The sequence below is a fragment of the Roseovarius sp. genome (assembly GCF_030373445.1).
GTDB lineage: Bacteria > Pseudomonadota > Alphaproteobacteria > Rhodobacterales > Rhodobacteraceae > Roseovarius.
The window spans coordinates 390,570-584,900 of record NZ_JAUCYU010000002.1; the positions used below are offsets into that span (position 1 = coordinate 390,570).

Below are 194,331 nucleotides of genomic sequence, written 5' to 3' on the forward strand. Positions count from 1 at the left end.
TCCGGGGGAGGTGATCCGCTTCGTGTTCCTGAGCACGCATTATCGGAAGCCGATGGATTGGACGGAGGCGAAGGCGAAGGAAGCGGAAGCGACCTTGCGGAAGTGGTACAAGCAGGCGGATACGGCACTAGATAACGAAGAGGCCTACATTGGTGTCATAAATGCGCTTGCCGATGATCTGAACACGCCCAAGGCAATGAGCGAATTGCACCAGCTTTCCCACGCCGATGATGCACCGACGCTGCGTGCGAGCCTCAGGATGCTCGGGCTGATGGGGGAGAGCGCGCCGGATTGGACCGCTGCGCCACAGGTCGACCTTTCGGAGTGGGAAGCGCGGTTGAGCGAGGAGCGGACCGCTGCAATGGACAGCAAGGATTTTTCCGAGGTCGACAGGCTCAAGGCGGCGATAATCGACGCTGGTATAGAAGTGCGGATGAGCAAGGCAGGTGTGGAACTTGTGCCTGCCTCCAACTTCGACCCCGCCAAGCTGGAGGCCCTGAAATGAGCCGGTCAGCCCCCAATCGCCATCCCGTCCCGGGCTTGACCCGGGACCTCTGTGCCACCGCGAGGCCCCGGCTCGGGGGCCGGGGCGGGGAGGTGTGTCGATGACCCGCGAGCGTCTCTACCTCTACGACACCACGCTGCGGGACGGGCAGCAGACGCAGGGGGTGCAGTTCTCCACCCCCGAGAAGCAGGCCATTGCCGAAACGCTCGACAAGCTGGGGCTCGATTATATCGAGGGGGGCTGGCCCGGGGCCAACCCGACCGACAGCGCGTTTTTCGATGCCGCGCCGGAGACGCGGGCCACGATGACCGCCTTCGGCATGACCAAGCGGGCGGGCAGGAGTGCGGAGAATGACGACGTTCTCGCCGCGGTGCTGAACGCGGGGACGAAGGCGGTTTGTCTCGTCGGCAAGACCCATGATTTCCATGTCGAGACGGCGCTGGGCGTGACGCTGGCGGAGAATACCGAGAATATCGCCCGGTCGGTCGAGCATATCGTGAAGCAGGGCCGCGAGGCGCTGTTCGATGCGGAACATTTCTTCGACGGGTACAAGGCGAACCCGGACTATGCGCTGGAGGCGCTGAAGGCGGCGTTCGAGGCGGGCGCGCGGTGGATCGTGCTGTGCGACACCAATGGCGGCACGTTGCCCACGGAGATTTTCACCATCACCAGCGCGGTGATCGCCGCCGGGATTCCCGGCGAGCGGCTGGGCATTCACACCCATAACGACACCGAGAACGCGGTGGCGGGCAGCCTGGCCGCCGTCGATGCCGGGGCGCGGCAGATTCAAGGGACGCTCAACGGGCTGGGGGAGCGGTGCGGGAATGCCAACCTGACTTCGCTTATTCCCACGCTGCTTTTGAAGCAGCCCTATGCCTCGCTTTACGAGACGGGGATTACCCACGAGGCGCTGACGACGCTGACCATGGCGAGCCGGCAGCTGGACGAGATCCTCAACCGGGTGCCGATGAAGCAGTCGGCCTACGTGGGGGCCTCGGCCTTTGCGCACAAGGCGGGGCTGCATGCCTCGGCCATCCTGAAGGATCCCACGACCTACGAGCATATCGACCCGGCGGCGGTGGGCAATGCCCGTGTCATCCCGATGTCGAACCAGGCCGGGCAGTCGAACCTGCGCCGCAGGCTGGCCGAGGCGGGGCTGGAGGTGGAGCCGGGTGACCCGGCGCTGGCGCGCATCCTCGACGAGATCAAGGAGCGGGAGGATCGCGGGTACACCTATGACAGCGCGCAGGCGAGTTTCGAGCTGCTGGCGCGGCGGGAGTTGGGGCGGCTGCCCGAGTTCTTCGAGGTGAAGCGCTACAAGGTCACGGTGGAGCGGCGGAAGAACAAGTATGACCAGATGGTCTCGCTCTCCGAGGCGGTGGTGGTGGTGAAGATCGACGGGGAGAAGACGCTGTCGGTCTCTGAATCGATGGACGAGCTGGGCTCGGATCGTGGGCCGGTGAACGCGCTTGCCAAGGCGCTGGCCAAGGACCTGGGCAAGTACCAGTCGGCGATCGACGACATGCGGCTGGTGGACTTCAAGGTGCGGATCACGCAAGGGGGCACCGAGGCCGTGACGCGGGTGATCATCGACAGCGAGGACGGCACGGGCCGGCGCTGGTCGACCGTGGGGGTGAGCCCGAACATAGTGGATGCCTCTTTCGAGGCGCTGCTGGACGCGATCGCGTGGAAACTGCTGCGCGATGCATGAGGACGTCATCGCCTGTGCCGACCTGGTGCGCCGGGGTGATCCGGACCGTTTCCGGGCGGTGATGGCCGCGCCGGTGGCGGCGCGGGAGAGGCTTTTTCCGGTCTATGCCTTCAATCTCGAGGTGTCGCGCGCGCCGTGGGTGACGGAGGAGCCGATGGTCGCCGAGATGCGCCTTCAGTGGTGGCGCGATGCGCTGGGCGAGATCAGGGAAGGCGGGCCGGTCCGGCGGCACGAGGTGGCGACCCCGCTGAGCGGGGTGGTGGACGCCGAGGGGGCCGAGCTGCTCGACCAGTTGGTCGCGGCGCGGCGGTGGGATGTCTACCGCGAGCCCTTCGAGGACATGGCGCATTTCCGGGAGTATATCGGCAAGACGTCGTCGAACCTGCTGCTGGCGGCGGCGCGGTCGCTGGCGGATGTGCCGGAGGACACAGTGCAGGACACGGTGCGCGAGGCGGGCTATGCGCTGGGGCTGGCCAACTGGCTGCGGGCGGTGCCGGCGCTGGAAAAGGCGGGGCGGATCCCGCTGGTGGAGGGCACGCACCAGGCGATCAGGGCGCTGGCGGAGGAAGGGCTCGACCACCTGGCGAGCGCGCGGGCGGCGCGGCGGACCGTGCCCGGGCCCGCCCGGCCGGCGATGCTGGTGGTTTGGGAGGCGGGGCCGGTGCTGAAGGCGGCGAGGGACAGGCCCGGGCGGGTTGGCGACGGCACGCTCGATACGGCGCCCTTCCGCAGCCGACTGACGCTGATGGCGCGGGCGGCGACGGGGCTTTGGTAACGGCCGGTCAGCCCTCCTTGTGGCTGGTCCAGCCTTGCGGGCGAATCACGAAGCGGCGGGTCTGAGCCATGGCGAAGCGGTCGTCGCCCTCGGCGGTGGCGTAGCGGGTGACGTCGATCAGCCCGTCCTCGATTTCCAGCAGGTTGAAATCATTGTCCTGACCGCGCAGCCGGGTCGAGAGGCCGGTGCCGGCATGGACCTGCAGTACCGCGTTGCGCCCCGGTTTCTCGGCAAAGGGGTCGGCGCGCCAGCTGTGCAGGTGGCCCGAGAGGACGACATCGGCGTTGAGGCGGGCCAGTTCCTCCATCGCCGCGTCGGCGCCGCGCATGCGCTTCTTCTTCTCGCCCGGCAGGTGTTCGAGCGGGTGATGCGCCACGACGATGCGGGTGCGGCGGCCGCGGGTGTTGCCGAAGGCGTTGCGGACGCGGTCGAGGGCGTGGGGCGTGAACCAGCCGCTCTGATGCGCCATCGGGTTGACGGTGTTGACGCCCAGCACGATCATCTCGCCATCGTGGAACTCGGGCTCGAGATCGGGGGAGATCCACTTGCGGTATTGCCGCCAGGGCCAGAGCAGGCGCAGGAACAGGTTGTGCAGGGGCACGTCGTGATTGCCCGGCACCGCCAGCACGGGCGCCTCGAGCCGGTCGATGAAGTCGCGCGCGGCGCGGAACTGGGCGGGGCGGGCGCGCTGGGTCAGGTCGCCGGAGATTGCCGCGAGGTCGGGCGACAGGTCGTTCACCGCCTCGACAAGCGGGTCGAGCAGTTCGGGGCGGTCGCGCCCGAAATGCAGGTCGGACAGGTGAGCGATGCGCCTCACCGGGTGTCGCTCTGCCGGGCCAGGGGGGCCACGACCTTCAGCTCGTTCTCGATGACCTGCAGGTCATAGGGGGCCTTCATCCGGTCGCGTTCGCCGTCGCAGGCGATGTCGTGCTTGCGCTCGTTGTTGATGATCCGGATGCGGTCGGCGGCGATGAAGTCGAACTCCTTCTCGCGCTCGGCGAGGCCAAGGGCCAGCATCAGCGCGTTGCGGAGCATGCCCCAGCGGTTGGTGTCGGGCGCGATGAACAGGGCGAGACGGCCCTCGGCGATGTCCTTCTGGCCCTGCAGGCCGATCTGGTTGAGCTGGAAGGCGTTGTTGACCGCGAAGATCAGGGGCGTGCGGCGGTCGAGCACGTGGTCGCCCGCCTCGATGCGCACGCGGAGGGGGCGGCGCAGCGTCACGAGCGTCAGCAGGACGGACCAGTAGGCGGCGATGCGGCGGCGGCCCCAGCGGCGGTAGACATCCTCGCGCGTCTTGAGGATGGCCGGGTAAGCGCCGAGGCTGGCGTTGTTGAGGAAGACGCGGTCGTTGATCCGGGCGATGCGGACGGGCCGGGCCGCGCCGTCGCAGAGCAGGTCGATGGCGGCGGGGATTTCCGTGGGAATGTCGAGCGACCGGGCGAAGTAGTTGAACGTGCCCAGCGGCAGGATGCCCATTGTGACCCCGGAGCCGCGGAGCACGCTGGCGACACCCGAAACGGTGCCGTCACCGCCGGCGGCAACGATCATGTCGAAGCCGTCCTCGACGGCCTTGCGCGTGGCGGGCAGAAGCTCGGACCCGCTGTCCAGGATGCGCAGTTCGGCGTTGGGGGCCCGATTGCTTAACGACGTGCGAATCTGCGCCGGTATATCCTGGGTATCCCGCCGGCCCGATTTGCCGTTCATGATGACGCAAATCCGCCCCAGCTCGGTCGGCGTAGGCTCGATTGATTGCATTTTCATTCTGTCCCCGCGCGTTGCGCACACGTTACGGGGCCAAAACGCGGTGGAGGCGCGCGAGTTCCCGGACTTCACGAAAAGCTGATGCCCGATCGGGGCGGTCAGCGGACGCGCTTGCGGGAGGCCAGCGCCTTGCGGAGCCAGCTTGCGGGGCGCCTGGAGAGATAGGGGAAGGCGTCGTCGGGCGCGATGGCCTTGCGGTGCAGGAATTCTGCGAGCGCGACCGCGCGCGAGGCCTGTGACATGTACCCCGCCCAACCGGCCTGTTCGGCCGCTTCCAGCTGGATCACGCCATACCCCGCGATGATGGCATGCAGGTCGGTTGCCAGCTCGTGGGCGGGTGCGCCGCCCGGCAGGTCGTCGACCACCGGAGCCAACCTTGCGTGGATAAGCTCATGTGCGAGGGTGTTGATGAACATGACCGGTCGACGCATCAGCTTGGGGTTGTAGGTGATCAGCGGTGTCTCGGCGTCATCCCAGTATTGACCGGCGGTGTCGCTCATCCGGGTGTAGTCGTGCAGCAACTCGTCGGGCAGGTCGGGCAGCGGCTCCAGCGCGACGGGCTGCGTGGTTCCGAGCTGGCGTTTCATGTCCTCGAACACCAGCAGCGCGGTTTCGTGGTCATGCCCGCCCGGGGCGTGAAAGTACTCTCTCGTCGGACGAATGAGCTCGGCCATGGCCCACCAGGCGGGCCGCTCGCTTTCGACCCAGTCGAAATTGTCGATGATCCAGTCGTTCAGGTCCTCGCTGATCAGGGGCGTCTTCCCGAACAGGCGCATCTTAGGCCTCTTTCGGTCGCAGCATCAGCCAGATCAGGGCGCCGCCCGCCAGGGTGAGGCAGGGGATCATCGCGAGGTTGACCGAGGCCCAGCCGGCCTCGGGCGTGCCGCCGGAGCAGTTCATCAGCCCGCCGGAGGACAGCGAGGCCAGCGTCACGCCGCCGAAGACGATCAGGTCGTTGAGGCCCTGCATACGCCCGCGTTCATGGGGTTCATGCGAGGCGGCGAGCATGGTCGTCGCGCCGATGAAGCCGAAATTCCAGCCGAGCCCGAGGAGGATGAGGGCCACGAAGAAGTTCTCGAGCGCGACGCCCTGCAGCGCCACGGCGCCCGCCCCGGCCAGGATCAGCAGGCCCAGGCCCATGATCCTTTCCGCCCCGAACCGCGCGATCAGGTGGCCGGTGAAGAAGGACGGCGCGAACATCGCCAGCACGTGGCCGGTGACGACATCGGCGGCGTTGCCGGTCTCGAACCCACAGCCCACCACGGCGAGCGGCGTCGAGGTCATCACCAGGTTCATCAGCGCGTAGGAGACGGTGGCGCAGATCACCGCGACGGCGATGCGCGGCGTGGTCAGCAGCTCGATCCGCGATCGGCCGCGGGGGGCGTCGTCGCCCGGCACGGGGGGCTTCGGGATGTCGAGGAAGAGGAACAGCAGCACGCCCACGAGGTTGACGCCGATCACCGCGAGGTAGGTGCCGAGGAAGGGGATCACCATCGACTCGGCCGTCAGCTTCACCAGTTGCGGGCCGATGACCGCGCTGAGCAGCCCGCCGGCCAGCACGTAGGAAATGGCGCGCGGGCGGAAGGCGTCGCTGGCCGTGTCGGCGGCGGCGAAGCGGTAGAAGCCCTGTGCCGACATGTAGATGCCGGTGAAGAGGCTTCCCAGCAGGTAGACCGGGAAAGAGCCGAGATAGAGCCCGTAGGCGCCGATGGCCGCGCCGGTCGCCCCGCCGGCCGTGCCGATCACGAAGCCTGCCCGCCGGCCCCAGCGCTGCATCGCCCAGCTGAGCGGCGTGGCCGAGAGCATGGAGCCCAGCACGATAAGCGAGATGGGCAGGGTGGCAAAGCAGATATTGCTGGCCAGCGACTGCCCGGCGAGGCCGCCGACCACGAATATCATCGGCATCTGCGAGCCCAGCACCGCCTGTGCCAGCACCAGGACGGCGACGTTGCGCTTGGCGCGGGTATCGGAGTGGGGAAGGACAGCGTCGGTCATGCCGTTCTGCTAGCCCCGTTCCCGGCGGGCTGCAAGTGGGCGTCAGCGCACAGTCGGACCTGCGTCGATCAAGTGGGCGAAGCTGCCCGAGACCCGGCCCCGGCGCAGGCCCATGTCGGGCAGGGCCGTGCCCTCGGCATCGGTGGCGCGGAAGAGCGGGTCGCCGGTTTCGCGCAAGGTCGTGGCATAGTGGAATTCGTGGCCGGCGAGCGGGCCGGTGAAGGGGCCGCCGAGGGGGCTGAGGTGGCGGTAGCCGAGGTGAAGGCGGCGGTGCTCGAAGGAGGTTTCCACACCCAGCAGCCCGGCCATGGCGTGGCGTGTGCCATCGGCATCGACCAGCCCGTCGCCCAGCACCATGTAGCCGCCGCATTCTCCATAGATGTCGGTGGTTTGCGCCGCGTTTCGCAGGCTTTGCAGGAAGCGGGTGGCCGAGGCGATCCGGCCCGCGTGCAGCTCGGGGTAGCCGCCGGGCAGGAAGACGAAGCCGGCCTTGGGAACCGGATCGTCGACGAGGGGGGAAAAGACCCGGAGTTCGGCGCCCTTGGCGCGCCAGTCGGCCAGCATGTGGGGATAGGCGAAGGCGAAGGCCTCGTCCTGCGCCACGGCGATGACCTGTGCGGGGGGGGCGAGGGTGGGGGGCTGTGCGGCCTCGGGCAATGGGGCGGCGATGTCGAGCAGCGTGGCGCGGTCGAGCGTGGGTGCCAGCGCGTCGGCCGCGCGGTCGAGGAAGACGTCGAGATCGGGGCGTTCGCCGGCCTGCACGAGCCCGAGATGGCGGGAGGGCTGGGTGAGCGTGCCGTCGCGTCCCAGGGCCGCCAGCACCGGCAGGCCGAGGGGGGCCAGCGCGCGGCGCAGCATCGCCTCGTGCCGGGCGCTGCCGACGCGGTTGAGGATGACGCCGGCCACCTGCACGGCCGGGTCGAACCGGGCGAACCCGGCCACCAGCGGCGCCACGGAGCCCGCCATGCGGCCCGCATCGACCACCAGCACCACCGGCAGGTGGAGTTGCCTTGCAAGGTCGGCCACCGCGCCGCGCCCGTCGGGGGGTGCGCCGTCGAAGAGGCCCATCGCCCCCTCGATCAGCAGGAGCCCGTCGCCCGCCGCCAGCCCCTTCAGGCGGTCCGGCGCCATTGCCCAGGCATCGAGGTTCAGGCAGGGCTGGCCGCAGGCGGCCTCGTGGAACTTCGGGTCGATGTAGTCCGGGCCCGATTTCGCCCCGCGCACCGCCACCCCCTCACGCGCCAGGAGCCGCAGCAGGGCCAGCGTGACAGTGGTCTTGCCCGCGCCCGAGGACGGCGCCGCGAGGATCAGGCTCTTTTGCACGTCAGCCCCTTCATCTTGCCGAAAATATTCCGGGGGAGGCGTTGAAATTCCAAGGGAATTTCAACGTTGGGGGCAGTGCCCCCTGACCGCTGTCCGCCCTTCAAGACGCCTCGGCGGGGCGTCCGCGGCCCAGCGGGTCGAGGTTGCGCGGACGCTCGCCCGCCAGCATGCCCTGCCAGTCAAGCACCTGCCGCATCAGCACCGAGCGGCCGACGCAGAGGATGGCGGGCGGCTCCAGCGTGCTGGCGGCGATGTCCCTGGCCATGCCGCCCAGCGTGGTTTCCAGCACCTTCTGGTCGCCGGTGGTGGCGGCGCAGACCACGGCGCAGGGTTCGCTGGCCGGGCGGCCGGCATCCATCAGCGCGCCGGTGATCTGTTCGACATGCTTCATGCCCATGTAGATCACGATCACCTGGCTGCCCTCGGCGATGGCTTTCCAGTTGAGCGAGGAGGGGGTCATGCCGGACTGGTCATGGCCGGTGACGAAGGTCACCGACTGGTTCACGTCGCGGTGGGTGACGGGGATGCCGGCATAGGCCAGGCCGCCGATCCCGGCGCTGATGCCGGGGATGATGCGGATGGGCACGCCATGCTGCACAAGGGTTTGCGCCTCTTCCCCGCCGCGGCCGAAGACGAACGGGTCACCGCCCTTAAGCCGGAGGACGCGCTTGCCTTCGGAGGCGAGGTCGACCAGCCGGAGGGAGATGTCGCGCTGGACCGCCGAGGGTTTGCCGCCGCGTTTGCCGGCGTAGATATGCTCGGCCTGCGGGGCCCAGTCGAGGATGCGGGGCTCGACCAGCGCGTCGTAGATCACCACGTCGGCCTGCCGCAGGGCGTTGACCGCGTGCAGTGTCAGGAGCCCCGGGTCGCCGGGGCCGGCGCCGCAGAGCCAGACCCAGCCGGGTTCGAGCGTGGGCCAGGGGCCGCCGGGAAGGGGGAGCGAGTCGGTCATGGTCCTTGTATGCCCCGAGTTGGGCCGTCGGGAAAGGGTGGGAGCGACCTGTGGCGGGGTCGTAGGCGACATGCGAATTGCCGATTGGCCTCGATTTGCCGCTTGCCTATAGTCCGGCCCGAGATGGGCGGACGAGATGAGAATTCCCTGCGCGGTTCGACCGCCGGAGGCGCCGCCGCCGGGGCGGCGGGCCGGGGTATGAAGCTGTTGCTGCTGGCCGGCACCGGGGAGGCGCAGGCAGTGGCCAGGGCGCTCGCGGAAAAGGGCATTCCGGCCGTGGCATCGCTGGCCGGGGCGACGAGGGCGCCGAAGCCCACGGGTTTGCCGACGCGGATCGGCGGGTTCGGCGGGGACGAGGGGTTCGCGCGGTATCTCGAGGCCGAGGGGATCACCGCCGTGGTGGATGCGACGCATCCCTACGCGCATCGGATATCGATCCGGACCGCGAAGGTTTGCAAAGAAAAATCAATACCTTACGTTCAAATCCTCAGGCGGGGATGGGTGCCGGAGGCGGGCGATCTCTGGACGGAGGTTGCCTGCGAGGAGGATGTCGCGGCGCTGGTGCCCGAAGGGGCGGTGGTGTTCCTGGCGACGGGGCGGCAGACGCTGGACAGGTTTTCCAACTTGGGCCATGCGGAGTTGATCTGTCGCCAGATCGACCCGCCGGACCGGCCATTTCCATTCGTTAACGGAAGGTTCCTGGTGGGGCGTCCGCCGTTCTCGGTGGAGGAGGAGCGGGAATTGTTTCAAAGGCTCGGTGTCGACTGGCTGGTTGTCAAGAATGCGGGCGGGGCGGCGGCGATGGCGAAGCTGGTGGCGGCGCGGGAGTTGGGGGTGCGGGTGGCGATGATCGTACGGCCGCCGCAGCCCGATGCGCTTAAGGTGGCGAGCGTTGCGGAGGCGCTGGCATGGGTGGACGGGCTGTGACCGGGCGGATCATCGAGACACTGGCGGACGTCGAGGAGGGGGCGGATTACCTCGAACGTGTCTGCCCGCGGTTGGCGGAGGCGCGGCGGTTGACCGGGCCGCTGCCGCTGCGGCGCAAGCCGGAGGGGTTTGCCGAGCTGCTGAGCGCCATCGTCAGCCAGCAGGTGAGCACTGCCTCGGCCGCGGCCATCTGGGGGCGGATGAAGGCGGCCGGGCTGACCGGGCCGCGCAAGATCATGTGGGCGAGCGACGACGATTTGCGGGCGGTCGGGTTGAGCCGGCAGAAGATCCGCTATGCAAGGGCGCTGGCGGAGGCGCGGATCGATTTCAAAGGGTTGCGGGAGAGGCCCGATGCGGAGGTCGTGGCCAGGCTGACGGAGGTGCCGGGGATCGGCGTGTGGACCGCGGAGATCTACGCGATGTTCAGCCTTGGCCGGGCGGACGTGTTCGCGCCGGGAGACCTTGCCCTGCAGGAGGCGGCGCGGGTGCTGTACGCGTTGCCGCAGCGGCCGAGGGACCGGGAATTCAGGGCGATGGCCGAGGCGTGGCGGCCGTGGAGATCGGTTGCGGCGCGGCTTTTGTGGGCCTACTACCGTGTGGACAAACAGAGGGAAGGGATCAGATGACGCGCGTATTGAAGGCGGGCCGCATGGAGCCGCAATCCGGTGAGACACGGTCGATCGTGGTGTTCCTGCACGGCTATGGCGCGAACGGCGCCGACCTGCTGGTGCTGGGCGAGCATCTGCCCGATACGCTGTTCGTGGCGCCGGATGCGCCGGAAGTGATCCCGATGATGCCGACGGGGCTGCAATGGTTCCCGATCCCGTGGATCGACGGCTCGTCCGAGGAGGAGGCCGAGCGCGGGCTGATGGCGGCGGCGGAGGACCTGAACGCCTTTCTCGATGCGCTGATGGTGGACGAGGATGTTCTGCCGGAACAGGTGGTCCTGTTCGGGTTTTCGCAAGGCACGATGATGGCGCTGCACGTGGCGCCGCGGCGCGAGGATGCGGTCGCCGGTGTCGTGGCCTTCTCGGGGCGGCTGTTGTCGCCGGACCTGCTGAAGGATGACGCGGTGAGCCGGCCGCCGGTGCTTCTGGTGCATGGGGACCAGGACGACGTGGTGCCGCCCCAATCGCTGCCGGAAGCGGCGGAGGCGCTTCAGGCGGCGGGGTGGAAGGATGTTTACGCCCACGTGATGAAGGGCACCGCGCACGGGATCGCGCCCGACGGGCTTTCGGTGGCGCTGGCTTTCATGCGGGACAAGCTGGGTCTTTAAGGGCCGGTTAATTCCGGGGCTTCGGATCGGTTCACGGGCTGCCAGCGTTAGCATGCGTAAATGGCTGGATTTGCTGGAATTCCGACGTCGGTATTACGTCGGTATCTTGTCGGTATCGCGTCAGTGCGGGCGCCATCGCCCGGAAAGGTTACGCAGGCCGAACTCGGGGGAATGCCCGGAAAACCGGCAAACGGGCTGACGGGGTCCGCCATGCGTTCCGGATAGGCGAAGACTTGCCGGTACGGGCACGGCGCGTGGCGCGAAATTGCTTGCGACAGGGCATGGCGGCACGGCAGGGCTGGACCGGGGGCGCCGAAGACTAGATGTAATTGCAACGTGCAACCATGAGGCCCCAAGTGCTTTCTTTCACCAAGACATCCCGCCACGCCGCCGTGATCGCGGTGGCCGCAGTTTTCGCTCCTGCCGCCGCGCAGGCCTATGTCGGACCGGGGGCCGGGCTGACGGCCATCGGCACGATGATCGCGCTTTTCGCCGGTATCGCGCTCGCGATCGTCGGGTTCGTCTGGTACCCGCTGAAGCGGATGATGAAGAACCGGTCGAAACCGGCGGAGCCTGCGGAGCCCTCTGCGGAGCGTAGCAAGTGATCGTTGCAGCGCTGCTGCTCGGGCTTGCCGCCTTCATTGCCGTACTGCGTATCCTGAGGGCCGAGAGGGTGGCCCGGCGCGTGGCGTCGACCGCGCAGACCGCGTTGCGGGTGATGAGCGATCCCGACAAGTCGGATGACGAGAAGGAGCGCGAGGTGCGGCGCGCCTCGGTGACGCTTCTTGGCCTGTTCCTTGCGATTGCCGGGATCGGCGTGGCTGCGCTTGGCGCGACGGCGGCGGTGGTCTGGGGCGGGGCGCAGGCCGGGCTCTATTCCCTCGACGCGGCGATTGCGGTGGCCTCGAGCTGGCCCTTCCTGATCGGTTCGACCGTCGGAGCGGTGGTGCTTTGGCTGGCGCTTGACCGGCTGGGGCGGAACAAGCCCGCGCCGGAGGCCGGCAAGGCGGACAAGGACATGTCGGACAGGGACGAGGTGCCTTATGGCCCGATGGAGCAGGCGCTGCACAATTTCGCCTTCGCCTCGCCCGCGCGGCAGAAGCGGCTGGGGGCGCTGGAGACGCGGCTTTACCGCGGCCGGATCGACCCGGCACGGGCGCATCGCCCGGTCTTCGTGACCTCGCTGCCCCGGGCGGGGACGACGATCATGCTGAACGCGCTGGCCGGGCTGCCGGAGTTTGCCTCGGCCACCTACCGGCACATGCCGTTCACGCTGTCGCCGCTTCTGTGGAGCCGGATCGGGCCGGTCTTCCAGCAGAGCGCCGCGACCGCCGAGCGGGCCCATGGCGACGGGCTGGAAGTGTCGGGAGACAGCCCCGAGGCGTTCGAGGAAATGCTGTGGATGGCGTTCTTTCCCCGCCATTACCGGGAGGACCGGATCCTGACCTGGGATGCGGGCGAGCTGGAGCCGGAGTTTGCCGAGTATTTCCGCACGCACATGGCCAAGGTGGTGGCGACGAAGCCGGGGGCGCGGCGGTACCTGTCGAAGAACAACGCCAATATCGCGCGGCTGCCGCTGATCGAGTCGATCTGCCCGGATGCGGCGGTGCTGATCCCGGTACGCGATCCGCGGGCGCATGTGGCCTCGCTCATGCGGCAGCATGCAAGGTTCCTAGACCTGCATGCGCGCGAGCCGTTCGGGCGGCGCTACATGGAAGGGGTCGGGCATTTCGAGTTCGGCGCGGCGCTTCGGCCGATCGCGTTCCGCGAGGGCGCGCCGGGGCCGCAGGCGGCGACGGGGCCGGATTTCTGGCTGCGCTACTGGATCGACGCCTACGAGCACGTGCTGGCGACGGCGGGCCGTGGGGCGGTGTTCCTTGACCATGACGCGTTCTGTGCCGCCCCGCAGGCGCACCTGCCACAGCTGGCGCGGGCGATCGGGGCGGAAGACCCTGCCGAGTTGGCCGCGCTGGCGCCGATGTTTCGCGCGCCGCGCCCGGCGCCTGTGCTGGACGGCGCCGATCCGCAACTCCTGGCGCGGGCCGACGCGCTTCATGACACGCTTTGCCGCCGGGCCCTCGGGGCCGAGGCGGCACCCATTGCAAAGGAAGCCACCGCATGAGCAAGCGGCCATTTTCGGAACGGGCAGCCCCGGTTGTCTTCGCGGCGTCTATTGCCGCGCTGGGGGTGCTTTACGGCACCGTCTCGTCGTGGTGGGGCTGGTTCCCGGCGCCGCAGATCGGGCTGGCGCACCGGACCTACCTGGATCTCAAGAACAACTGGCGCAACGACATCGGGCTGGAGCCGACACGGCATATCGTGGCGCCCGACGACAGCGGCGAGACGCCGGACCCGGAGCGCGGCTTCGTGGCGCATCAGCCAGACCGGGCGGAGGGCGGCTATACGCTGGTGGCGGGGCTGAACACCGACCCGGAGGGCACGTTCCACGTGGTACGGCTCTACGATGCCGAGGGCGAGGAGGTGCATCACTGGCCCGTCGCCTATGGCGAGATCGACAGCCAGAACAAGCCGCAGAACACCATGCTGCACGGGATGGAGGTATTCGAGGACGGTTCGATCGCGGTGACGTTCGATTCAGGCCAGGTGCTGGCGCGGCTGGATACCTGTGGCGAACCGATCTGGAGCAACATCGCCTCGTTCCACCATTCGCTGACGCGGGACGGGGAGGGGCACCTGCTGTCATGGCGCGAGGAGCTGATTTCCTGGGTGGACGAGGAGAGCGGCGAGGAGGTCAAGACGCTGGATTTGCGCGAGACCATCGTGCTGGGCAACGACAAGGCGCAGCAGGGCTATCTCGACATCCGCACGGTCACGCCGGAGAACCCGGACCAGGAACTGCGCTACCAGGACGACCCGTTCCACCCCAACGACGCCGAGCCGCTTCTGGCGGAGATGGCCGATGCCTTTCCGATGTTCGAGGCGGGCGACGTGCTGATCAGCCTGCGGGAGTTGAACCTCGTTGCGGTGGTCGACCCGGACACGGGCGAGATGAAATGGTGGCAGCACGGGCCGTGGTTCAAGCAGCACGATCCGGATTTCCAGCCCGACGGCACGATCACGGTGTTCGACAACGGCACCGGCACGATGCGCTCGCGGATCATGCGGGTCGATCCGAAGACCGACGAGGTGACCGAGGTATTCGCAGGGAGCGAGGAGGTGCCGTTCTACACCTGGCGGCGCGGCAAGCACCAGGTGCTGCCGAACGGCAACCTGCTTTTGACCGAAGCCGAGCACGGGCGGCTGCTGGAGGTCGATCCGGACGGCAATCTGGTCTGGGAGCGGCACATGAAATGGGATGACGAGAGCAACGTCATCGTCACCGAGGCGCGCCACGTGCCGGAGGATTTCTTCACCGACGGCGTGCCGAGCTGCGCGGCCGAGGTGGCCGAGGCGGGGACCACGGAGCAGGGGTAGAGTTCCGGCGCCTGGAATGGCCGGGAAGCGCTGCGTGACCGGGCCGGCTGGCGCGGGTGATGAGGGGCGTCCGGGGTCCTGGGCGGGGTTGCCGCTGTTGGCGGGTGCTTCGCTTTCTTCGAAGAAAGCGGGCCGGGGTGGATGTCATTGGGGTTCGGGTATGCACCACTGAACCGGGGGAATCTTCGTGATTTTGGCGTATGCGTTATGATCCGCTTTCATCGAAGAAAGCGGCTCGGAATATTGGAATATTCCGTGAGTCGCGTTGGTGGCCGCGCTTCATTGGGGCTCAGGGTGATCCGAGACGAGTTTCCGGGCGTGTGGCCCGTGGCCGGCGCTTCGCTTTCTTCGAAGAAGGCGGGCCGGAAAATTGGAATTTTCCGGGCGGTGACCGAGGGGCCGTTTTCCATTGAGAGCTCGTGGAAGGCCAATGTCGGTGGGTTGTCGCGGCCTTTGGCGGAATATTGCAAAATTCCGGCCGCGTCCCGGGACGGTGGCGTGATGGAGCGGGCCGGGAGCGGGGACCCCTCAGGCGGACCGATCGGGCCGGCCTGCGGAAGACTTACCTTGGCACCAGCGTCGTCACGCCCACGGCGGCGGCGCGGGCGAGGGCGGGGTCGAGGGACATCGGGATGTATTCCCCGCGCCGCCAGAGCTGGGCGAGGTCGTCGTAGTGGCGGCTGAGGAAGTGGCCCGACTGGCCGGTCGAGATGATGAAGACGCTGCTGTCGGGGTCGGCGAAGTCGTAGACGCCGCGGAAACCTGCACCGTGGACGTTCTCGTAGGGGTCCGGCCCCTCGCCGCTGGTGCGGCCGCGCAGGAGGGTGTTGTCGCCGCCCGAGGTGGATTGGCGGATGTTCACGAAATAGCGCAGCAGCGGCACGTCGCCCAGCACCTGGTGGTCATGCGTCGCCTGGTGCGCATCGCCCCAGCGGAGGCTTTCGAGCGCCGTGCCGTAGCGCTCGCCGATCCAGACCAGCGCGTCGTCGAGCGCGAGGCGGGCGATGTCGGTGCAGGTTTCCGTCTGCGTCGACTGGCGGATGTCGCACCAGGCCGAGGCGCCCTCGATGTCGCGGTAGACCCGCTCGATGAAGACCGGGTCGGGGTGGGTGAACTCGGTCGAGAGGGGGCCGAGGTCGTCCTGGATCAGGCGGGTCATCAGGGCGCGCAGCCAGGCCGCGTAGATCAGCGGTTCGGGCAGGTGCTCGTTCATCTCGCCGTTCCAGTTCGACAGGAGGTCGAGCGCCCGCTGGCGCTGGCGTTCGGGGGTGCCGTCGGGCGCGGCCTCGCCGGTGAACCACAGGTTGCGGCCGATCAGGGGCAGGAGCGAGCGGGCGGTGAAGCTGACGGTGTCGAGCTGCGCCTCGATGAAGCTGTCTCGGGTATGCACCTCGCGCGATTGCATCAGCCGCTGCCAGCGGTGGATGCGCTGCGTGTCGCCCCACTTGAAGCTGACATGGGAGGGGAAGGGCCGGTTGACGGTTTTGTTGTTGGTATTGCCGAGCACGCCGCCCACCGGTGCCACGAATTCGGGGTTGGCGGAATAGGGGGTCATGGCGGGCCAGCGGTTCTCGGCGATCCAGCCACGCGAGGGCATGCGGCCCCGTGTCTCGTGCCCGGCATCGCGGCGGGGCATGGCGCCGATCATCTTCATGGCGATGGTCTCGTCATCCGCCAGCATCAGGTTCTGGGAGGGGGCGACGTAGAAGCGCCCGGCCTCGAGCGCGTCGTCGACATTCTGCGACTGCATGAGCCGCATCGCCGCCGTCATGGTGGTGTCGGCGCCCGAGAGCGCCGTCCAGGCGACGGAGGCGACGTGCCCCGGCGGCGTGACCTCGGCCAGGTCGTAATGGGTGCCGGGCATGACCGGGCCGTTATCCGTCCACCTGAGCGTCAGGGTGATAGGGTCGAGATCCTTGATCTCGATGATGGTGCTTTCGGTGCGGAACGGCTTGTAGCCGTTCGGCGTCAGGTATTCGCCCGGGTTCTCGGGGTTGAGGCGTTCGATGTAGACGTCCTGGTCGTCCATGTAGGAGGAGGTGACGCCCCAGCCGAGCTTTTCGCTGCGGCCGGTCAACACCACCGGCACGCCGGGGATGGTGCCGCCGATCACGCCGCCGGTCGACAGCTCGATCCGGGCGAGGTACCAGATCGAGGGCGCGGTGAAGCCCAGGTGCGGGTCGTTGGCCAGAAGCGTGCCGCCCGAGGCCGAGCGGGACGGTGCCGCCGCCCAGGCGTTCGAGGCGCCGGCGAAGGCGCGGTGGTTGAAGGGCGAGAGGCGGTTCCTGGTGATATCCGACTTGGCGTAGCGCGGGGCGTGGTCCTTCAGGGCCGGGAAGAGCGCGGCGTAGTCGGGCAGGGCGGCGATGCCGCTGCCCGGGGCGAGCGGCATGATATCCTTCATCCGGTCGTCGTCGTTCAGGGCCATGGAGGTGCGGGCGATGAGCACCTCTTCCTCGAGATGGGCGGAGAGCTGCACCGAGAGGAGCTTCACGATGGCGATCGAATCGGCGGGCTGCCACGGGGCGATGGGGAAATCGAAGAGGAACATCTCGGGCGCGCCGCGGCCGCGGGCATCCTGGTTGATCTCGTTCAGGCGGGCGTTGACGCCACGGGAATAGGCGCGCAGGGCTTCCTGTGTCCAGGCGTCCTGGACGTTCACCGAATCCCGGGCCTGGCCGTAGAGGTCGAAGCGGCGCAGCACCTTGTCGACATCCACGGTCTGGGTGCCGAACACTTCCGAGAGCCGCCCCTGCACCGTGCGGCGCAGCATCACCATCTGCCACAGCCTGTCCTGCGCATGGGCGTAGCCCAGCCCGTAGAAGGTATCGAGGTCGGTGCCGCCGAAGACATGGGGCACGTTGGAATGGTCGCGCACGATCTCGACCTGCGAGGACAGGCCGTCGACCGCCAGGGTCTTGTCATACTCGGGCAGGGAGCGGGACAGCAGGAAATAGACGACCGTGATCGCCAGCACGGCCAGCACGACCATCGCCCCGGCGATCCGAAAAAGCCATTTGAAGACCTGCGCCATCCTGCCCGGTTTCTCCTTGCATCTCGGGTCGGGATAGTCAGAAATTCGGGGCGAGACAATGGGAGGCGACGAGACGATGACAAAACTGGCATTCCTGGGCCTTGGCGTGATGGGCTACCCGATGGCGGGGCATCTGCAGGCGGCGGGCCACGAGGTCTGTGTCTACAACCGCACCACGTCGAAGGCGGAGAAATGGGTGGACCAGCATGGCGGCACCCATGCGCCCACGCCGCGGGAGGCCGCGGAAGGCGCGGATTTCGTCATGTCCTGCGTGGGCAATGACGATGACCTGCGCAGCGTGTGCCTGGGCGAGGACGGGGCGTTTGCCGGCATGAAGGCGGGCGCGACCTTCGTCGATCACACGACGGTGTCGGCCAAGGTGACGGAAGAATTGTACGCCGCCGCGAACGAGGCGGGGCTCGGCTATGTCGACGCGCCGATTTCGGGCGGGCAGGCGGGGGCCGAGAATGGCCAGCTTTCGATCATGTGCGGCGGGGACGAAGATGTCTATGCCGCCGCCGAGCAGGTGATGAACACCTATGCCAAGCTCTGCCGCCGAATCGGCGGCTCGGGCGCCGGCCAGATGACCAAGATGGCCAACCAGATCGCCATTGCCGGGCTGGTGCAGGGGTTGTCGGAGGCGCTGCATTTCGCCGAGAAGGCAGGGCTCGACGGTCGCTCGGTGGTCGAGGTGATCAGCCAGGGTGCGGCCGGATCGTGGCAGATGGCGAACCGCTACGAGACCATGCTGGACGACAAGTTCGAGCATGGTTTCGCCGTCGACTGGATGCGCAAGGACCTTGGTATCTGCCTTGATACCGCCAACGAGAACGGCGCCTCGCTGCCGGTGACGGCGCTGGTGGACCAGTATTACAAGGACGTCCAGAAGATGGGCGGCGGCCGGTGGGACACGTCGAGCCTGTTCAAGCGGCTGCGCAAGCTGGGGTGAGGCTGGGGTGACCGAGCGGAATTTTTGAAAGTTCCGGCCCGGAAAATTGGAATTTTCCGGGCCGTTTTCTTAGAAGAAAACGGGGTCGGCGAGGTCTGCTTTGCCGAGGAGATGGGCAGGGCGACATCGCTTTGCGCCGCCTGGCAGTTCAGGGCAACCGCCGACCGAGGGGGCGTTGTACAGACCGGCCTTTCGTCAGAATTGCGGCATCCGGGCAAGGCAACTCTTTGCGAGCGTTCGGACTTTTTGCCAGTCTTCCGAGTGCCGAAGCGCATCTGATGTCCAGACATGCGCGTTGTCAGTGGCGCTCATCATTGCGAACAAATCGTCGAGTTTGCGAAGCTGTTCGAACAGGGCGGCGTGATCCGGTTCGAGACCGTCGACCGCCCTGTACATGTCATCGAATTCGAGTGCGAGCTCGTCAGGACCGACGCCGCATTGGTCGGGATCGATGTTAAAGAGATAGGCGACTTGAGTTTCGAACGGGCTTGCCAGGATGAGCAAGGTGTCCTTCAGCATGGAAAGCCGTTTGTCCATGACGCCCTTTTCCTGTCCTGCCGGCCCGACGCCAGATCGGCCGCGACGTCACCGTACCGGGTAATCTGCCCAGGAGACCACCCTCTATCGCTTCACGTTTGACCTTGTGCCGAACCGCCACTAGCCTCGATCCTGTCGCTTCCGAACAGGAGACCCCATGCTCGACCGCCCCGTCGGCACGCCCGTTGCCCGCATCGAGAACTTGCGGGTCGAGTTCCAGACGCGTGATGGACCGGTCACCGGTGTCGAGGACGTGTCGTTCGAGGTATTCCCCGGCGAGACGGTCTGCGTGGTGGGCGAATCCGGCTCGGGCAAGTCGGTGTCGTCGCTGTCGCTGATGCGGCTGGTGGAGTTCGGGGGCGGCGAGATTGCCGGGGGCCGGCTGATCTTCGACGAGGGCAAGGGGCACGAGATCGACCTGGCCAGGACGCCGCAGAACCTGATGCGGACGATCCGGGGCAACCAGATCGGGATGATCTTCCAGGAGCCGATGACGGCGCTGAACCCGGTCTTCACCATCGGGCGGCAGTTGACCGAGGGTCTGCGGCTGCACCGGAAGATGGACCGGAAGGCCGCGAAGGCGCGGGCGCTGGAGCTGTTGCGGGAGGTTCGGATACCGGAGCCGGAGCGGCGGCTGGGACAGTATCCGCACGAGCTGTCGGGCGGCATGCGGCAGCGGGTGGTGATTGCCATGGCGCTGGCCTGTGAGCCGCGCCTTCTGATCGCCGACGAGCCGACGACGGCACTGGACGTGACGATCCAGGCGGAGATCCTTGCGCTGATGAACCGGCTGAAGCGGGAGACCGGGACGGCGGTGATGTTCATCACCCATGATATGGCCGTGGTGGCGCAGATGGCCGACCGGGTGGTGGTGATGTTCCGGGGGCACAAGGTCGAGGAAGGCACGGTGGAGGAGATCTTCGCCGACCCGCAGCATGATTACACCAAGGCATTGCTGGCCGCCGTGCCGCGGCTGGGCGAGATGCGGGGGAAGGCGGCGCCGGAGCCGATGAAGCTTTTGGGAGTCGAGGGGCAGAAGATCGCGCCGATCCCCGGGACGGACGAGCGGCTGTTGTCGGTAAAGGGCCTTGTCACCCGGTTTGCCGTGCGCGGCGGGTTGTTGCGGCGGACCCTGGCGGAGGTGCACGCGGTCGAGGACGTGTCGTTCGAGCTGGACCGGGGCAAGACCCTGTCGCTGGTGGGCGAGTCGGGCTGCGGGAAGTCGACCGCGGGCCGGTCGATCCTGCGGCTGATCGAGCCGGAACGGGGGGACATCACGCTCGACGGCACCGATATCATGGCGCTGGGGCCGGGCGACCTGCGCAAGGCACGGATGGACATGCAGATGGTGTTCCAGGATCCGTTCGCGAGCCTCAATCCGCAGATGAAGCTGGCCGACCAGGTCGCCGAGCCGATGAAGAATTTCGGCATCGGCAGCGGGTCGGACCGGGGCGACCGGGTGGCGATGCTGTTCGACCGGGTGGAACTGCCGCGGAGTTTCCTGCGGCGTTACCCGCACGAGTTGTCGGGCGGGCAGAGGCAGCGGGTGGCGATCGCGCGGGCGCTGGCGCTTAACCCCAAGCTGATCGTGGCCGACGAAGCGGTGAGCGCGCTCGACGTGAGCGTTCAGGCGCAGGTGCTGAACCTGATGATGGAATTGCAGGCGGAGCTTGGCCTGTCCTTCCTGTTCATCAGCCATGACATGGCAGTGGTGGAACGGGTGAGCCATGACGTGGGCGTGATGTACCTGGGCCGGATCGTCGAGCGGGGGCCGCGCGCGGCGGTGTTCGAGAATCCGCAGCATGCCTATACCAAGGCGCTGCTGAAGGCCGTGCCCGTGGCCGACCCGGCACGGCGCCACAAGGAAGATGACTTGCAGTTCAAGCCGATCCCGTCACCGATCCACGAGGTGGGGTACGAGCCGGGCCCGTCTGTCTACGAAGAGGTGGAGCCGGGGCATGTCGTGCTGGTTTCCGACAGCGGCTATTGAGGAAAAAGGAGCAAGAACGATGCCTGTGAAGAACCGGTTTGCAGAGATGCATGACGAGATCACCGCGTGGCGGCGGGATATGCACGAACACCCCGAGATCCTGTTCGAGACTCACCGGACCAGTGCGCTGGTGGCGGAGAAGCTGGAGGCGTTCGGCTGTGACGAGGTGGTCACCGGGCTGGGCCGGACCGGCGTCGTGGGGATCATCAAGGGGCAGAAGGCCGACAGCGGCAAGGTGATCGGGCTTCGGGCCGACATGGATGCGCTGCCGATCCACGAGCAGACGGGGGTCGAGTATGCCTCGAAAACACCCGGCGCGATGCATGCCTGCGGGCATGACGGGCATACGGCGATGTTGCTTGGCGCAGCGAAGTACCTGGCCGAGACGCGGAATTTCAACGGCACCGTGGCGGTGATCTTCCAGCCGGCAGAGGAAGGCGGCGGCGGCGGCAAGGAGATGTGCGACGATGGCATGATGGAGCGGTTCGGCATCCAGGAGGTGTACGGGATGCATAACTGGCCCGGCGTGCCGATGGGGCAGTTCGCGATCCGGCCCGGCGCCTTTTTCGCGGCGACCGACAAGATCGAGATCCTGGTCGAGGGCAAGGGCGGACATGCCGCCAAGCCACACGAGACGGTCGACCCCTCGGTGATGGCGGCGCATCTGCTGACGGCGGTGCAGTCGATTGCCAGCCGGAACGCGGACCCCACGGAGCAGCTGGTGGTGTCGGTCACGTCGATGGAGACCTCGTCGCATACGTTCAACGTGATCCCCTCGTCGGTGAAGATGATCGGGACGGTCCGGACGCTGAGCGCGGAGATGCGGGACCTGGCCGAAGAGCGGCTGCAGCAGCTTTGCGAGAGTTTCGGGCCCGCGTTTGGCGGGAAGATCACGCTGACCTACGAGCGGAACTACCCGGTGATGGTGAACCATCCCGACCAGACGGAATTCGCGGCCGAGGTGGCGCGATCGGTCAGTGGGCAGTGCGAGGACGCGCCGCTGGTGATGGGGGGCGAGGATTTCGCCTTCATGCTGGAGGCGCGGCCGGGGGCGTATATCCTTGTGGGCAACGGGGATACGGCGGCGGTGCATCACCCGGAGTACAATTTCAACGACGAGGCGATTCCCGCCGGGTGCAGCTGGTGGGCCGGGGTGGCCGAGCAGCGGATGCCTTTGTGATGCGGGTGTAGGAGTGGGGGCTCTGCCCCCACGCCCCCGGGAGTATTTGTGCCAAGAAGAAGCAGCGGGACGGTGACCTGTCTGCACGGCTTTGGTGGTGAGGGCAGGAGTGGGGGCCAGCCCGTCGCCATTGGGCTTGAACCAATGGCGCTCCAAAGGCGACCCCCCGGGATATTGTTGGCCAGAAGAAGCGGGGGGTCAGGATTCCGACCAGAGCTGGTCGTAGACGGCGGCGATGGCTGTGGATTCCTGTTCGATGCTGTAGTGGGTTTCGGCGGCCGTGCGGGCGGCGGTGGACATCTGCGCGTGGCGATCGGGATTGGCGAGGAGGTTGGCGAGGGTTTCGGCGGCGGTCTCGGGGTCGGTGATGAGGCCGCAGGTGCCCTGGCCCGAGAAGCTGCGGTAGTAGCCCTGGTCGGTGGCGACGAAGGGGGTGCCGGAGGCCATGCCTTCGAGGGGCGCCATGCCGTAGCCTTCGTAGCGGGGGAGCTGGACGACCGCCGAGAGGGCGCGCATGAGCGGGGGCAGGTCGTCGGGGGGGATCTCGCCGGGGAAGAGGATGCGATCGGAGAGGCCGGCGGCGGCGATGCGTTGTTCGAGGCCGGCGAGGAAGGCGGCGTCGGACTTGGCGGCGCGGCCGATGACGAGGGCGGTGAGGCCGGGGTGGTGTGGCAGTAGCTCGATCATGGCGTCGACGAAGCGGTCGGTGCCTTTCTCGGGGCGGATGCGGCCGATGGTGGCAATACCGGCGGCGCCAGGGTGGCCGGTGGCGGCCCAGGCAGTGGCGCGGTCGGGGGCCGGGGTGAAGCGGGCGGTGTCGACGCCGTGGGGGACGGTGGCGCGGACATGGGGGACGAAACTGGCCGCCTTCTCGGTGGTGGCGATCACCGCGTCCATGCGCGAGATGAGCCAGCGGGGGAAGGCCGAGTGGCGGCGGATGGCGGCGGAGGTGAAGACGATTTTCACCGGCAGGCGGAGCACGTCGCGGGCCCAGAGAGCGGCGCGCATTTCCGGGTTGCGGCGGACATGCCAGATGGTGAATGGGCGGTTTTCCGGTTTGGTCTTCGAGAGGCGGAGGGCCTCGCGGCGGGTGACCGGTGTGGGGCAGCCCGGCAGGGGGTGGCCGGCGAGGAGCATGTCGAACCGCGTGGCCTGCTGGCGGATGACGCCCGCGGCGGTGGCGGAGACGCCGGTGAAGTTGGGGTTGAAATTGGTGACGATGAGCTCGGGCAAGGGAGGCGCCTTGGTTGGGGTGGCGCCTGACTAGCGCAGGGCGAGGGCCTTGCAAAGGGTTTCGGCGAAGGCGTCGAGTTCGTCGGTCTGGGCGGCGGCGAAGGTTCGGGCAGCGGTGCGCATGGTATCGAGTGCGGCGGGGTCGGTGAAGAGCCTGTCGAGCGCGGTGGCGAGGGTGTCGGCGTCTTCGACTTCGCGGGCGGCGCCAGAGGCGCCGAGCTCGGGGTAGATGGTGGCGAAGTTGGCGTAGAGCGGGCCGTGGAGGATGGCGGAGCCCGCATGGGCGGGCTCAAAGGGGTTGTGGCCGCCGACGGGGGTAAAGGAGCCGCAGAGGCAGGTGATGGGCGAGAGGGCGTACCAGAGGCCGGTCTCGCCCAGGGTGTCGGCGAGGTAGACCTGGGTCGTGTCGGTGAGAAGGTCGGTCTTGCTGCGGCGGGCTTGGGTGAGGCCGGCGTCGGTGACCTGTTTGGCGATGGTGTCGGCGCGCTCGGGGTGGCGGGGGACGAGGATGAGCAGGGCGTCGGGGTGGGTTTCCAGGAGGGATCGGTGGGCGGAGAGCATGATCTCGTCTTCGCCGGGATGGGTGGAACTGGCGAGCCATAGGGGGCGGTTGGCGATCGTGTCGCGCAGCCCGGCGAGGGTGGCGGCGTCGTAGGGGGCGGGGCCGGCGAGGGATTTGAGGTTCTGGCCGGCTTCCGCCTGGGTGAGGCCGAGGTCGTGGAGGTGATCGGCGGTGCGCTGGTCCTGGCAGTGGATCATCTGGAAATGGTTCATCAGGTAGCGGGCGGTTTGCGGGAAGCGCTTCCAGTTGCGGGCCGAGCCGTCGGAGATGCGGGCGTTGATGAGGGCCAGCGGGATGCCGGCATCGTGGGTGCGGGAGAGCATCTGGGGCCAGAGCTCGCTTTCGACGAAGATCGCGGCGTCGGGGTGCCAGTTGCGGAGGAACCGGCGCAGCGGGCGGGAGGCGTCGAGGGGGGCGAACTGGTGCTGGGTGCGGGGCGGCAGGCGCTTGGCCACGACCTGGGCCGAGGTGGCGGTGCCGGAGGTGAGCAGGAAGGAGGCGTCGGGCAGGGCCTGGCCGAGGTGCTCGATCAGGCGCAGGACCGAGAGGCTTTCGCCGACGGAGGCCGCGTGGAACCAGACGAGGCGGCCCTTGGGGCGGGCGGCGGTGGCGCGGCCGCGGCGTTCCTTCTGGCGGGCGGGGGAGATGCCCTGGGCGGCGAGCTTGGCCGCGACGCGGCGATAGGCCAGCGGGGCCACCAGGTTGGCGGCGACGCGGTAGAGCCAGACGGGCAGGGGCGCACCCTGCATCAGCCGCCGGTGTGGCTCATGTGGCGGGACATCTTGCCGTCGACCGCTTGGCGCGAATAGTCGAAATCGTGGCCCTTGGGCTTATGCGCGATGGCATTGCGGATGGCCTGTTCGAGCGGCGCGTCGTCGGACGGGTTGTTGCGGAGCGGCGCGCGCAGGTCGGCCATGTCTTCCTGGCCGAGGCACATGTAGAGCTCGCCCGTGCAGGTGAGGCGGACGCGGTTGCAGCTTTCGCAGAAATTATGGGTGAGCGGCGTGATGAAGCCGATCTTCTGGCCGGTTTCTTCCAATTGCACGTAGCGGGCGGGGCCGCCGGTGCGTTCGGAGAGGTCGGTGAGGGTGTATTCCTGTGCCAGACGGGCGCGGAGGTCGGTCAGTTTCCAGTACTGGTCGAGCCGGTCCTCGTTGCCGATATCGCCCATCGGCATGACCTCGATGAAAGTGAGGTCCATGTCACGCTCGGCGCACCACTGGACGAGGGTGAAAAGCTCGTCCTCGTTGAAGCCCTTGAGCGCGACGGTGTTGATCTTGACCCGGAGGCCGGCCTTCTGGGCGGCGTCGATGCCCTTGAGCACCTGCGGCAGGCGGCCCCAGCGGGTGATGTCGGCGAATTTCTTCTCGTCGAGCGTGTCGAGCGAGATGTTCACGCGGCGGATGCCCGCGGCGTATAGGTCGTCGGCGAAGCGGGCGAGTTGCGAGCCGTTGGTGGTGAGCGTGAGTTCGCGCAGATCGCCGCTTTCGAGGTGGCGGGTCATCGAGTGGAAGAACGTCATGATATCGCGGCGGACCAGCGGCTCGCCCCCCGTTATGCGCAGCTTTTCCACGCCGAGGCGGACGAAGGTGGAGCACATGCGATCGAGCTCTTCCAGCGTCAGGAGTTCCTTCTTTGGCAGGAAGGTCATGTTCTCGGACATGCAGTAGACGCAGCGGAAATCGCACCGGTCGGTGACGGAGACGCGCAGGTAGGAAATGGCGCGCTGGAAGGGGTCTATGAGCGGGGCGGTCATGGGGAAGAACCTATGCCGTGGGGGAACGGGGCACAAGGGCTGTTCTTTGGATTGATGGGGGCGGGCGAGCGCCCTAGATTGGGGGGATGAAACAGGTTTTCTTGATCATGGGCTGCGTGGCGCTGACCGGGTGCGGGGCGTTCGAGGGCGGGCTTTTCAAGCCGAAGGAGCGTGCCGCGGAGGCGCCGCAGACGGCGGAGGCGCGGGCCACCACGACGGCCGCGGCGCCGCCGGCGGGGGCGAACACGGTGGATACGCTGGATACCACGAGCGACGAGGAACGGCAGAAGGCGGTGGCCGATGCCGGGAGCGCCGGGGGCGAGACCGATCTTGGCGTGACGATCGCATCGTTGGGGGCGGTGTCGGAGCCGGGAATCTGGCTGAAGACGCCGCTGGTGAAGGCGCAGGCGCGGGGCCGGGTGGAGTTTCCGGAGAAGGGCACGAAGGTGGCAGTGGACCTGCTGCCGCTCGATGCCGAGCCGGGGGCCGGGAGCCGGTTGTCGCTGGCGGCGATGCGGCTTCTGGAGGCGGATTTGACCTCGCTGCCGGAGGTGCGGGTGTTCCGGACGGAGTGAGCGCTTAGCCGAAGCTTTCGTCGAGGTATTTCGAGGCCTCGCGGCGGGCGAAGCGTTTCATGTGGGAGGCGTTGGCCTTGAGGAAGGCACGGACGCGCTCGGGGTCGTGTTTCGAGAGCTCGCGGAGCCACCATGCCACGGATTTCTGGATGAACCAGTCGGGGTCCTGCACGTAGGCCTCGGCCCAGCCGAGGACGCGGGTGCGGATTTCCTCTTCCTGCGGCTTGGGGTTGTTCTGGTGGGCGAAGGGCAGGGTGATGACCATCGCGGCGCGGCGGATCCAGTGGGATTGCGCTTCGGTCCAGGTCGCCACCTCCTCGATACGGGTGGGGTCGGCGGTGAGGCGTTTCTGCCCGGCCATCATGGCGTGATCGGCGATGGCCCAGCTGTCGAGATCGGGGAGCCAGCTTTTGATGAGCTCCCAGACGGCGTCGTCGGGGCGGATGCGGGCCTGGGTCAGGAGCTTGGCGGCGGCGAGGCGGGCCTCGAAGATGTCGGTGGTCCAGAGGTCGCGGGCGAGGGTGACGCGCTCTTCGACCGAAAGGGTCTGGCGCCACTCTTTCGTCAGGTCGTTGATGGCCGGGTTGGGGATGCCGAGATAGCGGCGGGGCACCTTGTGGTAGTTCGCCATCCCCTCGGCGCGGCCGGGTTCGATGTGGATTTCGAGTTGGGCCAGGGCGTCGTCGAGGGTCATGCCGGGCCCTCGATGCCGGTGGGGGCGCCGTCGAGGGTTTTGGCGTTGCGTTCCGTCCAGTAGGTGCGGATGCCGTCCTCGCCCTTGTCGTCGGTCCAATGTTTGAGCGTGTCGCGGTCGCCTGCGTGTTCGAAGAAGGGCACGGCGTAGCCGCAGGATTTCTGCACCATGTCGATGGACATATCGTAGATCTGGCGCATGCCGGGCTGGGGCGGGAAATGCTCGGCCATCTCGGCCCAGTCCGGGTCATGCGGATGGATGGTGCGGGCGGTGCCGTAGGCGCGCAGGATGATCGGCTGCCGGGTGAAGGAGCACCACATCAGCGTCATGCGATTGGATTGCGCGAGGTGGCCGGCGGTTTCGTTGCCGCTGCCGGTGAAGTTGCGCCAGAGGATGCGGTTGGGCGACAGGACGCGGAGGCTGTCCATCCCCTTGGGTGAGACGTTGACGAGCCCGGTGGGTGCGGCGGTGGCGCAGAAGAAGAGGTGCTGCTTGCCGATGAGCTTGATATGGGCGTCGGAGAGGGCGTCGTACTGGGTTCCCATGGGATTTACTCCACCGTGACGGATTTGGCGAGGTTGCGAGGCTGGTCGACATCGGTGCCCTTGGCCACCGCCGTGTGATAGGCGAGGAGCTGGGCCGGCAGGGCGTAGAGGATGGGGGCGACGAGCGGGTCGCAGTCGGGCACGATAAGCTGCCACCATACGCCGTCATCGGCCTCGGCCGCGCCGCCGCGATCGGTGACGAGAAGCACCTTGCCGCCGCGGGCCATCACCTCCTGCATGTTGGAGACGGTCTTGTCGAAGAGCGCGTCGCGGGGGGCCATGACGACGACCGGCATGGTCTTGTCGATGAGCGCAATGGGGCCGTGCTTGAGTTCGCCGGAAGCATAACCTTCGGCGTGTATATAGCTGATTTCCTTGAGTTTCAGCGCACCTTCGAGGGCGAGCGGGTAGAGCATGCCGCGCCCGAGGAAGAGGGCGTGGTCGGCCTCGGCCAGCTGGTTGGAGGCGCGGCGGAACTCGTCGCCGCGTTCCAGCGTGAGGTTCATGAGCGCCGGCAGGGCACGGATGGAGGAAAGCTTGTCGGCGACCTGGTCGGCGGTGAGCGTGCCGCGGTCCTTCGCGGCCTTGAGCGCCAGAAGGAGGAGGACGACAAGCTGGCAGGTGAAGGCCTTGGTGGAGGCGACGCCGATCTCGGCGCCGGCATAGATCGGCAGGGCGAGGTCGCTTTCGCGGGCGATGGAACTTTCGGTGACGTTGACCACGGAGAGGATGCGTTCGGCCCGGCCTTCGCAGTAGCGGAGGGCTGCGAGGGTGTCGGCAGTTTCGCCGGACTGGCTGACGAAGAGGGCGCCGGTGCGGGCGGGGATCGGCGGCTCGCGGTAGCGGAACTCGGAGGCGATATCGACGTCGACGGGCAGGCCCGCCACCTGTTCAAACCAGTATTTCGCCGTGAGGCAGGCGTAATAGGCGGTGCCGCAGGCAACGAGGGACAGCCGGTCGAGCGAGGAGAAGTCGAGCTTGGCGTCGTCGAGCGCGATGTCGCGGCCATCGTCGGAAAGGTAGTGGCGCAGGGCGTCGCCGAGAACGACGGGCTGTTCGGCGATTTCCTTGGCCATGAAGTGCTTGTGCCCGGCCTTGTCGACGCGGGCGTTGTCGATGTTGACGGTGCGGATTTCGCGGTTGGCCAGTTCGCCGTTGGCGTCGGTGATGGTGACGCCCGCGCGGGTGACGACGGCGCAGTCGCCCTCCTCGAGATAGGTGATGCGGTCGGTGAGTGGCGCGAGGGCGATGGCGTCGGAGCCCACGAACATCTCGCCGTCGCCGTGGCCGATGGCCAGCGGGCTGCCCTTGCGGGCGGCGACCAGCAGGTCGGGCTCGTCATCGAAGAGGAAGCAGAGGGCGTAGGCGCCTTCGAGCTCGTTCAGGGTGAGCTTGGCGGCCTCTGCGGGCCCGTGGCCTTCCTCCATGAATTGCCGGGCGAGGAGGGCGACCGTTTCGGTGTCGGTTTCGGTGTCGAAGGTGTGGCCCTTCTTGGCGAGCCTTGTGCGCAGGTCGCGGTAGTTCTCGATGATGCCGTTATGGACGACGGCCACGGGCCCGGCCTTGTGCGGGTGGGCGTTGGAGACATTGGGCGCGCCGTGGGTGGCCCAGCGGGTGTGACCGATGCCGGCCTTGCCGGCGAGCGGCTGGTGCACGAGCAGGTCGGAGAGGTTGACCAGCTTGCCCACCGCGCGGCGGCGGTCGAGTTTGCCTTCGTTTATGGTGGCGATGCCGGCGCTGTCATAGCCCCGGTATTCGAGCCGTCTCAGCGCCTCGACCAGTGTGGGGGCGACCTCGTGGGTGCCCAGAATGCCTACGATGCCGCACATGTCAGCCTGCCTCCGTCCTGGTTTTTTGCGCCTTCTTTTTCTTCAGAAGTTCGAAGAGTTTCCGGGCCATGCCGGGCTTGTTCACCTGTTCCGCGCGGGCGATGGCGAGCGCGTCGGCGGGCACGTCTTTCGTAATGACGGAGCCGGAGCCGGTGAGGGCGCCGTTGCCCACGGTGACGGGGGCCACGAGCATGGTGTTCGAGCCGATGAAGACGTTCTCGCCGATCTCGGTATGGTGCTTGCCGAGGCCGTCGTAGTTGCAGGTGATGGTGCCGGCGCCGATGTTGGAGCCGCTACCCACATGGGCATCGCCGATATAGGAGAGGTGGTTGACCTTGGCGCCCTCGTCGATGGTGGCATTCTTGACCTCGACGAAATTGCCGATGCGGGTGTCTTCGGCGAGTTCCGCGCCGGGGCGGAGGCGGGCGTAGGGCCCGACGACAGCGCCGCGCGAGACGTGGCAGCCCTCGAGATGCGAGAAGGCGCGGATATGGGCGCCGGTTTCCACGGTGACACCGGGGCCGAAGACGACGTTCTGTTCGATGGTGGTGTCACGGCCGATGGCTGTGTCGAAGGCGAAATGCACGGTTTCGGGGGCGGGCAGGGTGACGCCGTTCTCCATCGCCTCGGCGCGGGCGCGGGCCTGGAAGGCGGCCTCGGCGGCGGCGAGGTCGGTGCGGGAGTTTATGCCGAGGGTTTCCGCCTCGTCGCAGGCGATGGCTGTGGCGGAGAGGCCGCGGGCATTGGCGATGGCGACGATGTCGGTGAGGTAGTATTCGCCGGAGGCGTTGTCGTTGCCGACGGCTTCGATCAGGTCGAAGAGGGTCGCGGCGCCGGCGCAGATAACGCCAGAATTGCAGAAGGTTATGGCGCGTTCCTCATCCGACGCGTCCTTGAACTCGACGATCCGGTCGAGGCGGTCGCCGGACATCACGAGGCGACCGTAGCGGGCCGGGTCGGCGGGTTCGAACCCGAGGACGACGACATCGTGGGATTTGCGGGCCTCGGCCATGCGTTCGAGCGTTTCGGGCGAGATGAAGGGCGTGTCGCCGTAGAGGACGATGGCGTCGCCGTCGAAGCCTTCAAGGGCGGGTTTGGCCTGTGCCACGGCGTGGCCGGTGCCGTTCTGCTCTTCCTGCAGGGCGATGATCGCGTCGGGGTCGTAGTCTCTTGCCGCGGCCTCGACCTCGTCCGCACCGTGGCCGGCGACCACGATGGTGCGCTCGGGCGAGAGGGCCGCGCCGCCGCGCATGGCGTGGTGCAGCATGGGCACGCCGGCGACCTTGTGGAGCACCTTGGGCAGGTCGGATTTCATGCGGGTGCCCTTGCCTGCGGCAAGAATGATCAGCGCCGTTGCCATGCGGTTCCTCTTCCAATTCGGGTGCGCCCGTTTTATCGGGTTGCGTGTCCCGTGCAAGGCGGGGGCCCATCAAAACTGATTGCGGCATGTGACAGGGCTTGGCGGAATGGCGCCGAAACCGTGGGGAGACAGGGCGATGCGGACGGTTGTGTTCGATCTGGACGGAACGCTGGCGGATACGAGCGGTGACCTGATCGCGGCGGCGAATGCCTGTTTCCGGGCGATGGGCGAGGGCGACCTGCTGGACCCGGTGGCCGATGCGGGCACGGCGTTGCGCGGCGGCAAGGCGATGCTGACGTTGGGGCTGGAGCGGATGGGGCGCGCCGAGGACGTGGCGGAAATCGAGCGGCAGTACCCGTTGCTGCTGGAGGCCTATGCGGGGGCGATCGACACGCACACGGTGCTTTATCCCGGCGCGATGGAAGCTGTGGCGATGCTGGTGAACAACGGCTATCGGGTGGCGATCTGTACCAACAAGCCGGAGCGGCTGGCGACCCTGCTGCTGGACCGGCTGGGGGTGAGCGGGGCGTTCGGGGCGATGATCGGGGCGGATACGCTGGCCGTCAGGAAGCCCGACCCGGAGCCGCTGCGCGAGGCGGTGCGGCGGGCCGGGGGGCTGCCGGAGCGGGCGCTGCTGGTGGGGGACACGGTGACGGATCGGGAGACGAGCCGGGCGGCGGGGGTGCCGTCGGTGCTGGTGACCTTCGGGCCGGCCGGGATGAGCGTGGCCGACCTGGAGCCCGAGGCGATGATCGGGCATTTCGACGAGTTGCCCGGGGTGTGCGACCGGCTGCTGGGGCCGGCGTGAGGGGCGGCAGGTTATTGACCTGCGGGCGGCTCGGGCGCAGAAAAGAGCCATGACGGAAAAATTCAAAGGCAGTTTCACCCAGCAGGAGCCGATCCCCGAAGAGGGGATCGCGGCGGCGTTGGAGGTGATGCGGCACGGGCGGCTGCACCGGTACAACCTGGCCGAGGGCGAGGATGGCGAGGTTGCGCTGCTGGAGCGGGAATTCGCGGGCTACGTGGGTGCGAAATACGCGCTGGCGGTGGCGTCGGGCGGGTATGCCATGGGTACGGCGCTGCGGGCCGTGGGGGTCAGGCCCGGCGACCGGGTGCTCACCAATGCCTTCACGCTGGCGCCGGTGCCTGGGTCGATTGCCGGGGCCGGCGCGGTGCCGGTCTTCGTGGGGGTGACGGAAGATCTGGTGATCGATCTCGACGACCTGCAGGCGAAGGCTGGCGAGGCGGAAGTGCTGATGCTGAGCCACATGCGCGGGCATATCTGCGACATGGACCGGCTGATGGCGATCTGTGACGCGGCCGGGATCACCGTGATCGAGGATTGCGCGCATACGATGGGGGCGGCGTGGAAGGGCGTGCCCTCGGGCCGGCACGGGCTGGTGGGGTGTTACTCGACGCAGACCTACAAGCACATGAACTCGGGCGAGGGCGGGTTCCTTGTCACCGACGATGACGAGGTTATGGCGCGGGCGGTGATGCTGTCGGGGTCATACATGCTGTATGGTCGGAACGGGACGGTACCGCCTGAGGCGGTTTTCGCGCGGGTGAAGTACGAAACGCCCAACGTGTCAGGGCGGATGGATAATCTGCGGGCGGCGATCTTGCGGCCGCAACTGGCGAAGCTGGACGGGCAATGCGCGGCGTGGAATGCGCGGTACCGGGCTGTCGAGGAAGGCCTGCGCGGCACGCCGGGGCTGCGGATGGTGGAGCGGCCGGAGGAGGAGCGGTACGTGGGCTCGTCTATCCAGTTCCTGCTGCTCGACTGGCCCGACGCCGCCGTGGCCGACGTGATAGACCGCTGCAAGGGGCGGGGCGTGGAGCTGAAGTGGTTCGGCGGCGCGGAGCCCGTGGGGTTCACCAGCCGGTATGACAGCTGGCGCTATGCGCCTTCGGAGCGAATGCCGAAATCGGACCGGGTGCTGAAGGGGATCGTGGACATGCGGCTGCCGCTGACCTTCACGCTCGACGATTGCGCGCTGATCGCGCGGATCATCCGGGCCGAGGTGGGCGCCGTCTGGCAGGAGCAGGCGGCGTGACATGAAAAGCGCGGCCCTTGGAGGGGGCCGCGCTTTCTGCGTTGGGCGTCCGGCTCAGAACGTCAGGTGGCCGTGCTTGCCGAGATCGGGGGTGTCCTCGGTGATGTTGGCGCGGGCCATCTCGAACAGGGTCTTGGCGGTGCCGTCGGTTTCCCAGACTTCCGCCTTGACCGGGGTGAAGCCCACGAGGCAGACCTTGTCGTCATGGCGGCCGTCTTCGAACCACGCGGCGGCCATGGGCGACCAGATTTCATCGAGTTTCTCGGGATCGTTGACGACTTTCAGCGTGCCCTCGACCGCGGCGTAAAGCTGGCCGTGGGAGGAGGCCAGCGTGTACTGGCCCGGTGCGCCGTTCTCGGCCGCCTGAGCGATGTCGGTGCCCTTGGCGGTGATGAACCACAGCATGTCATCCTTGCGCTTGGCGATATGGGCCATGGGGCGCGGCGGGGCGGAGGGGGCCGAGAGCATCCCCGCGGTGATGTCGTCGAGACGGTCCCAGAACGTGTCTTTCAGGTTGTCGGTCATGATAGGATCCTTTTCCAGATGTCAGCCTCTTCGCAGGATCAACGCGGGCTGGCAGGGCGGGGTTCCGCGCCGATCGGGGGTGCGGGCGGGGCCGCGCCGACGGTTCCGGGATTGACGCGACTCGGAATGCGATATAGTAAATGAACAAGTGTTCAATAAATGCCGGAGGAGGCCCATGTTCAACGCCGTGATGAAGTTCGACCTGGGCGAGGATGTGAACGCGCTGCGCGAGATGACGCATCGCTGGGCGCAGGACCGGGTGAAGCCGATGGCTGCCGGGATCGATGAGAAGAACGCCTTTCCCAACGAGCTTTGGAAAGAGATGGGCGAGATGGGCCTCCTGGGGATCACCGTGCCGGAGGAGTATGGCGGGGTCGACATGGGCTATCTCGCGCACGTGGTCGCCGTGGAGGAAGTGGCGCGGGCGTCGGCCAGCGTTTCGCTGAGCTACGGCGCGCATTCGAACCTGTGCGTGAACCAGGTCAGGCTGAACGGCACTGCCGAGCAGAAGGAGAAATACCTGACCAGGCTGGTCTCGGGCGAGCATGTGGGGGCGCTGGCCATGTCGGAGGCGGGCGCTGGCAGTGACGTGGTCGGCATGAAGCTGAAGGCCGAGAAGCGGAACGATCACTACAAGCTCAACGGGAACAAGTACTGGATCACCAACGGGCCGGATGCCGATACGCTGGTGGTCTATGCCAAGACCGACCCGGAGGCCGGGAGCAAGGGCATCACCGCCTTCCTGATCGAGAAGAGCATGAAGGGGTTCTCGACCAGCGTGCATTTCGACAAGCTGGGGATGCGCGGGTCGAACACGGCCGAGCTGATCTTCGAGGACGTGGAAGTGCCGTTCGAGAACGTGCTGGGCGAGGAGGGCAAGGGCGTTCGGGTGCTGATGTCTGGCCTCGATTACGAGCGGGTCGTGCTGGCCGGGATCGGGCTGGGCATCATGGCGTCGTGCCTCGACGAGATCATGCCCTACATGATTGAGCGCAAGCAGTTCGGCCAGCCGATCGGGAATTTCCAGCTCATGCAGGGGAAGATTGCCGACATGTACACGGCGATGAATTCGGCCCGGGCCTATGTCTACGAGGTGGCCAAGGCCTGTGACCGCGGAGAGGTCACGCGGCAGGATGCGGCGGCGTGCTGTCTTTATGCCAGCGAACAGGCGATGGTTCAGGCGCACCAGGCTGTTCAGGCGATGGGCGGGGCCGGGTTCCTGAACGATGCGCCGGTGGCGCGGATCTTCCGTGATGCCAAGCTGATGGAGATCGGCGCCGGGACGAGCGAGATCCGGCGGATGCTGGTGGGGCGCGAGATGATGGGAGCGATGGGATGAGGCTTGCCTTGGTGGCGTTGATGCTGGCGGGGCCTGTCATGGCACAGGAACAGGTGTTCGATGCCTCGGTGGCGGAGGCCTGCCTTGCGAGCGTGGGCGTGGCGGGTGCGTTCGAGGACTGTATCGGGCAGGCCGCCGAGCGGTGCATGGAAGAGAGTGAAGGCGGGCAGACCACGGTGGGGATGAGCCAGTGTCTGCAGGCCGAGGCGCAGTGGTGGGACACGGTGCTGAACGCGACCTATGGCGAGCTGCTGGCGTTTTCCAAGGATATGGATGCTGGGAATGGCGAGGGTGTGCCGAGCCAGGAAGCCGCGCTGCGGGACATGCAGCGGGCGTGGATCGGCTATCGCGATGCCCGGTGCGGGTTCGAGCAGTCGCAATGGGGCCGGGGTTCGGGCGCAGGGCCTGCGGTGGCGGCGTGCCTGATGCATGAGACGGCGCAGCAGGCGCGCGTTCTGAAATCGGCGCTGCCGGAGTAGGCGATGCTGCAGCGGGCCGGGTCATACGAGGCGCTGTACGACGGGTTCCGGTGGAACCTGCCGGAGCGGCTGAACATGGCGGCGCAGGTCTGCGATTACTGGGCGGAGACAGCGCCGGACCGGGTGGCGATCATCGACCTGAGTGACGGGCGGCAGGAGGTCAGCTATGGCCGGCTGCGGGAGATGGCCGACGGGCTGGCGCAGGCACTGGTGGCGCGGGGCGTCGGCCGGGGCGACCGGGTTGGCGTGCTGCGGAGCCAAGGGGCGTGGTGTGCGGCGGCGCATGTGGCGATCTGGAAAATCGGTGCGATTTCAATCCCCTTGTTCAAGCTCTTCAAGCAGGAGGCATTGACGAGCCGGGTGTCGGATGCCGGGGCCGGGGTCGTGGTGACGGATGCCGAGGGCGTGGGGATGCTGGAGGCGTTGCCGGGGATTGCGGCCTTCGTTCCGGAAGAGGAGACGCTGCCCGAGGGGCGGTTCGAGACGGTCGAGACCGGCGCGGAAGACCCGGCGGTGCTGATCTATACCTCCGGCACGACGGGCAGCCCCAAGGGGGCACTGCATGCGCATCGGGTGCTGACGGGGCATCTTCCGGGGGTCGAGGTGAGCCACGATTTCCTGGGCGAGGCGGAGGATTGCCTGTGGACGCCGGCGGACTGGGCGTGGATCGGCGGGCTCTTTGACGTGCTGATGCCCGGGCTGGCGCTGGGGGTGCCGGTCGTTGCGGCGCGGCTGGCGAAGTTCACGCCGGATGAGTGCGTGAGGATCGTGGGAGAAGGTGCTGTCAAAAATGTGTTTTTTCCGCCCACGGCGCTTCGGATGCTGAAGGCGGCGGACGTGCGGGTCGAGGGGTTGCGGACGGTGGCCAGCGGGGGCGAGCCGCTGGGGGCGGAGATGCTCGACTGGGGGCGACACGCCTTCGGCGTGACGATCAACGAGTTTTACGGGCAGACCGAGTGCAACATGGTGGCGAGTTCCTGTGGCGCCCTCTTCAGCCCGTTGCCGGGCTGCCTCGGGAAACCTGCACCGGGACACGAGATCGCGGTGCTAGACGAGGGAGGAGAGCCTGCGGAGGGCGAGGGGGACGTGGCAATCCGGCGCGGCTCGGCCTCGATGATGCTGGAATACTGGAAGCGGCCGGAGGAGACGGCGGCGAAGTTTCGCGGCGACTGGATGCTGACCGGGGACCGGGGCGCCTGGGAGGGGGAGTACCTGCGTTTCGTCGGGCGGGAGGATGACGTGATCACCTCGGCCGGTTACCGGATCGGGCCGGCGGAGATCGAGGATTGCCTGCTGAAACACCCGGCGGTGGCGACGGTGGGCGTGGTGGGCAAACCGGACGAGATGCGCACCGAGATCGTCAAGGCCTACGTGGTGCTGAAAGACGGGGTCGAGGCGAGCGAGGAACTGGCCGGGCGCTTGCAGGGATTCGTGAAGGAACGGCTTGCAAGCTATTCCTATCCAAGGGAAATCGGGTTTCTCGACGCGTTGCCGATGACCGTGACCGGCAAGGTGATCCGGAAGGATCTGAAGGCCCGCGCGGCGGCGGAGGGCGGCTCATGATCGCCCGGCGAAAGACACCACAAAAGAAACGGGCCGGCGTCTCCGCCAGCCCGACTCCGGCCCGCCCTTTGATGGGTTCAGAATTTCATGACGTAGGCGGCACCGATCACGATCGGGTCGATGCTGACATTGCCGATCGGCACGCCGCCGACCTTGGCCTTGGTGTCGATATCCATCCAGCGGATATCGGCGCGCAGCGAGGCTTTCTCGCTGATCTTGAAGTCGAGACCGGCATGGACGGCGACGCCCCAGCTGTCGTCGAGGCTGACCGGCACGCCGGCGAGGGCGCCGGTGCCTTTTTCATCCCAGAAGTGGGTGTAGTTGACGCCGATGCCCGCGAAGGGCGTGATGTTCGACGAGTTGGTGAAATGGTACTGGATCGAGACCGTCGGCGGCAGGTGCTTGGTCTTGACCACGTCGCCGGCGCCCAGCAGGGCGGCGTCGTGTTCGAAGGGCCAGGCGGCCAGCACTTCGAGGCCGATGCGGTCGGCGATGAAGTATTCGAAGGTCAGGGTCGGGCGGACGTTGTCGTCGACACGGACCGGACCGGCGGCGGTGGCGCTCCAGCTGTCGGTCGGATTAACCCAGTGGACACCGAGGCCGAGGAGCATGTCGCCCTTGGACTGCGCGAGGGCCGGAACGGCCGCGACAGTGGAGAGGGCGGTTGCAAGAGCAAGTTTCGTCAGGGTTTTCATGGTATGTCCCAATCTTTTTTCGTGCGCCCTGATTGCGCCCGGCGGGGTGAGTCGGGCCTTGATGCAGGTCAAGTCGCGGTGCGAATGCGGCACTGCAGCATAATTGCAACAGCGCGGGCCATGATTGGCCCCGCGCGTGTGTGAGGAGAGACGATGAAACTGAAATCCAAGGCCCTGACATCGTCGGAAGATTTCCTGGCCAACCGCAAGGCGCACCTGGAGGCGCTCGGGCTGGTCGAGGAGGCCGTGGCCGCCGCCGCGCAGGGCGGGGGCGAGGCGGCGCGGGACCGGCAGCGCAGCCGGGGCAAGATGCCGCCGCGGGAACGGGTGGCGAACCTGCTGGACCCGGGAAGCCCGTTCCTGGAGGTCGGCGCCACGGCGGCGCACGACATGTATGACGGCGCGGCGCCCTGTGCCGGGGTGATCGCCGGTGTGGGCCGGGTGAGCGGCACGGAATGCATGGTGGTCTGCAACGACGCGACGGTGAAGGGCGGGACGTATTACCCGATGACCGTGAAGAAGCACCTGCGCGCGCAGGAAATCGCGGCGGAGTGCGGCTTGCCCTGTATCTACCTTGTCGACAGCGGGGGCGCGAACCTGCCCAACCAGGACGAGGTGTTCCCGGATCGCGACCATTTCGGGCGGATTTTCTACAACCAGGCGAACATGAGCGCGAAGGGCATTCCGCAGATCGCCGTGGTGATGGGCTCGTGTACGGCGGGCGGGGCCTATGTGCCGGCGATGTCGGACGTGACGATCATCGTGAAGGAGCAGGGGACGATCTTCCTGGCCGGGCCGCCGCTGGTGAAGGCGGCGACTGGCGAGATCGTCAGCGCCGAGGAGCTGGGCGGCGGCGATGCGCATACGCGGCTGTCGGGCGTGGCGGATTACCTGGCGGAGGATGATGCGCATGCGCTGGCGCTGGCAAGGCGGGCGGTGGCCGGGCTGAACCGGCGCAAGCCCGATACGGTGATGTGGCAGGCCTCGGAAGAGCCGGCCTATGACCCTGACGAGATCCTGGGCGTGGTGCCGGCCGGGTTGCGCACGCCCTACGACATTCGCGAGGTGATCGCGCGGGTGGTGGACGGCTCGCGCTTCGACGAGTTCAAGGCGCGGTTCGGGGAGACGCTGGTCTGTGGCTTTGCCCATGTGAAGGGCTGCCCGGTGGGGATCATCGCCAACAATGGCGTGCTGTTCTCCGAGTCGGCGCAGAAGGGCGCACATTTCGTGGAGCTGTGCAGCCAGCGGAACATTCCGCTGGTGTTCCTGCAGAACATCACCGGGTTCATGGTGGGCAAGGCCTATGAGAACGAGGGGATCGCACGGCACGGCGCGAAGATGGTGACGGCGGTGGCGACGACGAGCGTGCCGAAGATCACCATGCTGGTGGGCGGCTCGTTCGGGGCGGGGAATTATGGCATGGCCGGAAGGGCTTATCAGCCGCGCTTCATGTGGACGTGGCCCAATTCGCGGATCTGCGTGATGGGGGGCGAGCAGGCGGCGGGCGTGCTGGCCACGGTCAAGCGCGACGCGATCGAGCGCAAGGGCGGGACGTGGTCGGCCGAGGAGGAGGCCGAGTTCAAGCGGCCGACGCTGGAGCAGTTCGAGCACCAGAGCCACCCGCTCTTTGCCAGTGCGCGAATGTGGGATGACGGGATCATCGACCCGAGGAAGACGCGGGATGTGCTGGCGTTGAGCCTGAGCGCGGCGCTGAACAAGCCGATCGAGGAGACGAGGTTTGGCGTGTTCCGGATGTGACCCGGGTGCGCGGGCGTGACCTTCCTGCTCCGCGCGATCGTGCTGACCTGCCTGACGGTGGCGGGATGGCTTTATATCGTGCGGCAGGAGGTGCACTGGACCGAGGGAGGCGAGCCCATGGCGGGTTGCGAGGTAGCCGAAGTGATGGATGTGCGGACGGTGCGGTTGAGTTGCGGGGAAGATGAACGGGTGGCGCGGCTGGCCGGGCTCGACGTTCCGGACATGGCGGAGCCTGGTTGCGAGGTGGAACGGGCGCATGGGGCGCTGGGGTGGGACCGGTTGCGGGTGCTGCTGGAGGAGGACGACGTGGCGGTTTTCCGTGTCGGTGACGTGGCAGAGGACGGGGCGGTGCCGGTTCGGATGACGGTGGCGGACGAGGATGTGGCCGACCGGCTGGTGCGCGAGGGGCTCGCGGCAAAGGCCGGCGGCGGGGGCGCGGTGGTCAACTGGTGTGACCGGCTGGGCGCCCTGGTGGAATGACGGAAGGATTGAGCATGTTTGACACGATACTGATCGCGAACCGGGGCGAGATCGCCTGCCGGGTGATCGAGACGGCGCGGGCGATGGGCGTGCGCACGGTGGCGGTCTATTCCGACGCGGACCGGACGGCCAAGCACATGGCGATGGCGGACCGGGCGGTGCATATCGGCGGGTCCGCCCCGTCGGAGAGTTACCTGAAGGGCGACCGGATCATCGAAGTGGCGCTTGAGACGGGCGCACAGGGGATCCATCCGGGTTATGGTTTCCTGAGCGAAAACCCGGATTTCGTGGAGGCGGTCGAGGCGGCTGGGCTGACATTCATCGGGCCGTCGGCCAAGGCGATCCGGGCGATGGGGCTGAAGGATGCCGCGAAGAAGCTGATGGAGGAGGCCGGGGTGCCGGTGGTGCCGGGCTATCACGGGGAAAACCAGGAGCCCGGCTTTCTGGCCGGGCAGGCCGATGAGATCGGCTATCCGGTGCTGATCAAGGCCGTCGCCGGGGGCGGCGGAAAGGGGATGCGGCTGGTCGAGAGCCCGGAGAAGTTTGCCGAGGCGCTGGAGAGTGCCAAGGGCGAGGCGAAGACGGCGTTCGGCAACGAGGCGGTGCTGATCGAGAAATTCGTGCAGAAGCCGCGGCATATCGAGGTGCAGGTCTTCGGGGATGGCGAGAAGGCGGTGCACCTGTTCGAACGGGATTGTTCGCTGCAGCGGCGGCACCAGAAGGTGATCGAGGAGGCCCCGGCGCCGGGGATGACCGAGGAGATGCGCGAGGCGATGGGCAACGCGGCCGTGCGGGCGGCAGAGGCCATTGGCTATGCGGGCGCGGGGACGATCGAGTTTATCGTGGATGGCTCGGACGGGCTGCGGACGGACGGGTTCTGGTTCATGGAGATGAACACAAGGTTGCAGGTGGAGCATCCGGTGACGGAGGCGATCACGGGCGTGGACCTCGTGGAGTGGCAGCTGCGCGTGGCGAGTGGCGAGGGCCTGCCGAAATCGCAGGAGGAGTTGGAGATCAACGGGCACGCCTTCGAGGCAAGGCTTTACGCGGAGGACGTGCCGAAAGGGTTCCTGCCCGCCACGGGGCGGCTGGCGCACCTGGAGTTTCCGGAAGGGGCGCGGGCCGATAGCGGGGTCCGTGCGGGGGACGAGATTTCGCCCTTCTACGACCCGATGATCGCGAAGCTGATCACCCATGGCGCGACGCGGGCCGGGGCGCTGCGCCGGATGTCGGCGGCGCTTGGCGATTGCCAGGTGGCGGGGACGGTGACGAACCTCGCTTTCCTTGGGGCGCTCACGCATCATGAAGGGTTTGCCCGCGGCGACGTGGACACCGGCTTGATCGAGCGGGATCTCGATACGCTGGTCGTCGTGCCGGAGCCGGGGCCGCGGGAGACGGCGCTGGCGGCGCTGGCGGCGCTTGGGCTGTTGGGGATGGAAGGGTTCGAGGCGGGCTTCATCCTTTGGACGCCGCTGACGCGGAGCGTGCATCTGCGGCGGGGCGGCGAGGAGATCGTCGTGAAGGTGCGGACGCTGTCGGCCGAGGCGCATGACGTGGTGGTCGGCGAGGCAACGGTCGAGGCGCGGCGCAGTGGCGGGCGCTGGCAACTGGATGGCCAGACGGCACCGCCGGTGGCGGTGAATGGCGCCCTGGTGAGCGTCTTTGCCGATTACGGGCTGAGCTTCGAGGTGGTCGACCTGCTGGAACGCGACAGCCTTGCCGGGGGCGATGCCGACGTGATCGAGGCGCCGATGCCGGGGCTGGTGAAGGTCTTGCTCGCCAAGCCCGGGCAGGAGGTGAAGGAGGGCGACCGGCTGGCCGTGCTGGAGGCGATGAAGATGGAGCATTCCTTGCTGGCGGCGCGCGACGGGGTCGTGGCCGAGGTGCTGGTCGAGGAAGGCGCGCAGGTCACGGCGGGCGCGGCGCTGGTGCGGCTGGAGGAGGCGGAGGCGTGAGCCAGCTCACCCTCACAGGCTACCATCTGAGCGTCTACACGCGGGCCGCGCGGATGGCGCTGGTGGCGAAGAAGGTGGTGTTTGCGGAGGAGGAATGCGACCCGTTCGATGCCGCCAGTGCCGGGCGGCTGCGAGCGTTGCATCCGTTCGGGCGGGTGCCGGTGCTGGAGCATGACGGGTTCCGGGTTTACGAAACGCAGGCGATCCTCGATTACGTGGAGGGTGCGTTTGACGGGCCGGAACTGGCACCTCGGGATGCGGCGGCACGGGCGCGGATGCGGCAGGTGATGGGGATCGTCGACAGCTATCTCTACTGGCCGCTGGTCCGGCAGGTGTTCTCGCACCGGGTGTTTCGCCCGCTGATGGGAGATGCGGCGGAGGAGAAGATCGTCCGGGAGGGGCTTGCGAAGGCGGAGCCTGTGCTGGATGCGCTTGAGGAGATTGCCGCGGAAGGGCTGGTGCTGGTGCCGGGGCGGACGGGGCTCGAGACTTGCCTGTTGTGGCCGATGCTGGATTATTTCCGCATGGCGCCCGAGGGGGGCGATATGTTGTCGGGACGGCCTGCGCTGGCGACGTGGGCGGCCTGGGCCGGCACCTGCGAGGTGGCAAGAGCGACCCGGCCGAAGCTGCCGGAAGGAGTTTGACGATGATCACCCTGCATCACGTGCCACAGACCCGCTCGATGCGGGTGCTGTGGCTTCTGAACGAGCTGGGCGTGCCGTTCCAGCTGGTCGAACACCCGTTCGACAAGTCGCTGCGGCGGCCGGAGTTCCTGTCGCTGTCGCCCGCCGGTCGGGTGCCGGCGCTGGAGATCGAGGGCGAGCGAATGTTCGAGAGCGGCGCGATGGTCGAATACCTGTGCGAGAAGTTCCCTGACAGGGGGCTGGGCCGGGCGCCGGGGGCAATGGACCGGATGGACTGGCTGATGTGGGTGCATTTCGCCGAGACGATCAGCCAGCACGTGGCGATTTTGACCCAGCAGCACATCATGCTTTACGACGATGCCATGCGCAGCCCCGTGGTCATGAAGCTGGAAGCGGCGCGGATGAAGAAATGCTTTGCCGCGATCGAGGCGCAGTTGTCGACGCCGGTGGAGAACCGGGATTACCTGCTGACGAGCGGCTTTTCCGCCTGCGATATCTGCGTGGGGCACGCGGTCTACATGGGGCGGCATTTCGTCAGGACCGACGCGTTCCCGGAAGTGTCCGCGTGGATGGAGCGGATTACCGGGCGGGAGGCGTTCAAGGCGTCGCTGCCGGGACCGGAAGCGATGTTGCTTTACCAGAAGGATTTCTACGAGGCCTGGGATGTCTGAATACGTCGAGATTTTCGAAGTCGGCCCGCGCGACGGGCTGCAGAACGAGAAGAGCCAGATCGCAACCAAGGACAAGATCGCGCTGGTCGACTGCCTGAGCGGGGCGGGGTTCCGGCGGATCGAGGTGGCGAGTTTCGTGAGCCCCAAATGGGTGCCGCAGATGGCGGATTCGGCCGAGGTGCTGGCGGGGATCCGGCGGGCGGAGGGGTTGCGATACGCAGCGCTGACGCCCAACATGCGCGGTTTCGAGGCGGCGGAGGCGGCGAAGGCGGACGAGGTGGCGATCTTCGGGTCGGCCTCGGAAGGGTTTTCCAAGGCAAATATCAACGCGACGATCGCCGAGAGCCTCGAGAGGTTCGCGCCTGTGGCGGCGGCGGCGAGCGTGGCGGGTTTGCCTGTGCGGGGGTATGTCTCCTGCGTGACGGATTGCCCCTATGACGGCACGGTGGCGCCCGCGTCGGTGGCAAGGGTGGCCGAGGCGCTGTACAAGATGGGCTGTTACGAGATCAGCCTGGGCGACACGATCGGGCAGGGCACGCCCGAGAGCATCGATGCGATGCTGGCCGCGGTGTCGGAGGTGGTGCCGGTTGAGAAGCTGGCGGGCCATTACCACGATACGTCCGGCCGGGCGGTGGAGAATATCGAGGCGTCGCTTGAGCGTGGCGTGCGGGTGTTCGACGCGGCGGTCGGGGGCTTGGGCGGGTGCCCTTACGCACCCGGTGCCAAGGGGAACGTTGCGACCGAGAAGGTGCATGCGCGGCTGAGGGGGCTTGGCTACGAGACGGGGCTCGATTCAGCGATCTTGAACGATGCGGCCGTGCTGGCGGTCGAGATGCGGGGCCGGGCGGGCGGATGAGCGGGCTCTACCGCGCCACCGAACGCCTAATGGGCATGAGCGACCGCGTGTGGGCGCGTCATGCGAGCCCGTGGTCAGTTTATTCGCGGTTCACGATCCTGCCGCTGCTGGCGCTGGCGGTGTGGTCACGCGTATGGATCGGGGCCTGGGCCTGGGGGGCCGTGGCCCTGGTGCTGCTGTGGACATGGGTGAACCCGAGGGCCTTTCCGCCGCCTGCGCGCCTGGATAGCTGGGCGTCGCGGGGGGTGCTGGGGGAGCGGGTGTTCCTGAACCGGCGGCACGAGGTGCCGGAGCATCACCGGAGATGGGCGGCGATCCTGTCGGTGGCGGCGCTTCCTGGTGCGCTGGTGATGGCGTGGGGCTTGTGGGTGCTTGACGCGGCATGGGTGGTGTTCGGCACGCTGCTGACGATGATCCCGAAAATCTGGTTCGTGGACCGCATGGTGTGGGTTTACGCGGACTGGCTGAGACAGACTGGCAAGGAGTTGGGTGATGTATGAGACGGTGAGCATCGAGACGGATGGCCGCGGGGTGGCGACGCTGTGGCTGGACCGGGAGGAGAAGCACAACGCGCTGTCGGCGCGGATGATTGCCGATCTGCACGCCGCCGCGACGGCGCTGGCGGAGGATGACGGTGTGCGCGTGGTCGTGATGGCGGCGAAGGGGAAGAGTTTCTGCGCGGGAGGCGATCTTGGCTGGATGCGCGAGCAGTTCGAGGCGGAGCCGGAGGTGCGCTCGGCCGAGGCAACGAAGCTGGCGATGATGCTGCAGGCGCTGAACACGCTGCCGAAGCCGTTGATCGGGAAGGTGCATGGCAATGCGTTCGGCGGCGGGCTGGGCATGATGAGCGTCTGCGACGTGGCCGTTGGTGCCGAGGGCGTAAAACTGGGCTTCACCGAGCCGCGGCTTGGTCTCATCCCGGCAACGATCGGCCCTTATGTCTGTGCCCGAATGGGCGAGGCGAACGCGCGGCGGGTGTTCATGTCGGCCCGGATTTTCGGGGCGGAGGAGGCCGTGCGGCTGGGCTTGCTGGCGCGGGTGGTGCCGGCCGAGGGGCTGGATGCGGCTATCGAGGACGAGGTCGTGCCCTATCTCAACTGCGCGCCGGGGGCGGTGGCGCGGTCGAAGGCGCTGCTGCGTACGCTGGGGCCGAGGATCGACACGGGGACGATCGAGCACACCATCGGCGCGCTGGCCGATGCCTGGGACACGGCGGAGGCGCATGAGGGCGTTGCCGCGTTTTTCGACAAGCGCAAGCCTGCGTGGATGCCGGAGGGGTAGGGCCGCCCTGCCGTCACCGGGGCTTGGTTAACGGCCCATAAACCATGTTGTGCCACACCTGCGGCCGTTGGATTGCAGGAGGCTCGGCATGGTTGGACATTTGGCGCGGTGGATTACGGCGGGGGCGCTTGCGCTTTGGTCGGTGCAGGCGGCCGCCGAGGAGGGGATGTACAACCCCGACGGCCTTGTCCGCACGAGCCTGCAGTATTCCGAGGAGATGTTCGACCGGCAGGACCACGTGACCAACAAGGTCGCGCGCATGTTTCTGGCCCGCAGCGAGGCGCGGCTGGAGCCGGGCGCGCTGTACCTGGGCGGTCGGTTCGTGGCGACGCAGATCTGGGAGCGGACGAATACGCCCGGGCGCTTTCCCATCCTGTCGCGGCTGCCGCCGACCCACACCGCCGGCACGTCGGACGGCTATGGCGTGATCAACGACATCTCGGTGCACACCACGCTGGTGCTGCCGATGGTGACGGCGTTTGCGCAGGGGGAGTACACCGAGGTGGAGTATCCGGGGCAGGATCCCATCCAGCTGCGAAAGTACTGGGTGGCGGTCGGCGATCCGGACCTGGCGCCGGTGTATCTCGCCTTCGGGCGCAAGACGGTGAACTTCGGGAATTTCGCCACCTATGCGCCGTTCACCCACAGCCATTCGACCCATTATTTCTGGCCGCAGAGCGACGAGCCGGTGATCGAGCTGGGCTACGTGACGCCGCGCACGGAGCTGGCGCTGACCTTCATTCCGGCGCATCGGGGCCTGCGGGTGCTGAGCAGCCCGCGGAATGACGGGGCGTTCAGCAATTTCGCGGTGAACGGGGCGCACCGGTTCGACCTGGGCCGGGGCCGGAGCCTTCGGCTGGGGGCGGGGTACCTGCACGGGACGATCTATGACAGCGTGATTGCCCACCATCCGCCGGGGCGCGGCATCAACCGGGTCTGGAACGGGTTGTGGGACGTGAACGCGGTCTACTCGACGCCGCGGTTCGACCTGATGGCGGAGTTCACGCGCACGCTGCACGACTGGCCGGCGACCGGTCACCACGTGCAGGCGACGACGGTGCAGGGGCGCTGGCGGGGCGAGGTGTTCGGGCGGCCGGCGGTGTGGTCGGCCTCGTTCAGCCGGGGCGTGCAGGGGGTGCGGGGGTTGCCCTGGGAGAAGATGGAGCAGGCGATCCTCGGCCTCGAGGTGGAGGTGGCGCCGCATGTGCGGCTCGGGGCGGAGTACATGTATAACGAGGGGTTCGTGCCGCTGATCCTGCCTCGGGTGACGAGCGTGGCGGGGGTGAAATCGCACACGGTGATCGTCGGGGCGAAGCTGACGTTCTGAGAGGGTGTGGCGCCGGGCGCGGCCGGTGCGAGGAGCGCGGCGAGGGGAAAGACGCCGGCGGCGGGCGGCGGATGCGTGATTCCGGGGCGGCTCATGGTCGTCTCGGGGTGGTCGCGATCCGGGGGGCGGCGGTGTGACGGGCCGGCGGGAGCGGCCGCGCGCAATGCCCGCGGCAGGGAACGGCGGTAGACTCAGGGGCAGGGCGTTCGCCGCACCGCGCCTATGGGCGATGCGGCGACGCAGCGACAGTGCGAGGGCAAAACGTGATCGCCGCATCCCTCGACAGGGGCCGAATGAAGCATACATCCCGTGGTGTGACACGCTTGATCGCCTTGAAATCAAGCGGTTTTCGGCGAACCGGCGCCGGGTTGAACGCCGCGTCGTGACGGGCGTCCGGACGGGTGCGAAATTGTCACCGTCTGGTTGACCCCATCCTGGGGCAGGGGTAAACCCGATTATGTCAAAAGAGCCAGCTTGATGCGCATGGATTGCGCATGAAAGGAGCCACCACGTGGATGAGATGCTGAGGGAATACCTCCCCGTCCTGTTTCTACTGGCCATCGCCATCGGTCTTGGCCTTGTGCTGATCCTCGCCGCCGTCGTCCTGGCCGTCCGCCACCCGGACCCCGAGAAGGTGAGTGCGTATGAATGCGGTTTCAACGCCTTCGACGATGCGCGGATGAAGTTCGACGTGCGGTTCTACCTCGTGTCGATCCTGTTCATCATTTTCGATCTCGAGATCGCGATGCTGTTCCCGTGGGCGGTGGCCTTCCAGGATATCAGCATGGCCGCCTTCTGGTCGATGATGGTCTTCCTTGCCGTGCTGACCGCCGGGTTCGCCTATGAATGGAGAAAGGGAGCCATGGAATGGGAGTGAAGAGCGACATGGCCGAAGAAGAGGCCAGGGTCACCGAGACCCAGGGCCAGGGCCTTCAGAGCGACCGGATCAAAAGCGGGCCGTCGGCGGAAGCGCCGGTGGAGGCCTACAAGCCCGATTACGAACGCGAGCCGGCGGTTCAGGCGCTGAACCGCGAGCTTCAGGACAAGGGGTTCCTTGTCACCTCGACCGAGGACATCATCAACTGGGCCCGAACGGGTTCGCTGCACTGGATGACCTTCGGGCTGGCCTGCTGTGCCGTGGAGATGATGCACACCTCGATGCCGCGCTACGATCTCGAGCGGTTCGGCACCGCGCCGCGGGCGAGCCCGCGCCAGTCGGACCTGATGATCGTGGCGGGCACCCTGACCAACAAGATGGCGCCGGCGTTGCGCAAGGTCTATGACCAGATGCCCGAGCCGCGCTACGTGATCTCGATGGGTTCCTGCGCCAATGGCGGGGGGTATTACCATTACAGCTATTCCGTGGTGCGCGGTTGTGACCGGATCGTGCCGGTCGATGTCTACGTGCCGGGCTGTCCGCCGACGGCAGAGGCGCTGGTCTATGGCATTCTGCAGTTGCAACGCAAAATCCGCCGGACGGGGACGATCGTAAGATGACGGCAGCATTGAAGGAACTGGGTGAACACATCGAGGCCAAGCGCACCGACTGCGTGTTGAGCTGGGAGGTGTCGTTCGACGAGCTGAATGTCGACGTGGCGCTGGCGAATATCGTCGGTCTGGTGGAGTTTCTGAAGACCGACCCGACCTGCCGGTTCTCGACCCTGGTGGATATCACGGGGGTGGATTACCCCGAGCGGGCCAAGCGGTTCGACGTGGTCTATCACTTCCTGTCGATGTACCAGAACCAGCGCATCCGCCTGCGGGTGGCCGTGCGGGAAGAGGATATGGTGCCGTCGATCACCGGCGTTCATCCCTCGGCCAACTGGTTCGAGCGGGAGGTGTTCGACATGTTCGGCATCCTGTTCTCGGGACATCCCGACCTGCGGCGCATCCTGACCGACTATGGCTTCCGCGGCTACCCGCTGCGCAAGGACTTCCCGACCACGGGCTATACCGAGGTGCGCTATGACGAGGTGCAGAAACGGGTGGTCTATGAACCGGTGAGCCTTGTTCAGGAATACCGCCAATTCGACTTCATGAGCCCGTGGGAGGGTGCCGAGTACATCCTGCCGGGGGACGAGAAAGACACCGCATCGAAATGAACGGGTGGGGCGCAGCGAGGGGTGACAGAATGATCTGGCTTATTCTTCTCTCGGTGGCCTTCGTGGTTCCGTTCTGGAAGCTGCTTCCGGAATACGGCATCTCCAGCTACTGGGCGATCACCGCGATCTTCCCGCTTTGCACGCTCATCATGCTCTATATCATGGCCTTTTCGGCCGAACGTAAGGGAGGGCGCTGAGGTGTCGGGACCTGACTATTACTACTCGGTGCCTGGGTCGGGGTGGCTTTGGCCTGTGCCACGGTCATCGGCGTGCCGGCATTTGTCGGCTATGTCATCTACAAACGCTTTCGCAAGGGAGGTCCGCGATGATGGACGGCTCCAAGGGATTTGAAGACGCCCAGACGGGCGAGCAGAAAATCCGCAATTTCAACATCAACTTCGGCCCGCAACACCCTGCGGCGCACGGGGTTTTGCGGCTGGTCCTGGAACTTGACGGCGAGATCGTCGAGCGCTGCGACCCGCATATCGGGCTGCTTCACCGCGGCACCGAGAAGCTGATGGAAAGCCGGACCTACCTGCAGAACCTGCCGTATTTCGACCGGCTCGATTACGTGGCGCCGATGAACCAGGAGCACGCGTGGTGCCTGGCCATCGAGAAGCTGTGCAAGGTCGAGGTGCCGCGCCGGGCGCAGTTGATCCGGGTGCTCTATTCCGAGATCGGGCGTATCCTGAACCACCTGCTGAACGTGACGACGCAGGCGATGGACGTGGGCGCGCTGACCCCGCCTCTGTGGGGGTTCGAGGAGCGCGAGAAGCTGATGGTGTTCTACGAGCGGGCCTGTGGCGCGCGGCTTCACGCCGCGTATTTCCGCCCCGGCGGCGTGCACCAGGACCTGCCGGACGAGCTGCTCGACGATATCGAGACCTGGGCGAACGAGTTTCCGAAGGTGCTGGGCGATCTCGACGGTCTGCTGACGGAAAACCGCATATTCAAGCAGCGCAACGCCGATATCGGCGTGGTGACCGAGAAGGATATCCTCGACTGGGGCTTCTCGGGCGTGATGGTGCGCGGGTCGGGCCTGGCCTGGGACCTGCGGCGGGCGCAGCCCTATGAATGCTATGACGAGATGGAGTTCCAGATCCCCGTCGGTAAGAACGGCGACTGCTACGACCGCTACCTCTGCCGGATGGAGGAAATGCGGCAGTCGCTGAAGATCATGCACCAGTGCATCGAGAAGCTGCGGGCGCCTGAAGGGCGGGGCGACATCCTTGCGCGCGGCAAGCTGACGCCGCCGACGCGGGGCGACATGAAGACCTCGATGGAAGCGCTGATCCACCATTTCAAGCTGTATACCGAAGGGTTCCACGTGCCCGAGGGCGAGGTTTATGCCGCCGTCGAAGCGCCGAAGGGCGAGTTCGGCGTGTACCTCGTGGCGGACGGGTCGAACCGGCCGTACAGGGCAAAGCTGCGGGCGCCGGGGTTCCTGCACCTGCAGGCGATGGATTTCGTGGCCGGCGGGCACCAGCTTGCCGACGTGGCGGCGATCATCGGGACGATGGATGTCGTGTTCGGGGAAATCGACCGGTAGAACGCCGGCAAGGCTGCCGGGGACTGGCGGCGACAAGGGGGAACGATGATGGGAATTCGGAAGGTGATGGCGCTTGCGGGGCTGCCCCTTGGCCTGGCCGCCTGTGTCATGGCGCCGGAGGGCGTGAACGAGCAGATGATCGCGGATTACACGCTGGCGGCCTCCACGATCGGCTGCGAGCTGAAGCACGATTCCGATTACCTGCCGGTCGAGCTGCAGGCCGGGCTGACCCGGCAGCAAGCGCTTGATATCACATCCTACATGCTTGCCAACGACAAGGCCGTGAGCCTGCCTGACGGTGGCGTGAAACTGACTACGGGAGCCTGTGCCTGAGCATGCTGAGACGTCTTCACCACGAACAGCCAGAGAGCTTTGCGTTCACCGAGGCCAACCGGGCCTGGGCCGAGGCGCAGATCACCAAGTACCCGGAAGGGCGGCAGGCCAGTGCGGTCATCCCGCTTCTGTGGCGCGCGCAGGAGCAGGAAGGCTGGCTGTCGCGGCCGGCGATCGAGCACGTGGCCGAGATGCTGGACATGGCCTATATCCGCGCGCTGGAAGTGGCCAGTTTCTACTTCATGTTCCAGCTGCATCCCGTTGGTTCCGTTGCACATATCCAGATTTGCGGCACCACGTCCTGCATGATCTGCGGAGCGGAGGACCTGGTGGGCGTGTGCCGCGAGAAGATCGCGCCGAACGCGCATGAGGTGAGCGCCGATGGCAAGTTCAGCTGGGAAGAGGTGGAATGCCTGGGCGCCTGTGCCAACGCGCCGATGGCGCAGATCGGCAAGGATTACTACGAGGACCTGACGGCCGAGCGGTTAGGCGAAATGCTCGACGAGATGGCCGCCGGCAAGGTGCCGGTGCCGGGCCCGCAGAACGGGCGCTATGCGTCGGAGCCGGCGGCCGGGCTGACCAGCCTGAAGGAATTCGACAGCGGGCAGACCAAGTACAACGCCAGCGTGCAGCTTGCCACGGACCTGAACGACACGATCAAGCGGATCGACGGCACCGAGGTGCCGCTTCTGGCGCCGTGGCGAGAGAAGGGGGCGAACCACCGCCCGGCGGACCCGGCCGTGAAGGTGAAGGAGCCGCCGAAGCAGGAGGCCGCGAAGGACCAGCCCGTCGACAAGACGCCGCCCAAGGCCACCGCCGACGATACCGGCGTGACCAAGGCCGAGGCGCAGGCCAAGGAAAAGGGCAAGCCCGAGTCTGCCCGTGCGCCAGAGGACAAGCCGGGCAAGGCGGACGAACCGGCGGTGAAATCCAAGTCGAAGCCCAAGGCCAAGACCAAGGCCGCGCCGGCGGCGGATACAGGCGAGGGCAAGAAACCCGAACTGCTGTCCGAGGCGCGCGAGGGCGGGCCGGACGACCTGAAACACATCAAGGGCGTGGGGCCGAAGCTGGAACAGGCGCTGCACGATATGGGCGTGTTCCATTTCGACCAGATCGCCGCGTGGTCCGAGGAAGAGGTGGCCTGGGCCGATCAGAACCTTGTCGGGTTCAAGGGCCGGGTGAGCCGCGATGACTGGGTGAGCCAGGCGAAGATCCTGGCCGATGGAGGCTCGACCGAGTTCTCGGACCGGGCCAAGAAGGGCGACGTTTACTGACGCCTCCGCGCGGGGCGTCTGAGGAAAGGCTGTGATGTCACAGACGGCGAAACCGGAAACCTGCCTGTGGGCATGCTGGGGCGTTGGCGCGCTCTCCGGTGTCGTAGCGCTGTGGCTGGTGGTGTCGGCGTTCCCGGTGCTGGCGACGCTGATGTTCAGCGGCGGGCTGGCGGTGCTTGTGGCTATTTCGGTGTCGCGGATGTTTTGCGGCCCGGCAGTGGCGCGCAAGGGGACGGCGCCGGTCGTAGGGCCGGTGGGCGAGCGTGGTGTTGGCGATGAGGCGGTCGCGACCCCGGCGGCCGTGACCGGGCCGGCGGACGCACGGCCGGTGGCACTGGACAGGGCAAGGGGCGATACGCCGGACGACCTGACGAAGATCAAGGGGATCGGGCCGAAGCTTGCCGGCTTGTGCCACGATCTCGGCATCTACCATTTTGACCAGATCGCCGCCTGGGGCCCGGCGGAGGTGGCGTGGATGGACGCGCATCTCGAGGGGTTCAAGGGCCGGGTGACCCGCGATGACTGGGTGAGCCAGGCCAAAACCTTGTGTGATCACGCAAAGACGGATGGGTCAAAGCGTGATAAGACTGCGACAGGCGGTGCCGCATGACGGACCGCGCGATGCAGACCGGCACAGGGGGAACGTGAGATGGCGGATGCGACTTCGGGGATGAGCTGCCCGGCGAAATGCTGGCTTACGGCGGCAGGGGTCGCGGTGCTGACCTTCGTGCTGCTGGTGGGTTTCGACGATGTCGGGCTGTTGTGGCCGTTGGTGCTGAGCGTGGTGATCTTCGTGGCGCTTGGGTTGGCATTCCGGTTCCTGCTGTGCGGTGAGCCCGCGACCTCGGATGCGCCGAAGGCCACGAATGCGGCGGCGGCCCCGGCCAATGCGGCCCCGGCGGCTGAGCCTGCGCCGACCCCCGCACCGGCGACGGAGCCGGCGCCTGCAAGCCCGGCCACGGCGGCGGAACCTGAGGCCGAGGTGACGGATGCGCCGGCGACAGATGGCGAGGGTGCCAAGCCCGAGGGCCTGTCGGCGCCGCGCGAAGGCAAGCCGGACGACCTCAAGCAGATCAAGGGCGTGGGGCCGAAGCTGGAGACGATGTTGAACGAGATGGGGTTCTACCATTTCGACCAGATCGCCGGGTGGGGCCCGGCCGAGGTGGCGTGGGTCGACGAGAACCTGCAGGGCTTCAAGGGCCGCGTGACCCGCGACGACTGGGTGAGCCAGGCAAAGACGCTTGCCTCGGGGGGCGAGACCGCCTTTTCGAAGCGGGTCGAAGACGGTGATGTGTACTGAATGAGCGAGAGGCATGAGCAAACCCGACACAGCCGCCCGCAAGGGGCGCCAGGCAGCGCTGGTCATCGCCGGAACGGCGGTGTTCTGGATCCTGGCCACCCTGATCGGAGACAAGGAAGGCTTCAGCCAGCGGCTGCGGCTTCTCTTCGATCTGCTGGCGCTGGCGGGGTTCGTCTTTGCCTTCTGGCTGATCTTTCAATACTGGCGGGCACGCCAGGACAATCAGGGGTAGCGGCATGCTAAAGGACCAGGACCGTATCTTTACCAATCTCTACGGGATGCACGACCGCACGCTGAAAGGTGCGCAGGCGCGGGGCCACTGGGACGGCACGAAGAAGCTGATCGAGATGGGCCGGGCCGAGATCGTCGACCAGATGAAGGCGAGCGGGCTGCGCGGCCGGGGCGGGGCAGGGTTCCCGACCGGGCTGAAATGGTCGTTCATGCCGAAGGAAAGCGACGGGCGGCCGGCGTATCTTGTCGTGAACGCCGACGAGTCGGAGCCGGGCACCTGCAAGGACCGCGAGATCATGCGGCACGATCCGCATACGCTGATCGAAGGCTGCCTGATCGCGAGCTTCGCGATGGGGGCGCATGCCAGCTATATCTATATCCGCGGTGAATACATCCGCGAGCGCGAGGCGCTGCAGATGGCCATCGACGAGGCCTATGACGCGGGGCTGATCGGCAAGAACGCCTGTGGTTCGGGCTGGGATTTCGACCTGTACCTGGTGCACGGGGCCGGGGCGTATATCTGTGGCGAGGAGACCGCGCTTCTGGAAAGCCTGGAAGGCAAGAAGGGGATGCCGCGGATGAAGCCGCCATTCCCCGCGGGGGCCGGCCTTTATGGCTGCCCGACGACGGTGAACAACGTCGAGTCGATTGCCGTCGTGCCGACCATCCTGCGGCGCGGTGCCGACTGGTTCGCGAGCTTCGGGCGGGCGAACAATGCGGGCACCAAGGTTTATGCCATCTCGGGGCACGTGAATAACCCCTGCGTGGTGGAAGACGCGATGTCGATCTCCTTCGAGGAGCTGATCGAGACCCATTGCGGCGGCATTCGCGGCGGGTGGGGCAACCTCAAGGCGGTGATCCCCGGCGGCTCGTCCGTGCCCTGCGTGCGCGGCGAGAAGATGAAGGACGCGATCATGGATTTCGACGCGCTGCGCGAGGTGGGCTCGAGCCTCGGCACCGCGGCGGTGATCGTGATGGACAACTCGACCGACATCATCAAGGCGATCTGGCGGCTGTCGAAGTTCTACAAGCACGAAAGCTGTGGCCAGTGCACGCCTTGCCGGGAAGGCACAGGCTGGATGATGCGGGTGATGGACAGGCTGGTGCGTGGCGAGGCCGAGGTCGAGGAGATCGACATGCTGTTCGACGTGACCAAGCAGGTCGAGGGTCACACGATCTGTGCCCTGGGCGATGCGGCGGCCTGGCCGATCCAGGGTCTGATCCGCAACTTCCGGGACGAGATCGAGGACCGGATCAAGGCGCAAAAGACCGGCCGGGTCAGCGCTGTCGCGGCGGAGTGATCGGATCATGCGCGCCCTTCCTTCATATCCCTGCCCGGCAGGGCCGGTGACCGCGCCCGCGCGGGGGAAGGGGGCGTCGTGATCAAGAAGTACCGTTTCACCGGGGATGACGTGGTCGCGGATATCCGCGAGAAATACGATTATGACGGCGACCTGGCCGAGATCTATGCCACGACGCAGGATTACGTGGTGCACAAATGGCACCATTACATCCCGATCTACGACCGGTATTTCGGCAAGTACCGGGGCAAAAAGGTCAGGTTCCTCGAGATCGGGGTCGACAAGGGCGGCAGCCTGCAGATGTGGCGGCGCTTCCTTGGCGAGGATGCGGTGCTGTTCGGTGTGGACATCAAGAAGAGCTGCCAGGAATTCGACGGCGTGGCGGGTCAGGTGAGGATCGGGTCGCAGGACGATCCGGACTTCCTGCATTCAGTGATCGACGAGATGGGCGGTGTCGACGTGGTGCTGGACGACGGCAGCCACCAGATGCCGCATATCGAGGCGTCGCTGCGCGCGGTCTACCCGAGGGTGGAAGTGGGCGGCACCTACATGATCGAGGACCTGCACGCGGCCTACTGGAAGGGGTTCGAGGGCGGCTATGACGCCGAGGCGAACTTCTTCAACACGGTCCGGCGGATCGTCGACGACATGCATGAACGCTATCACCACCAGGGGCTTCAGGTGCCCGAGCTCGAAGGCGCGGTAAGCGGGCTGCACGTGCATGATTCCATTGTGGTGATCGAAAAGGATGCGGTGCATCCCCCGACGCATTCGAAGGTGAACTGAGATGGCCGGCGGGAAGCAAGGGAACGACGCCGTGGCGATGTCACGCAGGGCCGGAAGAGGCGGCGGAATGAGACGCTGGGCGATGATGAGCGCGGCAGTGCTGGTGCCTGCAATGGCAGGGGCGGAGACGCTGCAGTCGGACAATCTCGAAGCCGAGCTTGCCCGGCGCCCGGTGACGATGACCTCGAAGGACGGTGACGTGATCCAGGGCCAGCAGGTCTACGTGACCATGCGCCGCCGCGACGGCCAGCCGATCGGGGCGGATAGTTTGCGCGGCCACGTGGGGTTCGCCGAGACGGCGGCCTGCAAGGGCGGGAAGGTGCTGGTTTCGCTGATCGTGGGCGTCGCCGCGGGAACAGGGAAGTACGAAGTCTTATGCGCCGGTGGAAGCTGAGGGGCCGGAATTGAACCGATGACGGATTTCGCGGAATACGGACATGCCCTTGTGGCGATCGTCGGACTGGCGCTGTTGCAGCTGGTGCTGGGACCCCTGTCCGCGATGCGCAAGACGAGGGCCGGGCTGGCGCCGGGGGCGCAGCCGCCGGCGGATTACGCGGATGGCGGCTATCGGTGGCACCGGGCCTATGGCAACCTGGTCGAGTCGATGCCGGCCTTTGTCGGGCTGGTACTGGCCGCGATCCTTGCCGGGGGCAGCCCGTTCTGGGTGAACCTGTTCGCGTCGGGTTTTCTGCTGTTGCGTATCCTTCTGGCGGTGGTGCATATCAACGGCATCGGAAAACCGGATATGGGGCTGCGGTCCTTCACCTATGTCGCGGGCTGGCTCATGTGCCTTGGCCTTGCGTATCTTGTTGTAAAGGCGGTGTTTCTCAATGGCTGAACGGATTTGGCACAAGGCGCCGGGGCGCATGGCGGTGGCATTGCTGCTGGTGGCGACGGTCGCCGTGGCAGGCTGCTCGAAGAAAAGCGAGCGGGTGTATTTCAACGGCAATTACTATCCGAGCAAGGCGCGGGCCGCCGACAAGGCCGATCGCAAGCGGTTCACCGTGTCGGTTCGACGGGCCGACCAGGGCCGGGCCGGGGCGCGCGAAGCCGGGCGGTATGGCGGCAAGCAATACTGCCTGAAGAACTTCGGCACGTCGGAGATTGCCTGGACCGTGGGGCCGGATGCGCCCGACGCGGTGCTGGCCCGGCAGAGCGGCCGGCTGACCTTTAGCGGGACATGTGTTCTTTGGTGAATTCGACTTTCATAACAGGGGCTTGGCGCGCGTGTTATTGCATATCACGCGGGGTGCAGCCCATCTGCGAAGCAGATGGGTGTGCCGCCGTGGCGCGCCCCCGTGTGAGTGAAAGGAAATCCACATGAAACGCATGACCGCCCTTGTCCTGAGCCTTGCCCTGTCGGCCGGTGCAGCCGGTGCCAGCGCCGCGACCGGCCTCGAGAACGAGCGCGACATCAATGACGGCCTGCTGGCGCTGGCCGTGGCCGACAAGATCCGCCGGGAGTGCAGCAGCATCGGCGGCAAGTTCTTCGAGGCGCAAAGCTATGCCAACGGTCTGAAATCGCTGGCCGCCGCGCGCGGCTACAGCGCGGCCCAGATCGACGCTTACATCAACGACGACGTCGAAAAGGAAAAGATGCGCCAGCGGCGCAACGCCTATTTCGAAGCCAGGGGGGCCAGCAATCTGGATGCCGAGAGCCTGTGCGTGCTCGGCCGGGCGGAAATGGCCCGGAAAAGCCGGATCGGCCAGTTACTGAGAGCAAAGTGAGAACGGATGTCTGATCTTCGCAAAATCATCATCGACGACCAGGAAGTCGAAGTCGACGGGGCGATGACCCTGATCCAGGCCTGTGAGCAGGCGGGGATCGAGATCCCCCGTTTCTGCTATCACGAGCGGCTTTCGATCGCGGGTAATTGCCGTATGTGCCTTGTCGAGGTGGTGGGCGGCCCGCCCAAGCCCGCGGCAAGCTGTGCCATGCAGGTGCGCGACCTGCGGCCCGGGCCGGAAGGTCAGCCGCCGGTGGTCAAGACGAACTCGCCCATGGTCAAGAAGGCGCGCGAGGGGGTGATGGAGTTCCTGCTCATCAACCACCCGCTCGATTGCCCGATCTGCGACCAGGGCGGGGAATGCGATTTGCAGGACCAGGCAATGGCTTACGGGGTGGACTTCAGCCGTTTCCGCGAGCCCAAGCGGGCGGTTGACGACCTCGATCTCGGGCCGCTCGTGGAAACCCACATGACGCGCTGCATCTCCTGCACGCGCTGTGTGCGGTTCACGACCGAGGTGGCGGGTATTCACCAGATGGGCCAGACCGGTCGGGGCGAGGATGCCGAGATCACCGCCTACCTGGGCGAGACGCTGGATTCGAACCTGCAGGGCAACATCATCGACCTGTGCCCGGTGGGCGCGCTGGTGTCCAAGCCTTACGCCTTTACCGCGCGTCCCTGGGAGCTGACCAAGACAGAGACCATCGACGTGATGGATGCGCTCGGGTCCAACATCCGGGTGGATACGAAGGGCCGCGAGGTGATGCGGATCCTGCCGCGGAACCATGACGGCGTGAACGAGGAATGGATCTCCGACAAGACGCGGTTTGTCTGGGACGGCCTGCGCCGGCAGCGGCTGGACCGGCCGTATATCCGCGAGGGCGGCAAGCTGAAGCCCGCGACGTGGCCCGAGGCGCTGGCCAAGACCGCCGAGGCGCTGAAAGGTGCCAAGAAGGTGGCCGGGCTGGTCGGTGACCTGGCGCCGGTCGAGGGCGCTTATGCGCTGAAGCAGCTGGTCGAGGGCCTTGGCGGGCAGGTGGAATGCCGCACCGACGGGGCGTATCTTCCCGCCGGCAACCGCTCGGCCTACGTCGGCAATGCCCGGGTCGAGGAGCTGGATACGGCGAAGACGGTCTACCTGATCGGCACCGATCCGGCCATCGAGGCGCCGGTGCTCAATGCCCGCATCCGCAAGGCGTGGCTCAACGGGGCCGAGGTGATCCATATCGGCCAGCCGACCGACCTGACCTATGACGCCACGCAGCTTGGTGCGCGGAACAAGTTCATGAACAGGGCGCTGGCCGAGGCCGAGGCGACCGAAGGCGCGATCGTCGTGGTGGGCCAGGGTGGCCTGCGGGGCGAGAACGGCCCGGCGGTGCTGAGCCTGTCGATGCGGCTGGCGGAAAAGCTGGGCGGCAAGATGCTGGTGCTGCACACCGCCGCGTCGCGCGTGGGTGCGATGGATGTTGGTGCGGTTTCCGATGGCGGCATCGAGGGCGCGCTGGACGGGGCCGACGTGGTCTACAACCTCGGCGCCGACGAGATCGAGATCGCCAGCGGCCCGTTCGTGATCTACCAGGGCAGCCACGGCGACCGTGGCGCGCATCGTGCCGACGTGATCCTGCCGGCGGCGGCCTACACGGAAGAGCAGGGGCTCTTCGTCAACACCGAGGGCCGGCCGCAACTGGCGCTGCGCGCGGGGCATCCGCCGGGAGAGGCGAAAGAGAACTGGGCCATCCTGCGGGCCCTGTCGGGCGAGATGGGCAGCGCGCTGCCCTTCGACAGCATCGCGCAGCTGCGCCGGGCCATGGTCGAGGCAGTTCCGCACCTGGCCTCGATCGATGCGGTGGCCGACAATGGCTGGACCCTGGTCGAGGAGGCGGAGCTTGGCGCCGGGCAGTTGCAGCCCGCGCTGCATGATTTCTACCTGACCAACCCGATCGCGAGGGCGAGCGCGCTGATGGCCGAGCTGTCGGCCGAGGCCAAGGCCCGCCGGACAGAGCCGGTGGCCGCCGAGTGATGCGGCGCGGCGCGCTGATATCTCCACTGGCGATTTCGGTGGCGACGGCCGTGTCGGGCTGCGACGCGGCCGATTCCGAACCGGAAGCGCCGTTCCGGCCGGACTACAGGGGAATCGAAACCCGCCTGCTGGACCGGGATCTCGTGAGTTTCCAGGTCGAAATGGCCGGCGCGCGGGACAGCACCGACCTTGACCGCTATGCCGAATGTGCCGCGGCGCAGTATACGCTGATCCGCGGCTTCGGATTCGCGCGACATGTGCGCACGAAAGTGGTCGAAGAGGGTGGCATCTGGCGCGGAGATGCGGTTTACACGATCTCGCCGACGATACCCGACGGGATCAAGAAAATAGACGCCGAAGTCGTCGCCGCCGATTGCGCGGAAAACGGAATACCGATGGTGTGAGGAGCTGATGGCTGAATTTCTGACAACCCCCTTGGGAATCGCGCTGATCATCACCGCGCAGTGCCTTGCCGTGGTCGGCTTCGTCATGATCTCGCTGCTTTTCCTCGTCTATGGCGACCGCAAGATCTGGGCCGCGGTGCAGATGCGGCGGGGGCCGAACGTGGTGGGCATCTACGGCCTGCTGCAGACGGTGGCCGACGCGCTGAAATACGTGGTCAAGGAAGTGGTCGTGCCTGCGGGGGCCGACAAGGCGGTGTTCATCATGGCGCCGCTGACCAGCTTCGTGCTGGCGGTGCTGGCCTGGGCGGTGATCCCGATGAACGAGGGCTGGGTGCTGTCGGATATCAACGTGGCGATCCTCTTCGTCTTCGCCGTTTCATCGCTCGAGGTGTACGGCGTGATCATGGGCGGCTGGGCGTCGAACTCGAAATATCCGTTCCTCGGCTCGCTGCGGTCGGCCGCTCAGATGATCTCCTACGAGGTGTCGATCGGCCTGATCATCGTGGGCGTGATCATCTCGACCGGGTCGATGAACTTCAGCGCCATCGTCGGCGCGCAGGACACGGCCTATGGCTTCTTCGGCTGGTACTGGCTGCCGCATTTCCCGATGGTGTTCCTGTTCTTCATCTCGGCCCTGGCCGAGACGAACCGCCCGCCCTTCGACCTGCCGGAAGCGGAATCGGAGCTGGTGGCGGGCTACCAGGTGGAATATTCGGCCACGCCCTTCCTGCTGTTCATGGCCGGTGAATACATCGCCATCTTCCTGATGTGCGCGCTGACGTCGCTGTTGTTCTTCGGCGGCTGGCTGTCGCCCATCCCGGGCCTGCCGGACGGGGTGTTCTGGATGATCGCGAAGATGGCGTTCTTCTTCTTCATCTTTGCCATGGTGAAGGCGATCACGCCGCGCTATCGCTACGACCAGCTGATGCGCATCGGCTGGAAGGTGTTCCTGCCCCTGTCTCTGGCATGGGTGGTGATCATCGCGTTCCTTGCGAAATTCGAAGTGCTCGGGGGCTTCTGGGCCCGCTGGGCGATTGGAGGCTGACAGATGACGCAGATCGATTATGGCCGGGCCGCCGGTTACTTTCTGCTGAAGGACGTGTTCAAGGGGTTCGGGCTTGGCCTGAAGTACTTCTTCGCGCCGAAAGCCACGGTGAACTACCCCCACGAGAAAGGGCCGCTTTCGCCGCGGTTCCGGGGGGAGCACGCGCTGCGCCGCTATCCCAACGGGGAAGAGCGCTGCATCGCCTGCAAGCTGTGCGAGGCGATCTGCCCGGCGCAGGCGATCACCATCGATGCCGAGCCGCGCGACGACGGCAGCCGCCGCACCACGCGCTATGACATCGACATGACCAAGTGCATCTATTGCGGCTTCTGCCAGGAGGCCTGCCCGGTGGATGCCATCGTCGAGGGGCCGAATTTCGAGTTCGCCACCGAGACGCGGGAAGAGCTGTATTACGACAAGGCCAAGCTGCTGGAGAACGGCGACCGATGGGAAGCCGAGATCGCCCGCAACCTGGAACTGGATGCGCCTTACCGATGAGCCCGCTGGCAAGGTCATATCATGCACTTTGTGTACTGGCCTTTGGCTTGGCCGCCTCGGCGGCTTCAGCTGCGTCCGAGGACGTGCCGGGCTGGAATGCCGAGCGCGCGGAGCTGTTCTCGAAAGTGTGCATGGGCTCTGCGCCGGGTTTTTCGGGAATGGAAAAAACGGCTCGCAGCCTTGGATTTCGCACGATCAATGGTAACCTGATGCACGAGCCGGAAGTCGCGGTAAGTTTGCAGAACACCGACTCCGGCTGTGCCTGCTACATGACGATGGGCGCCTATGACCCCACGGCTCTTGTTCAGGCAATCTTTCAGCGTTTGGTGAATGATTATCCGGACGCGTGGCGGCCTGAAAGCGAAAGTGGCCCTGTCAACGACACCCGTTTCGAGCGCGAGGGGGAGATGGTCCGCCTGGTTCTGACGCCCGCGAAACTGGATGGAAATGACTGGATCGCAGGCCGTGTTTATAGCTCGAACCGGTGCCCGGCATGACAGATATGAAGAACCCCTTCGAGGCCATGATGGCCCAGGCGCAGGAGATGGCGAAAGCCTTCAACCCGGCGCTTGAGTCGTTCTCGCCCAAGGGGTTCGAACAGCTCTGGCCGACCATGCCGAAGGAATTCATGGAAATGTCCTTCGGCAGGGGGTTGAACAAGGATGGGCTCGATGCCAAGACGCGGCTGCTGCTGACATTGGCGGGGCTGACCATGCTGGGCGCGCAGAGCGACACGCAGATCCGGATGACGGTGCGCCATGCGCTCGAGGCCGGGGCGACCAAGGACGAGATTGCCGAGACCATCGCGCAGATGTCCATGTTTGCCGGCATCCCGTCCATGACCCGGGCGATGGAGTTCGCCCGAGAGGTGCTGGACGAGGACAAGGAAGGGGATAAAGACCGATGACCGTAGCCGCGCTTTCCTTTTACCTGTTTGCCATATCGGCACTCGTGGGCGGGCTTTTCACCGTGATCAGCCGCAGCCCGGTGCACTCGGTGCTCTGGCTGATCCTGTCGTTCATCTCGGCGGCGGGGCTGTTCGTGCTGCTGGGGGCCGAGTTCGTGGCGATGCTGCTGATCATCGTCTACGTGGGTGCGGTGGCAGTGCTGTTCCTGTTCGTGGTGATGATGCTCGACGTGGATTTCGCCGAGTTGAAGGCCGAGATGGCGCGCTACATGCCGCTGGCGCTGCTGATCGGGGTGATCCTGCTGATGCAGTTCGGTCTGGCCTTCGGCAACTGGCAGATGGCCGAGGGGGCCGAGGCTGCCCGTGCCGTGGTGCCGCAGGAAGGTGTCGAGAACACCGCTGCGCTGGGGATGATCCTGTATGACAAGTACTTCCTGTTGTTCCAGCTGGCCGGGCTGATCCTGCTGGTGGCGATGATCGGGGCGATCGTGCTGACGCTGCGCCACCGGACGCATGTGAAGCGGCAGGACGTCCTGGCGCAGATGTATCGCGACCCGGCCAAGGCGATGGAGCTGAAGGACGTGAAGCCGGGGCAGGGGCTGTGAAAGCCGCGCGCGGCATAACGCTCGGCGCGGCCTGTGCCGTGTTGTTCGCCGGGGGTGCCGTGGCGCTGACCCCGCCGCCGCCCTGTGACCGGGAAGAGAACGGCATGATGACCCATGACGTCGAGTACCTGGGCGACGAGACCAGCGGCCAGACCATCGAGACCTACCTGAACAAGACCACCGCCGACGGCATCGTCGCCGGCGCGCCGGGACCGATCCCGCAGCTCGACAATTTCAACGGCGTCCGGGTGACCGATTGCCGGAGCGGGCATTTCGTGGCGATCCACGGCGTGGGCCAGCGCGAGGCCTATGCCGCGCTGACGGCGACCGAGTTCCTGCGCCCGCGGCTGAAGGCGGGCAAGGCGGTGCGGGTGCAGGACGTGCGCCGCGCGGCCGACGCGCTTTACGGCGGCGAGCATTACCTGCGGGTTCTGACCCTGCGGGAGACCGAGGAAACCTGTGGGTGCAACGCCCTTTACCCGGGGCTTTGGCAGAACTGAGACGAGGGGCCGCGCGCGCCCCGAGGTGACGGATATTTCGGCGGACAAGACCGAAGAGGGACGGACAAATGATAGGACTCGAACATTACCTGACGGTGGCTGCGGCCCTTTTCGTCATCGGCATCTTCGGGCTTTTCCTGAACAGGAAGAACGTGATCATTCTGCTAATGTCGATCGAGCTGATGCTCCTGTCGGTCAACATCAACCTCGTCGCCTTTTCCGCCCACCTGGGCGACCTGGTGGGGCAGGTCTTTACCCTCTTCGTGCTGACCGTGGCCGCCGCCGAGGCCGCCATCGGCCTGGCAATCCTGGTCTGCTTCTTCCGCAACCGCGGCACGATCGCGGTGGAAGACGTCAACGTGATGAAAGGCTGAGGCGATGGAAACGATCATTCTCTTCGCCCCGCTCGTGGGTGCCATCATCGCGGGTTTCGGCTGGAAGCTGATCGGGGACGCCGCCGCGCAGTGGGTGTCGACGGGGCTGCTGTTCCTCGCCTGCCTGCTGAGCTGGATCGTGTTCCTGGGCCATGACGGGCAGAGCCATTCGATCCACATTCTCGACTGGGTGCAGTCGGGCACGCTGGACACGGCATGGGCCATCCGGCTCGACCGGCTGACGGCGATCATGCTGATCGTGGTGACAACGGTGTCGGCGCTCGTGCACCTCTATTCGATGGGCTACATGGCCCATGACGAGAATTTCAACGACGAGACCGAGAGCTATCGGCCCCGGTTCTTTGCCTACCTGTCGCTGTTCACCTTCGCGATGCTGATGCTGGTGACGTCGGACAACCTCGCGCAGATGTTCTTTGGCTGGGAAGGGGTTGGCCTCGCGTCCTACCTGCTGATCGGGTTCTATTTCCGCAAGCCTTCCGCCAATGCCGCCGCGATCAAGGCCTTCGTGGTCAACCGGGTGGGGGATTTCGGCTTTGCGCTGGGGATCTTCGCGCTGTTCTACCTGACGGACTCGATCAAGTTCGACGACGTGTTTGCCGCGGCGCCGGAGCTGGCAGATACTCAACTGACCTTCCTCTGGACCGAGTGGAACGCGGCCAACCTGATCGCCTTCCTGCTGTTCGTGGGGGCGATGGGCAAGTCGGCGCAGTTCATCCTGCACACCTGGCTGCCGGACGCGATGGAAGGCCCGACGCCGGTGTCGGCGCTGATCCACGCCGCGACCATGGTCACGGCGGGGGTGTTCCTTGTCTGCCGGATGTCGCCGCTCTTCGAGTTCGCTCCGGAGGCGAAGATGATCGTGGTTGGCATCGGCGCCCTCACCGCCTTCTTCGCCGCGACGGTGGGCCTCGTGCAGAACGACATCAAGCGCGTGATCGCCTATTCGACCTGTTCGCAGCTGGGCTACATGTTCGTGGCGGCCGGTGTCGGCGTCTACTCGGTGGCGATGTTCCACCTGCTGACCCACGCCTTCTTCAAGGCGATGCTGTTCCTCGGGGCCGGTTCGGTTATCCACGGGATGCATCACGAGCAGGACATGCGGAACTATGGCGGCCTGCGGTCGAAAATGCCCTACACGTTCTGGGCGATGCTGATCGGGACGCTGGCGATCACCGGGGTGGGCATTCCGCTGACCCATATCGGCTTTGCCGGGTTCCTGTCGAAGGACGCGATCATCGAGAGCGCCTATGCGGGCACCGCCGGGGGCATCGCCTTCTGGGCGCTTGTCGTCGCGGCGCTGTTCACCAGCTTCTACAGTTGGCGGCTGATGTTCCTGACCTTCTTCGGCACGCCGCGGGGCGACAAGCATACGCATGAGCATGCCCATGAAAGCCCGCCCGTGATGCTGGTGCCGCTGGGGGTTCTGGCGCTTGGCGCGATCTTCTCGGGGATGGTGTGGTATGGCAGCTTCTTCGGCGACCATAACCAGGTGAACCGCTTCTTCGGCATTCCGGAGCATCATGCCGAGGCGGATGCCGGGCATGGCGAGGAAGAAGGCCACGGGGAAGACGCCGCGGCGGAGGAAAGCCACGGCGAAGAGACTGCCGTTGCCGACGAAAGTCATGCCGAAGAGGGCGCCGCCGAGGGTGAAGCAGAGGCGGGGGCAGAGGCAGAGGCCGGGTACGACGTGGCCCATGCCGGGCCGCCGCAGGGCGCGATCTACATGGGGGCCGACAACCACGTGATGGATGACGCGCACCATGCACCCACATGGGTGAAGGTCAGCCCGTTCATCTCGATGATCCTCGGCTTCCTGGTGGCGTTCTGGTTCTACATCGTGAACCCGGCCATGCCCAAGGCGCTGGCCGAGAGCCAGCGGCCGCTCTACCTGTTCCTGCTGAACAAGTGGTACGTGGACGAGATCTACGACTTCCTGTTCGTGAACCCCGCCAAGCGGCTGGCGCGCGTGCTGTGGCGCGGTGGCGACGGGCGGATCATCGACGGCTTCCTCAATGGCGTGGCGATGGGGATCATCCCGTTCTTCACCCGCCTCGCGGGCCGGGCGCAATCCGGCTACATCTTCACCTATGCCTTCGCCATGGTGCTGGGTATCGCGGTTCTGGTCACCTGGATGACCTTCACCGGAGGGGCTGAATAATGGATAACCTGCTTTCCATCACCACGTTCATCCCCGCCATCGCCGCGGCGATCCTGGCGATCTTCCTGCGGGGCGAGGATGCGGCGGCGCAGCGGAATGCCAAGTGGGTGGCGCTGATCGCGACCACGCTGACCTTCGTCGTGTCGGTCTTCATCCTCGTCGGCTTCGACCCGAACGACACCGGCTTCCAGTTCGTGGAAGAGCGGGAATGGCTGCTGGGCCTGAAGTACAAGATGGGCGTCGACGGGATCAGCGTGCTGTTCGTCATGTTGACCACCTTCATCATGCCGTTGACCATCGCCGCGTCGTGGAACGTGACGAGCCGGGTCAAGGAATACATGATCGCCTTCCTCGTGCTGGAAACGCTGATGCTGGGCGTGTTCATGGCGCTCGACCTCGTGCTGTTCTACCTGTTCTTCGAGGCGGGGCTTATCCCGATGTTCCTGATCATCGGCATCTGGGGTGGGAAAGAGCGGATCTACGCGTCGTTCAAGTTCTTCCTCTACACCTTCTTCGGCTCGGTGCTGATGCTGGTGGCGATGGTGGCGATGTTCGCGGAGGCGGGTACCACGGACATCCCGACGCTGATGACGCATGAATTCGCGTTCGAGAGCTTCTCGCTTCTGGGGATCCAGATCGTGGGGGGCATGCAGACGCTGATGTTCATCGCCTTCTTCGCCAGCTTCGCGGTGAAGATGCCGATGTGGCCGGTGCACACCTGGCTTCCGGATGCGCACGTGCAGGCGCCGACCGCCGGGTCGGTCGTGCTGGCGGCGATCCTGCTGAAGATGGGCGGATACGGCTTCCTGCGGTTCAGTCTGCCGATGTTCCCGGTGGGGGCCGAGGTGATGACGCCGCTGGTGCTGTGGATGTCTGCCATCGCCATCGTCTACACCTCGCTGGTGGCGCTGGCGCAGGAGGACATGAAGAAGCTGATCGCCTATTCCTCGGTCGCGCATATGGGCTATGTCACCATGGGCATCTTCGCGGCCAACCAGCAGGGGATCGACGGCGCAATCTTCCAGATGATCAGCCACGGCTTCATCTCGGGCGCGCTCTTCCTGATTGTCGGCGTGATCTATGACCGGATGCACACCCGCGACATCGACGCCTATGGCGGGCTGGTGAACCGCATGCCGGCCTATGCGCTGATCTTCATGCTGTTCACCATGGCCAATGTCGGCCTGCCGGGAACGAGCGGGTTCATCGGCGAATTCCTGACGCTGGTCGGGATCTTCCAGGTGAACACCTGGGTGGCGGCCGTGGCGACCTCGGGCGTGATCCTGTCGGCGGCCTATGCGCTGTGGCTCTATCGCCGCGTGGTGCTGGGCGAACTGGTGAAGGAAAGCCTCAAGTCGATCACCGACATGACCGGGCGCGAGCGGGCGATCTTTGCCCCGCTGGTGGTGATGACCCTGCTGCTGGGCGTCTACCCGAGCCTGGTGACCGATGTCACGGGCCCGGCAGTCGAGGCGCTGATCGGCAATTATGAAACGGCCTTGTCGGAGGCGGGCGCCGCCAATGACGTGGCGCAGGTGGCGGAATAACGGAGACCCATGATGCAGGCTGATCTAAATGTTATCCTGCCCGAGATCGTGATCTCGGTCTACGCGCTGGCCGCGCTGCTGCTGACGGCCTACACGGGCAAGGACAAGATGGCGGGCATGCTGACATGGCTGACCGCCGCGATCCTGGTGGCGATGGCGCTGTGGCTGAGCACGTCGGGCGTGGGCACGCGCACCGCCTTTGGCGGCATGTTCAACGACGACGCCTTTGCCCGCTTTGCCAAGGTCGTGACGCTGGTTTCGGCGGCGGCGGTGATGGTGATGGGCCAGGAATACATGGCCCGCCGGGGGCTGTTGCGGTTCGAGTATCCGCTGCTCATTGCACTGGCCGCGGTGGGCATGATGATGATGGTCAGCGCCGGTGACCTGATGGCGCTTTACATGGGGCTCGAGCTGCAGTCGCTGGCGCTTTACGTGGTGGCCTCGCTGCGTCGCGACAGCGTGAAATCGACAGAGGCCGGGCTGAAGTATTTCGTGCTGGGCGCGCTGTCGTCGGGCCTTTTGCTTTACGGCGCTTCGCTGACCTATGGCTATACCGGCACGACGCTCTTCTCGGGTATCATCGCCTCGGCCGAGGGGCAGGCGCCCATTGGCTTGCTGATCGGGATCGTCTTCGTGATCTCGGGGCTGGCCTTCAAGGTATCGGCCGTGCCGTTCCACATGTGGACGCCGGATGTCTACCAGGGCGCGCCGACGCCGATCACCGCCTTTTTCGCCACCGCGCCCAAGATGGCGGCGATGGGCCTGTTTGCCCGCGTGGTGCATGACGCGTACGGTGGCGTGGTGCAGGACTGGCAGCAGGTGGTCGCGGTTCTGTCGCTCCTGTCGATGTTCCTTGGCGGCGTGGCGGCCATCGGGCAGCGCGACATCAAGCGGCTGATGGCCTATTCCTCGATCGCGCATATGGGCTATGCGCTGATGGGGCTGGCGGCCGGCACGGTGTTCGGCGTGCAGGCGATGCTGATCTACATGGTGATCTACATCACCATGAACGTGGGCACCTTCGCCTTCATCCTGTCGATGGAGCGTGACGGCCAGCCGGTGACGGATATCGTGAGCCTCAACATGTATTCCAAGGCCCATCCGGGCCGGGCGTTGGCGATGCTGATCCTGCTCTTCAGCCTGGCGGGTGTGCCGCCGCTCCTGGGCTTCTTCGGCAAGCTTTACGTGCTGCGGGCGGCCTATGAGGGCGGGCTGGTGTGGCTGGCGGTGGCGGGCGTGATCGCCTCGGTCATCGGGGCGTTCTATTACCTTCGGATCGTCTATTACATGTATTTCGGCGAGGACCAGGAGCCACTGGAAACCGGCAAGTCGCCGGTGCAGTGGGGCTTCCTCATGGCGTCGGCCGCGCTCATGCTGCTGGGTATCGTCAACATGTTCGGTATCGAGGGCATGGCACAGGCGGCGGCGACGACCCTTGTCAACTGACCTGATGACCAGGCCCCGCCGGAAGATGCCTCCGGCGGGCGTATTTGCGGAACAATGAAGGTCGCGGGCTGGCCAGACGGGTACGGGCGGCGCGTGCTGCCGGAGGTGGACAGCACCAACGCCGAGGCCGCGCGCGTGGCCGGTACGCTGGCCGGGCCGGAATGGATCCTGGCGCTGAAGCAGACCGCCGCGCGCGGGCGCCGGGGGCGGGCCTGGGCCAACCCGGAAGGGAATTTCGCCGCGAGCCTCGTGTTGCAGCCGACCGAGCCGCCATCGGTGGTGGCGCTCCGGTCCTTCGTGGCCTCGCTGGCGCTTTACGATGCGTTCGTGGCGGCGACGGGGCGGCCCGAGGGCTTCGCGCTCAAGTGGCCGAACGACGTTCTTCTGAACGGCGGCAAGGTGGCGGGCATCCTGCTGGAGCAGGCCGGGCAGGGGACGAAGCTGTCGCCGCTGGTGATCGGGATCGGGATCAACCTCGTCCACGCGCCCGGCGCCGAGGAGGTGGAACCGGGGGCGCTGCGGCCCGTCTCGCTTCTGTCGGAGACGGGGACCGAGATCAGCCCGGGCGATTTCCTCGACCTGCTGGCGCCGGCCTATGCGGCCTGCGAGGCGCAGTTCGTGCAGTATGGCTTCGGGCCCATTCGCCGGGCCTGGCTGGATCGGGCGGCGCGGCTGGGCGAGGTGATTACTGCCCGCACCGGCAAGGCCGAGATCACCGGCACCTTCGAGACGGTGGACGAGGCGGGCAATCTTGTTCTAAAGACCCGCGATACCCGGCAGGCCATCCCGGCGGCGGAGATCTTCTTCTAATGAATTTGCCTGACGATCCCTGGAACAGGTTCGTTTTGCGCGCTGTCGAAGAAGCGCCGCAAATCGAGTCTGAAAAGCCGCTCTACGCGCTCTTTTGGTATCAGTCAGAGGTCAATAACGGCGGGCATCTCCAGTACTTCCTGAATGTGACCGAGCCCGGCGAATGGCATATCGCAGTAGATGCGGCGCGAAGCATCGGGCAGGACGCGGTTGCCGCCAATCTCGCCCAGGCCGTCGCGCTTTGGGAAAGCGTCGACCGCACCGCGCCGAATTCGACGGAACAATTCGTGGACACGGCTCTGGAGGACGAATTCGGGCACTTTGACCGAAAGTTCTACGAGCTTGAAGGCCCATTCCGGCAGGCCTTTGAAAACGCGATAGAGTGACTTAAGGAGGCGCTCATGCTACTGGCCATCGACTGCGGCAACACCAACACGGTCTTTTCCATCTGGGATGGGAAGGAATTCCTGTGCACGCTCCGGACCTCGACCCACCATGCCCGCACGGCGGATGCCTATTTCACGTGGTTCTCGACGCTGGTGAAGCATTACGGGATCGACATGGACATCACCGACGTGATCATCTCGTCGACCGTGCCGCGGGTGGTGTTCAACCTGCGCGTCTTTGCCGACCGGTTCTTCGGCTGCCGGCCGATCGTGGTGGGCAAGCCTGACTGCGCCCTGCCGGTTCAGCCGCGGGTGGACGAGGGCACGCAGGTAGGGCCGGACCGGCTGGTGAACACCGCCGGTGCCTTCGACCGGCATGGCGGCGACCTGATCGTGGTGGATTTCGGCACCGCCACCACGTTCGACGTGGTGGCCCATGACGGGGCTTACGTGGGCGGCGTCATTGCCCCCGGCGTGAACCTGAGCCTCGAGGCGCTGCACATGGCCGCCGCCGCCCTGCCGCATGTGGACGTGACCAAGCCGCAGAAGGTGATCGGCACAAACACGGTGGCCTGCATGCAGTCGGGCGTGTTCTGGGGCTACGTGGGGCTTGTGAATGGCATCACCGAGCAGATACGGGCGGAATACGAGCGGCCCATGCAGGTGATCGGCACCGGCGGGCTGGCCCCGCTTTTCGCGCAGGGCGACCTGCTATTCGATCATATCGAGGAAGATCTGACCATGCATGGGCTGACGGTGATCCATGCGCATAACGAGAAAGGCTGAGGCAGCATGAGCAACGAGCGGCTGATCTACCTGCCCCTTGGCGGGGCGGGCGAAATCGGGATGAACGCCTATGTGTACGGCATCGGCGCGCCGGGGAAGGAGCGGCTGATCCTGGTCGATCTGGGCGTGACCTTTCCGGACATGGACGGCACGCCGGGCGTCGACCTGATCTTTCCCGACATCAGCTGGCTTGAAGAACGGCGCGATAGGCTGGAGGCCGTGTTCGTGACCCATGCGCACGAGGATCACGTGGGCGCGATTTCGCATTACTATGACCGGCTGGGCGCGCCGATCTATGCGCGGGCCTTCACCGCCAACATTGCGCGCAAGAAGATGGAGGAGCGGGGCCATCCGGAGAAGGCGGTGATCACCGCGAGCCCGTGGCCGGAGGTGATCGAGGCGGGCCCGTTCAAGGTGGGCTTCGTGCCGATCTCGCACTCGATCCCGGAAAGCGCGGGGCTGGTGATCGACACCAAGCTCGGCCGGGTGGTGCATTCGGGCGACTTCAAGATGGATACCGGCCCCGTGGTGGGCGAGGCGTTCGACGAAGAGCTCTGGGCGTCGTTGTCGGAGCCGGGGGTCCTGGCGCTGATGTGCGATTCGACCAACGTGTTCAGCCCGCATCCCGGGCGGTCGGAAAGCAGCCTGGGGCCGGAAATCGAAAGCCTGATCGCGGGCGCCAAGGGCATGTTCGTGGCCACCACCTTTGCCAGCAACGTCGCACGGGTGAAAACGCTGGCCGAGGCGGCAGAGCGTGCGGGCCGGTCGATCTGCCTGATGGGGCGGGCGATGCGGCGGATGATCGAGGCGGCGGTGGAAACGGGCGTGCTGACCGGGTTTCCGCGCACGGTGAGCCCGGAAGACACCAAGAACATCCCGCGCGAGAACCTGATGCTGATCGTCACCGGCAGCCAGGGCGAGCGGCGGGCGGCCAGTGCGCAGCTGGCGCAGGGCAAGTATAACGGCATCGAGTTGAAGCCCGGGGATACGTTCCTGTTCTCGTCAAAGACGATTCCCGGCAACGAGCGCGGCGTGATCCGGATCATGAACCAGTTCAGCGAGATGGGCGTCGACGTGGTCGATGACGATGGCGGCCGCTACCACGTGTCGGGCCATGCCAACCGGCCCGATCTCGAACGGCTGCACAAGCTGATCCAGCCAAAGTACGTGGTGCCGATGCATGGCGAGCACCGGCATCTGCGCGAACACGTGAAACTGGCCAAATCCAAGGGGTTCGGGGCCGTTCTTGCCCCGAATGGCACGATGATCGAGCTGTCGGGGGAAAGCCCGTCGGTGGCCGAATACGTGGAGACGGGGCGCGTCTATCTCGACGGGAACGTACAGGTCGGCGCGCTGGACGGGGTGGTGCGCGACCGGATTCGCATGGCGCTGAACGGGCACGTGTTGGTGAACGTGATCCTCGACGAGCAGGACGAGCCGCTGGGCGAGCCGTGGTGCGAGCTGAAGGGCCTGGCCGAGGAAGGCAGCAGCCGGGCGCCGCTGGTCGACGTGCTGGAGGAGGACCTGAGCCAGTTCCTTGGCCGGGCGGGCGACAGGACACTGACCGACGATGACAAGCTGGAAGACGGGCTGCGCAAGATCGTGCGGCAGGTGGCGCAGGCCGAGATCGGCAAGCGGCCCGAGGTGACGGTGATCATCAGCCGGCTGACGGCCTGAGGCTCAGTCGCCCCGTCGGATGGCCAGGCCGAGTTCGGTGTGCATGATGGTGTCGTTGCGCGCCCATGAGCCGCTCTTGACCTCGTGAATGCGCGCGGAGGTGTTTTCCTTCATCCGGCCGCCCGCGGCCTCGCCAAAAGCGTCGATGACCTTGAGCAGGATGCGTTCCTTGTCTTCGTCGGTGAACACACCTTCGAGCACGTGAATATCGATGAGGGGCATGGCTGTCTCCCGTCCGTTGGCGTCCCCCGGATCATAGGAGGTGCGGACGGGAGGACAAAGGTCTAGCTTACGCGGCGCTGGTCGAAGCTGAGGGCGATGAACTGGGGCAGGTGATCGCCCATGCCGACGGTCTTGTTGTCGTCGCTCTTGCCGCGCCGGCTGCTGCCGCCGCGGGAGGACGTGGATTTGGGCTTGTCGTCGCTTTTCTGCGGCTTGCTGTCCTGCGCCTCGGGCTCTTTCGCGGGCGTGTCCTTGGCGGGGGCGTCGTCGGATTTCTTCGAGCGGCTGCGCGAGCTGCGCTTGGGCTTCTCTTCCTCTGACGCCTCTTCGGCGGCGGGGGCGTTGCCCAGCGGGTTCTCGGCGCGGGGGATTTCCTTCTGGATCAGCTTTTCGACGGCGTCGAGGGCCTTCTCGTCGCGAGTGCTGCAGAGCGTGATCGCCTTGCCGTCACGGCCCGCGCGGCCGGTGCGGCCGATGCGGTGCACGTAATCCTCGGGGTGGCCGGGCACGTCGAAATTGAACACGTGGCTTACCGAAGGCACGTCGAGCCCGCGCGCGGCCACGTCGGAGGCCACCAGCAGCTTCAGCGAGCCCGAGCGGAAGCCGTCGAGCGTGCGCGTGCGCTGGCTCTGGTCGAGGTCACCGTGGATGGGGGCCGCGTCATAGCCGTATTTCTTCAGCGATTTCGCGACGATATCCACATCCGTCTTGCGGTTGCAGAAGATGATGGCGTTGGTGCATTTCTCGCCCTCGCCGTCGATCATCGCCCGCAGAAGCGCGCGCTTCTCGCCATCGGCCTTGTCGCGGCGGGAGGGTTTGAACATCACCACTTCCTGCTTGATCGTCTCGGAAGCGGTGGCCTGGCGGGCGACCTCGATCCGTTCGGGGTTCTGCAGGAAGGTGTTGGTGATGCGCTCGATCTCCGACGCCATGGTGGCCGAGAAGAAGAACGTCTGGCGGGTGAAGGGGGTGAGGCCGAAGATACGCTCGATATCGGGGATGAAACCCATGTCGAGCATGCGGTCGGCCTCGTCCACCACCATGATCTTGACGTCGGAGAGGATCAGCTTGCCGCGCTCGAAATGGTCGAGCAGGCGGCCGGGCGTGGCGATCAGAACGTCGACGCCCTTGTCGATGATGGCTTCCTGTTCCTTGAAGCTGACCCCGCCGATCAGAAGGGCGCGGGTGAGCTTGAGATACTTGGAATAGGTGTCGAAGTTCTCGGCCACCTGCGCCGCGAGTTCGCGGGTGGGGCAGAGCACCAGGCTGCGTGGCATGCGTGCCCGGGCCCGGCCACGGGCCAGCAGCGATAGCATCGGCAAGGTGAAGCCCGCGGTCTTGCCGGTGCCCGTCTGGGCGATACCGAGGACGTCGCGACCTTCGAGGGCCGGGGGGATGGCGCCGGCCTGAATGGGGGTTGGGGTTTCGTAGCCGGCTTCTTCTACGGCCTTGAGGACCTTCGGATTGAGGTTCAGATCAGAAAATTTGGTCATATGTGTCCATGGTTTGCGGACACAGTCTTGGCCCGCCGTCTCGTCGTATGTGGAGGTGAACGCTCTCGTATGGTTCAGCGCACCCCCATGCGTGCGCCAGCCTTTATCGAATCAATGGGGGTGTGGTCAATGCAAGCTTGGCCGAAAGGGACGGTAGCGTACCGGATTCACACAGGTTTGTGTGATTGTTCGCGCCTTTGCAACAATCAGACGGCCTCGGGGAAGTGTTTCCGGCGCTTGGCGTCGAGATCGAGGCGGACGGCATAGAGCTGGCCGTGGCGGTCGAGCCGGGCGCGCAGCTCGGGCGTGGCGGTGCAGACCTCGCGGTAGAAGGCGCGGAGCGCGGGTTCGCCGCCGTCCTCTTCCAGCATCGAGAAAAGCTGGTTCATGGTGAGGGCCACGCCGTCGGGCATTGGCGCGGCGCGAAGGCTTTCGCGGTAGCTGCCCTGGGCCATGCGGAAACGGAAGGTCTCCTGCCAGTGGGCCCAGCTATGGGCGTGGAGGTGGACGAGAGGCGTGTCGTCGAGCGGGGCGGGGTCGGGGTCCTGCTGGCGGTCGAAGAAGGCGTTGTGGATGCGCAGGGACACGCCGTCGAGCCCGGTGCGGGCGAAGACCTTGCCGGCGACGTGGCTTAGGAAACCGCCGTTCAGGTGTTCGCCGTAGGTGGGGTAGATCTCGTTGGTCTGGGCGCGGCGGGGGCCTTGCTGGCGGGCGTGGCCCTTGCACCAGAGCTGGCCGTCGGGTGGCGGGTCGTCGGGGTCGGGGGCGAGCGCCTCTATGGGTCGGACGCGGGCGCTGCGGGTGTCGGGCGGCAGGGCGGCGAGCTGTTCGGGCAGGGGCGTGGCGGGCCAGAGGAACTCGTCGACGTCGATATGGGCGAGCCAGTCGACCTGGGGGCGGCGGTTGTAGCAATGGGTGGCGTTGGCCGTCTGGCGGGGCTGGTGAGCATCGGGGCGGCCCTTGCCGCGGCGGCGCCAGTAGGCGTCATCGGTGACGGTGACGCGGCATTTCGGGTGGGCGGAGAGGTGGGCGCGGGCCTGGGGGTTGTCCTCGTCGAGGTAGAGATGCACCCGGTGGGCGCCCAGGTCGAGGTGATGGGCGGCGAAGTTCAGGATGTCGGTGGCCGGGGCCTTGATGGTCGAGACCACGCCCCAGGTGGGAAGGCTGCTCATGGGGAGACAATGCGGTGTGGCGGGGGTGGGCGCAAGGGGGAGGTGTTGCGCGCGCGGCGGGCGTGGGATGCCTCCGGCGGGAGTATTTGGGGAAAGATGAAAGGCCGGGGTGCGAGGGACCTCAGCCCATCATTTCCTTTGTGGCAGAAAGGGTTACGTCGGGATAGTCGCGTTCGATACGGTCGATGTCCCATTGCAGGCGGGTGAGGTAGACCACGTCGCCGTCATGGTCATGGGCGATGTGCTGTTTGTTAACGGCCATAAACTTTTCGACGGCGTTTTTCTCCCCCGTGACCCAGCGGGCGGAGGTGAATTGCGAGGCTTCGAAGCGCACGGGCAGGCCATACTCGAGCTCGATCCGGGAGCCGAGCACCTCGAATTGCAGGGCGCCGACGACGCCCACGATGAAGCCCGACCCGAAGGTGGGTTTGAAAACCTTGGCCGCGCCTTCCTCGGCGAACTGCATGAGCGCCTTTTCGAGGTGCTTGGCCTTCATAGGATCGCCGGCGCGGCAGGATTGCAGCAGTTCCGGCGCGAACGAGGGGATACCCGTAACACGCAAAGGTTCCCCTTCGGTTAACGTGTCGCCGATGCGCAACTGGCCGTGGTTGGGGATGCCGATGATGTCGCCTGCCCAGGCCTCTTCCGCCAGTTCGCGGTCGGAGGCGAGGAAGAGGACGGGGGCGGACACGGTGAGCGGCTTCTTCGAGCGGACATGGGTGAGCTTCATGCCGCGCTTGAAGTGGCCCGAGGCCATGCGGACGAAGGCCACGCGGTCGCGGTGCTTGGGGTCCATGTTGGCCTGGACCTTGAAGACAAAGCCGGAAACCTTTGTTTCTTCGGGAGAAATCTGGCGCGGCTCGGCCGATTGCGGCTGCGGTTCGGGGCCATAGGCGCCGATGCCTTCCATCAGTTCCTTGACGCCGAAGGAGTTGATGGCGGAGCCGAACCAGATGGGCGTCATGTGCCCTTCGAGAACCGACTGGGGGTTCAGCGTGGGCAGGAGTTCGCGGGCCATCTCGACCTCCTCGCGGAGCTGGTCGACGAGGTGATCGGGCACGTGCTGGGCGAGCTTGGGGTCGTCCAGCCCCTTGATTTCAATGGTTTCCGCGACCTTGTTGCGGTCGGCGCGGTCCATCAGCTCGAGCCGGTCGTTGAGCAGGTCGTAGCAGCCGACGAAATCGCGGCCCACGCCGATGGGCCAACTGGCCGGGGTCACGTCGATGGCCAGGTTTTCCTGGATTTCGTCAATGATTTCAAACGTGTCCCGGCTCTCGCGGTCCATCTTGTTGCAGAAGGTCAGGATCGGCAGGTCGCGCAGGCGGCAAACCTCGAAAAGCTTGCGGGTCTGGCTTTCGACGCCCTTGGCGCCGTCGATTACCATGATCGCCGCGTCGACCGCGGTGAGGGTGCGATAGGTATCTTCGGAGAAGTCGGAGTGGCCGGGCGTGTCGACAAGATTGAAGCGGAAGTGCTTGAAATCGAACGACATTGCCGAGGCGGAGACGGAGATGCCGCGATCCTTCTCCATTTGCATGTAATCGGAGCGGGTGCGCCGTGCCTCGCCCTTGGCGCGGACCTGTCCGGCCATCTGGATGGCGCCGCCGAAAAGCAGGAACTTCTCGGTCAGGGTGGTCTTGCCGGCGTCGGGGTGCGAGATGATCGCGAAAGTGCGCCGGCGGGCGATTTCGGCGGGCAATTCCGGGCGGTTATGAGAGGCGTCTGGCATGTGCGGGCATATAGAGAGGTGCGGCGAACGGCGCAAGCTGGCACGTCGGTATCACGTCGGTATTTTGTCGGTATTGCGTCGGTGCGGCAGCGGGGGGTGACGGTTGTCAAAGGGTGGCCGGGCTTTACGTGGAGGGAGGTAACCGAAAGGAGGACCCATGGCTTCCAAGAGCCGAAACCCGAATTTCGCGCGTCCCGACCGGGACGACGACCCCGCGACCCCGGTGCCGGAGCGGGAGCAGGGCGAAACCGCCAAAACGAGCAACCCGGTGAAGGCGAAGGACGCCTTCGGCAAGCCGCGCAACGAGACGCAGTGGACGCGGGAATCGATCAGCGCGCATAACGCCAAACCGGCGCTGGAGACGGATGGCAAGACCGCCAAAGAGCAGGCGCGGAAGTTCCGCGGCTGAGGTTCAGCGCGTGGAGGCGCGCTTGAGCAGGCTGGCGGCGTCGGGGTGTTTCAGAAGCGCCTCGCTGACCTCGTATTCGAGATGGCGGCGGCCGGAATGGCCGGCGAGCCCCTCGTCGAGCGTACGGGTGAGCTCGGCGGGCAGGGCATCGCGTGTGCGGGTGTCGACGAGGAAGGTTTCCGCGGCGATGCCTTCGGCGAAGATGATGTGATGCCGGTCGAAGAGCAGCTGGAAATAGTCGACGAAGCCGCCGGACTGGCGGGTCACGGTATCGCCGTTCACGAGATGGCGGGCGCGCACCAGCACCTCGTGCCGGCCGGCGCCGAGCGCGTCGAAGCGCTGGTAGATGAAGAGCCGGTGATCGGGGCTGACGAGCAGGTCGTTCTCGTTATGCAGTGTGCCGGCCTTGATGCGGATCGGGGCGAACTCGCCCACGGCGCGGACGGTCGACTGGCCGATCCAGCGCACCGCCTGGGGCCCGTCGTCGCGGGTGAGGACGATATCACCGATCTCGAGCTGTTCGATGGGCTTCTGGGCGCCGGAGGCCATGGTGATATGGGTGCCGCGCGAGAAGGAGACGCAGGCGACCTGGGCGAATTTCTGGCGAGCGGTGTCGCGGTCGATGCCGACGAGGGAATAGCCCATGCGCGGCGTGAGCTGCGCCAGCGGCAGGGCGTAGACATTGTCGACATTGCCCTGGTCGTCGACCTCGACCAGCACCAGCAGGTCGGCCGTTTGGCCGGTGGAGGACATCATGGTGAGGCTGCTGTCGAGGTAGAGCGTGGCGCCGGGGCGGCCGAGCGCGGTGTCGGGCGAGATGGTGAAGGTGCCGTTCTCGGCCGGGGTGATGGACAGGCGGCGCAGGCGGGCGTTGAGGCGGAGCTCATACGTGTCGTCGAGGTCGAGCTCCATCGCGAAGGAGAGCGGATCGCCGAGATTGGCGCCGCTGACGACCGTCAGGTCTGCGGCCTGGAAGACCGGAATGGATTGCGCGGCGTTCTGGGCGGGTGTCTTCATTTATCTGTCAGTCATGCTTGGAATGTCGGAGCGTCCCCCCAGGGGCGCACGGGGCGTTGTCTAGCTGGGCTTTGTGGCAGCAAGTGGCCGAATCCCCGGTGTTTTGCTGGCAAAGCGGGCACAAGCAGTGGTACGCCTTTCGGCAGGGAAATGGGAGAGTTTTGATGGACCTTGGTATACGTGGAAAACGGGCGCTGGTCTGTGCGTCGTCGAAGGGGCTGGGGCTGGGCTGTGCGCGGGCGCTGGCGGAGGCCGGATGCGACCTGGTGATGAATGCGCGGGGCGCCGAGGCGCTGGAAGAGGCGGCGGCGCGGATCCGCGAGGAGTTCGGGGTCGGTGTCAAGACCGTGGCGGCGGATGTCACGACCGAGGCCGGGCAGGCGCAGGTGCTGGAGGCCGCGGGCGATGTGGATATCCTTGTGACCAATGCCGGGGGCCCGCCGCCGGGAAGCTGGCAGGACTGGGAGCGGGAGGATTTCATCAAGGCGCTGGATGCCAACATGCTTACGCCGATCGCGCTGATGAAGGCGCTGTTGCCAGGGATGATGGAGCGCGGCTGGGGCCGGGTGGTGAACATCACCTCGCAATCGGTCAAGGCGCCGATCGCGGTGCTGGGTTTGAGCAATTCGGCACGGGCCGGGCTGACCGGATACGTCGCCGGGACGGCACGGCAGGTTGCGGGAAAAGGCGTGAATATCAATAACCTGCTGCCCGGTATTCATGCGACGGACCGGGCCGATTCGCTGGACAAGGGCGTGGCAGACAGCCAGGGCATCACGATGGACGAGGCGCGGGCGCAGAGATATGCCACGCTGCCCGCCGGGCGGTACGGCACGAAGGAGGAGTTCGGCGCGGCCTGTGCATTCCTGTGCAGCCAGCATGCGGGGTTCATCGTCGGGCAGAACATCCTGCTGGATGGCGGCGGCGTGAACGCGACGCTGTGAGGGGCTGACCGGGTTGGGCATGGGGTTCGGGGTTTTCGACGGCAGGGCCGGGAGCCGGGTGGCGGCGGACGTGGTGTTCGGCCATGCGCCGCTGGGCGGGCAGGAGGTAGCGCTGCGGGCGTCGGTCTACCTGCCGAAGCCGGGCGGGCGGCCGCCGCCCTTGCTGGTGTGGATCCATGGCGGCGGGTTCCGCGACGGGAGCCACGACCAGTTGCAGATCCGGCGGCTGGCGCGGCAGTTGACCATCGAGGGGTTCGCGCTGGCGACGCCGGAGTATCGGCTGGGGGCCGAGGCGGCGGACCTTTCGGTGCAGACGCGGGCGCGGCTCGAGGCGTTGGAGGCTGTGCCGGCGGCGGGTGAGCCGTGGATGGCGGGCGCGAGCGCGATCGCGGCGACGGAGGATGTGGCGCGGTTCCTGGGCTGGCTTGAGGAGCAGAGGGGAGAGCTGGGCTTTGCCGGGCGGCCGGTGCTGGGCGGCAGCGGGGCGGGGGCGGTGACGGCGTTCAACGCCGCCTACCTGGCGCCGTTCCTCGGGCTGGAGCGGCCGGAGCCCGGGGGAATCCTCAGTTATTCCGGGGGGTTCGCGTGGCCGGAGCTGTATGAGCCGGGGAAGTACCCCGTCTTTGCCCTGCACAGCCCGTTCGATGACACGCTCGGCATCGGCCCGGTCCGGGCGCTGTCGCAGATGGACCCGGCCTTGGAACTGATCGAGGCGTGGGAGCAGGAGCACGGTCTTCTGCGGGTGCATCCGCAGGAGACCAAGCCCGTCACCTTCGGGCGCATCCGGGCGATGCTGGAGGCCTGGGCGGCCGCGTGAAGCGGGGCGGGCAGCGTCCTATCGTCTCAGCCGCGGGGCCAACGGGCGCCGAAGCCGCCAAAAAACAGTGCGCGAGGGCCCATTGGTGCTTTCATCCTCCCGCGCGAAGGCTTAGATACGGTTGACGAAATTGCGAGGGTCGCGCAGAAAAGTGGCCCGAGCTATGGGAGAGAAAGCATGCTCAACAATATCGGCCTTCCGGGCCTTCTTCTGATCGCCGTCGTGGTGCTGGTGCTGTTCGGCCGCGGCAAGATCTCGTCCCTGATGGGGGAGGTGGGCAAGGGCATCACCTCGTTCAAGAAGGGCGTGTCCGAGGGCAACAAGGAGATCGAGGACGCCAGCAACGAGGCGTCGCACGACCCCGTGACCGAGAACGACAAAGAAAAAGACAAGGTCTGATCCCTTAAATGTTCGATCTTGGCTGGACCGAGCTTCTGCTCATCGGCATCGTGGCGCTGATCGTGGTGGGCCCGAAGGACCTGCCCGGGATGTTCCGGACGGTGGGCAATTTCGTCGGCAAGGCCAAGCGCATGGCGCGCGACTTCTCGAAGGCGATGAACGATGCCGCCGACGAGGCCGGGGTGAGCGACGTGAAACGCTCGCTCAATGCCGCGTCCAACCCGATGAAATCGGCGATGGACGAGGTGAAGAAATCGACCGACAGCTTCACGTCCAAGACCATGGCTGGCCCCAAGAAGGCCGAGCTTGACCCGGAACGGGCCGAGCAGGCCGAGAAGATCCGCGAACGCGCCGGCAAGATGGCCCAGGAGCGCATGGATCGCGAGGCGGCCGAGGCCGCCGCGAAGGAGGCCGACACGGCGTCTGGCGGCGCGGTCGCGAAGGCCGGGGAGAAGACCAAGCCGGCCGGGACGAAGACGGCGGCGAAGGCGACCACGGCGAAATCCGGCACGGCGATAACGGCTGCGAAAACCGCCTCTTCGGCCAAGACCACGGCCAAGCCGGCTGCGAAGAAGAGCACGGCAAAGACCGCCGCTGCGTCGAAGGGCAACGCCAAGTCGACGGGTACACGCAAGACGGCCGCGAAATCCGCCACTAAAACGACCACCAAGACATCGGCCGCGCGCAAGTCCACGGCCCGCAAGACCGAGGACAAGGCATGAGCCGTGCCGCCGATGACGACATCGAAGACAGCGCCGCCCCGCTGATCGAGCACCTGGCCGAGCTGCGCACGCGGCTGATCAAATGCGTGGTAGCCTTCCTCATCGGCATGGTCATCTGTTTCACCGTCGCCACGCCGATCTTCAACTTCCTGACCGCGCCGCTGTGCCAGGTGCTGGCCGAGCGGGGGCAGAACTGCGACCTGATCTTCATCAAGCCGCAGGAAGGCTTCTTCGTGGCGATCAAGGTGTCGCTGCTGGGTGGCTTCATGCTGTCCTTCCCCTACCTGGCCAACCAGATGTGGCGCTTCGTGGCGCCCGGGCTCTACCGGTCGGAGAAGGGGGCGTTCCTGCCGTTCCTGCTGGCCTCGCCCTTCATGTTCATCCTGGGCGCGTCGTTTGCCTTCTACGTGGTGACGCCGCTGGCCTATGACTTCTTCCTGGGCTTCCAGCAATTCGGCGCCGGCGGAGAGGCCGTGCCCGCGGGCGAGCCGCAGAACCGGCCGGGCCTGTCCGTGGTGTTCCAGGGCTCGGCGCAGGAATACCTGAACCTGACGATCAAGTTCATCGTGGCCTTCGGGCTGTGCTTCCAGCTGCCGGTTCTGCTGACCCTGATGGGCAAGGCGGGGCTGGTGGGGGCCGAGGGGCTCAAGACCATGCGGAAATACGCGGTGGTCGGCATCCTGGTGCTGGCCGCGCTGGTGACGCCGCCGGATGTGATCACGCAGGTGATCCTGTTCGTGGTGGTCTACGGGCTTTACGAGATTTCGATCTTCCTTGTGGGCCGGGTCGAGCGGAAGCGCATCGAGCGGCTCAAGGCCGAGGGGGCGTGGTTCGAAGAGGACGAGGACGAGGACGAGGATATCGACGCGGATGACCCGCTGCTGGCCGAGTTCGAAGACGAGAATGACGATAGAAAAGCTTGAGAACTGGCGTGATGTCCTAAAGTCCGCAATAGCTGAAAGCGGTAAATCCATGCGGGAAGTATCGTTGGAAGCGGGCCTTGGTGCGGGGTATGTTCACTCATTGTTGAGCGATGGGAAAACGCCGACAATTGATAACTACCATGCGATCATAGAAGCAGCAGGCGGTTTGCCGAATTCGTCCAAAAGTATGTCAGCCAACGAGCCGCTGGGCCGGATCGCCGCGGCGCTGGAACGGATGAGCCCGGCGCCACTGGAGGCGCCCGATTTCGGCGCCGCTGATGCCTTCGTCTGGCACGTGGAGCCCGACCGGCTGGTGCCGGTGCCCAGGGTCAACCGCGTCGACATGGCGCTGCTGGTGGGGATCAACCGGTCGCGCGACACGCTTCTGGAGAACACTCGGCAGTTCGCCAAGGGCCTGCCGGCCAATAACGCGCTTCTGTGGGGCGCGCGGGGGATGGGGAAATCCTCGCTGGTGAAGGCGGTGCATGCGGCCGTGCGGGCCGAGGGGGCGCCGCTCAAGATCGTGGAACTGCAGCGGGAGGACCTGACCAGCGTGGGCCGCCTGCTTACGCTGCTTCGCGATGCGGAGGAACGGTTCCTGCTGTTCTGCGACGACCTGAGTTTTTCCCATGACGACCAGCATTACAAATCGCTGAAGGCGGTCCTGGATGGCGGGATCGAGGGGCGGCCGGACAACGTGGTGTTCTATGCCACCTCGAACCGCCGCCACCTGATGCCGCGGGACATGATCGAGAACGAGCGCTCGACCGCGATCAGCCCGAGCGAGGCGACCGAGGAGAAGGTGTCGCTGTCGGACCGGTTCGGGTTGTGGCTGGGCTTCCACCCCTGCGACCAGGACGAGTACCTGTCGATGATCCGGGGCTATTGCGATGCCTACGGGGTGGAGATCGACGACGCCACCCTGCGCGCCGAGGCGATCGAGTGGCAGGCCACCCGCGGCGCCCGCTCGGGTCGGGTGGCGTGGCAGTACTTTACCGATCTGGCGGGCCGCCGGGGCGTTTCGGTCGCGCTCTAGGCGCCACGCCCCGTTTCTTCTGGCTGAAAATATCCCGGGGGAGACGTTGAAAGTCGTCCCGACTTTCAACGCCAGGAGCAGAGCCCCTTACTCCGTCGACCTACTGAAGATAAGGCCCGGGATCGACCGAATCGAAGCCTTCGCGCACCTCGAAATGGACCGCCGCCGTGCCGTCGCTGCGGATCTCGGCGAGTTTCTGGCCGCGGCTGACGCTGTCGCCCTTGGAGACCGCCACGCCGCCGACGTTGGAATAGACCGTCAGCAGGTTGTCGGGGTGCTTGACCACGATGATCGGCACGCCGTTGGTGTCCTCGGTGATCGCGGCGACCGTGCCGGAGGCTGCGGCGTTGACGGCCGTGCCCGGGGCGGCGGCGATGTCGATGCCGTCATTCTTGCCCTTCTCGTAATCGCGGATGATGTCGCCGCTGACCGGCATGCCCATCCGGCCCTTGGGCGCGGTGGTCTCCTGGCTCATGTCGGGGGCGGCGGTGGTTTCCACCTCCTCGGCGGCGGGCAGGGTTTCCTCGTCGGGCAGGGGCTGCGAGGCGCTTGGCGGCTCGGGCGTCTGGGTGCCCTGGCCGGGCATCGAGGTGGCCGCCGGGTCGACCGCGCTTTTCGGCTTGCCGGGCAGGGCCACGGGGATCAGCAGGAACTGCCCCTCGCGGACCGCGAAATCGCTGCCGAGCCCGTTCCACTCGGCCAGGCTGGTGACCGAGACGTTGTAGAGCCGGGCGATGGAATAGGCGGTTTCGCCGCGCTCGACCTTGTGGCGCACCGGCTCTGTGCCGGAGGTGCCGGTGGGCTGGCTGGAGGCCGCGGGCGCGGGGTCGAGCGCGCTGGTCTGCACGCCGGTATTGCCGCTGTCGGCTGCGTCGATGGCGTTGCCGGCGAGCGTGGTGATATCGACGTCGCCCGGGCGGATCGGGCCGCCATCGGGTTCGGTGACGCGGTCGGGCAGGGCCACGATCTCGCCGTCGCGCAGGGGGTCGGTGGTCTGCAGGCCGTTGTAGCTGGCGATGGACTGGGCGTTGGCGCCGATCCGCTGGGCGAGCGAGGCGACGGTGTCGCCGCGCCGGGCCACGGCGACCTGGTAGCTGGGATAGGAGATGATGCCGCGGCTGTCGGGCCGGGGCCGGTCGGCGGTGGCGGAACGGGCGGCGTCGGTGGTGCTGGGGGCATTGCCGAAATTGCCGCGCATGTCGAAGTCGAGCCCGGAGTCGCTGCAGGCCGCGAGGCCCGCAAGCGCGGCGGAGGCCATCAATACGGCCGGGCGATGGAAAATAGGCATCTCGATAAGCTCCTCGTGTCTTTCAGCGCGCATGCCCCGTGTGGCCCGGGGTCTACAATGCGGTTGTCCTGTCCTGTCCTACCCCAAACCTTAGCCGCTGTCCCGGCCGAGGCCTTCGACCAGCGGCACGAAACGGACCGGCAGCATCTCGTCATACTCGAAGCCGTCTTCCGTGCGAGTCACGCGGATCAGGCTTTGCACGGCATCCGACTGTCCCACCGGCAATACCATGATACCCCCGATTTTCAACTGGGCCAAGAGCGGGCCGGGCGGGTCCTCGGCGGCGGCCGTGACAAGGATGCGGTCGAAGGGCGCCTGGTCGGGCAGGCCGAAGCTGCCGTCGGAGGTGACGGCGGTGATATTGGTCAGGTCGAGCTTGCGGAACACCTCGGTCGCCTCGGCCACGAGGCGCTTGTGGCGGTCGACGGTATAGACCCGGCGCGCGAGCTGGCTGAGGATGGCGGCCTGGTAGCCCGAGCCGCAGCCGACCTCGAGCACCTTGTCGCGGTTCGACACCTTGAGGGCCTGCGTCATCAGCCCCACGACGGAGGGTTGCGAGATGGTCTGGCCGCAGGCGATGGGCAGCGGCATGTCCTCGTAGGCGCGGGCCGCGAAATGGCCGCGCACGAAGAGGCCCCGGTCGACCTTTTCCATGGCGTGCAGCACGCGCCGGTCGGTCACCCCGCGCGAGCGCAGCGCGAACAGGAACTGCATCTTGCGCTCGGCGATATCGGGGGAGTCGTCGGTCATTCGATCGCTTTCAGCGCCTCCAGCGCGTCATGCGCCGTCAGGTCCGCGCGCATGGGTGTCACCGAGATATAACCTTTCAGGTTCCAGTCTGCATCGGTGCCTTCGGAGGTGGGCTGTTGTTGTGGCGCGCCGGTAACCCAGAGGAAGCGGCGGCCAGAGGGCGAGGTGGTGGGCTGGACGCCGAAGCCCATGTCGCGGCGGAAGCCCTGGGGCGCGGCGCGGGTGCCCCTGACGCCCGCGGCGGGCGTGGGCGGGAAGTTGACGTTGTAGAAGATGCCGTAATCGTCCTTGGTCCAGACCCCCTTGTCGAGCAGGCGGCGGAGCGTGTCGAGCCCGTGGACGCGGGCCGCTTCGAACTTGTCGTCGAGGTCGCGGTTCTCGGGGCCGTAATACTGGCTGAGGGCGATGGCGGGCAGGCCCTGGAGCGCCGCTTCCATGGCGCCGCCCAGCGTGCCGGAATAGAGCGCGTTCTCGGCCGCGTTGTTGCCGCGGTTGACGCCCGAAAGGACAAGATCGGGGCGGGCGGGCATGATATCGTGGACGGCGGCCAGCACGCAGTCGGCGGGGGAGCCCTGGGTGGCGAATCGGCGCTCGGCCATCTGGCTGACCATCATCGGCTGGGTGTAGGAAATGCAGTGGCCGACGCCGGATTGCTCGAAGGCGGGCGCCACTGTCCAGACCTCGCCCGAGGGGCCGGCAAGCTCGGTCGCGATCTCTTCCAGAACGGCAAGGCCGGGCGCGTTGATGCCGTCGTCATTGGTGATGAGAATGCGCAAGAGTGCCTCCGGGCTGCCTGTTCGCCTTGTGTAGCGGCGGTAATCCGCCGGGGCAAGCCGGGTCCGGCCACGTCAGGCGGTCAGGGCCTCCGACAGCAGGCGCTGTGCCTCGTCCGCCGTCGGCGTGAGCGTCGCGCGGTCTTCGCCGGGGAAGAAGCGGGCGCGGGTGGCAGTGGGCATTGGCTTGGGCTGGAGGATGTGGACGCGCGGGCCGATCTTGTCGGATTCGGCCTGCCAGCTGCGGGCGAGGGCCGTCTGGGCGGCCTTGGTGGCGCCGTAGGCCGCGAAGAACTTGTCGCCGGCATGGGGGTCGTCGAAGAAGAGCGCGGTGCCGTGCTCGCCCAGCAGCGGCGCGAGGAAGGGGATGAGGCGGCCGGTGGCGGTGATGTTGACGGCGACCGACTTGTCCCAGTCCTTGGGGTCGAGATGGCCCGCGGGGGTGAGCGGGGCGGCGTGGATGGCGCAATGCGCCCAGAGGTCGACCTTGCCCCAGCGGTCGTAGATCGAGCGGCAGAGCTGGGCCATGGCATCGGGGTTGGTGATGTCCATCGGCGCCAGCGTGGCCTGGCCGCCGCGGGCCTTGATCCGGTCGTCGAGCTCTTCCAGCGCGCCGGTGGTGCGGCCCACCGCGACGACGTGGAAACCGGGCGCGAGCGCCTCGGCCAGCGCGGCGCCGAGGCCGCGGGAGGCGCCGGTGACCAGCGCGATTTTCGGGGGTGACGTGTCGCTCATGGGCCGGGGATGTCCCACCGCGCGGGGGGGAAATCAAGTGCAATCGCTTGACTTCCACCCTGCAAAGGCGAAAAAGTCGCACAGGTTTTTAAAGCAAAGGACGTGAGGACGATCATGCGCGATACAACTCTGGCCGGGGCCGTTATCGGTCGCGACACACTTCTGAAACAGGCGGCCCTGGTGCTGGGCGGGACGATGTTCATCGCGCTGGCCGCGCAGGTGAGCATCCCCTTCTTCCCCGTGCCGATGACGCTGCAGTCGCTGGCGATCCTGATCGTGGGCCTGACCTTCGGCGCGCGGCTTGGTGCAGTGACGCTGGTGGCGTACCTGGCCGAAGGCGCGATGGGCCTGCCGGTCTTTGCCAACGGTGCCTCGGCGCCGGCGCTGCTCGGGCCGTCGGCCGGGTTCCTGTATGGCTTCGTGCTGATGGCGTGGCTGGCCGGCCTGTCCGCCGACCGCGGGCTGGCGCGCGGCGTGGTGTCGACCTCGATCGTAACACTGGTGGTCTCGGCGATCCTGTACATCCCCGGCGGGGCATGGCCGATGGCCGTTGCCGAGGTTTCGGGGATCACCGGCAAGTGGGTCGGCTCGTCCATGGACGTGGTCTGGACCTACTATGTCGCGCCCTTCCTGCTGGGTGACGTGGTCAAGTCGGTCATCGCGGCGATGGTCGTGACCGGCGGCTGGAAAGCGCTTCAGGCCCGCAAAGGCTGAGCCTTACACCATACGAGCTTCAGAGCGCCGTCCCGGTTCGGGGCGGCGTTTTGCGTTTCAACTTTCCCTGGATACTCGATCCGCGGCTTCGGCGTGCAGCTCGTCCAGGGCGCTTTCGCACAGTCCCAGTTCGAGCCACTGGCAGCCCGCGCAGAGCGAGGCAAGCGCGCCCGGGGGCACGCGCTTGACGATGCGGCGCTTGGCCTCGCCCCAGGTCAGGCGGGAACCGGCGAAGAGGCCGAGCGCGCGGGCGTGGCGGGCGTCGAGCGTGGCGATTTTCGACTGGCTTTCGCAGAGCTGGCCGCGGCGCTTGGGGCAGGGGCCGCAGATATCGTCGGCGGCGCCCACCACCTCGATCTCGACGTCGTCGCCGCCGGGCGCGCGGAGGCGCCCGTCGATGATCCCGGACATGTTGGCGACGAAGCCGTCGGAATAGCCCTTGCCCTGGAAGCCCAGCGAGCAGAGGAAATGGTGCGGGCGGTAGCGAAGGGGCGTGTCACTCATGACGCGGCAGGATGGGGCGCGGCGGCGATGCCGTCAAGTTTCGTCCTCGTCGCGGTCGGGCCGGGCGTGGGGCCGGATGCGCGAGGGGGTGGCGAACTTGACCTGCGGCATAGTGAGCCGGCGGGCGAGGCCATCCTCGGCCAGGTGCAGCGTGCCCGGTTCGATGGCGGTGACGACGGCGCGGCCGAGATAGTCGCCGCGGGCAAGCTTGTGAATGCCACCCGCCGGGCTGCGCACCAGCGCCATGCTGGAATCGTCGCCGCGGATGAAGGTGCCCAGCAGGACGGCCGTGTCGAGCGGGATCACGTTGGTTTCGGTGGCCTTGAAGGAGGTGACGAGCCCCTCGGGGATGAAGTCGGTTTCTTGTGCCATTGGTCCGGTCTTTAAGATGCGAAACGGCGCGCCAGTGGCGCGCCGAAAACGGGGATTTATGACGGAATGGCGACAGGTGAAAGGGCGCGAGATGTCCTTGCGCGGAACTCTGCCGGCGGGGCGGCGCTACTCTGCCGCCTTGAGCTGGAAGCCCTTCTCGATCTGGTCTGAGGGTTCGACCGGATAGTCGCCCGAGAAGCAGGCATCGCAGTATTGCGGGCATTTCGTGTCGCGGCCCGACGCCTCGCCCACGGCGCGGTAGAGCCCGTCGAGCGAGATGAATTTCAGGCTGTCGACGGCGAGGTGATCGCGCATCTCCTCTTCCGACATGGTGGCCGCCAGCAGCTTGTCGCGCTGGGGCGTGTCGACCCCGTAGAAGCAGGGCCATGCCGTGGGCGGGCTCGCGATGCGGAAATGGACCTCGGCCGCGCCGGCGTCGAGGATCATCTCCTTGATCTTGCGGGAGGTGGTGCCGCGCACGACGCTGTCGTCGACGAGGATGACGCGCTTGCCCTCGATCAGGGCCCGGTTGACGTTCAGCTTGAGCCGGACGCCCATGTTGCGGATCTGCTCGGTCGGCTCGATGAAGGTGCGGCCCATGTACTGGTTGCGGACGATGCCCATGGCGTAGGGAATGCCGCTTTCGTGGGAGAAGCCGATGGCCGCCGGCGTGCCGCTGTCGGGGACCGGGCAGACGAGGTCGGCATCGACCGGCGCCTCGCGGGCCAGTTCCACACCGATCTGGTGGCGGGTTTCATAGACCGAGCGCCCGCCGATGATGCTGTCGGGGCGGGAGAAGTAGACGTGCTCGAAGATGCAGAAGCGCGACTTGGCGGGGCGGAAGGGCCGGTGGCTTTCCACGCCTTCGTGGTTGATGACGACCATCTCGCCCGGCTCGATCTCGCGGACGAAGCGGGCGCCGATGATGTCGAGCGCGCAGGTCTCCGACGAGAGCACCCAGCCATCGCCGACCTGGCCCAGCACCAGCGGGCGCACGCCCAGAGGGTCGCGGACACCGATCAGCTTGGTGCGGGTCATGGCCACGACCGAGAAGGCGCCTTCGACCCGGCGCAGCGCGTCTTCCATCCGCTCGGGGATGTTGCGCTGAAGCGAGCGGGCCATCAGGTGGATGATGCACTCGCTGTCGGAATTCGACTGGAAGATCGAGCCGCGCTCGATCAGTTCGCGGCGGAGCGCGTCGGCATTGGTGATGTTGCCGTTATGGGCGATTGCCGCGCCGCCCATCGCGAACTCGCCGAAGAATGGCTGCACGTCGCGGATGACGGGCTGTTTGCCGCCGGCGGTGGAATAGCGCACGTGGCCGATGGAGAGCGGCCCGGGGAGGGTTTCCATCAGCGATTGGCGGGTGAAGTTGTCGCGCACGTAGCCGAAGCGCCGGGCAGAGTTGAAACCCTGCTCGGGGTCATGGCTGACGATGCCGCCGGCCTCCTGCCCGCGGTGTTGCAGGGCATGCAGGCCGAGGGCCACGAAGTTGGCGGCATCGGTGACACCGATGACGCCGAAAATACCGCATTCCTCGCGCAGTTTGTCGTCGTCGAAAGGATGGGCGGGGGGCATTTGCTTGGGCAAGGGGCAGCTCCGAATCTCACGGTATGCCAGTCGCCTCCTACATAGGGCGGCGACCCGCCGATGTCACGAAACTATCAAGAAAGTGATGTGACGGAAGGTCAGGTGTTGCAGGGACGTGCTCAGGAGGCGTCGCAGGCGCCGACCAGTTGCTCGTATTGCAGGGTGATCCAGCCGAGCGCCGCCTCGGGATCGCGATCCTCGACGCTGTCGGTGAGCCGGGCGAAGACGCGGGCCGAGCGGCTGTCGTCGATGATCTCGATATCCTGGCTGGTGATGACCGTTTCGTAGACGAAATAGGCGATGGCGACGAGCAGCACGCCGCGGGCCACGCCGAAGAGGAAACCGAGTGCCTGGTCGACGCCGCCGAGGGCCGAGCGCTGGACCAGCGAGGAAAAGAGCGGGGTGATAAGCGAGGCGACGATCAGGGCGACCGCGAAGATGGCGGTGAAGGCCGCGATCATGGAAAGCTCGCAGCTGTCGGCGATGAAGTCGCCCACCACGGGGATTTCCTTGACCAGCGGCTCGATCTGGGGCGCGAAGAGGAAGGCGAGGATGCCCGCCGCGACCCAGCCGGCGATGGCCAGCGCCTCGCGGACGAGGCCGCGGGAATAGGCCAGCAGGGCCGAGAGCACGATGACGAGCGCCACGACGCCGTCGATGATGGTAAAGCCTTCCATGAGCTCTTCCTGTCCCTTTGTTGCGCTAACCCGCGCCGAAGATATCGCCGACGAAGGCGGTCAGATCGCCGTATTCGTCAAGGCGCATGCCACCCGCTCCGCCCGGCTTTCCGCCGGACGGCACAATCGCGGACGTGAAACCAAGTTTTTGCGCCTCTTTCAACCTGTTTTCGGTCTGGGACACCGGGCGGAGGGCGCCGGAGAGGCTGATTTCGCCGAAAACCGCGGCCTCGGGGGGGAGCGCGATGTCTTCGCGCGCGCTGAGGAGGGCCGAGGCGACGGCGAGGTCGGCGGCGGGTTCGGAGATCTTTATGCCGCCGGCGACGTTGAGATAGACGTCGAGCCCGGCGAAGGGGATGCCGCAGCGGGCCTCGAGCACGGCGAGGATCATGGCGAGGCGGGCGCTGTCCCAGCCGACGACGGCGCGGCGGGGTTGGGCCGTGGTGGTGGGGGCGACGAGGGCCTGGAGCTCGACCAGCAGGGGGCGGGTGCCCTCGATGCCGGCGAAGACGACGGAGCCGGGCGAGGGGGTGCCGCGGCCCGAGAGGAAGAGCTCGGAGGGGTTGGCGACCTCCTGCAGCCCGCTGCCGGTCATCTCGAAGACGCCGATCTCGTCGGCGGGGCCGAAGCGGTTCTTGACCGAGCGGAGGATGCGGAACTGGTGGCCGCGCTCGCCTTCGAAATAGAGGACCGTGTCGACCATGTGTTCGACCACGCGGGGGCCGGCGATCTGGCCCTCCTTGGTGACGTGGCCGACGAGGATGACCGAACAGCCCTTGCGCTTGGCGAAGGTGGTCAGTTCATGGGCCGCGGCGCGGACCTGGGCGACGGAGCCGGGGGCGCTGTCGACGGTGTCGACCCACATGGTCTGGATCGAGTCGATGATGACGAGGCCGGGGGACTCGGAGTCCAGAGTGGTCAGGATGTCGCGCAGGGAGGTGGCGGTGGCGAGTTTCACCGGCGCGTCGGAGAGGCCGAGGCGGGCGGCGCGGAGGCGGATCTGGGCGGTGGCTTCCTCGCCAGAAATGTAGAGGGTTTTCAGACCGTTGCCGGCGAAGCGGGCGGCGGCCTGGAGGAGCAGGGTGGACTTGCCGATGCCCGGATCGCCGCCCACCAGCGTGGCCGAGGCCGGGACCAGACCGCCGCCCAGAGTGCGGTCGAGCTCGGCGATGCCGGAGCTGGAGCGGGGGGGCGGGGTTTCCTGTGCGGCGAGGTCGGTGAGGGCGATGGCGGCGCCGCGTTTGGAGCCGAGGGATTTCTTGCCGGGGCCGGCGGAGAGGGGGGCTTCCTCGACGATGGTGTTCCATTCGCCGCACGCGTCGCAGCGGCCGGACCACTTGGTGTGGACGGCGCCGCAGGCGGTGCAGGTGAAGGAGGCTTGCTTGGCCATGGGGGTGTTAGTGCCTGCTGTTTGGGTCGGTGGCAAGCGGCTCGTCGCGCCCTTGCAGGCGCGCCTCGCGGGCCGTGAGGATCGAGAGGGCGAGGGAGGCGAGGATGCAGGCGGTGAAGAGGTAGAGGCCCCAGGCGGTCTCGATCCGGCCGATGCCGATGCCCTTGGCGATGGTGATGTAGAGGGCGATGAAGAAGATGTCGGCCATGGCCAGTTTGCCCAGTATATGCAGGGCCGGGAGCACGGCGCGGTCGAGCAGGTGGAAGTGGACGAGGGCAAGGCCGAGGGTTTTGAGGTAGGGCGCGAAGAGGGCGAAGATGGTGACGATCAGGGCGAGGATGACGTCGGATTGCCAGAGGGACTGGAGCCCGGAGATGACGGAGATTTCGGAAAGGCCGAAGAGCGGCAGCATGCCGGCGCGCATCATGGGGGCGAACCACGAGACGGGGAAGAGAACGAGGAGGGCGAGGTTGGCGTAGCGGAGCATGGCGTCGGGTGTGTGAAAGGTTAGGCAGAGGTAAACGGTGCGGACGGGGGCGGCAAGCGTGGTGTGCGCGGGGTTTTGGGCGAATCGCGGTTAATGGCTTTGTTTTGCGGGGAAAGGGCGGGTCGGTATCGCGTCGGTATAACGTCGGTATTGCGTCGGTGTTTTTCGCGGTGGGTGGCGGGGTTAACGGGGCGTTCGGTGGGGGTGGGGTTTGGTGAGGGGTTTTGGGGGTAGGGTTTGGGGTTTGAGGCGCCGGGCGAGCGCCGGCCCGTGGGGAGGCGCTGTAACGGAGCTGGATCGCACTTTATGGTGCCGAATACATCTTACCTAATAACGTCACGCCACACCGGCCAAAGCGCCTGCCCGTGGGGACGGGCCGGCGCTCGCCCGGCGGCCTTCGGCCTCGATTCCGGGCGTGTGCCATAGTCATCCGTGGGCGGGTTCGAAGGAGCGGGGCGTGGTGGGTTGGCACCCACCCTACGGATCACCGCACCGCTTCGATCGGGCCGTCGGGGCTGCCGGTGATGAACTGGGCGAGGTAAGGATCGCCGGACGCGTCCATCTCCGACACGGGCCCCGTCCACTGGATCACGCCGTCATGGAGCATGGCGACATTGTCGGCGATGGCGCGGACGGAGGTCATGTCGTGGGTGATGGTCATGGCTGTGGCGCCCATCTCGGTGACGATCTCGCGGATGAGGTCGTTGATGACGCCGGCCATGATCGGGTCGAGCCCGGTGGTGGGTTCGTCGAAGAAGATGATCTCCGGCTCGGCGGCGATGGCGCGGGCGAGGCCGACGCGTTTCTGCATGCCGCCCGAGAGCTCGGCCGGGTAGAGATCGGCCTGTTCGGGCTTGAGGCCGACGCGGCGGAGTTTCTCGATGGCGATCTCGCGGGCCTCGGCCTTGGGCCGTTTGAGCGAGCCGCGCAGGAGGCGGAAGGCGACGTTCTGCCAGACGGGCAGCGAGTCGAAGAGGGCGCCGCCCTGGAAGAGCATCCCGAAGCGGGCGAGGAAGGCGTCGCGGTCGCCTTTCGTGACGTCCTTGCCGTCGAGGGTGATGAGGCCGCTGTCAGGCGTGACGAGCCCGAGGATGCATTTCAGCGCGATGGACTTGCCGGTGCCCGAGCCGCCGATGATCACCATCGAGCTGCCCGAGGGGATCGTCAGGTTCACCCCGCGCAGGACGCGGTTGGCGCCGAAGGATTTGTGGATATCGCGAAGCTCTATCATAGCGAGAAGAAGATGCTGGTGAGGAGGAAGTTGGCGGCGAGGATCAGGACGGCGGCGGCTTCCACGGCGGACTTGGTGGCGCGGCCGACGCCCTGGGCGCCCCGGCCGGTGTTCATGCCGTAATAGCAGCCGAGCAAAGTGGCGATGAAGCCGAAGGCGGCGCCCTTGACGAGGGAGGAGACCACGTCGCGCGCCTCGATGAAGTCGAAGGTGTTCTGGAGGTAGGCGGAGGCGTTGAAGCCGAGGCTTCTGACCCCCACGACATAGCCGCCGAGGATGCCGATGATGTCGCCCACGCCCACCAGCAGCGGCACCATGATGAGGCCTGCCAGCACGCGGGGCACGGTGAGGTATTTCATCGGGTGGGTGGAGAGGGTGACGAGCGCGTCGATCTGCTCGGTCACCTTCATGGTGGCGATCTCGGCGGCGATGGAGGAGGTGACGCGGGCCGCGACCATCAGGCCCACGAGCACGGGGCCGAGTTCACGGACCATGCCGATGGCGACGATCTGGGGGACGACCGCCTCGGCATTGAAGCGGGAGCCGCCGGAGTAGATTTGCAAGGCCAGCGCGCCGCCGGTGAAGATGGCGGTGAGGCCGACGACGGGCAGGCTAAAATATCCAACGTTCAGAAGGCTTTGCAGGATTTCCTTCAGGTAGATCGGCGGGTGGACGACATGGGAGAGCGTGGCGCCCCCGTAGATGGCCAGCCGCCCGATGAGTGCCAGCCCGCCCATCACCGCGCGGCCGATGGCGGCAAGGAAGGCGGTGAGCCAGCTCATCCGCCGATATACCGCCGGGAATAGCGGGGGCCGAGGGAGGTGAGGATCTCGTAGCCGATGGTGTCGGCATTTTCGGCGAGCGTGTCGATCGACTGGTGCCGGCCCATGAGTTCGAGCGTGGCCGGGTCGGAGCCGGAGGGCAGGTCGGTGATGTCGACGCCGATCAGGTCCATCGAGATGCGGCCCGCGATGGGGCAGGGCGTGTCGCCGGCGTAGAGGTGGGTTTTGGGCCCGAGGGCGCGCAGGATGCCGTCGGCATAGCCCGCCGAGACGGTGGCGATGCGGGTTTCACGCGCGGCGGTGAAGCTGTTGGCATAGCCCACGGTTTCGCCCGGCTCGAGGGTGCGGCACTGGATGACGGGGATGTCGAGCGTGACCACGGGCGTGGCGTCGATATAGGGCAGGCCGCCATAGGCGCCGATGCCGGGGCGGGTCATCTCGAAATGATAGTCGGGGCCCAAGAGCACGCCGCCGGTATTGGCCAGCGACCGGGGCACGCCGAGCCCGTCGGTGAGGCTGATGAAGGTCTTGAGCTGCTGGGCGTTCATCGGGTGGTCGGGCTCGTCGGCGCAGGCGAGGTGGCTCATCAGCAGGGTGGGGCGCTGTTCCAGCGCGACCTGGGCCACGGCACCCCATTCGGCGGGCTCCATCCCGAGGCGGTTCATGCCTGAATCGAGCTGGATGCCGAACGGGTGGCCCGGCAGCGCCTCGACATGGCGGATGAGCTGGTCGATGGAGTTGATCATCGGCACGAGGTGGGTGTCGTGGATCATGTCGGCATCGCCCGGCATGTGGCCGGAGAAGACGTTGATGACGGGGTCGGGCCCCAGTTCCTGGCGCAGGGCCGCGCCTTCCTCGGCCATGGCGACGAAGAAGGTGCGGGCGCCTTCCTTTTGCAGGGCGCGGGCCACCTTGCCCGCGCCGAGCCCGTAGCCGTCGCCCTTGACCACGGCAGAGGTTTCGCCCGCGTTCATCGCCGCGAGGTTGCGCCAGTTGGTGCAGATCGCACCGAGATCGATTGTCAGTTTTCCGGTACCCATGGGACGGGTTTTGACAGTCTGGGCGGAGGGGTCAAGCGGAAAGGCGGCCGATTGGTGCGACTGCGCGGGCGGCCCTGTCTCAGAACTCCTGTTCGCCGCCCTGTTGCCAGGGCTTCACGAGGTTGCCGAAGCGGGTGAACTGGCCCTCGAAGGAGAGCTCGACCGTGCCGATGGGGCCGTGGCGTTGTTTGCCGATGACGACCTCGGCCTTGCCGTGGAGGCGTTCCATGCGTTCCTGCCAGGCGGCCATTTCCTCGAGCCGGTCCTCGGAGGGTTTCTCGCGTTCGACGTAGTATTCCTCGCGGTAGACGAACATCACGACGTCGGCGTCCTGTTCGATCGAGCCGGATTCGCGGAGGTCGGAGAGCTGCGGGCGCTTGTCGTCGCGGCTTTCGACCTGGCGGGAGAGCTGCGAGAGGGCGATGACGGGGATGTCGAGTTCCTTGGCGATGGCCTTGAGGCCTTGGGTGATCTCGGAGACCTCGTTGACGCGGCTGTCCTTGGCCGAGGAGGGGCGGACGAGCTGGAGGTAGTCGATGATCAGCACGTCGAGCCCGTGGGTGCGCTTGAGGCGGCGGGCGCGGGCGGCGAGTTGCGAGATCGGCAGGGCGGGCGTGTCGTCGATGTAGAGCGGGCAGGTTTCCAGCGTCTTGGCGGCGTCGACGAACTTGCGGAACTCGCCCTCGGTCATGTCGCCCTTGCGGATCTGCTCGGCGGGGATTTCGGAGGCCTCGGAGAGGACGCGGGCGGCGAGCTGTTCGGCGCTCATCTCGAGCGAGTAGAAGCCCACGACGCCGCCTTCGACCGCGCCCTCGGAGCCGTCGGGGCGGGTGCCGCGCTTGTAGGCCTTGGCGATGTTGAAGGCGATGTTGGTGGCGAGCGAGGTTTTCCCCATCGAGGGGCGGCCGGCGAGGATCAGCAGGTCGGACTTGTGGAGGCCGCCCAGCTTGCGGTCCATGTCGATGAGGCCGGTGGAGATGCCGGCGAGGCCGCCTTCGCGCTGGTAGGCGGCGTTGGCGACGCTGACGGCATCCTTGACGGCGCTGAGGAAGCTTTGAAAGCCGCGTTCGGCCTGGCCCTGTTCGGACAGGGCGTAGAGTTTCTGTTCGGCCTCGACGATCTGGTCGCGGGGTTCGACCTGGACGTCGGCCTTGGCGGCGCGGCCGGCGATGTCGTGGCCGAGCTCGATCAGCTCGCGCCGGATCGCCATGTCGTAGATCATCTGGGCATAGTCGCGGGCCGCGAAGGAGGAGATGGCGGCGCCGGCGAGGCGGACGAGATAGGCGGGCCCGCCCAGTTCGGCGAGGCCTTCATCGTCCTCGAGGAAGGTCTTGAGCGTGACCGGCGAGGCGAGGTTGCCCTTGGCGATGCGGGCGGCGGCCGTCTCGTAGATGCGGGCGTGCACGGGCTCGTGGAAATGGTGCGGGCCGATGATGCTGGCGACCCGGTCATAGACGTCGTTATTCGTCAGAATCGCGCCCAGAAGCTGCTGCTCGGCCTCGATCGAATGCGGTAGAGACTCGGTCTCCGTGGCTTCAGCGCCGGTGGCGTTGAAGCTTGCGACAGTGTTCATCATGTCCCCCATGTACCTGTAGGGTGGTGTCATACAAACGTTACCTGCGGGCGCGCAACTTGTATGTTTTTGTGGAAAGCGTGTGGATATCGTTTTCCGTACATATCTTGTGGGGACGCGAGGCGTTCTGTCAAGATGTTGGGGTGTCAGGCGTGGCCGATTGGACACGCTGCGCGGGAAAATGCATATACATGACAGGCGCTTGGGTGAGTCCCGGCGCGGGTCAAGGCGATTATTTCCGCGCCTCCTGCCAGGCGCGGGGATCGTTGAGGAATCGCTCCACGCCGTCGAGCGTGTCCTTGGAAAAGCTGCCCTGTTCGCGGGCCTCGGCGAGCACGTCCCACCAGGTGCAGAGGTAGTGCAGGCTAACCCCGTGATCGCCCAAGGTTTTCACCGTCTCGGGGAAGATGCCGTAATAGAAGATGACGCCGGTATGGGCGCAGGTGGCGCCCGTGTCGCGGATGGCGTCGACGAAGGAGAGCTTCGATCCGCCGTCGGTGGTGAGGTCTTCGACGAGGAGGACGCGCTGGCCCTCGGACATGGCGCCCTCGATTCGGGCGTTGCGGCCGTAGCCCTTGGGTTTCTTGCGCACGTAGGTCATCGGCAGGGCCATGCGTTCGGCGACAAGGGCGGCGAAGGGGATGCCCGCGGTCTCGCCCCCGGCGATGTTGTCGAAGGCCTCGAACCCGGCGTCGCGCATCACGGTGACGGTGAGGAAATCCATCAGTGTCGAGCGGATGCGCGGGAAGGAGATGAGCTTGCGGCAGTCGATATAGGTGGGCGAGGGCAGGCCGGAGGCGAGCGTGAAGGGCTCGTCGGCGTTGAAGTGGACCGCCTCGATCTCGAGCAGCATCCGCGCGGTGAGGCGGGCGATTTCGTCTTTCGGGGGGTAGCTGCTGGGGATCATGGGTTTGTCTCGCGTGGGGGTCGGGATGGAGCCGGGTTAGCGCCGGGGCGGGTTGAGATCAAGCGGCCAGGCGGTCAGCCGGCGACCTGCCAGTAGATGTCGAAGCCCGGGTCGAAGACGGTTACGGGCCCGTCGCCGGTGTCGATCTTGGACGGGAAGGCGGTGGGCTTGTCGGATTTGGTGAGGGTGAGCGTGGCGTCATTCACCGGCAGACCGTAGAAGCCGGGGCCGTTGCGGGAGGCGAAGGCTTCGAGCTTGTCCAGGGCGCCCTCCTCCTCGAACACGTGGGCGAGGAGGGCCATGGTGTTGGTGGCGGTGAAGCATCCGGCGCAGCCGCAGCCGGTTTCCTTGGCCGCGTCCACGTGCGGGGCGCTGTCGGTGCCGAGGAAGAAGCGCGGATCGCCCGAGGTGGCCGCAGAGCGGAGCGCGAGGCGGTGTTCCTCGCGCTTGGCCACCGGCAGGCAGTAGTAGTGCGGCCGGATGCCGCCCACGAGCAGGTGGTTGCGGTTGATGATCAGGTGATGGGTGGTGATCGTGGCGCCGAGGTTGGTGTCGTTCGCGCGCACGTAATCGACGCCGTTGCCGGTGGTGATGTGTTCCATCACCACGCGCAGACCGGGCGTGGCGCGGCGGATCGGGTCGAGCACGCGGTCGATGAAGACGGCCTCGCGGTCGAAGATGTCGATCTCGGGGTCGGTCACTTCGCCGTGGACGCAGAGGGGGATGCCGGCCTCGGCCATGGCGTCGAGCACGCCGCGCACCTTGTCGAAATCGCGCACGCCCGAGGCGGAGTTGGTGGTGGCGCCGGCCGGGTAGAGCTTGACCGCCGTGACGATGCCGTCGGCATGGGCCTGCACCACGTCGGCCGGGTCGGTGTCCTCGGTGAGGTAGAGGGTCATCAGGGGGGTGAAGGTGCTGCCTTCGGGGCGGGCCGCGAGGATGCGCTCGCGGTAGGCGGCGGCCTCGGCGCCGGTGACCACGGGAGGCACGAGGTTGGGCATGATGATCGCGCGGGCGAAGTGGCGGGCGCTTTCGGGGCAGACGGCGGAGAGCATCGCGCCGTCGCGCAGGTGCAGGTGCCAGTCGTCGGGGCGGGCGAGGGTGAGCGTGTCGGTCATGGCCCGGCTTTACACAAAGGCGGCGGGCAGGGCCAGAGGGTGCGTCAGCCGGTGGCGGCGGTGTCGGGGCCGATGTCGGTTTCGGTGTCGGGGGCGGTGTCGATCGTGGTGTCGGCCACGGTGCCCGAGCCGGTGTCGGCCACGGCCTCCGGCCCGGTTACGGCGTGGCTTTCGGCGGGCGGGTTCTGGCGGATGCCGAGCTGGGCCTCGGCGTGGTTGATGGCCTTGCGGAAGGGCCGCGCGTTGCGGCGGCGCAGCACGTCGTTGCAGAGGTGGATGACGAGGCCGTGCCGCTCCTGCGCCTGGAGGTGGCGGAGCAGGGTGAACTGGTAGGGCGCGTCCTTGTGCCGGGCGCGCAGCAGCTTGGCGGTGTTGGTGAGCGTCAGCTTGTCGGCGCTCATCTGGGCCAGCATCCGGTAGAGCACCTTCATCCGCAGAAGCGATGTCTCGATGTTGAGGTCGAGGAAGCGGACGCGGATCTTGGTGACGTTGGGCCGGGTGAAGAGCGCGGCGTGCATGGCGTCGAGCTCGTTCTCCTGGTCGTAGACGATGAAGGCCTCGTCGGCGGCATCCAGCATGTCGGGGGCATAGCCGAAGCGCGAGGTGAAATCGGTGCGGCGCATGTGGCGGAAGCGGTCGTCCCAGTCGGTGACGCGGGGGTCGAGCGTGGCCTGCGGTTGCAGGGCCAGCACCTTGGCGCCGGGGGCGGCGACGGAATAGGCGGCGGCGGCATAGCCGGCGGGGCCCGCGCCGTAGAACAGGACCTGTTCGAACTCCTCGAAGAAGCCGTCGTCGATCAGGCGGTCGAAGAAGCCGGTGACGTGGCGGTCGCGGAACCAGGTGTCGCCGTCGGAGACGAGGGTGAGCTGGGACCAGCCGAGCGCCTTCATCATTTCCCAGCCGATCGGGTGGGCGGCCTCGGAGCGGTCGCGGATGGCGTCGAAGCTTTCGAAGTTGACCAGCAGGACGGGTTTCTTCTCGATGAAGACGGCGGTGTGGCGGTCGCCCAGCCGCTCGGCGAAGCCGTCATCGCCGGCGATGTCGTGCATCCGCTCGGACCAGTCGCCCCATGCCAGGCCGCTGAGATCGGTTTCGGTCGGGAATGTCCTGTCCTGCATCCTGCTCGGTCCTTCGACGTTTCGGCGTCTTCCGCCGCTTTTCACGGCTTGTCCAGGCCCGTGATCTAGGAGGGAAGTTGGGCGAAAGTTTGGAAAATCCAAGAGGGTTCGGGGCGATCGGGCGGCGTTCCTGCGGCGGTGCTCTCTCTTGACGGAACGGGGGCGGCGTTGCAGGTAGAGAGGCCAGTGCGGAGGGTTTCCATGATGGCCATTTCCACCATCGACGACGTGCAGGCCATGCTGGCGCGCCAGGGCTATGTCTGCGGCCGGGCGCTGGGGACGGTGGTGTTCCTGTCGCTGACGCTGGGGCGGCCGCTGTTCCTGGAAGGCGAGGCCGGGGTCGGCAAGACCGAGATCGCCAAGGCGATTGCGGCGGGGCTGGGGCGGCGGCTGATCCGGTTGCAGTGTTACGAGGGGCTGGATGCGTCCTCGGCGGTCTATGAATGGAACTTCGCCGAGCAGATGATCGCCATCCGCGCGGCGGAGGCGGCGGGCGGGGTGGACCGGGAAAGGCTGACGGATGAGCTTTTCACCGAGGAGTTCCTGATCGAGCGGCCGCTCTTGCAGGCGATGCGGCCGCAGGCGGGCGGCGCGCCGGTTCTGCTGATCGACGAGCTCGACCGCACGGACGAGCCGTTCGAGGCGTTCCTGCTGGAGGCGCTGAGCGATTTCCAGGTGACGATCCCGGAGCTGGGGACGATCGCGGCGCCCGAGCCGCCGATCGTGATCCTGACCTCGAACCGGACGCGGGAGGTGCATGATGCGCTGAAGCGGCGGTGTCTTTATCACTGGGTGGATTACCCAACGTTCGAGCGCGAGATCGAGATATTGCAGGCCCGCGCGCCGGAGGCGGCGGAGCAGTTGAGCCGCGAGGTGGTGGCCTTCGTCCAGCGGTTGCGCACCGAGGATTTGTTCAAGAAGCCCGGCGTGGCCGAGACGATCGACTGGGCCAAGTGCCTGCTGGCGCTGGACGTGATCGACCTGTCGCCCGAAGTGATTGCCGACACGGTGGGGGCGATATTGAAGTACCAGGACGATATCCAGCGGCTTCAAGGGTCGGAGGCGAAACGCATCCTCGACGAGGCGAAGGCGGGGCTGGAGCCGGCATGATCCTCTGGCGCCCGACCGGTTTGAAGGAATTGCAGCTGGTGCGCGACGCCGATTGGCGGGCCTGGCCGCCGCGCCTGCCGGAACAACCGATCTTCTACCCGGTCACCGCCCTGGAGTACGCCGAGAAGATCGCGCGCGACTGGAACTCGGTCCGGCCGCCGCCGGATGACGTGGGCTTCGTGACGCGCTTCGAGGTCTCGGAGGAGATGGAGGCGAGATACCCGGTTCAACAGGCCGGTGGGCGCGACCATGAAGAGCTTTGGGTGCCTGCGGAGGAGCTGGAGGCGTTCAACGCGCATATCATCGGGCAGATCGAGGTGGTCGCGGCTTTCCGGAACAGGCAACCGCTTGCTCTCGACGAGGCGCTGCCACTGGTGGACACGGCCTGATGCTTCTTCTTGGGAAAAATATCCCGGGGGGTGAGCAGGCTTCCCGGAAACGCGCCGGGGGCGCGTTTCGCCTGCGAACTGGCGGAGCCCAGGGGTGGGGGCAGCGCCCCCACGTAAGCGATGCCTGAAATCGCGCCGCTCGACCTGCCGGAGACGCCGCGGCTGTCGCATAACATCACCCATTTCGCGCGGGCCTTGCGCAAGGCGGGCCTGCCCGCCGGGCCGGGACGGGTGATCGACGCGATACGAGCGGTGGAGGCGGCGGGGTTCACCTCGCGCGACGATTTCTTCTACACGCTGCGGGCCTGTTTCACGTCGCGGCCCGAGCATCGGGCGGTTTATGCGCAGATCTTCCGGCTCTACTGGCGCGATCCGCGGTACATGGAGCACATGATGGCGATGATGCTGCCCGCCCTGCGCGGGGTGCAGGAGGAGCGGGCGGCGGAGGCGGCGCAGAAGCGGGCGGCGGAGGCGTTGCTGGACGGGGTGGAGCGGGAGGCGCCCGAGCGGGAGGACGAGGAGGGCGAAGAGACGGAGATCGAGGTCGATGCCTCGCTCACCATGTCCACCGAGGAGCGGCTCAGGACGCTCGATTTCGAGCAGATGAGCACCGAGGAGATCGCGCAGGCCAAGCGGATGCTGGCGCGGCTGACCCTGCCGGTGAAGCCCTTCGCCTCGCGCCGGGGGATGGCGAGCCATACCGGCCACAGGATCGACCATCGCAAGACCTTGCGGGCAGCGATGCGGCGGGGGGGCGAGATGCGGCGGATCCATCTGAAGAAGCCGCGGCCGAAATGGCCAAACCTGGTGGTCTTGTGCGATATATCCGGCTCGATGAGCCAGTACAGCCGGATGGTGCTGCATTTCCTGCACGCGGTGGCCAATCACAAGGGGGCGGGCTGGGCGCGCGTGCATGCGTTCACCTTTGGCACGCAGCTCACGAATATCACCCGGCACCTGGCCACGCGGGACGTGGATGCGGCGCTGGCGGCGGCGGGGAAGCAGGCGCAGGACTGGGAGGGCGGCACGCGGATCGGGGCGTGCCTGCATGCGTTCAACCGTGACTGGTCACGCCGGGTGACGGGGCAGGGGGCGGTGGTGCTCTTGATCACCGACGGGTTGGACCGGGACGACCCCGAGCTACTGGGGCGCGAGATCGAGCGGCTGCACCTGTCGGCGCGGCGGCTGATCTGGCTGAACCCGCTTCTGCGGTGGGACGAATTCGCGCCCAAGGCGCGGGGCATCGCGGCGATGCTGCCGCATGTGGACAGTTTCCGGGCCGGTCATTCGGTGGCCACGCTGGAGGAACTGGCGCGGGTGATCTCGCGGCCCGACGACATGGGCGAGAAATCGCGCCTGCTGTCCGAAATCCGGTAGGGCCCAGAAACCTTTTCGCAGTCTGCGCGTTTCTTGTGCATACACGACTACCCCCCAGCAGACGCGGGCTTTCCGTGGCCTGTGAAAAAAGATCGAAGGAGCAGACATGAAACGCAATTGGCTGAAATCGACAACGGCTCTCGCAGTTGTGATCGGGCTGGCGACACCGCACGGCGCGATCGCCCAGAGCGCGGAGAACAGCACCACCGGCATCACGCTGGAAGGCGAGGCGGAGGCCAATACCAATGCCAATGCACTTGGCGACGCGCTTGGTCTGAAGAAGGACGAAGAAGAGGAAGCGCAGAACGAGCCGGCCGAGGAGGCCGAGGCCGAGCAGGCGCAGGAGGATAATTCCGCCGAGCAGGGCGCGACCGAGGAGGCCGAGGACCTGCGCGAGCAGCTCGAGACCGCGGCCGATGCCGAAGAGGTGACCGACCAGGCACAGGACAATGCCGGCGAAGTGGCCGACCAGGCGTCGGACACCGCCGAGGAGGCCACGGAGAACGCCGAGGAGGTTGTCGACGAGGCGACCGAGACCGCGGATGAGGCCACGGACACCGCGCAGGACACGGCCGAAGAGGCCACGGAGAACGCGCAGGACACGGCCGAGGACACGACGGAGAACGCGCAGGATACGGCTGAGCAGGCGGAGGAGAACGTCGAGGAAGCCGTCGAAGAGGCGCAGGAAAACGTCGAGGAGAGCACGGAGCAGGCGCAGGAGAACACCGGCGGCGCGGCCGAGGACGAGAATGCGCTCGACAAGCTGCGCAACTCGCTTGGTGGCGATGCCGACGCGGATGCCGAGGCCGAGGCGACTGCCGATACCGACGCGACGGTGGATGATACTGCTGATGGCAACGCGACTGCGGATGCCGACGCCGATGCCAACGCCGAGGCAGCGGCCAATGCCAATGCCGAGGTCGAGGAAGAAGTCGTCGAGGAGGCGATGGAAAAGGCCGAGGTTGACGATGTCGAACAGTTGAGCGCGGAACAGCAGGCCGAGCAGGCCGCGCAGACCGCCGCCGATACCGGTGCCGCGGCGCTGAGCGGCGTGGGCGAGCTTCTGGACCGGACCCAGGAGACCGTGACCGAGGAACAGGCACGGTCGTCGAACGAGGAGTTCGAGACGGATATTTCGGGCCAGGCCCGTGCCAATGCCCGGGCCGCCGCGCAGGCCGATGACGATGACGACGATCTGAAAGAGGTGCTGGGTGCCGCCGCCGTCGGGCTGGTGGGCGCCTACCTTGTCGGCCAGTCCTTCCAGGGCGGCGGTCAGGTCGTGTCGAACACCGGCGACCGGATCGTTGTCGAGGATGGCGGCCAGTACCGCGTGATCCGCGACGACAACGCGCTTCTGCGCCGTCCGGGCAGCACGGTCGAGACCGAGACCTACAGCGACGGGTCGACCCGCACCATCATCGACCACGAGGATGGCAGCCGTGTCGTGACCGTGCGGTCGAACAACGGTGCGATCCTGCAGCGCGTGCTGATCCGGCCCGACGGGCAGGAGATCGTGCTGATCGACGATACGCGCGATTACCAGCAGGTCGATGTCACGCGGTTGCAGCAGAACCAGGCGCAGTCGGTCGATTACAACCCCGGCGAGACCGACCAGCTGCGCGCCGCGCTGGCCGCGCAGGGCGGCAGCACGGACCGGGCCTATTCGCTGAACCAGGTGCGCAACATCAACGTGGTGCGGAACCAGGTGCCGGTGATCTCGCTCGACTCGATCAACTTCGAGACCAACTCGGCCGTGATCCAGCCGGAAGAGGCCGAGGAGCTGCAAGCGCTTGGCGATGCGATGCGGCAGGCGATCGAGGAGAACCCGCAGCAGCTGTTCCTCGTGGAAGGGCACACCGACACGGTGGGCCGCGCCGCCTACAACCTCGCGCTGTCGGACCGCCGGGCGGAATCGGTGGCGCTGGCGCTGACCGAGTATTTCAACGTGCCGGCGTCGAACCTGATCGTTCAGGGCTACGGTGAATCGGACCTGAAGGTGCAGCAGACCGGTGACATCCGCGAGAACCGTCGCGCCGCCGTGCGCAACATCACGCCGCTTCTGAACGGCGGGTAAAAGCCGGCATCCGGGGTCACGCCCCCCGGAGAGCCTGGAGTCGCGGTCGGGAAACCGGCCGCGGCTTTTTTTGTGCCGCGCGGCCTCTGCGGCAAATTGACGTGGATCAATGCAAAGGGATAGCCAGTAGTTATATTCACGAACATGAATATAAATGAATCGGACATGAGGTCACGACCATGCCACTCAACTGGAAAACCGGCGGGCTGCTTCTGGGGCTCGTCTTTTTTGCGGCGGTACTGCTTGTCAAACCCATCGGGGTGTCGACGCAGTTCGTCATTTTCGACGCGATGATCGGGGATGTCGCCAACCCGGACCTGATCACGCAGACGGACGAGGGCTATGCCTCGACCAACGCCTACCTGGCCAAGTCGGGCGCCAAATACGCCAAGAACGCGGCCAACCCGCTGAACTACAGCTTCGTCTTCGTGCTGGCGATGATGGCCGGGGCGGCGGGCTCGGCGCTGCTGCGCGGCGGGATCGGGCGCGAGGAGCGCCGGTTGCCGGCGATCTGGAAAGCCAATTTCGGGGATACGCCGTGGAAGCGCTATGCCGTGGCCTTCGCCGGCGGGTTCATCGTGCTTTACGGCGCGAGGCTGGCCGGGGGGTGCACCTCGGGGCACATGATGTCGGGGATGATGCAGACATCGCTCTCGGGCTACATCTTCGCTGCCGGCGCCTTTCTCGCCGCGATCCCCGTTTCCATGATGATGTACAGCAAGGAGGGCTGAGCCATGAGTACCATCATTTTTGCCATCGTGATCGGTGCGGCGTTCGGGGCCGTGCTTGACCGGATCGGGGCGACGAACCCCAACTGGATCGGGAAGATGCTGTCGCTGAAGCATCTGCACCTGATGAAGACCATCCTGCTGGCCATCGGCACGGGCTCTGTCCTGATGTTCGCGGGCCAGATGGCCGGGCTGGTCGATGTGGGCCACATGGATGTGAAGACGGTTTATACCGGCGTCTTCATCGGTGGGCTGATGCTGGGCGCGGGCTGGGCCGCGGCGGGCTATTGCCCGGGCACCGGCGTTGCGGCGGCGGCCACGGGGCGGCGGGATGCGCTGTTCTTCGTGGCGGGCGGGTTGCTGGGGGCTGCGGCCTACATGGTGACCTATCCGGCGTGGGAGGCCTGGGGCCTGCTGGAGGGCGCCAAGCTGACGCTGGGGACGGTGCCGGATGCCGGTTATGACGGGCTGATCGGGCTGCGCGGCGATGTGCTGGGCATCCTTCTGGGGCTCGGGTTCATCGCCGTTGCCTTTGTCCTCCCGGAGCGTCCCCTGGGCAGGACCGCGCGTGTCGCGGCCGAGTGAGGGCTGCGGCGTTCGCCAAGGGCGGCCGTCCCGAAAGGGGCGGCCGTTCCGGGGGCAAGGCGCTTGGAGGATAAGGTGCCATGGGTCTTGCGTTGGCGCCCTCGCAGGAAACTGCGGGGGTGTTTTTGTCTGGAATGTTGGCTGTGCGGGGCGGTGCGGACGTTGAAACCCCAGGATCGAGGCTCCGCTTATGCGGAAGGCTGAGGTTCAAACGGTATCGCGCCGCGTTCGAGTAGCGTTTCCCTAAGTTCTTCTGCAAACCTGTGCGCAAAGGCTTCGCGTTCTGAAGTTGGTTTGGAAAAGTAGAGACTGTCCGCGACATCCTGATCGAGGTCGAGCGCCGATTGGTGATCAAGAACCTTTTGATGATAGTCAGCCAGGTGCCCAAGCTCGTGCAGGAAAGTACGATAGAGTATCGTGTTCCGCACCGCTTCTTCGGTCTGCTTTGCCACTTGGTATCGCTTGGTTTCGACAAAGACGTGCCCGTCGCGAAGGAGACGTTCATACTCTGCGCGGTCATCCAAAGTCATTCGTTTTGACCATTTTAGCGGCGATCCCAGTTCTTGAGCTTCTACGACAATTGCCGTTCCGTGCTGCTCAGCAAATTCTGCGCAATACAGAAAACGGCCCCAAACCGGGTTTTGCTGATGTTGCTTTCTGGTGGGTTGTCGAAACGCGACTATGTCCGGAAAAGCTGGGACAAGGCTGGAAACGACTGTCAGCAATTTAGCAACGTCCGCGGGTGAACATCCGTAAGAGAACCCTTTGCGGGGTGTCTCGTAGAGAAACTTCATTTTGCATTCGCCGAACGTGACATTCTCAACACGAGGCGTCTCGAGCCGTTCAAAGTGGAGCGTGTAGTTCCCGTGCTTGTCCACCCAGCTTTCTGGTATTCGCATGTCGTTGGACTTGGAAAACCCTGACGCCTTGGTTCCAATTCTTCTGTTTCGACGCTCTGGTCGCCAAACGCCCGTCAAGAAAACGTCCTCCGAACTTATTGAACAGGACGTTAGAGAAGCCTGTGGCATGTTTCAATTTGGCCTTTGCCGATTTGCGGATGCAAGGTCGGCACTGCTGGACGAGGCCGCAATTCCTTGCCGACGGTCAAATGCCGCGTAGGCGTTTCGTGGTCATGTCCATGAAGGGCCAGGCGGCCATTGCGGCGAGGCGGCCGATCTCCGTGCTGCGGGGCCTCCGGCAAGGGGCCTGTCCCGGAAGGGTCGGGCGTTTTTCATTGTACCCCGCTGGCCGCGTCTCCATATTGGGCCCGCTGGAAGGAGGCTCTCATGGACCGCTTCGACACCATTCCCGAAACCGCGCTGGCCTGGCACCGGGAGGGCAAGGGCGCGGCGCTTGCGACCGTGGTCGAGACATGGGGCAGCGCCCCGCGCCGGGTGGGCAGCCAGCTGGCGATTTCCGGGGCGGGCGAGATCGAGGGGTCGGTTTCGGGCGGTTGCGTCGAGGGGGCGGTGGTGGCGGAAGCCATTGACGCCATCGAGGAAGGCAAGCCGGTGATGCTGGAATACGGGGTGAGCGATGGCGATGCGTTTGCCGTGGGGCTGGCCTGTGGCGGGACGATCCGGGTTCTGGTGGAGCCCATCGGCAGCGTCATGCCCGAACAGGTGCTGGAAGACCTGACCATTGCCCGCGACGGGCGGGTGCCGGTGGCCTATGTGACGGGGCTGGACGCCGAGCGCCGGCTGGTCCGGGACGGGTATGAAGACCGGTTCCGGATGGATCGGTCGGGGTTCGAGGAGGATGGCGAGACCTTCGTGGCGATTCACAACCCGCCGCTCAGGCTGATCATCGTCGGCGCCGTGCACATCGCGCAGGCGCTGGTGCCGATGGCGCGGATTGCCGGGTATGACCCGCTGCTGATCGACCCGCGGGAAAGCTTCGCCAGTGCCGAGCGGTTTCCGGGCGAGACGGTGCTGCACGAGTGGCCGGACGAGGGGGTGCGGGCCTTCGGCCTCGACCAGCGGACGGCGCTGGTGCTGCTGACCCATGATCCGAAGCTGGATGATCCGGCGCTGGAGGAGGCGCTGAGGTCGGACGTGTTCTATATCGGGGCGCTGGGGTCGACGCGGACCCATGCGAAGCGGGTGGAGCGGATGAAGGAGCGGGGCTTGAGCGACGAGCAGATCGCGCGGATCCACGGGCCGATCGGCCTCGATATCGGGGCGGCGGGGCCGTCGGAGATTGCCGTGGCGATCCTGGCGCAGATGACCCAGGTGCTGAGGCAGGGCGGATGAAGTTCGGCACGGTGCCCGTGGCGGAGGCGGCGGGCGCGATGCTGGCCCATTCGCTGAAGCTGCCCGGGGGGCGGCTGAAGAAGGGGCATGTGCTGGGGGCGGCGGACCTTGGCAAACTGGCGGAGGCCGGGATTGCCGAGGTGACGGTGGCGCGGCCCGATGCGGGGGACCTGTCGGAAAATGACGCGGCGGAGATGCTGGCGGGGGCGATCCATGACGGGGCAGAGGGGCTGCATTTGAGTGCGCCGTTCACCGGCCGGGTGAACCTTGTGGCCGATGGCCCGGGGGTGGTGTTGCTGGAGGCGGAACGGATCAACGCGGCGAATGCGGTGGACCCGATGATCACGGTGGCGACGGTGCCACCCTATCGGCAGATCCACGCGGGCGGCATGGTGGCGACGGTGAAGATCATCTCTTACGCCGTGGCGGAAAGCGCCGTGCGCGAGGCGGCGGAGGCGGCGCGCGGGGCGATCCGGCTGGCGGAGCCGGCCTTCGAGGATGCGACGCTGATATTGACGGATATTCCGGGCGGGCCGGGGGAGAAGGGTGTCGAGGCGATCGAGGCGCGGTTGTCGGGGCTGGGCATGGTGCTGGCCGAGACGGTGAGCGTGGCGCATGACGAGGATGCGCTAGCGGAGGCGTTGACGGCGGCGAAGGGCGGGATCGTGCTGGTGCTGACCGGGTCGGCCACGTCGGACCCGGAGGATACGGCGCCGGCCGCGCTGCGGCTGGCCGGGGGTCGGGTGGAGCGGTTCGGGATGCCGGTCGATCCGGGGAACCTGTTGTTTCTTGGCGATCTGAAGGGCAAGCCGGTGATCGGGCTGCCGAACAGCGCGCGGTCGCCGGTGCTGCACGGGGCCGACTGGGTGCTGTCGCGGGTGGCCTGCGGGATCGCGGTGACGAGCGCGGATATCGCGGCGATGGGGGTGGGCGGTTTGCTGAAGGAAATTCCGACCCGGCCGCAGCCGCGCCAGCGCAAGCCGGCCGGGTAAGGCGGAGCGGTCAGGCGGGCCGGGCGGCGGACCGCCCGGCGCCGGGATCAGGCGACGGCCGCCAGTTTCTCGAGAATGGACGTCCAGCCCTTGCGGTGGCCTTCGCGCTGGTCTTCGCCGACGAAGCGGACCTGCGTGAGTTTGACATGGGTGCCGCCGGTGCCGGGGGTGAAGGTGAGCGTGACCTCGCTGTCGTCGCGCGAGGCGTGGCTTTCCCAGGTAAAGACGAGGCGATTTGGCCGGTCGATGAGTTTGTAGGTGCCGGTGTGGGGCAGGTCCTTGCCGTTGACACGCATCATCACCTCGAAGCGGCCGCCCTCGTGGGCGTCGGAGAAGGCGGTGGGCACGGTAGTGTCGAACGGGCAGATGAAGCGTTTCATCGTTTCGGGGTCGAGCCAGGCGTCGAATAGTTTCTCGGGGGATGCGTCGATCACGCGTTCGACGGTGAGGGTGAGGTCTTTCTCGGTGGCAGTCATGTGTCGTCCTTTCCGGTGAGCAGGGTGTCGAGCGCCTCCAGCCGGAGGGCCCAGATCGAACGGAGGTCGCGGAACCAGCGGTCGACCAGGGCGAGTTCCTCTGTGCGTATCTCGATCAGGTGCTCGCGCCATTCGGTGCGGCGCGTGGCAAGCCCGGCCGCCTCGAGCACCTTGATGTGCTTGGAGACGGAATTGAGGCTCATGTCGAAATGCCCGGCGATGTCGGTGACCCGGAGCGGACCTTCCTGCGCCAGAAGCGTCAGGATGGCCCGGCGGGTGGGGTCGCCGGCGGCCTTGAAGATCTCGGTCAGTCGTTGGTGCGATTCTTGTTCAACCATATGGGTGAATAACCCGTCAGCCTCTATCAGTCAACCCATTGGGTGAATGATTGAGCCCGGGCCCGTCGCCCGCAATCGTCGGCAGGCGGGCGCGAGTGCACAAAAAACGTTCTTCTCAAGCGGGGGGCCGCGTGTTTAACTCCAACCTGTCGATTGCAAAAACATTTTTGGGAGGAGCCAGATGCCACAGGTCAGCATGACCGTGAACGGCAAGCCAGCGACCGGAGAGATCGAAGGCCGCACGCTGCTTGTCGAATTCCTGAGGGAGAGCCTGCACCTGACCGGCACGCATGTGGGCTGTGACACCAGCCAGTGCGGCGCCTGCGTGGTGCATGTGGATGGGCGCGACGTGAAGGCCTGCACCATCTTCGCCGCCGAATGCGAGGGCGCGGAGGTGACCACGATCGAGGGGATGGCCGCGGATGACGGCACGCTGAACAAGGTGCAGCAGGCGTTCCAGGATCACCACGGGTTGCAATGCGGGTTCTGCACGCCGGGCATGGTGATGACGGCGGCGGCGCTGCTGGAGAAGAACCCGAACCCGAGCGAGGAGGAGATTCGCTCGTACCTGCAGGGGAATATCTGCCGGTGCACCGGGTATCACAACATCGTCAAGGCGATCATGGCCGCGGCCGGCCAGGATACGTCAAAGATCGCCGCCGAGTAGGGCGGGCTCGTCGCGCCTTGCGGCGCGCCTCGTGACGAGGACGGACGGGTTTCAGTTATTCAGGGAGGACAGATCATGCCCAAGGATGGCGGCATAGGCGACGCGACGAAGCGGCGCGAGGACGTAAGGTTCCTGTCGGGAACCGGGAATTACACCGATGATATCAACGTGGCCGGTCAGGCCTATGTGCATTTCCTGCGCTCGGACGTGGCGCATGGGAAGATCACCGGGCTCGATACGGCGGCGGCGGAGGGGATGCCCGGCGTGCTGCGCATTTTCACCGGCAAGGATTTCGAGGGCGTGGGCGGCATTCCCTGCGGCTGGCAGGTGACCGACAAGCATGGCGAGCCGATGCAGGAGCCGGCGCACCCGGTTCTGGCGCAGGGCAAGGTACGGCATGTGGGCGACCCGATCGCCGCCGTGGTGGCCGAGACGCGCGAGCAGGCAAGGGATGCGGCCGAGGCGATCGAGGTCGATATCGAGGACCTGCCGGCGGTCATGGACATGAAGGCGGCCTTGGAGGACGGCGCGCCGAAGGTGCATGACGACCTGTCGTCGAACCTGTGTTTCGACTGGGGCTTCGTGGAGGACAACAAGGCGGCGACCGATGCGGCGTTCGAAAGCGCCGCGCATGTCACCACGCTGGAGCTGGTGAACCAGCGGCTTGTGGCGAACCCGATGGAGCCGCGGGTGGCCGTGGGCGCCTATAACCGGGCGGGCGACGATTACACGCTGTATACCACCAGCCAGAACCCGCACGTGATCCGCCTTCTGATGGGGGCCTTCGTGCTGGGCATTCCCGAGCACAAGCTTACGGTGATTGCGCCGGATGTGGGCGGGGGCTTTGGTTCGAAGATCTATCACTATGCGGAAGAAGCCTTCGTGACCTTTGCCGCGAAGGCGATGAATCGCCCCGTGAAGTGGACATCGAGCCGGTCGGAGGCGTTCATTTCCGATGCGCAGGGCCGCGATCACGTGACGAAGATCGAGCTGGCGCTGGATGCGGAGAACAACTTCACCGCGTTGCGCACCGAGACCTATGCCAACATGGGCGCGTACCTGTCGACCTTTGCGCCCTGTGTGCCGACCTATCTGCACGGCACGCTGATGGCCGGCAATTACAAGACGCCGAATATCTACGTGAACGTGAAGGCGGTGTTTACCAACACCGTGCCCGTCGATGCCTATCGCGGGGCCGGACGGCCGGAGGCGACCTACCAGATCGAGCGCGTCATCGACAAGGCGGCGCGGGAGCTGAAGGTGGACCCGATCGCGCTGCGGCGGCAGAACTTCATCACGGAGTTTCCCTATGCCACGCCGGTTGCCGTGGAGTATGACACCGGCGATTACGTGGCGACCATGGACAAGCTGGAAGAGATCGCCGACGTGAAGGGCTTTGCCGCGAGGCGGGCCGAGAGCGAGAAGAACGGCAAGCTGCGCGGTTTCGGTGTGAACTGCTACATCGAGGCCTGCGGGATTGCGCCGTCGGCGCTGGTGGGCGCGCTTGGTGCACGGGCGGGGCTGTATGATGCCGCGACCGTCAGGGTGAATGCCACCGGGTCGATCAGCGTGATGGTCGGTGCGCATAGCCACGGGCAGGGGCACGAGACCGCGTTCCCGCAAGTGGTGGCCGAGATGCTGGGGATCGATCCCGGCATGATCGACATCGTGCATGGCGATACCTCGAAGATCCCGTTCGGGATGGGGACGTATGGCTCGCGTAGCCTTGCGGTCTGTGGGTCGGCCATGGTGCGGGCGACCGAGAAGATCATCAACAAGGCCAAGAAGATCGCCGCGCACCTGATGGAGGCCAGCGAGGCCGATATCGAGTTCAAGGACGGCCAGTTCAGCGTGGCGGGCACCGACAAGTCGGTGGCCTGGGGCGACGTGACGCTGGCGGCCTACGTGCCGCATAACTACCCGCTGGAGGAGATCGAGCCGGGGCTGGAGGAGACGGCGTTCTATGACCCGGCGAACTTCACCTACCCCTCGGGCGCCTATGCCTGCGAGGTGGAGGTGGACCCCGAGACCGGCAAGGTCACGGTGGAGCGGTTCGCGGCGGCGGACGATTTCGGCAATATCATCAACCCGATGATCGTCGACGGGCAGGTGCATGGCGGGATCGGCCAGGGCATCGGCCAGGCGCTTCTGGAACAGTGCGTCTATGACGAGAGCGGGCAGTTGCTGACCGGCTCCTACATGGATTACGCCATGCCGCGCGCCGATGACGTGCCGTTCTACGCGGTCGACCATTCCTGCCAGACGCCGTGCACGCACAACCCGCTGGGGGTGAAGGGCTGTGGCGAGGCGGGGGCCATCGGCTCGCCGCCCTCGGTGGTCAACGCCGTGATCGACGCCCTGCAATCGGGCGGGCACACTGTCACCCATATCGATATGCCGGTCTCGCCCTCGCGGGTCTGGCAGGCGATGCAAGGGTAAGGAGGACGTAACCCATGTATGCATTCGATTTCGAACGCCCGAAGACGCTGGCCGATGCGGTCAAGGCGATGACGGACGAGGACGCGGTGGCGCTGAGCGGGGGGCAGACGCTGATCCCGTCGCTGAAGCAGCGGCTGGCGATGCCCTCGAAGCTGGTGAGCCTGACCGGCATCGACGAGATCAAGGGGATCTGTGTCGACGATGACGGGCGGGTCTGTATCGGCGCGGCCACGATCCATGCGGATGTGGCGGCGCAGGAGTATTACCCGGCGCTGGCGGCGCTGGCCTCGAACGTGGGCGACCCGGCGGTGCGCAACCGCGGGACGATCGGCGGGTCGCTGGCCAACAACGACCCGTCGGCGTGTTACCCGGCGGCGGCGTTGGGCTCTGGTGCCGTGATCCGGACCGACAAGCGCGAGATCGCGGCGGATGACTATTTCACCGGCATGTTCGAGACGGCGCTGGAGGAGGGCGAGATCATCACCGAGATCAAGTTCCCGGTGCCGGAAACCGCCGCCTACATGAAGTTCGAACAGCCGGCGTCGCGCTTTGCGCTGGTGGGCGTGTTCGTGGCCAAATATGCGGACGGGGTTCGCGTGGCGGTGACGGGTGCCTCGAACGAGGGCGTGTTCCGCTGGTCGGAGGCCGAGGCGGCGCTTGGGTCGGATTTCTCGGCCGGGGCGCTGGACGGGCTGAAGCTGGACGGGTCGAACATGATTTCCGACGTGCATGGCTCGGGCGATTACCGGGCGCATATCGCGAAGGTAATGACCAAGCGGGCGGTCGAGAAGGCCGGCTGAGTCTGTCTTAGGATTGATTGGGGGGGCCGGGGTGAAAGCCTCGGCCTCTCACCGGATGTGTTGAAGACTCAAGCGCGACCCCATGTGCAATACTGCTCAGAATATGCCAATGCCCCCGCAGAAATCTGCGGGGGCAGGTGAATAAATCGATCCAAACTTTGCATGTTTGACATGAACATAGCGGACCTTGGAGCGGGATGCAGCATCGGTCAACTTGGAGTGGTAGCTGCGCCGCTCGGCCCTCTCGCCAGCGGCGTTGGAAACTCCGATGCCGACCGCCGGAGGTCGGGTAATTCAGTACTGAAACGTCTATCGAGAGATCAGAAGCTTACCGTGATACCCATGGTTTTCATCAATTTTCGGGGAGATACGCCATGCAGGTTTTCCGCATCCGGATCAGCGCCTGCTTTTACAAGTTTTGAAATCAATGTCTGATCTGCTCTGGCAAAAACCGCTCGAAACAATGGCGAATTACCGTGCACATCCCTTAAATTTGCTAACGCGCCATTGTCGAGCAAATCGAACGCGATTTCATTGTGGCCGTTCTGAATTGCGAAGTGAAGTGCCGTCCAACCCTGACCATCTTGCACATTAACTTTTGCGCCTTTCGCAATCAGGAAATTCGAAATTTCCGACTGGCCATCGATAGCTGTATGCATTAGTGCCGTTCGGCCATCTTCATCAATCTCATCTATTCCACATCCGCTTCCAAGCAGCTGCGCAATCTCATTCAGATCGAAACGGAATACAGCATCCCGTAATTTGTGTGATTTCATTTTCAGTCGTTTCCTGGTTTTTCAAATCTGTGACCTCTGTTATTTATGGGGTCTTCGATTTGGTACAGATCAGGGTTGTTCATCCTTTCGTTGAATTCTGGCTGGCTCAGCCCTTCAGCTTCAGCTTCAGCTTTTGCTTTCTCACGCCTAAATTCGTGCCCGTACTTATGACCGAGGTCATGATTTCCCTCAATAGGATCACCAGTATTCGCATCAATAAACCGGCCATCAGGAGTTTGTGGAGTTCTGGCTTCAACTTCTTTCCTAACCTGCTTACGTTGATTGAGCGGTGCATGCGGGATGGCGCGAAAACCCCTTGCCCAAACCGCTGCGCCAATAGCGGTGGTATCTGTCCTTCCGTTAGTCCATCCGCATTCTCAGAGTGCTAGCCGTGACGGAACCCCAAGGCAAAACCTACTTGGTTCTGGCACGTTTCTGTCTTGTTGCAGGACCGGTCGTTCGCTGCTGTGTGTCGAAGGAGCAGGAAGGGCTCGAAGCGGACGATCGCCCTTTATGTGATCGAGTCTTACATGGTCGAGATCATCAACACTTCTGTTAAAGGTCTTGGGATGTCACCGGGGCGGTTGCGCAACGGGTTATCGTGGGCGGGCCGCGGGGGCGGGGAGAGCGTTGCGTTGCGAGGCCAATCCTTTAGCTTTTGGGCAGGACACCATTTTCGAAAGTCAAAGATGCAGAGATTGGCCTGGTTTCGCAATTTGAACATCCTTCTGAGCCTTGCGGGGGTCGTGATCTTCGGGGCGGCGCTGGTCGTGCTAGTGACGGCGCCGGACAGGGTGGACCGGATGGTGCAGGATTTTGCCGTGAGCCAGGTGTCCGACCGGTTCCAGGAGACGATCGCCGCGCATCAGCTCAAGGATCGGGCGGGGCGGCTGAAGGGGCTTGCGGAAGGGCTGGCGGAGCGGTTCACGCACTCCATCGAGGAACAGAAGGCGCGGCTGGAGGCGGGGTTCGACAAGTTCGTCGCGGATGTGCTGACCGCGGGCTGCAAGATCGACTGCGACCGGCAGGCGGCCGTGCGCGAGGACGTCACCGCGTTTTTCGAGGGGGTACTGCGCGCGACGGAAGAAGGGCGGGCGCGGATCGAGGCGTTTATCGAGAAAGAATACGACGAGGTACTTGCCGAGTTGCGGCGCGACCTGAAGGTCTTCTGCGCGTCCAACCTGGTGGTGTTCCTGATGGCGCTGGCCCTGGCGGTGTTCAAGGGCCGCGCCAGCGCGCACCTGTTGCCGATTTCGCTGCTGCTTTCGGTGGCGACTGTGATTGCGACCTATTTCTACGTGTTCAACCAGAACTGGCTGTGGACGATCGTCTTCAACGATTACTGGGGGTGGAGTTACCTGGGCTTTGTCGGGGTGCTGTTCGCCTTCCTGATGGACATCGCCTTCAACCGGGCGCGGATCACCACGCGGGTGATCAATTTCTTTTGCCACCTGGCTGGCGCGGCGGCGTCCGTGTTTCCCTGTTAGGTGCGAGGCCCCGGCTCGGGGGCCGGGGCGGGGGGCTTTGCCCTTGATTCCGCGCAGCTTTATTCCTCGTCAAACCACAGGCGCGGCTCGGCGATCTCGATGGAATTGCCGGCAGGGTCGCGGAAGTAGATGGAGCGGGCGCCGTTGGGCCATTGGAAATCGGCCTCGATGGGATGGCCGGCGGCTTGCAGGCGGTGGCGCCACTGGTCGAGCTCTTCGGCGGTGGCGGAGAAGCAGAGGTGGCCGGGCCCGTGGGCGCCGTGGGGCGGGACGGGGAGCTTGGGGTTGGTGGAGCCTTCGGCGGTGGCGTCGGGGTTGAAGACCAGCAGGATGCCGGGGCCCACGCGGTAGAAAATGTGGCGGCCCTCGACGCGGATGACCTCGGGCAGGCCCATGACATCGCCGTAGAAGGCGGCGGCGGCGTCGAGATTGTCGGCGTAGAGCGCGGATTCGAGGATCGCGCCGGGGGGCGGGGCCGGGGGCAGGTCTGCGGGGTAGGTCATGCCCTTTATGTAGGGTCGTTCCACCATTGCACAAACCCCGGGCAGAGCTGTGGATAAGTGTCACAATAGGGTTACGGAATCAGCATACTCAAACCCCAAAATGTTCCGCAATTCGTGGGGCTTGTCAGGTCCGAAACACGATATATAGTGAACATCACGACGGGGCGGGCTGTGCCGCCCCCGAGCAAAAACAAGAGGTGAACCGGGCGGGAGCGAGTGGCTGTCATGGATGGGGATTTCAGAACCGAGTTTGTCAGGGAGCCGTCAGCGCTGAAGCATCATCCGGCGCTGGTGCTGAACGCCGATTACCGGCCGCTCTCGTACTACCCGCTGTCGCTTTGGCCATGGCAGGACGCGGTGAAGGCGGTTTACCTCGATCGTGTTGATATCGTTGCCGAATACGAACACACGGTCCGAAGCCCGAGTACCGAGATACGCATCCCGAGCGTGATCGTCCTCAAGGACTACGTCAAACCCCAGAAGCGCGTGGCATTCACGCGCTTCAATCTTTTTCTGAGGGACGAATTCCGCTGCCAGTATTGCGGCTCGAAGGGCGAGCTGACCTTCGACCACGTGGTGCCGCGGGCGCGGGGCGGAATCACCTCCTGGGAAAACGTGGTCGCGGCCTGTTCGCGGTGCAACCTGCGGAAGGGGGCCAAGAGCCTGCGGCAGGTGGGCATGACGCTGCAGAAACCGCCGCGCGCGCCGGGGGCGGAGGAGCTGCGCAACATGGGGCGCAAGTTCCCGCCGAACCACCTGCATGACAGCTGGATCGACTTCCTTTACTGGGATGCCGAGCTGGAAGCCTGAGCGCTTGCAATCGGCCGGGGCTTTGCGCATCCTTGGTTTTCCGCAACCGGGAGGCCGACACGCGCATGGGGTCGAAACTAAGCCAGGATCCGCACAAGCTTCGGGAAAGCCGCGAGAAAAACCTCGAGACGGCGATCGGCCGGGAGGTGCGCGAGTTCCGCCATGCGCGGGGGATGACCGTGGCCGACTTGGCGGAGGTGACGGGGCTTTCGGTGGGGATGCTGTCGAAGATCGAGAACGGGGTGACGTCGCCCTCGCTGACCACGTTGCAGGCGTTGTCGGCGGCGCTGTCGGTGCCGGTGACGTCGTTCTTCCGCCGGTTCGAGGAGCGGCGGGAGGCGGTGCATGTGAAGGCGGGCGAGGCGCTGGAGATCGAGCGGGCCGGCACGCGGGCGGGGCACCAGTACAACCTGTTGGGCCATATCGGGGCCAATAACAGCGGTGTCGTGGTGGAGCCCTACCTGATCACGCTGTCCGAGGCATCGGACACGTTCGAGACGTTCCAGCACGAGGGGATCGAGCTTTTGTACATCCTCGAGGGGGAGGTGGGCTATCGCCATGGCGACCAGAGCTTTCACCTGCGGCCCGGCGACAGCCTGTTCTTCGATGCCGACGCGCCGCACGGGCCGCATGAGCTGATCCAGTTGCCGATCCGGTACCTGTCGGTGATTTCCTACCCGCAGGGCGGCGGATGAATATTCCCCACAGGAAACTATAATTCCGGATATTGAACTTTATTCGGAATCAGGCTAGCGTGTCTTCAACACCAGGTATGGAGACGCCAATGTGTGGAATCGTCGGACTGTTTCTGAAGGACAAATCGCTCGAGCCGAAGCTGGGCGAGATGCTGACGGATATGCTGATCACCATGTCGGACCGGGGGCCCGACAGCGCGGGGATCGCGGTTTACGGCACGGATCGTGACGGCTTTGCCAAGCTGACCGTGCAGGCGGCGGACCCGTCGCGGTTCGCGGGGCTGGACAAGGCACTTGGACAGGCGATCGGGGCGGATGTGACCTGCCGGGTGATCGACACGCACGCGGTGCTGGAACTGCCCGAGGAGAAAATGGCCGAGGCGCGGGCGGCGCTGAAGGCGGATCGTCCAGATGTGAGGGTGATGAGTGCCGGGGAAGTCATTGAAATCTACAAGGAAGTCGGGCTTCCGGGTGACGTGGCCAAGCGCTTCGACATCCCCAAGCTGACCGGCACCCATGGCATTGGGCACACGCGGATGGCCACGGAATCGGCGGTGACGACGCTGGGCGCGCACCCGTTCTCGACCGGGGGCGACCAGTGCCTTGTGCATAACGGGTCGCTGTCGAACCACAACTCCCTGCGGCGCAAGCTGAAGCACGAGGGCGTGGAGGTCGAGACGCAGAACGACACCGAGGTCGCGGCCGCGTACCTGACGTGGAAGATGCGCGAGGGCGCCAGCCTTGGCGAGGCGCTGGAGGCGGGGCTCGACGATCTGGACGGGTTCTACACCTTCGTCGTGGGCACCAAGGACGGGTTCGGCGTGCTGCGCGACCCGATCGCCTGCAAGCCGGCCGTCATGGCCGAAACCGATCAATACGTGGCGTTCGGCAGCGAATACCGCGCGCTGGTGAACCTGCCGGGCATCGAGGATGCCAAGGTCTGGGAGCCGGAGCCCGCCACTGTCTATTTCTGGAGGCACTGAGACATGCAGACCTATGACCTTGCCGCCGAGGGCCTGCGCGGCCTGAACGAGGCGTTGCAGGCGCAGACCGCGCAGACGAACGAAACCGCCTGGGAGGTGGTGAACCCGCGGGGCAGTCACGCGATTGCCGTGGGGCTGGATGCGCCGATCGAGGTGCAGGTGAAGGGCTCGACCGGGTATTACTGCGCGGGCATGAACCAGCAGGCGACGGTGCACGTGACGGGCTCGGTGGGGCCCGGCGTGGCCGAGAACATGATGAGCGGCACGGTGGTGGTCGAGGGCGATGCCAGCCAGTATGCCGGGGCGACGGGCCATGGCGGGCTGCTGGTGATCAAGGGCAACGCCTCGTCCCGCTGCGGGATTTCCATGAAGGGGATCGATATCGTGGTGCATGGCAACGTGGGGCACATGTCGGCCTTCATGGGGCAGGCGGGGCACCTGGTGGTGTGCGGCGATGCCGGCGATGCGTTGGGCGACTCGATCTACGAGGCGAAGCTGTTCGTGCGGGGCAGCGTGAAGAGCCTCGGCGCCGACTGCATCGAGAAGGAGATGCGGCCCGAGCACCTTGAAAAGCTGGCCGACCTTCTGGAACGGGCCGGATCGGACGCCAAGCCGGAAGAGTTCCGCCGCTATGGCTCGGCCCGGCAGCTTTACAACTTCGATATCGACAACGCCTATTGAGGAGCGCAGGACATGGCCAAGGACAATGCACACGCCCCGCGGACTCCGCCGCGTTTTTCCGCCACTTTCACGCCGGACGTGAATGCCGAGATCCGGCGGGCGGCGGCCACGGGCATCTATGACATTCGCGGCGGGGGCGCCAAGCGCCGGGTGCCGCATTTCGACGACCTGGTTTTCCTGGGCGCGTCGATGAGCCGCTACCCGCTGGAAGGGTATCGCGAGCGGTGCGATACGAGCGTGACGCTGGGCACGCGGTTCGCGAAGAAGCCGATCGAGCTGAAGATCCCGATCACCATTGCGGGGATGTCTTTCGGTGCGCTGTCGGCGCAGGCGAAAGAGGCGCTGGGGCGCGGGGCGAGTGCGGCGGGTACGTCGACGACCACCGGTGACGGGGGCATGACGAAGGAAGAGCGGGGCGAGTCGAAAACGCTGGTTTACCAGTATCTTCCGTCGCGTTACGGGATGAACCCGGTTGACCTTCGGAAGGCGGATGCGATCGAGGTCGTGGTCGGCCAGGGCGCCAAGCCCGGTGGCGGCGGCATGTTGCTGGGCCAGAAGATTTCCGACCGGGTGGCCGAGATGCGGACCCTGCCCAAGGGGATCGACCAGCGGTCGGCCTGCCGGCATCCGGACTGGACGGGGCCGGATGACCTTGAGATCAAGATCCTCGAACTGCGCGAGATCACCGCGTGGGAGAAGCCCATCTACGTGAAGGTCGGCGCGGCACGGCCCTATTTCGACACGACGCTGGCGGTGAAGGCCGGGGCGGACGTGGTGGTGATCGACGGGATGCAGGGCGGTACCGCCGCGACGCAGGACGTGTTCATCGAGCACGTGGGCATTCCGACGCTGGCCTGTATCCGCGAGGCGGTGCAGGCGCTGCAGGACCTGGGCATGCATCGCGAGGTGCAGCTGATCGTGTCGGGCGGCATCCGCTCTGGCGCGGATGCGGCGAAGGCGCTGGCGCTGGGGGCGGATGCGGTGAGCATCGGCACCGCGGCGATGATCGCCATCGGCGACAACGACCCGAAATGGGAAGACGAGTACCAGAAGCTGGGCAGCACCGCGGGCGCCTATGACGACTGGCACGAGGGGCGCGACCCGGCCGGTATCTCGACGCAGGATCCGGAGCTGTCGAAGCGGCTTGACCCGGTGGAAGCGGGGCGGAGATTGCGCAATTATCTCAAGGTGATGACGCTTGAAGTTCAGACGCTGGCAAGGGCCTGCGGCAAGAACCACGTGCATAACCTGGAACCGGAAGACCTGGCGGCGCTGACGATGGAAGCGGCGGCTATGGCCAAGGTGCCGCTGGCCGGGACGGCGTGGTATCCGGGAATGCCGGGCCAAGGGTTCTGATGCCGCTTTACATGGTCATCGAACGGTTCAGATCCGGCTCTTCCGCCGCTGTCTACCAGCGGTTCGCGGAGAAGGGCCGGATGCTGCCCGATGGCCTGAGATATCTCGACAGCTGGCTTTCCGGGCAGGACGACACCTGCTTCCAGCTGATGGAGACCGACGCGCCCGAAACCTTTGACAAATGGGTGGGGCATTGGGACGATCTCGTGGATTTCGAGATCGTCGAACTGACAGAAAAACCAACCGGGAGCATTCACGTATGACCAAGAGTCTGGCCGCCTTTGCGAAGGACAAGGGCGTAAAATACTTCATGATTTCCTTCACCGACCTGTTCGGCGGGCAGCGGGCGAAGCTGGTGCCGGCGCAGGCGATTTCGGACATGGAGGAAGACGGGGCCGGGTTCGCCGGCTTTGCCACCTGGCTCGACATGACGCCGGCGCATCCCGACATGCTGGCGGTGCCGGACGCGAGTTCGGTCATCCAGTTGCCGTGGAAGCCCGAGGTGGCCTGGGTGGCCGCCAACCCGGTGATGGAAGGCGAGGACGTGGCGCAGGCGCCGCGCAACGTGCTGCGGCGGCTGATCGACGAGGCGGCGGCAGAGGGCCTGCACGTCAAGACCGGCGTCGAGGCCGAGTATTTCCTGCTGACGCCGGACGGGAATGCGCTGTCGGACGAGTTCGATACGGCCGAGAAGCCGTGCTATGACCAGCAGGCCGTGATGCGCCGCTATGACGTGGTGCGCGAGATCTGCGATTACATGCTGGAGCTGGGCTGGGGCCCGTACCAGAACGACCACGAGGATGCGAATGGCCAGTTCGAGATGAACTGGGATTTCGACGACGCGCTGGTGACGGCGGACCGGCATTCCTTCTTCAAGTTCATGACCAAGTCGGTGGCCGAGAAGCACGGTTTCCGCGCGACCTTCATGCCGAAGCCGGTGGAAGGGCTGACGGGGAACGGCGCGCATGTGCACATCTCGGTCTGGGATGCGCCGGGCAAGAAGGCCAAGACCAACATGTTCGCCACCGACAAGAGCGAGGGGCCGACGGGCGAACTTGGCCTGTCGGAGCAGGGCGCGCATTTCCTTGGCGGGATCATGAAGCACGCCTCGGGGATGGCGGCGATCACCAACCCGACGGTGAACAGCTACAAGCGGATCAACGCGCCGCGCACGACCTCGGGTGCGACCTGGGCGCCGAACACGGTGACCTGGACGGGCAACAACCGCACGCACATGGTGCGGGTGCCGGGGCCGGGCCGGTTCGAGCTGCGGCTCGCGGATGGCGCGGCCAACCCCTACCTGCTGCAGGCGGTGGTGATCGCCGCGGGCATGTCGGGCATCCGCAGCAAGGCGGACCCGGGCAAGCGGCACGATATCGACATGTATGCCGAGGGCCACAAGGTGCGCGGCGCGCCGAAACTGCCGCTGAACATGCTGGATGCGATCCGGACCTTCAACCGCGACCGGGAGCTCAAGTCGATGATGGGCGAGGCGTTCTCGGAGGCGTTCATCAAGCTGAAGACGAAAGAGTGGAACAGCTACTGCGCGCATTTCTCGCAGTGGGAGAAGGACCACACGCTCGACATCTGAGCCGGTTGCACGATCACGGGTCAGCGCCTGCCGGAGGCCCCGGCGGGCGCTGATTTCTTTCGGGAAATGCGGCCGCGACCCCATTGACCCCACCGTGCGGAATGGCCTTAATGCCGCCATCTGTTAAGGGAGGAAATTTCCATGAAGTTCCGTGCATTCACGGCGCTGGCCGTCGCCGCCGCCATGGCCGTTCCGGCCGCCGCCGAAACCCGTGTCACCTACAAGTCGGCCAAGACGGCCTCGTCCTACTACCAGATGGCCGTGCAGATCGCCGAGGCGATGCAGGAGGCCAGCGGGGGCGAGATCAGCGTGACCGTCGAGGAAAGCCAGGGGTCGGTCCAGAACGTGATGGAGGTGCGTGGCCGCGGGGGCGATTACGTCTTCACCACGCCGCCGGTGCTGGTGAGCCTGGCGCAGGGCGGCAAGGCGATGTTCGAGGGCAAGGGCGACCCGGCCTTCGACGATATCCGGGCGCTGTTCCCGATTCCGTCGCTGACCATGCATTTCGTCATGACCGAGGAGAGCGGGGCCAAGACCTTCGACGACCTGAAGGGCAAGACGATCCTGCTGGGCAAGGGCAGCTTCGGCGCCACCGAGGGCGAGAAGTACCTGGAGCTGTTCGGGGTGCAGGACGAGGTGAGCATCGCCGATGTCGAGCTGTCGAACGCCGTGCCGGCGATGCAGAACGGCCAGATCGACGGGTTCGTGACCGCCGGCTCTTGGCCCGCGCCGAACGTGGTGGAGGCCGCGGCTTCGACCGGGGTGCACGTGCTGTCGCTGAGCGACGAGCAGATCGCCGAGACCAAGCGCACCAAGCTGGTCATCCCGGCGGGCACCTATGCGGGCCAGGACGAGGATATCGTGACGACCTCGCTTCCGGTGGTGGCGTTTACCACGACCAAGATGGATGACGAGACCGCCTACCAGCTGACCAAGACCTACTGGGAGCAGAAGGCCAGCATGGCCGAGGCGGCGAAGTGGTGGGGCGGCGTCGACGAGGCGCTGATGGAGAACATCACCGGCCAGATCCACGCCGGCGCCGTGCGCTATTACGAGGAAGCGGGCTTTACGCTCACTGACGATCAGAAGTGAGCCTGACCTCGACCGACAGCCCCGCGCCGGCAGGCCTGGCGCGGGTGATCTGGGCCAGCTTCGCGCTGGCCTCTGTCGTTTTTCACCTTGGCTTGGTGTTCTCGGGGCTGGTGCCGAACCTTGTGAGCCGGCCGATGCACCTTGTCTTCGTGCTGCCCTGGGTGCTGATCTGGGGGCGGCAGGGGGTGTCGCTGTGGTCGGGCGTGGTGCTGGCCGCGCTGGGGATGGGGGCGGCGCTGTGGATCGTCTTCAACCGCGAGATGCTGGGGGACCAGTACGGGTTTCTCGAAGGCAATTTCCAAGTGGCGCTGGCGGCGGTGCTGGTGCTGGTGGTGCTGGAGGCGGCGCGGCGGTCGATCGGCTGGCCGCTGCCGCTGGTGGCGGCGGTGGCGCTGCTCTACGGGCTTTACGGCCAGTATATTCCGGGGCGGTTCGGGCATTCGGGGACGCCGCTGGAGAGTTTCCTTGGCACGCTGACGATTTCCGAGGGCGCGCTGTGGGGGACGCTGACCGCGGTGTCGGTGAACGTGGTGGCGGTGTTCGTGATCTTCGGCGCGGTGCTGAACGCGGGCGAGGCGGGGCAGGGGTTCATGAACGTGGCCTCGGCCGCCGCCGGGCGGCTGAAGGGCGGGGCGGCGAAGGTGTCGGTGCTGTCCTCGGCGCTCTTCGGGTCGATCTCGGGCTCGGCCTCGGCCAACGTGGCCTCGACGGGGGCGATCACCCTGCCGGCGATGGAGCGGCTGGGGTACCCGAAGCGCATCGCCGGGGCGGTGGAGGCGGTGGCCTCGTCCGGCGGGCAGATCATGCCGCCGCTGATGGGGGCCGGGGCCTTCGTGATGGTCGAGCTGACGGGGGTGCCCTATACCGGCATCATGGCGGCGGCGACGCTGCCGGCTCTGTTGTATTTCTGGGCGGTCTGGATCGGGATCGACGGCTATGCACGGCGGTTCGACCTGCGGGGCCTGCGGGCCGAGGACCGGCCGGCGGGGCGCGACGTGGCGGTAACCTCGGCCTTCTTCCTGGTGCCGTTCTTCATTTTGCTCTGGGGCATGTTTGGGCTGGGCGTGACGCCGCAATACGCGGCATGCCTGTCGATCTTTGCCGGGGTGGCGCTGCTATTGACTGGGGCTGATCTGCGGCTCGACCTGGGGCGGTTCGTGTCGCGGTTCGAGACCGCGCTGCTGACCGCCGGGCGGCAGGTGGCGCTGATCGGGTCGATCATCTTCTGCGCCTCGCTGGTGATCGGGGTGCTGGGGGTGACGGGGCTTGGCGTCAAGATCACCTCGCTGATCCTGTCGGCCTCGGGGGGGATGCTGTGGCCGTCGCTGCTGCTGACGGCGTTCGCCTGCCTGATCCTGGGGATGGAGGTGCCGACGACGGCGGCATATGTCATCTGCGTGTCGGTGGCGGGGCCGGCGCTGATCGAGCTGGGAATGGACCCGTTACAGGCGCATCTCTTCGTGTTCTGGTATGCGCTTCTGTCGACGATCACGCCGCCCGTGTGCGGCGCGGTGTTCATCGCGGCGGGGATGATCGGGGAGAACTGGCTGCGCGTGGCTCTGACGGCGATGACGCTGGGGGTGGGGCTCTACCTGATCCCGCTGGGGATGGTGGCCGCGCCGCAGGTGACGCAGATGGTCGAGACGCCGGTGATGGCGGTGGTGGCGGCGGTGAAGATCGGGGCGGGGCTGGCGGCGATCAGCTTTGCGCTGGTGCGCCGGAAGAGCCTGGTGTTGCGCGCGGTCGCGATGGCCGGGGGCGCGGCACTGGTGTTGTGGCCGTTGTGAAGGGGCGGGTGCCGGGCTGAAGCCCGGCCTACGATTGGCTCCTGCGCCCTGTGCTTCTTCTGGCCGGAAATATCCCGGGGGCGTGGGGGCAGCGCCCCCACTCCGACGCCTGAATTACGCGTTGGCTTCGCGGATCTTCTCGGCGGCGTCCTTGTCGTAGGAGACGCCGGATTTCTCGAAAAGCTGGTCGAGTTCGCCCGAGAGGGTCATCTCGGTGATGATGTCGCAGCCGCCGACGAATTCGCCCTTCACGTAGAGTTGCGGGATGGTCGGCCAGTCGGAGTAATCCTTGATCCCCTGGCGGATCGCGTCGTCGGCCAGCACGTTCACGTCGGTATATTCGACGCCCATGTAGTTGAGCACGCCGGCCACGCGGCTGGAGAAGCCGCATTGCGGCATGGTCTTGGTGCCTTTCATGTAGAGCACCACGTCATTGGCTTTGACGATTTCGTCGATCTGGGTCTTGGCGTCAGTCATTGCGGCGTTCCTGTTCCTGGTCGTGGTCGGGAGGGGGGCTTTCGGCATCCGCCTCCTCGGGGGGTTCGTAGCTTGGCGCATCCTCGTCGAAGGGGAAGGCGCTGCGCCGGTTTTGCGATGGACCGTAACGCCACCAGCGCCGGAATTCCACCCATGCCGCCCAGCCGAAGATCACGATGAAGGGGGCGAGGACGAGGATGGCGAGGGGGTGCGGATCGATGTCGGGCAACGATCCCGTGGCGATACAGTCGCGGATGCTTTCCGTGTCACAGATGGCCATTGCGCGCCCCAGGTCAAGAGCGGTCCCGGCGATTGGCGTGGGTCAGGCCGGGGCCTTGGTGGTGAGCGCCAGCGCGTGCAGGTCGCCATCGGGGCCGTCCATCTTGCCCTTGAGGGCGGCGTAGACGGCGCGCTGCTGCTGGACGCGGTTCATGTCCTTGAAGGAGGCGTCGATGACCTCGGCGGCGTAGTGGTTGCCGTCACCCGCAAGGTCGGTGATCGTGATCTGTGCGTCCGGAAATGACTTGCGGATCAGATCCTCGATTTCCTGGGCTTGCATGGCCATGCGCGGTTTCCCCCTTGCTGTGTCTGGCCCAGACTTATGACGGTTCGGGGTGGGGTTCAAGCGTCGGAAGGGATCGCGGGCGGGCTGTCTGGGGTGACGAGGTGGACGTAGGGCAAGGTCGTGAGGGCGGCAGTGTCGTCGGCATAGGCGGTGGCCATGGCGGCGTGGTCCGAGGCGGTCCAGGGGTCGAGGCCGGGGGCGTTTTCCTGCTTGGGAAAGCGTTTGCGGGCGGCGAGGACGGTGTCCTTGTCGGGGGTCTGCTGCTGGCCGAGCCATTGGGCGGCCTTGGCCGAGAGGCCGGGGCGCATGATGCGGTCGACGGGGCTGACCTGTGGGCCGGCGTCGGGGCCGAGCAGGCGGGCGGTGAGGTGGGGGAAGACCTGCGGGTAATCCTCGTAGCGCCAGGCGATGATGCGGGCGTGAGGGGCCGCGTCGTGCAGGCGGTCTGCCAGAGCGGACCAGCTAAACGCGAGCGGGTCGACGCCCTTGATGAAGCGGCGGAAGGGCTCATAGGGCCCGTGGTGGAGGCTTTCGCTCCAGCACGACGGCAGGAAGGTGGCCGGGCTGCGGATGGCGAGGCCGATCTCGATGTCGTGGCCGGGGAAGAGGGAGATGATGCGGCCGAGGCGGTGATGCGCCCAGGGGTAGAGCCGGGTCTTGCGCATCAGCATCTTGCGGTCGGTGCTGCCGAGGATGTTCTCGTCCATCAGCACGACCGTGGGGGCGGGGCCGCCGTGGAGGGACAGGAAGGCCGCGCCCGCGCCCTGGCCGATCTCGGGGGAGATGCCGTCGCGTACCAGTGCCGAGACCGGGGTGAGGTCGGCGCGGATGACTTTCGGCGGCAGGATGGCGACGCCGCGGGCGGTGAGGGCCGGCGCGGCGTCGAGCAGGCTTTGCTGCAGGTGGCTGGACGCGGTTTTATGCGCGCCGACGAGGAAGACGAGCCGTCGGCGGGCGGGCGCGGTTGGCACGGGCCTAGCCGAAATGGCTGCCGAAGCTCGACCGGTAGAGCTCGGAGAGGTCGGCGAGCGGGGCGGAGGTGCCGCCGAAGCTGACATCGCTGCCGGTGAAGCGGCCGACGGTCTGGATGGGCACGCCCGCTTGGCCCGCGGCGGCCATCAGGGCCTCGGCCGCGTCGAAGCTGCAGGCGATCAGGTAACGGCCCTGGTCCTCGCCGAAGAGCTGGCCCATGTCGGCGCTGTCGAGCTGGACGCCGACGCCGGCGGCCTCGGCCATCTCGAAGGCTGCGAGGGCAAGGCCGCCATCGGAGAGGTCGGTGCAGGCGCGGATCAGGCGGGCGTTGGCGCGGATGAAATCGCCGTTGCGCTTCTCGGCGGCGAGGTCGACCGGCGGGGCGGCGCCCTCGGCGCGGTTGAAGACCTCGGCGAGGATGGCGGACTGGCCGAGATGCCCTTGTGTTTCGCCGACGAGGATGGCGACATGGCCGTCGCGGGCGGTGCCGGTGATGGCGTCGTCCGGGGTGCTGATCAGGCCCACGGCGCCGATGGTGGGGGTGGGCAGGATCGCGGTGCCGTCGGTTTCGTTGTAGAGCGAGACGTTGCCCGAGACGATCGGCATGTCGAGGGCCGAGCAGGCCTCGCCGATGCCGCGGATGGCGCCGACGAACTGGCCCATGATCTCGGGCTTTTCGGGGTTGCCGAAATTGAGGTTGTCGGTGGAGGCGAGCGGCGTGGCGCCCACGGCGGTGAGGTTGCGGTAGGCCTCGGCCACGGCCTGTTTGCCGCCCTCGACCGGGTCGGCCTTGACGTAGCGCGGGGTCACGTCGGAGGTGAAGGCGAGCAGCTTGTCGGTGCCGTGCACGCGGATGAGGCCGGCGCCGAGGCCCGGGGTGCGGGCGCTGTCGGCCATGACCATGGTGTCATATTGCTCGTAGACCCATTCGCGCGAGCAGTAGTTCGGCGAGGAGATGAGGGCGCGGAGGCCGTCGACGGGGGCGACGGCGGGAATCGCGGTGTCCTCGAGCGCCTCGGCCGGGACGGGCTCGTTCCACGGGCGGTCGTATTCGGGGGCGGAGCCGGAGAGGGTGGCGAGCGGCAGGTCGGCCTTCACGTCGTTGCCGTGGAGGATGAGGAAGCGGTCTTCGGCGATGGTCTCGCCGACGATGGCGAAGTCGAGATCCCACTTGTCGAAGACGGCGCGGGCCTCGGCCTCCTTCTCGGGGCGCAGGACCATGAGCATCCGTTCCTGGCTTTCCGAGAGCATCATCTCGTAGGCGGTCATGTTCGCTTCGCGCTGCGGCACCTGGTCGAGGTTGAGCTGGATGCCGAGGCCGCCCTTGTCGCCCATTTCCACGGCCGAGCAGGTGAGGCCGGCGGCGCCCATGTCCTGGATCGAGATGACGGCGCCGGTGGCCATCAGTTCGAGGCAGGCTTCCATCAGGCGTTTCTCGGTGAAGGGGTCGCCGACCTGGACGGTGGGGCGCTTTTCCTCGATCGACTCGTCGAACTCGGCGCTGGCCATGGTGGCGCCGCCGACGCCGTCGCGGCCTGTCTTGGCGCCGAGATAGACGACGGGCATGCCGACGCCGGATGCCGCGGAGTAGAAGATCTTGTCGGTGTCGGCGAGGCCCGCGGCGAAGGCGTTGACGAGGCAGTTGCCGTTATAGGCGGGGTCGAAGCGGACTTCTCCGCCCGCGCAGGGGACGCCGAAGCAGTTGCCGTAACCGCCGATGCCCTCGACCACGCCATGCACGAGCTGGCGGGTCTTGGGGTGCGCGGGTTCTCCGAAGGAGAGCGAGTTCATCGAGGCGATGGGGCGGGCGCCCATGGTGAAGACGTCGCGGAGGATGCCGCCGACGCCGGTGGCCGCGCCCTGGTAGGGCTCGATATAGGAGGGGTGGTTGTGGCTTTCCATCTTGAAGACCACGGCCTGGCCGTCGCCGATATCGACGATGCCGGCATTCTCGCCCGGGCCGCAGATGACCTGGGGCCCGTCGGTGGGCAGGGTGCGGAGCCATTTCTTGGAGGATTTATAGGAACAGTGCTCGTTCCACATGGCCGAAAAGATACCCAGCTCGGTGAAACTGGGCTCGCGGCCGATGATCTGAAGGATCCGGTCGTATTCGTCGGGTTTGAGGCCGTGGGCCTCGATCAGCTCGGGCGTGATGGCCGGCTCTTCCATTGCTCGTCAATCCCCTCGGGTGGTCCGCCTTGGGGTCTCTTTAGGGCATACGGGCGCGGGGGAAAAGGGGCAGTGGCGGGGCCTGGCCCGCACGGGACAGGCCGGGCCGCATGGTGGTGCGGCCCGGCCCGGAAAATGGGCTTAGTTGGTGCTGGTCGCTTCGACCTGTGCCGCGATCCGGCTTTGCAGCTGGGCCACAGTCATGCCGTAGGTCAGCTCGCCATCGGCGCGGTCGGTGAGATCCTGCGCCTCGACCGCGACCTGGGCCACGGGGGAGCCGAGGTTGTCGGCAAGATCGATGATGGCCTGCGTGCTACCGTCCTTCTCGTCGATGCGCGTGCCGCTCACTTCGCCGATGATCTCGCCATCGGTGGACATGACGGTGGCGCCGGTATCGACGGTCACGTTCAACTCGCCGCTCGACTCGGTGTCGGCGGTGGCCGATGCGCTGGCGCTGCTGTCGTCTTCGCTGTCGGACGTCGAGCTGCTGTCCGCGGTGTCCGAGCTGTCGCTGTCGGACGAATCGCTGCTGTCGGCGGTGTCGCTGCTGTCGCTGTCGGACGCGTCGGCGGAGGCGCTGGCATCCGCGTCCGCGTCCGCGCCGACCGAGGCGCCGCTGTCTGCCGTATCGGTGTCGGCGCCGGCGCTTGCCCCAGCGTCGACATCTGCGCCAACACTGGCGCCGTCGGTGCCGACATCGGCCCCCACGTCCGCGCCGACGCTGGCACCGGCATCTGCGCCAACACCGGCAGCGCCGGCTTCTGCGCCGGCACCCGCTTCAGCGGAGCCGCCGACGCCTTGGGCGTAAACGGGGAGGGCCAGCGTGGTGGCCAGGGCGGTTGTCAGTGCGAGGGTCTTGAATTCCATGGTCGTCACCTTTCCTAACGATGAGTTCCCGATGCCGATTGGGCGCCGGGGACATGCAGGGGGAACGTGACCGGCATCGGAAAGTTCCATAACTTGTCCGTATCGTTGCGAATCCGGTGTTAAGTTCGCGCTGTATGTACATGAATATGGAGGATAAACTGCGGCCCAAGCAAATTGGGCCGCAGTTGGGCAGGGACGGGCCGTTCAGCCGCCCTGAACCTGTTGAATGTGCTCTTCGAGGTGCGCGAGGCGCGAGTGATACTCGAGTGCGCCGCCTTCCTTGACGACCTGCAGCGTGGCGATCGGGAAGGCCAGCGCCGGTACCGGCAGGCCGGCCTGCTCGCTGACATCGACGATGACGATCGCGCCTTCCTCGGCGTCGTCACGGGTCGCGGCGACCGCGCCGATCGTTTCCCCCGTCACGGAGTAGACCGGGGTGCCCTGCTTGGCCGCGTTGAGGATGTTCTCGGGCTCGGTGAGGGCCGTGGTGGCCGCCTCGTTGGGCGCCACGTCATCGTTCACACCTTGCTCGGTCGCGTCCTGCTCCGGGCCCACGGAGACGACCTCGTCGCCCCGGATGCCGTAGCTTTCGGCGTCATAATCGGTGGATTCGTCGATGCCGGGCGCCTCGTCGGCCCGGGCGGCGTTTTCCATCTCGTGGCCTTTTTCCTCGATCGCATTGTCCTCGATCGCATTGTCCTGGGCATAGGCGCCAAGGGCGGTCGCGCTGGTGAGGATCGTGGCGAGGGCCAGTTTGTGGAAGGTCATTCGTAAATCTCCTGTCAGTTGCCTGTTGCAGCGGATGCTGCGGCGGTCGTTCGGCCGGTCCTGCCGGCCTTCGTACCCGCCCAACCAAAGGCAGCGGGCTCATGTTCCTTGATTTACTCGGGGGAAGGCCGGGCCTTCGCGAACGGAAGGAACCGGGGGCCGGCGTCCGGATTTTCGCGGGAAGCGGGCCAACGCGCCCTTGACCCCGGCGCGCCTGCGCTGTGTGCTGCGCCGAGGAGGTCGGTGATGGACATACTCGAGAACGCGTGGCGCATGCGGGGCGGGCTGGACGACGAGGTGATGGCAGGCGTGCCGTGGCCGAGCGTGCAGGCTGGGAGACCGCAGGCCCTGCTGGCGCGCTGTCCGGCGGCGGGGATGACGCCGCTGACGGTGCTGGACGGGTTCGGTGCAACGGTCTGGGCCAAGGACGAGCGCGGGCGGATGGGGCTGGGCAGCTTCAAGGCGCTGGGGGCGGCCTACGTGATCGCGCACGAGGCGGAGGCGACAGGGGCGGAGGATATGAGCCGGGCGCTGGCGGGCCGGACCTACGTGACCGCGAGTGCCGGGAACCACGGCATGTCGGTGGCGGCCGGGGCAGGGATGTTCGGGGCGAAGGCCGTGGTCTACCTGGCCGAGACGGTGCCCGAGGGGTTTGCCCAGCGCTTGCGGGACAAGGGCGCCGAGGTGGTGCGCGAGGGGGCGGAGTACGAGGCCAGCATGGCGGCGGCGGAGCGGGCGGCGGCGGAGAATGGCTGGACGCTGCTGTCGGACAGTTCGTGGCCGGGGTATGTGGATATCCCGCACCGTCTGATGGAGGGGTATCTCGCGCTGGCCGCCGAGGCGGTGGAGCAATGCCCGGAGACGCCCACGCATATCTACCTGCAGGCCGGGGTCGGCGGGCTGGCCGGGGCCTGTGCCGCCTATTTCCGGTCGTGCTGGGGCGGGGCGCCGCGGATCATCGTGGTCGAGCCCGCCGCCGCGCCGGCGCTGATGGAAAGCATCCGGGCGGGGCGCCCGGTGGTGACGGAGGGGCCGGTGTCGAACATGGGGCGCCTGGATTGCAAGGCGCCGTCGCTGATCGCGCTGAAGGGCCTGGCGCGGGATGCGGATGCGTTCGTGACGGTGAGCGATGCCGAGGCCGAGGGGGTTCTGGCCGAGCTGGAGGCGCAGGGGATGGCGACGACGAGTTCGGCCGCGGCGGGGATTGCCGCGGTGAAGGAGATGAACCCGGGCGCGGGGGCGCGGGTGCTGGTCGTCATCAGCGAGGAGGCCGAGTGAGCCGGGGCTTTCCCGTGGCCGAGTACGAGGGCCGGGTGGCCCGGGCGCAGGCGCGGATGGCCGAAGAGGGGCTGGGCGCGCTGTTGCTGACGACCGAGCCGGAGGTGCGGTATTTCACCGGGTTTTTGACGCGGTTCTGGGAATCGCCAAGCCGGCCGTGGTTCCTGGTGGTTCCGGCGGAGGGGAAGCCGATCGCGGTGATCCCGTCGATCGGGGCGGCGCTGATGGCGAGCACATGGGTCGAGGACATCCGGACATGGGCGGCGCCGGACCCCGACGATGACGGGGTGAGCCTGTTGGCCGATGCGCTGCGCGAGGTGGGCGGGCCGGTGGGGGTGCCGTCGCACCTGGAGACGCATCTGCGGATGCCGCTTTCGGATTTCGGGCGGGTTCAGCGGTTGGCGGGGATGGAATTCACCGATGACCGGGGGATCGTGGCAGGGTTGCGCGCGATCAAGTCGGCGGCGGAGATCGGGAAGATTGCCGAAAGCTGTGACGTGGCGGCGCGGGCCTTTGCGCGTGTGGGCGAAATTGCCGCGCCGGGCGTGGCGCTGTCGCGCGTGTTCCGGGATTTCCAGCGGTTGCTGCTGGAGGAGGGGGCGGACTGGGTGCCGTACCTTGCGGGAGGGGCCGGGCCGGAGGGATATGCGGACGTGATCTCGCCGGCGACGGAGGTGCCACTGGCGGAGGGCGATATCCTGATGCTGGATACCGGGGCGGTGCGGGACGGGTATTTCTGCGACTATGACCGGAATTTCGCAATCGGGCGCGCGTCGGAGGGGCAGAGGACGGCGCATGCGCGGCTGTTGGAGGCGGTGCAGGCGGGGCTGGAGGTGGCACGGGCCGGTGTGCGGGCCGACGAGGTCTGGCAGGCCATGGCGGCCGTCACAGGCGGTGGAGAGGGTGCCGGGCGGCTGGGGCACGGGCTTGGGATGCAGTTGACCGAGGGGCTTTCGCTGACGGCGAAGGACCGGACGGTGTTGCAGCCGGGGATGGTGATCACGCTGGAACCGGGTGTGGAGACGGTGCCGGGGCGGATCATGGTGCACGAGGAGAATATCGTGATCACGGAGGGCGCGCCGCGGGTGCTGTCGCCGCTGGCGGGGGCTGAGCTGCCGGTTATCTGAGCGTGTAGCGCAGGAGGGGCAGGCGGCGGCCGGGGATGGAGCCGGAAGGCGCGCTGCCGGCGATTTTCGCGCCCATGCGCTGGTAGAAGGGGACGGCTTCGGGGTCGGCCTCGATCCGCAATTCGGCGGCGTCGAGTTTGCGGGCCTCGGCCACGCACCATGCGAAAAGCTGACGGCCGACACCGGTGCCCATGTGGGGCGGGTCGACGAAGAGCTTCCAGATCTCGGCGCCGTTTTCCTCGGTCTTGACTTGGGCCACGCCGGCGAGGGACCCGTCCCGGTAGGCGGCGGTGAGTGCGGAGGTCACGAGATCGGTTTCAGTGAGGGTCAGCTCCTCGCGGCAGGCGGCCATGAATACCGCGTCGTAGCCCCAGTGCGCCTTGGACCGGAGGCAGAGCGCGGAGAGGTCGGGCAGGTCACCGGCGGAGGGAAATGACAGCGTGATGAGCATGATGCTCATATACACGGCAATTTACGAAAAAAAAGGCCGAGCACTAAGCTCGGCCATAGTCCAACAGGGAGGTATGATGGTGCGCGCGATGCGCGTCACCGTCACGATTGGCAATTAAGAGTTGCAGCCGCGCCGATCAAGGAAAATGATGCTGCGAGTGCATCATGGCCGGTATGTGTTGCATGCATAACTCACACACAAAACGGTCAAAAATTCAGCTATCCGCCTGTTTTTGAACTTCTTTTCTGTAGAGAATAATCTCCTCCTGCACGAAATCGCGGAAGGCGGCAATCCGTTTAGATTGTCTGAGTTCCGACGGGTAGGCGAGGAAAACGGGGACTTCCACCGAGTGAATCTCGGGCAGGACTCGCTCGAGCTGGGTGAAATCGCGACTCAGGTAATCGGGCAGGACCCCGATGCCGAGATTGTGCAGCACGGCCTGCAGGACGCCGTAGTAATTGTTCACCGTCAGAAGGGAGGGGATATCGTTCGTCATCAGCTCCTGCACCAGCGTGGCACCGGCGCCGACCTGGGCCGAGCGGGGATTCTGGCAGATCAGGCGGTGGCCGGACAGGTCGCCGGGGCGTTCGGGCATGCCGTGCTGGGCGAGGTAATCCTGCGAGGCGTAGAGGCACATATGGACGCTCATCAGGCGCTTGCGGATCAGGTCGGCCTGGCTGGGTTCCTTCATGCGGATGGCGACGTCGGCCTCGCGCATGGGGAGGTCGAGCACCTGTTCCTCGAGCATGAGGTCGATGTTGAGCTCGGGGTATTTCTCGAACAGCTTGGGCAGGCGGGGGGCGAGCCAGAGCGTGCCGAAGCCGATGGTGGTGGTCACGCGCAGTTCGCCGAACACCTCCTCCTCGCTGTCGCGGATGCGGGCGGTGGCGGTGTCGAGGCGGCGCATCATGGCCTTGGTGGCGTCGAACAGAAGCTCGCCCTGTTCGGTGAGAATCAGGCCGCGGGCATGGCGGTGGAACAGGGTGGCATTCAGCGAATCCTCGAGCGCGCGAATCTGCCGGGAGATGGCGGATTGCGACAGGTGAAGCTGGTCGCCGGCATGGGTCAGGCTGCCCGCGTCGGCCACCGCATGAAAGATTCTGAGTTTGTCCCAATCCATCGTATTACTTTCGTTACCGGCGTTCCCCGCAGACGAAATAGCAGAAAACCGGGGCCAGTATAGACACCGACCGGTGATCATTTCCTAAATATTGTTTGATAGGTCACTATTTATGACCTATTATTGCTCTATATTTGAACACCAGGATCAACCCATACGGGAGGCCCGCCATGAGCAAGCAGAAGATCAGTCTGAATGACCGCTACGATCTGACGAAATCCCCGGTTTTGCTGAACGGCACGCAGGCGCTGGTGCGCCTGATGCTGATGCAGGCCGCGCGGGACAAGGCGGCGGGGCTGAACACCGCGGGCTATGTCACGGGCTACCGGGGCTCTCCCCTCGGGGCGGTCGACATGCAGATGAAGCGGGCCGAGAAGATCCTGGCGGAGTCGAACGTGACGTTCCAGCCGGGGCTGAACGAGGATCTTGCGGCCACCGCGCTGTGGGGCACGCAACAGGCCGAGATGCGGGGCGAGGGCAAGTATGACGGTGTCTTCGGCCTGTGGTACGGCAAGGGACCGGGGGTCGACCGGTCAGGCGACGTGATGCGGCATGCGAACATGGCCGGCACCTCGAAGCATGGCGGCGTGTTGATGGCGATGGGGGATGACCATACCGGCGAAAGCTCGACCGTGTGCCACCAGTCGGACTGGGCGCTGGTCGATGCCTACATGCCGGTTCTGTCGCCCGCGGGGGTGCAGGAGATCCTCGATTTCGGGCTTTACGGGTTCGCGATGTCGCGCTTTGCCGGCGTGTGGTGCGGGCTGAAGACGATGAAGGACACGGTCGAGGTGACGAGCGTGGTGGATGCGCGGCCGGACCGGCAGCAATTCGTCCTGCCCGAGTTCGACATGCCCGAGGACGGGCTGAACATCCGGCTGGGCGATCACTGGATCCCGCAGGAAACGCGGATGATCGACCACAAGAGGTATGCCGCGGAAGCCTTTGCGCACGCTAATAAAATCGACAAGCGCATGTGGGGCAAGCCGGGAGCCAAGATCGGGTTCGTGGCGGCGGGCAAGAACTGGCTCGACCTCGTGCATGCGCTCGACCTGCTTGGGATCGACGAGGCCGAGGCGGAGCGGCTGGGGGTTACCACCTACAAGGTGGGCCAGACCTTCCCGATGGACATGAAGGGCTTCCACGACTGGGCCGAGGGGCTGGAGCTGATCGTGGTGGTGGAAGAGAAGCGCAAGCTGATCGAGATCCAGATCAAGGAGGCGATCTTCGACGACCGGCGGGGCCGCCGGGTTTACGGCTGGTACAAGGGCGGTGCCGGGGGCATGCATACGGAAGAGCTGTTCCCGACGCGTATGGCGCTGGACCCGATCATGATTGCCGAGAAGATCGGCGATATCCTGATCGAGGAGGGGCGCGGCACCGACCGGGTGAAGGCCGGGCTGGCCGAGATTGCGGAATCGCGCAAGGCGGACAATGCCGAGGATATCGCGTCGCGCCTGCCGTATTTCTGCGCCGGGTGCCCGCACAACACCTCGACCCGGGTGCCCGAGGGGAGCCGGGCCTATGCCGGGATCGGCTGTCACATCATGGCGCTGTGGATGGATCGCGAGACCAGCGGTTACACGCATATGGGGGCCGAGGGGGCGAACTGGATCGGGGAGGAGAAGTTTTCCAAGACCGGGCACGTGTTCCAGAACCTGGGCGACGGGACCTATAACCATTCGGGGCTGCTGGCCATCCGGGCGGCGCTCGCGGCCGGGACGAACATCACCTACAAGATCCTCTACAACGATGCCGTGGCGATGACCGGCGGACAGACCAACGAGGGTGGTCTTGGGCCCGACCGGATTGCGAAAGAACTGCAGGCGATGGGCGTTGAGCACGTGGCCGTCGTCTATGACGAGAAGGAAGAGCCGGACCGGGCGCCGTTCCCGAAAGGCCTTACCTGGCACGAGCGGGAGGAGCTACCGCAGGTTCAGGAGAAGTTCAAGGATATCAAGGGTGTATCTGCCATCATTTACATCCAGACCTGTGCGGCCGAGAAGCGGCGGCGGCGGAAGCGGGGGAATTTCCCCGATCCGGACAAGCGGGTCTTCATCAATACCGATATCTGCGAGGGCTGCGGCGATTGCGGGGTGAAGTCGAACTGCGTGGCCGTGGTGCCGAAGGAGACGGAGCTTGGCCGGAAGCGGGCGATCGACCAGTCGGCCTGCAACAAGGATTTTAGCTGTCTGAAAGGGTTCTGCCCGTCTTTCGTGACGCTGGAAGGGGCGAAGATCCGGAAGGAGGCGGCGACGGAATTGACGCTGCCGGATCTGCCGATGCCCAAGTTGCCGGAGATCAAGCGGACTCATAACGTGGTGATCACCGGCGTTGGCGGCACGGGCGCCGTGACCATCGGGGCCGTGCTGGCGCAGGCCGCGCAGATCGACGGCAAGGGCGCGGGCATGATGGAGATGGCGGGCCTGGCCCAGAAGGGCGGCGCGGTGCATATCCACTGCCGGATTGCCGAGAAGCCGAGCGATATCAGTGCGATCCGCGTGGCGACCGGCGAGGCGGATGCGCTGATCGGCGGTGACCTTGTGGTCAGTGCCGGGGCGAAGACGCTGGGCCTGACCAAGGGCGGGCGCACCGGGGGCGTGGTCAACAGCCACGAGATCATCACCGGCGAGTTCACGCGGAATACGGAGTTCCAGATCCCGTCGGACCGGCTGGAGCTTTCGTTGAAGGCCAAGTTGAAGGACGACGTGCAACTCATTGATACGACTGAGCTTGCGCGGGCCACGATGGGCGACTCGATCTATTCCAACATGATGGTGTTCGGCGCCACGTGGCAGCGGGGAACGATCCCCGTGAGCCTTGAGGCGATCGAGGAAGCGATCCGGCTGAACGGGGCGGCGGTGGATGCCAACCTGCGGGCGTTCGAGATCGGCCGCTGGGCCGCGGCCTTCCCGGAGGAGGCCGGGAAGATGATCGCGCCGAACGTGGTGGAGATGCCGAAATCGCTCGAGGAGCGGATTTCATATCGGGAGGATCACCTTGTCGCGTACCAGGGCAAGGGGCTGGCCAAGCGGTATCGGAAGCTGGTCGATGACATCTCGGACCCGCAGGTGAAGGAGGCGGTGGCCAAGGGCTATCACAAGCTTCTGTCCTACAAGGACGAGTACGAGGTGGCGCGGCTGCTGCTGAAGAGCCGGGACAAGGCCAAGGAAGTGTTCGACGGCGACTTCAGGATGACCTTCCACCTTGCGCCGCCGATCCTTGGCGGGAAGGGGCCGGACGGCAAGCCGAAGAAGCGCGAGTTCGGGCCGTGGCTGGAGACACCGCTGCGCGTTCTGCCGAAGCTGAAGGCGCTCAGGGGCACGCCGCTGGATATCTTCGGCTATTCCGCGGAGCGGCGGATGGAGCGCGGCTTGATCAAGCAGTACGAGGCCGACATGGCCGAAGTGCTGCCGAAGCTGGATGCCAAGACGCATGATGCGATTGTCGCGCTGGCGGAACTGCCGCTGTCGATCCGCGGGTTCGGGCATGTGAAGCAGGCCAATGAGACCAAGGCAGCCAAGCGGCGCGAGGAGCTTCTGGCGGTGATCCGGTCGGGCGGGGAGGAGATGGCGAAAGCGGCGCAGTGATCTGTCACAAAAGCTTCACCAAGACTGTTCAGAACCGTCTAAAACATCGATCAGGCGCGCGAATCGAACAGGACTGGGACCATGCGGCAGGACCGGCACATTGCCCGCGACATAAGCTATTCATATTCCGCGCAAACCCGCAGCGGGCGGGCGATGATCCGGACGATGGAGAACCTGACGGGGCGCATCCGGCTGATCAAGCGGGCGGAAGGCTATGAACGGGAAGTGGCCGAGGGGCGCGACTTCTGGCAGGTCATGGTGGAGCGCTATGGGCTGACGCTGGACGTGATCGGCGGGAGCCTTGCCAACATCCCGCGCGAGGGGCCGCTGGTTCTGATCGCGAACCATCCGTACGGGATTCTGGATGGGCTGATGATGGGGCATATCCTGAGCCAGACGCGGCCGGATTTCCGGATTCTGGCGCATCACGTGTTTCGCAAGGCGGAGGACCTGAACCGGATCATCCTGCCCATCGACTTCGAGGAGACGAAGGAAGCGATGGCGCTGAACCTGCAGACGCGGCGGGTGGCACATGAGTATCTGAGCCAGGGCGGCGCGATCGGGATTTTTCCGGGCGGCACGGTGTCGACGGCGGCCAAGCCGTTTGCGCAGCCGCTCGACCCGTCGTGGCGCAATTTCACGGCGCGGCTTGTGGGGCGCAGCAATGCGACCGTGGTGCCGGTGTTCTTCGACGGGCATACCAGCCGCCTGTTCCAGCTTGCCAGCCACCTGCATTACACGTTGCGGATGGGCTTGCTGATCAAGGAATTCAGCAAGCGTGTCGACACCTCGGTACGCGTGGTGGTGGGCGAGCCGATCGGGCGGGACGAGCTCGATGCGCGCGCGAAAGAGTCGAAATCCCTCATGGCATTCCTTCGGCAGAAGACGTATGAGCTTAGCCCGAGGCCGATCAATCCAAACGATCTGGGCTTCGAGTTCGAATGAGGGGCGCCCCGCGCGGGCTGCAGGCAGATGACGGTTGGTATTTTCGACAGCGGGCTTGGCGGCCTGACCGTGCTGGATGCGGTCAGCAAGCGGTTGCCCGACGTGAATTTCATCTATCTGGGTGACAACGCGCATGCGCCTTACGGGGTGCGGGATGCCGACGATGTCTATCATCTGACCAAGGCGCATGTGGAGACGCTTTGGGACATGGGCTGCAACCTGGTCGTGCTGGCCTGCAATACCGCGTCGGCCGCTGCGCTGCGCCGGATGCAGGAAGACGGCGTGCCCAAGGGCAAGCGGGTGCTGGGCGTGTTCGTGCCGCTGATCGAGGCGCTGACCGAACGGAACTGGGGCGACAATTCCCCGCCACGGGAAGTGGCGGTGAAGCATGTGGCGCTGTTTGCGACGCCGGCGACGGTGTCGAGCCGGGCGTTCCAGCGGGAACTGGCGTTTCGGGCGATCGGCGTGGATGTGGAGACGCAGGCCTGTGGCGGCGTGGTGGATGCCATAGAGGAAGGCGACATGATCCTGGCCGAGGCGCTGGTGAAAAGCCATGTCGAGGCGCTGAAGCGGAAGATGCCGCATCCGGAGGCGGCGGTGCTGGGGTGTACCCATTACCCGTTGATGGAGGATGTGTTCCAGGCGGCGTTGGGCGAGAATGTGCAGGTGTATTCGCAGGCCGAGCTTGTGGCGGCGAGCCTGGCCGATTACCTCGAGCGGCACCCGGAGATGCGGGGCGATGACTTGCCGGCAAGGTTCCTGACCACGGGCGATGCGCGGCGCGTGTCGGACCGGGCGACGCAGTTCCTCCGACGAAAGATCACGTTCGAGGCCGCGCCCGTGATGGCCTGAGCCCTGGACTGGGCCCAGACGCCGCATTGCGGGGCGCGGGCTTTTCTCTTAAATCCTTTCCAGCTTTCCTGAACGAGGTCTGACCATGACCCAGAAAATCGCGATTCTCGGCGCGTCCGGATATACCGGCGCCGAACTTGTCCGGCTGATCGCCACCCATCCGGGGATGGAGATTGCCGCCCTTGCCGCCAATTCCAAGGCCGGCCAAAGCATGGCCCAGGTGTTTCCGCATCTGCGCCATCTCGACCTGCCCGACCTGGTGACGATCGAGGAGATCGACTTTGCCGGGATCGACCTCTGCTTTTGCGCGCTGCCGCACAAGACCAGCCAGGAGGTGATCAGTGCCTTGCCGGGGGATTTGAAGATCGTCGACCTGTCGGCGGATTTCCGGCTGCGCGATCCGGAGGCCTATCAGAAGTGGTACGGGAACCCCCATGCGGCGGTGGAGAAGCAGGGAGAGGCGGTTTATGGCCTGACCGAGTTCTACCGCGACGAGATTGCCGGGGCGCGGCTGGTGGCCGGGACGGGGTGCAATGCCGCGACCGGGCAGTTCGTGCTGCGGCCGCTGATCGCGGGCAAGGTGATCGACCTCGACGAGATCATCCTCGATTTGAAATGCGGGGTGTCGGGGGCGGGGCGGAGCCTGAAGGAGAACCTGCTGCATGCCGAGTTGTCGGAGGGGTACAACGCCTATGCCGTGGGCGGGACGCACCGGCACCTGGGCGAGTTCGACCAGGAGTTTTCGGCGATCGCCGGGCAGGAGGTTCGGATCCAGTTCACGCCGCACCTGGTGCCGGTGAACCGGGGGATCCTGGCGACGGCTTATGTGAAGGGGGAGGCCGAGCAGGTACACGAGGCGCTGGCGAAGGCCTATGCCGCGGAGCCGTTCATCGAGGTCCTTCCGTTTGGCGAGACGCCCAGCACGCACCATGTTCGGGGCAGTAACTTCTGCCATATCGGCGTGGTGGGCGACCGGTTGCCGGGCCGTACCATCGTGGTGGGGGCGCTTGACAACCTGACCAAAGGGTCGAGCGGGCAGGCCATCCAGAACGCCAACCTGATGCTAGGGCTCGAGGAGACGGAGGGGCTTATGCTGGCCCCGCTGTTTCCGTGAGCTTCGGGGTGTAGTGCCATGAAGTCGCTGAAGAAAAAACGCAGGGTGCAGATCATCGCGATTGCGGCGGTGGCGCTGATCGCCTCGACCGCGCTGATCGGTTACGCGATGCGCGACGGGATCAATTTTTTCCGTTCGCCCAGCCAGATCATGGCCGAGCCGCCGGCGCCGACGGAAGTGTTTCGCATCGGCGGGCTTGTCGAGGAAGGCAGCCTTGTGCGCGGCGAGGGCGAGACGGTGCGGTTCAACGTGACCGATGGGGGCGCGGCGGTGCCTGTCACCTATACCGGCGTGCTGCCCGACCTTTTTGCCGAGAACCAGGGGATGGTTGGCACGGGGACCTATGAGAACGGGGTGTTCGTGGCGTCGGAAATCCTTGCCAAGCATGACGAGGATTACATGCCGAAGGAAGTGATCGACAGCCTGAAGGAGCAGGGCGTTTACCAGCAACCGGACGGTAGCTGAACCTGCTGTTAACTATCTCTTCCCAGCTTTTCCGCGAGCAAGTGGCGGAGGGGCTGGTGATGCAGACCGTGGAAGAGATCGCGAAAGAGATCGTGGGCCGTGAAGGCGGGTTCGTGAACGACCTGGACGATCCGGGCGGGGCGACGAAGCATGGCGTGACGATCCACACGATGCGGCGGCTGGGGCTGGATTTGACCGGCGATGGCGCGGTGGGCGTGGCGGATGTGCGGGCGCTGAGCCGGACGCAGGCCGAGGCGATCTTCATCGAGCATTACTTTCGCCGGCCAAGGATCGGGTCGCTGCCCGTGTCGCTGCAGGCGTCGGTGTTCGACATGTACGTGAATGCCGGGGGCAACGCGGTGAAGATCCTGCAGCGGCTTTTGCGGCAGATGGGCCATGACGTGGCCGTCGACGGGGTGATCGGGCCGCAGACGGCAAATGCGGCGCAGGCGGCCCATGCGGCGGCGCCGGACCACCTGGCGGATGCCTACGGCATTGCAAGGCGCAACTATTACTTCCGGCTGGCCGACCGGCGCCCGGCGTCTCGCAAATATGCGCGGACGCGGGCCGGCGGGAAGGGTGGCTGGATCAAACGGGCCGAGGCGTTCATCTCGCCGCGCTACCACATGACGGAGGCCGAGTTCGGCCGGAGGGTGGCGGCATGGGGCTGATCGGGCAGGTTTTCCGGCTGCTGTTCGGTGACGGTCGCAACGTGGTGGCGGAAACGGCGGAGGTTTTCCGGGTCAATGCCGACGGGGCGGATGCGCGGGCCGCCGATATCCAGTCGGCGGCGCTGGCGCAACTGGCGGCGGAGTTCCAGCACCCGAAGAAGGGGCTGTTCGACCGGGTGATCGACGGGCTGAACCGGATACCGCGCCCGGCGATGGCGCTTGGGACGCTGGCGCTGTTCGTCTTGGCGATGACCAACCCGGTGTGGTTTTCCGAGCGGATGCAGGGGATCGCGCTGGTGCCCGAGCCGATGTGGTGGCTGCTGGGGGCGATCGTGAGTTTCTATTTCGGCGCGCGGCACCAGGCCAAGGGGCAGGATTTCCAGCGCTCGCTGGCCGGTGTCATGGCGCGGACGCCGCAGGTGGTGGACAATATCGCGGCGCTGCGCCGGTTGGAGCCGGGCACGCCCGGGGCGGCGGCGACGGGGCATGATGCGGGGCTGGCGCTGGAGACGGTCGTGGACGGGGAGAACCCGGCGCTGGACGCGTGGCGGCGGGGGCGGGACGTGACCCCCGCGACAATGTGATCCGGCGCGCGCGCCGATTGTCATTGGCCCGCAGGGCGCGGAAATCTATAAGGGGCGCATGATTACCGAGCTTGGTCACTTCGCCCTGATCCTCGCCTTCTTCGTGGCGTGCTTTCAGGCTCTCGTTCCGCTTGTCGGCGCCCACAAGGGCTGGGCCGGCTGGATGTCGGCGGCAGAACCGGCGGCGGTGTTGCAGTTCCTGCTGACCGCCGGGGCGTTCCTGGCGCTGATGTGGGCCTTCGTGACCTCGGACTTCTCGCTGCAGCTGGTGGTGCAGAACAGCCATTCGCTGAAGCCGATGCTGTACAAGATCACCGGCGTGTGGGGGAACCACGAAGGCTCGATGCTGCTGTGGGTGCTGATCGTCACGCTGTTCGGCTTCTTCGCGGCGTGGTTCGGGCGGGAGTTGCCGCCGACGCTGAAGGCGCGAGTGCTGGCTGTGCAGGGGATGATCGGGGCGGCGTTCTTTGCCTTCATCCTGTTCACCTCGAACCCGTTTTTGCGCATGGCGGTGCCGCCATTCGACGGCACGGACCTCAACCCGCTGTTGCAGGACCCGGGCCTCGCGTTTCATCCGCCGTTTCTATACCTCGGCTATGTCGGGCTTTCGATGACCTTCTCCTTTGCCGTGGCGGCGCTGATCGAGGGGCGGGTCGATGCGGCCTGGGGCCGGTGGGTGCGGCCCTATACGCTGGCGGCGTGGGTGTTCCTGACCATCGGCATCGGGCTGGGCTCGTGGTGGGCCTATTACGAGCTGGGCTGGGGCGGGTTCTGGTTCTGGGACCCGGTGGAAAACGCGAGCTTCATGCCCTGGCTGATCGCTGCGGCGCTGTTGCATTCGGCGGTGGTGGTGGAGAAGCGGGAAAGCCTGAAAAGCTGGACGATCCTGCTGGCAATCATCGCCTTTGGGTTCTCGATGATCGGGGCGTTTATCACCCGGTCGGGGGTGATCACCTCGGTGCATGCCTTTGCGTCGGACCCGGAGCGGGGGGTCTTCCTGCTGCTGATCCTGGCCGGGTTCATGATGCTGGGGCTGACGCTGTTCGCGGCGCGTGCGGGTGTCATGCAGTCAAAGGGGGTGTTCGGGTTGGTGAGCCGCGAGTCGGTGCTGGTGGTGAACAACCTGCTGCTGGGCGTTGCGGCTTTCGTGGTGTTCGTGGGCACGATCTGGCCATTGGTGGCCGAGATGTTCTTTGACCGGAAGCTGTCGGTCGGGGCGCCGTTCTTCAACCTGGCCTTCACGCCGTTCATGATCGCGCTGGGGCTGCTGTTGCCGGTGGGCGCGATGCTGTCGTGGAAGCGGGCGCAGGTGGGCCGGGTGCTGAGGAAGCTGGCGCCGGTTTTCGTGCTGGCGGTGGCTGTTGGCGTGCTCGCCTGGGCCATGCAGACCGGGCGGAGCGCGGTAGGGCCGGTGGGGCTGTTCCTGGCCGCGTGGCTGATCGGCGGGGCGATCACGGATATCTGGTCGCGTACCGGGCGGGGTGGCGACAGGCTGGGCCGGTTGCGGCGCTTGCCCCGGGGGGACTGGGGCAAGACGGTGGCCCATGCGGGGCTTGGCGTGACGATGGCGGGCGTGGCCGCGATGACCGCGTGGGAGGTCGAGGATATCCGCGTGGTGCAGGAAGGCGGCAGCTTCGAGGTGGCGGGCTTTACCCTGACGCTCGACGGTGTGCGGCAGGTCGAGGGGCCGAACTATCGCTCGACCATGGGGGATTTCACGCTGGCGAAGGATGGTGACGAGATCGCCACGATGCATCCGGAGAAGCGGGTCTATCCCGTGGCTGGTATGCCGACGACCGAAGCGGCGCTGGATAACGGGTTCCTGCGCGATGTCTACGTGGTGATCGGCGATCCGCAATCTGGCGGCGGCTGGGCCGTTCGGACTTATTACAAGCCGCTGGCCAATTGGATCTGGGGCGGCGCGATCCTGATGGCGCTTGGCGGGGCGCTGTCGCTGTCGGACCGGCGGTACCGCGTGGCGGCCGGGGCGCGCCGCACGCGGGCACAGGGGGTTCCGGCGGAATGAAGCGGCTGGTGCTTGTCCTTTGCCTTGTGGCGGGGCCGCTTTTCGCGGTGCAGCCGGACGAGATGCTGGACGACCCGGCGCTCGAGGCGCGGGCGCGGGACATTTCGGCGGGCCTGCGCTGCCTGGTGTGCCGGAACGAAAGCATCGACGATTCCAATGCCGAACTGGCCGGGGACCTGCGCGTGCTGGTGCGGGAGCGGCTGCTGGCGGGTGATACGAACGAGGAGGTCGTGGACTATATCGTCGACCGGTATGGCGAGTACGTGCTGCTGAAGCCGCAGACCGGCGGGTCGAACCTGGTTCTGTGGCTGGCGGGGCCGGCGATGTTGTTGCTGGGGGCGGCGATCGGCGTGGTGTTCGTGCGCCGCCGGTCGCAGGCGGCACCGCAGGCCGAGGCGGTGCTGACGGACGAGGAACAGGCGCGGCTGCGCGAGATCATGAAGGAATGACGCATCGTCGGGCTTGGCCCGTGCGGTGCTTTGGCGCTAGACCTTTGGCGTGAGACTTCGAAAGGCGCACCCTTGAAACAGTACCAGACCATTACGCTCGAGATCGAGAACGACATCGCCGTGTTGCGGCTTGACCGGCCGGACCGGATGAATGCGCTGAGTACGCAGATGCGGGCGGAGATCACCGACGCGGTGCGCTTTGCCCCCCAGGAGGGGGCGCGGGTCGTGGTGCTGACGGGCAATGGCAAGGCGTTCTGTTCCGGACAGGACCTGTCGGATAGCGGAACCGCGGCGGCGCTCGACCTGGAAAGGGTGTTGCGGGACGAGTACGTGCCGATGCTCAAGGCGATCAGCGAGTGCCCGGTGCCGACCATTTCCGCCGTGAACGGCCCGGCCGCCGGAGCGGGGGCGAACCTTGCGCTGGTGGCGGACGTGGTGATCGCGACGGAGAGCGCGTATTTCCTTCAGGCGTTTACGCGGATCGGGCTTATTCCCGATGCCGGGGGCACGTTCTGGCTGCCGAGACAGATGGGGGCGGCGAAGGCGATGGGGGCGGCGCTGTTCGCCGAGCCGATCAGCGCCCGAGAGGCCGACCAGTGGGGGATGATCTGGGAGGCGGTGCCGGATGCGGAGTTCGATACGCATTGGCGGGCGCGGGCGGAACACCTGGCCAAGGGGCCGACGGCGGCCTATCGGAACCTGAAACAGGCGATCCGGGGGAGCTGGGAGAACGGGCTGGATGCGCAGCTTGACCTGGAAGCGCGGCTTCAGGGGGAGTGCGGCAACTCGCGTGATTTCAAGGAAGGCGTGGTGGCGTTCCAGGAGAAGCGGACGGCGAAGTTCGAGGGCCGCTGAGCGTCGTCAGCTCGGCGTTTGCGTGACGGCAACGTTGTCGAGCGTGAAGCCGGTGTCGTCGAGAAACAGCACCGCTACGGGTTTTCCGTTTGCCATCAAGGCGCTTACGGCGCGGTCTTCATCCGTTGCGACGGTGAGCTGCGGCAGGGGCGCGCCGGCGTCGAATTCCAGCGACAGGACATGTTCGCGCGGGTCGAAGCCGGCGATGCGAACCGGGCCTTCGCTTTCGGTCCAGTAGCTCTCTCGCTCCAGCGACGTTCTGAGGAACCCCGGCAGGGTGCCCCGTTCGGCCTGTGCCACGGCCCGGGCCGCGCGGGGGCGGGGCGTGGCCTCGGCGGGCCGGCGCAGGATGGGCGCCGGGGCGTGCGGGGGGATATGCGGTGCTCGATACGTCATGGTTGCCGCCCGTTGGAATACCCGGCCGGTATGGCAGAACGAGGGAAAACAGGTGGTGAATCCGCGCCGGTTGCGTGTCGAGGATTTTAGCCGATTGCCATGAAAAAGCCCCGGGCAGGAGGTCTGCCCGGGGCCGGTATCTTCTCGTGAACGAGGCTTAGCGCTTCTCAATGTCCACATAGTCGCGCAGCGTGGCGCCCTGGTAGAGCTGACGCGGGCGGCCGATCTTGAGTTGGGGATCGGCGATCATTTCCTTCCACTGCGAGATCCAGCCGACCGTGCGGCTGAGCGCGAAGATGGGCGTGAACATCGAGGTGGGGAAGCCCATCGCCTCGAGGATGATGCCCGAGTAGAAGTCGACGTTCGGGAAGAGCTTCTTGTCGACGAAGTAGTCGTCTTCCAGAGCCGCCTTTTCCAGCTCCTTGGCCACCTGCAGGGTCGGGTTGTCCTCGATGCCGAGCAGGTCGAGCACCTCGTCGGCGGACTGCTTCATCACCTTGGCGCGCGGATCGAAGTTCTTGTAGACCCGGTGGCCGAAGCCCATCAGGCGGAACTCGTCATTCTTGTCCTTGGCGCGGGCGATGTATTCTGGGATCTTGTCGACCGTGCCGATCTCGCGCAGCATTTCGAGGCAGGCCTGGTTGGCGCCGCCATGGGCCGGGCCCCAGAGACAGGCGATGCCCGCCGCGATACAGGCGAATGGGTTGGCGCCCGAGGAGGAGGCGAGGCGCACCGTCGAAGTCGAGGCGTTCTGCTCGTGGTCAGCGTGGAGGGTGAAGATTCGGTCCATCGCGCGGCTCAGGATCGGGTTCACCTCGTAATCTTCGGCCGGCACGGCAAAGCACATGCGCAGGAAGTTCGATGCGTAGTCGATATCGTTGCGCGGGTACACGAAGGGCTGGCCAATGGAATACTTGTAGGCCATGGCCGCGATCGTCGGCATCTTGGCGACGAGGCGGATCGAGGCGACCTCGCGCTGCCACGGGTCGTTGATGTCGGTCGAGTCGTGGTAGAAGGCCGAGAGGGCCCCGACCACGCCCACCATGATCGCCATCGGGTGCGCATCCCGGCGGTAGCCGCGGAACAGGAAGTGCATCTGTTCGTGCAGCATCGTGTGGTTGGTCACGCGATCCTCGAAATCCTCGAGCTGTGCGGCCGAGGGCAGTTCGCCGTAAAGCAGGAGGTAGCAGACCTCGAGGAAATGAGATTTCTCGGCCAGCTGGTCGATCGGGTAGCCGCGGTGCAGCAGCTCGCCCTTGTCACCGTCGATATAGGTGATGGTGCTGTCGCAGCTTGCGGTCGAGGTGAAGCCGGGATCATAGGTGAACACGCCCGCCTGCCCGTAGAGCTTGCGGATGTCGATCACGTCGGGGCCGGCGGTGGGCGACAGGATCGGCAGTTCGTAGTCGGTACCGTCGATCGTCAGTTTCGCGGATTTGTTACTGTCAGCCATAGGGGTACTCCCTCTTCGCGCCCGCGCGGAAATTCGCACTCGGGCAGGTTTCTTTCATCTGGCCTTTCGAGAGGTCAACCTTTCTCGCAGGCGGCATCCTCGAGCCGGGCAAGGGATTCTTCCCGCCCCAGCACGAGCATCATATCGAACACGCTAGGTGTCGCAGCCCGGCCGGCCAGTGCGGCCCGCATCGGGCCCGCCAGCTTGCCGAATTTGGTATCAATGGACTCGGCGAACTGCATCGCGGCAGCCTCCAGATCCTCACGCGTCCAACTAGCATTTTGCATATGCGGCGTCAATTGCCCCAGTATACCACGGGATACATCATCGAGGTTCTTCGCCGCCTTCTCGTCGGGCCGGATTGGCCGATCCGCCAGAATAAATTCGGCTTTTTCAAGCAGTTCCGGAAACGTCTTGGCCCGCTCCTTGAGGCAGTACATGCCGGCCCCGAGCAAGGCTGTCTTGGCGTCATCGAGTGGCGGGGCGCCGGTGACCGTTTGGAACTCGAGAAGCTCATGCAGCAGCGCAGCATCGCCGGATGCGGCGATATGCTGGCCGCTGAGATTGTCGAGCTTCTTGAAGTCGAACCGGGCGGGGGATTTGCCGATACCGGAGAGGTCGAACCACTCCTTCGCCTGTGCATCGGTGAAGAACTCGTCGTCGCCGTGGCTCCAGCCCAACCGGGCGAGGTAGTTGCGCATGCCCGCGGCCGGGTAGCCCATGCGCTGGTATTCCTCGACGCCGAGCGCGCCGTGGCGTTTCGACAGTTTCTTGCCGTCGGGCCCGTGGATCAGCGGGATATGGGCGTAGACGGGCAGGGGCCAGCCCATCGCCTGGTAGATCATCATCTGCCGGGCGGCGTTGTTGAGGTGGTCATCCCCCCGGATCACGTGCGTGACACCCATGTCATGATCATCCACGGCGACGGCCAGCATGTAAACCGGTGTGCCATCGCTGCGTAACAGGACCATGTCGTCGAGCTGGTCGTTGCGGATGGTGACGTCGCCCTGCACCTCGTCGCGGATGATGGTGCTGCCGTCGCGCGGGGCCTTGATGCGGATGACGTAAGGCGCATCCGGGTGCGTGGAAGGATCGGCATCGCGCCAGGGGCTCCGGAAGAGGGTGGAGCGGCCCTCGGCCCGGGCGGCCTCGCGGAAGGCTTCGATCTCCTCCTGTGTCGAGAAACACTTGAAGGCCTCGCCCTTTTCCAGCAGCTCGCGGGCGACTTCGGCATGGCGGTCGGCGCGCGCCGCCTGGCTGACGGCCTCGCCATCGTGATCCAGGCCCAGCCATTCCAGACCGTCGAGGATGGCCTGCGTTGCCTCGGGGGTCGAGCGGGCGCGGTCGGTATCCTCGATCCGCAGGAGGAACTTCCCGCCGCGGCCCCGCGCGTAGAGCCAGTTGAACAGCGCCGTCCGTGCCCCGCCGATATGCAGAAAGCCGGTGGGAGAAGGGGCAAATCGGGTGACGACCGTCTCGGACATGTCGGGCAGGGTCCTTTCTGGATTAACCTTTCGGTAACGGTTTTGGGGGATATCGAACGGATCAGTTTTCCATGACTGTCTATCGGCCCGCCGGAGGGGAAACAAGTCTTGGAACTCGTCCATAGCGCCGTTTCCGCATGGCTGGCGCAGCGGGGGCATCTGTTCTGCTGGGCGCCCGTGGCGTTGGCGGCGGGGGTCGGCCTGTACTTTGCCGTGAAAGTCGAACCGGCGCCGTTGCAGTATCTCTGGATCGGCGGGGCTGGGGTGCTGTGCATCGGCCTGGCCGTCCGGGCCGGGGCGCTGGTGTCGCCGGTCCTGTTGGCGGTGGCCCTGGTGGCGCTGGGGTTCTGCATTGCCGGCGCACGTGCGCATTGGGTCAAGGCGCCGGTGCTGACATGGCGGTATTACGGGCCGGTCGAGGGGCGGATCGTGGGGTTGGACCGGTCGGGGTCGGACGCGCTGCGGCTGACGCTCGACCGGGTCGTGCTTGCGCGGGTGTCGCCGGCGCGGACGCCGGAGCGGGTGCGGGTTTCGCTGCACGGGGTGCAGGGCCATCTCGATCCGGCGCCGGGGATGACAGTGATCCTGACCGGGCACCTGTCGCCGCCTGCCGGCCCGGTGGAACCGGCCGGGTTCGACTTCCAGCGGCACGCCTGGTTCAAGCGGCTGGGGGCGGTGGGCTATACGCGCACGCCGGTGCTTCTGCTTGAGCCTGCGGGCAGGGGACAGTGGCTGTTCAAGGCGCGGATGTGGCTGTCGGACAGGGTTCAGGGGGTATTGCCGGGCGAGACGGGCGCGTTTGCCGCGGCGATCATGACGGGCGACAGGTCGGGCATCGGGCAGGACACGCTGGAGGCGCTGCGAATTTCCAACCTCGCGCATCTGCTGGCCATTTCGGGGCTGCACCTCGGCCTTTTGGCCGGGGTGGTCTTCGGGGCGGTGCGGCTGGGCTTCGCGGCTGTTCCCTACCTGGGGCTGCGCCTGCCATCGAAAAAGATCGCGGCAGGAGTCGCCGTGGTGGCGGCGGCGGGGTATTATTCGCTGTCCGGGGGCAACGTTGCGACCGAGCGGGCCTTCGTGATGGTGGCGGTGATGCTGTTCGCGGTGATGGCGGACCGGCGGGCGCTGTCGCTCCGGGCCGTGGCGATGGCGGCGCTGATCGTGCTGGTGCTGCGGCCGGAGGCGATGCTCGGGCCCGGCTTCCAGATGTCCTTTGCGGCGACGACGGCGCTGGTGGCGGTCTTCGGCTGGTTCCGGGATAAGGAGATTTCGCTCGGGCCGCGCTGGCTGCGGCCGGCGGTGGCGGTGGCGGTCTCGTCATTGGTGGCGGGGCTGGCCACGGCGCCGTTCGCGGCGGCGCATTTCAACCAGGTCGCCCATTACGGCCTGCCCGCGAACCTGTTGAGCGTGCCGTTGATGGGGGTGCTGGTGATGCCCGCGGCGCTTGTTTCGGTGTGCCTGCTGCCCATGGGGCTGGATTGGCTGCCGCTCTGGATCATGGGTCAGGGGCTTGGCTGGATCCTTGGCGTGGCGCATTGGATTTCCGGGCTGGAGGGGGCAAGGGGCACGGTGCCGGGGCCGGGGCCGGCGGTGCTGCCGCTGATTGCCGGCGGGGCGCTGCTGCTGATCCTGTGGCAGGGACGGTTCCGGCTGGCCGGGCTGGCGCCTGCGGCGCTTGGGTTCGTGCTTTGGGCGCAGACGGGGCGGCCCGATGTGCTGATCTCGGATACCGGGGCGCTGGTGGGCGTGATGACCGAGGAGGGCCGCGCCCTCAGCAAGCCGCGCGGGGCGGGGTTCGTGGCGGATATCTGGCTGGAGAACGATGGCGATGCGGAGGAACAGGAGGTCGCGCATGAACGCTGGGGCGACGTGGTCGAAACGGGGTGGCCCGTCATCGCCCTGTCGGGCAAACGCGCGTCGGAGGCGCTGACCACCTGCCGCCCCGACGACTGGATCGTGCTGACGGCTATGCCGACGGTGGACTTGCCCTGTCGCGTGATCACGCCGGAGACGCTGCGCGCCACCGGGGCGATTGCCCTCTTCGATGATGGCGGCAAGGTCCGGGAGGTGACCGCGCGCGAGGTGACCGGCGCGCGGCTGTGGAACACTCAGTAGGTGCGGATGAGACCGACCAGTTTGCCCTGTACGCGCACCTTGTCCTCGGGCAGGACGCGGGTTTCGTAGGCGGGGTTTGCCGCCTCGAGCGCGATGGCGTTGCCGTTGCGGTAGAACTTCTTGAGCGTGGCTTCCTGATCCTCGACCAGGGCCACGACGATGTCGCCGTTATCGGCCGTTTCGGTCTCGCGGATGACCACCACGTCGCCGTCGTTAATGCCGACGCCGATCATCGAATCGCCTTTGACTTCAAGCGCGTAGTGATGGCCCTTGCCGCTGAGCATGTCGCCGGGCACGGCGACGTTGTGGCTGGCATGGGCGATGGCCTCGATCGGGACACCGGCGGCGATACGGCCCATCAGGGGCAGTTCCGTGGCCGCCGCTTGCGCGACCGGCATGGCATTGGCCGGCGCCTCGGTATCTGGCCTGTCGCCTTCGATCACCCGGGGCTCGAACCCGCCGGCTGTGCCGCCGAGGCTTTCCGGCAGTTTCACGATTTCCAGCGCCCGGGCCCGGTGGGCCAGGCGGCGGATGAAGCCGCGTTCCTCGAGCGCCGTGATCAGGCGGTGGATGCCCGATTTCGAGCGCAGGTCGAGCGCATCCTTCATCTCGTCGAAGCTGGGCGGTACCCCGTCGCGCTGTACCCGTTTGTGAATGAATTCCAGCAGATCGAGTTGTTTCTTGGTCAGCATGTTGCACGTCCTCCGCGACCATACGTTTACGTTTGTTCTACGCATGTTCCCGTTTTGTGTCAACTCTGGTGAACAAAACCTGTGGATAAGTCAGATGTCGATATAGTCGATCCGGTCGCCCTTCGCGCGCGCGGGGTCGTCGGGCGGGCGGATCATGAGGGCGTTGGCGCGGGCCAGGACGGAGAGGAGCGAGCTGTCCTGCCTCTCGGCCGGGGTGAGGCCGTCGTCCGTGAGGGTGGCGCGCATGTAATGCTCGCGCGGGCCGTTGGCGGGGATGTCCTGTGCCAGCCGTGCCGTGCGGCGCGGGGCCGGGGTGGCGCCGAGGCCCAGCATCACGCGGATCATGGGCGCGAGGAAGACGTGGCCGCAGACCATGGCGGAGACCGGGTTGCCCGGAAGGCCCACCATCGCGGTGCGGCCCATGCGGCCGGCCATGAGCGGTTTGCCGGGGCGCATCTTCACCTTGTAGAAGCTGCGCTCCATCCCGAGGCTGGCGGCGACGTCGCCCACGAGGTCATGATCGCCCACCGAGGCGCCGCCGATGGTGACGACGAGGTCGGCGCCCTCGGCAAGGTCGAAGGCCATTTCGAGGGAGGCGGTGTTGTCGCGGGCGATGGGCAGAAGGCGGGCCGAGGCGCCCATCTGTTCGAGCATCGCTTTCAGGCCAAAGGTGTTCGACGCGATGATCTGGTCCGGGCCGGGATCGTCGCCCGGCATGACCAGTTCGTCGCCGGTGGAGATGAGCGCCACGACGGGTTTGCGGCTGACCATCACCTGCGGGATGTTCATCGCGGCCAGTAGCGCGATGTCGGACGGTGTCAGAAGGCGGGGCGCGTCGATGGTGTCGCCCGTGGCAAAGTCGATGCCCTTGCGGCGGATGTGGGGGCCTTCGTCGAGCCTGTCGCCAAGGGTGATCGTGTCGCCCTCGCGCGTGACATCTTCCTGGATCACGACACGGTCGGCGCCCTCTGGCACAGGGGCGCCGGTGAAGATGCGGACGGCCTGGCCGGGTTTTACGTTGCCGGGGAAACCATGGCCCGCCGCGGCCTCGCCGATCACCTCGAGCCGGGCGCCGGGTGTGACGTCATCCGCGCGGACCGCGTAGCCGTCCATGGCCGAGGCCGGAAAGGGGGGCTGGTCGCGCCGGGCGGTGGCGGGTTTGGCGAGAATGCGGCCCGCGGCGTCCTGCAGGGGGATGGACTCGCATGGCAGCGGGGCAACCAGGGAGAACAGGTGCGCGAGCGCCTCGTCGACCGATATCATGACGCCTCGTAACGGCCAGATTTTCCGCCGTCTTTCAGTTTCACGCGCGTGCCGCCGATTTCCATGGCGCGGTCGACGGCCTTGAGCATGTCGTAGACGGTGAGCGCGGCGGTGCTGACGGCGGTGAGGGCTTCCATCTCGACCCCGGTCTGGCCGGTGGTCTTGACCGTCGCCTCGATGCGCACGCCGGGCAGGTCGGCATCGGGGGTGAGGTCGACCGAGACCTTGGTGACGGGAAGCGGGTGGCACAGCGGGATCAGCTCGGCCGTCTTCTTGGCGCCCATGATCCCCGCGAGCCGCGCGACGGCCAGGACATCGCCTTTCTTGGCCCGGCCTTCTGCCATGATATCAAAGGTTTTCCGGGCCATCTTCACGTGACCCTCGGCCACGGCTATGCGCGCGGTCACGTCCTTTTCGGAGACGTCGACCATATGCGCATGGCCGTCGCCGTCGAAATGGGTCAGCCCGCTCACATCATCCCCCCGGGCACGGAGGGCACGTCGAGCATGGCCTTGGTGGCGGTCATCACGTCCTCCTGCCGCATCAGCGCCTCGCCGATCAGGAAACAGCGGGCGCCGTAGCGGGCCATGTCGGCCAGGTCTGCCGGGCCGGTCAGGCCGCTTTCGCAGACGATGATCTTTTCCGGGGGCACGAGGCGTGAGAGTTCCCGCGAGGTATCGAGCGTGGTCTCGAACGTGTTGAGGTCGCGGTTGTTGATGCCGATGAGCTTGGATTTCAGCATGGCGGCACGGTCGAGCTCGGCCTTGTTGTGGACCTCGATGAGCGCGTCCATGCCCCAGCGCATGGCCGCGGCTTCGAGCGCGGCAGCCTGTTCGTCGGTGACCGAGGCCATGATGATCAGGATACAGTCGGCCCCCCAGGCGCGCGCTTCGGCCACCTGGTAGGTGTCGTACATGAAGTCCTTGCGAAGAACCGGCAGGTCACAGGCTGCGCGGGCCTGCTTGAGGAACTCGGGCGAGCCCTGGAAGCTGGGCGTGTCGGTCAGGACGGAGAGGCAGGCGGCGCCGCCCTCCTCGTAGGCATTGGCCAGCGCAGGTGGGTCGAAATCGGGGCGGATCATGCCTTTCGAGGGGCTGGCCTTCTTGATCTCGGCGATCAGGCCGAAGCCGGTCTTGCTGGCCTGCAGGAGTGCGTCGGCGAAGGGCCGGACCGCCGGGGCCGCCTCGGCCTGAGCCTCGATTTCCTCGGGGCTGGTTGCCTGCTTGGCGGCGGCGATTTCTTCGAGTTTGTAGGCCTTGATGTCCTCAAGGATCGTGGGCGTGCTCATGCGGCCTCCGATGTGACTTGGGCGAGGGTTTCGATCTTCGCCCGGGCGGCCCCGCTATCGAGGCTTTCGCGGGCAAGGTCCACCCCGTCTTTCAGGTTTTCCGATTTCCCGGCGACAACCAGCGCGGCAGCAGAGTTCAGCAGCACGGCGTCGCGGTAGGCGCCCGGCGCCCCGTCGAGCAGGGCGCGGAATGCCTCGGCGTTCTGTTGCGGGGTGCCGCCGAGGATATCCTCGAACGGGTGGACGGGCAGGCCCGCATCCTCGGGGTGAATCTCGGTTTCGCGAATGCTGCCGTCTTCCTCGAGCGCGGCGAGCCAGGTGACGCCGGTGATGGTCATCTCGTCGGTGCCGTCGCTGCCATGGACGAGCCAGGCGCGTTCGGAGCCGAGTTTGCCCAGGGTTTCGGCCATCGGGCGGATCAGGTCACGGGCGAAGGCGCCGGTGAGTTGCCGTTTGACGCCCGCCGGGTTGGTCAGGGGCCCGAGGATGTTGAAGATGGTGCGGGTGCCGAGTTCGGTGCGCACCGGGCCGACATGGGCCATGGCCGGGTGATGCATGGGGGCCATCATGAAGGCGATGCCCGCGGCTTTCAGAGCCTTTTCAACGACCTTGGGGCCGACCATCACGTTGACGCCGAGTTGCGTCAGCGCGTCGGCTGCGCCGGATTTGGAGCTGAGGTTGCGGTTGCCGTGCTTGGCCACGGGCACGCCTGCGCCGGCGACGACGAAGGCAGTTGCGGTCGAGATGTTGAGCGTGCCCTTGCCGTCGCCCCCGGTGCCGACGATATCCATGGCGCCGGGCAGGCTGCTGACCTTGTTGCATTTCGCGCGCATCACCGAGGCGGCGGCGGTGTATTCGTCGACCGTCTCGCCACGGGTGCGCAGGGCCATCAGGAAACCGCCGGTCTGGGCCGGGGTGGCCTCGCCCTCGAAGAGGCAGTTGAAGGCCGCTTCGGCCTCCTCGCGCGAGAGGGCACGGTCGGCGGCGATGCCGATGAGGGGTCTTATGTCGCTCATGCGGGCACCTTCATGGTGTCGAGGAAATTCTTGAGCAACGCGTGCCCGTGCTGGGAGGCGATCGATTCCGGGTGGAACTGAACGCCATGGACAGGCAACTCGCGATGTTGCAGCCCCATGATGGTGCCGTCTTCGAGTTCTGCGGTGATTTCAAGGCTTTCCGGGCAAGAGCTGCGCTCGACCACGAGGGAATGGTAGCGTGTCGCCTCGAAGGGAGACGGCAAGCCGGCGAAAAGGCCTTTGCCGGTGTGCTGGATATGGCCCATCTTGCCATGCACGATCTCGGAATGGCGGATGACCTTGCCGCCAAAGGCCTGGCCGATGGCCTGGTGGCCGAGGCAGACGCCCAGCAGCGGCGTCTTCGTCTCAGCCGCGGCCTCGGTCAGGGCAAGGCAGATGCCGGCCTGGTCCGGGTCGCAGGGGCCGGGTGAGAGAAGGATGCCGGCCGGGTTCATCGCCATCGCCTCCTGCACGTTCAGGGCGTCGTTCCGCCGCACCACCACGTCGGCCCCGAGTTCACCCACGTAGTGCACGAGATTGTAGGTAAAACTGTCGTAATTATCGATCAGTAGCAGCATTTCCAGCATCCTGACGGGATTGGGGGGCTTTAGCCCGGTGGTTCAGTCGCGGTATACTTGTTCAGGGTTGCAAGGCACCGTCAAGGGGCGCAAAGGTAACGAAACGGCAATTAAGAGGGCAGAATTGGTGCTACGCGGGGTATTGGGCGGTTTTCTGACGGGGGCAATTCTTTCCGGTTTGGCGCTCGGGACGGCGTCGGTGGTGACGTCGCTGCCGGAACAGGCGCCGCCGGAAGCCGGTGAGGTCGAAGTGCCTGCCGCGTCGGAATTCAACCAGTCGCGGGAGGATACCGAGGCCGAGTTGCCGGCCGCCGACGAGACCCCCAGTGCCGACAGCGTGCCCCAGGTCGAGGCGCCGGAACCCGATGACCTGAGTTCGCTGGAAGGGGCCGATACCGCCCCGGCCTCTCAGCCGCAGACAGGCAGCGCCGAGAGCACGCTGAACTCGCCCGAGGCGCAAGCCGGCAGTTCCGGCGTTGACGTGGACAGCGACGAGCCGGTTCTGCCCAGCCCGCAGGCGCTGGCGCCGGAAGCGCCCGACAGCGAGGATGACCTCTCGATTTCCACGGAGCCGGCCCAGCCGGTGCAGCCCGAGGTCGAGGAGGAGAGCGGCGCATTCCCGGCGCAGGAGGAGGTGGAGGCCGACCCCGAAGAGAGTACGGAACCCGAACCGCGGGCGGAGCTCGAGCTGCAGGATACCCCCGAGGTTCAGCCACAGGAGGCCGCGCCGGCCGGAGACGAGATGGCCGATCCGGAGGTCGCCGACGAGGAGATGCCCGAACAGGATGTCTCCGGCGAGGACATGGCGGTTCTGGGAGACGAGCCGGAAGAGACCTCCGGAACCATCGGCGACCTCGCCGAAGGCGTGACAACCGACCGTCTGCCGTCGGTCAGCGATGACGGGTCCGCCCAGGAAGACAACCCGCCGCCGCTGGAAGCTTTCGCGGCGCCGTTTTCCAACCCGGAGGGCAAGCCGCTCATGGCGATCGTGCTGATCGACGATGGCAGCAGCCCGATCAGCTTCGAGGCGCTGGCCGATTTTCCGTACCCGATCAGCTACGCGGTCGATGCCAGTTGGCCGGGCGCGGCGGAGGCCGCCGAGAAGTACCGGGCGGCGGGGCTGGAAGTGCTTGCCATAGCGGACCTGCCGCCGGGGGCGGGGGCGACGGATGCGGAAGTGGCGATGCAGTCCTACCTCGGCGCCGTTCCGGAGGCCGTGGCGGTGATGGAGGGCCTCGATGGCGGGCTTCAGTCCAGCCGGGCCGCGACCGAGCAGTTGATTCCCATTCTCCAGGACAGCGGGCACGGGCTGGTGCTGTTTCCCAACGGGCTCGATACGGCGCAGAAGCTGATGTCGCGGCAGGGTGTGCCGGTGGTGTCGGTGTTCCGTGATTTCGACAGTGAAGGACAGGATGCCACGGTGATCCGCCGGTTCCTCGACCAGGCGGCGTTCAAGGCCGGGCAGCAGGAGCAGGGTGTGGTGATGGTGGGCCGGTTGAGGGCCGAAACGGTGAGCGCGCTGCTGCTTTGGGGGTTGCAGGACCGGGCCGGCAGCGTGGCGTTGGCGCCGGTGTCGGCCGTGTTGAAGGCGGAGCAGTAGATCAGGGCAAGGCGCCTCAGGCCGAAATGCCGGTATCGCCATCCCGCCATTCGCCGGGGACGAGGTCGTCGATCGCCCAGCCGCCGATGCGCCAGCGGACGAGGCGCAGGGTGGGGTGGCCCACATGGGCCGTCATCCGCCGCACCTGTCGGTTCCGGCCTTCGGAAATGGCGAGTTCCAGCCAGCAATCCGGCACCGACTTGCGGAAGCGGATGGGAGGGTCACGCTCCCATATCTTCGGTGGGTCGATCAGCCGGGCCTTTGCGGGGCGCGTGCGGCCGTCTTTCAGGTCGACACCGCCCCGTAACGCGGCCAGCGCCGCCTCGTCCGGCGTGCCTTCGACCTGCACGAGATAGGTCTTTTCCTGCTTGTGTTTCGGATCGGCGATGCGCGCCTGCAGCCGGCCGTTATCGGTGAGAACCAGCAGCCCCTCGCTGTCACGGTCGAGCCGTCCGGCGGGATAGACGCCCGGCACGTCGATAAAGGCCGACAGGGTCGGGCGCGTGCTGCCCTCGGTGCCCTTGTCGGTGAATTGCGACAGCACGCCGTAGGGCTTGTTGAACAGGATCACGCGGGTCATGGCCCCAGATAGCCGTGCTCGCCGGCCAATTGAAACCTTTCTTTCGGCCCAAATTCGCACGTTTTCCCCCACAAAGGAAAAATCTGGTATCACTGTGTTCGGGGTTGTCCGGGGTTTGTCAGTCATGTCGGTTGTATTTCGTGCTCGGGTGCTGTGGGTGGCGTGGTGGTATCGCGCGATCTTTGCCCGGCTGTCGGGACAGCGCGACATCGTCCGGGCCAACCTTGCGCGGGTCTTCGCGGATGAAAGCGACCGGGCGCGCCGGGGGCTCGAGCGGCGCATCCTGGGGAACCAGGCGCGGTTCTACGGCGAGATCATGAATGCCGAGCAATTCCTTCCGGCCCTCGGAAAGCCCGAGATCGATGGGCCGGGAAAGGCGCCGTTCTTCGAAGCCGTCGAGGCGGGCAAGCCGGTCATCCTGTTGACGGGGCATGTGGGAAACTACGTAGTCGGGCTTCAGATGCTGGCGGCGCTGGGGATAAGGGCGGGGTTCCTGTACCGCACGCGGGGCAACCTGCTGCTCGACAGCCGGTTCGAGCGGGTTCTGGGCCAGATGGGGCAGGCGGGCTTCAAGATCGGTCACCGGAAGCACCGGCAGTATGAAGGCAGCCTGAAAGAGTTCATTTCCTTCCTGGGCGAAGGCAACCCGGTGGTGATGCTGGGCGACCATCGCGACCGGCGGGGGGCGCGGCTCAGGTTCCTGGGGCAGCGGAAGGCGCCGACATCACTGACGCCCGCGAAACTGGCGCTGGCGCATGGTGCGCCGCTGATCCCGTGCTTCGTGCTGCGGCAGGGGCGGCACAGCCGGTTTCGGGTACACATGGCGGCGCCCATTCCGCCGGGCGAGCCGAAGAAGATGATGCAGCAATTCAACGACGTGGTCAGCGAACTGATATTCGACGACCCCGCGCAATGGTCATGGACGATCCGCCGATGGTAGCGCCGAAACTTCTCATCCACGTGCCCGGCAACCTTCTGGACCGGCACGGGCAGGCGGGCTTCGGGCTCTACGGCCGGATCGCGCCCGAGCTGCGGCGCATGGGGTTGGAGGTGGACTTCGTCGAGCGGCCCTCGACGACCGAGCTGAGCACCTACTCGAAGGAGGATTTCCACCTCGTCCATCACGGGTTCCTGCGGCGGTTCAACCTGCTCAACTGCGGCATCGCCTATGTCTGGCCCTATTGGTATCTCGATCAGCGCGGGGTGCTGTGCGACAGCTCGATGATAAATGCCAATCCGCGGCTGGCGGGGGTGAATGGCAGGCAGGCGAAGAAGTTCTTCAACGCGCTCCATGGCAAGACGGTGGAGCGGGGTGTTTCGAAATACGACCAGCCCGAGCGCAGGGAAGCTATCGGGCAGGATGCGATTATCGTCTTCTTGCAGGGCCTGTCCGACCCGGTGCTGCGCAGCATGCACATGATGGAAACCGAGATGCTCGACCTCGTGATGCGTCATCGGCAGGGGCGCCGGGTGCTGATAAAGCCGCATCCGAAGTTCCCGGACACCATCGCCTCGGCCCACGCGCTGATGCTGGCCGAGCGGGAGGCGGACGTGCAGGTCATCGATGCCAACATCCACGACCTTCTGGAAGGGGCGTATTGCTCCGTTTCGATCTGTTCCGGGGCTTCCTTCGAGGGGCTGTTTCATCGCGTCCCGGCCATCCTGTTCGGCCGGAGCGATTTCGCTGCCTGTGCCTGGACCGTGCGCACGGAGGAGGAGGCCGAGAAAGCGCTGAAGGAGATCGGCATCGCCGAGTTCCCCTACGAGCGGTTCCTGTTCTGGTTCCTGCGCAAGAAGATGTACAACCAGCGCAACCCGAACCTTGCGGCGCGGGTGCTTCAGCGAATCAAGCGGACGGGCTTCGAATTGATGCCGGAAGGGGCTGTGAGCCCGGTGACGCGTGTGCTGGGCCCCGCGGGTGACAGCAAGGCGCCTGCGCCGCTTGTGCCGCCTGCCAAGTGGAAAACCTCAGAGAAACGCAACCGAGAGACCTGAACGGTTCCTCAGCCGTTCCCTTCACCGGTGAATCGGGCCGCATCGGCGGCAGCCCGGCGGATGGCGTTCGACTTGTGGACGGTCTCCATGTACTCGGCGTCCGGGTCGCTGTCATAGACGACACCGCCGCCGGCCTGGATGTAGAGTGTTTCGTCCTTCACCAGCGCGGTGCGCAACGCGATACAGATGTCCATGTCTCCGCCCGCGCTGAAATAGCCCACGCCGCCGCCGTAGACGCCGCGTTTCTCGGGTTCGAGCTCGTCGATGATCTCCATCGCGCGGACCTTGGGGGCGCCGCTGACCGTGCCGGCAGGAAGGCCCGCCAGCAGGGCCGAGAGCGCATCCTGATCCTCGGCCAGTTCGCCCACCACGTTCGAGACGATATGCATCACGTGGCTGTAGCGTTCGATGATGAATTCCTCGGTCGGGTGGACGCTGCCGATTTTCGCGACCCGGCCCACGTCGTTGCGCCCGAGGTCGAGGAGCATGAGGTGCTCGGCCAGTTCCTTCTGGTCGGCAAGCAGGTCGGTCTCGTGGGCACGGTCTTCCTCGGGGGTGGCGCCGCGGGGGCGGGTGCCGGCGATGGGGCGGATGGTCACCTGCTTGTCGAACACCCGCACGAGGATCTCGGGGCTGGCACCGACCACCTGGAAGCCGCCGAAATTGAAGTAGAACATGAAGGGCGACGGGTTGGTGCGCCGGAGGCTTCGATAGAGGGCGAAGGGCGGCTGGCGGAACGGCTGGGTCCAGCGCTGGCTGGGCACGACCTGGAAGATGTCGCCGGCGCGGATATATTCCTTGGCCTTCTCGACGGCCTGGCAATAGGCCTCGCGGGTGAAGTTCGACACGGGCGGCGCATCCTCGTGCGCCTCGCCGAGGTTGCGGCTGGTCTGGGGCAGGGCGCGGTCGAGGTCGCGCACGGCATCCATCACCCGTTCGGCGGCCTGGGCATAGGCGGCCCTGGCAGAGAGCCCGGCATCGGCCCACGCGGGGGCCACCACGGTCACGTCACCCTTTACCCCGTCCAGCACGGCGACGACCGAGGGGCGCAGCATCAGCGCGTCGGGCACGCCGAGCGGGTCGGGGTTGACGTTCGGCAGGTGCTCGACCAGCCGGATCATGTCATAGCCCAGGTAGCCGAAGAGCCCCGCGCTGGCGGCGGGCAGGTCGTCGGGCAGGTCGATCCGGCACTCGGCGATCAGGGCGCGCAGGCTGTCGAGCGGGCCGCCTTCCTGGTCCTCGAACGCGGCGGCGTCATAACGGGCCTGCCGGTTGATACGGCTGGTGGTGCCGTGGCATTGCCAGATCAGGTCGGGCTTCATGCCGATGATCGAATAGCGCCCGCGCACCTCGCCTCCGGTGACGGATTCCAGCATGAAGGCGTCCTGCGCGGCCCCGGTCAGCTTGAGCATCAGGGAAACGGGCGTATCGAGGTCGGCCGCGAGCCGGGCATAGACGACCTGGTTCTTTCCGGCCTCGTAACCCTCGGCGAAGGTTTCGAAAGAGGGGGTCAATTCCACCTTGGGCGCCCTTTACTGGAAGTTGGAGTGCACGGCGTTGAGCGCCGCCTGATCCAGGTCGATACCCGCACGGGCGCGGATGTCGTTGGCGAGAAGCTGGAACAGGTCCTGCGACAGGCTGGTCGCGGCGCGTTGCTGCAAGGCGCCCTGAAGTTCTTCGAGGTCGCCGTCCTCGGCATCGGGGGGAAGGATCTCGTTCAGCTTGATCACGAAGATGCGGCCATTGCCCTCGATCATCGTGGCGCCACCTTCTTCCATGCCGAACACCGTCTCGATGAAGGCGGGCGGCACCTCGGCGCGGTAATCGCGGCGGGTCATGGTTTCCGACCCGTCGACCGCCAGGCCCACATCCTCGAGGCTTTCGCCGTTGGACAGGTCGGCCACCAGCGGCTCGGCCTGGGCCTTCAGTTCCGTCACGAGCGCGTCGGCTTCCCACGCGGCGGTCACGGCGTCGCGCACCTCGTCTAGCGGTTGGACTTCGGGGGGAACGACCTCGTCCAGGCGCATGGCGAATATTCCGCCCTCGTCAAGCTGGATGACTTCGGGGTAATCGTCTTCGGTCAGGCCGTTGGCCGCGCTGCGGAACGCCTCATAGGCGGCGATACCGTCGCTCATGCCTTCGTGCCAGTCGATCTGGCCCAGCTCCATATCGGTTTCGTCGGCGAGATCCTCGATCGTGGCGCCACCGGCCAGAAGATCGTCGACCGCATCAATGCGGCTGTCGACGACGCGGCGGGCCCGGTCAGCGGCCAGTTCAGCGCGCAGGTCCGGCTCGGCTTCTTCGAAGGTGGTGACCTGTTCTGCGAGCACGGCGTTCACGCGGAATAGGGCCGGGCCCACGGACGAGGGAAGCGGGCCGACGACATCGCCGGTTGAGGCCGCGAACACGTCTTCGCCGGCCCCGTCGAGCTCGGCTTGTGACACGTCGCCGAGGTCGATATCGGACAGCTCCAGCCCGCGGTCCGAGACCAGTTCTTCGAACGTGGCCTCGCCGCTTTCGATCCTTTCGAGCGCGGCCTGTGCCGCCTCCTCGTTGCCGAAGACCAGCCGTTCGACCAGCCGCCGCTCGGGCTGGTTGAACTCGGCATTCCGCGCCTCGTAGGCGTCGCGCAGGGCCTGTTCGTCCACCTCGACCGTGTCAATCAGCATGTCGGGCGTCAGCAGCGCATAGGTGATGCGCTTGCGCTCGGGGATGGTGAACTGGTCTTCGTGCTCGGAATGGTAGCTTTGCAGATCCTCGTCGTCCGGCACCGGCAGGCCGGTTTGCAGATCGCCCCGGTCGAGCACCGACCATTCGACCGAGCGCTGTTCGCCGAGATATTCCATCAGCGTCTGCATATACCCTTCGGGCATGGTGACGCCGGCCATCACCGAGGCCTGCAGGAAGCTGCGCGCGGTTTCGGCTCGGATATCTGCCTCGAAGGCGGATTCCGAGATACCGGCCTGATCAAGCGCATAGCGGTATCCATCGCGGTCGAAATTGCCGTCGACGCCCTGGAACTGCTGCATGTTGACGATCTCGTCGCGCAGGTTCTCGTCGCCGATCGACAGGCCGATCTGCCCGGTTTCATGGTCGAACGCGGCCGAGGCGATGAGGCGGGCCAGCACGGATTCGGTCACGCCCATGTCGCGGGCCTCGGCGAGGCTGACGGGCTGGCCGCGTTCGGCTTCCAGCGCGCGGATTTCGCGTTGGAGCGAGCGGGCATATTCATCGACATCGATGTCGGAATCGCCGACCGAGCCGATCGATCGGACGCTGCCGGAAAGGTTGGTCACGCCAAAGCCGCCCAGCCCGAGGATGAGCAGGCCCATGAGGAGCCAGACTAGCGTGTTCGTGATACCCTTCTTCGCCATGTTTTCCCCTGTAAGACAGCGATGTTCCGAGCCTGTCTACGCGCTGCCGCCATTGGGGGCAAGGGGCAGGCCGAGACCCGCCAGACGGCCGAAAAGCGCTTCGATGGCGGGGCGGTCGACATTGGCGAAGGCGACGCGCAATTCGCGTGCGCCGCGGGCCTCGCCCTCGGGGTAGAACATGGTGGCGGGCAGCAGAAGCACCCCGGCTTCGCGCACCAGCAGGGGGGCCAGTTCGTCCGAGGGAATGTCGAACGGGTGGCGCAGGTAGGCGAAATAGGCGCCGCATCCCAGAAGCTGCCAGCCCTGCGGCGTGATCTTCGGCATGTTGTCGTGGATGGCGGCGCGGCGGTCGAGGATCTCGTCGCGTTCTCCGGCCAGCCATTGGCCGAGGTTGCGCATGCCCCAGAGCGCGGCGATCTGGCCAAGCTGGTTGGGGCAGATGGTGACGGTATCGAGGAATTTCTCGACCTCGGCGAGGAGGGACGGGTGGGCCACCATGGCGCCGACCCGGTGCCCGGTCAGGCGATAGGCCTTGGAGAAGGAGTAAAGCTGGATCAGCGTGTCGGGCCAGTCGGGATCGGTGAAGAGGCCGTGCGCCGCGCCGGGGCGGGCGTCGAAATCGCGATAGGTCTCGTCGACGATCAGCTTGAGCCCGCGGGCCTGGGCAAGGTGGTAGAAGCTTTCGACCAGGTCGGCCGGATACTCCACGCCGCCCGGGTTGTTGGGTGTCACGAGCACGATGGCCCGGGTCTTGTTCGTGATCCGCGCCTCGGCCTCGCCCGGATCGGGGAGGAGCTCCGGGCCGGTGGGCAGGGGCACGGCGGTCACGCCCGACATGTCGAGCCACATCTTGTGATTGAAGTACCACGGGGTCGGCAGGATGACCTCGTCGCCTTCGGTGCAGAGCGCGGTGATCGCGGCGCAGAAGGCCTGGTTGCAGCCCGAGGTGATGGCGACCTGTTCGGCCTTGATGACACCGCCATAGGCACGGCACCATTGCTCCGCCACCTCTTCGCGAAGCGCCGGAAGCCCGAAGACCGGGCCGTAAAGATGCGCCGAGGGCTGGCTCAGTGCGGCCTCGGCAATGACCTGTCGGAGCGCTTCGGGCGGCGGCTCGGCCGGGGCGGCCTGGCTGAGGTTGATGAGCGGGCGGTCGGGGGGAAACTCCACCCCCTCGACCCAGCGTTTCGCGGCCATGATCGGCGGCGGGAAGGTGGTGGCGGTGCGGGAAGGGCTGGTCATGGGGCGGTCCCTGTGGGTTGTCTTTCCCGCTCTTACCGCGCCGGTCCTTCGGTGCCAAGCTGGGGCCGGAATATCCAGGCAACCAAAGCCGGAGCAGGGGCAGGTTGCGACGCTCGATTACGTCGGCGCCGGTCAGACGCCGCGATAGGGCTCGACATATTGCAGCGCCATGTCCCACGGGAAGAAAATCCACGTGTCCTGACTGACTTCGGTCACGAAGGTGTCGACCATGTCGCGGCCCATGGGTTTGGCGTAGATGGTGGCAACCTTGGCCTTGGGCATGTGCTTGCGCACCACGTCCAGCGTCTTGCCGGTATCGACGAGGTCATCGACGATCAGCACGCCCTCGCCATCGCCGACAAGGTCCATGTCGGGGGACTTGATTACGACCGGGGCGCTTTGGGTCTGGTGGTTGTAGGATTTGACGCTGATCGTATCGACGGTGCGGATGTCGAGTTCGCGTGCCACGATCATCGCCGGGGCCATGCCGCCGCGGGTGATGGCGACAACGGCTTTCCAGCCGTCCGCCGGCGCCTCGCCCTGAAGCCGCCAGGCCAGCGCGCGGGCGTCGCGGTGAAGCTGGTCCCAGCTGACATGGAACCCTTTTTCGTGGGGCAGGCGGTCTTGCATGGCGTCACTCCGTCGTTGTTCCGGGCGCATTAGCGCAAAGGCAGGGCGAACGGAAGGCGGTCCTTCTCGCCCGGGTCAACTCCGGTCGAAGGCCAGTTTCAGCCCGAGCGCGCCCAGCACCCCGGCCGCGATACGGTCGAGCACCGGTTTCAGCCGGAGGTAGCCGTCACGTGCCGCACGGGTCGAAAGCGCGCAGGCGAAGGCGGTATAGGCCGCGAATTCGACAAGCATGTGGTTGCCCACGATCAGCGCCTTCTGCGCGAGGTTCATGTCACGGGGGAAGATGACCACGAGAACGGCGGAGGCGAAGAGCACGGATTTCGGGTTGGCGAAATTGACGAGCAGGCCGCTGACGAATGGACGCCGCCTTGGAGCCTGGGCCGAGTCCAGTGGCGTCTTCGCCTCGCGCCAGATGGAGACGGCGAGGTAGATCAGGTAGGCGGCGCCGATAATCTTGAGCGACATGTAGGCCCAGGGGAAGAGCGTGAAGATCACGTCGAGCCCCAGCAGCGCCGCGCCTGTCCATGCTGCCGCGACCGTGCCGAGGCCGAGGCCCGTGAGGATGCCGGCGGTGCGCCCCTCGACCAGGGTGGTGCGCAGGGCCATCAGCATCGCCGGGCCCGGGCTGGCCAGCGCGGCCAGCAGTGTCAGGTTGAAGGCGATCAGATGGGCCGGATCCATGGCATCAGGTCTTCTCGATATCGGGCGCGTCGACGGCCTTCATGCCGACCACGTGATAGCCCGCGTCGACATGCAGGACCTCGCCCGTCGTGCCGCTGCCGAGATCCGACAGCAGGTAGAGAGACGCCTTGCCGACATCGTCGATCGTGACGTTGCGGCGCAGGGGCGAGTTCAGTTCGTTCCACTTGAGGATATAGCGGAAATCGCCGATCCCGCTGGCGGCAAGTGTCTTGATCGGGCCGGCCGAAATGGCGTTGACGCGGATACCATCCTTGCCGAGATCCTCGGCCAGGTACATGACCGACGCCTCGAGCGCGGCCTTGGCGATGCCCATGACATTGTAATGCGGCATCACCTGTTCGGCGCCGTAATAGGTCAGCGTCAGCATGGCGCCGCCTTCGTTCATCATCTTCTCGGCACGCTGTGCGACGGCGGTGAAGGAGTAGACCGAGATGTCCATCGTGTTGAGGAAGTTGGTGCGCGTCGTGTCGACGTAGCGGCCACGCAGCTCGGTCTTGTCGGAGAACCCGATGGCGTGCACCAGGAAGTCGATCTTGCCCCAGGTCTTTTCAAGCTCCGCGAAGAGCGCGTCGACGCTGTCCATGTCGCTGACGTCGCAGGGCAGGACCACGTTTGACCCGAGTTGTTCGGCCAGCGGCGCCACGCGTTTCTTGAGCGCGTCCCCCTGGTAGGAAAAGGCCAGTTCTGCCCCGGCCTCGGCACAGGCGCGGGCGATGCCCCAGGCAATCGATTTGTCGTTCGCAAGGCCCATGATCAGCCCGCGTTTGCCTGCCATCAACGTATTCGACATTTTTTGCCCTCGGCGCACTTGGTATTATGCTATTCCTTTAGGCGATCGACCACTCCGCATCAAGGGCATGGCGATGCCAACAAATGCCCTTGGCGGAACAACGGTCTAGCCGGCAGGTCGGAAAATCGGCTTGTGCCCCGGCCCGTGCCATCCTAGCAGCAAGGTTAACGACTTCTACGGAGTGATGCGAAACCATGGAACGCGAGGGGATATTCGCAGGGGACGACCCGTTCCGGATTGCGCGCGATTGGCTGGCCGAGGCCGAGGCGGGCGAGCTCAACGATCCCAATGCCGCGGCGCTGGCGACGGTCGATCCGGCCGGGCTGCCCAACGTGCGGATGGTGCTGCTGAAGGATATCACCGACACGGGGTTCTGGTTCTACACCAATTACGAAAGCGCGAAGGGGCAGGAGATCGCGGCCACGGGCAAGGCGGCGATGGTGCTGCACTGGAAATCGCTGCGACGGCAGGTGCGGGTGCGCGGCGATGTGGTGAAGGAGGATGGCCCGGAGGCCGACACCTATTTCGCCTCCCGGTCCCTCAAGAGCCGTCTGGGCGCATGGGCGTCTCGGCAGTCCCGTCCGCTGGAATCGCGCACCAAGCTCATGGCGGAGGTCGCAAAGGTGACGTCGCGTAAGGGCACGAATCCCGATCGGCCTCCGTTCTGGGGCGGTTTCCGGATCGTACCACTCGAGATAGAGTTCTGGGCCGATGGCGCCTTCCGCCTGCACGATCGCTTCGTCTGGCGCCGGGAAACTCATGAAAACGCATGGGAAATTCAGCGGCTGAGCCCCTGAGGTTTGCGCGGCGTCAATTGCAACGTGCTGAATAAAAATGGAATTTGCCTTGCCATGTGTGTCCGCTACACCTCTAATGAGCGAACATGTCTAGGGCGGGGCTTGTAGGTTGAAGGCTGTGACGAAGGACAGGGAAAACACGCGAAGGCTGAAAGGGCAGGTCAAGTGGTTCGACCCCGTCAAGGGCTTCGGCTTCGTCGTCGCCGACGAGGGCGGGCCGGATATCCTGCTTCATGCCAATGTGCTGCGCAATTTCGGGCAGAGCTCGGTTGCCGACCGCGCCGGGATCGAGCTGGAAGTCCAGCAGACGGAACGCGGCATCCAGGCGGTCGAGGTGCTCTCGATCGAGCCGCCGGACCAGGATACGCTCAGCGGCTTGGCCGACCTCGAGGATATCGACCCCGAGGAGATCCGCGCCGCCCCGCTGGAGCCTGCCCGCGTCAAATGGTTCGACAAGGGGAAGGGATTCGGCTTTGCCAACACCTTCGGACGTGACGAGGACGTGTTCATCCATATAGAAGTGTTGCGCAGGTCCGGTATGGCCGACCTGCAATCCGGAGAGGCGCTGGCCATCCGGGTGATCGAAGGTAAACGCGGCCGGATGGCCACGGAGGTGTGTGGATGGGAAACCGCGGTAAAACGATCCGACTGACCCTTGTGGGGCTGGGGCTGTCCTTGTTGCCCGCGCTTGCCGCGGCCGAGAGTGCCTGCCGGGACGACCAGATCTCGTTGCGGGGGGACTGGGGTGAGGCCCGGTTCACGGTGGAAGTCGCCGACGATGCCGATGAACGCGCGCAGGGTCTGATGCATCGCGAAAGCATGGCCCGCAGTGCCGGCATGCTCTTCATCTATGACAGCGCCCGCACGGTGCGGTTCTGGATGAAGAACACGCTGATCCCGCTCGACATGATCTTCGCCGATGAAACCGGCACGGTGCGGCGCATCCATCGGATGGCCGAACCGGAAAGCGAAGAGATGATCTTCGGCGGCAACAACATACAGTACATCCTCGAGATCAATGGCGGGATGGCCGATGCCTTGAAGATCGACGAGGGCAGCGAGATGCGCCACCCGGCAATCTCGTCGGCCGAGGCAAAATGGCCGTGCTGAACCGGTTGCCGTGGATGGGGCAGGACCGGTCAGTTTAGCCTTTTCAAGCCGACCTTTCCCGATTAGATACCCCCCACGGTCCGGGGCGTGGCGCAGTCTGGTAGCGCACCTGTTTTGGGTACAGGGGGTCGTGAGTTCGAATCTCGCCGCCCCGACCACTCTTCTTTCAGCCACTAGATGTAGATTCCTGCGTGCCCGACCTGCAACAGGTCGTGGTCTGAGGCCGATTGCGGCGTCATGTGAAGATTTTTTTCACGTGCCTGTTGCGGGCCGGCTGAACGGCTGGCGGGGCTGCCAATCGTTTCCCGGCCGCGACTGTCCACAGGAGCCTTCGGCGTTAAGGCGCAAGCATAGAAAGACTTTCCGTAACTCATCCACAGCGGGACCGGAAATTGTAACATTCCCGTGAATCACTCCCGGGCCCGGGCGGAATCGAAACGGCAGAATTAATCAACGTTTTTTTGGCCGGCACATCCAAAAAAACACGTTGACCCCCTATGGGGTGATACGCCACTTTGTGTAGGCGGATCGACAAGCCACAATATATAGTGGCGACGAGAAGCGGTAGGGACGAACTATCTCGGTTACAGAGGGCACAAGCCCACAAGCCAAGTCATGCGGCTCGCGCACTGGCCGCAGATATGTCCTTTACTGCCTGTTCACCCGCAAAACAGGACCGGGCCATCAGGCTGACCCGGTGCCACCACAAACGCAATGCTGAAGTCACGGGGCAGCAATGAAAATTGAACGCAAATTCACCAAGGCAGGTCAAGACGCATATGCGGAGCTCGATTTCGTCACCACGAGCTCGGAAATTCGCAATCCCGACGGCACCACCGTGTTCCGGCTGGACGAGGTCGAAGTGCCCGCCCGCTGGAGCCAGGTCGCCAGCGACGTGATCGCGCAGAAGTATTTCCGCAAGGCGGGTGTTCCCGTCGAGCTCAAGAAGGTCAAGGAAAAGGGCGTGCCCGAATTCCTGTGGCGCTCCGTGGCGGCGTCGGACAAGACCGAGCGCACCGGTGAAACATCTGCCAAGCAGGTCTTCGACCGGCTGGCCGGCGCCTGGGCCTACTGGGGCTGGAAGGGTGGCTATTTCTCGACCGAGGACGACGCCCGCGCCTATTACGACGAGATGCGTTTCATGCTGGCGCGCCAGATGGCGGCGCCCAACTCCCCGCAGTGGTTCAACACGGGCCTGCACTGGGCCTATGGCATCGACGGCCCCAGCCAGGGCCACTACTACGTCGACTTCAAGACGGGCGACCTGACCAAATCGAGCAGCGCCTACGAGCACCCGCAACCCCATGCCTGCTTCATCCAGTCCGTCGCCGACGACCTGGTGGGCGATGGCGGCATCATGGATCTGTGGGTGCGTGAAGCCCGGCTCTTCAAATACGGCTCGGGCACCGGCACGAACTTCTCCTCCCTGCGTGCCGAGGGGGAAGCCCTTTCGGGTGGCGGCAAGTCGAGCGGCCTGATGGGCTTCCTCAAAATCGGGGACCGCGCCGCCGGCGCCATCAAGTCGGGCGGCACCACGCGCCGCGCCGCCAAGATGGTGATCTGCGATGCCGACCACCCCGATATCGAGGAGTTCATCAACTGGAAGGTGCGCGAGGAGCAGAAGGTCGCTTCCATCGTGGCCGGGTCCAAGATGCATGAAGCCAGGCTGAACGACATCTTCGCCGCCATCCGCGGCTGGGACGGCAGCGCGGAAGACGCGGTCGACCCCAAGAAGAACGATCAGCTGAAAGAGGCGATCCGGGGCGCGAAGAAAGCCTCGATCCCCGAAACCTATGTCAAGCGCGTGCTGGACTATGCGCGGCAGGGGTATGACAGCATCGAATTCCCGACCTACGACACCGACTGGGACAGTGAAGCCTACGCGTCGGTCTCCGGACAAAACTCCAACAACTCCATCCGGGTGACCGACGCGTTTCTCAAGGCGGTTGAGGACGATGCCGACTGGGCGCTGATCAACCGCACCGACGGCTCGGTCGCCAAGACCATCAAGGCGCGTGACCTGTGGGAAGACGTGGGCCACGCGGCCTGGGCCTGTGCCGACCCCGGCATCCAGTTCCACGACACGATCAATTCCTGGCACACCTGCCCGGAAGATGGCGAGATCCGCGGGTCGAACCCGTGCTCGGAATACATGTTCCTCGACGACACGGCCTGCAATCTCGCCTCGATGAACCTGCTGTCCTTCTACCGGGATGGCCAGTTCGACGCCGATGCCTATGTCCACGCCACCCGGCTCTGGACCGTGACGCTGGAAATCTCGGTTCTGATGGCGCAGTTCCCGTCGAAGGAAATCGCCCAGAACTCCTATGACACCCGCACGCTTGGCCTTGGTTATGCCAATATCGGCGGGCTGCTGATGAACATGGGCTACGGTTACGACTCGACCGAAGGCCGCGCCCTGTGCGGCGCGCTGACGGCGATCATGACCGGCGTGGCCTATGCCACCTCGGCCGAGATGGCGGGCGAGCTGGGGGCCTTCCCGGCCTACGAGCGCAACGCCGGGCACATGCTGCGGGTCATGCGCAACCACCGGAACGCCGCCCATGGTGCGAGCGACGGTTACGAGAGCCTTGCCATCAAGCCGGTGCCGCTCGACCATGCCGGATGCCCCGACGCGCGGCTTGTCGATCTCGCCAAGGCGTGCTGGGACGAGGCCTTGGAACTGGGCGAACAGCACGGCTACCGCAACGCGCAAGCCACGGTGATCGCCCCCACCGGCACGATCGGGCTGGTGATGGATTGCGACACCACCGGCATCGAGCCCGATTTCGCGCTGGTGAAGTTCAAGAAGCTCGCGGGCGGCGGTTACTTCAAGATCATCAACCGCTCGGTTCCGGCGGCGCTGGAGAAACTGGGCTACGGCTCCGCCCAGATCGAGGAGATCGTCAGCTACGCGGTGGGCCACGGCACGATCGGCAACGCGCCGGGCGTGAACCACACGTCGCTGGCCGGCCACGGCTTCGGCCCGGCCGAGCTGGAGAAGGTCGACAACGCCGTGGGCCAGGCCTTCGACATCCGCTTCGTCTTCAACCAGTGGACGCTGGGCGAGGAGTTCTGCACCCGCGTGCTGGGCATCCCGGCCGCCAAGCTGAACGACCCGACCTTCGACATGCTGGCACACCTGGGCTACTCGAAAGCCGAGATCGAAGCCGCCAACGACCATGTCTGCGGGACGATGACGCTGGAAGGCGCACCGCATCTCAAGACAGAGCACTACTCGGTCTTCGACTGCGCCAATGCCTGCGGCAAGAAGGGCAAGCGCTTCCTGTCGGTCAACTCGCATATCGACATGATGGCGGCAGCCCAAAGCTTCATCTCGGGTGCGATCTCGAAAACGATCAACATGCCCAACGACGCCACCATCGAGGATTGCCAGCAGGCCTACGAGCGGAGCTGGACCATGGGTGTCAAGGCCAACGCACTCTACCGCGACGGCTCGAAACTCAGCCAGCCGCTGGCCTCGGCCCTTGTCGAGGATGACGAGGACGCGCAGGAGGTGCTGGAAAGCGGCAGCCCCCAGGAAAAGGCGCAGGTCCTGGCCGAGAAGATCGTCGAGAAGGTCGTGGTCAAGGAGATCGTCCGCACCCATCGCGAGAAGATGCCCGACCGCCGCAAGGGATATACCCAGAAGGCGATGGTCGGCGGCCACAAGGTCTATCTTCGCACCGGGGAATACGGCGACGGTTCGCTTGGCGAGATCTTCATCGACATGCACAAGGAAGGCGCCGGGTTCCGGGCGATGATGAACAACTTCGCCATCGCGGTGTCGGTCGGCCTGCAATACGGTGTGCCGCTCGAGGAATTCGTCGACGCCTTTACCTTCACCAAGTTCGAACCGGCGGGGATGGTGCAGGGCAACGACTCGATCAAGAACGCCACGTCGATCCTCGACTATATCTTCCGTGAACTGGCGGTCAGCTATCTCGACCGAACGGACCTTGCCCATGTCAAACCCCAGGGTGCGTCCTTTGACGACCTTGGCCGCGGCGAGGAAGAGGGTGTCTCGAACATCTCGGAGATGAGCGAGGATGCCGCCAACAAGTCGCTGGAAGTGCTCAAGCAGATCAGCTCGACCGGCTACCTCCGCAAGCGGTTGCCGCAGGAGCTGGTGGTATTCAACGGCGGGCAGGCCATGGGGGCCACGGCGCTTGACGGTGCCGCCGATCCCTCGGCCACGCTGAAGACGCTGGTGCCGGAAACGGCGCAGGCGACGGCCACCACGACCACGGCCGTGGCGTCCGGAGCCGTCGGCATGAACGCCGCCACCAAGGCGCGGATGCAGGGCTACGAGGGCGAGGCCTGTGGCGATTGCGGCAACTACACGCTGGTGCGCAACGGCACCTGCATGAAGTGCAACACCTGCGGCTCGACGAGCGGGTGTAGCTGAGGGGACAAGATCGCGCCCTACCGGGCGTGAAGGGGTGGCAGGGCCGAGCCGACCGGTCCGCACCCCGCCGAAACAAAGGGGGGATGCTGCCAAGCCTTTTCCCGAACCGACATGGAGCGGGTGCGCTCGCTCCTTGACGGCACTCAGGCCGCAGGCAGAAAACCGGGCGGTACAAATATCGAGCCTGAGTGGCGAAACTTGAACCGGGGGGCCTTGGCCCCCCGTTTTTCTGTTGCACGGTGCGGCGCGGCTGGGGCACAGACACCGGCATGAGCACAACGCCCGCCATCAGCGTCTGTATCCCCGCCTATGACATGGGTGGCGCCGGGGGCGATTACCTGGGCCATTCCTTCGACCGGCTTGCGCGGCAGTCCTTCAAGGATTTCGAGGTGGTGATATCCGACCAGTCCGACGGGCCCGGCGTGGCCGAGGCCTGTGCCGCCTACGCCGACCGGCTGACCATCCGCTTGGTGGCGTATCGAGAGGGCAAGCGGCAGGCCTCGGCCAACACGAACAATGCCATGCGCCACGCCAGGGGTCGTATCCTCAAGGTCCTGTTCCAGGATGATTTCCTGTGTGATGACAGTGCCTTGCAGCAGGTTCTTGAGGCCTTCCAGGATCGCGGCTGTAAATGGGTGCTGACGGGTTCCGCCGTCACGCGCGACGGCGAGACGTTGGAGCGCCCGATGGTGCCGCGCTGGCAGGATCGCATACGCTGGGGGTTCAATACAATTTCCAGCCCCTCCGTCCTGGCGCTGGAGGCCGGGCACGACATCTGGTTCGACGAGAACCTGCAATGGCTGATGGACGGCGACATGTATCACAGCTGTCACCAGGCCTTCGGCGCGCCGGTGATCCTGCCCGACACCCTGGTCGCCAACCGCATCCACGCCGGCCAGGTCAGCGCCGGGGTCAGCCGCAAGCTGCGGCGGCAGGAAGTGGTGTACACGGCCAGGAAAGGCGGACTGTCGCATGCCAAGGGCGACCTGCGCGCGTTTCTCTACCAGTATCTGAAGGCCCTCGGCTGAGCTACCGGCGGAAAAGACCCTTCAAAAGCGGCTTGCGCTGTTTCGGCAGGGGTTTGTCGGGCGCCTTCTGCTTGACCACGTCTTCGCACGTATAGCCAAATCGCTTGAAGTCCTCTGCGTAAACCTTTGCAACCACGTCCAGAACTTCGCCCGACAGCGGCGCTTGGCCGGCGGCATAGCTCACGCCGCCGCGGCTCTTGTTCTCATGCGGCATCTTGCGCGGGCCGTCTGTATTTCCGGCCAGGCCGTCGAGATGCGCCACCACGCCCTGGACGCCGTCCTCCAGCCGGAATACCGTCGCGCCATCCGGCACGAGGTCGGCAGCGGGCCGGGGATGATTGTCATAACGGAACGGCATCGTGTCGCGCCGCGCGACCCAGTCGAGGAACCACGCGTTGATATCCATGCCATCCGGCACGGTTTTCTCGCCGGTCAACTGGTAGTCGAAAGCGCTGCGCAGGCGGGTGACCGGGTGGCGCACCACGGCAAAGCTAGACTCGATCCATTCCTTCGGGATCAGCAGGCCCACTGCGTCGCGGTCAACGTGCTGGGGCGAGGACTTCGTCCAGCGCCGCGCCTCTGGCACGTTGTAGAACTGCGAGTTGGCGAAGGCGATCCTGCCGAAGCGTTTCCTCAGATACACCTCGACCGAGGCCCCGGCACATTTTGGGACATGCGCGAAGTAGTGAAGCTCGCGGTCGATTCGAAAGAACGGCATGGCGCATAGTTACTGGCGGGCCGGGAGGGCGTAAAGCTCAGGCGCCGGCGCGTTGCAGCATCCCGAACAGGTCGCGCGGGTCGTCCGGGTCGGCCAGAAGGTCGAGCTCTAGATAATAGTCAGTGCGGCCGATGTGATCGCGGATATAGCGGAGCGCGCTGAAATCCTCGATCGCGAAGCCGACGCTGTCGAACAGCGTGATCTGCTGTGCGCTGGTCCGGCCCTGCGCCTCGCCATTCATCACCCGCCACAGTTCGGTCACCGGGTGGTCCGGCGCCAGTTGCTGGATCTCGCCCTCGATCCGGGTTTGCTCGGGGTATTCCACGAAGATCGACGAGCGGTGCAGCACACCCGGCGCCAGTTCCGTTTTGCCCGGGCAATCCCCGCCGATCGCGTTGATATGCACACCGCTGCCGACCATGTTGTCGGTCAGGATCGTGGCATACTGTTTGTCGGCGGTGCAGGTGGTGATGATCTGTGCGCCCTCCATGGCCTCTTCGGCGCTTTGGCAGGCGACCACGTTCAGGCCCATGCCTTGCAGGTTGCGCGCGGCTTTCTCGGTGGCCGCGGGGTCGATATCGTAGAGCCGCACGCTCTTGAGCCCGCAGATCGCCTTCATCGCCATGCTCTGGAATTCCGATTGAGCCCCGGCGCCGATCATCGCCATCGTGTCGGCGCCCTTGGGGGCGAGGTAACGGGCCACGAGCGCCGATGTTGCCGCCGTTCTGAGCGCGGTCAGTACCGTCATTTCCGACAGCAGCACGGGATAACCGTTGCTGACATCCGCCAGGAGGCCGAAGGCCGTCACCGTCTGAAGCCCGGCCTTGGTGTTCTTCGGGTGGCCGTTGACGTATTTGAACCCGTAAACCTCGCCATCCGAGGTCGGCATCAGCTCGATCACCCCCTCGGCCGAATGGCTGGCCACCCGCGGGGTCTTGTCGAACAACTCCCACCGCTTGAAATCATCCTCGATATAGGCGGCAAGTCCGGTCAGCATCTCCTCGATGCCGATATGGTGGACGAGCTTCATCATGTTTTCGACGCTGACGAAGGGCACCAGCGCCTTGTCGGAGGGGGGCAGGGTGGTCATGAGGCGGCTCTTTCGTAGGAGAAGGACTGTGTCGGGCGGTCGAAGACCCGGCGGCCGAGGGCCGAGGCAGTGAGGTCGACCATGACCTGCGCCGTCCGGCCGCGGTCGTCGAGGAAGGGGTTCAGTTCCACGAGGTCGAGCGAGGTCATGAGGCCACTGTCGCAGATCATCTCCATCACCAGGTGCGCCTCGCGGATCGTGGCGCCGCCGGGGACAGTGGTGCCGACGGCCGGGGCGAAGGACGGGTCGAGGAAATCGACGTCGAGCGAGACATGCAGCGCGCCTTTCGCCTTGGACACATCATCGAGGAAGGCCGCCAGTGGCCGGGCGATGCCGGCCTCGTCGATGGCGCGCATGTCTGCATAGCGGATGCGGCTGCCCTGGAGCACTTCGCGCTCCGCCGCGTCGACCGAGCGCAGGCCGAGGATGCAGATGTTTTCCTCCGGTACCGGCGATTTCACCTCCGGAAAGCCGTGAAACCCGTCGCGGCCGGTGACGTAACCCAGCGGTGTGCCATGCAGGTTGCCCGAGGCGGTGGATTGGGGGGTGTGATAGTCGCTATGCGCATCCAGCCAGAGCACAAATTGCGGACGGTCCCGGCGGGCGGCGTCGGTCGCCACGCCGGCGACCGAGCCCAGTGACAGGCTGTGATCGCCGCCGAGGAAGATCGGCAGGCCCTCCTGCATTGCCGCCTCTGCCGCGCCGGCCAGCGCCTCGGTCCAGCCGATGGTTTCCGCCGGTTCATGCAGGTGCCCGGGCAGGTCTCCGGGCGTCGCGCCCGGGCGCGGGCGCAGGTTGCCGGCATCCTGCACAATGTGCCCAAGCCCTTCCAGTGCTTCCGTCAGCCCGGCCACGCGGTAGGCATCCGGCCCCATCATGCAGCCGCGCCTTGCCTTGCCGCTGTCGACCGGGGCACCGATCAGGATACAGGTCTGCTCACTCATCGCCATCTCGTCTGTCAGGAATGTCAGGTTGCGCGCAGGGTCTGCTCAAATCGGGTTGAACTGAACCGGGCATTTTGCACTATTCGGGGCAGCATTGACCGGAACGGAGGCTTGAAGCTGCAAAATGGATGATGTGGACCAGCGCCTGATCTCGGCGCTCAGGCACGACGCCCGGGCATCCCTGTCCGACCTGGCGCTCACACTGGGCGTCTCACGTACTACCGTGCGCGGCCGCATCGAGAAGCTGCGCCGGTTGGGCGATATCGTGGGTTTCACCGTCGTGCTCAAGGGCGATGCGGCGCGCGACCCGGTGCGCGGCCTGATGATGATCGGCATCGAGGGGCGCGGCACCGACCGGATCTTGCGGCAGTTGAACGGTCTGTCGGCGGTGCGCGCCATGCACACCACCAACGGCCGGTGGGACGTTATCGTGGAGATCGGCACCGCCACGCTGGAGGAGTTCGACGAGGTGCTCGCCCGCATCCGCCGTTTCGACGGGATCGCGCATTCCGAGACAAGCCTGCTCCTTTCGACGCGGAAAGCGGCAAGCTGAAGGGCCGGGGGCTCAGCCCCCGGCCGCCTCGACCAGCTTCTTCTGGAAGTAGGCCACGCCCTGTTCGTGCTTGGGCGAGAGCGGCCCGGCGCGATAGCCGCCGCTTTCGTAGTTCTTCTGGGTCTCGAGGCACACCTCGAAATCCTCCCGTACAACGGCGAGGTTGTCGGCGATTGTCTTTTCCCGTGCGGCGCGGCCCTCGGGCGAGGTGTCCTCGAAATAAAAGTTGTAGATCAGCTCGGTCCGGCGGTGATCCAGCGGGTTGATGCGCGACGTGTTCATGCCGCCGGAGAACAGCGAGAGCGTCCAGTTGGGCCACATCCACAGCCACTTGCCGCGATAGAACAGCCCTTCGCGTGGCGGGGCGGTCATCCGCACCATGCCGTCATGCGCCGTGGTCTCGAACCGGTCGAACTCGATGGCGCTGTGAAAGGCCGGGTGGATGCCCGGGATGTGGTAGCCCTCGACGAAATTGTCGGTGTAGATCTTCCAGTTGGCATCGAAGACCATCCGCTCCTCGTGCATCCACGTGAAGTTTTCGATCGGCTCGTCCTGAAGCTCGGGGATGATCGCGCCGAGCTGGTCGGCCAGGGGGCGCGTGGGCGCGATGGCCACGAAGAGCAGCCCCCGCCAGATGTCGAACTCCACCGTGTCGAGCGCCCAGTCGGATTTCTCGAAATCCGGGTCGTCGCCCCACCACGGCACGTTCAGGAGCGAGCCGTCCTCGCCCCAGACCCACTGGTGATAGGGGCAGCGGATGGTGGAGCAGCGGCCGTTGCCCTCGGGCAAAAGCCGCGCGCCGCGATGACGGCAGACGTTGCGAAAGGCGCGCAGCCCCTCGCGGGTCCGGATCACGAAGACCTTCTGGCCGGCGATCTCGGCGGCGATGTAATCGCCGCGCTGTGCCAGCCGCGAGGCCGGGCCGAGCAACTGCCACGTGCTCGAGAAAATATGGCTGACATCACCCGCGTGAATGTCGGGAGAGGTATAGTGGAGGGGATCGAGATTTCGCACGCGCTGGCCCTTCTGCTGACGGTTGCGGGAACGCTACGGCCCCCGCGCGGCAAAGGTCAAGCGCGCCGCGCCGCCATCAGCCAGATCATCGCCAGTGCCAAAGAAATCAGCATGTTCCAGCTTGCCATGGACAAATTTAGCAATTCCCAGGGCACCTCGTCGCAGCGCACGAGCGGGGCGTTCATGATCTGGTCGAAAAGCTCGTCGGTCGAAACATCGGCGGCCGAGGAAGAGGTGCAGGTCGATGGCCCCTGCCACCAGCCGCGCTCGACACCGGTGTGATAGGCCCCGATGCCGGCCGTGGCCAGGGCGGCAAGCCCCCCCAGGAGCGGCAGAAGGCGCCCCGGCAGGAAGAGCGCAAGCGCCCCGATCACGATGGCCACGCCATGCGGCCAGCGCTGCCAGATGCACAACTTGCAGGGCGCCAGCCCGCCCAGGTGCTGAAAGGCCAGGGCGCCCAGCAGCAGCGCTGCCGAGCCGCCTGCGGCGAGAAGTACAAGGGAGTTACGTGTCACGATTGCCTCGATCGGTGGTGGGTGGGAGAATGCGGTGGGGTCTCATCTTGCCGTTTCCTGCCTTGACCGCCGCATCACAGGCCAAGCCATGTTCTGATCAGGCTGGCCAGCGTTGCACCGGCAAAAAGCAGCGAGCCGATCCATGCCGTGCCTATCAGGGCGCCGATCAGGACAAGGATGCCATCGCGCTGCAAAAGCCCCATCGCCACCAGAACCACGGCAAAGCCCGGCACCGTGTTCGTGCCGGGCAGGGGCACGAGGATCGACGCGCTGAACAGGACCAGCGCCCCGCCCACAAGGTGATCAAGCGGCGCGCGGGTCAGAACGCCAAGGCGTGGCCGGCTGACCGCCTCGATCCGCCGCAACCACGGGCCCGCCCGGCGCGATAGCCCGCGCAGCCCCTCGGCCGAGACATCGCGCGCAGCCAGTCTGTGCGGCAGCCACGGCACCCGCCGGCCGATCAGGATCTGGACCGAGATGAACATCAGCGGCAGGGCGACGATCTGTGGCACGCCGTAAAGGAAGGGGATGCAGCAGGGCAGGGCGAGGATCAGCAGGAACAGGCCGAAGGCGCGTTCGTGAAGCTGATCGAGGATCCAGCCCAACGTCACTTTGTCGCCGCCAGCGCGGGCCACCAACTGGTCAAGCCGGTCCGAGATCGCAAGATCATCCGGGGCGGTCGCGGTCATGGTCTGGAGTCCTCGGTCAAAGGCGCGGGAAGGGGCAATAGCCCTCCGGTAGCAAATCGCATGGCCCGACACCAGCGCCAGTTCTGCTATTGTCCTTGAAGAAACTGTTGGGTAGAAGCCTGAGACGTTGCCCAAGTGGCGGAATGGTAGACGCAGGGGATTCAAAATCCCCCGCTGGCGACAGCGTGTCGGTTCGAGTCCGACCTTGGGCACCAGTTCCACAGGACTTCTGAAACATCACTCGCCGTGGCCGGCTCCGTCGGGGGTTGCCGCAAGCTTTTGCCCATCCGAACCCGTTCGGTGTTGATACTGCGGCCGAGCGATGCTCGTGCCGGGGCGTTTGCCAGCGCCTCATCTTGTCGCGTCCTCCTAAGTCATTCGGACACGGGGATCGTTTCTTTCCGCGTTTTTGGGCCCGGGGGGAGCTGGACCCGGACATCCGCTCTTACATACCGGTCTCTCGGCTACCGTGGTCGAAAGTGGCGTGAATGTGGCGGATAAGCGGAGGGCATTGTGGCGGGTGCGACGATTCGGGCTTGAATGGCCGATTCGAGGTTTATGGCGGGCAGATTGGGCGCCGGAATCGAAACAGTCTGCCGGGATACGGGAAACTGATAACGTTCTCTACCGCTAAACGCTTGCGAGATGATGCTTTTTCAAGCCCCCGACAAATCGGCGGACGACGGTGGCAACTGTTTCAGGAACAGAAACGCCAGCCGGCGCGACGCTCGCTGCCGAACGCATGCGCCATGCTCCCCAAGCCGCAATAAAACCTGAGCGATGCGCTGAACACGCCCAGCATGGGCGGCTCGCAGGCTTGGGGGAATAACCCCGGAATGTGAAACAATCGGGCCAGGTCAAGCCGGGCAATTGGTCTTGAAATTGCCACATTTGCGCCCGAATTGCAGCGAGCCCTGCCGAAATATGGCTTTATTCGGGCGGCGCCGGGCAGTAACTTCAATCCTGCCTGACTGGGGGGCAATGATTTTGGCTAAGGGGCGGCCGACCTTGTGTCACGAGTGATTGCGTGACGTGCCAAGGGTCTGGTCGAACAGGTCTGTTTCTGACCACGGCTCGAGCGATACGCCTTCCCGTTCGAAGGCAGGTATGGCTGACCGGCGCGTTCATCGCATGTGTGCGTAAGTGAAGTGCGAGTGCCGGGCAATCTGTCCGGAATGTTTGAAGGTTAACGAGTGCAAGTGCTGGTCTAAAAGGAGACGACATGCCGCCGATCGAGAACCCCGCAAGCCAGAACGCCGCCATCGCGGCGCTTGGCGCACGCGAGCAGGCAGAGCTGCCCATCGAGAACGTCGTGCCCTGCTTCACACCCGGTACCGTCATTGCCACGCCGAAGGGCGAGCTGCGGGTCGAGGATCTTCAGGTCGGCGACCGGGTCCTCACCCGCGACAACGGCCTGCAGGAAATCCGCTGGATCGGGTCCTGCCGTCTCGGCGCCGAGGAACTTCGCAAGGCGCCGACACTGCGGCCGGTGCTGATCCGGTCAGGCGCGCTGGATCACGGGCTGCCCGAGGCCGACATCCTTGTCAGCCCCTGGCATAACGTCCTGATCCAGAACGACAAGACGGCGCAGTTCTTCGAAGACAGCGAAGTTCTGTCCGCCGCCGGGCACCTGACCGGGCTCGACGGTGTGGACGTGGTCGACGTGGCGCAGGTCACGTATATCCACTTCATGTTCGACCAGCACCAGGTGGTGCTTTCCAATGGCTTCTGGACCGAAAGCTTCCGGCCCGACGAACGGGTCATGGACAGCCTCGGGACACGCCAGCGCCGCCAGATTTTCGAGTTGTTCCCCGATCTTCGCGACACTGCCGGACGCAAGGCCTACCAGGCCGCGCGCCGTGCCCTGACCGAAGCGGAAAGCCGTCTCCTTCTGAAGTGAGTACGAGTGTTGCAGCTGGCCGGGCTCCGTAACGGAGCCCGGCCTCATTGAAATCGGTGCGGGGGCAATTTCCGGTTTCGAAGGCGTCAATCCCGGCGAAAGCCGGGATTGTTCGTTTTCAGGGCCCGGGTTTTTCCTGGCGCTCCCGCCACGCCGCCCAATCCTCGGGCGTGTCCAGGTCGGTCGTGGCATGGCGGCCGGGCAGGGCGATGCGGGTGACGGCCTCCGATTGCAAAAGTGGCTTCGCGCCATCATCGCCACGCAGGGCCTGAAGCTTACCGAAGAGGCGCGCCGGCAGGATCACCGGGTGCCCCGGCTTGCCCGTGGCATCGGTGGCCCGGAACACGGTTTCAGGCGTCTTTTCATGAGCCTGCGCCAATTTCTTCAAGTCATCCAGCGTCAGTTCCGGAAGATCCGCCAACAGGATCATCATCCCGCGCGCGCCTTGCGCGAGGGCCCAGCTGGCCCCGGCCCGGATCGAGGCCGAAATCCCTTCGTTGGCGTCGGTCACGACGGCCCGGTGTACCCCGTTTAGCCCATCAAGCGCCGCGCCTCGCGCCGGCCGGTCGTTGGACATCGTCACCATGACTGGAAGGCGCAATCCTAGTGCCAGCCGCACCTGCCGACGCAAAAGAGGCTGGCCCTCGACCGGCTCCAATAGCTTGTCACGGCCCCGCATCCGAGAGGAGCGGCCCGCGGCGGGGATCAGGATAAACAGCCTGCTCATGGCCGCGACAGTGGAAGTTCGAGTATTTGCAGATCACTGAAAGTCATGCCGAGCCCCGGTGTTTCACCGTTCCACAAATACTCCTGCCGGAGACGTCCCGCCAGTGCGGCCGCGCGCTACATCCGGAACCGTTCGCCTTCCGGGTCGAAAAGCGGCTCGGTGATCAGCCGGGCCGGGCGCTTTTCGCCGAGAATCTCGATCTCTGCCCCCAGCCCCTCCGTCGCCAGCGCCCGGGGGATGAGGGCCAGCGCGACGGATTTCTCCGCGTGGTGCGAATAGCCGCCGGAGGTGCAGAAGCCTTGCACGCTGCCGTCTATCCAGAGGGGTTCATAGGCGTGGGGATCGGCATCCAGCGCATCAACCTCGAAGGCCACGAGTTGCCGTTCGGAGCCCTTGTTCCTCTCGTCCTCCGCGGCGGCGCGGCCGATGAAATCAGTGTTCTTGGCGAAGCTGATGAACCGGTCCATCCCGGTCTCGCCGGGGGTGTAGTCGGGCGAGAATTCCGACAGCCACGAGCCGAAGAACCGGTCGAGCCGCAGCGACATCATCGCCCGCATGCCGAAGGGTTTCATGCCGTGTTTCTGGCCCTCTTCCCACAGCACCTTCCAGAGCGCCCGCTGGGCCATCGGGTCGCAGTAGATCTCGTAGCCCAGGTCGCCGGTATAGCTGACCCGCTGGATCAAGCAGTCGACCATGCCCACCGTGGCGCGGCGCAGGTCCATGAAGCGCATGTCGGCGACAGCGTCGCGGGTGCAGGCGGTGAGCACGTCGCGGGCCCTGGGGCCGGCGATCTGGAAGCCATTGAGGCGGTCGGAGATGTTCTCGACGCGAACGCCTTGGGCCTCGTTCTGTTCGAACCAGCGCATGTGGTAGGCTTGGGCGCCGTAGGAGGCGGTGAGCTGGAAGGCTTCCGGCCCAAGGCAGGAAACGGTGAAATCGCCGATCAGCCGGCCCTTGGGGGACAGCATCGGGGTGAGCGAGACGCGGCCCTGTTTGGGGATGCGGCCGGCCATGATCCGGTCGAGCCAGTCGCGGGCGGCGGGGCCGGTGACGAGGTACTTTCCGAAGTTGTGAACCTCATTGATTCCAACGGCTTCGCGGACGGCCTTCACCTCGCGTTTCGTCGCTTCCCAGGCATTGGAGCGCCGGAAGGAGGGGGTTTCGAACCGGGGTTCTTCTCCTTCGGCGAAGTAGTTCACCACCTCGAGCCCGTATTGGTGGCCCCAGACCGCGCCCATGCCGTCGAAGACGTCGTACATCGGCGTGGTATTCATCGGGCGGGCCGCAGGCAGTTCCTCGTTCGGGTAGGAGACGGAGAACCTTTTCTGATAGTTTTCAACGACTTTCGGGAGGGTGTAGCCCTTGTTGATCCAGTCGCCGTAGCGGGCCACGTCCATCGCCGAGACGTCGCGTTCACATTCGCCCTCGATCATCCATTGCGCCAGCATGAGGCCGACGCCGCCGCCCTGGCTGAATCCGGCCATGACACCACAGGCGGACCAGTAGTTGCGCAGGCCCGGCACCGGGCCGACGAGGGGGTTGCCGTCGGGGGCAAAGGTGAAGGGGCCGTGGATGACGGACTTCACACCGGCGCGTTCGAGGGCGGGGAAGCGTTTGTAGGCAAAATCAATGGATTGCTCGATCTTGTCGAGATTGTCGGGGAGCAGCTCGTGGCCGAAATCCCAGGACGTTCCATCGACGGCCCAGGGCTTACAGGGCTGTTCGTAGAAGCCGATGCAGAGGCCGCGGCCTTCTTGGCGGAGGTAGCTTTCGCCGGCCGGGTCCATGACGTGGGGGTGTTCGCCGCCGGCCTCGATGATCTCGGCGATCTCGGGCACTTCCTCGGTCACGACATACTGGTGTTCCATCGGGTGGAGCGGCAGGTAAACCCCTGACATCGCGGCAACTTCCCGGGCCCAGAGACCGCCGGCATTGACCACGTGCTCGGCCTGGATGGTGCCCTTGTCGGTGACGATGGTCCATGTGCCGTCGGGGCGGGGAGTGACTTCGCGGACCATGCAGTGGGTCTCGATCGTGGCGCCGGCCATTCGGGCGGCCTTGGCGTAGGCGTGGGTGGTACCGGAGGGATCGAGGTGGCCGTCGAGGGGGTCGTAAAGGGCGCCGAGGATGCCATCGGTGTTGGTGACGGGGGCGATCTTGCGGATTTCCTCGGGGCCAACGATCTCCGTTTCAAGCCCCATGTAACGGTGCTTGGCGCGTTCGGCGAGGAGCATGTCGAACCGGTCGCGGTTGTCGGCGAGGGTGACGCCACCCACGTGGTGGAGCCCGCAGGAGAGGCCGGTGATCTCCTCCAACTCCTTGTAAAGCTTGATCGTATATCCCTGAAGGGCGGCCATGTTGGTGTCGCCGTTGAGGGTGTGGAAACCGCCGGCGGCGTGCCAGGTGGAGCCGGAGGTAAGCTCGGACCGCTCGAGCAGCATGACATCGGACCAGCCCAGCTTGGTGAGGTGGTAGAGAACGCTGCAGCCGACGACTCCGCCGCCGATAATCGCCACGCGGGTTGTGGTCTTCATAGGGAGCTCCTGATTGCGAATTCGGGCTCAGACTGACTGTCCGAATTCCGCGCGCTTGTCCATATGCGGCAGGAGGTGTCGTTTATGGAGGCCTGTCGCCGTTCACCGTCGGGCTTGGGCCAGATGAGCGTGTGCCATCGCCGGCCAGCTGGGTCTCGTTGGGGCCAGTACGGAACTCAACCATACCCAAGCAGGTCTTCATTCGCTGCCTCATCGGCCCAGCCATGGCGGGGGAGGGCCATGGCCGGCGCTTGGGCCGGACGGGCGGCAAGGTTGAAACGTTCCACCGAGGCCCTGAGTTCAGCCGCATGACCTCCGAAGGAATGCGCGGCCGCGGTGCATTCTTCGACCATCGCCGCGTTCTGCTGCGTCACCCTGTCGAGGCTCGTCACCCCCTCGTTGATCTCGTCGAGCTTCTGCGCCTGGTCTTCTGCCCGGCTCGCGATGTCGCCGACGAAACCGGAGATCTGGTCGACGCGCTCGATCATCTCCATCAGCGCCGTGCCGACGGTTTTCACCATGTTGACCCCCTCGTCGACCTGTTCGGAAGACCCGGAAATCAGGGTCTTGATGTCGCGCGCGGCGTCGGACGAGCGCTGTGCGAGGGCGCGCACCTCGGTCGCCACGACGGCGAAGCCGCGGCCGGCCTCGCCGGCGCGGGCGGCCTCGACGCCGGCGTTGAGTGACAGGAGATTGGTCTGGAAGGCGATTTCGTCGATGACTCCGATGATCTTGGTGATCTCTTCGGACTGCTTCTCGATGCCGGACATGGCGCTGGCGGCGGAACCGATCAGGCGGCCCGAGGCATGGGCCTTGTCCCGGGTTTCGGAGACGAAATGCTTGACCTCGGCGGCGCCGTCGGCGGCGGCCTTGACCGAGCGGGTAATTTCGTTGAGGGCGGCGGCGGTCTGTTCGAGGGTCGCGGCCTGCGATTCGGTGCGGCGGGAGAGATCGTCGGAGGCCTGGGTCACGTCGCGGGCGCCGTCGGACAGGCCGACCGCGTGTTCGGCCACGCCGCTGATGGTGTGGGAGAGCTCGCGCAGGGCGGCGTTGAAATCCTGGCGGAGCCGCTCGTATTCCTCGGGGAAGGGGGTTTCGATGCCCGAGGAGAGGTCGCGCTCGGCCAGCCGTGTGAGGCTGGTCTGGAGCGCGGCGACGACCATCTGCTGCGCGCTGTGGGCCAGCTTGATCCCGGCCTCGGCTTTCTGGGCCTTTTCAAGGGCTTGGGCGCCCTGTGCTTCGGCGGCGCGGGCCTTTTCGAGGGCGCCCGCGACACGCTCCTGGTCGAGGCGCGCCTGGGCGATCTGCCGGTGGCGGAGCCAGACCGTGTAGACGAGGGCCACCGCCTCGGCCAGCAGGATGACGCCGTGCACCAGGGCGCGTTCGAGGTTCACCAGAAGCTCGGCGGCGGGATAGATCAGGCCCGGCAGCGTCACGCTGAGGGTCAGGTGGTGGACGGCGACGAGCAGGGTGGCCAGCACGAGGGCGCGGATGTCGACCAGCACGACCAGCACGGCGAGGGCCGCGAAGTAGAGCATGTGGCTGTCGAGCTGCCAGGGATGGCCGCTCAGAACCGCGGTGATCGCCATGACGCTGGCCATGAGCGCGGTGGCCAGCCCGAGGCGGGAGACGGCATCGTTCCCCCGCGCCGCGAGGGCGCAAAGCAGCACGAGCCCGCCGCCGGCCGCGAGGTAGGGCCCGGCCGACAGCCCCCGCGCCAGCGCGATGACAGGCGGCAGGGCGGCAAGGGCCAACACGCTGAAGAATATCACTTTTCTGCCGGTGTTCCGGGCGGAGTTTATCACGTCATCCGTCATGTTTCTGTCCTGTCACAACGTGGGTGCCGGGGTGCCGCAGAGCCCGGCGAGGGCGGTGCCGTCGACGATGGCCCAGGCGCCTAGGGTGCGGAGGCGGTGGTCGAAGGCGGGGGGGTCGGGGGCGTAGGCGAGGAGGGCGAGCGGGGCGCCGGTGAGGGGGGAGCCGCCGGCGGCGCGGACGAGGGCGGGGCCGTGGAGCCAGGGGGGATGGAGCACGAGGCGGGGGCCCGTGGGTGCGGGGGGCATGGCGAGCAGGGCCAGCACGGGGGCGGCGGGGAGGCTGGCGAGAAGCAATAGAACAAGGGCGATCCGGGACATGGGAGGGTGATCGCAGAGGGGCGTTTAAGACCAGGTTATCGCCCGCGGGGCCGCGCCGGGTTTTTGCCGACAATTTTAGAGGAGGGGCGGGTGGCGCGGCCCGGACCTCCGCCCCGGGAGGGGACACCGGGGGGACGCGATTCGAAGGTTAACGGCGTTATTTTGCAGGGGTTCGGACGTCGGTATCACGTCGGTATTACGTCGGTATCGCGTCGGTATCGGGTCGGTGGCGGCGGAGTGTTAATGTGGCGCGCGATGGGGGGAGGGGCGAGATGTTGTTTCGGGCGCAACGGGGGGTGTCGCGATCCGATAGGTTTGGTTCTATGGTTTGATCACTTCCGGGGATCTACTCAGCGTTATGCTTGAATTGAAAATTTCCTCTCTGGGTTGACGCAGTGACGTAGCATTAGCAGAGTGTTTAGAAAATTATTCTAGGAAGGATTGAATGGACGCGAGAATAAAGGCGCGATTTTATCAAGTCGACAATGTTGGCGCGCAGGACGCCACCTTGTTCGAATGTTTGCATGACCTGTGGAACCATCCGCGTCGTTCTGAATACGAGACAATATACGGTGACGCGAGGGTTCGGCTTGAGAGTTTTGAGAACAATCCAGCTGTGGTTGGCGAAGGATTCATCGACGGCGAATTTGTCAGGCAGCAGACCGACAATATTCCACCTTTTGCGGAGCAAGGTCAGCCACTTGAGGGTAACGTACGTCCATTGGGACACCGTTGCGCATTTCGCTATTTTGCGGAGTTAAACGTATTACTCCTTGAGAGCAGGCGCGAGGCAGTCACCCCCGTTAGAATGGATGCACTGGTAAAGGTTCGGCTCAGACCGCATCGCGGTTTCTTCTTGTCGCCTGTCCTTTCGCAAGTCGCTTTAGAAAGGTTACGCAATGGCACGCCACGCCGTGTTACGTTTAGAGTAGCTCGTCCGGCTGATATGAACTTGGTCGAGGATGAAGGCTTGGAGTTGGAGGAAAACCTAGCAAGGTTGCAGAACCACTTCGGTGGACCAAATATAGAAGTGACAGCGAGTTGGCCACGTGGGAACAGAGATGGAATTTTAAATCAGAACGCGATTGCTAGAACGATCAGGTGGGCGACTGGCAACCGGGACCATGTTGAAAAGTTCCAAGTCAAAATAAATGAGGAGCCTGAAGCGATCGATATATTTTCGGAACAGATGAAGGTGGTAGAGGTTCTGGATTTAGATAGTGAGAACGTGGAAAGAAATTATGCCACCCGCAGGGATTTCCTTGCTCGGAGTTTCAATGATCATCTTCCGATCTTACGGAGGCTATATGGAGAGTAATGCAGCTGAATCTGACGATATCGAAACGGACAAACACGTTCCTTTCGGGCGCGCCGGTGTTGAAATCACTGGCACTGTCAGTCGTGTCAGCGCTGCTAATTCAGTTCGTCTCACAAGGTGAAGAATTCAACGTATCTTCTATCTACTCTGGAATTTTTGGCCTGCTTTCAATTTTCGTAGGGTTCTTAGCAACCTTTTTTGTATTCGTGGCGACGAAAAGTAACAGTTTTTTGGAAGCTATTAAGAACACAATCACGTTCCGGCAGATGGTGGGACTACTTCGTTTCACGATCCTTTGGACACTATTGGCGGTAGGGGCGACGTTCATTTTGATGGTGATTGAGCCAAAGAACTTCCCGATTTTGAGTGCAACACAGTTGGGAGTTTTTGCGTGGTCCTGGATTGTAATCTTGATCGGCGTGAATTTTGCGCGATGCGTAACAATGTTCTTTAGTATCGTAGACCACGACGCAAATAGGGGTTAGGTGACAAGCCGCGCATCGTCGGGCCGTGGTGCGGCGATCCGACTTTCGTGGGGCAGTGCTTTATGCCTGCCAAGTCCCTCCGACCTCGGAGCGTTGCGCTGACCTCAGCCAAATCGCCGTGCCGGGGGGCGGCCCGGCGATGCGCGGCGGGCTTCGCCCTTGATTCCGCGCGGGTGAGCCTCGCGGGCGTATGCAATCACCCCCTGCCGCAAACCGTAATTCCCTGACGCAAAACGAAACGACAATGGCCCCCGACCGACGAATGATGTCGGGAACCGGCATTCATGGCGCCCGCAAACGGTGTCAGGCTGGCCGCTGAAACCAGGTTCAAGGGACGATACATGAAAACCCATGCTCAGGCTGTCGTGATCGGCGGCGGCGTTATCGGATGCTCCATCCTCTATCACCTCACCAAGCTGGGGTGGACGGACGTGGTTCTGCTGGAGCGGGACGAGCTGACGAGCGGCTCGACCTGGCACGCGGCGGCGAACATCCACGGGCTGCATGACAGTGCCAATATCTCTCGGTTGCAGCATTACACGATGAATCTCTACAAGCAGCTGGAGGAGGAGACGGGGCAGAGCTGTGGCGTGTTCCAGCCCGGGAGCCTCTACCTCGCGCAGACGGAGAATAGGGAGCATCAGCTGAAGCTGCAGGCGGCGAAGGCGAAGCTTTACGGGATGAACTTCTTCGAGATCAGCCGGGAGGAGGCGGAGGAGAAGCATCCGCTGGTGAATTTCGACGGCATCCGCTGCATCATGTGGGAGCCGGATGGCGGGAACGTGGACCCGTCGGGCGTGACCAATGCCTATGCGGTGGGAGCGCGGCAGAAGGGGGCGGAGATTTACCGGTTCACGCCGGTGACGGGGACGGTGCAGAAGCCTGACGGTAAATGGGTGGTGGAGACGCCGAAGGGCAATATCGAGACGGAGTGGGTGATCAATGCGGCAGGTCTCTGGGGCCGGGAGGTGGCGAAGCTCGCGGGGATCGAGGTGCCGCTGCAGCCGACGGAGCACCAGTATTTCGTGACCGAGACCATGCCGGAGATCGAGAGCATCGGGCGGCGCTTGCCGTCGGTCGCGGACCGGGATGGCGAGTATTACCTGCGGCAGGAGGGCAAGGGCCTGCTGATCGGCGCCTATGAGCGGGACATGCGGTTCTGGGCGGAGGATGGGACGCCCTTGGATTTCGCGCATGACCTGTTTCCCGATGACCTCGAGCGGATCATGGAGAACGTGATGCGGGCGATGGACCGGGTGCCGGCGGCGGCGGAGGCCGGGGTGAAAAGGGTGATCAACGGGCCGATGATCTGGTCGCCGGATTCGAACGTGATCCTGGGGCCGGTGCCGGAGTTGAAGAATTACTTCATGTGCGGGGGGATCATCCCCGGGTTCTCGCAGTCGGCCGGGATGGGGCTGATGGTGGCGCAGTGGATCGTGGAGGGGGAGATGCAGTATGACATGTTCCCCTGGGATATCGCGCGGTTCGGGCTGTGGGCGAATGACCGGAAATTCGTGATGGCGAAGGTGGAGGATGTGTATACGCATCGGTTCGCCATTCACTATCCGAACGAGGAGCGGGCGGCCGGGCGGCCGTTGCGGACGCGGCCTGTCTATGGCGTGCAGAAGGAGATGGGGGCGGTGTTCGGGCTCAACTACGGGTGGGAGCATCCGCAGTGGTTCGCCGGAGAGCCGGGGGCGAAGGATACCAACGGGTTCGTGCGGCAGAACTGGTGGGGGCCTGTTGGGGACGAGTGCCGGATGCTGCGGGAAAGGGCCGGGATCATCGATATCTCGAACTTCGCCAAGTACCGGGTGAAGGGGCCGGGGGCGGCGGACTGGCTGAACGCGGTATTTGCCAACAACATGCCGAAAAGCGTCGGGCGGTCGTGCCTGACGCCGCTGATCTCGAAGCGCGGGGGGATTGCCGGGGATGCGACGGTGACGCGGGTCGACGAGGACGAATTCTGGGTGGTGTCGTCGGGGATGGCGGAAAGGTACCAGAAGCGGTTCTACGACATGGTGCCGCTGCCCGAGGGGACCACGTTCGAGAGCATGACCGAGGCGATGTGCGGGTTCAACGTGGCCGGGCCGAAGTCGCGCGAGATATTGCAGCGGATGACGAACACGTCGCTGGCGACGGAGGATTTCCCGTTCATGCGGTCGAAGATGATCGACATTGCGGGGGTGCGGTGCCTGGCGCTGCGTGTGAGCTTTACCGGTGACCTGGGGTGGGAGCTGCATTGCAAGACCGAGGACCAGGAGAAACTTTACCGGGCGCTTCTGGACGCCGCGAAGGAGTTCGGTGGCGGGCCGGTGGGCGCGCGGGCGCTGATGTCGATGCGGATCGAGAAGGGGTATGGCTCGTGGAGCCGGGAATACTCGCCCGAGTACTATCCGCACGAGGTGGGGCTTGGGGCGCTCTGCAAGATGGAGAAGGACTTCCTCAACAAACCCGCCGCGCAGAAGGTGATGGCCGAGCCCACGCGCGAGACGCTGGTGCTGGTGCATATCGACGAAGAGGCGGTGACGGCCTCGAACGCGGACGCCACCGGGGGCGAGCCGATCTTCAAGGATGGCAAGGGGATCGGGCGGGTCACGTCGGGCACCTATGGCTATACCGTGGGGATGAGCCTCGCGCTTGGGTATATCAAGAGCGGGACGGCGGCGCCCGGCGACGAGGTCGAGGTGATGGTGCTGGGCCAGCCGCACAAGGGGCGGATCCTGGAGGAGCCGCCGTTCGACCCGAAGGGGGAGAAGCTGCGGGCTTGAGGGGTTGCGACGGTGAGGATGGTGCGGGCCGGGGGAGACCCCGGCCTGTTTTGTTTTGGGGTATGTCGTATTCTTCTAGGCAGCCAATTACTGAGATCATCCCAAACAAGACATTCGGACCAGATACAGCGACAACCCCGCTGCAGAAGTCACCGTTCTGATCGAACGACGGCCCTTGCGGCCATAATCGGATGGCCGTCGTCTTGACCTCTAAAGTATTTCCGGTAGTGCCGCGTACTTACTGTTCTACCTTCTTCTGCATACAACCGCAGTAGGAAAATTAGCCATGGAAAGCCGCTATTTTTCCCAGAACAAAAAGCAAGCATGTCCGCCTCCATAGGCGACCTGCAAAGGGAGTTTTTCTCGGATTTCATCCATGAGATATGCCCGTCCGTTAGAGAGACTATGGTATTAGGAGCATCGTGGGGTCGGCGTGACTTAGCTAGATCAACAGCGTGATTAAGGAGCGTTTCTGGCTTTAGGCTGCTGTTTCCCGCAAGCACGAAACCGAGAACCTGATCGAGCGATCTGTCGATCGAGTATTGTTCGACTTCAGTGCCGGAAAACAAGCTCTGTGAGCCATACTTCCGGAAGGGCACCGTGGGCCGCAAGCCTAGTGCTTGTTCTTCGGCCTCCACCACTCGGTTGAGTGACTTCACAGAATGAATTTTGGAAAACGCATCTTCAAGTTTCGCCCTATCTAGACTGCTCTTCACCTCACCGACGGCTAACACCCCTTCTATCGGATAATAGGTGGTGATCTTGCCCCCATTTCACCGGACACTCAGGCGGTTGCGTTTTGAGCTGCAAT

At 65.9% G+C, this 194,331-nt stretch carries 195 protein-coding genes and 2 tRNA genes (1 of these 197 cut by a window edge); 116 read left to right on the forward strand and 81 right to left on the reverse strand.

Annotated features, from left to right (window positions below; translation table 11 throughout):
* From cysS to QUV18_RS05465, 3 genes are all read left to right on the forward strand, one after another.
* Positions 1–505, forward strand: partial view of a cysteine--tRNA ligase gene (cysS, locus tag QUV18_RS05455; RefSeq protein WP_300892660.1) — the 3' end only. 890 nt of this gene lie to the left of the window's left edge; the window shows 505 of its 1,395 coding nt (coding positions 891–1,395); its start codon lies off the left edge, out of view; its stop codon occupies positions 503–505.
* Positions 506–605: 100 nt separating this feature from the next.
* Positions 606–2,216, forward strand: coding sequence for a citramalate synthase (cimA, locus tag QUV18_RS05460; protein WP_300892418.1), 1,611 nt, complete (start codon positions 606–608; stop codon positions 2,214–2,216).
* Positions 2,209–2,991 carry a squalene/phytoene synthase family protein gene (locus QUV18_RS05465; protein WP_300892419.1) on the forward strand — a complete coding sequence of 261 codons (783 nt, stop codon included), beginning with the start codon at positions 2,209–2,211 and terminating at the stop codon, positions 2,989–2,991. The genes cimA and QUV18_RS05465 overlap by 8 nt, the downstream gene beginning before the upstream one ends.
* Before the next feature lie 7 nt (positions 2,992–2,998).
* On the opposite strand, the gene QUV18_RS05470 is transcribed toward QUV18_RS05465, so the two are convergent.
* From QUV18_RS05470 to cobA, 6 genes are all read right to left on the reverse strand, one after another.
* Positions 2,999–3,808 carry a metallophosphoesterase family protein gene (locus tag QUV18_RS05470; protein WP_300892420.1) on the reverse strand — a complete coding sequence of 270 codons (810 nt, stop codon included), beginning with the start codon at positions 3,806–3,808 and terminating at the stop codon, positions 2,999–3,001.
* Positions 3,805–4,752 carry a diacylglycerol kinase family protein gene (locus QUV18_RS05475; protein ID WP_300892421.1) on the reverse strand — a complete coding sequence of 316 codons (948 nt, stop codon included), beginning with the start codon at positions 4,750–4,752 and terminating at the stop codon, positions 3,805–3,807. Before QUV18_RS05475 ends, QUV18_RS05470 begins: the two co-directional genes overlap by 4 nt.
* A gap of 98 nt (positions 4,753–4,850) precedes the next feature.
* On the reverse strand, positions 4,851–5,528 hold the full coding sequence (locus QUV18_RS05480) for a hypothetical protein (protein WP_300892422.1): 678 nt from the start codon (positions 5,526–5,528) through the stop codon (positions 4,851–4,853).
* Between the two features lies 1 nt (position 5,529).
* Positions 5,530–6,747 (reverse strand): MFS transporter, encoded by a 1,218-nt coding sequence (locus tag QUV18_RS05485; RefSeq protein ID WP_300892423.1) that lies wholly within the window; start codon positions 6,745–6,747, stop codon positions 5,530–5,532.
* 42 nt (positions 6,748–6,789) lie between these two features.
* On the reverse strand, positions 6,790–8,070 hold the full coding sequence (locus QUV18_RS05490) for a cobyrinate a,c-diamide synthase (RefSeq protein WP_300892424.1): 1,281 nt from the start codon (positions 8,068–8,070) through the stop codon (positions 6,790–6,792).
* Positions 8,071–8,170: 100 nt separating this feature from the next.
* Positions 8,171–9,022, reverse strand: a complete 852-nt coding sequence (cobA, locus tag QUV18_RS05495) for a uroporphyrinogen-III C-methyltransferase (protein ID WP_300892425.1) — start codon at positions 9,020–9,022, stop codon at positions 8,171–8,173.
* 198 nt (positions 9,023–9,220) lie between these two features.
* Between cobA and QUV18_RS05500 the strand changes: the two genes are divergently transcribed.
* The 6 genes from QUV18_RS05500 (at position 9,221) to QUV18_RS05525 (ending at position 14,660) form a co-directional block, all read left to right on the forward strand.
* Complete coding sequence (locus QUV18_RS05500) at positions 9,221–9,949, forward strand: cobalt-precorrin-6A reductase (protein ID WP_300892662.1); 729 nt, start codon at positions 9,221–9,223, stop codon at positions 9,947–9,949.
* On the forward strand, positions 9,931–10,575 hold the full coding sequence (locus tag QUV18_RS05505) for a DNA-3-methyladenine glycosylase 2 family protein (RefSeq protein WP_300892426.1): 645 nt from the start codon (positions 9,931–9,933) through the stop codon (positions 10,573–10,575). Before QUV18_RS05500 ends, QUV18_RS05505 begins: the two co-directional genes overlap by 19 nt.
* Positions 10,572–11,225 (forward strand): dienelactone hydrolase family protein, encoded by a 654-nt coding sequence (locus tag QUV18_RS05510; protein ID WP_300892427.1) that lies wholly within the window; start codon positions 10,572–10,574, stop codon positions 11,223–11,225. Before QUV18_RS05505 ends, QUV18_RS05510 begins: the two co-directional genes overlap by 4 nt.
* A gap of 344 nt (positions 11,226–11,569) precedes the next feature.
* A complete protein-coding gene (locus QUV18_RS05515; RefSeq protein ID WP_300892428.1) occupies positions 11,570–11,830 on the forward strand; it encodes a hypothetical protein in 261 nt (86 codons plus the stop codon).
* Positions 11,827–13,347, forward strand: coding sequence for a sulfotransferase (locus QUV18_RS05520; protein WP_300892429.1), 1,521 nt, complete (start codon positions 11,827–11,829; stop codon positions 13,345–13,347). The genes QUV18_RS05515 and QUV18_RS05520 overlap by 4 nt, the downstream gene beginning before the upstream one ends.
* The gene (locus tag QUV18_RS05525; RefSeq protein WP_300892430.1) at positions 13,344–14,660 is read left to right on the forward strand and encodes an arylsulfotransferase family protein; all 1,317 of its coding nucleotides are present in this window, start codon (positions 13,344–13,346) and stop codon (positions 14,658–14,660) included. The genes QUV18_RS05520 and QUV18_RS05525 overlap by 4 nt, the downstream gene beginning before the upstream one ends.
* A gap of 562 nt (positions 14,661–15,222) precedes the next feature.
* Here QUV18_RS05525 and QUV18_RS05530 read toward each other — a convergent pair.
* The gene (locus QUV18_RS05530; RefSeq protein ID WP_300892431.1) at positions 15,223–17,694 is read right to left on the reverse strand and encodes a penicillin acylase family protein; all 2,472 of its coding nucleotides are present in this window, start codon (positions 17,692–17,694) and stop codon (positions 15,223–15,225) included.
* 76 nt (positions 17,695–17,770) lie between these two features.
* On the opposite strand from QUV18_RS05530, the gene QUV18_RS05535 reads away from it, so the two are divergent.
* Positions 17,771–18,643 (forward strand): NAD(P)-dependent oxidoreductase, encoded by an 873-nt coding sequence (locus tag QUV18_RS05535; RefSeq protein WP_300892432.1) that lies wholly within the window; start codon positions 17,771–17,773, stop codon positions 18,641–18,643.
* A 195-nt stretch (positions 18,644–18,838) separates the two neighbouring features.
* On the opposite strand, the gene QUV18_RS05540 is transcribed toward QUV18_RS05535, so the two are convergent.
* On the reverse strand, positions 18,839–19,162 hold the full coding sequence (locus tag QUV18_RS05540) for a hypothetical protein (RefSeq protein WP_300892433.1): 324 nt from the start codon (positions 19,160–19,162) through the stop codon (positions 18,839–18,841).
* A 175-nt stretch (positions 19,163–19,337) separates the two neighbouring features.
* Between QUV18_RS05540 and QUV18_RS05545 the strand changes: the two genes are divergently transcribed.
* Positions 19,338–21,170, forward strand: a complete 1,833-nt coding sequence (locus QUV18_RS05545) for an ABC transporter ATP-binding protein (RefSeq protein WP_300892434.1) — start codon at positions 19,338–19,340, stop codon at positions 21,168–21,170.
* A gap of 19 nt (positions 21,171–21,189) precedes the next feature.
* The gene (locus QUV18_RS05550; protein ID WP_300892435.1) at positions 21,190–22,350 is read left to right on the forward strand and encodes a M20 aminoacylase family protein; all 1,161 of its coding nucleotides are present in this window, start codon (positions 21,190–21,192) and stop codon (positions 22,348–22,350) included.
* A gap of 198 nt (positions 22,351–22,548) precedes the next feature.
* On the opposite strand, the gene QUV18_RS05555 is transcribed toward QUV18_RS05550, so the two are convergent.
* The 3 genes from QUV18_RS05555 to moaA are packed head-to-tail and all read right to left on the reverse strand — an operon-like array spanning position 22,549 to position 25,901.
* Complete coding sequence (locus tag QUV18_RS05555) at positions 22,549–23,583, reverse strand: glycosyltransferase family 4 protein (protein ID WP_300892436.1); 1,035 nt, start codon at positions 23,581–23,583, stop codon at positions 22,549–22,551.
* 30 nt (positions 23,584–23,613) lie between these two features.
* Complete coding sequence (locus QUV18_RS05560) at positions 23,614–24,894, reverse strand: 3-deoxy-D-manno-octulosonic acid transferase (RefSeq protein ID WP_300892437.1); 1,281 nt, start codon at positions 24,892–24,894, stop codon at positions 23,614–23,616.
* Entirely contained in the window at positions 24,894–25,901 is a 1,008-nt protein-coding gene (moaA, locus tag QUV18_RS05565; protein WP_300892438.1) for a GTP 3',8-cyclase MoaA, read from the reverse strand. The genes QUV18_RS05560 and moaA overlap by 1 nt, the downstream gene beginning before the upstream one ends.
* A gap of 86 nt (positions 25,902–25,987) precedes the next feature.
* Between moaA and QUV18_RS05570 the strand changes: the two genes are divergently transcribed.
* Positions 25,988–26,476 carry a hypothetical protein gene (locus QUV18_RS05570; RefSeq protein WP_300892439.1) on the forward strand — a complete coding sequence of 163 codons (489 nt, stop codon included), beginning with the start codon at positions 25,988–25,990 and terminating at the stop codon, positions 26,474–26,476.
* 4 nt (positions 26,477–26,480) lie between these two features.
* On the opposite strand, the gene QUV18_RS05575 is transcribed toward QUV18_RS05570, so the two are convergent.
* The 4 genes from QUV18_RS05575 to glmU are packed head-to-tail and all read right to left on the reverse strand — an operon-like array spanning position 26,481 to position 30,904.
* Positions 26,481–27,170: a DNA alkylation repair protein gene (locus tag QUV18_RS05575; protein WP_300892440.1), complete on the reverse strand. Its 690-nt coding sequence runs from the start codon at positions 27,168–27,170 to the stop codon at positions 26,481–26,483.
* Entirely contained in the window at positions 27,167–27,715 is a 549-nt protein-coding gene (locus QUV18_RS05580) for a pyridoxamine 5'-phosphate oxidase family protein (RefSeq protein WP_300892441.1), read from the reverse strand. The genes QUV18_RS05575 and QUV18_RS05580 overlap by 4 nt, the downstream gene beginning before the upstream one ends.
* 5 nt (positions 27,716–27,720) lie before the next feature.
* On the reverse strand, positions 27,721–29,544 hold the full coding sequence (glmS, locus tag QUV18_RS05585) for a glutamine--fructose-6-phosphate transaminase (isomerizing) (RefSeq protein ID WP_300892442.1): 1,824 nt from the start codon (positions 29,542–29,544) through the stop codon (positions 27,721–27,723).
* A 1-nt stretch (position 29,545) separates the two neighbouring features.
* A complete protein-coding gene (glmU, locus tag QUV18_RS05590; RefSeq protein WP_300892443.1) occupies positions 29,546–30,904 on the reverse strand; it encodes a bifunctional UDP-N-acetylglucosamine diphosphorylase/glucosamine-1-phosphate N-acetyltransferase GlmU in 1,359 nt (452 codons plus the stop codon).
* Between the two features lie 136 nt (positions 30,905–31,040).
* On the opposite strand from glmU, the gene QUV18_RS05595 reads away from it, so the two are divergent.
* Positions 31,041–31,712, forward strand: coding sequence for an HAD-IA family hydrolase (locus QUV18_RS05595; RefSeq protein ID WP_300892444.1), 672 nt, complete (start codon positions 31,041–31,043; stop codon positions 31,710–31,712).
* A 49-nt stretch (positions 31,713–31,761) separates the two neighbouring features.
* A complete protein-coding gene (locus QUV18_RS05600; protein WP_300892445.1) occupies positions 31,762–32,961 on the forward strand; it encodes a DegT/DnrJ/EryC1/StrS family aminotransferase in 1,200 nt (399 codons plus the stop codon).
* Between the two features lie 54 nt (positions 32,962–33,015).
* Here the strand turns inward: QUV18_RS05600 and QUV18_RS05605 are convergent, their stop codons facing one another.
* Positions 33,016–33,486, reverse strand: a complete 471-nt coding sequence (locus QUV18_RS05605) for a pyridoxamine 5'-phosphate oxidase family protein (protein ID WP_300892446.1) — start codon at positions 33,484–33,486, stop codon at positions 33,016–33,018.
* Positions 33,487–33,661: 175 nt separating this feature from the next.
* Here QUV18_RS05605 and QUV18_RS05610 point away from each other — a divergent pair, with 175 nt between their 5' ends.
* From QUV18_RS05610 to QUV18_RS05620, 3 genes are read left to right on the forward strand one after another with little or no spacing between them, the layout of a single operon-like run.
* Entirely contained in the window at positions 33,662–34,825 is a 1,164-nt protein-coding gene (locus QUV18_RS05610; RefSeq protein ID WP_300892447.1) for an isovaleryl-CoA dehydrogenase, read from the forward strand.
* Complete coding sequence (locus QUV18_RS05615) at positions 34,822–35,304, forward strand: lysozyme inhibitor LprI family protein (RefSeq protein WP_300892448.1); 483 nt, start codon at positions 34,822–34,824, stop codon at positions 35,302–35,304. The genes QUV18_RS05610 and QUV18_RS05615 overlap by 4 nt, the downstream gene beginning before the upstream one ends.
* A 3-nt stretch (positions 35,305–35,307) precedes the next feature.
* Positions 35,308–36,867, forward strand: coding sequence for an AMP-binding protein (locus QUV18_RS05620; protein ID WP_300892449.1), 1,560 nt, complete (start codon positions 35,308–35,310; stop codon positions 36,865–36,867).
* A gap of 77 nt (positions 36,868–36,944) precedes the next feature.
* Here QUV18_RS05620 and QUV18_RS05625 read toward each other — a convergent pair whose 3' ends face one another.
* Positions 36,945–37,562: an OmpW family outer membrane protein gene (locus tag QUV18_RS05625; protein WP_300892450.1), complete on the reverse strand. Its 618-nt coding sequence runs from the start codon at positions 37,560–37,562 to the stop codon at positions 36,945–36,947.
* 153 nt (positions 37,563–37,715) lie between these two features.
* Between QUV18_RS05625 and QUV18_RS05630 the strand changes: the two genes are divergently transcribed.
* From QUV18_RS05630 to QUV18_RS05830, 41 genes are all read left to right on the forward strand, one after another.
* Positions 37,716–39,320, forward strand: a complete 1,605-nt coding sequence (locus QUV18_RS05630; protein ID WP_300892451.1) for a carboxyl transferase domain-containing protein — start codon at positions 37,716–37,718, stop codon at positions 39,318–39,320.
* A 15-nt stretch (positions 39,321–39,335) separates the two neighbouring features.
* Entirely contained in the window at positions 39,336–39,800 is a 465-nt protein-coding gene (locus tag QUV18_RS05635; protein WP_300892452.1) for a hypothetical protein, read from the forward strand.
* A gap of 14 nt (positions 39,801–39,814) precedes the next feature.
* Complete coding sequence (locus tag QUV18_RS05640; protein WP_300892453.1) at positions 39,815–41,755, forward strand: acetyl/propionyl/methylcrotonyl-CoA carboxylase subunit alpha; 1,941 nt, start codon at positions 39,815–39,817, stop codon at positions 41,753–41,755.
* Complete coding sequence (locus QUV18_RS05645) at positions 41,752–42,399, forward strand: glutathione S-transferase family protein (protein ID WP_300892454.1); 648 nt, start codon at positions 41,752–41,754, stop codon at positions 42,397–42,399. Before QUV18_RS05640 ends, QUV18_RS05645 begins: the two co-directional genes overlap by 4 nt.
* Positions 42,400–42,401: 2 nt before the next feature.
* On the forward strand, positions 42,402–43,070 hold the full coding sequence (locus QUV18_RS05650; RefSeq protein ID WP_300892455.1) for a glutathione S-transferase family protein: 669 nt from the start codon (positions 42,402–42,404) through the stop codon (positions 43,068–43,070).
* Positions 43,063–43,926 (forward strand): hydroxymethylglutaryl-CoA lyase, encoded by an 864-nt coding sequence (locus tag QUV18_RS05655; protein ID WP_300892456.1) that lies wholly within the window; start codon positions 43,063–43,065, stop codon positions 43,924–43,926. The genes QUV18_RS05650 and QUV18_RS05655 overlap by 8 nt, the downstream gene beginning before the upstream one ends.
* The gene (locus tag QUV18_RS05660) at positions 43,923–44,426 is read left to right on the forward strand and encodes a DUF6653 family protein (protein WP_300892457.1); all 504 of its coding nucleotides are present in this window, start codon (positions 43,923–43,925) and stop codon (positions 44,424–44,426) included. Before QUV18_RS05655 ends, QUV18_RS05660 begins: the two co-directional genes overlap by 4 nt.
* Entirely contained in the window at positions 44,419–45,207 is a 789-nt protein-coding gene (locus tag QUV18_RS05665; RefSeq protein WP_300892458.1) for a crotonase/enoyl-CoA hydratase family protein, read from the forward strand. The genes QUV18_RS05660 and QUV18_RS05665 overlap by 8 nt, the downstream gene beginning before the upstream one ends.
* A gap of 88 nt (positions 45,208–45,295) precedes the next feature.
* Complete coding sequence (locus QUV18_RS05670) at positions 45,296–46,534, forward strand: hypothetical protein (protein ID WP_300892459.1); 1,239 nt, start codon at positions 45,296–45,298, stop codon at positions 46,532–46,534.
* A gap of 511 nt (positions 46,535–47,045) precedes the next feature.
* Positions 47,046–47,411, forward strand: a complete 366-nt coding sequence (locus tag QUV18_RS05675) for an NADH-quinone oxidoreductase subunit A (RefSeq protein ID WP_057816534.1) — start codon at positions 47,046–47,048, stop codon at positions 47,409–47,411.
* Complete coding sequence (locus QUV18_RS05680) at positions 47,402–48,031, forward strand: NADH-quinone oxidoreductase subunit B family protein (RefSeq protein WP_300892460.1); 630 nt, start codon at positions 47,402–47,404, stop codon at positions 48,029–48,031. The genes QUV18_RS05675 and QUV18_RS05680 overlap by 10 nt, the downstream gene beginning before the upstream one ends.
* A complete protein-coding gene (locus tag QUV18_RS05685; RefSeq protein ID WP_300892461.1) occupies positions 48,028–48,636 on the forward strand; it encodes an NADH-quinone oxidoreductase subunit C in 609 nt (202 codons plus the stop codon). Before QUV18_RS05680 ends, QUV18_RS05685 begins: the two co-directional genes overlap by 4 nt.
* Before the next feature lie 29 nt (positions 48,637–48,665).
* Positions 48,666–48,833 carry a hypothetical protein gene (locus QUV18_RS05690; RefSeq protein ID WP_300892462.1) on the forward strand — a complete coding sequence of 56 codons (168 nt, stop codon included), beginning with the start codon at positions 48,666–48,668 and terminating at the stop codon, positions 48,831–48,833.
* A 131-nt stretch (positions 48,834–48,964) separates the two neighbouring features.
* Positions 48,965–50,185 (forward strand): NADH-quinone oxidoreductase subunit D, encoded by a 1,221-nt coding sequence (locus tag QUV18_RS05695; RefSeq protein ID WP_300892664.1) that lies wholly within the window; start codon positions 48,965–48,967, stop codon positions 50,183–50,185.
* 48 nt (positions 50,186–50,233) lie between these two features.
* A complete protein-coding gene (locus tag QUV18_RS05700; protein WP_300892463.1) occupies positions 50,234–50,518 on the forward strand; it encodes a hypothetical protein in 285 nt (94 codons plus the stop codon).
* Between the two features lie 2 nt (positions 50,519–50,520).
* Entirely contained in the window at positions 50,521–51,792 is a 1,272-nt protein-coding gene (locus QUV18_RS05705; RefSeq protein WP_300892464.1) for an NADH-quinone oxidoreductase subunit E, read from the forward strand.
* Between the two features lie 34 nt (positions 51,793–51,826).
* Complete coding sequence (locus tag QUV18_RS05710) at positions 51,827–52,402, forward strand: NADH:ubiquinone oxidoreductase (RefSeq protein ID WP_300892465.1); 576 nt, start codon at positions 51,827–51,829, stop codon at positions 52,400–52,402.
* 39 nt (positions 52,403–52,441) lie between these two features.
* The gene (locus QUV18_RS05715; protein WP_300892466.1) at positions 52,442–53,092 is read left to right on the forward strand and encodes an NADH:ubiquinone oxidoreductase; all 651 of its coding nucleotides are present in this window, start codon (positions 52,442–52,444) and stop codon (positions 53,090–53,092) included.
* A gap of 13 nt (positions 53,093–53,105) precedes the next feature.
* Complete coding sequence (locus QUV18_RS05720) at positions 53,106–53,324, forward strand: DUF5337 family protein (RefSeq protein ID WP_300892467.1); 219 nt, start codon at positions 53,106–53,108, stop codon at positions 53,322–53,324.
* Positions 53,325–53,328: 4 nt separating this feature from the next.
* Entirely contained in the window at positions 53,329–54,624 is a 1,296-nt protein-coding gene (nuoF, locus tag QUV18_RS05725) for an NADH-quinone oxidoreductase subunit NuoF (RefSeq protein ID WP_300892468.1), read from the forward strand.
* 78 nt (positions 54,625–54,702) lie between these two features.
* Positions 54,703–55,410: a class I SAM-dependent methyltransferase gene (locus QUV18_RS05730; protein ID WP_300892469.1), complete on the forward strand. Its 708-nt coding sequence runs from the start codon at positions 54,703–54,705 to the stop codon at positions 55,408–55,410.
* 67 nt (positions 55,411–55,477) lie between these two features.
* Positions 55,478–55,804 (forward strand): hypothetical protein, encoded by a 327-nt coding sequence (locus tag QUV18_RS05735; RefSeq protein WP_300892470.1) that lies wholly within the window; start codon positions 55,478–55,480, stop codon positions 55,802–55,804.
* An 18-nt stretch (positions 55,805–55,822) separates the two neighbouring features.
* The gene (locus QUV18_RS05740) at positions 55,823–56,248 is read left to right on the forward strand and encodes an MAPEG family protein (protein ID WP_300892471.1); all 426 of its coding nucleotides are present in this window, start codon (positions 55,823–55,825) and stop codon (positions 56,246–56,248) included.
* Positions 56,241–56,606 (forward strand): hypothetical protein, encoded by a 366-nt coding sequence (locus QUV18_RS05745; RefSeq protein WP_300892472.1) that lies wholly within the window; start codon positions 56,241–56,243, stop codon positions 56,604–56,606. Before QUV18_RS05740 ends, QUV18_RS05745 begins: the two co-directional genes overlap by 8 nt.
* A 124-nt stretch (positions 56,607–56,730) precedes the next feature.
* Positions 56,731–57,138 (forward strand): DUF5333 domain-containing protein, encoded by a 408-nt coding sequence (locus tag QUV18_RS05750; RefSeq protein ID WP_300892473.1) that lies wholly within the window; start codon positions 56,731–56,733, stop codon positions 57,136–57,138.
* Between the two features lie 6 nt (positions 57,139–57,144).
* Complete coding sequence (nuoG, locus tag QUV18_RS05755) at positions 57,145–59,157, forward strand: NADH-quinone oxidoreductase subunit NuoG (RefSeq protein ID WP_300892474.1); 2,013 nt, start codon at positions 57,145–57,147, stop codon at positions 59,155–59,157.
* Positions 59,157–59,561, forward strand: a complete 405-nt coding sequence (locus tag QUV18_RS05760; protein ID WP_300892476.1) for a hypothetical protein — start codon at positions 59,157–59,159, stop codon at positions 59,559–59,561. The genes nuoG and QUV18_RS05760 overlap by 1 nt, the downstream gene beginning before the upstream one ends.
* Positions 59,562–59,568: 7 nt before the next feature.
* Positions 59,569–60,606 carry an NADH-quinone oxidoreductase subunit NuoH gene (gene nuoH / locus QUV18_RS05765; protein ID WP_300892477.1) on the forward strand — a complete coding sequence of 346 codons (1,038 nt, stop codon included), beginning with the start codon at positions 59,569–59,571 and terminating at the stop codon, positions 60,604–60,606.
* A 3-nt stretch (positions 60,607–60,609) separates the two neighbouring features.
* Complete coding sequence (nuoI, locus tag QUV18_RS05770; RefSeq protein WP_300892478.1) at positions 60,610–61,104, forward strand: NADH-quinone oxidoreductase subunit NuoI; 495 nt, start codon at positions 60,610–60,612, stop codon at positions 61,102–61,104.
* Positions 61,101–61,601: a hypothetical protein gene (locus QUV18_RS05775; RefSeq protein ID WP_300892479.1), complete on the forward strand. Its 501-nt coding sequence runs from the start codon at positions 61,101–61,103 to the stop codon at positions 61,599–61,601. Before nuoI ends, QUV18_RS05775 begins: the two co-directional genes overlap by 4 nt.
* A complete protein-coding gene (locus QUV18_RS05780; protein WP_057816554.1) occupies positions 61,598–62,011 on the forward strand; it encodes a carboxymuconolactone decarboxylase family protein in 414 nt (137 codons plus the stop codon). Before QUV18_RS05775 ends, QUV18_RS05780 begins: the two co-directional genes overlap by 4 nt.
* Complete coding sequence (locus QUV18_RS05785) at positions 62,008–62,616, forward strand: NADH-quinone oxidoreductase subunit J (RefSeq protein WP_300892480.1); 609 nt, start codon at positions 62,008–62,010, stop codon at positions 62,614–62,616. The genes QUV18_RS05780 and QUV18_RS05785 overlap by 4 nt, the downstream gene beginning before the upstream one ends.
* Positions 62,613–63,116, forward strand: a complete 504-nt coding sequence (locus QUV18_RS05790; RefSeq protein ID WP_300892481.1) for a hypothetical protein — start codon at positions 62,613–62,615, stop codon at positions 63,114–63,116. Before QUV18_RS05785 ends, QUV18_RS05790 begins: the two co-directional genes overlap by 4 nt.
* A gap of 68 nt (positions 63,117–63,184) precedes the next feature.
* On the forward strand, positions 63,185–63,490 hold the full coding sequence (gene nuoK, locus QUV18_RS05795) for an NADH-quinone oxidoreductase subunit NuoK (protein WP_268954300.1): 306 nt from the start codon (positions 63,185–63,187) through the stop codon (positions 63,488–63,490).
* A 4-nt stretch (positions 63,491–63,494) separates the two neighbouring features.
* Positions 63,495–65,669 (forward strand): NADH-quinone oxidoreductase subunit L, encoded by a 2,175-nt coding sequence (nuoL, locus tag QUV18_RS05800; RefSeq protein WP_300892482.1) that lies wholly within the window; start codon positions 63,495–63,497, stop codon positions 65,667–65,669.
* Positions 65,669–67,216 (forward strand): NADH-quinone oxidoreductase subunit M, encoded by a 1,548-nt coding sequence (locus QUV18_RS05805; protein ID WP_300892483.1) that lies wholly within the window; start codon positions 65,669–65,671, stop codon positions 67,214–67,216. The genes nuoL and QUV18_RS05805 overlap by 1 nt, the downstream gene beginning before the upstream one ends.
* Positions 67,217–67,225: 9 nt before the next feature.
* Positions 67,226–68,662 carry an NADH-quinone oxidoreductase subunit NuoN gene (gene nuoN, locus QUV18_RS05810; RefSeq protein ID WP_300892484.1) on the forward strand — a complete coding sequence of 479 codons (1,437 nt, stop codon included), beginning with the start codon at positions 67,226–67,228 and terminating at the stop codon, positions 68,660–68,662.
* Between the two features lie 54 nt (positions 68,663–68,716).
* Positions 68,717–69,472: a biotin--[acetyl-CoA-carboxylase] ligase gene (locus QUV18_RS05815; protein WP_300892485.1), complete on the forward strand. Its 756-nt coding sequence runs from the start codon at positions 68,717–68,719 to the stop codon at positions 69,470–69,472.
* Positions 69,472–69,858 (forward strand): DUF4375 domain-containing protein, encoded by a 387-nt coding sequence (locus QUV18_RS05820; RefSeq protein ID WP_300892486.1) that lies wholly within the window; start codon positions 69,472–69,474, stop codon positions 69,856–69,858. The genes QUV18_RS05815 and QUV18_RS05820 overlap by 1 nt, the downstream gene beginning before the upstream one ends.
* Positions 69,859–69,873: 15 nt before the next feature.
* Positions 69,874–70,644 carry a type III pantothenate kinase gene (locus tag QUV18_RS05825; RefSeq protein WP_300892487.1) on the forward strand — a complete coding sequence of 257 codons (771 nt, stop codon included), beginning with the start codon at positions 69,874–69,876 and terminating at the stop codon, positions 70,642–70,644.
* A 6-nt stretch (positions 70,645–70,650) separates the two neighbouring features.
* A complete protein-coding gene (locus QUV18_RS05830) occupies positions 70,651–72,321 on the forward strand; it encodes a ribonuclease J (RefSeq protein WP_300892488.1) in 1,671 nt (556 codons plus the stop codon).
* A gap of 3 nt (positions 72,322–72,324) precedes the next feature.
* Here QUV18_RS05830 and QUV18_RS05835 read toward each other — a convergent pair whose 3' ends face one another.
* The 4 genes from QUV18_RS05835 to QUV18_RS05850 form a co-directional block, all read right to left on the reverse strand.
* Entirely contained in the window at positions 72,325–72,543 is a 219-nt protein-coding gene (locus QUV18_RS05835) for a tautomerase family protein (protein WP_300892489.1), read from the reverse strand.
* A 62-nt stretch (positions 72,544–72,605) separates the two neighbouring features.
* The gene (locus QUV18_RS05840; protein WP_300892490.1) at positions 72,606–74,036 is read right to left on the reverse strand and encodes a DEAD/DEAH box helicase; all 1,431 of its coding nucleotides are present in this window, start codon (positions 74,034–74,036) and stop codon (positions 72,606–72,608) included.
* Positions 74,037–74,242: 206 nt separating this feature from the next.
* Positions 74,243–75,208, reverse strand: coding sequence for a glycosyltransferase family 2 protein (locus QUV18_RS05845; protein ID WP_300892491.1), 966 nt, complete (start codon positions 75,206–75,208; stop codon positions 74,243–74,245).
* A gap of 121 nt (positions 75,209–75,329) precedes the next feature.
* A complete protein-coding gene (locus tag QUV18_RS05850; RefSeq protein ID WP_300892492.1) occupies positions 75,330–76,937 on the reverse strand; it encodes a peptide chain release factor 3 in 1,608 nt (535 codons plus the stop codon).
* A 157-nt stretch (positions 76,938–77,094) separates the two neighbouring features.
* Here QUV18_RS05850 and QUV18_RS05855 point away from each other — a divergent pair, with 157 nt between their 5' ends.
* Positions 77,095–77,346, forward strand: a complete 252-nt coding sequence (locus QUV18_RS05855) for a hypothetical protein (RefSeq protein WP_300892493.1) — start codon at positions 77,095–77,097, stop codon at positions 77,344–77,346.
* A 3-nt stretch (positions 77,347–77,349) separates the two neighbouring features.
* Here QUV18_RS05855 and QUV18_RS05860 read toward each other — a convergent pair whose 3' ends face one another.
* Positions 77,350–78,363, reverse strand: a complete 1,014-nt coding sequence (locus QUV18_RS05860) for a Hint domain-containing protein (protein WP_300892494.1) — start codon at positions 78,361–78,363, stop codon at positions 77,350–77,352.
* A 164-nt stretch (positions 78,364–78,527) separates the two neighbouring features.
* Here QUV18_RS05860 and QUV18_RS05865 point away from each other — a divergent pair, with 164 nt between their 5' ends.
* From QUV18_RS05865 to QUV18_RS05890, 6 genes are all read left to right on the forward strand, one after another.
* On the forward strand, positions 78,528–79,307 hold the full coding sequence (locus QUV18_RS05865; protein WP_300892495.1) for an SDR family oxidoreductase: 780 nt from the start codon (positions 78,528–78,530) through the stop codon (positions 79,305–79,307).
* A gap of 19 nt (positions 79,308–79,326) precedes the next feature.
* Complete coding sequence (locus QUV18_RS05870) at positions 79,327–80,124, forward strand: carboxylesterase family protein (protein ID WP_300892496.1); 798 nt, start codon at positions 79,327–79,329, stop codon at positions 80,122–80,124.
* Between the two features lie 177 nt (positions 80,125–80,301).
* Entirely contained in the window at positions 80,302–80,523 is a 222-nt protein-coding gene (locus QUV18_RS05875; protein WP_300892497.1) for a twin-arginine translocase TatA/TatE family subunit, read from the forward strand.
* Between the two features lie 8 nt (positions 80,524–80,531).
* The gene (gene tatB, locus QUV18_RS05880) at positions 80,532–81,245 is read left to right on the forward strand and encodes a Sec-independent protein translocase protein TatB (RefSeq protein WP_300892498.1); all 714 of its coding nucleotides are present in this window, start codon (positions 80,532–80,534) and stop codon (positions 81,243–81,245) included.
* A complete protein-coding gene (gene tatC, locus QUV18_RS05885) occupies positions 81,242–82,168 on the forward strand; it encodes a twin-arginine translocase subunit TatC (RefSeq protein WP_300892499.1) in 927 nt (308 codons plus the stop codon). Before tatB ends, tatC begins: the two co-directional genes overlap by 4 nt.
* A gap of 187 nt (positions 82,169–82,355) precedes the next feature.
* Positions 82,356–83,204, forward strand: coding sequence for an ATP-binding protein (locus QUV18_RS05890; protein WP_300892500.1), 849 nt, complete (start codon positions 82,356–82,358; stop codon positions 83,202–83,204).
* Positions 83,205–83,304: 100 nt separating this feature from the next.
* Here the strand turns inward: QUV18_RS05890 and QUV18_RS05895 are convergent, their stop codons facing one another.
* The 4 genes from QUV18_RS05895 to QUV18_RS05910 all read right to left on the reverse strand — a co-directional run bounded on the left by QUV18_RS05895 (position 83,305) and on the right by QUV18_RS05910 (position 86,750).
* Entirely contained in the window at positions 83,305–84,492 is a 1,188-nt protein-coding gene (locus tag QUV18_RS05895; RefSeq protein ID WP_300892501.1) for a peptidoglycan DD-metalloendopeptidase family protein, read from the reverse strand.
* Positions 84,493–84,582: 90 nt separating this feature from the next.
* On the reverse strand, positions 84,583–85,242 hold the full coding sequence (locus QUV18_RS05900) for a protein-L-isoaspartate(D-aspartate) O-methyltransferase (RefSeq protein ID WP_300892502.1): 660 nt from the start codon (positions 85,240–85,242) through the stop codon (positions 84,583–84,585).
* Positions 85,239–86,018 carry a 5'/3'-nucleotidase SurE gene (gene surE, locus QUV18_RS05905; protein ID WP_300892503.1) on the reverse strand — a complete coding sequence of 260 codons (780 nt, stop codon included), beginning with the start codon at positions 86,016–86,018 and terminating at the stop codon, positions 85,239–85,241. The genes QUV18_RS05900 and surE overlap by 4 nt, the downstream gene beginning before the upstream one ends.
* Before the next feature lie 72 nt (positions 86,019–86,090).
* Positions 86,091–86,750 carry an SDR family NAD(P)-dependent oxidoreductase gene (locus QUV18_RS05910; RefSeq protein WP_300892504.1) on the reverse strand — a complete coding sequence of 220 codons (660 nt, stop codon included), beginning with the start codon at positions 86,748–86,750 and terminating at the stop codon, positions 86,091–86,093.
* A gap of 114 nt (positions 86,751–86,864) precedes the next feature.
* Here QUV18_RS05910 and QUV18_RS05915 point away from each other — a divergent pair, with 114 nt between their 5' ends.
* The gene (locus tag QUV18_RS05915; RefSeq protein ID WP_300892505.1) at positions 86,865–87,464 is read left to right on the forward strand and encodes a biotin transporter BioY; all 600 of its coding nucleotides are present in this window, start codon (positions 86,865–86,867) and stop codon (positions 87,462–87,464) included.
* A 57-nt stretch (positions 87,465–87,521) separates the two neighbouring features.
* Here QUV18_RS05915 and QUV18_RS05920 read toward each other — a convergent pair whose 3' ends face one another.
* The 13 genes from QUV18_RS05920 to QUV18_RS05980 form a co-directional block, all read right to left on the reverse strand.
* On the reverse strand, positions 87,522–87,968 hold the full coding sequence (locus QUV18_RS05920) for a DUF1284 domain-containing protein (protein ID WP_300892506.1): 447 nt from the start codon (positions 87,966–87,968) through the stop codon (positions 87,522–87,524).
* 33 nt (positions 87,969–88,001) lie between these two features.
* Entirely contained in the window at positions 88,002–88,340 is a 339-nt protein-coding gene (locus QUV18_RS05925; protein WP_300892507.1) for a hypothetical protein, read from the reverse strand.
* 126 nt (positions 88,341–88,466) lie between these two features.
* Positions 88,467–89,918, reverse strand: a complete 1,452-nt coding sequence (gene purF / locus QUV18_RS05930) for an amidophosphoribosyltransferase (protein ID WP_300892665.1) — start codon at positions 89,916–89,918, stop codon at positions 88,467–88,469.
* A 131-nt stretch (positions 89,919–90,049) separates the two neighbouring features.
* Positions 90,050–90,607 carry a CvpA family protein gene (locus QUV18_RS05935; RefSeq protein WP_300892508.1) on the reverse strand — a complete coding sequence of 186 codons (558 nt, stop codon included), beginning with the start codon at positions 90,605–90,607 and terminating at the stop codon, positions 90,050–90,052.
* Positions 90,608–90,632: 25 nt separating this feature from the next.
* On the reverse strand, positions 90,633–91,997 hold the full coding sequence (radA, locus tag QUV18_RS05940; protein WP_300892509.1) for a DNA repair protein RadA: 1,365 nt from the start codon (positions 91,995–91,997) through the stop codon (positions 90,633–90,635).
* A 7-nt stretch (positions 91,998–92,004) separates the two neighbouring features.
* On the reverse strand, positions 92,005–92,484 hold the full coding sequence (locus QUV18_RS05945) for a paraquat-inducible protein A (RefSeq protein WP_300892510.1): 480 nt from the start codon (positions 92,482–92,484) through the stop codon (positions 92,005–92,007).
* Positions 92,485–92,968: 484 nt separating this feature from the next.
* Positions 92,969–93,715: an ATP-binding cassette domain-containing protein gene (locus QUV18_RS05950; protein ID WP_300892511.1), complete on the reverse strand. Its 747-nt coding sequence runs from the start codon at positions 93,713–93,715 to the stop codon at positions 92,969–92,971.
* The gene (locus QUV18_RS05955) at positions 93,712–94,497 is read right to left on the reverse strand and encodes an ABC transporter permease (RefSeq protein WP_300892512.1); all 786 of its coding nucleotides are present in this window, start codon (positions 94,495–94,497) and stop codon (positions 93,712–93,714) included. The genes QUV18_RS05950 and QUV18_RS05955 overlap by 4 nt, the downstream gene beginning before the upstream one ends.
* Complete coding sequence (gene alr / locus QUV18_RS05960; RefSeq protein ID WP_300892513.1) at positions 94,494–95,537, reverse strand: alanine racemase; 1,044 nt, start codon at positions 95,535–95,537, stop codon at positions 94,494–94,496. The genes QUV18_RS05955 and alr overlap by 4 nt, the downstream gene beginning before the upstream one ends.
* A 79-nt stretch (positions 95,538–95,616) precedes the next feature.
* On the reverse strand, positions 95,617–97,110 hold the full coding sequence (locus QUV18_RS05965) for a replicative DNA helicase (RefSeq protein WP_300892514.1): 1,494 nt from the start codon (positions 97,108–97,110) through the stop codon (positions 95,617–95,619).
* A 232-nt stretch (positions 97,111–97,342) separates the two neighbouring features.
* A complete protein-coding gene (locus QUV18_RS05970; RefSeq protein ID WP_300892515.1) occupies positions 97,343–98,017 on the reverse strand; it encodes an orotate phosphoribosyltransferase in 675 nt (224 codons plus the stop codon).
* A gap of 74 nt (positions 98,018–98,091) precedes the next feature.
* Positions 98,092–99,135, reverse strand: a complete 1,044-nt coding sequence (gene pyrC / locus QUV18_RS05975; protein ID WP_300892516.1) for a dihydroorotase — start codon at positions 99,133–99,135, stop codon at positions 98,092–98,094.
* 44 nt (positions 99,136–99,179) lie between these two features.
* A complete protein-coding gene (locus tag QUV18_RS05980; protein WP_300892517.1) occupies positions 99,180–100,253 on the reverse strand; it encodes a phosphoadenosine phosphosulfate reductase in 1,074 nt (357 codons plus the stop codon).
* A gap of 201 nt (positions 100,254–100,454) precedes the next feature.
* Between QUV18_RS05980 and QUV18_RS05985 the strand changes: the two genes are divergently transcribed.
* The 6 genes from QUV18_RS05985 (at position 100,455) to QUV18_RS06010 (ending at position 106,516) form a co-directional block, all read left to right on the forward strand.
* Positions 100,455–101,363 carry a MoxR family ATPase gene (locus tag QUV18_RS05985; protein ID WP_300892518.1) on the forward strand — a complete coding sequence of 303 codons (909 nt, stop codon included), beginning with the start codon at positions 100,455–100,457 and terminating at the stop codon, positions 101,361–101,363.
* Positions 101,360–101,752 (forward strand): ADP-ribosylation/crystallin J1, encoded by a 393-nt coding sequence (locus tag QUV18_RS05990; RefSeq protein WP_300892519.1) that lies wholly within the window; start codon positions 101,360–101,362, stop codon positions 101,750–101,752. Before QUV18_RS05985 ends, QUV18_RS05990 begins: the two co-directional genes overlap by 4 nt.
* Before the next feature lie 120 nt (positions 101,753–101,872).
* Complete coding sequence (locus QUV18_RS05995) at positions 101,873–103,129, forward strand: VWA domain-containing protein (RefSeq protein WP_300892520.1); 1,257 nt, start codon at positions 101,873–101,875, stop codon at positions 103,127–103,129.
* A gap of 106 nt (positions 103,130–103,235) precedes the next feature.
* Positions 103,236–105,203 (forward strand): OmpA family protein, encoded by a 1,968-nt coding sequence (locus tag QUV18_RS06000; protein WP_300892521.1) that lies wholly within the window; start codon positions 103,236–103,238, stop codon positions 105,201–105,203.
* 158 nt (positions 105,204–105,361) lie between these two features.
* Entirely contained in the window at positions 105,362–105,934 is a 573-nt protein-coding gene (locus QUV18_RS06005) for a YeeE/YedE thiosulfate transporter family protein (protein WP_300892666.1), read from the forward strand.
* A 3-nt stretch (positions 105,935–105,937) separates the two neighbouring features.
* Complete coding sequence (locus QUV18_RS06010; protein ID WP_300892522.1) at positions 105,938–106,516, forward strand: DUF6691 family protein; 579 nt, start codon at positions 105,938–105,940, stop codon at positions 106,514–106,516.
* Positions 106,517–106,704: 188 nt separating this feature from the next.
* On the opposite strand, the gene QUV18_RS06015 is transcribed toward QUV18_RS06010, so the two are convergent.
* The gene (locus tag QUV18_RS06015) at positions 106,705–107,310 is read right to left on the reverse strand and encodes a hypothetical protein (RefSeq protein ID WP_300892523.1); all 606 of its coding nucleotides are present in this window, start codon (positions 107,308–107,310) and stop codon (positions 106,705–106,707) included.
* Positions 107,311–107,802: 492 nt separating this feature from the next.
* Between QUV18_RS06015 and QUV18_RS06020 the strand changes: the two genes are divergently transcribed.
* Together QUV18_RS06020 and QUV18_RS06025 are read left to right on the forward strand one after the other, a co-directional pair.
* Positions 107,803–108,768 carry an XdhC family protein gene (locus QUV18_RS06020; RefSeq protein WP_300892524.1) on the forward strand — a complete coding sequence of 322 codons (966 nt, stop codon included), beginning with the start codon at positions 107,803–107,805 and terminating at the stop codon, positions 108,766–108,768.
* Entirely contained in the window at positions 108,765–109,760 is a 996-nt protein-coding gene (locus QUV18_RS06025) for a molybdopterin-binding protein (RefSeq protein WP_300892525.1), read from the forward strand. The genes QUV18_RS06020 and QUV18_RS06025 overlap by 4 nt, the downstream gene beginning before the upstream one ends.
* Before the next feature lie 47 nt (positions 109,761–109,807).
* Here QUV18_RS06025 and QUV18_RS06030 read toward each other — a convergent pair whose 3' ends face one another.
* Positions 109,808–110,236 carry an SRPBCC domain-containing protein gene (locus QUV18_RS06030; protein ID WP_300892526.1) on the reverse strand — a complete coding sequence of 143 codons (429 nt, stop codon included), beginning with the start codon at positions 110,234–110,236 and terminating at the stop codon, positions 109,808–109,810.
* Entirely contained in the window at positions 110,233–110,574 is a 342-nt protein-coding gene (locus tag QUV18_RS06035; RefSeq protein WP_300892527.1) for a metalloregulator ArsR/SmtB family transcription factor, read from the reverse strand. Before QUV18_RS06035 ends, QUV18_RS06030 begins: the two co-directional genes overlap by 4 nt.
* A gap of 181 nt (positions 110,575–110,755) precedes the next feature.
* Here QUV18_RS06035 and QUV18_RS06040 point away from each other — a divergent pair, with 181 nt between their 5' ends.
* From QUV18_RS06040 to QUV18_RS06050, 3 genes are all read left to right on the forward strand, one after another.
* Complete coding sequence (locus tag QUV18_RS06040) at positions 110,756–111,241, forward strand: (2Fe-2S)-binding protein (protein ID WP_300892528.1); 486 nt, start codon at positions 110,756–110,758, stop codon at positions 111,239–111,241.
* Between the two features lie 75 nt (positions 111,242–111,316).
* Positions 111,317–113,680: a xanthine dehydrogenase family protein molybdopterin-binding subunit gene (locus QUV18_RS06045; protein ID WP_300892529.1), complete on the forward strand. Its 2,364-nt coding sequence runs from the start codon at positions 111,317–111,319 to the stop codon at positions 113,678–113,680.
* Between the two features lie 14 nt (positions 113,681–113,694).
* Positions 113,695–114,480 (forward strand): xanthine dehydrogenase family protein subunit M, encoded by a 786-nt coding sequence (locus QUV18_RS06050; protein ID WP_300892530.1) that lies wholly within the window; start codon positions 113,695–113,697, stop codon positions 114,478–114,480.
* Between the two features lie 320 nt (positions 114,481–114,800).
* Here the strand turns inward: QUV18_RS06050 and QUV18_RS06055 are convergent, their stop codons facing one another.
* Both QUV18_RS06055 and QUV18_RS23555 read right to left on the reverse strand, forming a co-directional pair.
* A complete protein-coding gene (locus tag QUV18_RS06055) occupies positions 114,801–115,256 on the reverse strand; it encodes an ankyrin repeat domain-containing protein (RefSeq protein ID WP_300892531.1) in 456 nt (151 codons plus the stop codon).
* A gap of 2 nt (positions 115,257–115,258) precedes the next feature.
* Positions 115,259–115,594, reverse strand: a complete 336-nt coding sequence (locus QUV18_RS23555) for a GH-E family nuclease (protein WP_366914619.1) — start codon at positions 115,592–115,594, stop codon at positions 115,259–115,261.
* A 351-nt stretch (positions 115,595–115,945) separates the two neighbouring features.
* Between QUV18_RS23555 and QUV18_RS06065 the strand changes: the two genes are divergently transcribed.
* Positions 115,946–116,743: a hypothetical protein gene (locus QUV18_RS06065; protein WP_300892532.1), complete on the forward strand. Its 798-nt coding sequence runs from the start codon at positions 115,946–115,948 to the stop codon at positions 116,741–116,743.
* A 59-nt stretch (positions 116,744–116,802) separates the two neighbouring features.
* On the opposite strand, the gene QUV18_RS06070 is transcribed toward QUV18_RS06065, so the two are convergent.
* Positions 116,803–117,246: a VOC family protein gene (locus tag QUV18_RS06070; protein ID WP_300892533.1), complete on the reverse strand. Its 444-nt coding sequence runs from the start codon at positions 117,244–117,246 to the stop codon at positions 116,803–116,805.
* Between the two features lie 225 nt (positions 117,247–117,471).
* Between QUV18_RS06070 and QUV18_RS06075 the strand changes: the two genes are divergently transcribed.
* From QUV18_RS06075 to QUV18_RS06115, 9 genes are all read left to right on the forward strand, one after another.
* Positions 117,472–118,056 (forward strand): HNH endonuclease, encoded by a 585-nt coding sequence (locus QUV18_RS06075; RefSeq protein ID WP_300892534.1) that lies wholly within the window; start codon positions 117,472–117,474, stop codon positions 118,054–118,056.
* A 65-nt stretch (positions 118,057–118,121) separates the two neighbouring features.
* Positions 118,122–118,751 (forward strand): XRE family transcriptional regulator, encoded by a 630-nt coding sequence (locus QUV18_RS06080; RefSeq protein WP_300892668.1) that lies wholly within the window; start codon positions 118,122–118,124, stop codon positions 118,749–118,751.
* A gap of 89 nt (positions 118,752–118,840) precedes the next feature.
* On the forward strand, positions 118,841–119,734 hold the full coding sequence (locus tag QUV18_RS06085; protein WP_300892536.1) for a glutamine amidotransferase family protein: 894 nt from the start codon (positions 118,841–118,843) through the stop codon (positions 119,732–119,734).
* A 3-nt stretch (positions 119,735–119,737) separates the two neighbouring features.
* Positions 119,738–120,415: a GXGXG domain-containing protein gene (locus tag QUV18_RS06090; RefSeq protein ID WP_300892537.1), complete on the forward strand. Its 678-nt coding sequence runs from the start codon at positions 119,738–119,740 to the stop codon at positions 120,413–120,415.
* Positions 120,416–120,427: 12 nt separating this feature from the next.
* Positions 120,428–121,771: an FMN-binding glutamate synthase family protein gene (locus QUV18_RS06095; protein WP_300892538.1), complete on the forward strand. Its 1,344-nt coding sequence runs from the start codon at positions 120,428–120,430 to the stop codon at positions 121,769–121,771.
* On the forward strand, positions 121,771–122,034 hold the full coding sequence (locus tag QUV18_RS06100) for a DUF3303 family protein (protein WP_300892539.1): 264 nt from the start codon (positions 121,771–121,773) through the stop codon (positions 122,032–122,034). The genes QUV18_RS06095 and QUV18_RS06100 overlap by 1 nt, the downstream gene beginning before the upstream one ends.
* Positions 122,031–123,362 carry a type III glutamate--ammonia ligase gene (gene glnT / locus QUV18_RS06105; protein WP_300892541.1) on the forward strand — a complete coding sequence of 444 codons (1,332 nt, stop codon included), beginning with the start codon at positions 122,031–122,033 and terminating at the stop codon, positions 123,360–123,362. Before QUV18_RS06100 ends, glnT begins: the two co-directional genes overlap by 4 nt.
* A gap of 141 nt (positions 123,363–123,503) precedes the next feature.
* On the forward strand, positions 123,504–124,454 hold the full coding sequence (locus QUV18_RS06110; RefSeq protein WP_300892543.1) for a TAXI family TRAP transporter solute-binding subunit: 951 nt from the start codon (positions 123,504–123,506) through the stop codon (positions 124,452–124,454).
* Positions 124,451–126,241, forward strand: a complete 1,791-nt coding sequence (locus tag QUV18_RS06115; protein WP_300892544.1) for a TRAP transporter fused permease subunit — start codon at positions 124,451–124,453, stop codon at positions 126,239–126,241. Before QUV18_RS06110 ends, QUV18_RS06115 begins: the two co-directional genes overlap by 4 nt.
* Positions 126,242–126,355: 114 nt before the next feature.
* Here QUV18_RS06115 and grxD read toward each other — a convergent pair whose 3' ends face one another.
* The 7 genes from grxD to QUV18_RS06150 form a co-directional block, all read right to left on the reverse strand.
* Entirely contained in the window at positions 126,356–126,718 is a 363-nt protein-coding gene (gene grxD / locus QUV18_RS06120) for a Grx4 family monothiol glutaredoxin (protein ID WP_300892545.1), read from the reverse strand.
* Positions 126,711–126,998 (reverse strand): hypothetical protein, encoded by a 288-nt coding sequence (locus tag QUV18_RS06125; protein ID WP_300892546.1) that lies wholly within the window; start codon positions 126,996–126,998, stop codon positions 126,711–126,713. The genes grxD and QUV18_RS06125 overlap by 8 nt, the downstream gene beginning before the upstream one ends.
* 42 nt (positions 126,999–127,040) lie before the next feature.
* Positions 127,041–127,283 carry a BolA/IbaG family iron-sulfur metabolism protein gene (locus QUV18_RS06130; protein WP_057816621.1) on the reverse strand — a complete coding sequence of 81 codons (243 nt, stop codon included), beginning with the start codon at positions 127,281–127,283 and terminating at the stop codon, positions 127,041–127,043.
* A 56-nt stretch (positions 127,284–127,339) separates the two neighbouring features.
* Positions 127,340–128,254, reverse strand: a complete 915-nt coding sequence (locus QUV18_RS06135) for a hypothetical protein (RefSeq protein ID WP_300892548.1) — start codon at positions 128,252–128,254, stop codon at positions 127,340–127,342.
* Between the two features lie 4 nt (positions 128,255–128,258).
* Complete coding sequence (gene purL, locus QUV18_RS06140; protein ID WP_300892549.1) at positions 128,259–130,424, reverse strand: phosphoribosylformylglycinamidine synthase subunit PurL; 2,166 nt, start codon at positions 130,422–130,424, stop codon at positions 128,259–128,261.
* A gap of 141 nt (positions 130,425–130,565) precedes the next feature.
* Positions 130,566–131,291 carry a hypothetical protein gene (locus QUV18_RS06145; RefSeq protein ID WP_300892550.1) on the reverse strand — a complete coding sequence of 242 codons (726 nt, stop codon included), beginning with the start codon at positions 131,289–131,291 and terminating at the stop codon, positions 130,566–130,568.
* Between the two features lie 204 nt (positions 131,292–131,495).
* The gene (locus tag QUV18_RS06150; protein ID WP_300892551.1) at positions 131,496–132,059 is read right to left on the reverse strand and encodes a hypothetical protein; all 564 of its coding nucleotides are present in this window, start codon (positions 132,057–132,059) and stop codon (positions 131,496–131,498) included.
* A 246-nt stretch (positions 132,060–132,305) separates the two neighbouring features.
* Here QUV18_RS06150 and QUV18_RS06155 point away from each other — a divergent pair, with 246 nt between their 5' ends.
* Entirely contained in the window at positions 132,306–133,337 is a 1,032-nt protein-coding gene (locus QUV18_RS06155) for a pyridoxal-phosphate dependent enzyme (protein ID WP_300892553.1), read from the forward strand.
* Positions 133,334–134,464, forward strand: coding sequence for a Xaa-Pro peptidase family protein (locus tag QUV18_RS06160; protein WP_300892554.1), 1,131 nt, complete (start codon positions 133,334–133,336; stop codon positions 134,462–134,464). The genes QUV18_RS06155 and QUV18_RS06160 overlap by 4 nt, the downstream gene beginning before the upstream one ends.
* On the opposite strand, the gene QUV18_RS06165 is transcribed toward QUV18_RS06160, so the two are convergent.
* Positions 134,457–134,924, reverse strand: coding sequence for a GNAT family N-acetyltransferase (locus tag QUV18_RS06165; RefSeq protein WP_300892556.1), 468 nt, complete (start codon positions 134,922–134,924; stop codon positions 134,457–134,459). The genes QUV18_RS06160 and QUV18_RS06165 overlap by 8 nt on opposite strands.
* Positions 134,925–135,129: 205 nt before the next feature.
* On the reverse strand, positions 135,130–136,035 hold the full coding sequence (locus QUV18_RS06170; RefSeq protein ID WP_300892558.1) for a LysR family transcriptional regulator: 906 nt from the start codon (positions 136,033–136,035) through the stop codon (positions 135,130–135,132).
* Between the two features lie 146 nt (positions 136,036–136,181).
* Between QUV18_RS06170 and QUV18_RS06175 the strand changes: the two genes are divergently transcribed.
* From QUV18_RS06175 to QUV18_RS06220, 10 genes are all read left to right on the forward strand, one after another.
* Positions 136,182–139,625: an indolepyruvate ferredoxin oxidoreductase family protein gene (locus QUV18_RS06175; RefSeq protein WP_300892670.1), complete on the forward strand. Its 3,444-nt coding sequence runs from the start codon at positions 136,182–136,184 to the stop codon at positions 139,623–139,625.
* 81 nt (positions 139,626–139,706) lie between these two features.
* The gene (locus QUV18_RS06180; RefSeq protein WP_300892559.1) at positions 139,707–140,570 is read left to right on the forward strand and encodes a lysophospholipid acyltransferase family protein; all 864 of its coding nucleotides are present in this window, start codon (positions 139,707–139,709) and stop codon (positions 140,568–140,570) included.
* 27 nt (positions 140,571–140,597) lie between these two features.
* Positions 140,598–141,422 (forward strand): glutamate racemase, encoded by an 825-nt coding sequence (murI, locus tag QUV18_RS06185; RefSeq protein WP_300892560.1) that lies wholly within the window; start codon positions 140,598–140,600, stop codon positions 141,420–141,422.
* Between the two features lie 85 nt (positions 141,423–141,507).
* Entirely contained in the window at positions 141,508–142,536 is a 1,029-nt protein-coding gene (gene argC / locus QUV18_RS06190; RefSeq protein ID WP_300892561.1) for an N-acetyl-gamma-glutamyl-phosphate reductase, read from the forward strand.
* 18 nt (positions 142,537–142,554) lie between these two features.
* Complete coding sequence (ccmE, locus tag QUV18_RS06195) at positions 142,555–143,001, forward strand: cytochrome c maturation protein CcmE (RefSeq protein ID WP_300892562.1); 447 nt, start codon at positions 142,555–142,557, stop codon at positions 142,999–143,001.
* 59 nt (positions 143,002–143,060) lie between these two features.
* On the forward strand, positions 143,061–143,672 hold the full coding sequence (locus tag QUV18_RS06200; RefSeq protein ID WP_300892563.1) for a holin-associated N-acetylmuramidase: 612 nt from the start codon (positions 143,061–143,063) through the stop codon (positions 143,670–143,672).
* Positions 143,663–144,256 carry a holin family protein gene (locus QUV18_RS06205; RefSeq protein ID WP_300892564.1) on the forward strand — a complete coding sequence of 198 codons (594 nt, stop codon included), beginning with the start codon at positions 143,663–143,665 and terminating at the stop codon, positions 144,254–144,256. The genes QUV18_RS06200 and QUV18_RS06205 overlap by 10 nt, the downstream gene beginning before the upstream one ends.
* Before the next feature lie 58 nt (positions 144,257–144,314).
* Positions 144,315–146,282: a heme lyase CcmF/NrfE family subunit gene (locus tag QUV18_RS06210; RefSeq protein ID WP_300892565.1), complete on the forward strand. Its 1,968-nt coding sequence runs from the start codon at positions 144,315–144,317 to the stop codon at positions 146,280–146,282.
* Positions 146,279–146,731, forward strand: a complete 453-nt coding sequence (locus QUV18_RS06215) for a cytochrome c-type biogenesis protein (protein WP_300892566.1) — start codon at positions 146,279–146,281, stop codon at positions 146,729–146,731. The genes QUV18_RS06210 and QUV18_RS06215 overlap by 4 nt, the downstream gene beginning before the upstream one ends.
* Before the next feature lie 72 nt (positions 146,732–146,803).
* Entirely contained in the window at positions 146,804–147,586 is a 783-nt protein-coding gene (locus QUV18_RS06220; RefSeq protein ID WP_300892567.1) for an enoyl-CoA hydratase-related protein, read from the forward strand.
* 6 nt (positions 147,587–147,592) lie between these two features.
* Here the strand turns inward: QUV18_RS06220 and QUV18_RS06225 are convergent, their stop codons facing one another.
* From QUV18_RS06225 to gltX, 3 genes are all read right to left on the reverse strand, one after another.
* Positions 147,593–147,982 carry a hypothetical protein gene (locus QUV18_RS06225; protein WP_300892568.1) on the reverse strand — a complete coding sequence of 130 codons (390 nt, stop codon included), beginning with the start codon at positions 147,980–147,982 and terminating at the stop codon, positions 147,593–147,595.
* Positions 147,983–148,139: 157 nt separating this feature from the next.
* The gene (gene gltA, locus QUV18_RS06230; RefSeq protein WP_300892570.1) at positions 148,140–149,435 is read right to left on the reverse strand and encodes a citrate synthase; all 1,296 of its coding nucleotides are present in this window, start codon (positions 149,433–149,435) and stop codon (positions 148,140–148,142) included.
* 74 nt (positions 149,436–149,509) lie between these two features.
* Complete coding sequence (gltX, locus tag QUV18_RS06235; RefSeq protein ID WP_300892572.1) at positions 149,510–150,919, reverse strand: glutamate--tRNA ligase; 1,410 nt, start codon at positions 150,917–150,919, stop codon at positions 149,510–149,512.
* 108 nt (positions 150,920–151,027) lie between these two features.
* Here gltX and QUV18_RS06240 point away from each other — a divergent pair, with 108 nt between their 5' ends.
* Positions 151,028–153,034: a ComEC/Rec2 family competence protein gene (locus QUV18_RS06240; protein ID WP_300892574.1), complete on the forward strand. Its 2,007-nt coding sequence runs from the start codon at positions 151,028–151,030 to the stop codon at positions 153,032–153,034.
* Here QUV18_RS06240 and lexA read toward each other — a convergent pair.
* The 6 genes from lexA to QUV18_RS06270 form a co-directional block, all read right to left on the reverse strand.
* The gene (lexA, locus tag QUV18_RS06245; protein WP_300892577.1) at positions 153,028–153,726 is read right to left on the reverse strand and encodes a transcriptional repressor LexA; all 699 of its coding nucleotides are present in this window, start codon (positions 153,724–153,726) and stop codon (positions 153,028–153,030) included. The two genes, QUV18_RS06240 and lexA, sit on opposite strands and share 7 nt — an antisense overlap.
* Positions 153,727–153,816: 90 nt before the next feature.
* Positions 153,817–154,989, reverse strand: a complete 1,173-nt coding sequence (gene glp / locus QUV18_RS06250) for a gephyrin-like molybdotransferase Glp (protein WP_300892579.1) — start codon at positions 154,987–154,989, stop codon at positions 153,817–153,819.
* The gene (gene moaC / locus QUV18_RS06255) at positions 154,986–155,462 is read right to left on the reverse strand and encodes a cyclic pyranopterin monophosphate synthase MoaC (protein ID WP_300892581.1); all 477 of its coding nucleotides are present in this window, start codon (positions 155,460–155,462) and stop codon (positions 154,986–154,988) included. The genes glp and moaC overlap by 4 nt, the downstream gene beginning before the upstream one ends.
* Positions 155,459–156,277, reverse strand: coding sequence for an indole-3-glycerol phosphate synthase TrpC (gene trpC, locus QUV18_RS06260; protein WP_300892583.1), 819 nt, complete (start codon positions 156,275–156,277; stop codon positions 155,459–155,461). Before trpC ends, moaC begins: the two co-directional genes overlap by 4 nt.
* On the reverse strand, positions 156,274–157,293 hold the full coding sequence (gene trpD / locus QUV18_RS06265; protein WP_300892585.1) for an anthranilate phosphoribosyltransferase: 1,020 nt from the start codon (positions 157,291–157,293) through the stop codon (positions 156,274–156,276). The genes trpC and trpD overlap by 4 nt, the downstream gene beginning before the upstream one ends.
* Entirely contained in the window at positions 157,290–157,871 is a 582-nt protein-coding gene (locus QUV18_RS06270) for an aminodeoxychorismate/anthranilate synthase component II (protein ID WP_300892587.1), read from the reverse strand. The genes trpD and QUV18_RS06270 overlap by 4 nt, the downstream gene beginning before the upstream one ends.
* 202 nt (positions 157,872–158,073) lie before the next feature.
* Here QUV18_RS06270 and QUV18_RS06275 point away from each other — a divergent pair, with 202 nt between their 5' ends.
* Positions 158,074–159,471: a polysaccharide deacteylase family 2 protein gene (locus tag QUV18_RS06275; protein WP_300892589.1), complete on the forward strand. Its 1,398-nt coding sequence runs from the start codon at positions 158,074–158,076 to the stop codon at positions 159,469–159,471.
* Positions 159,472–159,487: 16 nt separating this feature from the next.
* On the opposite strand, the gene QUV18_RS06280 is transcribed toward QUV18_RS06275, so the two are convergent.
* On the reverse strand, positions 159,488–160,051 hold the full coding sequence (locus QUV18_RS06280) for an rRNA large subunit pseudouridine synthase E (RefSeq protein ID WP_300892591.1): 564 nt from the start codon (positions 160,049–160,051) through the stop codon (positions 159,488–159,490).
* A gap of 124 nt (positions 160,052–160,175) precedes the next feature.
* Here QUV18_RS06280 and QUV18_RS06285 point away from each other — a divergent pair, with 124 nt between their 5' ends.
* Both QUV18_RS06285 and QUV18_RS06290 read left to right on the forward strand, forming a co-directional pair.
* The gene (locus QUV18_RS06285) at positions 160,176–160,991 is read left to right on the forward strand and encodes a lysophospholipid acyltransferase family protein (protein ID WP_300892592.1); all 816 of its coding nucleotides are present in this window, start codon (positions 160,176–160,178) and stop codon (positions 160,989–160,991) included.
* Positions 160,970–162,046, forward strand: coding sequence for a hypothetical protein (locus QUV18_RS06290; protein WP_300892593.1), 1,077 nt, complete (start codon positions 160,970–160,972; stop codon positions 162,044–162,046). Before QUV18_RS06285 ends, QUV18_RS06290 begins: the two co-directional genes overlap by 22 nt.
* A gap of 8 nt (positions 162,047–162,054) precedes the next feature.
* Here QUV18_RS06290 and trpE read toward each other — a convergent pair whose 3' ends face one another.
* The 6 genes from trpE to fabI form a co-directional block, all read right to left on the reverse strand.
* Complete coding sequence (trpE, locus tag QUV18_RS06295; protein WP_300892595.1) at positions 162,055–163,566, reverse strand: anthranilate synthase component I; 1,512 nt, start codon at positions 163,564–163,566, stop codon at positions 162,055–162,057.
* Positions 163,567–163,578: 12 nt separating this feature from the next.
* Positions 163,579–165,420, reverse strand: a complete 1,842-nt coding sequence (locus QUV18_RS06300) for a peptidyl-prolyl cis-trans isomerase (protein WP_300892597.1) — start codon at positions 165,418–165,420, stop codon at positions 163,579–163,581.
* Between the two features lie 36 nt (positions 165,421–165,456).
* Positions 165,457–166,662 (reverse strand): aminotransferase, encoded by a 1,206-nt coding sequence (locus QUV18_RS06305; RefSeq protein WP_300892599.1) that lies wholly within the window; start codon positions 166,660–166,662, stop codon positions 165,457–165,459.
* Positions 166,663–166,794: 132 nt separating this feature from the next.
* Positions 166,795–167,292: a xanthine phosphoribosyltransferase gene (gene gpt / locus QUV18_RS06310; RefSeq protein ID WP_300892601.1), complete on the reverse strand. Its 498-nt coding sequence runs from the start codon at positions 167,290–167,292 to the stop codon at positions 166,795–166,797.
* A gap of 75 nt (positions 167,293–167,367) precedes the next feature.
* Positions 167,368–167,973 (reverse strand): LysE family translocator, encoded by a 606-nt coding sequence (locus tag QUV18_RS06315; protein ID WP_300892603.1) that lies wholly within the window; start codon positions 167,971–167,973, stop codon positions 167,368–167,370.
* Positions 167,974–167,977: 4 nt separating this feature from the next.
* Positions 167,978–168,784 (reverse strand): enoyl-ACP reductase FabI, encoded by an 807-nt coding sequence (gene fabI, locus QUV18_RS06320; protein ID WP_300892604.1) that lies wholly within the window; start codon positions 168,782–168,784, stop codon positions 167,978–167,980.
* 194 nt (positions 168,785–168,978) lie between these two features.
* On the opposite strand from fabI, the gene pdxH reads away from it, so the two are divergent.
* The 6 genes from pdxH (at position 168,979) to QUV18_RS06350 (ending at position 176,127) form a co-directional block, all read left to right on the forward strand.
* Positions 168,979–169,581, forward strand: a complete 603-nt coding sequence (gene pdxH, locus QUV18_RS06325) for a pyridoxamine 5'-phosphate oxidase (RefSeq protein WP_300892605.1) — start codon at positions 168,979–168,981, stop codon at positions 169,579–169,581.
* A gap of 118 nt (positions 169,582–169,699) precedes the next feature.
* Positions 169,700–170,233 (forward strand): cold-shock protein, encoded by a 534-nt coding sequence (locus QUV18_RS06330; protein WP_300892607.1) that lies wholly within the window; start codon positions 169,700–169,702, stop codon positions 170,231–170,233.
* A complete protein-coding gene (locus tag QUV18_RS06335) occupies positions 170,203–170,691 on the forward strand; it encodes a DUF192 domain-containing protein (RefSeq protein WP_300892610.1) in 489 nt (162 codons plus the stop codon). Before QUV18_RS06330 ends, QUV18_RS06335 begins: the two co-directional genes overlap by 31 nt.
* A gap of 81 nt (positions 170,692–170,772) precedes the next feature.
* Positions 170,773–170,849 (forward strand) — tRNA-Pro (locus QUV18_RS06340).
* Between the two features lie 578 nt (positions 170,850–171,427).
* The gene (locus tag QUV18_RS06345; RefSeq protein WP_300892612.1) at positions 171,428–175,099 is read left to right on the forward strand and encodes a vitamin B12-dependent ribonucleotide reductase; all 3,672 of its coding nucleotides are present in this window, start codon (positions 171,428–171,430) and stop codon (positions 175,097–175,099) included.
* A 269-nt stretch (positions 175,100–175,368) separates the two neighbouring features.
* Complete coding sequence (locus QUV18_RS06350; RefSeq protein WP_300892614.1) at positions 175,369–176,127, forward strand: glycosyltransferase family 2 protein; 759 nt, start codon at positions 175,369–175,371, stop codon at positions 176,125–176,127.
* A 1-nt stretch (position 176,128) separates the two neighbouring features.
* Here QUV18_RS06350 and QUV18_RS06355 read toward each other — a convergent pair whose 3' ends face one another.
* Genes QUV18_RS06355 through rocF form a run of 3 tightly spaced genes read right to left on the reverse strand, consistent with a single transcriptional unit; the run spans position 176,129 to position 178,879 of the window.
* Positions 176,129–176,845, reverse strand: a complete 717-nt coding sequence (locus tag QUV18_RS06355) for a sulfotransferase family 2 domain-containing protein (protein ID WP_300892616.1) — start codon at positions 176,843–176,845, stop codon at positions 176,129–176,131.
* 37 nt (positions 176,846–176,882) lie between these two features.
* Positions 176,883–177,935: an ornithine cyclodeaminase gene (locus QUV18_RS06360; RefSeq protein ID WP_300892618.1), complete on the reverse strand. Its 1,053-nt coding sequence runs from the start codon at positions 177,933–177,935 to the stop codon at positions 176,883–176,885.
* On the reverse strand, positions 177,932–178,879 hold the full coding sequence (gene rocF, locus QUV18_RS06365; protein ID WP_300892620.1) for an arginase: 948 nt from the start codon (positions 178,877–178,879) through the stop codon (positions 177,932–177,934). The genes QUV18_RS06360 and rocF overlap by 4 nt, the downstream gene beginning before the upstream one ends.
* Before the next feature lie 124 nt (positions 178,880–179,003).
* Here rocF and QUV18_RS06370 point away from each other — a divergent pair, with 124 nt between their 5' ends.
* Positions 179,004–179,432 carry an Lrp/AsnC family transcriptional regulator gene (locus tag QUV18_RS06370; protein ID WP_300892621.1) on the forward strand — a complete coding sequence of 143 codons (429 nt, stop codon included), beginning with the start codon at positions 179,004–179,006 and terminating at the stop codon, positions 179,430–179,432.
* A gap of 12 nt (positions 179,433–179,444) precedes the next feature.
* On the opposite strand, the gene QUV18_RS06375 is transcribed toward QUV18_RS06370, so the two are convergent.
* From QUV18_RS06375 to QUV18_RS06385, 3 genes are all read right to left on the reverse strand, one after another.
* On the reverse strand, positions 179,445–180,446 hold the full coding sequence (locus tag QUV18_RS06375) for an aromatic ring-hydroxylating dioxygenase subunit alpha (RefSeq protein ID WP_300892622.1): 1,002 nt from the start codon (positions 180,444–180,446) through the stop codon (positions 179,445–179,447).
* Positions 180,447–180,502: 56 nt separating this feature from the next.
* Positions 180,503–180,961 carry a disulfide bond formation protein B gene (locus QUV18_RS06380; RefSeq protein WP_300892624.1) on the reverse strand — a complete coding sequence of 153 codons (459 nt, stop codon included), beginning with the start codon at positions 180,959–180,961 and terminating at the stop codon, positions 180,503–180,505.
* Positions 180,962–181,035: 74 nt separating this feature from the next.
* Positions 181,036–181,650 (reverse strand): exopolysaccharide biosynthesis protein, encoded by a 615-nt coding sequence (locus tag QUV18_RS06385; protein ID WP_300892626.1) that lies wholly within the window; start codon positions 181,648–181,650, stop codon positions 181,036–181,038.
* Between the two features lie 129 nt (positions 181,651–181,779).
* On the opposite strand from QUV18_RS06385, the gene QUV18_RS06390 reads away from it, so the two are divergent.
* A tRNA-Leu gene (locus QUV18_RS06390) sits at positions 181,780–181,865 on the forward strand.
* A gap of 1,007 nt (positions 181,866–182,872) precedes the next feature.
* Positions 182,873–183,550 carry a Hint domain-containing protein gene (locus tag QUV18_RS06395; protein WP_300892628.1) on the forward strand — a complete coding sequence of 226 codons (678 nt, stop codon included), beginning with the start codon at positions 182,873–182,875 and terminating at the stop codon, positions 183,548–183,550.
* Between the two features lie 118 nt (positions 183,551–183,668).
* On the opposite strand, the gene QUV18_RS06400 is transcribed toward QUV18_RS06395, so the two are convergent.
* From QUV18_RS06400 to QUV18_RS06415, 4 genes are all read right to left on the reverse strand, one after another.
* Positions 183,669–184,277 (reverse strand): nucleotidyltransferase family protein, encoded by a 609-nt coding sequence (locus QUV18_RS06400; protein ID WP_300892630.1) that lies wholly within the window; start codon positions 184,275–184,277, stop codon positions 183,669–183,671.
* A 116-nt stretch (positions 184,278–184,393) separates the two neighbouring features.
* A complete protein-coding gene (locus QUV18_RS06405; protein ID WP_300892631.1) occupies positions 184,394–186,811 on the reverse strand; it encodes an FAD-dependent oxidoreductase in 2,418 nt (805 codons plus the stop codon).
* Positions 186,812–186,987: 176 nt separating this feature from the next.
* Complete coding sequence (locus QUV18_RS06410; RefSeq protein WP_300892633.1) at positions 186,988–188,628, reverse strand: methyl-accepting chemotaxis protein; 1,641 nt, start codon at positions 188,626–188,628, stop codon at positions 186,988–186,990.
* A 12-nt stretch (positions 188,629–188,640) separates the two neighbouring features.
* Positions 188,641–188,946: a hypothetical protein gene (locus tag QUV18_RS06415; protein WP_300892635.1), complete on the reverse strand. Its 306-nt coding sequence runs from the start codon at positions 188,944–188,946 to the stop codon at positions 188,641–188,643.
* A 445-nt stretch (positions 188,947–189,391) separates the two neighbouring features.
* Here QUV18_RS06415 and QUV18_RS06420 point away from each other — a divergent pair, with 445 nt between their 5' ends.
* The 3 genes from QUV18_RS06420 to QUV18_RS06430 all read left to right on the forward strand — a co-directional run bounded on the left by QUV18_RS06420 (position 189,392) and on the right by QUV18_RS06430 (position 193,520).
* A complete protein-coding gene (locus QUV18_RS06420; protein ID WP_300892637.1) occupies positions 189,392–190,264 on the forward strand; it encodes a DUF6731 family protein in 873 nt (290 codons plus the stop codon).
* Positions 190,264–190,749, forward strand: coding sequence for a hypothetical protein (locus tag QUV18_RS06425; protein WP_300892639.1), 486 nt, complete (start codon positions 190,264–190,266; stop codon positions 190,747–190,749). Before QUV18_RS06420 ends, QUV18_RS06425 begins: the two co-directional genes overlap by 1 nt.
* Positions 190,750–191,090: 341 nt before the next feature.
* Positions 191,091–193,520: an FAD-dependent oxidoreductase gene (locus QUV18_RS06430; RefSeq protein WP_300892641.1), complete on the forward strand. Its 2,430-nt coding sequence runs from the start codon at positions 191,091–191,093 to the stop codon at positions 193,518–193,520.
* 149 nt (positions 193,521–193,669) lie between these two features.
* Here the strand turns inward: QUV18_RS06430 and QUV18_RS23560 are convergent, their stop codons facing one another.
* Complete coding sequence (locus QUV18_RS23560) at positions 193,670–194,281, reverse strand: DUF6602 domain-containing protein (RefSeq protein ID WP_366914620.1); 612 nt, start codon at positions 194,279–194,281, stop codon at positions 193,670–193,672.
* Positions 194,282–194,331 lie beyond the last annotated feature (50 nt).

Coding starts and splice junctions, on each gene's coding strand:
- QUV18_RS05945 (WP_300892510.1), bottom strand. CDS start 92,484: ATGCTCCGCTACGCCAACCTCGCCCTCCTCGTTCTCTTCCCCGTCTCG.
- QUV18_RS05575 (WP_300892440.1), bottom strand. CDS start 27,170: ATGACCCTCGACGACGCCCTGGCCCAACTCGAAATCCACATCGAACCC.
- QUV18_RS05970 (WP_300892515.1), bottom strand. CDS start 98,017: ATGATCCCCAGCAGCTACCCCCCGAAAGACGAAATCGCCCGCCTCACC.
- QUV18_RS06170 (WP_300892558.1), bottom strand. CDS start 136,035: ATGGATTGGGACAAACTCAGAATCTTTCATGCGGTGGCCGACGCGGGC.
- QUV18_RS05835 (WP_300892489.1), bottom strand. CDS start 72,543: ATGCCCCTCATCGATATTCACGTGCTCGAAGGTGTGTTCACCGACGAA.
- QUV18_RS06355 (WP_300892616.1), bottom strand. CDS start 176,845: ATGCCGTTCTTTCGAATCGACCGCGAGCTTCACTACTTCGCGCATGTC.
- QUV18_RS05505 (WP_300892426.1), top strand. CDS start 9,931: ATGGGTGGACGGGCTGTGACCGGGCGGATCATCGAGACACTGGCGGAC.
- QUV18_RS05650 (WP_300892455.1), top strand. CDS start 42,402: ATGATCACCCTGCATCACGTGCCACAGACCCGCTCGATGCGGGTGCTG.
- QUV18_RS06210 (WP_300892565.1), top strand. CDS start 144,315: ATGATTACCGAGCTTGGTCACTTCGCCCTGATCCTCGCCTTCTTCGTG.
- QUV18_RS05465 (WP_300892419.1), top strand. CDS start 2,209: ATGCATGAGGACGTCATCGCCTGTGCCGACCTGGTGCGCCGGGGTGAT.
- QUV18_RS05910 (WP_300892504.1), bottom strand. CDS start 86,750: ATGAGCGACACGTCACCCCCGAAAATCGCGCTGGTCACCGGCGCCTCC.
- QUV18_RS05550 (WP_300892435.1), top strand. CDS start 21,190: ATGCCTGTGAAGAACCGGTTTGCAGAGATGCATGACGAGATCACCGCG.
- nuoG (WP_300892474.1), top strand. CDS start 57,145: ATGTCTGATCTTCGCAAAATCATCATCGACGACCAGGAAGTCGAAGTC.
- QUV18_RS05710 (WP_300892465.1), top strand. CDS start 51,827: ATGTCACAGACGGCGAAACCGGAAACCTGCCTGTGGGCATGCTGGGGC.
- QUV18_RS06080 (WP_300892668.1), top strand. CDS start 118,122: ATGGGGTCGAAACTAAGCCAGGATCCGCACAAGCTTCGGGAAAGCCGC.
- QUV18_RS06090 (WP_300892537.1), top strand. CDS start 119,738: ATGCAGACCTATGACCTTGCCGCCGAGGGCCTGCGCGGCCTGAACGAG.
- QUV18_RS05640 (WP_300892453.1), top strand. CDS start 39,815: ATGTTTGACACGATACTGATCGCGAACCGGGGCGAGATCGCCTGCCGG.
- QUV18_RS05915 (WP_300892505.1), top strand. CDS start 86,865: ATGCGCGATACAACTCTGGCCGGGGCCGTTATCGGTCGCGACACACTT.
- QUV18_RS06410 (WP_300892633.1), bottom strand. CDS start 188,628: ATGACGGATGACGTGATAAACTCCGCCCGGAACACCGGCAGAAAAGTG.
- pdxH (WP_300892605.1), top strand. CDS start 168,979: ATGGAACGCGAGGGGATATTCGCAGGGGACGACCCGTTCCGGATTGCG.
- ccmE (WP_300892562.1), top strand. CDS start 142,555: ATGAAGTCGCTGAAGAAAAAACGCAGGGTGCAGATCATCGCGATTGCG.
- tatB (WP_300892498.1), top strand. CDS start 80,532: ATGTTCGATCTTGGCTGGACCGAGCTTCTGCTCATCGGCATCGTGGCG.
- QUV18_RS05475 (WP_300892421.1), bottom strand. CDS start 4,752: ATGAAAATGCAATCAATCGAGCCTACGCCGACCGAGCTGGGGCGGATT.
- QUV18_RS05500 (WP_300892662.1), top strand. CDS start 9,221: ATGAAGCTGTTGCTGCTGGCCGGCACCGGGGAGGCGCAGGCAGTGGCC.
- QUV18_RS05735 (WP_300892470.1), top strand. CDS start 55,478: ATGAGACGCTGGGCGATGATGAGCGCGGCAGTGCTGGTGCCTGCAATG.
- QUV18_RS06370 (WP_300892621.1), top strand. CDS start 179,004: ATGGATGATGTGGACCAGCGCCTGATCTCGGCGCTCAGGCACGACGCC.
- QUV18_RS06425 (WP_300892639.1), top strand. CDS start 190,264: ATGCAGCTGAATCTGACGATATCGAAACGGACAAACACGTTCCTTTCG.
- QUV18_RS06050 (WP_300892530.1), top strand. CDS start 113,695: ATGTATGCATTCGATTTCGAACGCCCGAAGACGCTGGCCGATGCGGTC.
- lexA (WP_300892577.1), bottom strand. CDS start 153,726: ATGCTGACCAAGAAACAACTCGATCTGCTGGAATTCATTCACAAACGG.
- trpD (WP_300892585.1), bottom strand. CDS start 157,293: ATGAGCGACATAAGACCCCTCATCGGCATCGCCGCCGACCGTGCCCTC.
- QUV18_RS05580 (WP_300892441.1), bottom strand. CDS start 27,715: ATGGGAACCCAGTACGACGCCCTCTCCGACGCCCATATCAAGCTCATC.
- QUV18_RS05860 (WP_300892494.1), bottom strand. CDS start 78,363: ATGAAGACACCCGCCCAGAACGCCGCGCAATCCATTCCGGTCTTCCAG.
- QUV18_RS06305 (WP_300892599.1), bottom strand. CDS start 166,662: ATGACCAGCCCTTCCCGCACCGCCACCACCTTCCCGCCGCCGATCATG.
- cimA (WP_300892418.1), top strand. CDS start 606: ATGACCCGCGAGCGTCTCTACCTCTACGACACCACGCTGCGGGACGGG.
- purF (WP_300892665.1), bottom strand. CDS start 89,918: ATGCCCCCCGCCCATCCTTTCGACGACGACAAACTGCGCGAGGAATGC.
- QUV18_RS06270 (WP_300892587.1), bottom strand. CDS start 157,871: ATGCTGCTACTGATCGATAATTACGACAGTTTTACCTACAATCTCGTG.
- QUV18_RS06110 (WP_300892543.1), top strand. CDS start 123,504: ATGAAGTTCCGTGCATTCACGGCGCTGGCCGTCGCCGCCGCCATGGCC.
- QUV18_RS05630 (WP_300892451.1), top strand. CDS start 37,716: ATGAAACTGAAATCCAAGGCCCTGACATCGTCGGAAGATTTCCTGGCC.
- QUV18_RS06180 (WP_300892559.1), top strand. CDS start 139,707: ATGCGGCAGGACCGGCACATTGCCCGCGACATAAGCTATTCATATTCC.
- QUV18_RS06055 (WP_300892531.1), bottom strand. CDS start 115,256: ATGAAATCACACAAATTACGGGATGCTGTATTCCGTTTCGATCTGAAT.
- QUV18_RS05985 (WP_300892518.1), top strand. CDS start 100,455: ATGATGGCCATTTCCACCATCGACGACGTGCAGGCCATGCTGGCGCGC.
- QUV18_RS06300 (WP_300892597.1), bottom strand. CDS start 165,420: ATGGCGAAGAAGGGTATCACGAACACGCTAGTCTGGCTCCTCATGGGC.
- QUV18_RS06075 (WP_300892534.1), top strand. CDS start 117,472: ATGGATGGGGATTTCAGAACCGAGTTTGTCAGGGAGCCGTCAGCGCTG.
- QUV18_RS05545 (WP_300892434.1), top strand. CDS start 19,338: ATGCTCGACCGCCCCGTCGGCACGCCCGTTGCCCGCATCGAGAACTTG.
- gpt (WP_300892601.1), bottom strand. CDS start 167,292: ATGCAAGACCGCCTGCCCCACGAAAAAGGGTTCCATGTCAGCTGGGAC.
- nuoN (WP_300892484.1), top strand. CDS start 67,226: ATGATGCAGGCTGATCTAAATGTTATCCTGCCCGAGATCGTGATCTCG.
- QUV18_RS05665 (WP_300892458.1), top strand. CDS start 44,419: ATGTATGAGACGGTGAGCATCGAGACGGATGGCCGCGGGGTGGCGACG.
- QUV18_RS05605 (WP_300892446.1), bottom strand. CDS start 33,486: ATGACCGACAACCTGAAAGACACGTTCTGGGACCGTCTCGACGACATC.
- QUV18_RS05850 (WP_300892492.1), bottom strand. CDS start 76,937: ATGCCAGACGCCTCTCATAACCGCCCGGAATTGCCCGCCGAAATCGCC.
- QUV18_RS06420 (WP_300892637.1), top strand. CDS start 189,392: ATGGACGCGAGAATAAAGGCGCGATTTTATCAAGTCGACAATGTTGGC.
- QUV18_RS05750 (WP_300892473.1), top strand. CDS start 56,731: ATGAAACGCATGACCGCCCTTGTCCTGAGCCTTGCCCTGTCGGCCGGT.
- QUV18_RS06395 (WP_300892628.1), top strand. CDS start 182,873: ATGCCGCCGATCGAGAACCCCGCAAGCCAGAACGCCGCCATCGCGGCG.
- QUV18_RS05570 (WP_300892439.1), top strand. CDS start 25,988: ATGAAACAGGTTTTCTTGATCATGGGCTGCGTGGCGCTGACCGGGTGC.
- QUV18_RS05825 (WP_300892487.1), top strand. CDS start 69,874: ATGCTACTGGCCATCGACTGCGGCAACACCAACACGGTCTTTTCCATC.
- QUV18_RS06400 (WP_300892630.1), bottom strand. CDS start 184,277: ATGAGCAGGCTGTTTATCCTGATCCCCGCCGCGGGCCGCTCCTCTCGG.
- QUV18_RS05620 (WP_300892449.1), top strand. CDS start 35,308: ATGCTGCAGCGGGCCGGGTCATACGAGGCGCTGTACGACGGGTTCCGG.
- QUV18_RS06145 (WP_300892550.1), bottom strand. CDS start 131,291: ATGGAATTCAAGACCCTCGCACTGACAACCGCCCTGGCCACCACGCTG.
- QUV18_RS06085 (WP_300892536.1), top strand. CDS start 118,841: ATGTGTGGAATCGTCGGACTGTTTCTGAAGGACAAATCGCTCGAGCCG.
- QUV18_RS05745 (WP_300892472.1), top strand. CDS start 56,241: ATGGCTGAACGGATTTGGCACAAGGCGCCGGGGCGCATGGCGGTGGCA.
- glmS (WP_300892442.1), bottom strand. CDS start 29,544: ATGTGCGGCATCGTAGGCATTCTGGGCACCCACGAGGTCGCCCCCACA.
- QUV18_RS06290 (WP_300892593.1), top strand. CDS start 160,970: ATGGACGATCCGCCGATGGTAGCGCCGAAACTTCTCATCCACGTGCCC.
- QUV18_RS06010 (WP_300892522.1), top strand. CDS start 105,938: ATGAGTACCATCATTTTTGCCATCGTGATCGGTGCGGCGTTCGGGGCC.
- radA (WP_300892509.1), bottom strand. CDS start 91,997: ATGGCCAAGCAAGCCTCCTTCACCTGCACCGCCTGCGGCGCCGTCCAC.
- QUV18_RS05600 (WP_300892445.1), top strand. CDS start 31,762: ATGACGGAAAAATTCAAAGGCAGTTTCACCCAGCAGGAGCCGATCCCC.
- QUV18_RS05610 (WP_300892447.1), top strand. CDS start 33,662: ATGTTCAACGCCGTGATGAAGTTCGACCTGGGCGAGGATGTGAACGCG.
- QUV18_RS05515 (WP_300892428.1), top strand. CDS start 11,570: ATGAGGCCCCAAGTGCTTTCTTTCACCAAGACATCCCGCCACGCCGCC.
- QUV18_RS06065 (WP_300892532.1), top strand. CDS start 115,946: ATGCAGAGATTGGCCTGGTTTCGCAATTTGAACATCCTTCTGAGCCTT.
- QUV18_RS06345 (WP_300892612.1), top strand. CDS start 171,428: ATGAAAATTGAACGCAAATTCACCAAGGCAGGTCAAGACGCATATGCG.
- QUV18_RS05625 (WP_300892450.1), bottom strand. CDS start 37,562: ATGAAAACCCTGACGAAACTTGCTCTTGCAACCGCCCTCTCCACTGTC.
- alr (WP_300892513.1), bottom strand. CDS start 95,537: ATGGGTACCGGAAAACTGACAATCGATCTCGGTGCGATCTGCACCAAC.
- QUV18_RS06225 (WP_300892568.1), bottom strand. CDS start 147,982: ATGACGTATCGAGCACCGCATATCCCCCCGCACGCCCCGGCGCCCATC.
- QUV18_RS05480 (WP_300892422.1), bottom strand. CDS start 5,528: ATGCGCCTGTTCGGGAAGACGCCCCTGATCAGCGAGGACCTGAACGAC.
- QUV18_RS06165 (WP_300892556.1), bottom strand. CDS start 134,924: ATGAGCATCATGCTCATCACGCTGTCATTTCCCTCCGCCGGTGACCTG.
- tatC (WP_300892499.1), top strand. CDS start 81,242: ATGAGCCGTGCCGCCGATGACGACATCGAAGACAGCGCCGCCCCGCTG.
- QUV18_RS06155 (WP_300892553.1), top strand. CDS start 132,306: ATGGACATACTCGAGAACGCGTGGCGCATGCGGGGCGGGCTGGACGAC.
- QUV18_RS06315 (WP_300892603.1), bottom strand. CDS start 167,973: ATGGATCCGGCCCATCTGATCGCCTTCAACCTGACACTGCTGGCCGCG.
- QUV18_RS05775 (WP_300892479.1), top strand. CDS start 61,101: ATGAGCCCGCTGGCAAGGTCATATCATGCACTTTGTGTACTGGCCTTT.
- QUV18_RS06045 (WP_300892529.1), top strand. CDS start 111,317: ATGCCCAAGGATGGCGGCATAGGCGACGCGACGAAGCGGCGCGAGGAC.
- QUV18_RS05950 (WP_300892511.1), bottom strand. CDS start 93,715: ATGATAGAGCTTCGCGATATCCACAAATCCTTCGGCGCCAACCGCGTC.
- QUV18_RS05995 (WP_300892520.1), top strand. CDS start 101,873: ATGCCTGAAATCGCGCCGCTCGACCTGCCGGAGACGCCGCGGCTGTCG.
- QUV18_RS05845 (WP_300892491.1), bottom strand. CDS start 75,208: ATGAGCAGCCTTCCCACCTGGGGCGTGGTCTCGACCATCAAGGCCCCG.
- fabI (WP_300892604.1), bottom strand. CDS start 168,784: ATGTCGAATACGTTGATGGCAGGCAAACGCGGGCTGATCATGGGCCTT.
- QUV18_RS06280 (WP_300892591.1), bottom strand. CDS start 160,051: ATGACCCGCGTGATCCTGTTCAACAAGCCCTACGGCGTGCTGTCGCAA.
- QUV18_RS05955 (WP_300892512.1), bottom strand. CDS start 94,497: ATGAGCTGGCTCACCGCCTTCCTTGCCGCCATCGGCCGCGCGGTGATG.
- QUV18_RS05840 (WP_300892490.1), bottom strand. CDS start 74,036: ATGACCAAATTTTCTGATCTGAACCTCAATCCGAAGGTCCTCAAGGCC.
- QUV18_RS05690 (WP_300892462.1), top strand. CDS start 48,666: ATGATCTGGCTTATTCTTCTCTCGGTGGCCTTCGTGGTTCCGTTCTGG.
- argC (WP_300892561.1), top strand. CDS start 141,508: ATGACCCAGAAAATCGCGATTCTCGGCGCGTCCGGATATACCGGCGCC.
- gltA (WP_300892570.1), bottom strand. CDS start 149,435: ATGGCTGACAGTAACAAATCCGCGAAACTGACGATCGACGGTACCGAC.
- QUV18_RS05920 (WP_300892506.1), bottom strand. CDS start 87,968: ATGAGTGACACGCCCCTTCGCTACCGCCCGCACCATTTCCTCTGCTCG.
- nuoI (WP_300892478.1), top strand. CDS start 60,610: ATGACGCAGATCGATTATGGCCGGGCCGCCGGTTACTTTCTGCTGAAG.
- QUV18_RS06040 (WP_300892528.1), top strand. CDS start 110,756: ATGCCACAGGTCAGCATGACCGTGAACGGCAAGCCAGCGACCGGAGAG.
- QUV18_RS05895 (WP_300892501.1), bottom strand. CDS start 84,492: ATGCCTATTTTCCATCGCCCGGCCGTATTGATGGCCTCCGCCGCGCTT.
- QUV18_RS06000 (WP_300892521.1), top strand. CDS start 103,236: ATGAAACGCAATTGGCTGAAATCGACAACGGCTCTCGCAGTTGTGATC.
- QUV18_RS06405 (WP_300892631.1), bottom strand. CDS start 186,811: ATGAAGACCACAACCCGCGTGGCGATTATCGGCGGCGGAGTCGTCGGC.
- QUV18_RS05830 (WP_300892488.1), top strand. CDS start 70,651: ATGAGCAACGAGCGGCTGATCTACCTGCCCCTTGGCGGGGCGGGCGAA.
- murI (WP_300892560.1), top strand. CDS start 140,598: ATGACGGTTGGTATTTTCGACAGCGGGCTTGGCGGCCTGACCGTGCTG.
- QUV18_RS05870 (WP_300892496.1), top strand. CDS start 79,327: ATGGGGTTCGGGGTTTTCGACGGCAGGGCCGGGAGCCGGGTGGCGGCG.
- cobA (WP_300892425.1), bottom strand. CDS start 9,022: ATGACCGACTCGCTCCCCCTTCCCGGCGGCCCCTGGCCCACGCTCGAA.
- QUV18_RS05855 (WP_300892493.1), top strand. CDS start 77,095: ATGGCTTCCAAGAGCCGAAACCCGAATTTCGCGCGTCCCGACCGGGAC.
- QUV18_RS06020 (WP_300892524.1), top strand. CDS start 107,803: ATGGACCGCTTCGACACCATTCCCGAAACCGCGCTGGCCTGGCACCGG.
- QUV18_RS06125 (WP_300892546.1), bottom strand. CDS start 126,998: ATGGCCATCTGTGACACGGAAAGCATCCGCGACTGTATCGCCACGGGA.
- QUV18_RS05740 (WP_300892471.1), top strand. CDS start 55,823: ATGACGGATTTCGCGGAATACGGACATGCCCTTGTGGCGATCGTCGGA.
- QUV18_RS06360 (WP_300892618.1), bottom strand. CDS start 177,935: ATGACCACCCTGCCCCCCTCCGACAAGGCGCTGGTGCCCTTCGTCAGC.
- QUV18_RS05660 (WP_300892457.1), top strand. CDS start 43,923: ATGAGCGGGCTCTACCGCGCCACCGAACGCCTAATGGGCATGAGCGAC.
- QUV18_RS05980 (WP_300892517.1), bottom strand. CDS start 100,253: ATGCAGGACAGGACATTCCCGACCGAAACCGATCTCAGCGGCCTGGCA.
- QUV18_RS05485 (WP_300892423.1), bottom strand. CDS start 6,747: ATGACCGACGCTGTCCTTCCCCACTCCGATACCCGCGCCAAGCGCAAC.
- QUV18_RS06025 (WP_300892525.1), top strand. CDS start 108,765: ATGAAGTTCGGCACGGTGCCCGTGGCGGAGGCGGCGGGCGCGATGCTG.
- QUV18_RS05615 (WP_300892448.1), top strand. CDS start 34,822: ATGAGGCTTGCCTTGGTGGCGTTGATGCTGGCGGGGCCTGTCATGGCA.
- QUV18_RS05815 (WP_300892485.1), top strand. CDS start 68,717: ATGAAGGTCGCGGGCTGGCCAGACGGGTACGGGCGGCGCGTGCTGCCG.
- QUV18_RS06350 (WP_300892614.1), top strand. CDS start 175,369: ATGAGCACAACGCCCGCCATCAGCGTCTGTATCCCCGCCTATGACATG.
- QUV18_RS05720 (WP_300892467.1), top strand. CDS start 53,106: ATGAGCAAACCCGACACAGCCGCCCGCAAGGGGCGCCAGGCAGCGCTG.
- grxD (WP_300892545.1), bottom strand. CDS start 126,718: ATGACTGACGCCAAGACCCAGATCGACGAAATCGTCAAAGCCAATGAC.
- QUV18_RS05595 (WP_300892444.1), top strand. CDS start 31,041: ATGCGGACGGTTGTGTTCGATCTGGACGGAACGCTGGCGGATACGAGC.
- QUV18_RS06215 (WP_300892566.1), top strand. CDS start 146,279: ATGAAGCGGCTGGTGCTTGTCCTTTGCCTTGTGGCGGGGCCGCTTTTC.
- QUV18_RS06385 (WP_300892626.1), bottom strand. CDS start 181,650: ATGACCGCGACCGCCCCGGATGATCTTGCGATCTCGGACCGGCTTGAC.
- QUV18_RS06335 (WP_300892610.1), top strand. CDS start 170,203: ATGGGAAACCGCGGTAAAACGATCCGACTGACCCTTGTGGGGCTGGGG.
- glp (WP_300892579.1), bottom strand. CDS start 154,989: ATGATATCGGTCGACGAGGCGCTCGCGCACCTGTTCTCCCTGGTTGCC.
- QUV18_RS05805 (WP_300892483.1), top strand. CDS start 65,669: ATGGATAACCTGCTTTCCATCACCACGTTCATCCCCGCCATCGCCGCG.
- nuoL (WP_300892482.1), top strand. CDS start 63,495: ATGGAAACGATCATTCTCTTCGCCCCGCTCGTGGGTGCCATCATCGCG.
- QUV18_RS05700 (WP_300892463.1), top strand. CDS start 50,234: ATGGGAATTCGGAAGGTGATGGCGCTTGCGGGGCTGCCCCTTGGCCTG.
- QUV18_RS06130 (WP_057816621.1), bottom strand. CDS start 127,283: ATGGCCATGCAAGCCCAGGAAATCGAGGATCTGATCCGCAAGTCATTT.
- QUV18_RS05685 (WP_300892461.1), top strand. CDS start 48,028: ATGACGGCAGCATTGAAGGAACTGGGTGAACACATCGAGGCCAAGCGC.
- QUV18_RS06100 (WP_300892539.1), top strand. CDS start 121,771: ATGCCGCTTTACATGGTCATCGAACGGTTCAGATCCGGCTCTTCCGCC.
- QUV18_RS06070 (WP_300892533.1), bottom strand. CDS start 117,246: ATGACCTACCCCGCAGACCTGCCCCCGGCCCCGCCCCCCGGCGCGATC.
- QUV18_RS06205 (WP_300892564.1), top strand. CDS start 143,663: ATGGGGCTGATCGGGCAGGTTTTCCGGCTGCTGTTCGGTGACGGTCGC.
- QUV18_RS05965 (WP_300892514.1), bottom strand. CDS start 97,110: ATGAACACTGTCGCAAGCTTCAACGCCACCGGCGCTGAAGCCACGGAG.
- QUV18_RS06415 (WP_300892635.1), bottom strand. CDS start 188,946: ATGTCCCGGATCGCCCTTGTTCTATTGCTTCTCGCCAGCCTCCCCGCC.
- QUV18_RS05890 (WP_300892500.1), top strand. CDS start 82,356: ATGTCAGCCAACGAGCCGCTGGGCCGGATCGCCGCGGCGCTGGAACGG.
- glnT (WP_300892541.1), top strand. CDS start 122,031: ATGACCAAGAGTCTGGCCGCCTTTGCGAAGGACAAGGGCGTAAAATAC.
- QUV18_RS05900 (WP_300892502.1), bottom strand. CDS start 85,242: ATGACCGACGACTCCCCCGATATCGCCGAGCGCAAGATGCAGTTCCTG.
- QUV18_RS05875 (WP_300892497.1), top strand. CDS start 80,302: ATGCTCAACAATATCGGCCTTCCGGGCCTTCTTCTGATCGCCGTCGTG.
- glmU (WP_300892443.1), bottom strand. CDS start 30,904: ATGGCAACGGCGCTGATCATTCTTGCCGCAGGCAAGGGCACCCGCATG.
- QUV18_RS05695 (WP_300892664.1), top strand. CDS start 48,965: ATGGACGGCTCCAAGGGATTTGAAGACGCCCAGACGGGCGAGCAGAAA.
- moaA (WP_300892438.1), bottom strand. CDS start 25,901: ATGACCGCCCCGCTCATAGACCCCTTCCAGCGCGCCATTTCCTACCTG.
- QUV18_RS05935 (WP_300892508.1), bottom strand. CDS start 90,607: ATGGAAGGCTTTACCATCATCGACGGCGTCGTGGCGCTCGTCATCGTG.
- QUV18_RS06285 (WP_300892592.1), top strand. CDS start 160,176: ATGTCGGTTGTATTTCGTGCTCGGGTGCTGTGGGTGGCGTGGTGGTAT.
- QUV18_RS06200 (WP_300892563.1), top strand. CDS start 143,061: ATGCAGACCGTGGAAGAGATCGCGAAAGAGATCGTGGGCCGTGAAGGC.
- nuoF (WP_300892468.1), top strand. CDS start 53,329: ATGCTAAAGGACCAGGACCGTATCTTTACCAATCTCTACGGGATGCAC.
- QUV18_RS05530 (WP_300892431.1), bottom strand. CDS start 17,694: ATGGCGCAGGTCTTCAAATGGCTTTTTCGGATCGCCGGGGCGATGGTC.
- QUV18_RS05820 (WP_300892486.1), top strand. CDS start 69,472: ATGAATTTGCCTGACGATCCCTGGAACAGGTTCGTTTTGCGCGCTGTC.
- QUV18_RS05705 (WP_300892464.1), top strand. CDS start 50,521: ATGCTGAGACGTCTTCACCACGAACAGCCAGAGAGCTTTGCGTTCACC.
- QUV18_RS05760 (WP_300892476.1), top strand. CDS start 59,157: ATGCGGCGCGGCGCGCTGATATCTCCACTGGCGATTTCGGTGGCGACG.
- QUV18_RS05670 (WP_300892459.1), top strand. CDS start 45,296: ATGGTTGGACATTTGGCGCGGTGGATTACGGCGGGGGCGCTTGCGCTT.
- pyrC (WP_300892516.1), bottom strand. CDS start 99,135: ATGACCGACACGCTCACCCTCGCCCGCCCCGACGACTGGCACCTGCAC.
- QUV18_RS05510 (WP_300892427.1), top strand. CDS start 10,572: ATGACGCGCGTATTGAAGGCGGGCCGCATGGAGCCGCAATCCGGTGAG.
- QUV18_RS05715 (WP_300892466.1), top strand. CDS start 52,442: ATGGCGGATGCGACTTCGGGGATGAGCTGCCCGGCGAAATGCTGGCTT.
- QUV18_RS06095 (WP_300892538.1), top strand. CDS start 120,428: ATGGCCAAGGACAATGCACACGCCCCGCGGACTCCGCCGCGTTTTTCC.
- QUV18_RS06030 (WP_300892526.1), bottom strand. CDS start 110,236: ATGACTGCCACCGAGAAAGACCTCACCCTCACCGTCGAACGCGTGATC.
- rocF (WP_300892620.1), bottom strand. CDS start 178,879: ATGAGTGAGCAGACCTGTATCCTGATCGGTGCCCCGGTCGACAGCGGC.
- QUV18_RS05785 (WP_300892480.1), top strand. CDS start 62,008: ATGACCGTAGCCGCGCTTTCCTTTTACCTGTTTGCCATATCGGCACTC.
- QUV18_RS05780 (WP_057816554.1), top strand. CDS start 61,598: ATGACAGATATGAAGAACCCCTTCGAGGCCATGATGGCCCAGGCGCAG.
- nuoH (WP_300892477.1), top strand. CDS start 59,569: ATGGCTGAATTTCTGACAACCCCCTTGGGAATCGCGCTGATCATCACC.
- QUV18_RS05535 (WP_300892432.1), top strand. CDS start 17,771: ATGACAAAACTGGCATTCCTGGGCCTTGGCGTGATGGGCTACCCGATG.
- QUV18_RS05925 (WP_300892507.1), bottom strand. CDS start 88,340: ATGGCACAAGAAACCGACTTCATCCCCGAGGGGCTCGTCACCTCCTTC.
- nuoK (WP_268954300.1), top strand. CDS start 63,185: ATGATAGGACTCGAACATTACCTGACGGTGGCTGCGGCCCTTTTCGTC.
- QUV18_RS05990 (WP_300892519.1), top strand. CDS start 101,360: ATGATCCTCTGGCGCCCGACCGGTTTGAAGGAATTGCAGCTGGTGCGC.
- purL (WP_300892549.1), bottom strand. CDS start 130,424: ATGGAAGAGCCGGCCATCACGCCCGAGCTGATCGAGGCCCACGGCCTC.
- QUV18_RS05525 (WP_300892430.1), top strand. CDS start 13,344: ATGAGCAAGCGGCCATTTTCGGAACGGGCAGCCCCGGTTGTCTTCGCG.
- QUV18_RS05655 (WP_300892456.1), top strand. CDS start 43,063: ATGTCTGAATACGTCGAGATTTTCGAAGTCGGCCCGCGCGACGGGCTG.
- QUV18_RS05560 (WP_300892437.1), bottom strand. CDS start 24,894: ATGCAGGGTGCGCCCCTGCCCGTCTGGCTCTACCGCGTCGCCGCCAAC.
- trpC (WP_300892583.1), bottom strand. CDS start 156,277: ATGAGCACGCCCACGATCCTTGAGGACATCAAGGCCTACAAACTCGAA.
- QUV18_RS05680 (WP_300892460.1), top strand. CDS start 47,402: ATGGGAGTGAAGAGCGACATGGCCGAAGAAGAGGCCAGGGTCACCGAG.
- QUV18_RS06430 (WP_300892641.1), top strand. CDS start 191,091: ATGAAAACCCATGCTCAGGCTGTCGTGATCGGCGGCGGCGTTATCGGA.
- QUV18_RS05540 (WP_300892433.1), bottom strand. CDS start 19,162: ATGCTGAAGGACACCTTGCTCATCCTGGCAAGCCCGTTCGAAACTCAA.
- QUV18_RS06150 (WP_300892551.1), bottom strand. CDS start 132,059: ATGACCTTCCACAAACTGGCCCTCGCCACGATCCTCACCAGCGCGACC.
- gltX (WP_300892572.1), bottom strand. CDS start 150,919: ATGTCCGAGACGGTCGTCACCCGATTTGCCCCTTCTCCCACCGGCTTT.
- QUV18_RS06015 (WP_300892523.1), bottom strand. CDS start 107,310: ATGAAGTTTCTCTACGAGACACCCCGCAAAGGGTTCTCTTACGGATGT.
- QUV18_RS06035 (WP_300892527.1), bottom strand. CDS start 110,574: ATGGTTGAACAAGAATCGCACCAACGACTGACCGAGATCTTCAAGGCC.
- QUV18_RS05865 (WP_300892495.1), top strand. CDS start 78,528: ATGGACCTTGGTATACGTGGAAAACGGGCGCTGGTCTGTGCGTCGTCG.